The organism is Pontibacter chinhatensis (genome assembly GCF_900113285.1).
Classification (GTDB): Bacteria; Bacteroidota; Bacteroidia; order Cytophagales; family Hymenobacteraceae; genus Pontibacter; species Pontibacter chinhatensis.
In genome coordinates, this window is record NZ_FOOT01000003.1 from 403,572 (window position 1) to 634,257 (window position 230,686).

Here is a 230,686-nt window from a genome sequence, read left to right on the forward strand (position 1 = left end):
TGTATACATCAGCCCGCTGCTCGACCTCTCCTACTCTTACGACTTTACCACCTCCGACCTCAACAAGGTGAGCGCAGGCACCCACGAGGTGGTGCTTGGGTTCAAGCTGCTAAACGACAGGCGCATTATTTGCCCGCAGTGGGTATGGTAAGTATACTCTGAACTTACGAGTGTTTTTTTGAAGGCGCCCGGGCAGCTGCAGACACAGCTGCCCGGGCGTTTTGTTTTATTCTACCTGTTAGACAAGTCCTGCCGAAGAGCCCAGTATTTGGAATGTTATATAGCTGCTGTGCTGAGGCTCGTGCGATCAAAATTTAAAAAGTAATACTTCTACTATTATAAGATCCAAGGCTGAAAAGAGCGTGGAAAAGAGGTTAGTATATAATTATAGATATGTATTTATATTATTTGATAATGAAAATATTTAAACTTTTAAGCAAAACTTGTATTGTACAAAAAAATGTGAAATTTTAGTTGTACTATAATTGATTAGTGCAAAATGCTGATTTAATAATTTTTCAATGTAATTTTTAAAGTCTATTATTGCACCTGAAAAATTGACTCAAAGAGGAAAGCTGTTCAGAGGCAGTTGGTTTAGTACAATGTTGGATGTCGCAGCACAACTCAATGTTTCACCTTAAGCGAAGATAATATAAAGAAATTTTACGAATAACTGAATGGTAAGCTGGTTAGAAAAAGTCATACTCCTGGTAGTGTGCTTTTGCGTGTTTGCTGCCGGGGCCGCTGCCCAGACGGCACCCACGCTTGGTGCTATGTATGAGTTTGGCGCCTTGGCATCAAATAAGATAACTAACACGGATAATACTGTAGTAGAGGCCAAAGTTGGTTTAACTTCTGGTGCAGGTAACTTAAGTGGTTTCCCTCCAGGAACAGCTGAGCAAGGGGTGCACACCAATGACGCATTGGCACAACGAGCTGTGACTGACGCCCGAGCCGCCATGAACTTCTTAGCCTCTCAGACCGGGGCGAATCTTCCTGCCGGAGAACTCGGCGGACAAACCATTACACCTGGTGTGTACACCATCAATGGGAATGCTACGCTAAACAGCAAACTCACCTTCAACGGTCAGAACCTTACCAATCCTGTATTTATTATCAAGGTAACAGGTACGCTGGACGTAGTAAAAGCAGAGTATGAACTCTCCGGCGGCGCCACAGGCATCAATTTATTCTGGCTTGTAGAGGGTGATGTAACGGTGAGAAAGAGTGCTGCGGCCTTGGGTAATATCTTTTCCAGAAGCAATATTACCATGGAGGATGGCGCGTCGATACAGGGGCGCCTCGCCGCCATCGGCGCCGGTAGCAACGGGAGCATAACGCTTTCCAATAACGCCATTGCCCACCCTGCCGACCTTGAAGTAACGCTCACGAAAGAGCCCGGCTCCAGAGGTCGCGATACCTACGCCTTTGGCGAGGAGGTTACCTACTACATCCGGGTAAAAAACAACGGACCCACTAATGCAGAGAATGTGGTAGTGTCCGGGGAAAGCCTTGCCGGGGTAATAGTGCGCCAAGATCCTTCCAATCCTGCTTTTAGCGGCACAAGCTGGAGCATAGGAGACCTTAACTACAAAGAAGAAGTTGTTATAACCGTTGTTACCAGAACCGATAAGGCGGGCATCCGCTCCAGTATGGTGAGTGTGGAGGGCACAACCGTAGACGAGATTCCTTCTAACAACACAAGCAGCCTGAACTTCTGCGTGCTGGTATCTGAAACAGGTGTCATAGCAGGGCCTACCGAAGTATGTCTTGGCGATGAGTTTGTATACAGCATTACGCCCGTGGATGGCGCCACAAGCTATGCATGGAGCGTTCCTTCTGGTTGGAGCTTTACCCCTATCGGTACGCCGGGCACGGCAACATCCATCAGGGTAAAGGTGGGAACTGAGGCTATCAGGGATAATATGGGCTTTGTGAAGGTAACAGCCAGCAACACATGCGGCGAGGGCCCTGCCAGAACATTGGATATTGCCGTGCAGTCAGCTGTGCCGAACCAGCCAGGCCCTATCACCGGGCCAGACGCTGTCTGCAGTGGCCTGGAGGAGGCTACCTTCAGCATAGCCCCTGTGGCAAATGCCACCTCCTATAACTGGGTAATTCCTAATGGCTGGACGTTTATTTCCGGACAGGGTACTACCGAGATCGTGGTAAGACCGGGCAACAACAGCGGCAACGTGCAGGTGCATGCCGTAAATGCCTGCGGCACAAGCGAACCTCAGACGAAGTACGTGCAGGTGGATGACCAATCGCCGTTGGCACCATCAGAAATCATAGGTACCATCCAAGGTTGCGTAGATACCACCGTGCCGTATGAGGTGCCTGCAGTGCCTACCGCCACTGAATATACCTGGACGATTACCGCACCACAGGGCTCCGGCTGGGCGATAGTGTCCGGTCAAGGCACCAGACAGGTAATGGTAAAAGTGGGCAACTCTCCCGCTGACATAGCCGTGGTGGCCAAGAACGGCTGTGGTGTGAGCGAGCCAATTACAAAACACATAGAGCCGGTTTCTTCCCCTAGCCCGGCGCCGGGCGCTATAACCGGCGACGTGAATACCTGTATCAACCAAACAGGCTTGAAATATTCCGTAGAGCCGGTTCCGAATGCTACCCGATATGAGTGGACGGTGCCCGCCGGATGGGAAATCGTGTCTGGCCAGGGTACTACCAGCATTGTGGTAAACGCCAAAGCTAATGGCGGTGACATTACGGTAGTGGCCTGGAACGACTGCGGCCCAAGCGCCCCAAGCAGGCTGGCTGTGGTGCCTGCGGACGATGTGCCGCTGCAACCAGGGCCAATCTCCGGTTCGCAGTATGGCTGCGTGGGCGGAACCACTACTTATAGTATAGATCCGATAACAGGAGCAAATTCTTATACCTGGACGGTGCCGACAGGCTGGACCATTATCTCTGGCCAGGGTACCACCAGCATCGAGGTGCAGACAGGAGCAAACGGCGCTAAAGTAACAGTGTCGGCGGTGAATGGCTGCGGCACGGGTGCCTCCAGTGAGCTTAACGTGGTGCCTCAGACACAGCCTCCGCTTCCTCCGGCCCCAATTCATGGCCCGAGAGAAGTATGCGAAGGTCAGGCTGGCTATGAGTTCAGCGTAGATCTGATTGCCGGTGTGAACACCTATACCTGGACTGTGCCGGCGGGATGGACCATAACAGCTGGCCAGGGAACATCAAAAATCACCGTAACGGCTGGCAACACGGCTGGCGAGGTAACTGTGAAAGGCGAGAATGACTGCGGGCAGGGTACTGCAGCGGCCATTAACGTAACCGTGGTGCCATCTCCGCCAGACCAGCCAGGTGCCATCAGCGGACCTCCTTCGGTTTGTGTTGGCCAGAAACAAGTAACATACTCTATAGAGCCCGTAGCTTTTGCCTCTAACTATATCTGGTCGGTGGGCAATGGCGCAGGTTGGGAAATTGTATCCGGCCAGGGCACGACCAGCATTGTGGTAAACGCGGGCTCTGCTCCAACTATCATCTCAGTAAGAGCTCAGAATGCCTGCGGTGTAACCGGAGAGTCGCAGCTGACGGCTATTATGACTTCTGAGGTGCCGGCCATACCAGGGCCAATCACAGGTAACACCGTTACCTGTGCTGGCGGTACTTATACGTTCAGCATTGACCCGGTAGAGGGAGCCTACCAGTATAACTGGTCTTTCCCGGCTGGCTGGCAGGTGGTAGAGAACAAAGGCACCACTGTTAGCGTCATCACCAATGGTACAGGCGGCACCGTGAGCGTAACAGCGGAGAACGGCTGTGGACCGGGTGGCGCGCAGACCCTACAGGTAACACCTACCAACGCGGCTCCGGCAACACCTGTGGCCATACTTGGTAACCTGGATGTGTGTAAAGGCACTGAGGCCACCTTCTACGTGGAGGAAGTTGCCAACGCTTCAGGCTATTTCTGGCAGGTGCCAACAGGCTGGACGATCATCTCCGGACAGGGCACCGCAAGTATAAAGGTGCTGGTAGGCAATAATGCCGGAACCATCAGCGTAACCAGCAAGAACGACTGCGGCGACAGCGGCACCATTTCCAGAGACCTTATCCTGAACACGGCACCTCCTGCCACACCGGGAGTGATTACAGGCTCTGCGCAAGTATGCGTTAGCACCACCGCCACCTATACTATAGCCCCTGTCAACACCGCCTTTACTTATACTTGGACAGTTCCGACAGGATGGGAAATCATCTCCGGCCAGGGCACGCAGACCATAGAAGTAAAAGTAGGCACAAGCGGTGGCGAGGTAACGGTATTGGCCGGCAACAGCTGCGGCGAGAGCGGACTTGCCAAGCTGGCTGTAGGCGTGGCAGATAACACACCGATAGCCCCTGGCGAAATCACCGGTCCGGCTACAACCTTCTGCGAGGGAGCCACTGGGCTAACGTACAGCATTCAACCGGTTAGTGGTGCCATATCCTATGAGTGGGCTGTGCCTGCCGGATGGAACATTACTGCCGGACAGGGTACCACCAGCGTTACTGTAACAGCAGGCGCAGCGCCAGGCGAGGTATCCGTGACAGCTGTGAATGCCTGCGGCAATGGAGGTACGGCGCGTAAGAACGTCGTGTCTCAGACGGCGCCACTGACTCCGGAGATCACCGTTGGCCCAATTAACCCTTGCCAGGGCGTAACAACAACATACAGTGTGTCGGCCAGTGCCACAGGCAATGTGGATACTTACATTTGGGAGGTGCCGGCAGGCTGGCAGATCGTTTCCGGTCACAACACCAGCACCATCGAGGTAGTTGCCAACGGGACTGCAGGTAAAATAAAGGTAACGGCTAAGAACAGCTGCCAAGTTAGCGGAACAGCTGAGCTGGATGTAGTACCTTCCCCTGCCCTACCAGCTACGCCAAGCGGCATAGTCGGAACACCTGAAGTATGCGCGGGTACAACTGTAACTTTCAGCGTGGCAAACCCATCCGTGGGAGCAGCCTATGAGTGGACGGTACCAGAGGGCTGGCAAATCGTTTCCGGCCAGGGCAAGGCAGTGATTACCGTAATAACAGGCCCTGGAGCGGGAACTATCACCGTGAAAGGCACGAATGGCTGCGGCACCACAGAGCCAGCTTCCCTGAACGTGGCGGCTATGCCAGCTGAAGGCGTTACAAGTATAAGAGACCTTAGCACCCCATGCGTTGGCCTGAGCTATGAGGTAGATCCGGTACCGGGAGCCACTACCTATACCTGGACAGTGCCGGCAGGCTGGAGCATCGTGTCCGGGCAAGGCACCACGCGCATCACGGTAACGGCAGGCTTCGGCAACGGCAGCATCTCGGTAGTAGCCAGCAACGGAGGCTGTACCGACGAGCCGGTATACTATACGCCTGAACCTACCTTTGCGAACAGCGAACTGCACTTCCCGAACGTGTTCTCGCCAAACAACGACGGTACACACGATAAGTGGGAGATCCGCAACATTCTCAACTATCCTGACAACGAGGTGACGATCATAAACCGCTGGGGCAACCAGGTATACCACAGCAAGTCCTACAAAAACACCTGGGATGGCGATAACCTGAGCGAGGGCACCTACTTCTACGTGGTGCGCGTGAAGCTCTGCGACGGCCAGGATAAAATGTTTAAAGGTTACGTGATGATAGTAAGGTAAGGAGATGGTAACGAACGTGAAGGCAATACAGAAACTACTCGTGCTGCTAGGCATTGTGCTGGCCCCGGCAGCCTTTGCCCAGCAGGCTCCGCAGTATAGCCAGTATATATTTAACGAACTGGTGGTGAACCCTGCCTATGCAGGCAGCAAGGAGATCCTGAGCATCAACGGCACCTACCGCACCCAGTGGACAGGCCTGCCGGGAGCGCCTACCTCTCAAACCCTGAGCGTGGACGGGCCAACCGGGCACAAAAGCCTGGGCTGGGGCGTCCACTTGGTAAACGACGAAATAGGTGCCCAGAGCCAGACTTCAGCCTACGGAGCCCTGGCTACCCGTATCAGACTGGACCGTTACTCCGACCTCTCCTTAGGGGTTGCTGTAGGAGCCTCGCAGTATGTGCTGGATGGTACGCGCCTCGATCCGGGCAGTGAGATGCCTGACCAGGCAATTCCGCAGGGACGTGTGTCGCAGGTGCTGCCAGACGTGAAGATCGGCGCCTTTTATAACACCGAGCGCTTCTACGTGGGCCTCTCGGCTGCCAACCTTGTTCCGTTCAAGGACAGCAAAACCCAGATTGCCACACCACGCCGCCACTACTTCCTGTCCAGCGGCTATGTGTTCGACCTGAGCCAGGATGTGCGCCTGAAGCCAAGTATCCTTATCAAAGAGGATTTCCGGAGCCCGACTGCGCTGGATGTAAACGCTTTTGTGTTGCTCTACAACCGTTTATGGCTGGGGGCCTCTTACCGTACGGCGGTGCCGATGTTTGTGGACCAGCAAATGAAGCAGCTTGACAAGCGAAATGCCGTGGCCCTGATTGCACAAGTTTACGCCACCAAGAAGCTGCGTATCGGATATTCTTACGATATTAGCCTCAACGAACTGAAAGATTTCTCTACTCACGAAGTGTCGGTAGGGTACTACTTCCTCAAGAAGAAGTATGGCCGCATCCTGACGCCTCGAAACCTGTAGTTTACACCACCCTTATATGAAGCGCATTTTTACCCTAGCCCTGATGCTGATCTCGCTGGCATGCATCGGGGGCCTGCCTGTGCAAGCGCAGGACATGAAGCAAGCTGATAGACACTTTAACAACTTTGAGTTTAGCCTGGCGCTGGAGGCCTACAAAAAGGTGCTGGAGAAGGAAGAGCCAACCCTGAAGGTGGTGCAGCGCATCGCCGACAGCTACCGCATCCTGAACAACAGCAAGGAGGCCGAGTTCTGGTATGCGCAGGCAGTGGCCTTCCCTAACGCAGACCCTGCCAACATTTACCTTTATGCCGAGGCAGCGAAGCGAAACACCAACTACTCTAAAGCCAAGCAGCTCTTCCAGGAGTATGCTGAGAAAGTACCAGAGCAGCGCGAGACAGCTTTGCGCATGGTCGCCTCCTGCGACTCGGCCATCAAATGGATGCGCTACCCAAGGCCTTACGAAATAGCCCAGCTGGAGGCTATCAACTCCGAAAGCGCCGACTTTGGGCCGGTGCGCACCAAGGACGGGCTGTTTTTCTCCTCCGACAGACTGGGCGGGAGCAACAAAAAAAGCAACTGGACAGGCAATGGCTTTATCCAAATGTACTTTGCCCCGAAAGTGACTGACAGCACCTGGGCTAACCCGGAGCCGCTCCCGGCAGCTATCAACACCTCTTACCACAACGGCCCGGCCGATTACCTGGAGAAGGAGCAGACGCTATACTTTACCAGAACGCGCGTGGTGAAGAAAAGAGCCATACCCGGTAACAACTCCGACCCGACCAGCTGGTTTAAGGGCAGCGACAACGGCACCCACACCAACCGCCACGGCATCTACATGTCAAAGTATAACGGCAAGAAGTGGGGCAAGGCAGAGGCATTCAAGTATAACAATACGGATGAGTTCTCTATCGGGCACCCTGCCGTAACAAAAGATGGCCAGGTGTTATACTTTGTTTCGGATATGCCAGGCGGTCTTGGCGAGACGGATGTATACTATAGCGAGCGCCAGGCGGATGGCTCGTGGGGAACCCCGGTGAATGCAGGCCCGGTGATAAACACCAGCGGCCGCGAGAGCTTTGTGAGCCTGGGCGAAGACGGCCAGTTATACTTCTCCTCCGACGGACACTCCGGCATGGGCGGCCTGGATCTGTTCAAGGCCAATGGCGCGCACAAAGCCTGGACAAGCGTGGAAAACCTGAGATACCCGCTCAACACTTCCCAGGACGACTTCGGCATACGCGTAGACAGCACCGGCAAGAAGGGCATGCTATCCTCCAGCCGCCTCTCCGACAGCGGTTTCGATGACATCCTGACGTTTGAAGAGTACCAGGTACCCTGCGTGCTAGTCGGCATAACTTTTGAAAGGCTAGCGCAGGAAGGCACCGTTAAAACAGTAAAGGCGCCCGTGGCAGATGCAAACCTGAAACTCTATGTGGATGGCAGCGAGGAGTTCGTAGAAGCGAAATCGGATGAGAAAGGACGGTTCACCTTCCCGATTTTAGCGGGCGAAAAGTACATCATAAGGGGCAGCAAAGCCGGCTATTTGGACCAGGCCGTGACGTTTACGCCGGAGTGCTTGTATAAAACCGACTCGGTGCAGGTAGAGCTGGCTTTTGTACGCAATACGCCAAACATCCCTATCGTGCTCGAGAATATCTACTACGATCTGGATAAGTTCGACATTAGGCCGGAGGCGGCGCAGGAACTGGACAAACTGGCCCAGATGCTGCAGGTTAACCCGCTGATCCGTATTGAGCTCAGCTCCCACACCGACAGCCGCCAGACACACGAGTACAACCAGTTACTGTCGCAGTTGCGGGCACAAGCCGCCGTGGACTACCTGGTATCCAAGGGCATCAGCCGCGACAGGATGGTGGCCACAGGTTACGGCGAGACCAGGCTAATTAATAAGTGTAAAGATGGCGTGTCCTGCCCTGAGCAGATGCACCAGGAAAACCGCCGCACAGAGTTCAAGATCCTGAGATAGCGGAAGTATAAGGTATAGCAAGTATAAAAAGAGCTCCCCACAGCAAGCTGCTGTGGGGAGCTCTTTTGTTTTGTAGTAGCTGGTTTATAGAGGAGAGGGAGTTTGGGAGTACAGGGTCCAACCACCCCTTGCCCCTCCTTGTCTAAGGCGGGGAGCCTGTAACTGCTTTGGCTGAAGTATAAGCTTTGTAGCCGGTGTCCTCGCGCGGACAGGTCGCGACCTGTCCCTATAAAGTATAAATCCCTCTCTGCTGTCATCTCGAGCGATGCAAGAGATCTATTGAGAATTCTATAGAGATCTCTCCCAAAGGTCGAGATGACAGAAGGGGCAGCAGCTATCGACCTTATCCCAGCCTTTGGGTTGAGCGCCTTGTGGATGTTGCGGTGCCCGCCAGGGCAGCCCGCAGCGGAGCGAGGAGCAGCTTCAGGCACACCGCGCGATGCCCGAAGGCGAGGCCTCCCGGCCTGGGAGGGCAGAAGGTGTAGATGAAACGATAGGTATGTAAGCCTAGAGGATGAACAGGGGCTAGTAAAGATAGCCAAGCTCAAGGAAGCGGTGGCTATGAAAGTATAAAGTATAACAACAAGTATAAAAAGACACGAGCTACAAGCTCGCGCGAGCGAAAGGATAAAGTATAGCTCAAGTATAGCAGTACCGCCAAAGTATAAAGGTATGGCTCTGCGAGCCAGTTGGGTTACAAACCCAACATCATAGTAGGCACGTGTTACAAACCCGCGCCAGTGGAAGGGGAAGTAGGTGAAAGCAAGTATAAAGTATAACCAAAGTATAAAGTATAACCTGAAGCTTCCTATTCTAGGCCAATTAGCCAACCCAAAGTCACTAAATCCCCTGAATCGGCACACTTCTGTAATCATTTCTGTTGTAATGGCGTTATAAAGACCTGAGCCACCAGCTGGCAACTTAAAAATCTGTATTTTAGCTACATGAAGATATTCGGGGATAGCATCAAAACGAAAGTAGTGGTGGGCTTCACGCTGGCGCTGAGCATTGTGGCGGCCGCCATTTACCTGACGTATACCAGCTTTACCAAGCTTCTTGACTCTGTGGAAGTGCTCTCGCAGCCAAATAACAAACTGATGGAGCTGCAGAAAACCCTCTCCACTATTGCCACTGCCGAAAGCGCCATCCGTGCCTTTACCCTCACCGCCGAGGAGAAACATTTTCGAGCGTACTTGGGCCATCTTGATACCATTCAGAGCCAGATTGATACCCTGGAGATGCTCATGAAAGACAGCCCCAGGGAGCTTGCCCAGGTAGACTCCATCTCGGCGCTGTTGCAGCAAAAGCACAAGAGCCTGGACCAGTACGTGGCCCTGAAGAAGCAGCAGAAGGAGCACACGTACTCCAGCAAGGCGATGCGCCAGATTGCATCCACGGCCGAGCAGAAGCCCCTTTCCACCACCATCCGGAAGAACACCACTACCACCATCTCCGACCGCCTCAACCTTACCATCATAGAGCCGGAGGAGCCACAACAAGAGCCGCAGCAGCAGGAAGAGGAGAAAGAGGATAAGCGGGGATTTTTGGGTAAAATCTTTACTAAAAAGGAAAAGCCTGCCGCCGAGCCTGTACCGGTACCGAAAGTCATCATGCCGCAGTTGCAGGTAAAACAGGAGGTGGAGATCGACACGACCATTACGGATGTGTCGGTGGCGCCGCTTAATCAGGTGCGCCGCATCCTGTACAACGTGCAGCGCGAGGCCGATGAGCAGGCCAGGAAACTGCAGGACCGGGAACTGGCGTTGCTGCAGCAGGACAAGCAGGTGATGGACCAGATACGCCTGATGATGCATGAACTGGAGCGGCACGAGCACGAAAAGGCGCAGCTGAACTCGGCCACAGCCAGAGAGGTAGCCCAGCAGACATCCACTATTCTGCTGGCTATAGGCTTGCTGGGGCTGGGCAGCGGCATTGCCTTTATCCTGATCATCCTCCGCGACCTGACGCGCAGCAACAACTATAAATCAAGGCTGATACAGGCACAGAAGGAGGCCGTAAAACTTGCCCGTGCTAAAGAGGCATTCGTGGCCAACATGAGCCATGAGATGCGCACACCGCTAAACGTGGTGCTGGGCTTTACGCAACAGCTGCGCCATACGCCGCTGCGCCCCGACCAGGCAGACCACCTGGAGGCGATAGACGGTGCAGGACAGCACCTGCTCCACATCGTGAACGACGTGCTGGATCTGTCTAAAATGGAGGCGGGTAAGTTGCAGATAAACCGCACGCCCTTTGCCCTACGCCAGCTGCTGACGCAGGTAGAGCAGGCATTTGCCTTAAAAGCCTCCAGCAAAGATATTTCGCTTAGCTTCCGGGTAGAGGCTACCATACCGGACAACCTCAACGCAGATGCCCTGCGTCTGAAGCAGGTGCTGTTTAACCTGGTAGATAATGCCATTAAGTTTACGCACCAGGGGCAGGTTACCGTAGATGTGCGGCTTCGTAGCCAACGCCGCAGTCGCCTGGCGCTAAGTATAGCGGTGTCCGATACGGGCATAGGCATACCGCAGGAACGTTTGCAGCACGTGTTCGGCGAGTTCAATCAGGCTGATGATTCTATCCTGCGCAAGTATGGCGGTACTGGCCTGGGCCTGTCCATCAGCAAGAAGCTGGTGGATATACAAGGAGGTACCCTTACCGTGAGCAGTGTGCCTGATGAGGGGACAACATTTACTATTGTGCTGCCGATGCAGGTATCGCGGGAGGAAGCTACGGCTGTGCCAGCCGATGCCGTGCCGGTACCGTGTGGCTTTAAAGGGTACAAAGCGCTGGTGGTGGATGATGATGCCTACAGCCGCACGCTCTGTAACCTGATTCTAAGCCGTTGGGGCATGCAGGTGCACCTGGCCAACGACGGGCGCGAGGCCCTGGAATTGGTGCGCCAACACTCCTTTGACATTGTGCTTACCGATATTCAGCTGCCGGGCATGAGCGGTAAAACCGTAGCCCGCAACATCCGCAAACTCGACAAGCAGGTGCCTATTATCGCGCTGACAGCCAACATCCTGAGCAACGATGCCGGCTTCTTCGATAACACGGCAATTACAGGCCACGTGTTGAAACCATTCACCGAACAGGAACTCCACCAAAAGATTGTACAGGCCTTGCCGTCTGAGTCGCTGGCGGCTGAGCCTGAGCAAAGTATATCTACCGCGCTGCCGGAGCAGCCAGCCGCCGCAGCCAAGCCAGAAGAAGAGCTATATGACCTGAGCGAGATGCGCCTGTTTACGGGTGATGATCACCAGGCCTTGGCTGCCGTGCTGGAAGTGCTGGTGCAGGACCAGGAGCAGAACCTGGAGCAGTTAGTGGAAGCAGCCAGTGCCAAAGACTGGGAGGCTGCCGGTAACATGGCGCACAAAATGATTACCGCCTTCCGCCACCTGAAAGCCGACACCGTAACGCCGCACTTGGCTCAGCTGGAGCAAGTGCTGCATACCGGGCATCAGGAGGATTTGAAACTGCAGCAAGCGGTGGAGGAAGTGCAGCCACAGGTACGGCAGGTGCTAAGAGCTCTGCAGCAGGAGCTGCAAAGTATACATGCCATGGCGGAGGCCAGCTAAGCGCTTAGATTTCTATGTTATAAAGCTTTAGCTTGTTGTAGAGCGTCTTGCGGTCTATGTTGAGCAGGCGGGCCGCCTTAGACTTGTTATACTTCACGCGCTCCAGCATCGCCATGATCATCTCCCGCTCGTTGCGCTCGTTTATACTTTTCAGATCCGTTTCCATCGGGTCAGCTGGGGAAGTATAGCTGGCAGCCGGCTGTGGTGCCGGAGTATGGTTTACGATTTCGCCGGGCAGTTCCCGCAGCGTGACGAAGTCGGATTTGGCCAGCAGGACGGCGCGCTTTACCACGTTTTTCAGCTCGCGCAGGTTGCCCGGCCAGTTATACTTTAGCAGCGCCTCTTCAGCGGTCAGGTCAAAGCCCTGCACCTGCTTCTCCAGTTCATGGTTGGCCTGCTGCAGAAAATGGTTGGCAAACAGCACCACATCCCCGTCGCGCTCGCGCAGTGCCGGTATATTGATCTTAAACTCGTTCAGGCGGTGATAGAGGTCTTCGCGGAACTGCCCGTTAGCCACAGCCTGCACCAGGTCCTCGTTGGTAGCCGCCAACACGCGCACGTCCACATCCTGGTCGGTGGTGCTGCCGAGCTTGCGCACCTTGCGCTCCTGCAGGGCGCGCAGCAGCTTTACCTGCACTTCGTAGGGTAGGTTGCCTATCTCATCCAGAAACAGCGTACCGCCCTCAGCAGCCTCAAACTGGCCTTCTTTATCTTTCAGCGCACCAGTAAAGGCCCCTTTCACATAGCCAAACAACTCACTGCCTGCCAGTTCCTTTGATAAGGCCCCGCAGTCTATCGCGATAAAAGGTTTGTTGTGGCGCTTGCTCTGCTGGTGTATCATGCGGGCCACGTACTCTTTGCCCGTGCCACTCTCCCCTTCAATGATAACAGAAAGGTTGGTAGGGGCCACCAGCGTGATAAATTCCTCTATCTTCTCGGCCTGCTCGCTTTGCCCGCGCACAAACTTGAAGCTGCCGGCCGGCGCAGCAGCTACTTCCTCCTGCTTGGGCTCAGTTTTCTTGGTTAACGCGTTTTTTATAACCAGCAGTGTCTCGTCGGGGTTGATGGGCTTGGTGATATACTCGTAGGCACCCATTTTAATGGCCTTTACTGCGGTGCGGATGTCCGCATAAGTAGTCATCAGAATAACGGGTACCTCCTGTGTTAGCACACGGATCTGGGTCAGCAGTTCCAGGCCGTCTTTATCGGGAAGGCGGAAGTCAGTCAGGATCAGATCAAAGTTCTGGCCCTTTAGCTGTCGCAGTCCGTCGTTGGCGGTGAAAGCGGTGACTACCTCATACTGTTGGCGCTGTAAGAAGCCTCTCAGCATCAGGCAGAAAGCTGGATCGTCATCAATAAGAAGTATCTTAGGCATATCGGAATTTCGGTGTTACTACCTGCCGGGTGATTGCAGGAAGCTACTAAGTAACGATTTTACCCTGCTTTATGTTCTACCCGGCTGCTATTATGGCAATATAGCTCCTTTTTTGATGGACTTAAAACAGAAAAAGCCCCTGTCGCGAAACAGGGGCTTTCATTTATGAAGCTATCAGGCTCTTAGCTTTCTACCTTCTTGCCATTCTCATCGAAGCGAACCACTACTGGCTGCTCCTCTCCGTTAATGAACTGTACTTCAAAAGTAGCCGGAGCGCCACCCTCGGCAGCCTGTACTTTATGTACCTCGCCAAGTGTCCAGTTGGCATACTCCTCGTTCGTAACGATAGCCTGCTTTACAGCATCTGGCAGTTCATCAGGGGCAATTTTCTGCTTGCCCTTCTCCTGGCCCTGCTGTGTAGTGTGCTCAGTATTCTGAGTGGCTGTTTCCTGGGCCTGGGCGGTAAACCCGGCTAGTGCAAAGGCTAGTGCTAATACGCTTATCTTTTTCATAATATTGTTCTCTGTTCAGGATTATACTTATTTGTTAAAATATAATGGCTTACTGCTCAACTGTGCCTTCGGCGGCTGCAGCTTTGGCAACCGGCTTGCCTGTTTCATCGAAACGAGCGACAGCCTGCTTCTGCTCGGCATTAGTAAAGTATATTTCATAAGTAGCCTTGGCATCAGCACCGGCTGTAGCCTCTGGAGCCACTTTGTATACTTCGCTCACTTGCCAGTCTTTCAGGGCATCATGCTGAAGGGCCTGCTTTACGCCCTCAGGCAGCTCCTCTTGTGTAATTTGCTGCTTGTTAGCGTCTTGCTGTTGCTGTCCCTGCTGCTGCGCCTGCTCTGATTGAGGTGACTGCTGCGTAGAAGGTGTATTTTGAGATTGTGCTGTTGCTTCAGTTGATATGAGGCCGAATGCCGCAAAGGCAAAGGCTAGTAAGGTTACTTTCTTCATGGTTTAGTCAGTTTATTTTTCGTTCTGTTGTGCCATTCCCTTATGAGATAACTGTGCCAGAAATCGATAATGCTTGTAAATGGCTTGTTTTCAATGGTTTATTATGATTAAAAATTTATTAAGAATATTTGCTTTATTGTTGAATTTTTCTACAGTATGGGGAGGCGCGCCTGCAAGGTGCCCCAGAATGGGTACAGCCGTGGCTAGCTTAACCTATGCGCAGCCGTTGAAGTATAAATCGCAGGCAGCCCTCCTGAGCTTTAGCCCGAATTTGACTAACTTAGCCCCATGAGCGAACCACGAAAGAAACTATTCCTCTTAGATGCCCTGGCACTGATCTACCGCGCGCACTTTGCCTTCAGCAAGAACCCGCGCATCAATTCCAAAGGCATGAACACGGGCGCCGCCCTCGGCTTTACAAACACGTTGGTGGAGGTGCTGCAGAAGGAGAAGCCCACCCACATCGGCGTCGCCTTCGATACGGCGGCTAAAACATTCCGCCACGATAACTTCACAGATTATAAAGCCAACCGGCAGGCCCAGCCCGAGGATATTTCCATTGCCATACCCTACTGTAAGAAAATAGTGGAGGCCTTTAACATCCCGGTGCTGCTGATGGATGGCTATGAGGCTGACGACATTATCGGAACGCTGGCCTGCAAAGCTGAGAAAGCCGGTTTTGACGTGTACATGATGACGCCTGACAAGGACTACTGCCAGCTGGTAACAGACCATGTCTTCCTTTACAAGCCGGCCTTTATGGGCAACGCCATCGAAGTATGGGATGTGCAGAAGGTGCTGGAGAAGTGGGAAATAGAGCGTGTGGAGCAGGTTATCGACATCCTTGGCCTGCAGGGCGACGCCGTGGATAACATACCGGGCATCCCGGGCATCGGCGAGAAAACCGCCAAGTCGCTCATCCAGCGCTTCGGATCCGTAGAGAACCTGCTGGCCAACACCGACCAGCTGAAGGGCAAACAGAAAGAGAACATCGAGAAGTTCGCCGACCAAGGGCTGATGTCAAAAGAGCTGGCTACGATCCATTGCGATGTGCCGATAGATTTTAGTGAGGAAGGCCTGCACTATGACGGCCCCAACGAGGAGCGCGTGGCGGAGCTGTTCGCTGAGTTGGAGTTCCGCCAGCTGACGCAGCGGGTGCTGGGCAAGAGCCTGGGAGAGGCTGCCGTGGCCGCGCCTGCCACTGCCAAAGGCGCCAGAAGGGGAAAAGCATCCGCCGTCAACCAAACTTCCCTGTTTGATGCCCCTGCCGCCGCTGCGGTAGAAGTAGCCGAAGAGGCGCTTCCGGCCACCATGCAAAGTATAAAAACCACTTTGCACGACTACCACTTCATCAACACGCCTGAACTGCGCCAGAGCCTGGTGCAGTATCTCCTGAAGCAGGATGAGTTCTCCTGGGACACGGAGACCACAGGCATTGACCCGATTACGGCCAGGCTGGTGGGCATGTCGTTTTCCTACCGCCCCGGCGAGGCCTACTATGTGCCGGTGCCGCCTCATGATATTGAGGAAGCTCAGCGTATACTGGAGGAGTTTCGGCCGGTGCTGGAGAACCCGAGCATTGCCAAGGTGGGGCAGAACATCAAGTATGACATCCTGGTGCTGAAGAAGTATAAGGTAGAGGTGCAGGGGCCGCTGTTCGATACCATGCTGGCGCACTACCTGCTGGAGCCCGAGATGCGCCACAACATGGACGTGCTGGCCGAAACCTACCTTAACTATAGCCCGGTGCCCATCACCGACCTGATCGGTCCGAAAGGCAGGAACCAGAAAACCATGGCCGACCTGGAGCCGGAGGAGGTAGCAGACTACGCCTGCGAGGATGCAGACATCACCTTGCGCCTGAAGCTATACTTTGAGCCGCTGCTGCAGGAGCAGGGGCTGATGAAGCTGTTCCGGGAGATTGAGAACCCGCTGGTGCAGGTGCTGGCCGACGTGGAGAACGAGGGCGTGCGCATCGACTCCGAAGCGCTCGCAGACTTCTCTACCCAACTCGAGAGCGAGATCATCAACATCGAAAAACGCATTTTTGAAATTGCCGGGGAGCAGTTCAACATCGGCTCACCCAAGCAGCTGGGCGAGATCCTCTTCGACAAGCTGGAACTGCACGGCAAAAGCAAGATCAAGAAAACCAAAACCGGGCAGCACGCCACAGGCGAGGAAATCCTGTCGAAAATGGCCGGCGAGCACGAGATTGTGCGGCTTATACTGGACCACCGCCAGCTTACCAAGCTCAAATCCACGTACGTGGATGCCCTGCCGCAGCTGGTGTGCGAGTTGGATGGCCGCGTCCATACTTCGTTTAACCAGGCTGTAACGGCTACCGGACGCCTTAGCTCCACCAACCCAAACCTGCAGAACATTCCGATCCGTACCGAGCGAGGCCGGGAGATACGCAAAGCCTTCGTGGCCCGCGACAACAAGCACCAGCTCATCTCAGCTGACTACTCACAGATCGAGCTGCGCATCATGGCCGACTTCAGCGGGGACCCCACCATGAAAGAGGCCTTCCGGAACGGGCTCGACATCCATGCCTCCACGGCCAGCAAGGTGTTTCACGTGCCGCTGGAGCAGGTAGACAGTGAGATGCGCCGCAAGGCCAAGACGGTGAACTTCGGTATTATTTACGGTATTTCGGCTTTTGGCCTGGCCGAGCGCTTGGGTATCGCGCGCCGCGAGGCTGCCGATATTATCGAGGCGTACTTTCACGAGTTCCCGGCTGTGAAGGAGTACATGGACAGCACCATTGAGAAAGCCCGCGAGCTGGAGTACGCCGAAACGAAGCTGAACCGCCGCCGCTACCTCCGCGACATCAACTCGCGCAACCAGACCATACGTGCTTTTGCCGAGCGCAACGCCATCAACGCGCCTATCCAGGGCACGGCTGCCGACATTATCAAGATTGCCATGATCAACATCCACGAGTACCTGCGCCAGGAGAAGCTGCAAACCCGCATGATCCTGCAGGTGCACGACGAACTGCTGTTCGATGCCCCAAAGGAGGAAATCGAAGTCGTGACACCTAAGATTGTGGAGCTGATGACCAATGCCATGCCGCTGAGCGTTCCCATGGAAGTAGGCCTGGGCATAGGCGACAACTGGCTGGAAGCGCATTAAAGATCAGGATTTACAGGATTTGAGGATGGGTGGGATTTCAGAAGTATGGATATAAGCGAGTATGATATCTAATTACATCCATCCTGTTTATCCACAAGGCCTGCAAATACTGATTCAGATACCAACAAAAAAGCACCTCCCGAAAGAGGTGCTTTTTTGTTAGCTTATACTTTCAGGCGGCTTACTGGCGGCCCGGGAAAAGCACGGCATCATATTGTGTGATGTCTGCTTTTGGTATGTTAGCGTTGTACTTTGAATTGATAACGTCAATTACCTCGTTGGCTACAACGGCATAGCCTCTCGGAGTTGGGTGGATACCATCCAGCGAGAACAGGTTACCAGTGATGAAGGCAGGAGAATACCCTACGTTATTAGCGGCAAAGCCTCCTTGTATAGACTTAAAGTAAGCATTAGCGTCGAAAAAGGCCAGATCGCGGGCAGTAGCCTGTGCCTTAATAATCTGGTTATAACCTTCTGTGGCTGTTTTGATTTTCGCCTGCTCTACCGGATCCAGCACTAGCGCGCTTGGCAGCGGGTTGCCCGCAGAAAGGCCGAACATCGCGGTAGTATCTATACCATAGTTAGCCAGCACGCCTGCCAATGTAAGTCTCACTACGAGCGGGTCCTGGCTTGGGCTTAGCTGCTTGGCCAGTTCTCTCCAGTATTTGCCTGTTGGCTGACCAATCAATGGAGCGTACGAAGAAGCAGTAAGCGGGAAGTATATACCGTTTTCTGCAGCGCCAATCTGCGAGGCCGCGAATTGGGTACGGTCTCTGCCTGAGCCCGTAATCGCTACCATGCCCGGGATGTTATTCGTCGCCAGCACCTGCTTAATAGATGGGCCTAGGGTTGTGAAGAAAGGCACAGAAGTAACATCCGGCACGGTTATCAGCACGCCTTTCTGCTTATCTGCCGTCAGTACATCCAGCAACTCCTTAAAGTTAGCATCAAAGTCGGCAACTGGCGTGATTTTGTATCTCGGGTCGGTTTCGAAAGCACCACCGGAAGTAGCGTAACCCAGCACATCGTTCTCGGCTATCCACACACTAAAGAAAGTATGGTTGGCTGCCTCCGCCTGTGCCTGCACATACTGCAAATAAGTTTGCATTGGGTTATCCGTCAGGCGCTCAAAGTATGCATTGCCTTGCGTGCTGCCGTAACCCGGTGTTTTGATGTCAGCGGTTTTGATGCCCGGTATAGCCAGGTTGTTTACGTTCTCGGTATACTTGGTGTAAAGTGGTGCGCCTTTCTCATTCTGCCCGCGCACGGCCAGGTCGGTCGTAACGGGTTGTGTAATTGGCTGCCCCTGTGGGGTAAAACCAGTCAGCCTCAGGTAGCCAGAGCCGTTTGGCTTGTCCTCTGGAAAAAGCGGCTGCTCAAACGCACCGCCACCTGCTTTCTGGAACTGGCTGGCCAGAATAGCCGGAAGGGAAGCCTGCTGTCCCGGAAGTGTCAGGCCATTGTCAGCATAACCGGCGCTCAGTGAATTACCTACCGCAACGTAAGAAGTAAAATCAGCTGTGCCCGCACTGGATGAAGGCGTATCGATGTCTGGGTCGCAGCTGGTGAGGAGCACACCGGCAAAAAGAGCCAGCGTACCGGTTTTATAAAATAGGTTTTTCATATTCGTCAGGAATTAGAAATTATAAGTTAAAGCAAGACCAGGGATGTAGGCCACCGCCTTATAGGTACCACCAATACCTCCTGATTTATCAGAAGCATCGGTACGCTCTTTCTTGTTGATGTACAGGAAGGAAGCATCCAACTTGATGTTGTCGGAAACACTGTATCCCAGGCCTACAGACAAGCCGCGCGCGTCAGCGTCCGGAGTCTCTGGCGTCAGGTAGCCGTCCTGCACAGGAGAGCTGTCGTAGTAGGCACCGGCACGCAGGGCAAGAGCCTCTGTAGCTTTGTACTCAGCACCGATACGGTAGATGTAAGCATCCTCGTAGTTACGGGCGTTTTCTGTAAAGTTACTGCCGTTCACAGCATCCTTATAGTCGAAGCGCAGGCTCTCATAAGCGCTCCACTCCACACGGTTCACGTCCACGGCAATTGTCAGGGCCTCTGTTGGCATAAAGCCTATACCTACCGACAAGGTAGCAGGCAGTGGCAACGAAGCGCCAAATTTAGTATCCGGGAAGCGTGATTTAAGTGATGGGGCTACAGTAAAGGTAGCATCACCCTCTTCCACATCCACGTCTACTCTGGAGCGGTAGTTGATACCCAAGGACAGCTTCTCGGATGGCTTAAAATAGATACCCACGTTGTAGCCAAGGCTCGTTCCGTCGCCGTCAAGTTCTGCACGGCCATAGTTGCCGGCCTCGTCCTGCACCGGTATACCGCGCTGCAGGTTCACGCTGCCCTTTACATAAGTAAGACCAGCACCGATGCCAAGTTTATCGGTGATAGCATAGCTCAAGGTAGGCTGGAAGAAAATAGCGGAAAGCGACAGCTCCTCCAGTCCAAAACGGCCACTCCACTCCTGGCCCCACTTGGCTGTGCTACCAAAAGGCGTGTACACACCCAGTCCGGCTGCCAGCTTATCATTGATTTTATACACCGCGTACACCTGGAAAGGTGTACCCACAGGATTGTCGGTTCTGGCGGTAACCCCGTTGCTCTCCGGAGCTGAGTAAGCAATTTTAGAGAAAAGTGCACTTGCGCCAATTGTCACGCCATTTTCGCGCACATAGCTCATGGCACCCGGGTTAAAGAAGATACTGGATGTGCCGGTAACCAGGCCGGTACCGGTATGGCCCATACCAATTTGCCGCTGGCTGGCCAGGTTTACCTGGTAGCCCCCGGCCATGGCCGATGCCGAGAGAAGCGTGCCACCGAGTAAGGCTAGAATTCTGCTTTTCATAAAGTCTAATTAATTTGATGTAGGGTGATAATTGCTCTAAACAAATATATACTTATTACATCGGCTCACAATGCTTTTTCAAATAATTTTCGATATGGGTCGAAAATGAGATAACTCCCTGCCCGCTTTCCACTTTACTTGCCTGGATGAGTCGATTACGGGAGGCAAACGCAGCATTCTCAGCAGCCACCAGAAGCTAACTAAGGCTCCCGAAAAAGGTGAAGTATAAAGTATAGCTGACCGGGCAGCAGCAGTAAAGTATAAGATTATCCTGCCCAAGCCTCTATCTTATTTAACCGCCCTGCGTTATAAAGCTCCTGAACGAAGAGAAGCAACATGTACGATGTAATTATAATTGGAGGAGGGCCGGCAGGACTAAACGCAGCTATGCTGCTGGGCCGCTCGCGCCGCAAGGTTATTGTGTTTGATAGCGGAGAGCCGCGCAACCGCTGGTCGCAGAGTATGAATGGATTTCTGTCTAGTGATGGCATGAACCCGCGCGAGTTTATACAGAAGGGCCGTGCTGAGTTGGCAAAGTATCACGTTGAGCTGGCAGATATAAAAATAGAGAGCGCCACCTATACCAAAGGAGAGTTTGTGGTGAATGATGAGCACGGCAAAGTATACCGCTCGCGCAAGCTACTGCTGGCTACCGGCTTGAAAGACACGCTGCCCGAACTGGAGGGAGTGGAAGAGATGTATGGCAAAAGCGTGCACCACTGCCCTTACTGCGACGGCTGGGAAAGTCGGGATAAGGCCATTGCTGTGTATGGCCCAGAGCGCAAAGGCATTGGCCAGGCCCTGGCTATGAAAAACTGGAGCGACGATGTGACGCTCTACACCGACGGCACCGACAGCCTGCGCCAGATTGACCTGGAACTGCTGGAACGGAACGAAGTAAAGGTGGTGAAGGAGAAAATCACGCGTCTGGAGGGAGAGGATGGCATGCTGCAGCACATTGTACTGAGCAACGGCGAGAAACGCCCGCAACAGGCTCTGTTCTTCTCGTTGGGTACCAAGCAGCAGTCGCCGTTGGGCGAAGAGTTAGGCTGCGAGTTTACCAGCAAAGGCGTGATCAAGACCCGGCGGCAGCAGCACTCCAACATTCCTGGCCTGTTCGTCGCCGGCGACGCCGCCCGCGACATGCAGATGGTAGTGGTAGCTGCCGCCGAGGGAGCCAAGGCCGGTGTCGCCATCAACATGGAGCTGCAGGAGGAGGATAGGAAGTTAGAGAGTTGAGGAGTTTGAGAGTTGTGGAGTTAGAGATTTGTGGAGCCGCAATAGCTTGCGTTTTTGGGGTTAGAAAGTATGGGGACTGGGAATAGTAATGAGGTATCTTCTATCTGGGGGGCCTGCCCTACTCTGTTACGGAGTGTCCCTGCTAGGCTACTTTTGGGATATCTGTCCATTGCTGCTTCAAGTCTGCAACTTGGAGCAGCAATGGAACCAATTTTTAACTGGCGAGAGTGTAAAATGCCAGCTATACGTATGCTCGCGAGCTGAGAAAAGGGCTTATGGGTATCCTCCTTTCTTATGGCGCGAGCGTCCACGCTCGTAACCGGCTATCGTTGGGCCTCCGGCCCAGTCGGATTACGAATCCAACCACATAAATAAGGCACGGGTTGCCAACCCGCGCCCGCAAGTGGGAAATGAAACAGCCCTACCTCCTGGGAGGGGCTAGGTTAGTGGCAACTTAAGGTGAATAATTATGCTCCAGTCTTCTACGCTACTGCTGCCCCGCTTTGCTCCTGTGGTACTGCCTGGAAAAGGTGCTCGCGGAGGCAGTAGCGGTAACCATGCACCAGCAGGTGCATTTTCAGGTTTTCCACGGCAATCGGCTCGTTCTCCTCTACCTCCCGGGTATTGGAAAAACGGATCTCGCTGGCATCTATAATGGTTACCACTCCTGGCCCGAACACCTCTACCTGGTCTCCCTCCTTTATGATGATACCCGTTTCCTCGCTCAGCCCAATGCCTACATATTCCGGGTCGTGGGCTACGGCGTGGGCCAAGCGGCCAAAGCGGCCCCGTTCCACGAAGTGGGTATCGATATATACACTTCTGATAAAGGAGCAGCCAGTAGTGGTTTTCATCTCGCCCTTGATCAGGGAGTAGTGGCCATAACCGTCGTAAATCATTCTGTCGGACATGATGGCGGCGCCGGCGCTGGTACCGGAAATGATGATGTTGTCGGTGTGGTAGCGGTGGCGAAGTATGCGCAGAAGCTCTGTGCCGTTCAGGAAATTAGCCAGGCGCACCTGGTCCCCGCCGGTAAAAAAGACCACCTCAGCCTTCTTTATGCGCTCCAGGTTTGCGGGTGTATCAACGAGATTGTCCTCGTCTATGCACATAAAGTGGGCGTTTGCACAGCCAAGTTCCTCGAAAGCCTTCTTGTAGGCGTTGCCGGACCTGATCGCCTCCGAGGCCTCGGGAGTAGCGCTGGCAATTACCTCGATGCGCGCGCCTAAACTACAAATCTCAGCTTTTATCAGCTTAATCAGGCAATCGTCATCACCGCCCCCTAATGCTATCAATGTTCCTTTTACCATACTCATGAGCACGTTTACACTCAAATAAACTTCTTATACTATAAGAATTAAGATGAAGTTAATTTGTTTCGCTATTTCTTTTCCAGCTTCTTGATTATCAGGTGATAGCATTTGGTGTTCAAACAGTTGTTTTATACTTCTGTGTGCTGCTGTGCGGGGTGCGAGGCGGTTAAATTCTCCCTGTTTTTATACTTCCGGGATTTTATTTAAGGTGGGCAGAAAAAAACTGTCCGGTGGCGCACAGCAAAGTGTTCGGTGGCGGACAATATTTTTTCGCTATATAGAGGCTATTTTGTCGCAATCAGCTGAAAATCAGCATGTTGTTAATGTTGGCACACAAAGTGTAATAACCCAATCAGGAATAAAAAAAATTATAGCAGCCCAAGCAACCATACGACCAAAGGCGCTATCTATTAAGTCAGAAAGTTAACCGAAACAGATAACCAATTAATACCTACTACTATGAAAATCGTGATCGTAATCTTCGCAATGTTATCCGGCATGGGAGCTTCCATCAAGCAATCTGCCAAAGAAGTGGAGAAAGTTCAGAAACGCCTTGAGCTGAGCGAGTATCAGAAATACCCTAACCTACTGCCAGAAGTAGAAATCGTAGCCCCCGCTATTAAGTAAAGAGCTGCAAATCCTTAACACCTAACTAATTCGCCAAAACGCTAAAACAAAATAAAACCATGAAAATCGTAGTCCTAATCTTCGTAATCCTGCTGGCCATCGGCGCCACTATCAAACAGTCTGTAAGCGAAACAAAAGAAATCAGCGAGCGACTGGAGCTGAACAAGTATAAATCGCAGCCAAACCTGCTGCCTGTGGTAGAGGTAGTGGCCAACCGCGCCTAGTGTTTAACTCACCAGCTTAACATATAAAACTATGAAAATCCTGTTCCTGATTGTGGCCATACTTGTGAGCCTCTACCTAACCGGGAAAGACATACTGCGGGATGCCAGGCCCGCTACTGATTGCTCCGTGCAGGAGGTGGCTGCGCGCCAGCAGCTGCTCGCTTCTGCTAACACTGCACCAGCCTCAGCCTATACTTACACCATAGGCTGAGGTCTCTGGTTGCCCCTCCGCTGAAAGTATAAACAGGTATACTTTCAGCCGCCACCAACAGGGGCTTAATTATCCTTCTTCTTGAAGATGTCAAGTATGCGAGGCTGCTGTGGCTCCTCCTGCTTATTTTTCTTCCTCTTTCTGGTATCGTCTTCTTGCTGCTTGCCGAAAGGCCACAGCTTCTTTTTCTCTTTTTTCTCCTTCACGATAACATAGCGCACCGATACGCCGGTGGACAGATGCACCCAGTCGTCGTGGTTAAAGTGCAGGGCCGGCTTCACGTCGGTAGAGAGCAGAAAGGGCAGGCCGTTTATTTTATACTCCACACCAAGTATGGCATCCAGGCCGGCAAACGCCCCTTTGTCCTTCAGGTTACCCACGTGGCCGCCTCCGCCAATGTAATAGTTAAAGCGCTTGCCCAGGATGGGGCGGTGCCACTCATAGAGCACGGTGCCGCTGTATTCGCGGGCCGCAATCTGGAAAATGCCCTCCAGGGTAGCCTGGTCGTGCAGTTTCTGTTGCACGGTTACCCCGAAGTGGTCGCCGTCCAGGCGCACACCGGCTGCTGTTCTATACTTCTGGGCATGGGCCGCCACACTAACGCCGCAAACAAGGCAAATCAGAAACAGTACTCTCTTTATCATAAACAAGGGTGAAAAACGCTGATGCTGCAAATATCTTACCTAACGCATCAGGAGCAAGGGTAGTGCGTGAAAAATTGTACTAAAAGTCGCTTCTAAAATTTCGGTTGGCTTTTTTATCGGCCTGCTTTTTCTTGCCCTCCAGGCGTCGTCGCACGCTGGCGCGGGTAGGCTTGGTGGCTTTGCGCTTCTTTTGCCGGGTGAGGGCCTGCCGCAGCAGCTCATAAAAACGCTGCACGCACAGCTCCTTGTTCTGTAGCTGGCTGCGCTCGGTCTGGCACACCACCTGCAGGTAGCCCTCGCTGTTGATGCGGCTGCCTAGCTTCTCCTGCACCAGCGCCTTCTCCTCTTCGGTTAGCAGCTCGGAACTCTCCACCTGAAACCGCAGCTCCACCTTGGTGTTCACCTTGTTCACGTTCTGCCCACCGGCCCCGCCGCTCCGCGAGGCTTGGAACAGCAGTTCCCGCTCCAGTCCCCTGTCCTCTAAATTATTCATCCTCTGTTAGTAAAAAATATCCTTCTAAAAATGTAATTTTACATCCCTTGCCAGGCCATCAGTTTTGCCTGTCGGAGCGGCTTTATCACACTAAACTTATGAAAAAAATCTTGCTTGCACTGCTGTTTATACTTGGCAGTGTGCTGCCGCAGCTAGCCCTGGCGCAGCAGAAACAATTTTACTTTACCACTTCCGATGGTGTGCAGCTATACGTGCGCATCGCCGGCGAGGGCAAGCCCTGCCTTTTTATCCACGGTGGTCCCGGCTCCTGGCCCAAATACTTCTATGCCCTGGGCGGGGATGTGGTGGAGCAGGACCTGCAGATGATTTACGTGGACCAGCGCGGATGTGGCCGCTCGGGTGGCTCCGAAACTGACGACTACTCCCTGGCCCGCATGGTGCAGGACTTTGAGGAGCTGCGCCAGCACCTGGGCTACGACAAGTGGCTGCTGATGCCGCACTCCTTTGGCGGCACTATGGCCACGGAGTACGCTTACCAGCATCCGCAGCGGACACAGGGGCTGATTTACGTGAATAGCACGCTCAATATCAACAACTCCCTGGAGAGCTACGTGAACGAGGGCGCGCGTTTCCTGCAGGTGCCGGTGGCGGAGTTGCGGAAGCCCGGCGAGCCGGTGGGGCAGGCGCTGGGCGGCGTGGTACAGCGCCTGAACGAGCAAGGGCTGATGTATAAAATGATGTACCGCGACAAAGCCATGTTCGACGCCATGAATGCGGTGATGGACACCACCCTGAACTGGCAGTTCGGCTCCAAAGTATGGAACTACGAAGAGTATGGGCAGGACTTCACGGCCAAAACCGCGAGTATCAACGTGCCGGTGCTGGTTATCGCAGGCAAGTATGATTACTCCATCGGGCCGGAGCATTACAAGACGTTCAAATTCCCGAAGGCAACTTACCGGGTGATGGACACCGGCCATTGCCCCTACCAGGAGCAGCCGGAGCAGTTCCGCAAGTACGTGAGCAAGTTTGCCAGGAAGCTGGATTAGCACACCCACAGGCGGGGCCGGTTACACAGATGTAGCTGGCCCCGCTTGTTTTAGCTACCCGTAAACATTGCCTGTGCCCTATGCGTTAATTTACTGAACAACAACGGGTAAACGCATGAAGTGGTCGCTGAACTTAGGCAGGGTGGCAGGTATAAAAATACTGGTGCACTGGACGTTTGTGCTCTTGCTGGGATGGGTGGCCTTTACCGAGGCGCAACGCGGCAGCGACACACCGACCATACTGCTGGCCATAGGGTTTGTACTGGCGGTGTTCTTCTGCGTGGTGCTGCACGAGTTAGGGCATGCGCTCACGGCCAAACATTACGGCATCAATACCAAAATGATTACGCTACTGCCCATTGGCGGCGTGGCCAGCCTGGAGAAAATGCCCGAGAAGCCCAGGCAGGAGCTTCTGGTAGCCTTGGCCGGACCTGCCGTGAACGTGGTGATTGCGCTTATACTTTGGCTGGTGCTTCCCTCGCTGCAGGGCACGCCTACCGAGGAGTTCTTCCTGCGCATTACGCCTGCTAATTTCTTTTACCTGCTGTTCTTTGTGAATGTGGTGCTGGTGGTGTTTAACGCCATTCCGGCCTTCCCGATGGATGGCGGGCGCGTACTGCGGGCGCTGCTGGCTTTTAGGCTGGGCCGGGTACGGGCCACGCAGATTGCTGCGAACCTGGGACAGTTGCTGGCCATCTTCTTTATCTTCATCGGATTTTTCTACAACCCCTTCCTTATTCTAATCGGCGCTTTCGTGTTCTTTGGGGCCTATTCGGAGAACATGGTGGTGCAGCACCTGGACTTTCTGCGCGGCCACAGCGTGCGCGAGGGCATGATGACCAACTTTGTGACGCTGACTCCAACGAACACGGTGCGCGATGCACTGAATAAGCTGCTTGCCGGCTCCGAGCACGAGTTTATCGTGGAGCAGGATGGGGTGGTGGTGGGCACACTAACACGCTCGCAACTGATACAGGCCGTGAAAGAGGAACAGATGGAAACGCCAGTAGCCAAGGTGATGTCGGGGGACGTGAAGACGTTTAACGTGCAAGACAAACTCGCCGACGCTTATACCGAACTGCAGAAAACCCGCGTGCCGCTTTATCCCGTGCTCGAAAATGGCCGCCTGGCCGGCGTGATCAACAACGATAACATCAACGAGTTTATCATCATCAAATCCGCGCTGTCGCAGTAGTCGTTGTTCGTTATTGGTTAATCGTTATTCGTTGTTAGGGGAAGAAGTGAAGCAGCATTGCTCTTGGCCTAAAACTTCTCCTCCAGCCACAGAAACCCGCTGCTCAAAGCAAAAAGTATAAAAAACCAGATGAGCGGCAGCGGCTCTTCTTTGTATGTTACAGAAGCCTCGGCGGGCTTTATACTTTGCTGCGCGGCAAAGGCCTGGGTGGCTGCACTTCTGCTGGCTATACTTTCAAACTCCCAATCCGAGGTATCCTGCACAAAGAAAAAGTATGGTTCTGCACCGGCTACCTCTGCTTTATGCCAGCCGCTGCGGCGGGGCCAAAAGGTGGCGTTATACTTTTCGGGCTGATGCAGGTGCTGCGCCAGCGGCAGGTTTATATTTATAGAGTCGGTTATACTTGTAACAGAGGCGGTGGGCACGGTCACGCCATCCGAAGTATAATCGGTAAAGGAAAGTATAACCGGTTTATTGGGTTGCGGCACCTGCGGCTGCGCTACCTCCCAGAACTTCTCCTGTACCTGCTCTTTGGCCATGGCCGATAAAAGGGAAGTCCAGTAGCTGGCGTATACTTCGGGCTTGCCCTCTAGTTGCCACGGGAAGGTCTGTGGCACCAGGCTTAAGGCTACTTTCCCCCAGCCGGCGCGCTTGGCGCCTACCAATACCTGTTCTCCCTGCTCGGCTACCAAACTGGCTGTAGCCTCCGTGTTGTTCAAAGTATAAGGCGCGGCGGTAATGCTTGCGGTTGCTTCAGAGGCCCAACTGGCGCGGGTGCTGCGGCTGCTTTGCTGCGATACCCGCTTGCCGCTGAAGCTAGTGAAAAAGGATGTGCTACGGTCGGCGACAGGAGCAGCGGCAACCGTTAGCACGCCCAGCCCCTCTTCCGATACAGCTCGCTGCAGGGCATTTCTTTCGGCGGCACTCATACGTTGCAGCGCCTGCGGCTCGGTAATCACCACATCAAAGTCTTGCAGCAGTTTAGGGGTGATGCGGCTAAGGTCGGCGCGGGGCATGTTGAGCCACTCGCTCTGGCTCAGGTCTTTGCTAATCGTGGTACGCAGCGCCACCCGGTGCTGCAGCTCCGCCAGGTGGTTTTTCAGGAATTTAAATTCGAAGTTAGGGGAGGAGGCCAGTAGCAGCACGCCAAGTTCCTGTTGCGGCTCCACCTGCACCGGCACCTGTCCTAACGTATCGGTGTTAGCCAGCAACGTATACGTATAGCGGCCCTGTGTCTTGGGAGTATAACGGAGGCGGAACGTATGGACAGTGTCAGCAGAAAGCGTTATCGAGTTCTGTGCCTGGCCGGCCGCGTGCAGGTAGAGCTTTATACTTTCGGGTCCAGCTTTATACTTGCCCGCCACTTCTACGGCCTCGCCCAGTTTTATACTTGATGGCCACCTCACAGAATGTACCCCGGCTGGTGTTGGTGTAAGATGGGACTTTAATTGCAGGTCCTTTAGTTGTGCCACTTCTTCCTCCTCTAACCCATAGCCCAGCAAATGTACCGTCTGCAGACCCGGTTGCCGCTGGTGCAGTTCAGTTAACGAATTTATCGTCTCAGCCTTATCCGAAGCGGTTTTATAAGTATAGACTGTAGGTTTTGCTTCCAGCTTTTGCAACAGGACCGATAAGGTATCCGGCTCATACCCTTGTGTTAAAAGTATGGCCATGCCGGGGCTGATGGCTTGCTGCGTAGCAGGCGGAAACACGAGCAGCACCAGACTCAGGCCGGCCACAGCGCTGGCCTGCAGCCGCCACGCTAGCCGTTGCCGGTTAGGGCGGCGCCAGGCCAGCCACAGGAGCAACAGGACAACAGGTATCGCTATAAGCCAGGGTAGGTACATCATACTTGTTCTTTAGCGCGGGGGCAGGCCCAGCATAGCCCGGAAATTCTCCTTGCCCTCCGGCAGCTTTTTCAGGTTTTCGATTAAGGTAATGGCGCGGTCCACGCGCAACTGCGGGCTCTTCACCGCCGACACATGGTTGAGCATATAGCGCTGCATACCCGGCTTGAGCAGCAGGAAGCGCCTATTCCCCTCCTCGTCCTGCTGCAGCAGTTCCTCCATCTCGGCGGGCATGTCGGTACCGTACGTGCTATCGTCTTTCTCCAGCGTCACCGTTACTTCGTCGTGCAGCTTTATCCCTAGCTGTTGCATGCGCTTTTTGCTGATGCTGATGTAGGCTCTGCCTTCGCCCAACGCCATCAACCCGCACTGAAATTTCAGCTGGCCGTTAACGGTGCAGAACAGGCGGATGTTGAGCGTGCCCAAGGCCTGCACCACGTCCTGCGGCACTTCCAGGTAATGCATGCCGGGGAGATGCTGGAGTAAGCCGATGTGGGTTCGGAAGTTTATCATACTTTAACTATAGTTTCTTTGTCTTTCCTAGCTGTACTTTCCCTATTTTATAGCGCAAGTCTTCAGGCTTGTGTCCTCCATAAACCTTTTGCTGGCGCGGGTTTGCAACCCGTGCCTTGCTATCTTCTCGGATTTGCAATCCGAGTGGCTTGAAAAGCCATACTTTATACTTGAGCTATACTTTTCTACTTGCCGGCTTATACTTTCATAGCCACCGCTACCTTCCACTTGAACCAAGCTATCCTTACTAGCTTCCGTTCCTCCTCCAGGCTTACCTACCTACAGTTGCACCTCCTGCTTTCTGCCCTCAAGGCCGGGAGGCCTCGCCTTCGGGCATCGCGCTGTCTACATTTCCTTTGCTCCTGACGTCGCAATGCCGCTAAGGCGGCACCGAAAATCTAGAAGGCGCTCAACCCAAAGGCTGGTAACAAGTTCGATAGCCGCTGCTGACGGAGCCTCAGCCAAAGCCCCCTTTGAAGGGGGTAGGGGGATGTTCATCCAACCCCTTCAGCTATAGCACCTATGCTTCAGCAGCAGTAATTACAGGCTCCCCGCCTTAGACTACCGAGAACGGGAGTTCGAAGGTAGCGAGCGTAGCTCTGAGGGGGCAGGGGGTGGTTAGACCCGGCACTGTCAAGCTTTCTAACCTTCTAACTTCCCAACTTTCTAACTCCTAGACTCTCTACTCCACTCGCTTCCTATACTCCTCTGCCAGCCTGCTTCGTACGGCCTGCCCCGGCTGCGGCGATTGTTTTGCCGGAGGCAGCAGTTCCGCCCAAGCCTGTTCTGCCGCCATTAGGCACGAGGTACAAAGCTTTTTGCCAGCTCTTATCTCCGTTATCAGCTGCCGCACGTCCTGCAGGGCCTGTAGGTTCTTGCCAGAGTTGCTCAGGGCATGCTCCGCCAGCTCCTGACCGGCTTTTTCCAGCAGCTGTGCATCGGCGGGTTTATACTTGCCCGTCTGTTTATACTTTGCCAGCCAGTTTAGGGCGGCGCGTGTACTTGGCAGCTCCTGCTGCTGGTTTATACTTTTCTGCTCACTTGGCGGCGTGATTTTGTGTAGTTCGCCCGTCAGGCGCAGCTCCGGCTCTTTTAGCGGTGGCGCCTCGAAGCCGGTTTTAGCCACGTACGCTCGCTGCGACTGCTGCACATCCTTCAACATCCGCAGGGCCTTGTACTCGAAGGGCAGGGCTTCTTTGGGTTTGTGCGTGCGCAGCCGCAGCTCGGCTTCCCACATCTGCGCCAGCGCCCCTTTTAGCTTAGCTTTCACGGCAGGCTCAAACAGCGTGGCGGCCTCCTCCATGTCGTGCTTGTGCAGGTAAGGGTCCAGCAGGGCTTCGGGGCTGTTCTGGTTCTCAAATTCCGGGTGGTTGTGGCCATCTCCCTCAAAATGCGTTTCTTCCTCATGCTCCTCGGCTCCCTTGGGGATACCGCCTCCCGGACCAATGCCGCTCTCAAACTCCTCGCCCAGAAACTTGCCGTAGCGCAGGCGCAGCAGCTTTTGGTCTACCCCGATGTTGTTGGAGCGCTCCTCAAACTCGGCCCTGCTAATGCTTTTCTGCTCTTTTAGCAGCTTCTCGGTGTCGATAATGATTTGGCGCTGGCTGCGGAAGTACTCCGGCACCGGGTTCACGCCGGCCGTCATGTCGAAGTCGGCCTCTACGATGGTGGTGTCCTCAATCTGCACAAAGTAGGTTTCAGAGCGGGTGTAGCCGCGGTGGTTGTCCCAGGCCTGCAGGTAAAAGTATAGCTCATCGCCGAAACTCATGCCCAGCTGCTGCAAATCCAGCGTTTGGTGGATGTTGTAGCTACGGCTGTTGCCGCTTAGGTTGAGTTTGATTTTCTCCTCCCGGAACTTGACGGCCTCGCCGCTACCTTTAGCCACTGTGGCAATCATGTTGGCTTCGCGGATGCCGTAGTCGTCGGTTAGGCTGGCCTGCAGGGTGACGCGCTGCTGCTCTCCAAGCCGGATTTCGGTATACTCCTTTGGCTTGCTGATTTGAATGGCCGGGGGCTCGTCGGGGATAATCTCTAAAGTATAAAAAGCGGATTTCTGCCCGTTCAGGTTGAGGGTGTAGAGGCCAGGCTCCGTGAAGCTGCGTGAGAAAGTATAGGCCTCCTTTTCTTGCTTAAAGGCCTGTGGCGACTGCTCGTTCAGCTCCAGCTGCAGGTGTGCGGGTTTACTCGTACGGATGTGCCAGGTAACGGTGGCGCCTTCCTCCACGCGCAGGTTCAGGGTTTTGGCTTGGTAGGCCTGCTTGCCGGTGTAGCGGGGCGGTGTGATGGTGATATCTATACTTTGAATCTGCGCGGCAGTGTCGGCAGCGGCCACCGGAGCCTCCGGAAACTCAACCTGTATACTTTCAGGTTCAGGTGTGGTGAGCGCTGCCGCCGGCAAGTATAAAATCCCGACAGAAAGCAACAGCGCCAGGCCCAGGAAAGTATAGGTGGCGGAGCTGCGCAGGGTGAATGCTTGCTGCTGCTCGGGATGAAGCTCCTGTAGCGTTGCTGTGACGCGCTGCTGCTGAAGCTTTTGCAGTAGGTTTTGTGGCTCCTGCAAGAGCAGCTCGGTGCTGTCCTCGAGTTGCGGGTACTGCCGGTTCAGGTGGCGTGCCACGTGCTGCAGCGTAACCTCCGAAACCGCCCTCCAGCGAAGGATAAAGTATAAGACAGCGGTTGAAAGTATGGCAAAGGCCGTTACAGCCAGCAACGGTGCCCCAAACTGCCAGCGCCAAAGCATGGCCGCTGCCACCAAGATTGCCGCCAGCGCCTGCAAGGCATAGAGCCACAGTTTCGCCCGCACATACTGCCTGCGAATCCGCTGTAAGATATGAATGCTCTCTGGTAAGGCCATTTATAGGTTGCTGCGCCGTCTGGCGATAGTTCGCTCGATTAAAAATAAGGCAAAAGCCGCTAAAACAAACCACTTCAGCAGCGGGGTTTGCGCCGTTTTAGCTGCACTTGCGGGAGCTGCCTGTACTTGGGCTTCCGGTAACAACTGCTGCTCGTCCAAGGCGCGGTAGTCGTGGGTGGCCTGTGGCTGCGGCAGGAGGATGGGCAGCAGTAACTCCGGCAGCTGCGCGCTCTGACCCAACTCGCTCCAGGCGGGTGAAAAGCCGCTGCGGAAAATATAAACTTTGCCCAGGCCGATGGCTTCTGCATAAAGTATAGCTTCTCCGCTTGCAGCTGTCCATACCTGGTTTTGCTGCTGCGGCGGTTGCTGGCTAAGCTGATGAATTTTTATACTTGTGCCGCTTATTCCTGTGAAGCTGGTTTTTACAGCCTGCGGCACCTGCCCCGGCTGCACCCATACTTGTAACCCCTGCTTTATTTGATGATTTATACTTCCGGGCAGCGGCTCGTTGCGCAACCAGAAAACCCAATCAGCGCCAGTAGTGTCAGCCTTAATCTGGATAGGCAAACCAGTGTAGCTGCTGATGGTCTGGATGGCTGCCTGAAGGTAGCGTACCTCTGCCTGCTGTGCCTCCTCCGAAAGTATGGCTACCTGCAGCGAATTCGTCTGTATTCTTACTTTACTGCTATGGCCGGAGAAGGTGGCTTGTAGCGAGTCCTGCTGGCGTTGCAGGTGCAGTTGCTGGTTGCCCGGCAGGTTTATACTTTGCACAGAAGCGGCAGCTTTATACTTGCTATAGGTAGTCCCCTCCCGGGAGCTGTGGCCAAGTATCAGCAACAGGCTATCGGGCGAGGTTTGGATGGCAGCCTGCAGCCAGGTTATACTTTTATCGGTGGCCACCGGAATCCAGCGGATGTGCCGGGGCATTGCTTCGGGGCGCGTGCCGGCAAAATACTGCTGCTGGTCTGACGTGAAGAGCAGCACACTGTCCTGCGGGTTTTTATACTTAGCAGCCAGTGCCGGCAGCAAGCTCCAATAATTATACTTGCTGCTTACCAAGCTATCCTGCGCGAGACTGCTAATCTGCTGCCATGCTTCCTGTGGTACTTGCTCCAAATCAGGTGTATACTTGTGCAGCGTATAGCCGCGCTGTAGCAATGAATCGATGGTTGGCTTAATAGGCTCAAGGGCGGAGTTATAAAGCAGCTCTTCACCCACCACGATTGCTTTTACTCCTTGTTGCTTCGGTGCCTGATGCTCCCACACCGGCTGTGCCAGCGCTACGGCCAAAAGTATAAGTATGAGGCAGCGCAGCACCAGCAGCCAGAAATTGCTGAGCTTTATACTGCTCCAGCGGTTACTTGCCGATGCCTCCAGCCAACGCAGACTGCCCACCTTCACCGTCTTCCCCTGCCGTTTGTTCCACAGGTGAATGGCAATCGGGAGAAGTATAGCCGATGCTGCACAAAGCCAGAAAGGTGCTAAGAAGCTCAAGTATGAATTAGAAATTAAAAATTAGAAATTATGCTCAGGGCGGTTAACCCACCCTTAACCCCTCCCGAGAGGGGAATTTTACTCGTGCATGTTATTCCCCTCCTCGGAGGGGCTAGGGGTGGGTTCATTCACTCAATCACTCATTCGCTCATTCAAAATTACCCATAAAGCAGCCGCTTCTGTAAAAATGCCTTCAGGGCCTTATCCAGCGGCTCGTCAGTTACAAACCTGTCGTAGGCGATGTGACGGTTGCGCATGTCTTTTTCGATGTCCTGCAGCCACTCCTGCTGTTTGGCTAAGTATGACTCTCGCTGGGCGGCGCTGCTTACCTGTAGCGTCTGCCCCGTTTCCAGGTCCTCGAAGGTGAGGGTGCCGGTGTAGCTAAAGTCCAGCTCGTTGCGGCTCATCAGGTGGGCCAGCAGCAGCTCGTGCCCCTGTGCGCCCAGTTTGTACAGCAAATCCTTTATCTCGTGCTCGTGCTCATACAAATCCGACAAAAAAACGGTAAGCTCTTTCTGCCGCCTGTCGGCAAACAGATTGGCGGCTACTTCCATCCCCGGAAACTTGCCCTGCGGCTTCACCTCGGCCAGCTGGTGCCAGAAGCGCTGCAGGTGCATATTGTCGGAGCGGGGCGTCAGGTTGATGAGCTGGTTTTCGTGCAGCACGTACAGCCCCACCGCGTCGCCCTGCGTCGTGGCCAAGTAAGCGAGCGAGGCCACCAGAAATCGTGCATACTCCATCTTGCTGAGGCCGTTCACATCTTCATGCGCCATTGAGGCGCTGCCATCGAGTATAAACCGCACCGTGATGTTGGTGTCTACCTCGGCTTCGCGGATGTAATAGCGGTCGGAGCGGGCAAACATTTTCCAGTCGAGCTGGCGCAGGTCGTCGCCGGGCTGGTAGCTGCGGTACTGGCTAAACTCCAGCCCTGCCCCACGCCGCAAACTCTGGTTCTGCCCCGCCAAAAAGCCCTCCACCACAGTTTTAGCCAACAGCGGCAGGTCTTTGATGGTAGCCAGTACCTTCGGGTCGATGAATTTGTGGGTGGTCACGGACTAGGATTTTTAGGAGTTATGGGATGGTTAGGATTAACTATGAGAGTTGCTTTGCTCTCCACTCATAATTAAACTCTTTTGCCTGTGGGCCAATATTACCAAAGTCAATGGTTACTGTGTTACCATTGTCGTTACTGCTATTCTGGTTATCAAGCATAAGGCAGAAAGCTATAATCAACTCATAGTTACTATCATCATCAGCAACAATCTTATAGTTGTCGCCTTCAAACCACGACACCATTTCTTTATCCCACCAAGCAACCTGAACATCATTTTTATAAACAGAGTGTTTTCGGCCTTTATGTCCATAAATATCATAAAGGTCAGCCCCATCCTGACATTGGTAATGGGATTTCCAGAGTGAGACTGTTGTAAAGTCTATCTCGTCGCCGTCCCAAAGAGTAACTTTATACTTTGTATTGAACCATGACCACCTCCTTCTCATGATGAGCCTTGCGCGTGAACTCTGATTACTGAATAAGTACAGTTTAGGTAAAAAGCTAATCAATTCAGTCGAAGCAGAATGTGATAATTTGCCATTGACATAAATTCTGTACTTATCTCCAAAGGCAATTTTCTTCTGGTTTATGTCGATTACCATTTCTCTAAATTTAAAGGGACAAAACTCACCTACACCAAACTCTGCCGCAACTTCAAGTCCACCAACTCTGCCTCAATAGTCGCTTCATCCAGTATGATGTCCACACCCCCGATTAGCTCCTCGCGCACCTTTAGCATATACTTTCGGGCGTCGGTGTAAAACACGATGGCGGCGTCGTAGTGGATGGTTTCGTCGAACTCCTGGTTCCAGTCCTGGTATATCTCTATCATGAGAACCGGTGAGGACAGCACCTTTATCTCCGAGTGCTTTCCCGACTGCAATAGCTTTTCGCAGCGAAGCGGGGTCTTGCTTTCTTCCACCTCGAAAGTATAATAGGTGGTAGAGGACTTGTCGGATAGCCTGTAGTCGGCGCTGATGTTGATAAAGCTTTGGTCTTGCTTGTTCTTCGTCAGCCCTAGTGCAAATTCCGGCGCCCAGTACAGCACCTTGTTATCGGTGGCGTGTACTTTTATGCTTTCGGTGAAGAAGTAACAGATTCTTTCTCCCACCAATCGCTTCAGGAGCTGTGTGCCCACCTCCGTCAACTTTATATTATCCAGCTCTTCCATCTGTTGCTTTCTTTTAAATATTCACTCACAAGTATAAACCCACCCCTAACCCCTCCCAAGAGGGGAATATCATACTGCTGCTCATAGCTGTTCCTGATTTGCAATCCGGAGCTTATTTAGAAGCGGATTTGTAATCCGCCTGTTTGCTTATAGCTACGGCCTTTGCAAAGCGGATTACAAATCCGAAAGTGCATTCTTCTTTAATTCCCCGCCTTAGACAAGGAGGGGTTAGGGGTGGTTGGATATTTTACACCAACACCGCCTTGGGCAGCTTTATACTTTGCAGCAGCTCGTCTACTACCCTATCCGGCGTAATACGCTCTGCCTCGGCGGCGAAGTTTACCAGCACGCGGTGGCGCAGCACAGGATACGCCATCGTTGTAATATCGTCCGCAGTAACCGCAAAACGGCCGTGCAGCAAGGCTCGGGCTTTGGCGGTAAGTATAAGCGCCTGCCCGGCGCGCGGACCAGCTCCCCAGCGGCAGTACTGTTTTACAAACTCTATACTTGTGCTGTCGGGGCGGGTGGCGCGGACCAGTTGGTTTACAAAGCCCAGAAGCTCCTCGCTTATACTCACCTCGCGCACCAACTGGCGTAGCATGAGCACCTCTTCACCGCTAAGTATGGGCTGTACCTGCGCATGCCTTGTGCCGGTGGTGCTGGAAAGTATATTCAGCTCCTCCTGCTCGGTCGGGTATTTTATCTTGATGAAGAGCAGGAAGCGGTCGAGTTGCGCTTCGGGCAGCGGGTATGTTCCGGCCTGCTCTATCGGGTTTTGGGTAGCCAGCAAAAAGAAGGGCTTGGGCAAAGTATAAGTCTTGCCGGCATACGTTACTTCATGCTCCTGCATCGCCTCCAGCAGCGCGGCCTGTGTTTTGGGTGGCGTCCGGTTTATCTCATCGGCCAGCACGATGTTGGAGAAAATCGGCCCCTCGTTAAATTTGAAAAAGCGCTTCCCAGTGGCATGGTCTTCTTCCAGCACCTCCGTACCCAGAATATCTGTCGGCATCAGGTCCGGCGTGAACTGGATTCTGCGAAAGCCTAGGTCCATCGCATTGCTGAGCGTGCGCACGAGCAGTGTTTTGGCCAGGCCCGGCACCCCTTCCAGCAAGCCGTGTCCGCCCGCCATCATGGTAATCAGCACCTCGTCGAGCACCTCCTCCTGGCCCACAATTACTTTCTGTATCTCCTGCTTTAGCCGGGGCAGCTTCGCCAGCAGGTGTTTTATATCTTGCTCTGTCATTCCTTTATAATTAATAATGACGGATGATTAATGAGTAATTATTATAGGAATGTATCGGCTGCATTCTTATTCATTACTCATTAATAATCATTAACTAGTTAAAGCGTACATGATGATGTTGACGCCAAACTTGGTGTTGTCCTCGGCCAGCCAGCGCTTGTTGCGGAAGTCGTAATCCCATTCGCAGCCGTAGTCTTTGTTGCTGTAGAGCACGGCGATGCGTCCGTTTACCTCAATGGCCTTCAGGTAGTCGTGCACCAGGTCGTCGCCCCAGCCGTTTAGCTCGAAACTGGTCGTGGGCGGGCCTTCCTCAAAGGTGAAAAAGCTGCGGTAAAGCTTGTGGGTGTTCGGGATTTTTTTGAGCGTTCCTGCCCCAAAAATCTGCCGCATCTGCTCTTCAAACGACTTGGCAAAAAGTCCGTCGATGTCGTGGTTGCAGTCGTCTACAAACACAAAGCCGCCGTTCTTCACATAAGTCTCGAAGTTCTGCCGCTCCTTCTGGTTAAACTGCACCAGCTTGTGCCCGCTCAGGTAGCTGAAGGGGTAGTGAAACAGCTCCGCGCTCTCCAACGAAATCACCTTCTCCTGCTCGTTTACCGGCACCGTGGTGTACTGGATAAGCGAGTGCAGCAGGTTGCTCGGCATACGCGGGTCGGTATCCCAGTTGCCGGAGCGGTATTGCAGGCGCACGAAGGTGAAGGGTTGCACTTGGGAAGTTAAGAGTTAAGAGTGTAGAGTTATGAGTTAGAAAACAGATGCCGCATACAGCTGGCTGCATACGGCATCTGAAGTATAAATCAGCAGCAATTACACTGCATCCGAAAGGCTTGTGAACGTGAAGTCGCGCACTTTCATCGGCGGAATGAGGCTGCCGTTGATGCGTTGCGGCTTGCCCAGGGCTTCCAGGTTGTTGAGCATGATGACCGGGCTCTCGTTAAAGCGGAAGTTCTTTACCGGGTACATAATCTTGCCGTTCTCGATGTAGAAGGTACCATCGCGGGTTAGGCCGGTGTAGAGCAGCGTTTGCGGGTCTACGGAGCGGATGTACCACAGGCGCGTTACCAGTATGCCGCGCTTGGTGCTCTTGATCATGTCCTCCAGCGACTGGTTACCGCCTTCCATGATCACGTTGCCGGGAGAAGGCACCGAGGCAGCGCCTGTTTTAGCGGCCCAGAAACGGGTGTTGTACAAGTTCTTCACTACGCCTTTGTCTATCCAGGTGATCTTCTTCTGCGGACGGCCATCCCCTGCGAACGGAGAAGTGGGCACCTCCGGGTGCGTTGGGTCGGAGTATACAGTGATGCGCTCATCCAGCAGTTTCTCCCCTATCTTGGTTTTGCCACCGGCTTTGCTCAGGAAGCTGCGGCCCTCCTCGGCACTGCGCTGGTCCATGTTAAAGAACATATTCCGCAGCAGGTCTATGGAAGCGGCCGGCTCCAGGATAACGGTATACTTGCCTGGCTCCAGCGCCCGCGCGTTGCGCGATGTGGCAGCTTTCTGCGCGGCTATCTCGGAGGCCTTGCCAGTGTCCAGCTTGCTTACGTCCGAGAAGTCCTGGGTTACGTAGCCGGAGCCGGTGCCATCTTCTGTGCGCATGGTCACGGAGAAATCCACCACTGTGGAAGGGTGGTAGGCAAACAGGCCCTTGTTGTTCATCTTGGCCGTAAAGTTGGTATAGTGCTCCAGGAATCCGGCAGCCGTCAGGCCTTTGTCGGAGGCGGCTTTTATACTTTTGGCCGCGGCATCGGCCCGGTAAGTCGGGTCTATTTTAGCGGTAGCATCGAAATGGGCCTTGGTGGTGATGTACTGCTGGGGGCCGAGCAACTCCACATACTCCGGGCTTTCAGGTGCCAAACGCGCGATCTCCTCGGAGCGGCGGATCACTTTTTCCAGCGATGCATCGTCGAACTCGTTGATGGTAGCCACGCCGGAGCGCTTGCCAAACCGCGATTCAACGGCCAGCGAGGTGTTTTCTTCCGCGCCGCTGGTAGATACTTCGTTGCGGGCGTAGCGGATGTTGCCGCCTGTGTTGCCGCTAAGTGTCACCTCACACTCATCGGCCTTCGAAAAGCCCAGCGCCTTTTTCAGTATCGCCTGAGCTTCTTCTCTTGATAATATTGCCATATTCTTAGTTCAGAGTTAAGGAAGTTAGAAAGTTAAAAAGTTAGAGAGTTAGAAAGTTTGGCTCTATAAGCGTAACTGTTCTTCTGCGACCCACTTTTAACTATTAACTATTTTAGATTTTTCTGGCTGTGTTGATCACGTTCACGCCGTTGAAGCGGGTGTGGGCAGAGCCGTGTGATACCGCGCTTATCTGGCTTGGCTGGCCTTTGCCGTCGAAGAACGAGCCGAACAGACGGTAATCGCTCTCGTCGCACATATCGGCGCAGGAGTTCCAGAATTCCTGGGTGTTGCTCTGATACGCCACATCCTCCAGCGGACCTACAATTTTGCCTTTGTTGATCTCGTAGAACACCGTGCCGCCAAACTGGAAGTTATAGCGCTGCTGGTCGATGGAGTAGGATCCGCGACCGGCGATGTAGATACCTTTATCCACACCTCTTATCAACTGATCCACATTCTTCTTCTCCTTGCCCGGCGCCAGCGACACGTTTGGCATACGCTGAAACTGTACCGAGCTCCAGCTGTCGGCGTAGCAGCAGCCGTGCGATTCTTTCTCATCGATGATGTGCGCCTGGTCGCGAATGGCCTGGTAGTTTACCAGCACACCGTTTTTGATAAGGTCCCACTGCTTGGTCTTCACGCCTTCGTCATCCCAGCCCACAAAGCCCAGCGAGCCTTTCTGCGTCTTATCCGCAAAGATGTTCACCTTATCAGAGCCATACTTAAAGTTCTTGCCCTTCCACTTGTCCAGCGTGGCAAAGGAAGTACCGGCGTAGTTGGCCTCGTAGCCCAGCACGCGGTCCAGCTCCAGCGGGTGGCCCACCGACTCGTGGATCGTCAGGCCCAGGTGGTTCGGATCAAGCACCAGGTCATACTTGCCAGCCATCACCGATTTTGCCGTCAGTTTCTCTTTGGCCTGCTTGGCGGCCAGGGCGGCGTCTTCCAACATGTCGTAGGCATAGCGGTAGCCGGTTAAGCCTGTTCCCTCCGGTCCTTTTATTTTCTCAGAAGCCTTCGGAATCATATACTCCCAGCCCATGCCCATCGGGGCGCTCAGAGCCTCGCGGGTTTTGAACTTGCCAGAGGCTTTGTCCACAGCCGTTACCGTGAAGTTTGGCCAGATGCGGTGGATGTCCTGGTCGATGTAAGATCCGTCGGTGGAGGCGAAGTACTTCTGCTCGTTTACCTGGAACAGGGCGGAGTTGACGAAGTTGGCTCCGTTGTCCAGGGCCTTGGCGTTGGCTGCCAGCAGCAGGTCGGCCTTCTCGCCCACCGGCACCTCAAAGGCGTTTTTCTCGATAGGGGTTTTCCAGGTAACCTCGCCGAAGCCTTTCACCGGGGCCAGCCTTACCGGCTCTTTCTGCAGTTTGGCGTTGGCCTTGGCAATGGCAACCGCTTGCTCGGCGGCTTTGGCAATGCCTTTATCTGTTACATCGGAAGTGGCGGCAAAGCCCCAGGTGCCGTTTGCCAGCACGCGCACGCCCACGCCGTAAGACTCGGCGTTTACGATGTTCTGCACCTGCTTCTCGCGTGTAAACACGTATTGCTGCAGGTAGCGGCCAATGCGCACGTCGGCATAGGAGGCGCCCTTTGATTTAGCCGTGTTCAGGGCCACGTCGGCGAGGCGCTTCTTCAGGGCCGGGTCTACGGCTTCCAGCAAGCGCTCCGGCGACACAGCATCACCGAAAACCGGGATAGAAGGAAGCATCAAGCCCCCAAGTCCCAGCGCCGATAGTTCAAGGAAATTTCGTCTTTTCAAGGTATCGTAAGGTTAGATAAAGTATAAAGGGTTCTGTTTTGCTATCTAAGTATAGCGATTCGATTTTATTTCTCAAAGTATAAGTATGGCTTATCAGCTTAAAGAGAAGTTTTTATAGATGAAGCAAGTATACTTTTAGACAAAAAAAGGCACAAAAAAAGCGCAGCGCCCTTGCAGGCACCACGCTAAAAGCGGAATTCTAAAGTAAAAAGGCTGCCGAGCGCCTATCTTATACTTAGCCAGTTGCCGGAGTCTATGCCGGTGCCAAGCTGGTTTTTAGCATAAGACGGGGCCTCAAAAGAGAAGCCTATTGCTGCAGCAATATCAGCCTTGGATTCCAGCACCTCTACCTTCACGTTGCCAATACCCTGGCTGTGGAAGTCGAGTTTCTGGGCGGCTGCCTCCGATACATCAATGATGCGGTCGCCCACGAACGGGCCTCTGTCGTTGATGCGCACGATAACCCATTGGTTGTTGTCGAGGTTGGTTACCTTAACGACCGTGCCGAAAGGAAGGGTTTTGTGGGCAGCGGTCATCTTGTTCTTGTTGTAGATTTCGCCGCTGCTGGTTTTTCTGCCGTGGTAACGGCTGCCGTACCACGATGCCTCGCCTTGCTGTACTTTGGCTTGGCTGGAGTTGTTGTCTAGTGCAAAGGTTGGTTGGCTAAAGCCAATAAATAGAAAAATGACTACTAAAAAAATAAAGCACTTTCTATTATTATCCATAAACTTAATAGTTGGTGAAGCCGCAAAATTACGGAATTAGTTTTTAAACGAGGCCTTTTACGGCGTTATTGCCTGCTGGGTGTGGAGGGGTACAGGCTGACAGGGTAAATTTATCCCAGGTCAGATAATGCAGAAATCGCCTTTTAAAGCACGTATGGCTATATTTTCATACATCCGAGGTATAGAAAATAGACTATAAAAAATAATCAAATTTTTTTTCACGTCCAAGCCGATTTTAGCCTAATTGTGGAACTTTTCCCCAATTTTTAGCGCGTGTGTACCCGCAAATCATACTTAATTTGCCGTTGCCAAACAGGTGCACGTATAGGATAGCATATTTGTAGAAGTATGGACTTTGGAAAGCTTTCAGACATCAGCCGCGTAGACTTCACGCTGCCCCCCAACCATCCCGACACGCTGCCGCTGCTGCAGCGCTCGGGCTCTTACGTGAAGCCGCAAGTATACGTGGGGCTACCTGTATGGGTGAACAAGGCCTGGGTGGGCAAGTACTACCCGGCCGGCATGCCCGAAAAGGAGTCGCTGCTGTGGTACGCCAAACAGTTTAACACCATCGAACTTAACAGCACCCACTACCATATCCCCAGCCCCGACACCATCGACCGCTGGCGTAACATGGCGCCGCGCGGCTTTAAGTTCTGTCCTAAGTTTCCGCAGCTCATCAGCCACGAGGCGGCCCTGCGCAGCACCCAGGACGTAACCACCGCCTTCTGCACCGCCATCGCCGGATTGGAGGATAAGCTGGGCGATGCCTTTCTGCAACTGCCCCCATACTTTGCACCCAACCAACTGCCCGACCTGGAGGCTTTTCTGGCTTTCATTCCCGAAAGTATACCCATCACTGTAGAACTGCGCCATGAGGGATGGTTTGTGGATAATGTGGCCAGTCTGGAGCTTTTTGAGGTGCTGGAGAAGTATAAAGTGGGCACTGTAATAACTGATGTGGCCGGCCGCCGCGACGTGCTGCACATGCGCCTCACCACGCCCTCTGCCATGATCCGCTTTGTGGGCAACGGGCTGCACCCGACAGACTACACCCGCATCGATGCCTGGGTGGAGCGCCTGCAGGAGTGGTTTGATAAAGGCTTACGCCAGCTATACTTCTTCGTGCACGAACCCGACAACACGCTGGCGCCAGAGTTAGCAACCTATCTTATTGAGAAGCTGAACCAAGTATGCGGTTTTGACCTGAAGCCTCCCAAGAAGTACGTGCAGCCGGTGCAGGGGGAGTTGTTTTGATTTTCTCTGTGTTTATACTTTGCCGTGTCCAACCACCCCTAACCCCTCCTTGTTTAAGGCGGGGAATCTGAAATTGCTGATGCTAAAGTATAAGTGCTGGTAGTTGAGGCTATTGCGCGGACAGGTCACGACCTGTCCCTACAAAGTATAGACCCACCCCCGCCCCTCCGAGGAGGGGAATAGTCTTCAGGCGATTACACCCTTATTGGGCTTTGCTCGCAAGCTTCGAACTCTCATTCTTGTTTGTCCTCAAGGGGACAGTTGGTACCTGTTGCATAGCAAAGGCAGCGGCTATCGACTTTATCCCAGCCTTTGGGTTGAGCGCCTCGAGAGGTTCCGGTGCCTGAAAGGCATTGCGACGTAGGAGCAAAGGAAGCGAAAGCAGCGCGATGCCCGAAGGCGGGGCCTCCCGGCCTGGGAGGGCACCAAAGCAGGAAGTGCAACAATAGCTCATGCAAGGCTGGAGGATGAACGGCTGCTAGCAGGGATAGCTTGTGTCCAGTAGAAGGAAGCAGGGGCTATGGAAAGTATATTCTGTAGTATAAAGTATGACTTACGCGGATTAGGAAATCCGCAGCAGCTTTGGTTCCGGACAAGGATGTCCGGAACAGCGGTGTAGCAAAGTATAAAAGTTTAGCCGAAGTATAAAGTATGGCTTTTCAAGCCAGCTGAGTCAGAGACTCGACATCACTTATAGGACACAAGTCTGAAGACTTGTGTCCTATAAGTGAGTTAAGATGGCAACAAGTATAAAAGTATATCTCAAGTTTAAGTAAGGAAAACCAGCAACAAAAAAGCGGCTGCCTTAACAAGAGCAGCCGCTTTAACTTTATCAGCAAGTATAAACCTTACAGCTTAAACGTATCGTCGCTCAGGTTCTTGTTTACCTCGATAGTCTGTACCTCCGCTTTGATTGTCTGCGGGCCAACCACGGTTTCTACTACATATGGAAATTTGACGCCACTTACCTCTTTGTAGTTGCTGTAGGTCTTGGTTTGGGTGATAACTCCTTGTGGTGTCTCCAGGCTATTTACCTCTTTCAGGCGCAGGCCGCTGTCTTTTGCAAAGTAATGGGTGGCTATCTGGCCGTTTGGCTGCTTCACCTCCACAGCATAAGCCTGGGTGCCGTCCACGTCTTCCATGCCGGTTAGCTTCGTTTCGATGCCTAGTTTCTCGTACAGCAGCACCGGGAACAGGTTGGCCTCCAGCTTCTGCGTGGCCAGCTGCTCTTGCGGTATCTCCTGGTTAACGCCTTGCATCGGGGCTTCCATTTTACCTTTGTCACCGTTGATAATCACGCGCTGCATCGGGCTGTTGTTCATCAGCACCTGTACCGCAAATTTGTCGTTGCCCTTTTGCTGCTGCTTAAACACCAGCGTCATACCTTGTATGCTGGCGTTGCTCGTGATGCTGATATCCTTTAGCTTCTCGATGTTGGCTTTGCCGCCAACCGCTTTGATATAGTCGTTGATTACCTGCTCGGCGGTTAAGCCAGCCGGAACACCCATGGCCGCGCGGTCTACTTTCTCACCTACTGTATTGTAGTAAGTGATTTGGCTGTCGTCCTTGTCGAACTTCTTCAGCTTGTCGGCAATTTCCGAAGCGTTGCCCACCGCCAGCACGTACATTTTATCTGGCTGCACATACTTTTGCGCCACGCGCTGAATATCCGCTGCCGTTACAGCCTCCACTTTCTTCAGGTAGTTTGAGTAGTAATCGGCAGGCAAGCCGTAACGTGCCGTGTTGATGGCGTAAACAGCCACCGTAGCCGGGTTCTCCAGGCCGCGGCCGTAGCTACCCATTGTGTAGGCCTTGGCGTCGCGCAGTTCTTCGTCAGTTACACGCTCGTTACGGATTTTGTGCAGCTCGTTCATGAACTCCACCACGGCGCTGTCGGTAACGGCGTTGCGCACATTGGCGCTGGCGTTAAAGCGGCCCAGAATCTCATCAGAGTTGATAGAAGAATAGGCGCCATAAGTATAGCCGTGCGTTTCGCGCAGGTTCTGGAACAGGCGGGCATCCATGCCACCGCCCAGGATGTTGTTCATCAAAGAGGCAGCCACCGCATCCTCTGCGCCTGGCTTCATATCCACCGGGTTGGTAAGTATAAGCGAGCTCTGCACCGAGCTAGGGCGGTCTACAATTACCACCTGCGTCTGCTCGGGCTGCTGCGGCAGGTTATACTTCACCTCCTGCACATCAGCCTTCTTCCACTTGGCAAACGACTTCTTCAGGAGCTTCTTCATCTCTTTCTCCGTCACGTCGCCCACTACGGCCAGGTAGCCGATGTTCGGTTTGTAATAAGCGTTGTAGTACTGCTGGATGTCCTCCAGCGTGAAGTTATCCACTGTCTGCTCAGTCATCAGCTCCCCGTACGGGTGGTCTTTGCCATAAAGCACCAGGTTGCGGGTGCGGCTGGCGATGGCATCCGGGTTATCCTTGGCCTGCGCCAGGCTCGACTTCATCTGCTTTTTAATCTTGTCCAGCTCCTCCTGCGTGAACTTCGGGTTCAGCAGGGCGTCGGTGGTCAGGTCGAGCAGGGTGGGCAGGTGCTTCTTCATAGAGGAAGCCGTGAAGCCGGTAGAGGAGAAACTCAGGTCAGCTCCGATAAAGTCTACCTGCTCGTCGAACTGGTCTTTGGTGCGGTTGGAAGTACCCGTGCGCATCATCTGACCAGCTGCCTGCACGTAACCGGCTTTCTCACCCTCCAGAATCGGGTCGCGGTCTAGCACCAGCGACATGGATACTACGGGCAGTTTGTGGTTCTCCACCACGTATACTTTCAGGCCATTTTTCAGGGTGAAGTGCTTATACGCGCCCAGTTCGATTTTAGGGGCCGGGCCCGGAGCCGGAGGGGTTGTTTGCTGCGCCTGCGCCGGCATCACACACAGCAGTGCCAGCGACAGTAAGGCGGTACTATAAAATTTCTTTATCATGATTTCTCGTTGATTATACTTTGACAAAGGACTTTGTGACATAAGACAAAAGAGGAATTATGCTTTTAAAAAGTCCTTTGTCTGTGGTCAAACCGTCTTTTGTCTAAAACTTCTACTTTTTTGCTTCCGCTGACTTTGGTAGGTAGTGCAGCACCACGCGGTTGTTTTTGGTGAGGTACTCCCTGGCCACGCGCTGCACATCTTCCTTCGTCACGTTCAGGTAGCGCTGCAATTCTGTGTTGATAAGGTTGGCGTCGCCGAAGTATACATGGTAGTTGGCCAGGCTCTCGGCACGACCGGCCACGGTGCGGTTCTGCTGCACGAAGCTGCTCTCTACCTGGTTGCGCAGTTTCTGGAACTCGCGGTCTGTGAGCGGCTCTTTTTTCGCGCGCTCAATCTCAGCGTCCATGGCTTGCTCCAGGTCGGCCACCTCCACGCCCATGTTGGCAATGGCAAAGGCCATGAACAGGCCCGGGTCCTCGGTCGGGAAAGGAATAGAGGCGGCGGCCACGGCTTTCTGCTGCTTGTCTACCAGTGCCTTGGGCAGGCGGGCGCTCTCGCCACCCGAGAGCAGCGTGGTCAGCATCGACAGGGCGTAGTAATCATCGGTGCCCTGTGCCGGGATGTGGTAGGCCTGGATAACGGCCGGCAACTGGATGTTATCGTACACCGTTTTGCGGCGCTCCTCCGTTTGCTTAGGCTCTGTAATGTTAGGGCGAGGTATCTCCTTGGTTCCTTTCGGGATACCCGAGAAGTACTTCTCAATCATTTTCTTGGTGTCCTCTATGTTAATGTCGCCGGCCACCGACAGGGTAGCGTTGTTGGGTACATAGAAGGTCTTGTAGAAGTCGCGGAACTCTTCGATAGTGGCTGCGTTCAGGTCCTCGAAAGAGCCGATTGGCATGAAGCGGTACGGGTGCTTGGTATAGGCCAGCGAGAACACATTCTCGCCCATCGAGCCATAAGGCTGGTTGTCGATACGCTCGCGCTTCTCCTCCTGCACCACCTTGCGCTGGGTTTCCACGCCCACCTGGTCAATCTTGGCATGCTTCATACGCTCAGCCTCCAGCCACAGGCCCAGTTCTACCTGGTTAGACGGCAGCAACTCGTAATAATACGTGCGGTCGAAGGAGGTATTGGCGTTTAGGGCGCCGCCTGCTTTCTGCACCAATGAGCTATACTCGCCACGGCCGATGTTCTCGGTGCCCTCAAACATCAGGTGCTCGAAGAAATGTGCAAAGCCGGAGCGTCCCTCCACTTCGTTTTTGGAGCCTACGTGGTACAGCACCGACACTGCCACGTTAGGCGTGGAGTTGTCCTGGTGCAGGATAACGTGCAGGCCGTTCGGGAGGGTGTACTCGGTAAACTCAATCTTGTTGCCATTGCTCTGCGCCATCGCCGACAGGCTGGTAACGCACCACAACAGGCAGATGATTAACTTGCTCTTCATGTGTTTTTGTTTGTTTAAAAAAGGGTGTATTGGGCCAATAGCCCCTTGCTGCAGCTGTACTACAACGTCTAAAATTAATTCAAAAGCCGCTAAGAAACGAATGTGGCAGGGCAACAAAAGGCCGCTTTCTACAGATGAGAAGAGGAGAAAGATAAATCCGGTAATTTTATAGACGAAAAAGATGCAGGCAGAAGAGGGCCGGCAGTGAGGGCAAAAGCTACTTTAACTGCTTTTCCTGTAACAGCCAGTAAAGGCCTTTTACATTGTTTTGCCACCTCGGTAGCAGCAGTACCAGCACCAGTTCCTCCAACTCCCCAAGTATAGCCACCGCCATAGCGGCGTAAAATAGCCAATCGATGAACCCGAACAGGAAAAGGCTAAAGTAGAAGATGCCCAGAAGTATAAATGAGGTTTTATCGAGGTACGTATGGAAGCTGCTCGGTTTGCCGTAGCGAAGTATGGAAGAGGCGAGCTCCAGAAAGTATAGCCCCACCAGTAAGCTCAGCAGCACCGCCTGCTCCTCCAGAAACGCAGGCTTGAAGATGAAGAGGCTGGCTAGCATGAACGGCACCGTGAGCAGGTCGCCATAGGAGTCGAGCTGGCCACCGCGCTTATCCTGCTGCCGTAGCCAGCGCGCCAGCAAGCTATCTAGGGCATCGGTGGCCAAGCTTAGCGATAGCAGCACCAAGAACGGCACCTGCTGCCTGCTGAGCAGCGTGTACAGGAGCAAAGGCACTGCCAGCAGCCGGTAGGCCGATAGCCAGTCCTGCAGCCTATAGGTCTTGAAGTTGAACAGAGACTGTGACATGCGCTGAACCTTTAGACTTAGCTCATACGAATTATGATTAAATAAAGATACTTTAGTACATCCTAGGCAATTCAATACCCTTTATCTTGCGGTACAGGCCCAAAGCTGCCTGGTCGGTGAGGCTGGTCACGAAGTCGCAGATGTGGAGGATGCGCTCATAGTCTGTCGTCCCTTCCGGGAGCTGCAGGTAGTGCGGTGGGATAAGTGCAGCCAGCTTGCGGTGGTGCCTGGACTCGGGCTTGAACACGGCTTTTATACCCGCATCTAGCAAACCTCCCAGCACCTCAAAACCAGCAGCCTCAATCTCCAGCACCGGGCGGTTCTGGTAAATCAGCCGGATGGATAGGTCCTTGATTTCGTCCAGTACAGGCTTGCTGCTTACCTCATTTATGAGCGGCTTGTCGTACGTGCCGGCGAGCATCGCCTCCTCGTGCTGCAGGAAGATGGCGGTGGTCTCTTCAATCAGCTTGTTAATGATGCGCGCCCGCAGGTAGCCGATTTCCTCTTTCCAGTCGTAAAAAGTGAGGCTGGATTTGCGGTTGGGGTCGTCGTTGAGGATTTGGCGGAGCAGGTTCATGCCCTGTTCCTGCGGCACCAACCCCAGCTTCAGGCCGTCCTCAAAATCAATGATGCGGTAGCAGATGTCGTCGGCGGCCTCTACCAGGAAAGCCAGCGGGTGGCGGTGGTAAAACACCTCGCCGACCTGTCCCTTCTTCAGTAGCCCTAATTCCTGCGCAATGGTATTGAACCAGGCTTTCTCCGTCTGGAAGAAGCCATACTTCTTCTCGCTCGTATTTTTGGTGCCGGCCACCTTAGGCAGCGACTCCTTCGGATACTTCGTGAATGTGGCTAGCGTGGTGTAGGTCAGGCTGAGGCCGCTGTGCGTCACACCTTCAGGTAATTGGCAGTGCGCCGGGTACGTATAAGTAAGCACCCGGAAGCCGGCGGCATTGCCCTCGTAGCTGTATAGATCTGCTCTTTCAGCATCCGTCAGGTTTTGCAGGTATGGCTGTGCTTCATCACTCTGGAAGTAAGCAGAGATGGCATCCTCGCCGGAGTGCCCAAAAGGCGGGTTGCCAATGTCGTGGGCCAGGCAGGCGGCAGCCACCACATCCCCAAAATCAGCCTCCTGTATGTTTTTCTCCTCTGCCAGGATGGGGTTTCGCTCGAGTATACTTTTGCCTACGATGCGGCCCAGCGAGCGGCCCACCACCGAGGCTTCCAGGCTGTGGGTCAGGCGGGTGTGCACAAAGTCGCTCTCGGGCATGGGCATCACCTGTGTTTTGTTCTGTAACCTCCTAAAGGCCGAGGAAAACACAATGCGGTCGTAGTCGCGCTGAAATTCGCCCCGCACCGACTCATCGGAAGTATACTTTTTGTCAGTTGTCTCGAAGCGTTTTTTGGAGAGAAGCTTATCCCAGGAAAGTGTAGTTTCAGGCATGTCAGACAAGTATAAATTAAGTGAGCAGCACACTTACCGCCACGTTTCCGAGTAGGGCAATGAGCAGGCAGAACAAATAAACCAGCGTAAGGGGCAGGAACGTAAGCAGTGTTTTAAGATAACTCTGCTTATACACGCGCCGCATGGCAAGATACGCATAAACGGCGGTAATCAGTAGCACCACCGCAAAGAGGTCCACGTGCTCCGGCAGGATAAACTTGAGCGCCAGGTATACGGTGAACAGCATAAAGAAAAACGAGTGCATGTGGATGGAGAACATAAGGTGCTCCACGTAATTGCGCTGTAGCCTTCGGTAAAACAGGTAGAGCAGGTACCCGAACAGCGGCATAAGCAGAAACATCATAAAAGAAATGTTCTTGATTATCTTTTCGCGCAGCTGCTTGCTGTTCAGCTCCGGACTCTGTGCCCGCTCTAACAGCTCCGCCATACTTTCATTCGTCACAGCCCCGCCTATGCTGGTCCGCAGGGAATCCAGTTCGGCCATCGCTTCCCTTTCCTCCGGGCCCATTTGCTCCAGCCTGTCCGACGCGTTTAAATCCACCTGCATGGCACTAGGGCTGATGGCCAGCGTGAAGAAAAACACCAGGCTGATGAACACATACAGCCGGAAGGGTGGCACATAGGAGGCGCGCTGTCCAAGTATAAACTTCTCGGTCAGCAGGCCGGGCTTAAACAGCAGGTACTTCAAGGTTACCCAGAACTTGGCGTCGTAGTGCAGGGTGCCCTCCAGAAACTCCTCCACCAGGTGCTTTACCGGCACATTCAGGTCGTGGTTCTCCTGGCCGCAGTTGGGGCAGTAGTTGTTTACCTCCTCAAAGATATAGCCGCAGTTAGGGCACTGCGTAAGCTTACGTCGTCTCTTTTGCATGGCTTTCCTTGGGCGTGCTGGTTTATTTTAAAATTTATATTAAAAATATACGATTTCACCATCATATTCCTGTGGTATAGTCGGGCTATTCGAGATAAATTTTTTTGAAAAACGCCCTACCTTTGTTCAAGCTGATGTGACAAAACGCAAATTCTTTGGCTATCCTATTGTGCGTTTAAACTCTACAATCGCACTCTGCACCTTAGATGCGTGTTAAAACTGCCTGTTTTCTGATGTAACAAAGTGCACTCCGAATGCCTTGTGTTATAAGAATAGTGCGTGCACTTTTGTGCCATCGTTCATAGTCTTTTCCAAGCTTAGAAAACCCTTAATACTCCAACCAACAAAAGTGGCAGAAAGGCTTGGCAGTAATTTCTTCCATGTGCTACACAAAGCACCTGCCTGAGCCAACGCCACAGCCCCTGAAAAGGCAGGCAGCAGTAGTTTCCCCAGACTATAAGCTGCCTGCCTTTTTACTTTTCTAACGGCAGCTGCACCCCCTCTACCTCCCCTGCTTTGGCACAACGTATCCTATACGGGCCCGTAAATATTAATGGCAAAAGCCAAAGTTTTGTGGTATAAGTTTAGTTTTATAAACATAAGTAAAGGAGGCAAGAACTATGGCAAACTTAATGTCCAGGAGAAACAAGGGGAGCATGACGCCTACCCGCTCCGTTTTCTCAGATTTATTCAGCGATGTGGATCGCTTCTTCGACACTGACTTCTGGGGTATACCCTCGCGTGTGGGCCCGCAGATGATGGCGAATATGCCTGCTACCAATATCCGCGAAAACGAGAAAGACTTTAGCATTGAGTTGGCCGTGCCAGGCATGAAAAAGGATGACTTTAACATCGATGTGCACAACAACATGCTTACCATCAGCTGCGAGCGGGAGGAGGAGAACAAGGAAAATGAGGAGAACTTTATGCGCCGCGAGTATAACTACAGCTCCTTTAGCCGCTCTTTCCGGCTGCCAGAGACCGTGAAGGAGCAGGATATAAAGGCCAGCTATAAGGATGGCGTGCTACACGTGCTGGTGCCCAAGGGCGGAGCTGATGAAAAACCAGGCCGCAGAATAAAAATTGATTAAAAGAAACCGATAACAAAGTATAAAGGAAAGCAAACAGGGCGGCCGGGGAATACACCCCGGCCGCCCTGTTTTTGTATTTGCCAAAGCCAAACCTGCTACAGCACCATGATGCGCTCAGTGCCGTTTCTGCCCCCTTCTTTCCATTTCAGGAAGTATATACCAGCGGCCAGGCCTTGCAGGTCAATGTTGTAGGCGCTGGTGCCGGAGCTGAAGCTAAGTTGGTAGCTCCGCACCTCCTGCCCCCTGGAATCATAAATCTGCACCGTCATGTTGCCCGAGCGGCTTACCAAATAGCTTAGGGTGAGTTGCGTGTTGCCGCCGCCAATCGGGTTAGGGTAGTAGCGCAGCACCCGCAAATCGGCAGGGTTTACCACCACCACCCGGGGCGAGAAGGCAGGGTCTCCGCTGTTGTAGATGACCTCCAGGCGGTAATAAAATTGGTTCCGTAGCGGATCCGGATCAGTGAAAGTGTAATCCAGGTCGTTGTTACTCGGACCTCTGGCGGCTACAGTGCCTATACTTTCCCAGGTTACACCATCCTGACTGCGTTGCACGATGTATTCCCGCACCTGCTGTTCTCCCCGGCTCGTCCAGATGACCTGTACGGCGTTAGAAGAGTTAAACTGCGCCTCCAGTGTCAGGATTTCAGGGGCCAGGTTACATTCTCCGTTCGGGTTGGGTACCATGGGGGGCTCGTTACAGCTGTTCTCGCCGGCGCTTTTTTCCATGATCAGGTTAGCACCCCTGATGTCAAGCTGGCTCAGGTCGCGCTCAAGCCGGGAGCTTTCGATGGCATAGAACATCACAGCGCGCTCCAGGTTCACGTGGCCCAGCTGGTGGGCATGCCCCAGCTCGTGCAATATCACGGTTTCGAAGTCGAACTGCCGTGAGCCTGGCCCGCCGGGACCATACTGCCAGTCGATGTCGCTGTTTATCTCCATGTCAAACTCCGACACCCAGAACAGCGTGTCGTTGGTGACGCGGCTGGCGCAGCCTTCGTAGCGGCTGATGGTACGTGCCAGTACCTGCTCTCCCACCGTGGACTGCGAGGCGAACCGCACCACAGAAAAACCGTCGTCGGAGGCGGTATTGCGGCTGGTGAGTCCACCAATCGTCCAGTTTATCTGAGACACGCAAACCCACGTATTAACCGCCCTTCTGAACCCCTCCTTGGCGGCCAGGCGACTTTCCATACTTTCAGAGTAATAGATGGTATAGCCGCCGGCCCCGTTCTGGTTGGTAAGTATGGGGCGGAAAGACTTGTTGTCAAAATCGATGTTGGAATAGGCGAACTCTAAGATGATGGGATCCAACGTGGTAAAAGAACTGCCGTCGTTGGTGGTAACCCTGATGGTGCCGGAGCCAGCGGTGCCCTCGTCCTGCATCACCGAAGGAATGTACATGGTGATGCGGGTGTTGCTCCACGAGATATACTCTGATGGAAGCGGCTTCACGAAGGTCTGGCCACCGTCATCCGCGTTTCTGAACTCCACAAAGCCATTGCCGCGGCTGCTGCCAAAGCCTGTGCCGGTTATGGTAAGCACAGTGCCTGTGCCGGCGCTGGCCACCTTCGGCGAGAAGTTGGTAACCACCGGGGCCATCACGCTTTGCCCCTGCTGCTGCGCGTTTTGCGTGGAGGCGGCCTTCAGCCGCTGGTTTTCGGAAACAATACGGAACTGCTGCCCTGTTCTCTCGCTCACCGCCTTATAAAGCTCCTGCACGCTGTTATACCTGTCGAACACGCCGTTGGCGGTGCGGTCTGCAATGTTGTAACGCACAAGGCCCTGCTCGCTCGCGTAGGCGCGGGTACTCAGGAGCAGGTTGCCGGGGGTGCGCTGCAGCAACTGCTGGCGCTTGAGGAAAAACAGGCCCTGCTGGCCCTTCTTTAGCTTCAGGGCAGTGGAGAAAACGTGCTTTTTCAGGCCTACGGTGCCGCCCTCAGTAATTACCTCCAGCTCCTCGGCCCGCACTTCCCCTTTAAAGGACTTGTATACTTTAATGATGTTGGAAGTATAAATGTTTTCCTGGCGGGCGTCCCAGAAAGACTCCTGCCTGATAACCTCGCCCTCTACCACCATCTCAGCCTGCTGCACCCGCTCCTGCAGCGATACCGGGATCATGTGCTGGGTGTCGGAGGCAAAAGCCGGGACAGAAATGAGCAGAAGAAGCAGCAAAACACGCAAAATACGGTGCCATGCCTGGTGCAGCGGAAACATGTTAGCCATAAAGTTAGGTATGGGTGATGACAGTTTGTAAAACGGCATTTAGGCCAATACGCTACTTACGCAAAACTCCCTGTAAAGGGATATATATGCGAGCTGTAAGATATAACCCGCATCCTGTTTAAAAAAGCAAAGCCTGCCTTTTGTCTTCAAAGGCAGGCTTTGTTTGGTTGCTTATACTTCAGGCAGGGGGCTTACTCTTTGTCGGGGTGGAGCCACTTTTTATACTTGTCGTATACTTTCTGCGGCTGCTTTTTGCCGTTGATAAAGAACTCGCCGTTGTTTATCTGGATGTTGAGGTTGCTGCTGTCGTTCTCGATCAGCCCGTCCTTCACCAGCTCCTCCTTCATCTGGCGCATGTTCTCCATGTGCTTCTGGCGGCGTTCAGCCATCTCTTCCCTGCGCACTTCCAACTCAGCGCGGCGTTCCTCCAGCTCGTGTTGGCGCGCTTCCAGTCGGGCTCGCATTTCCTCGGTTCTGTGCTTGTCTCGGTTGACCATGATTCTCAGGCTGTCTTGCCCTATACGTCTCACCACCACTTCCCGTTCATACTTTTTCATGGCCTCTCCTACCTCTTTCTCATAGCGCTTCATCTCCTCCTGGTACTGCTTCATCTCGCGCTCGTAAGCCTTCTTCTCCTTCTCGCTTGCTCCGGCAGGCGGTGCTGGTGGGGCTGGAGGAGCCGGTGGAGCTGGCACTGGCGGTAAAGGAGCCTCAGGTGGAGGAGGTGGCAGCGGTGGCTCCCCGTCTCCGTCAAGCTTTCTTATAATCACCCGCTCTTCCCAGATGGCTGGCCGTGGCCTGTTCACGATGGCCTCGCGTTCCTCCTGCATGAGCACCTCTACCTCTTCGCGTGTGGCTTCGGGGGCATTGTTTGTGGCCTGCAGGCGCTGGTCTATCAGGTCCTTGTACTGGTTTATGTCTTTTTTAGGGATGCGCTTGCCATCCACATAGAGCTCTTTTACCTTGCCTTTTTTGTTGGTGATGATGACGATGTTGCGGTTGTTGCCCTGCCCATCCTGTGCGGTGTAGCTGATGGCTTCGCTAGGCTCGGCAGTGTCATCGGTAACTGCGGCTGTTTTATTTTCCGGTTGCTTGAGCTGTTCTGCTGCCAATGGCTTTTTCTCGGCCACCGCCCCCAAGGAGAGCGCCAGCATACCCACCACCAGCACCAGGCCAGCGGCGAAACCCTCGGTAAAGGTCGGCTTCAGTGGTTGCCCCACCAGGCGTTTAATGCGACTCATAAGCGAGCCTTGGCGGCCCGAAAAAGCCACCGCCATACTTGGGGCGGCCGGCATGCGCATGGCCTCCAACTCGGTTAGGGCGCGGGCATAGGTGAGGGAGTCGCCGCAAAGGGCCACGGCCATATCATCGCAGCAGTGCTCGCGCTCGGCACGCACCACCCCTGATACCCACCACATCGCCGGGTGGTAAAAGTATAGCATATCCACCACCGACTGCAGCAGGTTGAGCAGGTAATCCTTGCGGAGGATGTGGGCCAGCTCATGGGCAAGTATAGCCTCCACCTGTGCCTGTGTCAGGCCGGTTACAGCGCCAATGGGCAGCAGAATGACAGGCTTGGCTACGCCTATGGCCATCGGCACCTGCACCAGCGCCGACTCAGCCAGGCGCACCGCCTGCGACACGCCCAGGCGCCGGCGCAGGATGTCCAGCTGCTGCTGCCACTGCTGGCCCAGATCAGAAATTCTATGGTAGCGCAGGCGCCTGCAATAGGCCAGGCCACCCATAAAGCGCAACGCCATCAGCGTAAGGCCCAGCAACCACAGCGTCACCAGCAACGGCAGGTGCTGCTCAAAGTATACTTGCACTGCTCCGAGCGGGTTAGCCCAGAAAGAGGCTGCTTGTGTGGCAGCAGGTGTTTCTACCGCAAAATTCATACTCTGCGCTACCGCCACATTGGCCTTGCCAAAGTATAACGCAAATGTGCCCACCGACAGCAGCAGCTGCAGCAGCATAGCTCCGCAGGCAATCGCATAGCGGGTTTGGGCCGGGTGGCGCTGCAACAGCACCAAGAGCAGGCTCAGGAGCAGCGCCACAAAGGCGCCCTGCCACAGCGCGTGCAGCAGTGTCCAGCCGAGGGCGCTTACCAGCCCCTCCGGCAACAGGTTTTCGATCAGGTTCATTTGGCGCCTCCTTCCAGTTTATCTAACAGGTCCCGGATTTCATCAAGCTCTTCTTTAGACGTGCGGCTGTTGCCGAGGGCCTGCATCACCAGCTTGCTGGCTGAGCCCCGGAAAGCCGTATCAAGAAAGCGGTTGAGTAGTTGCTGCTGGGTGTCCTCCTCCTGCAGCAGTGGCTTAAAAATGTGCGAGCGGCTCGATTTATCGGCCTCCAGCATGCCCTTCTCCGTCATCAGCTGCATGATTTTGAGGGTGGTGGTGTAACCGGCGTCTTTGGTCTTGCTTAGCTCCTCGTGCACAAAGCGGACAGTGCTGGGGCCATACTGCCACAGCACCTGCAGTATCTCCAGCTCGGCTTCGGTGGGTTTAGGGGTTTGTGATAAGGTCATAAGATTGAAGGTGTTAGGTGGTTCTGAATTTGTTTACTACAAGTATATACGAATGGTTTCGTAATACAAAGTTTTATTTACGATTTTTTTCGTAGGTAAGGGAGGAGTTGGGGAAGAAGGGGCTTTAGGTGTGTGGGAGATGAGGGAAGTTTGAAGGGGTTTAAGGGATTAGTGACTTCTGCTCAGCTTGATACAGATCCTTCGCTGGCGCGAGTTTGCAACTCGTGCCTACTTATGATGTTGGGTTTGCAACCCAACTGGCTTGAAAAGTCAGACTTTAAAGCTGAGTTATACTTTTATACTTTGCTGGCTTATACTTCTATAGCCACTGCTTCCTGCAACTTGATGCAAGCTATCCTTGCTAGCCACCGTTCATCCTCCGGCCTTACATACCTATTGTTGCATCTATACTTTCTGCCCTCCCAGGCCGGGAGGCCTCGTTTTCCCGCTCAGCGCTGTGTTCCCTCCTGCCCTCGTGCCTCGGGCTGCCCTTGACGGGCACCGGATCTCACAAGGCGCCTCCCAGAAAAACTGGGAACAGAATCGATAGCCGCTGCCTTTGATGTCATCTCGACCATCGGGAGAGATCTGTTTAGGATTCCCGATTGATCTCTCGCGCAGCTCGAGATGACAGGGGAAGGAGTAAGTATAATTCCCCTCTTGTGGACTAGCCAAAACGAGAGTTTTGAGCTAGCGAGCGTAGCTCTCAGGGGTGGGTTTATACTTTGTAGGGACAGGTCGCGACCTGTCCGTGCGAGAACTGACGCTATGAAACTTATGCTTCAGCATCAGTAATAACAGGCTCCCCTCCTTGGCTAAGGAGGGGCAGGGGTGGTTGGACCCGGTGTTGCAAAACGCAATTTAGTATCCAAGAGAGGGGAAAACTCCCCACCTCTAGGTTAAGTAAAGTGTGAGTTTTGGGCTAGCCAGCACAGCTTTGAGGGGTAGATTTATACTTTGTAGAGACAGGATGAGTGACCGAACCAGTCGTGAAGCAGATGCCTGCACCAGCGCAGGCTGCTTATCCCAAAAGAAAAACCGGTCAGCGGCGGAGTATACTTTGCCACTGACCGGTTGCTTATACTTTATCTTATACTTTACCAGTTGCTGCTGGCGCCGCCGCCGCCGAAGGAGCCTCCTCCGAAGCCACCGAAGCCACCGCCTCCACCTCCGAAGCCTCCCCCGCCTCCGAAGATACCACCGCCGGAGCGGAAGGTGCCGAAGCCGCCTGGGATGATAACTGGTCCTCCGAAGGTGCGGGCATAACGCCTGCCTCCTCTGCCGCCGCCTCCGCCGCCCATCTTGGAAAGTATAATCACTACCACAATCACCAGAATGATAAAGAAAAGGATGCCCGGGCCACCACCGCCCTCACCCATCTGCGAAGGATCTGCCTGGTATGCGCCACTAGCCAGTTCTATAATTAGGGTTGTAGCCTGATCGAGGCCCTGGTAAAACTGCCCCTGCGAAAAAGCTGGCTTCAGGGTGCGCTCGGTAATGCGCTTGGCAATTGCGTCGGGGATATACTCCTCCAGTCCGTAGCCGGTTTGGATGGTAACGGTGCGCTCCTCTTTTGACACAAGTATAACAATGCCGTTGTCATACTTGCCGGCGCCTACGCCCCAAAGTTCACCCAGTTCTGCGGCATACTGATTGGGGTCGTAGCCTCCTGTGGAGGTAACGAGCACCACGGCTATCTGGGTAGAGGTGGTGTCGGCGTAGTTTACCAGTTTCTGCTCCAGGGCCTGCTCCTCCTGCGGGCTAAGCATGTCCGCGTAGTCGTTTACCAAGCGGTCAGACTTGGGCGGAAAATCACTGTTTTGCGCAAAGGCTGTAAGGCTCAGGAGGCAGAAGTATAGAAAAAGAGGAAAGTGCTTCATAAGTATACTTATTCTCCGAAGGAGACGTCGTCGCTCAGTTCATTGGTGTCGGTGTGGCGGTCGTAGGGGAAGTGCGCCTGCAGCTGCTGGCCGGCCATGCGGATGCCGCACGCCAGGCCCTCGGCATACTTTTGTTGCTTAAAGTGCTTTATCACCTCGGCCGTAATGTCCTCCCAGAAATGGTCGTGCACAGTGGCGTTGATGCCCGCATCGCCCAGCACCGCAAACTGATGGTCTTCCAGGGCAATGTAGAACAGCACACCGTTGCGTTGTTCGGTCTGGTGCATGTGCAGCTCGGCAAATATCTCGGTGGCGCGGTCCAGCACGTCCTTGTCGCAGTTGCTCTCCACGTGCACCCGTATTTCACCAGAGGTTTTCTGCTCAGCCTCCTGTATGGCAGCCGTTATGATTTTCTCGTCGGCGGGCGTTATGACGTCTCTAGGCATAGGTTTGATTGTTGATAGTTAATTGTTGTTAGTGCTCAGAAAACAATCAGCAACTAACAATCAGCAATTAAAACTCCACCGTTGGGGCTTGCTGGGCGCTGGCTTCTGCCTCAAAATAGCCTTTCTTCTCGAAGTCGAACATGCCGGCTATAAAGTTGCGCGGGAAGGAGCGGATATAGGAGTTGTAATCCTGCACCGACTCGTTAAACTTGCGCCGCTCTACGGAAATCCTATTTTCAGTGCCCTCCAGCTGCGCCTGCAGCTCCAGGAAGTTCTGGTTGGCCTTCAGCTCGGGGTATCTCTCCACGGATACAAGCAGGCGGCTCAGTGCGCTGCTCAGTTCGCCCTGCGCCTGCTGGAAACGCTCGATATTCTCAGGAGTAAGATTGTCGGGACTGATGTTGACGCTGGTAGCCTTGGCGCGGGCCTCTATCACCCGGGTCAGGGTCTCCTGCTCGAAGTTAGCAGCGCCCTTCACGGTGTTCACCAGGTTAGGAATCAGGTCAGCACGTCGCTGGTAGGCGTTCTGCACGTTGGCCCACTGTGCCTCCACGTTCTCATCTTTCTGCACCATAGTATTGTAGCCGCACGATGAGAGCGAGCTGATCATGATAAATCCGATAAAGTAAAGAAACAGTCTTTTCATGGTTTTGATGTGTTTTTCAACTATACGCTTTTTGTGCCCCCAGGGCGATATGAGTACGAATTTAGCAAATGCTTGTTAGATAGCCGGGATAATTATCGAATAATTAGAATACATAGATATGTGCAGGAGGTGAAAAAGCGTGTAAAAGTATGGCTGTTACTCCTTGACAGCCTTTACATTGAGGGCCGAATTCAATATATTGCAGGAAATGTATAGTGGATGAAAGCAATTATACCTGTAGCTGGCGTTGGTTCTAAGCTTCGTCCGCACACATACACCCAACCCAAATCGCTGGTACCTGTAGCCGACAATACCATCCTGGGCCATATCATAGATAAGCTGCTGGAGGCAGGCATCACGGACTTTGTCTTTATCATCGGTTACCTGGGCGAGAAGGTGGAGCGCTACGTGCGGCAGAAGTACCCGCAGGCCAGGGCAGAGTTTGTCGTGCAGGAGCCACGCGAGGGGCTGGGACATGCGCTCTGGATAGCCCGCCATACTTACGAGCAGGAAGAAAGTATCCTTATCATGCTTGGCGATGCGATTGTGGACGTGGACCTAACCCCCATTATAGAGGCTCCCTACTCTGTGCTGGGCGTGAAAAAGGTAGCCAAGCCTTCCTTGTTCGGGGTTACAGAGATGGGCCACGATGATTTTGTGGTGAAAGTGGTGGAGAAGCCCAAGATCCCGAAGTCGAACTTTGCGCTGGTAGGGCTCTACAAGATCATGCACCCGCAGAAACTGCTCGTTTCGCTACAGCACATCATCACAGAGGATCTGAGAACGCAGGGCGAGTACCACCTGACCGACGCGCTGATGCACATGATTAAGAACGGGGAGAAAATGGTGCCCTGGAGCGTGGATCACTGGTTTGACTGCGGCCGCAAGGAAACGCTGCTGGAGGCAAACGCCACCCTGCTCAGCCGCCCCAGGTTCCGCGACCGCGATTATAGCCAGCTTTGCCCGGGCAGCATCATCGTTCCGCCGGTAAGTATAGGCGAGGGCTGCGTCATCACCAACTCTATCATCGGGCCCAACGTGGCCATCGGCGACAATACCACCGTCACTAACTGCGTGCTCAGCAACTCCATCATCGGTTCCTACTCCGAGCTGCGCTTTGCCGTTATGCACGACTCCATCATCGGCAGCGATGCCTCCTTCAAAGGCTTCAGCCACAGCCTCAACATCGGCGACAGCACCGAGATTAATTTCGGGCAGTGATTTCTTGACAAAGGGCATTGTGACAAAGGACAAAAGACTGATTTTAGTAACTCTTTAGTCCTTAGTCATAAAGTCTATTGTCCTGGGTCGTGCTATTTGGTATGGCTTCTACAAAAACGTCAGCTCGTTCAACTGGTCCAGCATCCAGCCAGTGAGGCTGTAGCGGTGGCGGGTGGCGGCCAGTACCTCGTGCGGAATCAGGTCGGCGCGGAAGCAGGCCAGGCGGCCGGCGATGGGCAGGATATCCACTTCTTCTTCGGTGCCGTCCTCCTGGGGCAAGTATAAACGCAGGTTACCGCCGTGCTCGGGCAGCCAATCCTCGTTCAGGTAGCAGATAAAAGAGAGGCGGCGGTGGTCGCTTTCCTTAAACTGGTCGATGTGGCGCTGGTACACGGTGCCCGGCGGGTACACCGTAAAGTGGAACTCGTAGTCCCGCAAACCCAGGAAGCAGGTGCGGTTAATGTAGCGCAGCAGCTCGTTCATGCGCTCGAGAAACACCTGAGTGGGCGGCAGCGCCTCAGACGGCTCAATCCAGCGGATATAATCGCCGCGCACCTCCTTGTCCACTACCACGCGGTCGGCAGAGCCGATGCCGGCCTTTTTAAAAGCCCCCTGTTCCTTGTGGAGAAGGAGCACGCCCAGCAGGTCGTTTACCTCCTGCTCCGTCAGGAAATTGTCAATGATGGCGTAGCCTTTGTCCGACAGCCTGTCGGCAATTTGTTCAAATTTCTGCAGCATTTTTTCGTCTTCCCACACCATACGCATACTTCAAAATCAGGTCTATGATTGATGCTTTCAACCTGCATACTGTAATTGTTGGCTGCAGTTCAGGAAAAAAGCCGACAAAAGTATAAACCAGCGGTTTCCCTGTAAAGAAATGAAGAAATTATTTTTATAATCGGCCATTTCCGGCGCGTAAGCCGCTTTAAGAGCCGGAGGCGTACACGGTTGTTGGCGTATTTTTTGTAACTTGTGTGCCGACTGCTCTAAAAGCACCTTAAACAATTTCCTGTAAAAGCTTTTTATGAAAAAGACAACAGTATTGCTGCTGGCCGGTGGCCTCACGGCTGCATCGGCATGCACCACCACCCAGAAAGACACAACTGCCACTGGCATGACGACAGAAACGACAGCGGCCGCCGCAGAGGAGGTACAGCTAAATTACCCTGAGACGAAGAAAGTTGACCACGTGGATGACTACCACGGCACCAAAGTAGCCGACCCGTACCGCTGGCTCGAAACCCACACCGAGGAGGTAGACAGCTGGATACAGGCACAGAATGAGGTAACGCAAAGCTACCTGGGCGATATCAATTTCCGCGACAACATCAAAAGCCGCCTGACCGAAATCTGGAACTACCCAAAGTATGGCGCTCCATTTAAGAAAGCCGGCAAATACTACTTCTATAAAAACGATGGCCTACAGAACCAGAGCGTGCTGTACGTGCAGGAAACCCTGGAGTCGGAGCCAAAAGTGTTCTTCGACCCGAACAAGCTGAGCTCGGACGGCACTGTGGCCCTGACGGCTTTCGCCTTCTCTAAGGATGGCAAGTACGTGGCAGTGGGCACCTCCAGCGGCGGCTCCGACTGGAACACCTACCAGGTGATGGACGCGGCTACCGGCAAAATGCTGAACGATAAGCTGGAGTGGGTGAAATTCTCTGGCCCAAGCTGGTACAAGGATGGCTTCTTCTACAGCCGCTACGATGCCCCTACCGAGGGTAACAAGCTGGCCAACAAGAACGAGTACCACAAAGTATACTACCACAAGGTAGGCACGCCGCAGAGCCAGGACCAACTCATCTACGAGGACAAGGCACACGCGCTGCGCAACTTCTACGGCCAAACTACCAACGATGAGCGCTTCCTGATCCTGAACGCGTCGGAAGGCGCGAGCGGAGCCAACGCGCTGTTCTACAAAGACCTCGCTGACCCGAAATCCACAATCAAACCAATTGTGGACAACTTCGAAAATGAGTACAACGTGGTGGATAACTTCGGCGACAAGCTGCTGGTGATGACCAATAAGAACGCGCCACGCTACCGCCTGGTGCTCATCGACCCGAAAAAACCACAGGAAGCTAACTGGAAAACCGTAGTACCGGAGTCGCAGAACGTGATCCGGGGCATCTCCACAGTGGGCGGACGCATCATCGTAACCTACATGAAAGACGCGGCCAGCCAGGTAGTGGTGTACGACCAGAGCGGTAAGCAGCTGAACACGGTTGAGCTGCCTACACTGGGCACGGTGAGCGGCTTCAGCGGCGACCAGAAAGACAAGGAGACGTTCTTCACGTTTACTTCTTTCACTTATCCGCCAACCATTTACCGCTACGACGTTCCGAGTAACAAAGTAAGCCTGTTCCGCAAGACAGAAGTAAATGTGGACACGGAAGCCTATGAAACGAAGCAGGTGTTCTATACTTCGAAGGACGGAACCAAGGTGCCGATGTTCATTGTGCACAAGAAAGGCCTGAAACTGGATGGCACTAACCCAACATACCTGTACGCTTACGGCGGCTTCAACATCTCCATGACGCCAAGCTTTAGCATCGCCAACATGCTGTGGCTGGAGAATGGTGGCGTGTACGCGATGCCGAACCTGCGCGGTGGCGGCGAGTATGGCGAGGAGTGGCACAAAGCCGGCATGACGCCAAACAAACAGAACGTGTTCGACGACTTCATTGCCGCTGCCGAGTACCTGATCGACCAAAAGTATACTTCCTCCGAGAAACTGGCTGTGGCTGGTGGCTCTAACGGTGGTCTGCTGGTAGGTGCCTTCATGACGCAGCGCCCGGAGCTGGCCAAAGTAGCCCTGCCTGCGGTAGGTGTAATGGACATGCTGCGCTTCCACAAGTTCACTATCGGTTGGGCGTGGGTGCCGGAGTATGGCTCTGCCGATAACGCTGCCCAGTTCGAGAACCTGTACCAGTTCTCCCCGCTGCACAACATTAAAGAAGGCGCGAAGTACCCAGCCACGATGGTGAAGACTGCTGACCACGACGACCGCGTAGTACCAGCGCACTCGTTCAAGTATATTTCGGAGCTGCAGGCCAAAGGTGCTCCGGGCAACCCCTACCTGATCCGCGTGGATGTGCGCGCAGGACACGGTGCCGGTAAGCCAACTTCGCTCGTGATCCAGGAGTGGGCTGATACCTACGCCTTCATCTACCAGAACATGGGCGTAAACCCATACCTGAACCAATAAGCTCAAGTATAAATCTGCCTTTATACTTTAAGCCGTGCCGCCCGCCTTGGGTGGTGCGGCTTTTTGCTTTCGAGGCAAAAACGAAACATAAGCCATGCAAAAACGCTATAGAGTTTTTTGTATATTTATAAGTGACTATAAAGCTGCAAGTATAAATTAGCCAGATGAGACCAGAGCAAGACAACACCGCAGGCCAGGACGAGCTGTACCTGGACGTAAGGCTGCTGAACAACCTCCACGACACGGCCAAGTGGGCGAGGGTGCTGGCTATACTTGGGTTTATACTTTCGGGCTTTGTGCTGGTGTTCGGGCTGTTTATGCAGCAAATACTTAAGTCGCCGGGGATAGAGGGGCGCGCCACCGACGTGGGCTTTTCGGGCTTTGCCATTGTGGTGTATGCCTTTGTGGCGCTCGTATACTTTTTCCCGTCGCTGTACCTGTATACCTTCGCTGGCCGGATGCAGCAGGGCGTGGAGCAGCGAAACCGGCAACTGGTGCACAAGGCGGTAAACAAACTCAAGATCCTCTTCAAGTTCATGGCCATCATGCTGGTGCTCTTTCTCCTGTTCTTCGGGCTGTCGCTGGGCATGCTGGCAACGGGTGTGTCGGAGCTGAGCTTTTAGAGAAACTATACGAGCGGCTCTTGTGGTGCTGGTGTGGTATAGATGGGAAGGTGAGAGATACACTTTGTATGAAGTATAGAAATTTTTTCATACTTTAAATACATCGTTCACCTAACCACCACACATATGGATTCAGGACTTTACGCAAATGCAGGGGCGCCGCAGCCCTTCAGTATCACACCCTCCTCGGCGGGCTATCTCGGCGAGGTAGCCAAATGGGGAAAATTTCTGGCGATCATAGGCTTTGTGATGATCGGAATCATGGTGCTGGCCGGCTTGTTTGCCGGGGCCGCCATGAGCATGTTCCTGCCGCAGGAGGCTGTGGGCATTGCCGGAGGCGGTTTCCTCACCTTCTTTTACCTGATGGGCGCCTTGCTGTACTTCTTCCAGGTGCTGTACCTGTACCGCTTTTCAGGCAAGATGCAGGATGCCCTGCGCCTGCACGACGAGGAACTGCTGGCTTCCTCCTTCGCCAACCTCAAATCGCTGTTTAAGTTCATGGGGGTAATCACCATCGTCATGCTGGCATTCTACGGGTTGGGCATGCTGTTTATGTTCCTGGGTATGGGCATTGGCGCGATGATGTAACAGGCGCTTACTCTCAAAATTATCACACCGGAAGCACGCCTCAACAGGTGTGCTTTCGCGTTTTTCAGGTGGCATCGGCCGCGATTCTTGCGTACCTTGCAGCACAACAAGTATAACTAGGCAATGAAGTCAAAGGCAGGGGCAAGTGAATTTACCGTTCGCTCCGGCGAGGTAGACTACCGGGGGCACGCGACGCTGCCGGCCTTGGTGGGCTATATGCAGGAGGCGGCCTGGGAGAACACCCGCGACCTGGGCATCTCGATGTACGACTTGCTGGAGCGCGGCCTGACGTGGGTGCTGCAGCGCATGCGCGTGGAGATGTTCCGCTACCCCGGCCACAACGAGAAAATCACGGTGGAAACCTGGGCCTCCGGGCGGGAGCGCGTATTCCTGCACCGCGATTTCAGGATGTATACTTCGGAGCGGGAGCTGTTGGGCCAGGCAACAAGCGTGTGGCTGGTGATGGATGTGGTGAAGCGCCAACTCGTGTCGGTGCCCGATTTTATCATGGATGTAGAGATAGTGCCGGGCCAGGAGCCGCTGCCTTTTGCCAAAGGGAAGCTGCCGCAACTGCAAGAGGCGCAGCACGAGCAGCAAGTGCCCGTGCGCTGGCACGACATCGACCTGAACCGCCACGTGACCAACACCCGCTACTTGCAGTGGGCCCTGGACACGCTGCCGTTGGAAGTGCTGGAGCAACAGCAGCTGCGCGCGGTAGACATCATCTTTAAAGCCGAAAGTATATTGGGCGATACAGTGGTGTCGGCGGTGGCGCCTGCCGATGCGGAAGGCCGTAATTTCCTGCACAAACTCACCAGCCAGGAGAGCGGCAAGGAACTGGTGCAGGCCAGGACAGCGTGGGAGGAGTTTGGGAGTTAGAGGGTTTGGGAGTTTAGGAGTTGTAGAGGCGCAATACGTTGCGTCTCTAGAGTTAGAAGGTTAGAAAGTTTGGAAGTTAGAAAGTGTGTAGGAACTTATGCATCAGTAAGATCTCCTTCATCACTGGTTAAACAATCAACAAGAAGCAATCAACAAGTAACATGATAGAAATAAGAAGAGGAACGGTAGACGATTTGCCGCAGGTGTATGCACTGATACAGGAGCTGGCCGAGTATGAGCGGGCGCCGCAGGAGGTAACCAACACGCTGGAGGAAATGGAGCGCGATGGCTTCGGGGAAAACCCGATTTACAAATTTTTTGTGGCCGAGAACGAAGACGGCGTGGTAGGCATTGCGCTATACTACACAGCCTACTCTACCTGGAAAGGGCGCATGCTTTTCCTGGAAGACCTGGTGGTGACAGAAAGGTTGCGCCGCGCGGGTATCGGCAGGAAGCTGTTCGACGCGGTGGCGCAGGAGGCAAAAGACACCGGCGCCAAGCGCTTCAAATGGCAGGTGCTGGAGTGGAACGAGCCGGCCATTGCCTTCTACAAGAAAATAGGAGCCGATCTGGATGGCGAGTGGATCAACTGCAACATGACCGAGGAGCAGATCCAGCGGTATGTAGGTTAAACTTCCGGTAGAGGAACAAAAAACAAATAGACTATACTTAAATGATCGCCCAAACGCCGCAGCCGCCTTATTATGCCGTCATATTCACTTCCTCGCGCACCGACGGGGACAACGGCTATGCCGAGATGGCAGACAAAATGGTAGCACTGGCCCGGCAGCAGGAGGGTTTTTTGGGAGTAGAGTCTGCCCGCGAGGAGGTGGGCATCACCGTGTCCTATTGGCGGGATCTGGAGTCGATTAAAGCATGGCGCGAGAACGCGGAGCACACTGTAGCCCGCAACAAAGGCCGGGAGATGTGGTACCAAGTGTTCAAAACCCGGATTGCGAAGGTAGAGCGGGACTATGGCTTTGATAAAGGCTAAGCAACCGGAGCAAGTATAAGAAGAACCATACATCACGTATGGCCTATCGCTTAAGGCCATAAAACAAACAAGCCAGCAGCTATACATTAGCTGCTGGCTTGTTTGTTTTAGCTCCTGCAGAGCTTACTCGCTCTCCTGCTTGCGCTCCACATCGCGGGCCACTACTTCCAGCATCGAGCGGAAGATCACATACTTTCCCTCGTAGCGCTGGTGGTGGCGGGTTTCGATGGCAGCGGCATGGTCGCGCTGGTATTCTTCCAGGTCCTCCATGTTGCGGCAGGTATACTGCACCGCGTAGGTGGTGCCACCGTTGGCTATCTCGTGCAGCAGGCGGCTAACCTGGTTGCCCAGGAAAAAACCAGTGCCCATCACGGCCGGAATATGCTCTTCCTGTATCCACTGCAGCCACTCGTCGGCTACAGCGTTATCCACGCTAATCGTTTCGTTGTATAAAATCATACTACAAAATTACGAAATCCGAGCTAACATGGCCAAAGTATAAGTATGCGCTTCGAGTGCGGGCCTGCGAAAAGTATAAACAGCGGCGCATAAATGTGATTTTTGTAGTAGCTTAGGCGCAGCTATACTTTCAGAAACAGAGCAACGATGGCAGACCTTGGTAAGAAACTACAGCTCAAAAAAGAGCACGCTATACTTTTGCTGATGGCCCCGGAGGATGTGGCGCAGGCGCTGCAGCAGGAAGGCTATACGTTTACAAGAGCAGAGGAGGCGCCAAGTATGGGCAGCTACGAGGCGGTGCTCCTGTTTGTGCAGCAGGCCAGCGATCTGGAGCAACTGGCACCGCAGGCGGTGGCACTGCTGCAGCCGGAAGGCCTGCTTTGGGTGGCTTACCCCAAGAAGTCATCTGGCATAAAAACAGACCTTACCCGCGACAATGGCTGGCAGGTGATGGGCAGCATGCAGTATGAGCCGGTGCGGCAGGTGGCCGTGGACGAAGTATGGTCGGCGCTGCGGTTCAGGCCGCAGGCAGCGCGCAAACAGCCCTCCACGTTCGGGGTGGACATGCCCGGCATCGACAGAAAAGCTAAAACCGTAACGCTGCCCGACGACCTGAAGGAGGCGCTGCAGGAGGCAGGGCTGCTGGAGGCTTTTGAAAGTATGGCTTTTACGCACCGCAAGGAGTACGTGGTGGCGGTGCTGGAGGCCAAAAGGCCTGAGACCCGTACCCGCCGCATCGCCAAAACCGTGGAGGAGATGGCGAAAAGGAAAGTATAAAAGTATAAACCAAAGTATAAAAGAAGAGGCGCAGCTCGATAGAACTGCGCCTCTTTTGGCTTATGGTATAGCTTGTAAGGCTATTGAATGTTTACTGTAAAGGATGCCTCGATGTCCGTTTCGCCAACGGTCACGTCGCTGTCTGCATTCTTCAGGCCCGGCTGGTGCTTCAGCGTAACCTTCAGGGTGCCGGTCTGGCCAGCGTTGCCGGATAGCATTCTGGTTTTCAGACCTACCGGGCGGCCGTTGCTGTCGAAATCATCCGGAACGACTTTCTGCACGACCAGCACGTCCTCAGGAGCGTTAAAGAAAAACTCATGGTCTACGGCCTCTTCTCTGATTTCATCCTCAATCTTGTCGTTGAAGGTGATGGTGGCGGTGTATTGCGTGTTCGGCACCAGGCTGAGGGTTGGAGTGCTGCCGGCTGTAAAAGTAGCCGTAGCTGTCTGGATGCCCTTGTCGGTGGCAACTGGCTCCAATGTCAGCGTCATAGAGGTGATGTTTTCCTCTTCTTTGATTGGCTCCGGATCGTCATCGTCGCTGCAGGAGGTGGTAGATATGAATAGTGCGCCTAGTAAGAAAATCGTGAGGTAAGGTCTAAATAGTTTTTTCATGGTAAAGGTTTATTTGAGAATGTACAACAATACGGTATTCACTATATAAATGATACTTATTTCTTCATGTTGCTGAAATCGAACGGAATCCGCACGCGTAACAGCAGCATCCGGCCCAGTTCATCGGCGTAGTAACGCTGCTTGTTCAGGTAGTCGCGGTAGGCGGTGTTGAGCAGGTTATTGCCGGTGATGCCTACCTCAACCGGCTGCTTGCCAAGGTGGATGGTGGTGCCTGCCTCCGCCTGCAGCAGGAAGTACCCATCCGGGGCCGGAGCAAAGTCCTGCTCCGTTTTTTCGGGAGTGCGCCGCTGCTTCGCCACATACACCCCTCCCACCGACAGGTAAGCGTCCGTTAACTTGCCGCCGTTGCCTGAGGCAAACTCGTAGCGCAGGCTGTTGTCGAAACGGTTGGCTGGCATGTAGATCAGGTAGTCATCGGTATCGAGGTTACGTGCATACAGCAACGAGGTTTTCGACTCCAGCAACAGCCCCGTCGCCAGCCTGTAATCCCAGCTCAGGTCTATGCCCGAAAGCGTGGCGTTGGCCTGCGTGTACTCAAAAGCCGGGAAGGCTCCGCGAATAGTCAGCACCGGATCCGGCAGCGGCCTCAGGTAAATATAATCACGAATGTAGTTGTGATACAGGCTCAGCGTTCCGTTCAGGCGCGGGTTACTGAAGTAGTCCACCGAAAACTCCAGGTTATAGGCCTGCTCCGACTTCAGGTTCGGGTTGCCGCTCTCGTAGGCGGCCGCGCTGTGGTGCACCCCCTCGCTAAACAGCTCGTTGGCACCCGGCGCGCGCCAGGCCGAGGTAGCGATCAGGCCGAAGGTCAGGTGGTAGCCCACGTCATACATGGCAGCCAGCGTGCCGGAGAGGTTGCTGAACTCATACTCGGGTTTGATGAGCTCGCGGTTATTCTCCAGCTTTTTCACCAGCAGGTGCTTGTAGTCGTAGCGCAGACCCGCCTCCAGCTGCAGGCGGTTTTTCCGCCAGGTTTCGGTGGCGAAGATGCCCGCCGTGGTGCCGGTAAAGTATGGCAGGAAGTCGCTGTAGCGGTAGGTGTTCTTCTGATAGATCGTGCTGATGCCCACCAGGCCTGTCAGGTTGCCCAGCGGTTTATGCTCAAAGGTGGCCTCGGTGGTATGCGTGTTAAGCGTGAGCTCCAGGGTCGGGGCCTGGCTTACGCGCCGGCGCATGTCGTACTCCTGGCGCAAGTTGCGCTGCCAGCCGTACACAAATTCCAGCTTGCCCGCCTCGCCCAGCTGCCAAAACCCCTTGGCCTTGAACAGGTCGTGCTGCACGTCCTGGTACGGGCGGCCGATGTCGTAGGTGAACTCGGCGTTATCCGCGTTGCTCGGCCTGCCGCGCTCAATGGCATACATCAGGTCCTGCACACTACCAATGTGTGACTCAAGCAGCACCCCCAGCTCCGTGCTGAAGCGGCTGTAGAAGAGCTCCGCGCCATACTTCTCCTTGTTATAGCCCAGCGCCGCCGAGAAATTCTGCTCCCGCATGCCGGTGTTCTCCAGGTAATAGTCCGGCGTTTTGGCGTTGCCGGCCTTGCGCAGTGTGCCTTGCAGGCGCCAGCTCAGCGGCGGCAGCTTCTCAAAGTTGCCTTCCACGGTGGCAGAGGTAGCCATCTGGCGGTTGTTGGTGCTGCCCAGCAAGTATAAATCGCCGCGGATGCCGGGTGAGGTGGGCAAAGCCTTGGGCTCTACCAGCACCACCCCGCCAATCGCATCAGCCCCGTAGCGCACACCGGCTGCCCCTTTAATCACCTTCATCTCAGAGGCAATAAAGGGGTCTATCTCCGGCGCATGCTCAGCTCCCCACTGCTGTCCCTCCTGGCGCACGCCGTTGTTGAGCAGCAGCACGCGGTTGCTGTGCAGGCCATGGATAACTGGCTTGGAAATGGTAGGCCCGGTTTGCAGTGTGGTCACGCCGGCGATGCCTTTGAGCGTTTCGGCCAGTGCCAGACCGCGCGTCTGCTCCAGCTCGCGGCCGCTTATAGTTTGCTGCGTCTGGGCCTGCTCGCGCAGGTGCTCCCCGGTCACCTCTACGGTGCGCAGCTGGCGTGGGCTGGCGTGCAGCTGCAGATCGCGGGTAGCCGAAGCAGTAAGCCTGACGGCAAACTGCTCCTCCTCGTAGCCCAAATACTTTACCTGCAGCGTGTAGGCACCGCGGCATATCTGATGGAAATGGTAGTTGCCGTACGCATCAGACATGGTGGCGCGGTCCAGCTCCGGCAAGTAAATGGTAGCCCCGATGAGCGGCTCGCGCGTGTCATGGTCCAGCACCTTACCCGAAATGGTCAGGCCGCAGTCCTGCTCGGCGTCCTCAGCTACCGGTCCGGGCAGCGATTGGGCCCGTAATACCGGCGCCTGCAACGCCAACAAAGCCAGCGCAAAAAATATGGTTTTCGTCTTCAGCACGTCTTCTAATTTCAGCAATAAGTAATGAGCGGCTACACCAGGTATAGCCTATAGCGGATTGGCCCAGCTGCGGCAGCCGCTACGCCAATGGCAGAAGCGGGCCTGTGAGGGCTCGTAAAATATGTTTGGAAGGGTAAGCACGTGCCGCGGCCATACCTGGCAAAGTATAGACGGAGCTGTGCGGGTTGCTGAAATCAGGCTACGGGAGGTCCCCGGAGATAGTAGGGGATGGAGGTGCTGCCTAGCCAGGCACAGGTATAAGCGCCGGCATAAATAGCGGTATGGGTAAAGGTGGTAAAGCTGAGGGACAGCATTTCGCCCTGGTACGGTGAGTTGAACACATCCTCTACCGGGCAGTGCTTGTGTTTCATGCCTACCTGCGCCTCATGGGTGTCGCAGTGGTCGGCGTGCACCGTGTGCGTGTGCGGGTGCAGCTCCTGAATCAGCTCATCAGGCACCATGGCCCTGCTGAAGAGCAGGAGCAGCGCGAGGGCGATATGTTGGAGATAACGGTGCACGTCGGCGTTGAAACAAAAACAAAGATATACTATTTTCTACAATGTTGCATTTAGGCTGGTTCCCAATTTATACTATTCCTGTACGCACAAGTATAAATTGGGGTGCTGCTGCGGGTGGTTAGATAGGTTTCAGGTCAAAAGGTTTAGTCGGGCAAGTATAAATTAGCCCCGGAAGTATAAAAGTCTGCCGTAGCGTTAGTTTTTTTCATCGCATCCTGCCATCCTGTCACTCCCTTGCCCTCTGGAACAGGTTTTGAAAGCATGGCCTAAAGCATAGCATCCGCAAAAGATCAACCTTAACCATATAAAGTATAGACAATGGAAGAAAGAGGTAATATCTCCATCCACACCGAGAATATTTTCCCGATCATCAAGAAGTTCCTGTACTCCGACCACGAGATTTTCCTGCGCGAGCTGGTGAGCAACGCCGTGGATGCCACGCAGAAGATCAAGCGCCTGTCCTCCATTGGCGAGTATAAAGGCGAACTGGGCGAGCTGAAGGTGAAAGTGGCCGTGAACAAGGAGGCCAAAACCATCACCATCTCCGACAACGGCCTGGGCATGACAGCCGGGGAAATCAAGAAGTACATCAACCAGATCGCGTTTTCGGGCGCCACCGAGTTTGTGGAGCGCTACAAGGACGCCTCTGCCGACAAGGATCAGATCATCGGTCAGTTTGGCCTGGGCTTCTACTCGGCGTTTATGGTGGCCGAGCGCGTGGAGATCGTCACCAAATCTTACCAGGAGGGCGCAGAACCGGCCCGTTGGGAGTGCGACGGCAGCACCGAGTTTTCGATCACGACGGCTGAGCGTGCCGAGCGCGGCACGGATGTGATCCTGCATGTGGCCCAGGACTCGGAAGAGTTTTTGGAGACAGCCCGCCTCCGCACCATCCTGGACAAATACTGCAAGTTCCTGCCGGTGCCGGTGGAGTTTGAGGGCGAGACCATCAACAACCCGAGCCCTATCTGGACCAAGCAGCCATCGGAGCTGAAGGACGAGGACTACAAGGAGTTTTACAAGGAGCTGTACCCCTTCTCAGAGCCGCCGCTGTTCTGGATTCACCTCAACGTGGACTATCCGTTTAACCTGACCGGTATTTTATACTTCCCGAAGGTGAAGAACGAGTTCGAGATCCAGCGCAACAAAATCCAGCTTTACTCGCGCCAGGTGTTTATTACCGACGAGGTGAAGGACGTGGTGCCGGAGTTCCTGATGCTGCTGCACGGCGTGATCGACTCGCCGGACATTCCGCTTAACGTGAGCCGCTCTTTCCTGCAGGCCGACTCCAGCGTGAAGAAGATTAACACCTACATCACCAAGAAGGTGGCCGACAAGCTGGCAGAGATTTTCCGCAAGGACCGCGAGACGTTTGAGAAAAACTGGGACGACATCAGCGTGTTTGTGAAGTATGGCATGCTCTCTGACGACAAGTTCTATGAGAAGGCGAAGGATTTTGTGCTGCTGCAGAATACGGAAGGCAAATACCATACGTTAGAGGCGTATAAAAACCTGGTGCAGGCCAACCAGACAGACAAGAGCGAGCAGCTGGTGCTCCTGTATACCACCGACGCCGACAAGCAGCACGCCTTTGTGGAGGCGGCCCAAAACCGCGGCTACGACGTGCTTCAACTCGACTCCATCATCGACAGCCACTTTATAGGCATGCTGGAGCAGAAGCTGGAAAAAACCACCCTGAAGCGCGTAGACTCCGAGACAATCGACAAGCTCATCGAGAAGGACGAGACGAAGGAGAGCGTGCTGAGTGAGGGCGAGAAAGAGGATCTGAAGAAAGTATACGAGGAGGCCATCAACAATAAAAACATGACTGTGGAGGTGGCCCCGCTTGCCCCGGACGACGCGCCGGTGGTGATTACGCTGCCCGAGTTTATGCGCCGCATGAAGGACATGAACCGCGCCGGCGGTGGCGGTATGATGTTTATGGGCGAGATGCCGGACATGTATAACGTGACCATCAACGCCAACCACCCGCTGAACCAGCGCGTGCTGAAGGCCGAAGAGAAAAGCCAGCTGGCGCGCCAGGCGTTTGATTTGGCCCTGCTGTCGCAGAACATGCTGTCCGGAGCGGCCCTTACCACCTTCGTGAAGCGCAGCTTTGAGCTGATGACCAAAGAGTAATACCCTTATTTTAAATACCTAACAGCTAAGGCAGTGTCCGTTTGGGCGCTGCCTTTTTTGCTTTTTGCTCCTGCTAAAGTATAAATGAAACTTACCCGGCGCCGGCACAGTTATAGGGGCCTGAACGGTTGTGGGTGCGTATACTTATATAATATTTGCTAAATTGCTTTATTGTTAAATTGTTGGTTTTCCTGTAGCGGGATTAAAGTATACTAAGAACAACCGTTTAGCAGTTTAACAATTTATCCGGTAATAATAGAACGAGTCAAAATTTGAAAAGCGCGGTTTATACTTTGTGGATAGGGATTTTACTGCTAAGCCTGGGCAGCTGCGGCCAGCCCAAGTGGAACAGTGACTATAACCTGAACATGGCCCGCCTGAAGGACGGCGACAAGGCAAAAACCGACGCCCTGGCCGCCGCCGACACCACCAAGCCTATCATCGAGACTAAAAACCCGCTGGAGGAGGAGATAGAGGAGAAAAAGAAGAAGCGCAAGGCCAAGCACAGCAAGCGTGAGTTTCTGGGCTACAAGATAAAGCGCGGCTTCACGAAAAGCGGCGGCAGCTACCGCGAAACCATCGAAACCTTCGGTTACCTGCCGGTGTACGAGGCGCCGGACCGCTACGCCCCCTACAAGTACTACTACGATACTAAGAACCGCAAACTGGCCCGCTCTGCCGCTGTTCAGGAGGACACCGACCGCTACAAGGTGCTGCACGGTCCTTACAAGAAAACCCTGGACGGTGAGGTAGTGGAGGAAGGTTACTTTTACGTGGGCACCAAGCACCTGCGCTGGGAGAAGTACCGAAACAACGAAGACCACACCCTGGTGGGCAAGGAGCACTATGAAAAAGGCTTCCTGCGCGATGCAGTGGTAACCTACTACGGCGACACCAAGAAGATAAAAGAGGTAATTCCCTATGAGTACGGACAAGTGCAGGGGCCTTATTACCGGTTCTATGAGAACGGGCAGCTGGAGTGGAGCGGGCAGTATGAGAAAGGCCGCAAGGTAGGTGTATGGATTAACTACTACGACTTCCGCAACCGCCGCCGCTACGAGTACCAGTACCCCAAAACTGCCTACGACGCACCGCACGAGCCGTACCTGCTCCGCGCCTACGACCGCCACGCCACCCCTATCTACGAGCGCGGCAAATTCGACAAACGCTCGCAGGCGAGTAGTAAGTAGTTTATACCCCACCCCAGCCCTCCTCTAAGAACAGGAAAGGGAGTTTCTAGAATATTCTGCTGTTCCGGGCTTCTTTGTCCAAAACTTCTGCTGCTGCTGTGGACATGCTTGTCCGCTTTTCTGCTATACCGGGTCCAACCACCCCTGGCCCCTCAGAGCTACGCTCGCTACCTTCGAACTCTCGTTCTCGGTAGTCAAAGAAGGGGGTTCTGTAGTTGCTGTTTCTGAAGTATAAGTTTCATAGTCAAAGTATAAACACCCCTGTAGTCCCCTCAAGGGGACAGTCTGTACTTGCCACCCGCTCTGTCATCTCGAGCAGGGCGAGAGATCTATCTGGAATTCTCTTTAGATCTCTCCCGAAGGTCGAGATGACAGCAGGGGCAGGAGCTATTGAATTATTCCCAGCCTTTGGGTTGAGCGCCTCGAGAGGTTCCGGTGCCCGTGAGGGCATTGCGACCGCAGGGCAGCAAAGGAAGCGAAAGCAGCGCGATGCCCGAAGGCGAGGCCTCCCGGCCTGGGAGGGCAGAAAGCAGGAGATGCAACGATTGGTATGTGGGGCTGGAGGAGGAACGGTGGTTTGAAAGGTTAGCTTGGTTCCAGTTGCAGGAAGCGGTGGCTAGGAAAGTATAGACCAGCAAGTATAAATGTATAGCCAAAGTATAAGTATGGCTTTTCAAGCCAGTTGGGTTACAAACCCAACATCATAGGTAGGCACGAGTTGCAAACTCGCGCCAGCGGTAGGGATAGATAAACTATAGCAGCACAAGCGGACGCCTGCGCCAGAGAAAGTATAACTCGCCTTCGGCAGAAAAGCCATATCCCCTCAATGAAACGCATCCTCAATATGATGTATAACCGGCGGAGCCGACAAAGTAACCGAGATAATATCAAACCGCACCTCATGCCCCCACCCCTCCTGAAGTATAAACTCGTCCGCAGCGTTTAGCAGCATGGCCTCCTTCTTCGTGCCAACAGCCTCCTCCGGAAACCCGTACCTATCAGTAGACCTTGTTTTCACCTCCACGAACACCAGCAGGTCGCCTTGCTGCGCGATAATGTCCACCTCGGCGCGCCGGTGCCGGTAGTTCTGCCGCAGGATGGTGTAGCCCTTGCCTAGCAGGTAGGCAACAGCGTGGTCCTCGCCTAGGCGGCCGGTGTGGAGGTGCTTGGTTATTTGAGAAGCCATATAAAAATTGTACTTTGCGGGCAGCTAAGGCTGCTTCGCCAACTTTAGCATCGGATGAAAGAACTTATTGAAAACTTTGCCCAGCAGTTGCGCCAGGCGATGCAGGCCGGGGAAAGCGAAAACGTAAACCTTGCTGGCCCCAGGTATAGCAATGTAGTGATGGCGGGTATGGGCGGCTCAGGCATCTGCGGCAACCTGGCCAAAACCTATGTAGCTAACAAGTTAACGGTGCCCGTGTTGGTGCAGAAGTGCCATAGCCTGCCCGCCTTTGTTGGCTCCAAATCATTGGTAATCGCCACCTCCTTCTCAGGCAATACGGAAGAGACGCTGTCTATGGTGCGGCAGGCAATGGAGGCAGAAGCGACCGTTAGCTTTGTAAGCTCTGGCGGAGAGATGCTTCGCATAGCCCAAGCTAACAACGTGCCGCACCTCACGCTGCCAACAGATGCCGGTCCGCCCCGGGCTTGCCTGGGCTTTATGCTGGTGCAGCAGTTATACTTGCTGCACTATGCCGGTTTGCTGGACAATGCCTTTAAAACGGAGCTGCGGCAAAGTATAGACCTGCTGGAAGAGCAGGCCGGAAGTATAAAAGTACAGGCCAGCGCCCTGGCCAGCTCGTTGCACACAAGGCTGCCCATACTTTATGCCGATGAGACCTTTATGCCCGTGGCGATGCGCTTTCAGCAGCAACTGAACACCAACGCCAAGCAACTGGCCCACGTGAACGCACTGCCCGAGCTATGCCATAACGAGGTAGAGACCTGGCAAAACCCATCGGAACTAAACGAGCGGCTGGCTGTTTTGTACATTAAAACAGGCTACGACCACCTGCGCAGCAGGCTCCGCATGGGGCTGGTGCGGGAGGCTCTGGAGCAAAAGGGACAGCAGGTGCTGGAGGTAGAGGCCATTGGCGCCACCATGCTGGAGCAGATGTTCTACCTTATCCACCTCTTCGACTGGGTGTCGCTGTACCTGGCCGGGCTGAATAAGGTAAACCCTGGCGACACAGAAACTATAAATCACCTGAAAAGGGAATTATCTAAAGTATAACGTGCAAAAAAATACCGACATACAGTTCAGGCACCTGGGGCTGATAGACTACCAAGAGGCCTGGGATTACCAGGACAAGCTCTTTACCGCCACCCTGGACATTAAGGTGAAGAACCGCGCCGCCGGCCCGGACGAGCAGACGCCTACGCCAAACTACCTTCTCTTCTGCCAGCACCCGCATGTGTACACCCTGGGCAAGAGTGGCCACGAGGAGCACCTGCTGCTGAACCAGGAAGGGCTGCAGGCCAAAGGCGCCACCTACTACAAAATCAACCGCGGGGGCGACATCACCTACCATGGGCCGGGCCAAATCGTGGGCTACCCCATCTTGGACCTGGAGAACTACTTTACCGACATTCACAAGTACCTCCGCTTTCTGGAGGAGGCCATTATACTTACCCTGGCAGACTATGGCGTAGTGGCCGGGCGCATAGCGGGCCTAACCGGCGTGTGGCTCGACCACGAAGCGCAGCGCAACCCGCGCAAGATCTGCGCGATGGGGGTAAAATGCAGCCGTTGGGTAACCATGCATGGCTTTGCCTTCAACATCAACACTGACCTGGACTACTTTAATAACATTGTGCCGTGCGGTATTTCTGATAAAGCCGTAACTTCGCTGGCCAAAGAGCTGGGGCACGAGGTGCCGCTGGCCGAGGTAGAGGAAAAACTGTTGAAACACCTGGCCGCCCTTTTTGGCGCCAACATTACAACCGCTGCGCATGAAGAAAGACATTGATTTTGGGACGGTAGAGGGGATTGCGGTGGCTGTTGCCAAAGCCACAGAAGCAGTTGCCGACCAGCCAGCCTGGAATGTATACTTGCTCAACTACAACAACTTTCCGGTAGAGAACGTGCTGGTGGCCTCTAAGGGCTACGGCGTGATGGACGGGGAGGAAGTGAAGACCTCGGTGCTGCGCCACATGTTCGAGCGCGTGGAGGCAAAGAGCTTTGTGCAGGTAGAGCCCATCGACCCGGCTATCTTCCACATCAACAACGAGTACTGGGTGAGCTATTACATCGGCCGCCAGATTTACGACAAGCGCTTTGTGTTTGTGCCCGACTCTATTGTGGAGGAAAACCTGATCGAGATAGGCATGCTGCAAACGCAGGGCGTACTGCACTCCTGATCCGGCCCCACCCAAGTATAAAATAAAGTATAATCCGGCTGCCGCCGCTGCTCCCATTCACCTTTTATACTGTGCACAGCTTGCTTCCAAAGTATAGCCTTATTTTCCGGATGCTCTTAGTCGTGTTGTGGCTGGGCGTGTGGCAGGCGCCTGTGCAGGGGCAGGTGTTGCCGCTGGAGCAGAAAAACACTATCACGGGCAACTGGCTGGTGCAGCCCGAGGGGCAGGTGCAGCTGGTGCCCTATGTTTCCAGCCAGCACGCAAAGTATAAGGCCCTGCACCAGTGGCTGTCCATTACCCAGGCGCAGCCCTTTCAAATAGCCTTTACCGCCCCTAAGGATCTGTGCCTGTTTCTGAACAACCGGCTTGTCTTTAAGGCCGACTCCTCTGCCAACTATACTTTGGATTTGGCAGCGTTCAGCAGAGGAGCCGCGCCTGTGGAGGGCAAGTACCTGCTTACGGTATGGCATCCCAGCCAGCAGCCAAACGTGAGCACCTTCCGCAACGTGCCGCTCGTAGCCGATGAGCAGCAGGACGAGGGACAGCGACCTTTCTCGGTGCAGGTGCGCGAGTACGTGAACCAGAACACCTTCATTATATTCATGCTGCTGATCGGGCTGTTGTATGGCCTGCTGCGCGTCAACTTTCCCGCCGACTTCAAAAGCCGGTTCAGCCCCCACAACTTCCTGCGCCACGATACACAGGAGATGCTCTATTCGGGCAAGCCGTTGGGCACGGCCTCCAACCTGCTGTTTATACTTGCCTTCTCGCTTTCCATGGGGCTGCTTATTGCGGCCATACACACTAACGTGCAGCACGTGCGGCTGTTCAACCGCCTTTTCCCTGTGTCGGAGGCCGATATCACTACCAAAGTCCTTTTTTATACTTTGCTTATTTTTGGGGTAGTGCTGCTGAAGTATGTTTACCTGAAGGTGATGTCGTTTGTATTTGGCCTGGAGGAGTTGGTAAAGCTGCAGTACCGGGAGTTTCTGCGCTCGCTGCTGTTTATGGGACTTTTCCTACCCTTCATCATGCTGCTTTACCTTTCCCTGAACATGATAATGCCGGAAGCGATATTGCTTATTTCAAACCTATCGGTAGCTTTGTTGCTGGTTATCAGCATTTTGCGTGTGTTCTACGGCGTAAATAAGAAAGTCTCAGTGATTAATTTGCATTTATTTTCGTACCTTTGCGCCACGGAAGTGATTCCGCTGGCAATTATGCTGGAACTAATCGTTTTTAACTTTTAGACAGCAGCGGGCGGGCATTACAGCAGGCGAACTTAAAAGCATTATTTTAATATGGCTGAAAGCAAAGCAAAGGGCTCTGCGAACCCTGAAAGACACAAGATTCCTATCAAAAGTATCCTGGTTACCCAACCACAGCCTACTACCGACAACTCTCCGTACCTTTCTATTGCAGAGAAGTATGGCATTAAGGTAGACTTCAGGGCATTTATTGAGGTGGAGCCTGTTTCCTACAAGGAGTTCCGTAAGGATAAAGTGGATATCCTGTCGCACACGGCCGTTATCTTTACAAGCCGCAACGCCGTGGATCATTTCTTCCGCATTTGCCAGGAGAGTAAGATAGAGATGCCTGCCGACATGAAGTATTTCTGCATCTCTGACCAAACGGCTTACTACCTGCAGAAATACATCACCCTGCGCAAGCGCAAGCTGTTTGTGGGCGAGAAAACGGCCAAGGACCTGTTTGAGGTAATCAAGAAGCACAAGAACGAGAAGTACCTCTACCCTTGCTCCAACATCCGCAAAGACGATATCCCGGAGTTCCTGAAGCAAAACAAGATCAAGCACACCGAGGCTATTATCTACAAGACTGTGGCCGCCGATCTGTCGGATCTGGACGATGTGACTTACGACTGCCTGGCCTTCTTCAGCCCATCGGGTATCACGTCGCTGTTTGCTAACTTCCCGGACTTTAAGCAGAACAACACCCGCATTGCTGCCTTTGGCCCCACCACTGCCAAAGCGGTGCGCGACGCAGGCCTGGAGCTGGATATAGAGGCGCCGCACCCCAATGCGCCATCCATGACCGGAGCCATAGAGGTATACATACAGAACCAGATGCAGGAGGCAAAAAAATAAGCGATAACGCAACTTTTAAGCCTGGTTTGCATACGTACTAAAACGCAAAAGCCGTTCTCGATCCAAGGGGACGTGTGTTTGCGTTTTAGTGTTTAATAGCTATATTTGAATACGCTAGGTGCATTACTAGTTCCTAAACCTTGCCTTCTTGCCGCAGCCTATGAAAAAGCTTCTACCTGTCTTGTTGCTGGTGCTTCTGGCAGTGCCACTAGCGCAGGCGCAGCAACAGCCGCAGTTTACCCATTACGGGTTTAATGGCATGCAGATAAGCCCGGCTTACGCAGGTATAACCAAGCGGCCGGAGTTTATGTCCATTTACCGCTACCAATGGCTCGGCTACGATGCCACCTTTGATGACGGCGGCGCACCGCAGACGCTTTTTTTGTCGGCGCATGCGCCGGTGAGGCTGCTGCATGGCGGCGTGGGCCTGAACCTGATGCGCGATAAAGTAGCTAACACGACCGTTCTCACCGCAGCACTCTCCTACTCCTTCCATATTAATATAGGTGAGACCGGTAAACTGGGCCTGGGCATACAGGGAAATGTAAACAATTATAAAAAGGGCCGCTACCGCGCCATAGATGAGGGCGACCCCAACGTGCCCTTCAACAGCGAGGACACCAAGTATGACTTGGGTGCGGGCGTTTGGTATGAGTCGGAGACGTTCTATGCTGGCGGTGGCATCACCAACCTGCTCAAGTCAGAGTATGAGTTTGCCGACTCCACTAATACCGGCCGTGGCGTATTGCTCGGAGAGAACCACCTATACCTGACAGCGGGCTTCCATATGCCGCTAACCGCCGATCTGACCCTGACACCAACCGCCCTTTTGAAGCACGATACCGAAACCCTGTCGTTCGATGTGGGCGGCCGTTTAACTTATCAGGAAAAATATTGGGTCGGATTGAATTATCGGCATGAAGAAGCTGTTAGTGCCCTTGTGGGAGTTTCTTTGCTCCAGGATAACGCCCTGCGGGTTGGATATGCGCTTGATTTAACTACATTTAACAAGTCGGCCAAGGCTCCTACCTCGCACGAGGTAATGGTAAACTATCGCCTGCCAGAGCCTGTGGTACGGTTTAAGCCGCCTGTAAGAACGCCTCGCTACTTTTTTGAGAGATAACGTTTGGTAATTGTAATAGCATTGCTACTTTTATGGGCACTTCTTCAAAAAGTGCATAAAAAAATAATTGTACATTCCAATAATAATCAACCCTTTAAGCCGTTTAAAAAATTAAAAAAGGCGTTGGAGTGAATTGTTTTTTATTTATTCCCATTTCTCATATATTTGCTACACTCGTAGAAGTGTGCTAAAATTTATTACAGAAAATTTACTTTTAACAGTCATCATGAATAAACTACTAAAGCTGTCTTCCTTCGTATTGGCGGTGGTGCTGCTTGCAAGTTGTGGTATGAGACGCGGGCCGCAAGGAGACCTTGTAGGTGCTGAAGACAGACCAGCATACAACCCTCAGGAAGTGCCTTACGGTATGGTAGCATGCCCGGGCGGTACCTTCCACATGGGGCAGGCTGACCAGGATATAGCAGCATCTATGGCAAACTTAAACAAGCAGGTAACCATTGGTGGCTTCTATATGGACGAAACCGAGATTACCAACAACGAGTACCGTCAGTTCATCAACGTGATGATGGAGGATTCGCTCGATGTACTGGGTGAGGAATATGTGATGACGGCGCTTTACCCGGACACCACTGTATGGGTAAAAGACTACACGTACCACATGGGCGACCCGTTGATGGAGTACTACTTCTCTCACCCGGCGTTTGATGACTACCCGGTAGTGGGAGTGGATTGGTTTGCAGCCAAGTACTTCAGCGAGTGGCGCACCAAGCACAAGAACCAGGCAAACGCCGAAAGCGGCCGCGCACCAATGCCGCAGTTCCGCCTGCCTTCAGAGGCTGAGTGGGAGTATGCAGCCCGTGGTGGCCGTGACATGGCCGTTTACCCTTGGGGTGGACCATACCTGCGCAATGCCAAAGGCTGTTTGCTGGCTAACTTCAAGCCAGGCCGTGGCGACTACTACAGCGATGGCTTTACCTACACTGCCCCTGTTGCCCAGTTCTTCCCGAACGACTTTGGCCTCTATGACATGGCCGGCAACGTAGCCGAGTGGTGCGAGGATGCTTATTCTGATGCCACTGTTCCGGTTACCTGGGACTTGAACCCAGTGTATAATGATGACAATGAGCCGCGTAAAGTAGTAAGAGGTGGTTCATGGAAAGACATCGCTTACTTCCTGGAGACAGGCACACGCAACTTCGAGTTTCAGGATTCAGCCAGATCCTATATTGGCTTCCGTAACGCTATGATCTACCTGGGACGTTCTTCAGGCAGAGAGTTTTAAGAAGATTTTAATATCAATTAAATACCAATCCCCCATTTAATCCTTAATCAATCGTTCACTACTTTAATTAGAAAACAAAATGAGCAAAGCTAAAGGTCGCAGTTTCTTGTTCGACGTGTTGATGCCAAAAGTATACGGTATCGGTGCTGCTGTTGTGATTATTGGTGCGTTGTTCAAGATCCAGCACTGGCCAATGGCCGACTTAATGCTGATCCTTGGTCTGAGCACAGAGGCTATTATCTTCTTCCTAAGTGCGTTCCAGCCACAGCATGCGGAGCCGGATTGGGCTAGAGTATATCCACAACTTGCCGATGACTACAATGGCCAAGGTATAGTACCAGCTACTGCTGCTGTTGCCGGCCCGTCTGTAACAGGTAAATTAGACGAAATGATGCGTAATGCTGATATTACGCCAGAATCAATCCACCAGCTTGGCCTGGGCCTAAACCGCCTGAGCGAAACAGCTGCTACGATGGCTGACATGAGCAACGCCGCCGCCGCTACAGAGGAATATACTGTGCGCGTTAGAGCTGCTGCCGGTCAATTGGATAAGATCAACGACGCTTACGCTACGACAGCGGACGCTATCGCCCAGATGGCTGTTTCTGCTACGGATGCGAAAGAATACCATACTCAGATTCAGGGAATGACCCGCAACCTGGGAGCTCTTAACGCAGTGTACGAAATGGAGCTTCAGGATGCCAACAACCACCTGAAAGCCATGAACAAGTTCTATGGCAACCTGAGCATGGCCATGGAGAACCTCACTGACGCCAGCAAAGATACAGAACAGTTTAAGCAGGAAGTTTCACGCCTGACGCAGAACCTACACTCTCTGAACACAGTGTACGGCAACATGCTGTCTGCGATGAAAGGTTAATCTTGGTTAATAGTCCTATATCTTAAGAAAACAACAGTTAATATAGTATAAAATGGCTGGAGGAAAAGAGACACCAAGGCAGAAGATGATCGGTATGATGTACCTCGTACTGACTGCGATGCTTGCCTTGAACGTGAGCTCGGCTATCCTGTTAAAGTTCCAGTTCTTGGATGAGTCTTTACAGACGGTAAACAAGAAGACTAGAACGGATAACGCCGGGGTCGTATCGAATATAAAAGCTGCCATTGCGGAGAATAAGAATCCCTCTGCCAATGACCAGCGCGTGCTGAAAACAGCAGAAGAGGTACGTAACAGAACAACAGAAATGGTTACCTACATCCAGGGGCTGCGCGACATGTTGATTAAAGAGACAGGCGGGCAGAACGAGGAAGGTACCGGGTATGCCAACCCAAGTGGAAATGACATCGTGGCAATGACGATGATCGGAGCTGCAAGCAAGAACAATGGCAAGGCTTACGACTTGGAGCAGAAACTGAATGAGTATGCTAAGTTCCTGAGACAGTACCATGAGCAAGTGCCTGCTAAAATCGCATTAAGCGGTTCTGAAGACCCAGTAGCTGCAAAGGATCCTGCTCAGAAGCGTAAGGATTTTGCCCAGCTGAACTTCGAAGAAACACCAATGGTGGCTGCTCTGGCAGTGCTTTCTCAGAAAGAGGCTGAAGTACTAAAGTATGAAGCTGACGTGCTGCAGAAACTCGCCCAGCAGGTTGGTGCGGATATCATCAAGTTTGAGAAGATTTTTGCCATGGCGCGCGCCGAGTCTAAAACGGTTGCTGCTGGTACAAAGTATGCTGCTGATATGTTCATCGCGGCATCTTCTGACAATATCACGCCAAGAATGTCTTACGGTGGTAAGCCTGTTAAAGTAGAGAACGGAATGGGTAGAGTAGAGTTTGTGGCTTCTGCCTCTAACTACGATGCCGACGGTAACTCTAAACAGAAATGGACAGGTCAGGTGACTATCAACCAGAATGGCCGCGACACGACTTTCACTGTAACAGAGGAGTATATTGTTGCCAAGCCTGTAATTCAGGTGCAGTCTGCCTCTGTACAGGCCCTGTACTTCCAGTGTGCTAACGAGCTGAACATTCAGGTGCCTGCTCTGGGCGCTGTATATGACCCAAGCTTCAGCGCAAGCGGCGGTCAGGCCATCAAAGGTGCTAAGAAAGGCGAAGTAACCATCATCCCGAACGCTACGGAGGTAACAATCAACGTTAGCAGCGGTGGAAACTCTATCGGATCTGAGAAGTTTAAAGTTCGCCCAATACCGAAACCAGAGATAGTGGCTATCGTGAATGGTAAACCAATAGACGTAAAGCGTGGTGTTCCGGCACAGGCTTTCAGAGCGGTTGAAATTCAGGCCGTAGCTGACGAAGGTTTCAAACAATTATTACCTAACGAGGCACGTTATAGAGTAACGAAGTGGAGAGCGTACCTGGTACGTGGCAACCAGCCGATTGATCAGGGTGAGTTTAACGGACCTACAGCCAACCTAACAAGCTTCGCATCAAAAGCAACCAAAGGTGACCGTGTAGTAATCGAAGTTCTGGACGTAAAGCGTCTGAACTATAAAGGCACTGCTGTAGATGTGAATGTTGGTAGCCCGAACTTCAACGTTCCTTTAAATTAACAAATAGAAGCTTACGAGGAGTATGAAATTAGTTAAAGTAATAGGTGTAGCAGCCGGTTTGATGTTCTCTGCAGGAGCCATGGCCCAGCAGGTGTCAAACACTACTGAGAGCAATCCTTCAGCAAGGCCTATTCCTGAATCTGATATCCTGTTCAAGAAAACAGTGTGGCGTAAAATTGACCTTCGCGAGAAGCAAAACAAGCCACTCTTTTCGGAGAACAGAGAAATCACCAAGATCATTATAGAGGCTGTTAAGAGTGGTGAACTCACTGCCTACAGAAGCGATTCTGTAAGCACACCTATCACGCGTGAAGAGTTTATGACAAACCTGACGCCTAAAGAGGCTGAAGGTGGCCTGAGCGAAGAAGAAATCGCTGCTGGTTTTGGTCAGGTAGAGGAGGAAGACGATGCTTGGGGTGCTGCCCTTGGCTCTAGCGCCGGAACTACTGAAGCCGCTCCTGTAAGTAACGAGTACTTTCCAAAGCAGCTGTACCTGCTGGAGCTGAAAGAGAACGTAGTGTTCGATAAGAAGCGCTCACGCATGTACCACGATATCCAGACAATCAGTATTAAAGTGCCTGCCACGCTCAACCCACTGGGCTTTGAGCAAAACGTGGCTAGCTTTAAGATGAGCGATCTGGTACGCGTATTCCGTAACAACCCGGAAACGGCTATCTGGTACAACGCGCAGAACGATGCACAGCACAAGAACCTGGCAGATGCGTTCGACCTGTGGCTGTTCAGCTCTTACATCACTAAAATCTCTAACCCTGGAGACCAGAACCTTGCTTCCATCTACGGTGGCGGTAAGAACGGTCTGCTAGCTGCTCAGAATGCCTTGGAGGCGCTGATTGAGTATGAGTATAGCCTGTGGAGCTACTAATATCCGCAAGCAGCTTAAACATAAAAAGGAGACTCATTTGAGTCTCCTTTTCTTTTTGTATCTACTCCTGTAGCAGGGATTGGACTTTAGCTGTGAATTAGAAAGTACGAAGTTCATACTTTGAGGCGCAAGTATAATTAGCTGGCAAAGTATAAATCATGCACCTGCACCACTTTCAGTAGAACGAAGATGATCGAAAAGTATAGCGGCTTTTGCCTTGCCCACCTCAGCCGTTAGCTGATCCAGGGAAAGCTCGCGCAACTTCTTAACGGATCTATACTTCTGCAGGAGCGCGTCTGCAGTAGAGGAGCCAATACCCTTGATGTCGGTCAGCTCAGTTTTTAAGGTGCCTGCATCCCGCTTGCTGCGGTGAAAGGTAATAGCAAACCGGTGCGCCTCGTTTCGGAGCCGCTGTATTAGCTTCAACGACTCGGATTTCTTGTCAATATAGAGCGGCAGAGAATCGCCAGGGTAGAAGATTTCTTCCAGGCGCTTAGCAATGCCCACCACGGCTATCTTACCATACAAGTTCAAATCTCGAAGCGCTTTGACGGCCATACTCAATTGACCCTTGCCCCCATCGATGATAATGAGTTGCGGGAGAGGCTGGTTCTCGTCGAGCAGGCGGCGGTAGCGGCGGGTAACAATCTCATACATCGACTCGAAATCGTTGGGCCCTACAACCGTTTTGATGTTGAAGTGGCGGTAATCCTTTTTGCTCGGCTTGCCGTTCTTAAAGCACACCATCGAGGCCACCGGGTTGTCGCCCTGAAAGTTGGAGTTGTCAAAGCACTCGATCTGGCGAGGAAGTTCTGTCAGGCGAAGGTCCTTCTTCAGCGTTTCAAGTACACGCAGCTCGCGCTGCTCATTCTTCTCCTTATACTTCTCCTGCCGTCCCTCACGCTCTTTGCGTAAGTATAAAGCGTTTTTCAGGGACAGGTTAAGCAGCTTTCTTTTATCTCCAATCTGTGGGTAAGTTACCGTCACGTTATCGAGCGGTAGCTGCAGCTCGATGTTCGTGATTATCTCGCGGGAGGTGCTTTCAAACTCCTGTCGCAGCTGTACGATTACAGAGGCAAGTATCTCCGCATCCTCCTCGTCTAGTTTCTTCTCTAACTCCAGCGACTGGGTAAGTATAATGGAGCCGTTCATCACCTTCAGGTAGTTGATGAAAGCACATTCCTCGTTGCTGGTGATGGTAAAGACATCGATGTTGGTGAGCGTATTACTCACAACGGTAGACTTGGCCTGGAAATCCTCCAGCAACTCGAGCTTTTGTTTATACTTGTGCGCCACCTCAAACTGATAGTCAGCGGCGGCGGCGGCCATCTGTTCCTTAAAGTATATTTTGGCCACGGAGAGGTTGCCAGAAAGTATGTTCCGGATCTGGGAAATGTTGGCGTTATACTCCGTCTCGTCCATCAGCGCCTCGCAGGGGCCCTTGCAGTTGCCGATGTGGTACTCCAGGCATACCTTGAACTTACCGGCCGCAATATTTTCCGGGGAGAGGTTATAGGTACATGTGCGGATGGGGTACAGGGTACGGATAAGATCCAGCAGCACGTTCATGGTCGTCACGCTGGGGTAAGGGCCAAAGTAACGTGAACCGTCGTTCTTCTTGTTGCGTGTGCTGATAACGCGCGGGAACCGCTCGTTTACGATGCAGATGTAGGGGTATGTTTTGCCATCCTTCAGCAGGATGTTATACTTAGGCTGATACTGTTTGATGAGGTTGTTCTCGAGCAGGAAAGCATCGGCCTCCGTGTCTACAATCGTAAACTCGATGTCCTTAATCTGCGAGACGAGCTTCAGCGTTTTTTTATTATGCTGGGCAGAGCGATTGAAATAGGAACTAACGCGTTTCCTGATATCAATCGCTTTGCCAACATAGATGATGTCATGCTCGTCGAAGAACTTGTAGATGCCGGGTTTATGCGGCAGGTGCGGTATTTTCTCCTTCAGCTTCTCGTTTGCTGGCATAAAGTAAGGGAATTAGATTTCCAGGTTAAGCTCGGTGGGCAGGTTCAGAAACTCATCCTGCTGGGTTGAGTCAATCGGCACACCGCGGTTATACTTGTCACAATCTAATTCTACCGATAAAGGCATAGAAGGTTTAGGGAATGGCTCCTGTGTCAGGCCAATGGACTTATCGTTGTACACTTTCTGCATGAAAGCGCCGTAGATAGGCATGGCCAATCGACCACCCTGGCCAAGGGCAAGCGTACGGAAGTGGATAGAGCGGTCCTCGCCACCAACCCAAACGCCGGCAACCAAGTCAGGGGTAATGCCCATAAACCAGGCGTCAGAGTAGTTCTGGGAAGTACCGGTTTTAGCGCCCATCTCATTTTTAAGGCCATTGCGGAAGCGAAGGCCATAGTATGCGGTACCACCTGGCTCGGCAGCCGCCTTCAGCATGTGCACCATGGTATAAGCCGTTTCCTCGCTCAGGGCCTCTACCGTTTTAGGCATGAACTCTACCAGCACGTTGCCATGCTTGTCCTCGATGCGGGTAATAAAGTTTGGCTGCACCCAGGTGCCACCGTTCACGAAAGTACCGTAAGCGCCAACCATGTCGAACAGGGAAACATCACTTGTACCCAACACTAAGGCCGGCGTTTCATCCAAGTGTGTGGTAATGCCCATACGGCGGGCAGTTTGCGCGACAGCCGGTGCGCCCAGTTTGTTCACCAGGAAAGCAGAGATAGAGTTAACAGACTCTGCCAGGGCCTTGCGCAAGGTATAGCGCTCGCCGCTAAACTTGTTGTTGGCGTTTTTAGGGCACCACATCTTTCCGTCAGGCAGCGGGATACAGTTTTCCGTGTCCAGCACCTCGTAGCAGGGCGGGTAGCCATTCTCGATGGCGGTGGTATACAGGAATGGTTTAAAAGTGGAGCCAGGCTGGCGGGAGCTCTGTTTCACGTGGTCATACTTGAAGTGCTTGTAGTTGATACCGCCCACCCAGGCTTTGATATGGCCCGTCTGCGGCTCCATGGCCATAAAGCCCGTCTGCAGGAAGTGCTTGTAATGCTTGAGCGAGTCCATTGGGCTCATCACTACATCTTTCTCCCCCTCCCAGGTGAAAATCCGCATCGGGACTTTCTTGTTGAGGTAGTAGTTAATCGAGTCGTTGTCATCGCCGAAGCGCGCCTTCAGGCGGCGGTAGCGGTCGGTGCGCTTAATGGCCATTTCCGGGAAGCCCTTGAGCTCCTTCATGTTCTCATCCACCCATGGGTTACGGCCTTTCCAGTGCTCGAAGAAAACTTTCTGGCGGTCTTTCATGTGCTCTACCACAGCCTCCTCGGCATACTTCTGCATGCGCGCGTCGATGGTGGTGAAGATGCGCAGGCCGTCGGCATACAGGTCGTAGCCGTTTTCGCGGCACCACTGCAGCAGGAACTTGCTGGCCTCGGTGCGGAAGTAGGGCGCCAGGCCAATGTTGTGGCTTTCTACCCGGTAATCCAGGGAAATCTCCTCGTCTTTAAGCTTGTTGAACTCCGCATCGGTCATAAAGCCATACTTGACCATCTGAGCCAGCACCACGTTACGGCGGCGCTTGGAGTTCTCGGGGTTGAACTTGGGGCTAAAATTAGTCGGAGCTTTTAGTAGGCCAACCAGTACTGCCGATTCCTGCACATTCAGTTCCTCCGGCTTTTTGTTGAAGAAGGTCTTAGCAGCAACTTTGATACCGTAGGCGTTGGAACCAAAATCCACGGTGTTCAGGTACATTGTCATGATCTCCCGCTTGGTGTAAGAGCGCTCCAGTTTCACGGCCATGATCCACTCCTTGGTTTTCAGGATGAGCATCCCGAGGCCGGGCACATCATTCAGCACCCCGTTGTTGAGCTCCTCGCTACGCGTGTTAAAGAGGTTTTTGGCCACCTGCTGCGTCAGCGTACTGCCGCCGCCTTTCTGGTTACCGGTGATAATACCAGCCGCCACGCGTACCATGGCCTGCGGGTCAATGCCGGCGTGCTCCTCAAAACGGATGTCCTCAGTAGCCATCAGGGCGTTGATCAGGTTCTCCGGAAGCTCATCATACTCTACCGGGGAGCGGTTCTCTCGGAAGTATTTTCCCAGGAGTTCGTTGTCGGCAGAGTATAACTCGGAAGCCACCTCGCTTTTAGGGTTCTCCAGGGTGCGCAGATCCGGCATCTCCCCAAACAAATTCAGGAAGTTTATACTTACCGTGAAGATATAAAGTACAAAAGCCGCAAAGCCGCCGATAAACAGCAGCCACAGCACCGACACTACCTTTGGGTAAAAGGATTTTTTAGGAGTAATGGTCTTTTGACGCGTAGTCATGTAATTAATAATTGTCTTTGAAGAAGGTCAGGTATACTTCAGGATCTTTCTTCTGTATAAATTTCTCGAAGTTGGCAGAAGAGATAACAAAGGTAAGGAATTCTACGCCTCTTATTCTACCCACCGGGGCCTGTGGCGCCTTTTGTTTGATGTTGTAAGAGGAGGCAAGCTTCAGATCCTGGAAAGAACGGGCTACCAGCATGGTTTTACCGTCTCCAAAATCCAAGGTCTCCAGCGTAAGCTTTTCATTTCTATAGTACATGTTGTTATACTTCTCATACTTCTGCCCAATGTCAGCAAAGGCCTTTTCACCTGCAGGGAAGATCAGCACAAAATAATAAGCCGAGTCTGCCTCCGTGGTATAGGCCAGTGGGTCAGCTGCCGGGTCTGCCAGGAGGGTGTCTATGGCCGTGGCCTCCTGCGTAACAGTAGTGTCTGCCTCTGATGTTGCCGGCTGCTCCGGCAGTGCCGTGTCTACTGGCTGCGGTTTAGGAGCAGGAGGCAGTACCGGCGATGCCTTGCCCGCTGATGCGGTAGCCTGTGCAATTTCTGTGCTAACTTTCTGCTCCGGGCTTAGGACAGCGGCTTCTTGCTTCGGGGCCGGTGGCGCAGGCGCCTCTGTTCTGAGCTGGTTTTTCTGTTCCAGGTCCTGGTAAGTGGCCAGCAGTTTGTCTGCCTGCTTCACCAGGGGGCTGTTCTTGTGTTCTTTCTTGAACCAGTTTAGCTTTTCGCGCAATACCTCCGGCTTCTCGGTTCGGGCCGCAACCATGGCATCCAGAAACATAATTTTATCCTGAATGTCATTGAAAGGGTATTGTGCGGAGACCGTCTTCAGTAGCTCCACAGCTTGCTGATACTCCTGCGCCTCGTAGTGGGCATATGCTGAGTCGTACAGGGCATGTACCTTCAGGTTGTCGGCAGCGGTTTTGGCCAGGAAGCCCTCATCATCAAGCAAACGGGCATAGGTGGTGTTGGGGAACTGCTGCTTTATTTTCTGGTAGTATACCTGCTGCTGTTCCTGGTCTCCGGTGCGGCCATAGAGCAAGTATAAACTGTAGTAGGATGCGGCCGCGTGGGACGTATGCGGAAAGCGTTGCAGTAACTGCTCATAGGTGGTGATGGCCTCCTGCGGCTCCTGAAGGCTTTGGGCATAGATGCCGGCCAGGCGGAAGAGCGCTTCCTCCACCATTCGCTCCGATTGCTGCATGGCGGCGGTGCTGAGCGGCAGGTTCTGCAGGTAGGCATCCACCTGGGCTTTCATGCGTTCCTCCGGGCTAACTTCAGTTTCCGGCTCTGTTATACTTTCCGGAGTCTGTACAATCTGCACGGGCTGGGTACTGGTCTCGCCGCGGGTGCGGATGCGCCAGAAATCCTGGTTTGGGCGGTCGCCCCAGCGGCGGGTAAACTCGGCGCGTGCCGAGGCCATGGCCGAGGGGTTATCAAAGTACCATACGCCGTCGGTGTTGCTGGTGCCGAAGGTCGCGTTAGTATTGTTCGTGCGGGTCTGGTTGCGGCGGCTCTCCTGCTCCTGGCGCTGGGCCTGTTCCTGCTGCTTGGCTGCTAAGGCCAGGCGATCTTCCTCCTCGCGCTGCGCCAGGGTCTGCAAAAACTCCATGCGATCCGCCTCTGGCATGTTGGCGATGTGCTGCAGGCTGTCCTGCGTGTGGATGGTGGTATACTGCTGGGCAAAGTCAGCCAGGATATCGCGGCGCTCGGCCACAGCCTCGTATTGGGCTGCCTGCTGCGGGTATACCTGTACGGCGCTGTCGTAGTAGGCGGCGGCCAGCTCATACTTGTTCAGGTTCTCGAAATAGATTTCACCGGCCAGTACATAACTATAGGCCTTCTGGTTGGGCAGCGCGCCTGGCGTGCGCAGCGACTGTTGCAGGTGCTCCAGGGCCTTGTCGTAGTGCTGCTGGCGCAGCTCGAAGCGCGCCATCTCATAGTATATCTTGTCGCGGTACTCCTTGTTCTTCTCGTCGCGGAGCATGCGCTGGTAATACCCTTCAATACGCTCCACCTCGTTGTTATCGGCCAGCTCAGTTACCTGCCCCAGGTTCAGGCGGCTGAAGAAACCCAGGTCGTAAGGAGGGTTGCTGCGCAGCACCTTGCTGTACTGCCGGTCGGCCTCCTTGTTCTGCCCCGTCAGCTGGTAAAGCTGCCCCAACGTATAGCGTACACGCGAGGCGGCGTCTTTCTCGTCAAAATTAGGCAGGGAGAGGGCCAGGTTGTCAATCAATTGGGTGGTGTCGCCCTGCAGGCGGTAATAGTGGGCCCGGGTTAAGTATAGCTCGCGGGCATTAGCCTTGTTGAGGCGCTCCTTGCGCAGGTACTCCGATACTTGCTGGGCGTTTTCCATCTCGCCTAATACTATAAAGGAGCGCATGAGCCATACCAGCGCCTCATGCCGCTCGGCTTTGTCTTTGCCGTTGGCATTTACATACTTAAAGGTGCGTACCGCTTCCTCAAAGTTCAGCTCGTAAAAGTTTGCCTTGCCAATCAGCACATAGCTGTTGTCGACCCACTTGCTGTTGGGATGGTACTGTATTGGGAAAGAAGCTTTTTTCTTAATGTCCTCCAGGTCAGCGGCCATGGCAGTGGCTTTGGCGGTGTCGAGGGGCGGGAAGATGGGCAGCACCTGGCTATAGTCGTACACTGTTTGCTCCTGCAGCTGTTCTTCCAGCAGGCGCAGCTTCTCCTTAGCCAGAAAATAACCGTTGTAGCGGGCGGTGGTGTTGTGGTAGGCCTTGCTCATGAGGTTGTTGCGCTCGGCAGAGCAAGCCGACAACAGCAGTCCGGCAAGTATAAGAAGTATGTACAGCGGGTTCTTGTTCAAAGTAGCGGCGTGCAGCAGGTTTTCGGTGCTTCTAATATATAAAGTATAAACGCATTGGCCGAGGCTAAAAGTATAGCCTTCTGCGCCACAACAGCCCACACGGCAACGCCTGCCGGGCCGATTCGCATCTTATCTACAAAAATACAATAATCATCGGATAGTTAAGCATATAGCGCAATTGAGCCTGCTATTGAACTATACAATATTCCAAATGGTTTCAGGCCAGGTATACTTTGCCCTGGTTGCACTGTTTTGGCACGTTGGCACGTAAAAAGGAGTATCTTTGCAAACTTCTGAAGCCATGGAACATCATCCGGAAAAAGAACAGGAACCTGAGCAGCGCAGGCAGGATAGTATAAAACCCTATGTCAAATACTCAGGCATGGCGTTTCAGATGATCGGGGCGCTGGTGCTGGCTGCCTTTGGCGGCCGCTGGCTCGATGCCCAGGTGGGCAACGACAAGCCCTGGTTTACCATCGGCCTGCTGCTGGTGGCCGTGCTGGCCACCATGATCCTGACCATAGTCTCCATCAATAAAAAGTAACTTACGTGAAGTTTGTCAGAAACCTGCTTATCCTAACGGCCATTCTTTGTGCCATCATCGGCGTCCTGCTACAATTTACCGGTTATACCCTGCTGCACAGCTACATCTGGCACATGCTCGTTTTCTTCGTGTTCATCACCGGTTTTACTTATTACCTGACGCAGCTGGGCTACAAAAACGACCCTGACAACTTCCAGGTGTACTATTTTGCTTCGATGGGTTTCAGGATGGTGCTGAGTTTAGGGGTGGTAGGGTTGTATATCTGGTTCTACCAGGAGGGGCGTTTGCAGTTCGTCTTCAACTTCTTCGCGTTATATTTCCTCTTCACCGGGTTTGAAATTTACAGTTTGTTGGCTAACTTGCGCCCGCATTTGAAAAGCCAGAATTAACGGTAGGTTCTGTCTGTAAAATCTTGCTTCTAAATCATTCTTAATGAAGAGGTTATTCGTTCTATTGTTTTCCTTCCTGACGCTCACTGCTTTTGCTGAGGCGGCCTCGGAAGATGGGAAGTTTGAGCCGGGGGCTATGATCACGCATCACATTGCGGATGATTATACCTGGCATTTTGCTGATGGTGTGGTGGCGTACCTGCCTGTTATACTTGTGGATAACGGCGAGTTTCAGGTATTTTCCTCAAGCAATTTCTACAACGAAGCTCACGAGTTGGTGCCTTACAACGGTTATGCCCTGGATCACGGCCACATCGTGAAAGTGGACGCTTCCGGAGAGCCGTTGGCAGATCAGGCAGGGTTGTACGACTTCTCTATCACTAAGAACGTAGCATCCCTGTTTGTTAGTGTGGCTTTGATGCTGGTTATCTTCTTTGTGATAGCAGGCCGCTACAAAAACAACGCGAAAACTGCTCCCCGCGGGATTCAGTCTTTCTTTGAGCCCATCATCATCTTTATCCGCGACGAGATTGCCAAGGCGAACATCGGTCCGAAGTATGAGCGCTACATGCCTTACCTGCTCACCGTGTTCTTCTTTATCTGGTTTAACAACCTGCTGGGCCTGATGCCAGGCGGCGCGAACCTGACCGGTAACATCGCGGTGACCTTGGTGCTGGCTGGTATTACCCTGCTTATTACGCTGTTTAGCGGCAATAAAAACTACTGGAAGCACATTGTAGCTACCCCCGGCGTTCCTACCTGGCTGGCTCCAATCATGATTCCGGTGGAGCTTATCGGTATCCTGACAAAGCCATTCTCCCTGATGGTCCGACTTTTTGCCAACATCACGGCAGGTCACATCATCATCCTGTCGCTGTTTAGCTTGATCTTTATTTTCGAGAGCATATCAGTGGCGCCGCTGAGCGTGGCCTTCTCTATCTTCATGATGTTCCTGGAGTTGTTTGTGGCCCTGTTGCAGGCCTATATCTTCACCCTGCTGTCTGCCATGTACTTTGGTGGTGCGGTAGAGGAGCATGACCATGCGGATGAGCATCATTAATCAGAATTTTATTTTTTTAACTATATATAACTATAACTATGTTGTTAGCACTTCTGCTTCAAGCTGTTTCTGAAGGCGCTGGTCTTGGTATTCTGGGTGCCGGTATCGGTGCAGGTCTGGTTGCTCTTGGCGCCGGTCTTGGTATCGGTCGTATCGGTGGCTCAGCTATGGAATCTATTGCCCGTCAGCCAGAGGCTGGTGGCAAAATCCAAACTGCCATGATTATCTCTGCCGCTCTTATCGAGGGTGTAAGCCTTTTCGGTGTGGTAGTGTGTCTTCTGATCGCTATTGCTTAATTACTTTTCTAAAGTAACAAGCTAACATTACCTGATCTCACGTCTGGGCGCATGGCCCAGACGATGAGATCAAAAACATAGTTCAGGTATAGTTAAAAGGTTGCCACTGGTGCAGCCGCAAAAAAAGAATTTAATACTCAACCAACATAAACAATGGAATTAGTAACCCCTGGTATTGGTCTGATTTTCTGGCAGACGGTAGTATTCCTGCTTGTACTGTTCCTGCTTGGTAAGTTTGCGTGGAAGCCGATAATGAATGCGCTCCAGGAGCGTGAGTCTTCTATCGAGAACGCCCTGAGCGCGGCGGAGAAGGCGAAGCTGGAGATGCAGGCACTGAAGGCAGACAACGAGAAACTGCTGGCAGAAGCCCGTTTGGAGCGTGACAAAATCCTGAAAGAGGCTACTGATGCCGCCAACAGCATTGTAGAGACTGCCAAGCAGAAAGCGAATGAAGAGGGAGCCCGCATGATTGAGCAGGCCCGTGAGTCGATCGAGAATGAGAAGCGTGCTGCCATCACAGAGGTGAAAAACATGGCTGCTTCTCTGTCGCTGGAGATCGCAGAGCAAATCCTGCGTAAAGAGCTGAGCGACAAGAACGCGCAGCAGGCCCTGGCGCAGGAGTATATTCGCGAAGTAACGCTTAACTAACAAAGTATAGACGCGGACTGCCATGGTAGTTTCCGCCTCATTATAAAAAAGCACTATGTCAGATATTAGAGTTGCTTCCAGGTACGCGAAGTCGCTGATTGAGCTGGCTGAGGAGAAGAATGTGCTGGAGCAGGTGAATGCAGACATGCAGCTGTTCTCGCAGGTGGTTTCTCAGAACCGCGAATTTAAGCTACTGCTTCTTAACCCGATTGTAAAATCGGATAAAAAGCTGGCCATCATCAATAAGGTGTTCCAGGGAAAGGTTAGCGAACTGACGCTGGCTTTCTTCAACCTGATTGCCCGCAAGAACCGTGAAGCAGTGTTGGAAGGAGTGGCTACTTCTTTCCAGGAGCAGTACCGCGTGAAGCAAGGCATACAGAGCGCAGAGGTTATCTCTGCCACGCCGCTTTCACCTGCCCTGCGCGACGAGCTGGGTAAGAAGCTGGTGGCCCAAACAGGCAAGCGTATCGAGCTGGTGGAGCGCATCGACCCATCCCTGATTGGTGGATTCGTGCTGCGCGTAGGCGATAAACAAATCGACAGCTCCGTGAAGAACAGCCTTCGCAAGCTGAGAAATCAATTTAAAGACAACCCATACATTAATAAACTATAATCATGGCAGAAGTAAGACCTGACGAAGTATCAGCCATATTAAGAGAACAGCTGTCTAACTTCCGTACCGAGGCGGAACTGGAAGAAGTAGGCACTGTGCTGCAAGTGGGTGACGGTGTCGCTCGTATCTATGGCCTTTCCAAGGCTCAGTCTGGTGAGCTATTAGAGTTTGAGAACGGACTGCAAGCTCTGGTGCTGAACCTGGAAGAGGACAATGTAGGTGCCGTATTGCTCGGTGACTACAGCGAGATAAAAGAGGGTGCCACTGTAAGAAGAACTAACCGTATTGCCTCCATCAGAGTAGGTGACGGTATTGTTGGCCGTGTGGTGAACACACTGGGCCAGCCAATCGATGGCAAAGGCCCTATCGCTGGCGAGATGTATGAAATGCCACTGGAGCGTAAAGCCCCAGGTGTAATTTTCCGTCAGCCGGTAAACGAGCCAATGCAAACCGGTATCAAGGCGATCGACTCCATGATTCCGATCGGCCGTGGCCAGCGTGAGCTTATCATCGGTGACCGCCAGACAGGTAAAACAGCGGTTGCTATCGACACTATCCTGAACCAGCGCGAGTTCTACGACAGAGGAGAGCCAGTATTCTGTATCTACGTTGCTGTAGGCCAGAAAGCCTCTACTGTGGCGCAGGTGGTGAAAGCCCTTCAGGAGGGCGGTGCCATGGAGTATACCGTGGTGGTGGCAGCTTCTGCCGCTGACCCTGCTCCAATGCAGTTCTTTGCGCCGTTTACAGGTGCTGCCATCGGAGAATTCTTCCGTGACACAGGCCGCCCTGCACTGGTGGTATACGATGACCTTTCCAAGCAAGCTGTGGCTTACCGTGAGGTGTCTCTGCTGCTGCGTCGTCCGCCAGGGCGTGAGGCTTACCCAGGTGACGTATTCTACCTGCACTCCCGTCTGTTGGAGCGTGCTGCAAAAATCAACGCCTCTGACGAGATCGCTCAGAACATGAACGACCTGCCAGAGTCTATCAAGCACTTAGTGAAAGGTGGCGGCTCTCTGACAGCACTTCCAATCATCGAGACACAGGCTGGTGACGTTTCTGCCTATATCCCAACGAACGTAATTTCAATTACAGACGGTCAGATCTTCCTGGAGACCAACCTGTTCAACGCGGGTGTTCGTCCGGCCATTAACGTAGGTATCTCGGTATCTCGTGTGGGTGGTTCTGCGCAGATTAAGTCGATGAAGAAAGTAGCTGGTACCCTGAAGCTGGACCAGGCGCAGTTCCGCGAGCTGGAGGCGTTTGCCAAGTTCGGTTCTGACCTGGATGCTGCTACCAAGCTGACCATTGAGCGTGGCCGCCGTAACCTGGAGATCCTGAAGCAGGCGCAGTTCTCGCCAGTTCCGGTAGAGGAGCAGGTAGCTACTATCTATGCTGCTACGAACGGTCTGCTGGATACTGTTCCGGTGAACGAGGTGAGAAACTTCGAGAAGGACTTCCTGCGCAACATGCGTGCTCAGCATGCAAATGCCCTGAATGCACTGCGCGCTGGTAAGCTGGATGACGAAACCACGGCTGCTATCAAGCAGGTGGCGAAAGAGACAGCTGCAAAGTATAATAAATAGTCTTTAAGTAAAGAGGCTGGAGGTTGGGGCAAGCGCCTTTAACCTCCGGCTTTTGCTCATAGCGATAATATATGGCAAGTTTAAAAGAGGTTAGAGGCCGCATCACATCGGTATCGTCTACGCAGCAGATTACCAAGGCCATGAAAATGGTGGCGGCTGCCAAGCTGAGACGTGCACAGGATAGCATTATGCGTATGCGCCCTTACGCGCAGCGCCTGAGTGGCATCCTGACAAACCTTTCCTCTATGGCAGAGGGGGCAGTCACAAATCCTTACGCAGAGAAGCGCGAGGCGAATAAGGTGCTGATCATCGCAGTAACCTCTGATCGTGGCCTGGCTGGTGCCTTTAACTCCAACATCATTAAGGCGGTTAACACGCTGGTGAACGGGCAGTACAGAAGCCAGTTTGAAGCCGGCAACGTGACCATCCTGACGATCGGCCGCAAGGGCTTCGATGCTTTCCGCAAGAGAGGCTACAACGTGATCGGCGATTACAGCAACACGTTCACCAACCTGTCTTTTGACACAGTTCGCGTTGCTGCGGAGCGTGCCATGGCCGGTTTTGTGGCAGGTGAGTTCGATAAGGTTGATCTTATCTACAATGAGTTCAGGAACGTGGCGACGCAGATTGTGCGCCATGAGCAGTTCCTGCCGATAGAGGAGAAGGCGGCAGAGGAGGCGGATGCCGAGATGTCGCTGATCGACTATACATTTGAGCCTTCCAAGGAGCAGATCGTGGAGGAGCTGATCCCGAAATCGCTGAAGATACAAGTATACAAGGCGGTGCTGGAGTCAAATGCTTCTGAGCACGGTGCCCGTATGACGGCGATGGACAAAGCCACGGAAAACGCCGGCGAACTGCTGAAGGAGCTGAAACTCACCTACAACAGGACGCGCCAGGCGGCCATCACGAAGGAGATCCTTGAGATCGTTGGTGGTGCCGAGGCCTTAGCTTCCAAATAAGTGAAATAAAAGCAACCAGAAGCAGCGCCCACCGACAAAAGTGGGCGCTGCTCTTTTGTAGCGGTACCTGTGCCTTCGGTAGGATTAAAAAATAATTAAATATAATGTTGAAACGCGGAATAAGGCGCATTACTAACTTGTACTTCCTATATTTGTAAGGAGAGAACCTATAGATAAATGAGATACAAAGAGTTACTCAAGTCCTTGGGAATGGTTAAGGCCACGGCTGCCTTTGCACTTATGCTAAGCGCCTGTGCCGGCACAACCCCAAGCGCTCCGACAGCCCCCGCGAACAACACTAACACCCTTGCCGCCGCTGAGCATCCCATTCAGCAACGCCCGAAGCTGATAGTAGGCATTGTGGTAGACCAGATGCGTTACGATTACCTGTACCGCTACTGGGATAAGTATGGCAACGACGGCTTCAAGAAAATGCTGATCCAGGGGTATAACTTTAAAAATACCCAGTACAGCTACGTGCCGACCTATACTGGTCCCGGGCATGCCTCGGTTTATACCGGCAGTGTGCCTGCCCTAAACGGCATTGTAGGCAACAGCTGGTATGAGCGGGAGCAGAAAGCGACTGTTTACTGCGTGGAAGACAAAACCGTGCAGACTGTGGGCAGCAGCTCGAAAGCGGGACTTATGTCGCCTGCCAACCTGAAAACAACAACTATTACCGACGAGCTGCGCCTGGCCACTAACATGAAGGCAAAGGTAGTGGGCGTAGCCTTGAAAGACCGAGGTTCTATACTTCCGGCAGGCCACCTGGGCAATGGTGCCTATTGGTTCGACTCGGAGAGCGGTAACTGGATTACAAGCACCTACTACGCGCAGGATTTGCCGCAGTGGGTGAAGGAGTTTAACGCCAAGAAGCTGCCGGACCAATACCTGAGCAAGCCGTGGGAGACACTGCTTCCAATTGAGGAATATACTGAGAGTACGGCTGATGACATGCCGTGGGAAGGTACCCTTGCCGGAGAGCAGAAACCAGTGTTTCCGCACAATGTGCCTGCGTTGAAAGGCAATGGATATGAAATCATACGCTCAGTGCCGGCGGGCAACACCCTCACAAAAGACTTCGCGCTGGCGGCACTAAGAGGCGAGGGTCTGGGCAAGGACAACGTCACAGACTTCCTGGCCGTGAGCTTTTCTACGCCAGATTATGTGGGCCATACTTTTGGACCAAACTCGATAGAGGCCCAGGATATTTTCCTGCGCCTGGACCGTGAAATGGCCGAGCTGATCAGCGAGATTGAAAAAGAAGTAGGCCAGGGTGAGGTACTGTTTTTCCTGACAGCAGACCATGGGGCGGCGCACGTGCCAGGTTACATGCAGAGCCTGAAAGTACCTGCAGGTGTGGCTACCTCCGCCGTGATCCGTGACTCTGTGGATGCTTACCTGGATAAAATATACGGAAATGCAGATTGGGTAGAGCGTTATACTAACCAGCAGATTTACCTGAACCGTACAACAATAGACGGCAAGAAGCTAAATAAAGCAGATGTGGAGCAGCGCGTGGCTGCTTATGTGCTGCGTTTTAAAGGCGTGATGCGTGCGGTAACATCCACGGCCCTGCAAAACAGCAACTGGGGTACGGGTATGATGGCCCGCGTGGAGAGCGGTTATAACGCCAAGCGCTCCGGCGATGTTATCCTGCTGCTGGAGCCAAGTTGGTTCGAGGGTTACGGGAAAGACCCGAAGGGAACCACGCACGGCTCATACTCCAACTACGACACCCACGTGCCGCTTCTCTGGTACGGCTGGAAGGTGCAGCCAGGCGAGAGTGATGCCGAAGCGGCTGTAGCGGATATAGCACCAACAATAGCGGCCTGGCTATACATTCAGGAGCCGAACGGAAGTGTAGGCAGGCCTTTACAAGTATACATGAAATAAACCTTAGCGCCTGAAGAAGAACAGATTGACGGCGTCTTTAACATTAACGATGAATATGGAGAATACAGAGGACAAGAACAATCCATGGCATAGTGTGAGTTACGGCGAAATGTCGCCAGAAGTGGTAACGGCTATCATTGAGATTCCGAAAGGATCGAAGGCCAAGTATGAATTGGATAAGGATAGCGGTATGCTGAAGCTGGACCGTGTGCTTTTCTCATCGGTAAACTACCCGGCCAATTATGGCTTTATCCCACAAACCTACTGCGACGACAAAGACCCGCTGGATATACTAGTGATTTGCTCTATTGACGTGCAGCCGATGTGCCTGATCGACGCTAAAGTGATTGGCGTGATGCAGATGATAGACAACAACGAGGAGGACGATAAAATCATTGCCGTGGCTTACAACGACATGTCGGTGCGCCACATCAACGACATCTCTGAACTGCCGCCGCATACGCTGCTGGAGATGCGCCGCTTCTTCGAAGACTATAAGAAGCTGGAGAACAAGGAAGTGATCGTGGAGCAATTCCTGGGCCGTGAGCATGCCTACAGAATCATCCAGGAGAGCATCGACCTTTACAACACTACATTTGGCGAGCCTTCTAAGAAAGAGCAAACGCTATAAAATTATTACTTTTCCTGTTTTAAGCCTGGCCTGGGGTAACCCGAGCCGGGCTTTTATTTTTTGACAGTAGCAGCACCAAGTATGGCGCGCACCCAGAACCGCAGGTAGCCGCGTTTGATTGGCGGGTGATTTGTTGCGTACTTGCAGATTAAATGAGCCTGAACAGAGACATTGGCATAAGAGAAGCGGAGCGCCACCCGCGCAGGTTGTTGGAGGGACTGCTGTACAGCAGCGTCTTCATCTCTTGCTGCGGCCTTGCACTGACCGCAGAGACGTACCTGCTGGCCGGGCTGCCGGTGTCCTGGGCGATGGCGGTGTTTGTGTTTCTGGCCACGCTGTTTACCTACAACCTCAGCAGTGTGCAGAGTATCGTCCGAAGACCCCGCCAAAGTATAAACAGGCACGACCCGGTGTGGGGGCAACGCCACAAGCGGGAACTGGCGGTGCTGGGGCTGCTGAGTATAGCCATGGCGGTGGGGGTATACTTTTGGTTCGGTCTGCGGGTAGATTGGTGGTTCCTGCTGCACCTGGCCATAATCTCGGTAGGGTATACAGTGCCGGTGCTCTACAAGCAGAGGCGTGTAAGGCCGCTGCGCAGCGTGCCGCTGCTCAAAGTGTTCCTGATAGCCTATGTATGGGCGGTGGTGACGGCTATGCTCCCGCTGCTGGATGCCGGCATGGACGTATGGCAACCGGAAACGCTGTGGCTTTTCCTGCGCCGCTTCCTGTTTATACTTGCCTTAGCCCTTCTCTTCGATATCCGCGATTTCTCCTATGACCGCAACATGAACACGCTCACTTTTCCGGGCTGGATAGGCGTGCGCAAGACCAAGCTACTCTCGCTGGGGCTGCTGGGGCTGTACATGCTGGTGGTGCTGGCAAGCGGGGAGGCCGGTGTTATACTTTGGGCCCTGCTGGCAAGCGCCTTGGGAGCGGCCGTAATCGTATGGCGCTCTGCAGAGAATAGGCCGCGCGCCTACTTTGCCATCCTGGCTGACGGAGCCATGTTGCTGCATGCCGGGTTAGTGGTCTTGGCTACCGTTGTGGCTGGCTGAGGTGCAGAAACGCCTTGGGCAGGTGGTCTATCACGTCAGAGGCTGTCATGCCTATCTCGCCTACCGTTTGCAGCGCCAGGTCGGCGGCCAGACCATGTATAAATACCCCCAGCCGGCAGGCCTCCTCCAGCGTATAGTGCTGTCCCACCAAGGCCGTGATAATGCCGGTCAGCACATCGCCGGTGCCGCCAGTGGCCAGGCCCGGATTGCCCGTGGTGTTAAAGTATACTTTGCCTTCGGGCGTACCGATGGCCGTGTGGCCCCCTTTCAGCACCACATAGCAGCCATACTCCATACAGAACTCGCGCAGGTGCTGCAGGCGGTCGTAGTCGTTTTTGACCTTGCCTACCAAGCGCTCAAACTCCTTGGGGTGCGGCGTGAAAATGAGCTCTTTCTGGTATAGCTGGCCTTTCAATTTTTCGCTGGCCGCAATCAGGTTAATGGCATCCGCATCCAGCACCATCGGGCGGGAGGAGGTGGCCAGCAGCTGCCCGATAGCTGTCTTGGTAACGCGCTCGGTGCCGATGCCTGGCCCAATTCCAACGACGCTATACTTCTCCAGCTCCGGGGGCAATTCAGAAAGGTGTTTGCGGTTTTTGTCGGTGAGGGTCATAGCTTCGGGCACGGCCGTTTGCAGGATGGGGTAGCCCGCCTGTGGCACCTGCACCGTGAGCAGGCCGGTGCCGCTGCGGAGGCAGGCGCGGGAAGCCAGCACAGCCGCGCCCATTTTGCCGTAGCTACCGCAAAGCAGCAGTGCATGGCCATAGGTGCCCTTGTGCGAGAATTTCTTCCGGGGTTTTAGCAGCCGCTGTATAGCCTCCTGCCGGGTACAGTAAAAGTTTGATTTTACCTTAGCGATAAATTGCTGGCTCAACCCGATGGGAACCACCTGCCACGAGCCTACAAAGCGTTCGTGCTGGGGCAGCAGAAAGGCCAGTTTGGGGAGTTCAAAGCTAACGGTATACGTTGCCCGGATGATGGCCCCTTCCTCAGGTGTCTGGCTGTCGGAGAAGAGGCCGGAGGGGATATCGATGGCGGTGATGGTGGCGCCACTGCTGTTCAGTTTCTCAATCACCTGGCCATACAAGCCGGTAACGGGGCGGTTCAGGCCAGTGCCGAAAAGGGCATCCACCACCAGCACATCGCCTTTCAGCTCCGGAAGGGCATTTTCCTGTTCCACGTGGCTGGGTGGTAATTCCGGCGGCAGGCGCTTCAGGTTTACCTTAAAATCATCCGAGGCCCTGGAGGTATCCCCCACCACGTAGGGCTGTACTTTATACTTGCGCTCGTGCAGCAGGCGCGCCACGGCCAGTCCGTCGCCGCCGTTGTTGCCGGGGCCACAGAAAATGTGTACCTCCGCACCAGGCTGAAACTTATTTTCAAACCAGCCGGTAAAGGCTTTCGCTGCCCGTTCCATCAGGTCGGTGGAGGAGATGCCTTCTTCACGGATAGTATAAGCGTCGGCTTCGCGGGTTTGGGCGGCGTTGAGGATTTTCATGTGGAACAGCAGGGTTAGTACGCCTAAATATACTTTATTGCGATGGTTCGGTTGCGGGTGCAGCAGGTGAAGACGGGCAATGTATCCGCAGCAATAAGCACGATAAAAATGCAACCATCAGGGCACAAAAAAGAGTAAAAACCAGTTTACAAGCTACTGCTCAACCCTAAACCAAAGTATAAATTTGAAACTGAAGAACAAACTTATCGCTTCTCTGCTGAGCCTGCTGGTGCTGGCAAACCCTGTGCTGGCGCAGCAGCCAGGTATAAAACAAGATAGTGTTACCATACTTGCCGACACAGGTGTTTCTGTCAGGGCAGATACTACTCAAGGTCTTGACCTGCGCAACAAGGCCATCATCACGGCCGAGGGTGACACCATTTACCCGGGCCAGAAGCATCCCTTCACGGAGTCGCAGTTGCGGGAGGGGGAGAACAAACGCTACCTGAAGCGGGCTGTGATTCCGGCTGCCGCCCTTATCGGACTGGGTGTTTATACAATACAGGGCAACGGTTTCTTCAGCAGCTTTGATGCCCGCGATGCCCGCAACAGGCACACCCCGGATTTTGCCACCAAGGTAGACGACTATGTTTTCTTCGTGCCGCTGGCGTACCTGTACGGCTTCAACGCCTTCTCCTCGCAGAACCGGCATGAGGTGGGACGGCAGACCAAGCTGCTGATTGCCTCCGGCGCGTTAACCTCCGCCCTGGTGTGGCCCACGAAGAAACTTACGAACATCGACCGCCCCAACGAAGACAGCTACGCCTTCCCGTCGGGGCACACGGCCTACGCCTTTACCATTGCCACCGTGGTGGACAAGGAGTTCCGGCACAAGAGCCCGTGGGTGAGCGTGGGCAGCTATGCCATTGCTACCGGCACCGGCGTGCTGCGCGTCATGAACAACGAGCACTGGATGGCCGATGTGCTGGCCGGTGCCGGCGTGGGCATCCTGTCGGTGAACACGGTGTACTGGCTGCACGACAAGTTTGCCAAAGACAAAGGCCTAAACACGATGGTAGTGCCCACGGTGCTGCCCAACGGAAGCCCGGGTGTGGGACTAAGTGTAACCTTTTAACCTATACTTTACGAAGAGAGAAAGGCGCTGCAGCAGGAGCGCCTTTTCTTTTTAACTTTACCCGATGCCATACCTCCGCTACCTTATCCTATTATACTTCTGTCTGCTTTCCGGCGCTGCCCTGGCGCAGGTGCGGCAGGTGCAGGGCGTGGTGCGCGATGCAGCCACCGGCGAGCGACTGCCCTTTGTAAGCATTGTGGCCAACGGGGGCGAGACGGGTACCACGACCAACCTGGAGGGCGAGTATAGCCTGCGCCACCAGCAACCTATCCGCAGCCTGCGCTTCAGCTATGTGGGCTACCTGCCCAGCACTGTCTACCCGGACTCGGTGGAAAGTATAAACGTGCAGCTGCAGCCCACGGCGGTACGCCTGCAGGAAGTGGTGGTACTAGGCACCGGTGAGAACCCAGCGCACCGCATCATCCGGCTGGCTACGCAAAACCGCGTGCAGCACCGCCTGCAGAACCTGGAGAGCTATACGTACCGCACTTACAACAAATTTATACTTTCCGCCAGCGCTGTAGCGGAGCGGGAGCTGCGCGATACCCTGCAACTCTCCAAGCGCGACTCGGCTTACCTGAAGATGCGCAACCTACTGGCCAAGCAGCACCTCTTCCTACTGGAGAGCGTCACTGACTACGCCTTTCTGCAGCCTGACCTCACCAAGGAAACCGTGCTGGCCACGCGCGTGTCGGGGCTGCAGCAGCCGAACTTTGGCCTGGTGGCCGCCGAGGCCCGTGAGTTTTCCGTGTACGATGACCTGCCGGTGTTCTTTGGCAAGCGCTACCTGAGCCCTTTGAGCCCGGGCAGTACCCGCAAGTATAACTTTGTGCTGCAGGAGACGGTGGTGCAGGGCCAAGACAGCATCTTTATCATCTCCTTTGAGCCGCAGCAGGGCAAAAACTTCGAGGGTCTGAAAGGGCTGCTTTACATCAACAGCAACGGCTGGGCCGTGCAAAACGTGCTGGCCGGTTCAGCAGGGGATGACGAGAAACGCAATATCCAGCTGCAGCAGCGCTTCGAGCAGGTGGGGCCGCAACAACGATGGTTTCCGACAGAATTGGATGTGGAGCTGACCATCCCGCAACTCAACCTGAACGGGCATCAGCCTTACGCGCACATGCGCACCTACATCACAAACATCAACCTGAACCCTGCTTTGCGCCGCTCCGAGTTTGGCGTGGTAGCCCTGAAACAACAAGCGGATGCCCACCATCAACCCGACAGCTTTTTCCAGACCTACCGTCCCGACTCGCTCACCCAACTGGAGCAGCGCACTTACGAGCGCCTCGACAGCGTGGGCCGCGAGCGGAAGCTGGACCGCACCATCCGCACGATGGAGTACCTCATGGCCCGGCAGATTCCCATTGGTATCATTAGCCTGGACCTGCGGCGCCTGTTGCGGGTAAGTGCCTTTGAGGGCATGCGCCTGGGAATGGGAGCCTACACCAACGACCGGCTTTCCGAAAGGTTTAAGGTGGGTGGTTATTGGGGCTATGCTTTCAAAGACCGCAAGGCCAAGTATGGCGCTGATGCCTCGGTTATACTTTACCAGCCGCTGGAGCTGCAGCTAAGCGGCAGCTACTTTAAGGACGTGCTGGAAACCGGCGGGCGGCGATTGGCTTTTGAAGAAGGCTACGGGCTGCTGGGCAACCTGCGGCGCGCGCTCCTGACGGACATGGATTACACCACCCACCAAAGTATAGCCCTGCAGGGCCGCGTGCGGCGTTACCTGCAGGCCAGTGCGCAGCTTAGGCAGGAGGAGCGGCGTCCAACCTTGCTGCAGCCAGAGGGGCAGCCTGTGCCGGTGTTTAGCCTCACCGAGGCAGTGGTGGGCTTGCGCTTTGCTCCCGGTGAGAAGTATATGGAGCAATTCAACCGCCTGGTGCCCATGGCAGGGGAGGGCAAGCCGGTGCTGTGGCTGCAGTATACTCGTGGGTTGGATGGCTTCCTGGACGGAGACTATAGCTACAACAAGTATGACCTGCGGCTAAGGACCCTGCTGCGGCACCGCACCTTCGGCGAGAGCCGGATTATACTTTCCGGCGGCTGGGTGGAGGGCAATGCCCCGCTGGTAACGCGTTACAACGGCTACGGCAGCAACAACCGTGACTACAAACTCTACACCAGCGAGGGCTTTGAGACAATGTACCCTTACGAGTTCTTCACCGACCGTTACGCGGCCCTTTTCTTTTCCCAAAACTTTGGCAAGCGCCTGCTCAACACCCGCTTCTTTGCCCCCGACCTGGTGGCGGTCACTAACGTTGGCTTTGGAAGTATGGAGGAGCCGCTGCAGGAGCTGCCGGAGGTTACGTTCAGAAGCATGCGCAAAGGGTATTTTGAGTCGGGATTGATGCTGAACAATATCATCAGCTCGCCCATCAGCGGGGTGGGCGTGGGCGCTTTTTACCGCTATGGCCCGTATGCCCTGCCAAACTCGCGCGACAACCTCCGTATAAAGCTTACCGTGAGTCTGCTGTTTTAGGCGATGCTGACCTACGGAAGTATAAAGTATAAACCGGAGCAGTGATTGTCAATTATTTAATAACGTGCATGTAAAAGTATGATTGTGTTTGTAAAGTGCAGGTATAATAAACAAAATAATAAAGTATAACGCGCGCTAACCTATAAATCCATAACTTTGTTGCACCTATTTCCCACTCAGAATTCAACAACATGACAGTTTCTAAAATGGCGCAAAACCTAATCGGCTCCGAAATTATTCGGGTAGCCGGCGAGGTGAACGCGATGATAGCCAAAGGCGAGCCTATCTGTAACCTCACCATCGGCGACTTTAACCCCAGCATTTACCCGATTCCGGAGGAGCTGCGCAAGGGCATCACCAAAGCTTATGAGCAAGGCCACACCAACTACCCGCCTGCCAACGGCGTGGCAGTGCTGCGCAAAGCGGTGGTAAACTTCACGCAGGAGCGCCTGGGGCTTACGTACCCGGAAAACGACATCCTGGTAGCGGGTGGCTCACGTCCGCTCATTTACGCCACCTACCTGGCCTTGGTAGACCCGGGCGATAAGGTGGTATACCCTACTCCCTCCTGGAATAACAACCACTACTGCCACCTGTCTGGCGCAACGCCGGTAGAGGTGAAAACGCGCCCGGAGAACAACTTTATGCCGACTGCCGCCGACGTGAAGCCGCATCTGGAAGGCGCTACCATGCTGGCCTTATGCTCTCCGCTGAACCCAACCGGTACGATGTTCTCCCAAAAAGACCTGGAGGAGATTTGTGACCTGGTGCTGGAGGAGAACCGCAGCCGCAGGGAAGGCGAGAAACCGCTGTACCTGCTCTACGACCAGATTTACTGGATGCTGACTTTTGGCCAGGCCGAGCACTACAACCCGGTGAGCCTGCGCCCCGAGATGCGCGACTATACCATCTACATCGATGGTACCTCCAAGTGCTTTGCTGCCACTGGCGTACGCGTAGGCTATGCTTTTGGCCCGACTGTAGTGATGGACAAGATGAAATCCATCCTGGGTCACGTGGGTGCCTGGGCGCCTAAGGCCGAGCAGATGGCTACGGCCGAATTCCTGCAGAACCCAGAGGCGGTAGACAGCTTCATGAACGAGTTTAAGCCGAAAGTGCGGGAGAGCCTGAATACCTTGTATAACGGGTTCCAGGAGCTGAAGGCGGAAGGATTTGCTGTGGATGCCATCGAGCCGATGGGGGCCATTTACCTTTCTGCCAAGATAGACCTGGCAGGTAAAACCACGCCGGAGGGTAAGGTGCTGGAGACAAGCCAGGACATCACATTCTATGTGTTGCACGAGGCCAAGCTGGCAGTAGTGCCATTCTCGGCCTTCGGCTCTGGCAAAGACCTGAACTGGTTCAGGCTGTCGGTAGGAGGTGCCTCGCTGGAGGATATCAAAGCTTCCGTGGGCAGGCTGCGCAAGGCCCTGCAGCAGCTGAAGTAGACCAGAGATTTCCCAGGATTTAACAGATTATCCTGATTCTGAAAAAGTAGCCTATTTGCCCTCGCTCGTCTCCGACGGGTGTGAGCTATAAATTGCACCTCTGGGGCAAATAAAACCGAATTTATACTTGAAGAGACGCAGCAATCACTGCGTCTCTTTTTTATTTGTTACTCAATCTGTATCTGGCGGTTTATACTTTCCTCCAGTGATATCAGGGTCTCGGTGCGCTGTACGCCCTCGATGGGTTGCAGTTTCTCGTTGAGTACCTCGCGCAGGTGGTTGGTGTCGCGGCAGACGATTTTGGCAAACATGCTGTAAGCGCCCGTGGTGTAGTGCAGCTCCACTACTTCGGGTATCTCTTTCAACTTCTTCACCGTCTCTTTATACTCCGAGCCCTTCTCCAGGAAAACCCCGATAAAGGCGCAGATATCAAAGCCTACGGCCGCCGGGTTTATCAGCAACTGCGCCCCTTTCACCACGCCCATCTCCGTCAGTTTCTTCATGCGCACATGGATGGTCCCCCCCGAAACGTTCAGCTCCTTGGCAATATCGGTGTAGGGGCGGGTTACGTCCTGCATCAGCAGCCGCAAAATCTGTTTATCTAGTTTATCAATTTCGTAATGCATACGCTCTTTTACCTACCTCTTTTAACATATTTTCAAAGATAAAGGTTATTATTGAAAATTTGATAAATAAATAAAATTATATTTGTTAAATTTTTAATTAAGAACAACTGTTTTTACATTTGTGATGTATAAACGCTTAATTCATTATCAAATAAACAAAAAAATGTCAGAAACATTAACATTAACGGAATCTACAGTATTAGATGACACGGTGCGCCACCTCAGTCGCGTGCAACTTCCTAAAATCTTGAAGGTGCAGCAGGGCATCGTTCGGGCCACCCACGACTTCATGTACAAAAAGGGGCTGACGCAGCTCATGCCGCTCATGCTCTCCCCCATTACCGACCCGCTGAACCATGGCGTGGTAGATGCCACCATCGGCTATGCCGACCAACGCTGGAGCCTTACCAAGTCGATGATCTTCCACAAGCAGCTGGCCCTGATGAACCCGGAGTTGAGCAGCCTCTACATCGTGTCGCCAAACGTGCGCCTGGAGTTCTCTGATCGCGCCGCCACCGGCCGCCACCTGTTTGAGTTTACGCAGATTGACTTCGAGTTTAAGGGCAAGGACCGCTTTTTTGTGATGGAGTTTATGGAGGAGCTGGTAAACTTCGTGTTCCGCCGCCTGAACGAGGAGATACCAGAGACCATACTGGAGCTGCGTGGAGAGCTGCTGCCGCAGTACGAGAAGTGGCAAGTACACCGCACTGAAAAGCTGGAGGCGGAGCTCGGACCGGACTATGAGCGCATTAAATCGGAGGAGGCAACAGAGCCGTTCTGGCTGCTGAACCACAAGCGCGAGTTCTACGACAAAGAAGATCCGAAGAAGCCGGGCACTTACCTGAACTACGATGTGATTTGGCCGGAAGGCTTCGGTGAGGGACTCTCAGGGGCAGAGCGCGAGTACGAGTACCATCAAATCCGCAAGCGTATGGCCGAAGTAGGTACCGATGAGGAAGCCTTTGCGCACTACCTGGAGGTAGCCAAAGAGGGCGCTATCCCGAGAACGGCTGGTGGAGGTTTTGGCGTGGAGCGCATGACCCGTTTTATCTGCCGCCTGAAAGATGTGAACGAGGTAACTGTTTTCTCGCGCAAACCTTTTGCTAAAGCCATTTTCTAACGCGCCAACGTATGCTTAAATGAATAGGATATGGATGACAATAGCGACAATGCAGATAATCCTGCGAATTATAAGATAACAGAATGGTTTAAGCCAATGTGAAGGCCTGCTGCTGAAAAGCTGCAGGCCTTTTTGCTTAGGGGTGGTGAGTAACAGCGGCTAGAAAGGTATTACTGCAAAGCTTTTAGATGCTTTTGTAAATGCCTTTACCGGGTCCAACCACCCCTGCCCCTCCTTAGCCAAGGAGGGGAGTTTGTAATTACTTTGGCTGAAGTATAAGCTTTGTAGCTGCTATACTTTGCGCAGACAGGTCTCGACTTGTCCCTACAAAGTATAAACCCACCCCAACCCCTCCCAAGAGGGGAATTCTACTTGCTGCTTTCCCCGTCATCTCAGGCACCGCGAGAGAACTATCGGGAATTCTAACCAGATCTCTTCCAAAGGCGAGGCCTCCCGGCCTGGGAGGGCACCAAAGCAGGAGATGCAACAGTAGCTTATTTAAATCTGGAGGATGAACTGTAGTTTGGAAGTATAGCTTCTGTCAAGTTGCGGGAAACAGCGGCTGCTAAAGGTTTGGTTCAAGCGAGGTGTTGGCGTCGTGGAGCTTCTCATAGAGCAGCAGCGAGGCCATGGCACTGGCCAGTACCATGCGCGTATCGTCTGAGAGGTCAGGCTGCAGCCATACTTTGCCATTGTTTAGTACCTGCACCGCCCCCAGTACCTGGTCGCCGGCCTTGAACTCGTAACCCACCATATCGGGCAGCGGCATACTTTTACCCTCGAACTTATACACGGGCACTACCGCATAAACAGTGCTGCCGTTGGAAAGCTCCCCCTCAAAGCGCTGGCGGTCCTGGTAGTGGCCTGGGTCGGCGGTAAGCAGGTGCCATTGTCCGCTCTCCGGGGAGGTGAAGTAGCTGGCGTAGTACTCCAGGTTGGGCGAAAGCCGAATACTGATGCCATTGTTAGATTTCAAGTTCTTCTCGTGCAGGCGGCTGGCTCCAAATACATACCACTCCATGCCTTGGGCGCTCCTCAGGCTAAACTCGTGTTGCTGCCTTGATTTGACATTTTCGTAACCGAAGAGGTTGAAGCCGCCGCTGTTCCTCCAGCCGCGGTGCACATTGCCTACGGTATAATTGCCGATGGCGAAGCTACCGTTTGGCTTAAAGGTTTTGCGGCCTTCTACAGGCAGTTCCTGCGCCTGCTCTTTAAACGTGGGCTCCACAGCCATGTGCGGCATGGAGCAAGCCTGTAGTGCCAGCAAGCCGGCCAGTACAGCGGTTCGTAATCCTTTTTTCATAGTTTTATAGGTAAAGAAGTGGTAGAAATGGTAAGTATAGCCATAGCATATATAGTGCCAGCTGCTGCCAAAGAAGCTGGTGGTGAAGCTAAAAGTATGGCTACCGGAATTATGGGGCAGGCGAAAGTGTAAACCGGGCAAGTATAGGCTGACATGCCAAACTTACGACAACCCCAGGTGCTCGCAGGTGGACACTTATTTGTCCTGAAATGAAACAGTAACCAACAAAAAAGGCAGAAGCCGTAGCCCCTGCCTTTCCTGCTTTTCGCAGATGTATACGTTAGAAATTCAGGATAACGTCCTCGATGATGTCGCAGCACTCGTGCAGTTGCTCTTCCGTCATCACCAGCGGCGGCGCAAAACGGATGATGTCGCCGTGCGTCGGTTTTGCCAGCAGGCCTTTCTCCTTCAGCTCCACGCATACGTCCCAGGCGGTGCGGCCATCTGGTGTCGGGTTGATGATGATGGCATTGAGCAGGCCGCGGCCTCGTACCAGTGTCACCAGCTCAGGGCGCTTCTCTATCAGGCGTTGCATGCGCTCCCGAAACAGCTCGCCCAACTTATAGGCGTTCTCGGTCAGGTTTTCATCCTTAATTACCTCCAGGGCGGCAATGGCCACCATGGCGGCCAGCGGGTTTCCTCCGAATGTAGAGCCGTGCTCACCTGGTTGGATGCACAGCATGATATCGTCGTTGGCCAGTACGCAGGAAACCGGCAGTACGCCACCCGAAAGCGCCTTGCCAAGTATAAGCACATCGGCTTTCACATCGTCGTAGTAGCTGGCCAGCAGCTTGCCCGTGCGCCCGATGCCTGTCTGTATCTCATCAGTCATCAGCAGCACGTTGTACTCCTTGCACAGTGCATGGGCTTTGGACAGGTATCCCTCGTCCGGCACCACTACGCCAGCCTCACCCTGAATCGGCTCTACCAGGAAGGCGCACACATTCGGGTTCTCTTTCAGAGCCCGCTCCAGCGCCTCCAAATCGTTGTAAGGAATCACCTTGTAGCCTGGCATGTACGGCCCGAAGCCTTTCGTGGAGTCGGGGTCGGTGGAGAAGGAGATGATGCCGGTGGTGCGGCCATGGAAGTTACGCTCTACCACGATGATCTCAGCATTGTGCGGGGCAATGCCCTTTTTAAGGTAGCCCCACTTGCGGGCCAGTTTGATAGCGGTCTCCACGGCCTCTGCTCCCGAGTTCATGAACAGCGACTTATCGTAGCCAAACAACTCGCAGATATACTTTTCCGCCAGTCCGAGCTTATCGTTGTAAAAAGCGCGGGAGGTAAGCGTAAGCTGCTGTGCCTGCTCGGTAAGGGCCCCTACAATTTTGGGGTGGCAGTGCCCCTGGTTCACGGCGCTATAGGCCGACAGGAAATCGTAGTAGCGTTTTCCTTCCACATCCCACAGGTGCACCCCCTCGCCGCGGTTCAGGACTACGGGCAGCGGGTGGTAGTTATGGGCGCCATACTTTTCTTCGGTTTCGATGGCCTGCTGGCTGGAGGTAAAGGTTTGCGTGTTCATAGTTTTCAATTATCAGATCTCTTGGGTAAAGGCAGTGTAGCCGCTCCTCTATATTACAAAGAATTGGGTGTAGTTGTTGTCAAATTTACACAATTACGGACCACTTCAAAACGAATGCCCGGTGCTGCCCAGCCATAGGAAAGGAAACGGATAGGTTTTGGAGGCGAGTACTTTATTTCCGAGCTTTGCGGGAAAACAGGCAGGGCTTTGGCGCAGAAATTAACAGAAGGAGAGGACTTTTACTTTAACGAGCAGGGACTGATGGTGCTCACGGCCAAGTACCTGCAGAAGCGCGGCTACTGTTGCAGAAACGCCTGCAGGCATTGCCCCTACGGCTTCCGGAAAGAGGTGGCTGCCAAACAGAAGAAAGTATAAATCCTGTTACCGGAGCGGCGCCTGCGATGCAGATTTTATACAGCCAAAGTAAAATTTTAGCTACAGGTTTGATATTCTGTATCTTTTTATAGATATTTGCACCCCTATTGAATAAACCAGAAAAGAATACAAGATGGCACGAGTTTGCGACTTAACAGGTAAAAGACCACAGGTAGGTAATAAGGTTTCGCACGCTAACAACAAGACGAAGCGTAAGTTTTATCCAAACCTACAGAAGAAGCGTTTCTACATCCCGGAGGAGGATGCATGGGTAACGCTTAAAGTTTCTACTTCTGCACTGAGAACCATCAACAAGAACGGTATCTCTGCAGTGCTGAAAAAAGCTGCTGAGCAAGGTTACATCCTGTACTAGTAGTGGCATACTTCCGGCTGCAAGCCGCTGGCAGCTTAGCTGAAGCGCAGTAGCAGGCATCTCCGGAGAAAGCCATCTGGTACTTTACGATAAACATCGGCAACGGAGAGAAGCAGTGATGCATTCGCTCCGTTGCTGTTTTTTTAACCTTTGCCGTTTCCTGTAATAACAAGAGGCGCAGCGTGTGGCAAGTGTAAATAGTGTGAACCGCCCGGCGGTGTTTCACAAGAAAATTTATACATTGTTTGTAATTAGAGATTTAAGCTTTTATATTTGCAGTCCTAAATAAAAAATTACTGTCGAGATGGCTAAAAAAGCAAAAGGTAATAGAATCCAGGTGATTATGGAGTGTACAGAGCACAAAGCTACTGGCATGCCTGGAACTTCAAGGTACATCACTACCAAAAACAGAAAGAATACTCCTGAGCGTCTTGAGCTGAAGAAGTACAACCCTGTGTTGAAAAAAGTAACTGTACATAAAGAAATTAAATAACCATGGCTAAGAAGGTAGTTGCAACCCTAAAGACCGCTACAGGTAAAGACTGGGCAAAAGTGATCAAAGCTGTGAAGTCTCCAAAAACTGGTGCTTACGGCTTTAAAGAAGAGATGGTGCCTGTTGACAAAGTTCAGGAGTTCCTTTCTAAGAAATAATACAGCCTACTCTACATCGATAGATAGATTACATGAAGAAGTCCCACTGTTGGGACTTTTTTAGTATATTACCGTATCACTGAGATAGCATTCACCCTACACTATAAAAACCGGCATGGGAATTTTTGACTTTTTCAGCAAAGAGAAGAAAAAAGAATCGCTGGATAAAGGCCTTGAAAAAACCAAAAGCAGCTTTTTTGGGCAGCTGAGCAAAGCTGTCATGGGCAAGTCCACGGTAGACGTGGAAGTGCTCGACGAGCTGGAGGAAATCCTGGTGCATGCCGACGTAGGAGTGGACACGACAGTGAAGATAATCGACCGCATCGAGAAGCGCGTGGCCCGCGACAAGTACGTAAGTACCGACGAACTGGACACGATCCTGCGCGAGGAGATTGCCGCCCTGCTGGAGGAGAACCGCGCCGGCGACGGCGCCAACTTCGACCTGCCGAAAGACATCAAACCCTACGTAATTATGGTCGTGGGCGTGAACGGTGTGGGCAAAACCACTACTATCGGCAAACTAGCCTCTCAGTTCCATAAAGCCGGTAAAAAGGTAGTGCTGGGTGCCGCCGATACTTTCCGTGCCGCCGCCGTGGACCAACTCATTGTTTGGGGCGAGCGCGTGGGTGTACCGGTTATCTCGCACGGCATGAACACCGACCCTGCCTCTGTGGCCTACGACGCCGTGAAGAAAGGCGTGGAGTTGAACGCCGATGTGGTGATCATCGACACTGCCGGGCGACTGCACAACAAGGTAGGTTTGATGAACGAGCTCTCCAAGATCAAGCGCGTGATGCAGAAGATAACACCGGACACGCCGCATGAGGTGCTGCTGGTGCTGGACGGAAGCACAGGACAGAACGCCCTGCTGCAGGCCCGTGAGTTTACCAAGGCTACCGATGTAACGGCGCTAGCCATTACCAAACTCGATGGTACAGCCAAAGGCGGCGTAGTGATCGGCATCTCGGACGAGTTTAAGATCCCGGTGAAGTATATCGGCGTGGGCGAGAAGATTGAGGATCTGCAGCTGTTTGACAAGCACGAGTTTGTAGAGTCGTTCTTCTCCCGCAAATAAAGTATGGCCATGGCTAAGTTCCTGTTGCTGGCGCTGCTGCTCTCGCAGTGCAACGGCGCCAACCAACACCATCAAAACAAACAGGAGCCGATGGAAAACCAGGAACAGGCAAAAGACGCGCAGGGCCAGCAAGCTCCTATACAGCAGGGAATCAGCGGCCAGGTGCTGTGGGTATCGGGTAACCAGATGCCCTCCCCAGATGCGCCGCCCAGCAAAGGCCGCGGCGTAGAGCGAACCTTGTACATCTACGAGCTCACCAACGCCAGCCAGGCCAACACCACAGAAGGTGTTTTTCACACCAACATTCAAACTAATTTAGTGACTCAGGTTGTTACAGATGCTAACGGTAACTTTGCAGTTAGCCTGAAGCCCGGCAGGTACAGCCTTTTCTCGAAGGAGGAGAAGGGTTTGTTTGCCAGTATCTACGACGGGGAGATGAACATCAACCCGGTGGAGGTGCAGCAGGGGCAGGTAACACAAGTAGAGTTTCTAATCAATTATCAAGCAAGTTATTAATCCGTGAAAGTAAGATCGCTTAAGAAGGATAAGGTTAACGTAGTTACCTTGGGTTGCTCTAAAAACCTGGTGGACTCCGAAGTACTGATGGGGCAGCTGCGTGCCAACGAATTTGAGGTGGCACACGAGTCTGACAAGGATGATTCGAACATCATTATCGTGAACACCTGTGGCTTTATCGACAATGCCAAGCAGGAGTCTATCGATACGATTCTGCGCTACGCCGAAGCCAAAGAGGCCGGGCAGATTGATAAGCTATACGTGACAGGTTGCCTTTCGCAGCGCTACAAGGATTCGTTGGAGGAGGAGATCCCGCAAGTGGATGCCTATTTTGGTACACTGGAGCTGCCGCGCCTGCTTAAGACGCTGGAGGCCGACTACAAGCACGAGCTTATCGGGGAGCGCCTGCTGACCACACCTTCTCATTTTGCTTACTTCAAGATTGCCGAAGGCTGTAACCGCCCTTGCTCTTTCTGCGCCATACCACTGATGCGTGGCAAGCACGTAGACCGTCCGATAGAGGACTTGGTGCGTGAGGCGAAGCGCCTGGCAGGTATGGGAACGAAAGAACTTGTACTTATCGCCCAGGACCTGACTTACTATGGCCTGCAGCACTACGGCGAGCGCAAGCTGGCCGATTTGCTGCGGAACCTGTCGGATGTAGAGGGCATTGAATGGATCAGGATGCAGTATGCCTACCCGTCGCAGTTCCCGATGGAGGTGTTTGATGTGATGAACGAGCGTGAGAACGTCTGCAAGTACCTGGACATGCCGCTGCAGCATATCTCCGACAACATGCTCAAGACCATGCGCCGTGGTATCAGCAAGCGCCGTACCATCGAGCTGGTAGACCAAATCCGCCAGCGCGTACCGGACATTGCCTTGAGAACTACCTTAATTGCCGGTCACCCAGGCGAAACAGATCAGGATTTCCAGGAGCTGTATGACTGGGTGGAAGAAACTAGGTTCGACCGTCTGGGCATCTTCACCTACTCACATGAGGACAATACGCACTCCTATACTTTGGAAGACAACGTGCCGGACGAGGTGAAGCAGGAGCGCGCCGACGCCATCATGGAATTGCAGCAGGGCATTTCGGTGGAGCTGAACGAGGAGAAAATCGGTAATACCTACAAAGTACTCTTTGACCGCAAGGAAAGCGGCTATTTCGTGGGCCGTACCCAGTACGACTCCCCGGAGGTAGACAACGAGGTGCTCGTGCCAGCCGACAGCAACTACGTACGCCTGGGCGACTTTGCCAACGTGAAGATCAACGATGCCTCGGATTTTGATTTGTATGGAGAGGTGGTAGTGTAAGCGACACGCATAGCTCGCATCAAGTAGCACCATTTCCTAAGAATATAAACAGCCTTGTAAGTATACTTGCAAGGCTGTTTGTTTTTAGCAAGAGTGTCCAACCACCCCTGCCCCTCCTTGTCCAAGGAGGGGAGCTTTTACCTACTACCTCTCCTGTCTTATACCAAATGCATCCGCTTCTACCTTTGATCATGTTGGAGTTGGCCCATCTTGTACTTGCTGTGGGGCGTATGAAGATATAAGCCGATAATATGAAGTCATAAATCTGCCAAAGTAACTACAGGCTCCCCGCCTTAGACAAGGAGGGGTAGGGGTGGTTGGACTAGGTAAAGCAGCTCCTACTTCAGCACATACCGGCTCAGCACCCGGTACGCCTCGTTGATATTGTCCCCTTTCCGGAAGTCCTGCTTGATGGTGGGCTGTTCCTCGCCGGTGAGCCAGATCTTCAACTCAGCGTCCAGGTCGCCGATGCCGGCGCTCTCTTTGGAGAACATCTTAATGCTGCTGTAGGGGATGCTCTGGTAATCGGTTTTGGTGCCGGTGAGGCCTTGCTTGTTGACAAGTATAAGCCGCTTGTTGGTAAACACGAGCATGTCCCGGATCAGCTTATACGCCCGCTCAATACGCTCGTCGTCGATCAGGATAGGCTGAAATTCCTTGGCCAGTTTCTCGATGGACACCTCGGAGGCGTGTCCCATCATACCGCTTAATAGTCCCATAGGTATAAAAGTATAGATTTTCCATTCATTACGTAAAGCGGCCGTATCGGTAAGTATAAAGTATGGCTCCTGTTTGGCTATAAATCCAAAAATCCTGAAGGAGACAAAATAAAACCTTTACTTTGTGCTGGCGCGGCAAAGTATAAATTATCCGCAACACATTTCGCCCTAAACTGTTAAAAGGGCTAAACCCGGCCACAAAGCAGATGGAAGTACAGACCATGAAGATCACCAACGTAGACTATGCCGCCACCGGCGCTTTCTCCAAGACCATAACCGACTACCTTTGTTGTAGCCCGCAGTTACAGCCATTTTATAACCGATTCCCAACTCTGGAGGCCTTCGGGGAACAACTGAAGGAGAAAAACTTTAGCCAGGAGCAACGCCAGACGCTGTACCAGGCGCTGCAGGAGCAGTATACTTCCATCTCCGAGGTTCACCCCAACGTGCAGCAAAACATCGACCTGCTGCGCCAGCCCAACACCTACACCGTTACCACGGGCCACCAGCTCAACATCTTCACCGGGCCGCTATACTTTGTTTATAAGATCATCACGGCGATAAACACCTGTCGGCAGCTGCAGCAGCAGTACCCGGAGTATAGGTTTGTGCCGGTGTACTGGATGGCTACCGAGGACCACGACTTTGCCGAAATCAACTACTTTAACCTCTTCGGGAAGAAGTATACCTGGGAGAGCGACCAGACCGGCGCCGTGGGCAGGTTCTCCACCGAAAGTATGGCCCAGCTGCTGGAGGAGTTACCGGAGGCTTACCCGGTGTTTGAGGAGGCGTACCGCCACAGCAAAAACCTGGCAGATGCCACCCGTGCCATCACGCACGAGCTGTTCGGAGAGTATGGCCTGGTAAGTATAGATGGCGACCACAGCGAACTGAAGAAGGCGCTGACGCCAGTGGTAGAAAAAGAACTGACCGAGCAGCTGTCGCATCAGCTGGTGACCGAGACGAGCCAGCAACTGGAGGAGGCAGGCTATAAGCCGCAGGTATACTCCCGCGAAATCAACCTGTTTTACCTGACAGATAACTTGCGCGAGCGGATTGTGCAGGAAGGCGATAAGTATAAAGTGCTCAACACCGACCTGAGTTATACTTTAGAGGAACTATTGCAGGAGGCGCAGCAGCATCCGGAGCGCTTCAGCCCCAACGTCATACTTCGCCCGCTCTACGAGGAGCTTATACTTCCGAACCTGGCCTATATTGGCGGTGGTGCCGAGGTGGCCTACTGGTTCCAACTCAAAAAGCTGTTTGAAACCTATAACGTAGCTTTCCCACTGCTGATGCTGCGCAACTCAGCCCTGTACATCAGCCGCAGCAACGCCAGCCGCATGCACAAGCTGGGCCTGCAGCCACTGGATTTGTTTCAGGATTTCCAGGAACTGAAAAAGCAGCTATCCAGCCAGTTGCATGAGGAGGAAATAAGCCTGGAGGCGCAGCGCGAGGCGGTAGCTGCCGCCTTTGCCGAGGTGGAGAAGCTGGCCGAAAGTATAGACCCGACCCTGGTGAAAGCCGTGGGAGCCGAAGCGCAGAAAGCGGCTAACTCCCTGCACATGCTGGAGAAGAAGCTCTCCAAAGCCCGCGACAGCAAGCACGAACAAACCTTTAAGCAGCTGGAAAACCTGAAGGAAAAGCTCTTTCCGGGCGGCACGCTGCAGGAACGTAAGGATAACCTGCTCACCTACCAGACAAACAACCCTGACTTTATACCGGCCCTGGTAGAGGCGTTTGACCCACTGGAGTTTAAGTTTACTATCCTGGAGGAGGCCTGATGCTGAAAGCCGAACTTCGGAAGCAGATGCTGCGGCAGCGGCGCGCCTTGCCACGGGAGGAGGTGCAGCAGCGCAGCATGCGCATCGCCGAGATGTTCTTCCGGCATTTTCCGCTGCGGCCCGGGCAAACGGTGCATGTGTTTCTGCCTATTATCAAGAACAACGAGGTCAATACCTGGCTCATTATCGAACGGCTGCGGCAGGAGCACCCTGAGGTGCGCGTGGCGGTGCCGGTCACCGATGTGGAGCAGAACATCCTCACGCACCACCACCTCACCGACGAGGCCGTGCTGATAGAAAATAACTGGGGTATCCCCGAGCCGCAGGACGCCCACATCATTCATGCCGACGAGGTGGACGTGGTGCTGGTGCCGCTGCTGGCTTTCGATAAGGCTGGCCACCGCGTAGGTTACGGCAAAGGCTTTTACGACCGCTTCCTGGACGACTGCCGCCCCGACGTGCTCAAAGTAGGCCTTTCCCTGGAGCCACCCGTGGAACGCATCGCCGACCCCAATCCCTTTGATGTGCCGCTGGACGCGGTGGTGATGCCGCAGGGAGTATGGCGGCGGGAGGAGGCTTAGTTCTTCTGTCGCTTGGCCTCCTGGTGCTGCATGATTTTTTCCCAGGCCTTCCGGGTTAGCATCACCAGGTCCCGTTTCTCCACATCCCAGATGGAGATAAAGTTCTGCGACAAGGTATAATGCTGCTTCCACTGGCTCATTTGCCCGTACAGGAGCAGGGTGCAGATATCGGTTGGTGTCATGTAACCGCCGGTGGAGGGCAGGTGCGTGTGCATGGTGGAGGCTTCCTCCACGCTGTCTGCTTTAAAGTCGATGGGGATGATGTTCTGATGCAGCTTCTGTTTGCTCTTCACTTTGTTGTTACTATCAAAAGTAAGCAGGTAGTCGTTGCCCAGTATCACCACGCCCTGCAGTTGGGGGCCGGTTAGCACATACACCTTTTTCTCCTTGCCTTTGATAAGCGGTACCAGGTTCAGGTTGGTGTTGTTGTATTGCTGAAAGAGCGTGTCGGCATTAATCTCGGCTAGTGCGGCTTTGCGAACCTGATACAGGTCGCGCTCCAGCTTGGTGAAGGGCCGCTCCTGCTGCGCCACCTTTGCCCTGTCGGTGGTAAAGCTATTGTCGAAGGTGAAGGAGATGAGTGCCTGTGGCTGCTCACCCTTGCTAAAGAAAATGCACCGGGTGCTGTCGTTGTGCTCGTAGGAGAAGTAGCCGCCCGCTTTCTCCCGTAGCTCGGGGTAGTTTTCCAGGAACAGATCCGTGCCACGCCAGGAGGCCATCTCGGAGCGGTACAGCCGGTACCCCTCGTCCAGAATCTGTGCCCGTATCTTCTGGTTTACCTGCTTCTGGGCTGCGGCAATAGCCGGCGTGAGCAGAATGGCGAGCAGGAGGAGCAGGTGTCTCATAATAAGTTTGTTTCAGGGGCTGCGAATGTATGAATATAGCAGAAAACAGATAAACATACTCAGGGAACAGAGGTTAAAAGTATAAAGAAACGCTGTGCGGGCGCAAGTATAACAACAGGCAGATTTTTAACAGTATATTTGTATAGCCAAACCTATCGCGCTCAAAGGCTTAATTTTTAATTGCTATATTGTATTTTTGTAGTTAACCCCAGCAGGCCGCTTATGACGCCTGCCCACACGTTGCAGAATCTGCTATATTTACAGAGATGGCCAAGACCAAGAAAGAACTCATCTTAGACACCGCATTAACCCTTTTCGCAGAGAAGGGGTACGATGCCACTCCCACCAGCCAGATAGCGAAGGTAGCTGGCGTATCAGAGGGCCTTATTTTCAAGCATTACATCAGCAAGGAAAACCTGCTGGAAGCGGTAGTGAAGGCCGGCTACAGGCGCATTACCGAGAGAAGCAAGAAATCGGTGGAGGAGAATGACCCCGCCAAGCTGATCAGCAACGTACTGGATATGCCACAGAAACTGGTGGAGGATGAGCGTGATTTCTGGCGGATGCAGTTCCGGATGGTGGACGAGGAAGTGGCGCAGCGCCACCATCAGCGCTACCTGAACTCGGTGAAGAAAAAGCTGAACGAAGCTTTCCGCAAGCTCGGCCATAAGGAGCCGGAGCTCGAAACGGAAATCCTGATGCTGCTGGTGGAGGGCCTCTGGAGGGCGTACCTGACCAATGAAGACAAGAAGCACTTCACCAAGATGCTGGACCTGATTAAGGCCAAGTTTATTAACGAGTAAGCTTTAAGAATCTCATATCAATATAAACAAAAAGCCTCCCGGTGCACCGGGAGGCTTTTTGTTTCATGGCGATTGTGTAGTCTTGTTAGCCCTTGTAAACCACGTTAAACTTCTTCAGCTCGTCTACCGGGCCAAAGTGCTTCTTCTCGATGGTTTTGCCGCGGCGCTTCAGATGCACTTCTACCGGAGCCATGGTTCTGGTCATGTCAGAGTTTACCACCTTCACATAAAACTTTCTGGCTTCGTCAGAGGCACCCTTCTCAAAAGTATGGCGCTGCTGGTTGCCGTTTACCGGAAGCCCCGGAATTACCTGATACGTCGTGCAAACCACCTCATACTTAGGAAGAAACGGTTTGATGATGCTAAAAGAAACTTTTCTAAGTAAGCTTTTCATATGAGTGAACGATTAGGGGGATACGTTTCTATATCGCAATGTAGCGCTTTATTTGAAATTTCAAAGTATGGTGGCTGCAAAAAAGTGCAATTTAGCTCCTAACCATTTCGTTCTGGATTAGGTTCATCTTCGAAGCAGACAATCCTGATTAATTTTCGTGCCGCGGCAGAAAGGCACAAAAAGAGATGCTTTTCTCAGGCGGAGAATCAGAAGTATAAAGTATAACTATTTGAATATCAGCTACAGAGGGCGCTGCTGCTTAGCGAGGCAGCAGCGGTTTTACGCCCCGCGTCATCTCGCGTTTGCCGGGAGGGCCGGGTAGCGCCTCCACCACGTAGCCGGCCGCTTTCAGGCTGCGCTTAAACGAGCCCTTGGCACAGTAAGTAACCAGAATGCCACCCGGGCGGGTAGCCTTATACAGCTTTTCGAACATAGCGTCGGCCCACAGCTCCGGCTGCTTTTCGGGGGCAAAGGCATCAAAGTACACTACATCATAATAAGAGTTCGGCGCCACAAACTCCTCCAGCGACTCGTGCATCTTCTGCAGCGTGAAGTATGGGATTACCTCTGCCGGCTCGTTCCAGGGGGCCTGGTGCAGCTTCAGGAAATAGTCGTACAGCTCCGGGTTCAGGATGATGTTCTCGTAGTGCAGCTGCTGCACCACCTCCTCTGAGAGGGGATATTTCTCCAGCGTGTCGTACTGGATAAAGGCCTTCTTGGCCAGCGCGTACGGGAAGGTCAGGATGGCGTTCAGGCCGGTGCCGAAACCAACCTCAAGCACCTTGAGGTCTTTCTTCTGCTCCAGCGCGTGCTCCAGCCCATACTTTACAAACACATGCTGCGATTCCTGCAGAGCGCCGTGCACCGAGTGGTAATGCTCGTTCAGTTCGGGCACGTAAAGGGTGTTGGAGCCGTCTTTTGTCTGTCGGATTTCGAGGTGCATGGTTTTTGTGTTACTTTGCAAAGGTACGCATTACAGCAGAGAGCTCGCAATATATTATAATCAGAATTCACCAAATTTATATACGCGGGCGCATCATAACAAAGAATACCTTCTCCCCATGGCAAGAGTAAAAGTAAGCATCCCTCCGCACACCCACTTCACGGCGAGCATCCCCGTGCGCGTCACCGACCTCAACTACGGCAACCACCTGGGCAACGACGCGCTCCTTTCCATACTGCACGAGGCGCGCATGCAGCTGTTAAACCACTTCGGCTGGAGCGAGCTAAGTATAGGCGGTGCCAGCCTCATCATGGCCGACGTGGCGATAGAGTACAAGGGCGAGGGCTTCTACGGCGACGTGTTAAGTATAAGTATGGCTTTTGACGATATCAGCAAGTATGGCTTCGACATTACCTACCACGTGCGTAACCAGCACGGCAAGGAAGTGGCCCGCGCCAAAACCGGCATGCTCTGCTTTAATTACCAGGAGCGCAAGCTGATGGCCCTGCCCGACGAAGTAAAGGCAAAGATTGAAACTAAAGCCGGATGATTTTTGTAATTTTGTGGTATGAATTTGATTGCAGACATTCCGGTTTTAACCAAGAAAGATATTCGTAAGCTGTCGCTCGACGACCTGAAGGCATGGCTCGTGGAGAACGGCGAGAAGGCTTTCCGGGCCAAACAAGTATACGAGTGGCTCTGGAAGCATTCTGCCCAGTCGTTTGCGGAAATGAACAACGTGAGCCTGGCCCTGCGCGAGAAGCTGGACCAGCACTTTTCCATTAACGCCGTGCAGGTGGCCACCGAGCAGCTGAGCAACGACGGCACGATTAAATCTGCCTTCAAACTCTACGACAGCAACATTGTGGAGGGCGTGCTCATTCCGCACGAGGAGCGCAAGACGGCCTGTGTTAGCAGCCAGGTAGGTTGCTCGCTTACCTGTAAGTTCTGCGCCACCGGCTACATGGATCGCGTCCGCAACCTCGATGCCGCCGAGATCTACGATCAGGTGGTGCGCATCAACGAGCAAAGTATGCGGCAGTACGGCCAGCCGCTCACCAACATCGTGTACATGGGTATGGGCGAGCCGATGCTGAACTATGCCAACGTGATGAAGAGCATCGAGCGCATCACCGCCCACGATGGTTTGGGCATGGCAGCACGCCGCATCACGGTAAGCACGGCCGGCATCGCCAAGATGATAAAGAAGATGGCAGATGATGGCGTAAAGGCAAACCTGGCCTTGTCGTTGCACGCAGCCAACGACGAGAAGCGCAACCAGATTATGCCCATCAACGAGACCAACTCGCTGGAGGCCCTGAAGGACGCCCTGAAGCACTACCACCAGGTAACGGGCCGCAAGGTAACGTACGAGTACATCGTGTTTGATAACTTCAACGATACCCTGCAGGATGCCGAGGAGCTATTGCGTTTCTCCAAAATTATTCCATGCAAGATCAACCTGATAGAGTATAACCCGATCGAGAACGCCGATTTCGTGAACACCGACGACGACCGTCTGCAGGCGTTTATCTACTACCTGGCCGACCGTGGCCTGCAGGTAAACGTGCGCCGCAGCCGTGGCAAAGACATCGATGCGGCCTGCGGCCAGCTGGCCGTGAAGGAGAAGCAACCGGCGTAAAGTATAAAGCCAGTCAAGGTATAAACCCGGCTTCTGCTCATACTTGCAGAAGCCGGGTTTATACTTTAGAGCCCTGCTTAAATTGCTTTTTATGGCGCAAGTCTTCAGACTTGTGTCCTACAATGGTGTCAAGTTTGCAACTTGACTGGCTTGAAAAGCCATACTTTATACCTGCTGCTATACTTTTATACTTGCCAATTTATACTTTCATAGCCACGGCTTCCTTCCATTTGAACTAAGCTATTCTTGCTAGCTTCTGTTCATCCTCCAGATTTACATGAGCATCGTTGCATCTCTGGCTTTGGTGCTCTCAAGCCCGAGAGGGCTCGCCTTCGGGCATCGCGCGGTGTACATTTCCTTTGCTACCCTGCGGTCGCAATGCCCTCCGGGCACCGGAAAACTACAAGGCGCTCAACCCAAAGGCTGGGAACAGATTCGATAGCCATAGCTTCTGCTACTGGAAAGTAAAGTATAAAATAGTAATACAGAACTGTCCCCTTGAGGGGACCACAGGGGTGTAATCGCCTGAAGACAATTCCCCTCCTCGGAGGGGCAGGGTTGGTTGGGCCCGGCACTGCAGAAATCCTGCTTATCCCCAGATCCTGCAAATCCTGATTCAGACAAAGTATAAAGTATAGCCAACGCCAGACACTCGCGCGAACACCGCAACGCCTTCAGGTTAAAGCGAACACGCAAGTATAGCATTGACAACCAAAGTAATTGGATCTGACAAGGCAGCGCCTATTTACCGAATAAAGATCAGCGAATTCTACCCCTCAAACCTGCCCTCTGCCCGTGGCCGGCCGGTGCCTTCCCGGTCCTGTGGCCTGTCGGCTAGCTCACGCTCTTCCACAAACACGGCATGCGACTTAGGGGTGATGTGCTGTCCATACTTGTGCGCGTACTGCTGCGTGAACTCCGCCCCAAAAAACACGATCATAGAGGAGTAGTAGATCCAGACAAGGATAAGGATGATGGAGCCCGCCGCGCCATATGCCGAGCCGGGGTCGGAGGTGCCCAGGTACCAGCTGATGAGGAGTTTGCCGATCGTGAAGAGCAGCGCCGTTATCAGGGCGCCAATCAGCGTGTCCTTCCAGCGGATGTGGGCGTCAGGCAAATACTTCATGATCAGGGCGAAGAGCAAGGTGATTAGGCCAAGTGACAGGGCAAAGTCCAGCAGCTTGATGAGCCACACGCCAATGCCTGGCAATAATTGCCCGAGGTAATCGCTCAGCAGGGAGATAGCTGCGCTGATGACGAAGGAAATGAGCATCAGGAACGAGATACTCAGGATAAGCCCGAAGGAGAACATCCGCTCCTTGGCCATCCGCAGGATGCTGCTGGAAGGCTTTATCTTCAGGTTCCAGACACTGTTGAGCGACTGCTGCAAGGTAACAAAGAAGGTGGTGGCGGCAAAGATGAGCGTACCGATGCCCACCCACATGGCCCAACCTGACGACTCGGTCGTGCTAGCATTCTGCACCATGGTCTGGATAGAGGAGGCCGCCTCCGGACTGATAGCCGCAGACGCCTGCTTCTCCAACTCTCCCGACACGGCCTCCTCGCCAAAGAAAAAGCCAGCCGCCTTAATGATGATGAGCAGTAGCGGGGGAATGGAGAAAATGGCGTTAAACGCAAGTGCCGCCGCCAGCCGCAGCGCGTTCGCTTCCAGGAAGCCGTCCACAGAGGTTTTAAGCAGCTGGAAAATTCCTTTAAGTGTATATTTGGCCATAGGGCGTGTTTTGTCTTCTGGTGTGATTTTTAAACTACGCAGTGGCTTCTACTCAGGTTAAAACAGGGGCAGCTGTAGCAGCGATGCAGCATCCTGAGCAAGTATAAATCCGTACACGGGAGCGCTAACAAAGTATAAACCGATGGCCCTCCGATACCTGCTCAAGCCACTGCTTCTGTGCCTGCTGCTCCTGCCGCTGGCCTGTGCTCAATCCCCCGAAGAGAAAGCCCAACGCATTGCCCGCGAGGTCATCGACAACATGGGCGGAGAGAAGGGCTGGAACGACACCCGCTACCTAGCCTGGACTTTTAACGACCAGTACCAGGTGTGGGACAAGCAGCAGCACCGCTTCCGCTGGGAGATGGATAGCCTGGTAGCCGTTATCAGCACCGACACCAAGGACGGCAAAGTATACGTAGCCGGCCGGGAGCTGCAGGAGGGAGAGGAAAAGCAGAAGTTGCTGGAACGCGCCTATGCCCTCTGGATAAACAACTCGTACTGGCTCGTGATGCCCTTTAAACTGCTGGACCCCGGCGTAAACCTGACGTACCTGGGCGAAGGCAAAACCATGGACGGCGCCCCGGCCGATATACTGGAGATGACCTTTAACGAAGTGGGCCTGACGCCGCAGAACAAGTATCACGTTTGGGTAGACAAGGAGCAGGGGCTGGTGACGCAGTGGGCCTTTTACCGGAACTACAACGATGCTGAGCCCTCCTTTACCCGCCGCTGGAGCGACTACCGCGACTACGGAAGTATAAAGCTGGCCAGCGACCGCAGCAACCCCGAAAGCGACTTTAAGCTGCCGCACATAGCTGCCCCCGCCAAGGTACCGGATGAGGTGTTCAACAGCCCCACGCCGATTGAGAAATTTTGATGTTTGACAAAGGACTTCTCTCTACCTGAAAGAAGTCCTTTGTCCTTTGTCAAACACTCTTTTGTCCGGAGACTACAGCTTATCCACCGTAGCGGTCAGCGTGCCCTTGGCGTTCACCACGGCCTTTATGCCATCCTGGGTGAGGTAGATGTTGTCGGGGGTGATCTCTTTTATACTTCCGCGCAGCAGCACCGACTCATGAATACGCCCCTGGCTGTCGAGGGCGGATTGCAGCATTTTCCGGGCATTGTTCAGCTCGTGCTGCACCGGAATGCTCACCTGCTGCTGAATCATCGCCTCAAACTTGTTCTGCGCCAACCAGCTGGCCGCACTCAGTATTTTGTCTTTCGTGTCGAGGTCGTAGGCTACGTCGCGCACCCGGATAGAGGCAGTGGCTGCATCGTAGTAAGGTGTGCCGCGCAAGTATACTTTACCTTGTATCTTCTTAGTAAACAGCCCGGCCTTGGTCTTGCCGTTCACGTCCAGCATCAGCACCAGTTGCTCCCCTCCCGGACTGATGGCCGCCTCGTTCACCGTAATTTCGCTCTTGCCGCCGTCAAACGTATAGGTTTGTTTGGCCACCTGTTCCTGCAGCAGCTTGCTGGCATGGGCGTAAGGGACGCTGGCGGTAAGGCCGATCTGTATGTCATCGCTCATGCGGTTGTCTACAATCAGGCGCGGCAGGTTCTTGTTTACCTGCACCTGCGGCTTGCCATCGGTGGTAACGGAGATGTAGGAGGTAACCCCGAGGCGGGTGTTCAGGTTGCCGTTCTGTGCCAGCAGCGGCGCCATGCGTACCTCCTGGGGCACTACCGTCAGCCAGGCATTCAGGTTATCGTCGAGCTTTACGGGCTGCTGCAGCTGTTGCCAGGCTTCGGCTACATACTTTTTCACGTCCAGCCGGTTTTGGAGTTCCTTGTCAAGTTGCTGGGAGAGAGTAGCCATCTGCTGCCGCAGCGCCGGCTCTACAAAGCGGGCCAGGCCAATCCGGAGCGGGCCCAGCTCCAGCACGGGCTTGGTATTGCCCCACTCAAAGTCTCCGCTGGTAATGGTCTTGATATTGTAATCCTCCGTTAAGCCGATTTTACTTTCGGTCTTGATGATCATGTCGAAGGCAGTGTCCTCTGTTTTGTCGATGGCGGGGCAGAACTTGCACGGGTCCCACTTCCAGCGGCCTTTGGCGTAGATGCGCAGCGGCACCGAAAAGTATACTTTGTCCCGTTCGGCGCGCATGCTCAGGCTGCCGTTGCGTGTTACCGTCACAGCCAGGTTGTCGTCGTTCAGGTTGGTGTCCTTGTAGAGCGTGTTGGCGATCTCCTGGTTCAGCCTGCTCTCGATGGCAGACACCGGTATAGAAATCGGAATGCTGATAGAGGAGAGCTGCGGCTTGTAGGCAGGAGCTGCCGAGGCGATTGCCTCCGGCGCTGCGGTGTTTAGCTTATCGGTACTGGAGCAACCGGGCAGGGCAAGGCCCGAGGTTACCAGCAGGAGCAGCACGGGCAGTTTACGGAAAGTTTTTAGGGTCACGTTTTCAGCTGTTTAAAAAAGCGGCGCAAGGTAGCACAGGATTTTGATAACAGCTATAGGGCAAAGGTCGTTCCGAAAGAAAGGCGGGTTCAGGAAAGGTTCTGTAGCTTTTGCAGCATCTGGCGCACTTCCTCCTCAGTGGACAGTATGCCGCAATCGATAAGCATGCCCCTGTGGTAGATGGCAAAGAACGGGGTGCCCGTCAGTTTTACCTCCTGACTGGAAACAGGATTCTCGTGGGCGCTCATGCGCATGAAGTATATTTCCCTGAAAGCCGGCTCATCAGACATCATATTATACTTCGGCCGCATGACCTTACACACCGGGCAGTCTACATCTGTAAACTTCACGATTACCTTCTCCCGCTCAAATATTACCCTCCTGAGCTCTTCGTCGTTTGATTCTTTTACCATGACCTTTTCTATCAGTATAGCGCTGCTGCCGGTTATAGCAGTATAGACGTTTGGGTGAGAATATGGGTTAAGGTAGATGTTTATACTTTCAGCCGGGGCATGTTAGAGTTGCTTTAGAAGTGTGCAAGTAAGCTGCAGTTTAATTTTGAAGGAGGTACTGCGGCTAAAAAGAAAAAGGCGATGCAACCGCACCGCCTTTCTTATACTTTATACTTGTAAGAGCTGCAGCTATACGGCCTGCTCCTGTTTCATCTTCTTCAGGTTCACCAGCATGTCCTCGGTCATGGCGTCCAGGTCGAAGGCTGGCTTCCAGCCCCAGTCCTGCTGGGCGGCGCTGTCGTCTATACTTTGCGGCCACGAGTCGGCAATCTTCTGGCGAGAGTCCGGCTTGTAGGTTATCTCAAACTCCGGGATGTGCTTTTTAATAGAGGCGGCAATCTCCTTCGGCGAGAAGCTCATGGCGCTCAGGTTATAAGAGTCGCGCACTTTTATACTTTCTGCCGGGGCGTGCATCAGGTCCAGCGTGGCCTTCAGGGCATCAGGCATGTACATCATGGGCAGGTAGGTGTTCTCGCTCAGGAAGCACTCAAAGTTCTCGCCCTCAATGGCTTTGTGGTAGATGTCCACGGCGTAGTCGGTGGTGCCGCCGCCGGGCAGGGCCTTGTAGCCAATCAGGCCAGGGTAACGGAGGCTGCGCACGTCCAGGCCATACTTCTGGAAGTAGTACTCGCACCAGCGCTCACCAGCCTGCTTGCTGATGCCGTACACGGTGTTGGGGTCCATAACCGTTTGCTGCGGCGTGTTTTGGCGCGGTGTGCTCGGGCCGAATACGGCAATAGAGCTCGGCCAGTACACGCGCTCCACCTTCTGCTCCAGGGCCAGGTCCAGCACGTTAAACAGGCCGTCCATGTTCAGCTTCCAGGCAAATTTGGGGTTCTTCTCGCCGGTTGCCGACAACACAGCCGCCAGGTGGTAAATCTGCTTGAACTTATACTTGGAGGCCAGCTCAGCCAGCACGTTTGTGTCCAGCACATCCACCTTTTCGAAAGGGCCTGAGTCGCGCAGGTCGGCTTGCTTGGGGGTTGAGATGTCTGCCGCCACCACGTTTGCATCTCCGTACATCTTGCGCAGCTCCATTGTCAGTTCGGAGCCCAGCTGTCCGCAGGCGCCTATCACCAATACCGTGTCACTTGTGTTTGCCATAGCGAATTAAAAATCTTTGCACAAAGTAACCGAATTCGGTGCAATCCTGAAAGTATACTTACCAAGAAACCTGGGGCAGGAGGGGGTAAAATGGAGAAGCCGCACACTCAGGGTCTGCGGCCTCTCATCAACCTAATCAAAACTAACCTTTTATTTTCACCTTGGTAACAAAGGTAGGCCTGCCGGAGGGGCCAAAAAAGCGCCTTAGGCAGATTTAACGATAAGGTAACCGGCCGTAAAGTAGGGGTAACCTGCCCGGCATGGCATCCGGATTTTCTTATCTTTGTAGGGATGCGGCGGCAAAGTGGCGCACGAATAGCCAAATTGAGCCTGAAACCGTAACTTGCGCCACTAATGGCCTGTAGCCTATGACATTTGAGGAGTTTCTGGTAAAAAAGCGGATTAACAAGGCGGCTTTTGAAGCGGCTGACCCTGCGCGCTTTGCGGCGTGGCGGGAAATGTACGCCCAGATGCACCCCAACAGTTTTCTGGTGCAGGTGAAGATGGTGCTAAACGACGTGCGCCTGCGTTACCACCTGGCCGAGCAGGACGTGCCCAAGCCAGAGCCGGCCGCCGCACGCCCGGCTGCCGTGCGCAGGGCCGTGGCACCCAAACCAGCTGCTGAAGAAGCCGCGACTCCCGAAGAAAGTATAGCCAAACCACGGCCGGTGGTGCGCCGCCCTGCTGCCATGCAAAAGCCAGCCGCTGAGGAGGCTACAGAAAAACCAGAAGCAGCAGAGACAGAAGAGGCTAAACCTGCCGCGCGGCCAAGACCAGTGGTTAAGCGGCCGGTTATCCTTAAACCTGCGGATGCTGAAAGTATAGAAAAGCCGGAGACTACTGAGGAGGCGGCAAAACCAGCTGCCCGGCCGCGCCCGGTTATCAAGCGACCTGTGGCCTTGCAGCAACCCGAGGAGGGAACTACAGCTGCCGTGCCATCAAATGAAAGTATAAAACCGGCTGAAGGAGAAGCGCCGGCTGACGCACCAAAGCCGCCAAGGCCACGCCCGGTGATGAAAAGGCCGACTGCCTTGCAGCCGCCGCAGGAGGAGCAGCCAACACCGGACCAAGCACCGGCTGAAGAGACGCCCGCAAAACCACCTCGGCCACGGCCAGTTATAAAACGGCCGGTGGCGCTGCAAAAGCCGGAAGCCGAGCCGAAGGAGGAGCAAGGTATACCGGAGACATCCGCACCTGCGGCAGCGGAAAAGCCAACCCCTCCGCGCCCAAGGCCGGTCATCAAGCGGCCGGTAGCCTTGCAGAAACCGCCTGCCGAAGCATCGGAAGCGGAGAACGCAGGTATAAATCCTCCTGAAAAGGAGGTGGAGCAACCACCGCAGCAACCGAAGCCAAAGCCGCCAAGGCCCAGGCCCATCATGCGCCGCCCGCCGCCCACACCTGACGAGACGGGTGACGCCACCGGCCTGTAAGCACACTTGAAAAAGCAAGTAACTAGCAACGATATAACGATAAACGAAACTATGTACGAAACCTTAAAACCAGACTTAGAGAAGCAGCTTGCCGAGATAAAAGAGGCGGGCTTGTATAAGCAGGAGCGTATCATCACCACCCCGCAGGGCGCTGACATCGATACCACGCAGATGGCCCATGTGCTAAACTTCTGCGCCAACAACTACCTGGGCCTTTCTGCCCACCCCAAGGTGATTAACGCTGCCAAAGAGGCCATCGACACGCACGGCTACGGCATGAGCTCGGTGCGCTTTATCTGCGGCACGCAGGATATCCACAAGGAGCTGGAGCGTAAGATTTCTGAGTTCCTGGGCACAGAGGATACTATCCTGTACGCCGCCGCCTTTGACGCTAACGGGGGCGTGTTCGAGCCGCTGTTCGATGCCGAGTCGGCCATTATTTCTGATGCCCTGAACCATGCCTCTATTATTGACGGCGTGCGTCTGTGCAAGGCCCAGCGTTTCCGCTACGAGCACAACAACATGGAGGACCTGGAGGCAAAGCTGCAGGAGGCCGTAAATGCCAACACCAAGCACCGCATCATCGTAACCGACGGTTCTTTCTCGATGGATGGCACAGTGGCCCAGCTGGATAAAATCGTGGCACTAGCCGATAAGTATAAAGCCCTGATCATGGTGGACGACTCGCACTCGACTGGCTTTATGGGCAAAACAGGCCGTGGCGTGCACGAGTACCACAACGTGATGGGCAAGATCGATATCATCACAGGCACGCTGGGTAAAGCCCTGGGCGGCGCCATGGGCGGCTTCACGTCTGGCCACAAGGAGATCATCGACATGCTGCGTCAGCGCTCGCGCCCATACCTGTTCTCCAACTCTCTGGCTCCATCAATTGTGGGTGCTTCCATCGCCGTGCTGGACATGCTGAGCTCTACTACCGAGCTGCGCGACAAGCTGGAGTGGAACACCAAGTACTTCCGCGAGCAGATCACGCTGGCCGGTTTCGACATCAAGCCAGGCGACCACCCGATTGTACCGGTTATGCTTTACGATGCCCCACTGGCGCAGGAGTTTGCCGCCCGCATGCTCGACAGAGGCATTTACGTAATTGGTTTCTACTATCCGGTTGTTCCAAAAGGCCAGGCCCGTATTCGCGTGCAACTCTCCGCCGTGCACGACAAAGAGCACATCGACAAGTGTATCGACGCCTTCGTGACGGTTGGCAAAGAACTGGGTGTGATCAAGTAAGTATAACCCACACCAAAGTATAGAAAAGCCACTCCTGCTATGGGGGTGGCTTTATTTTTTGTACCTTGTATCAAACTCAAGGTAAATCAGAAGTATGAACAACATAAAGATAAAGCCGGGGCAGGTGTTGTTGGGTACCGTGATGTCGTGGATAGTGATCTCGTTTCTGGCTTATACTACCGCTGATATGCGCGGGGAGGCTAACATTGTATATACCCTGTTGCAGATAACGTTCTACTTCTCGCTGCTGCTGTCGGTGGAGGCCTACCTGAGTATGCTGCTGAACCCGCAGTGGACGCGCGTAAACCTGGGCACTATCCTGCTGCTTATCGCGCCGGCGCTGCTGTACCTGATGTGGTTCGTTAGCGAAAAACTGTTTTAGCCCATGGAGTTGTTCGAACGCAATCCGGCTATTTTTCTGCTGGTATCGCTCAACTACCTGCTGGTGGCTGCAGCCCTTTATCACCTTGTTTTCCGGTCAGATTATACTCTGACGCAGCGCCTGCTCTGGATGGCGGCACTGTGGCTGCTGCCCGGTCTGGGCATTCTTTCCTACTGGCTGGTATGGTACCGCCGGGCGGGAAGACTGTGAAGTATGAGTTAGGGAGTTAGAGAGTTAGAAAGTTAGAAGGTTAAAAAGTTAGAAAGTATAAATGCCTGGCGCCGGTATCCAACCGGTGACGCACAGTGGGTGGCGAGTCTCCAGACTCGCTTATGCTGCGTTAAGACAAGCTCCTTACCCCCTTTAAAGTATCTTCAGGATCTATAGAACCCGTTCTCGCGGGAGCTGATGAATCCTACAGAGTATAATCCCCTTAAGTATAAAGTTTACGCCGCGCTGACGGATTTCTCGGAGGCAGGGGCGGTGGCTGGTTTCTGATCGGTATCGAAGAGGAACTGGTTGAGCTTCAGGCGCAGGTCGGCGGAGGTGAGGTTGCGGTAGGCCTCCCCGTTGCGCACCAGGGCAATCTGTCCTGTCTCCTCCGACACCACCAGTACCACGCTGTCTGTGATCTCGGTCAGGCCGATAGCAGCGCGGTGGCGCAGGCCCATAGAGGCCGGAATCTCCTGGTTTTCTGATACTGGAAGTATACAGCGGGCCGCCTTGATGCGGTTGCCTGAGATGATCACGGCGCCGTCGTGCAGTGGGCTGTTCTTGTTGAAGATGGACATCAGCAAACGCTTCGAAATCACGGCATCAATCAGGTCGCCGGACTCGGCATAGTACTTCAGCTCCGAGCTTTTGGCAAACACAATCAGGGCACCCGTGTTTTTAGCCGCCAGCGATTTGGCCGCTTCAATAAAGGGCGTGAGGCTCAGTTTCTCGCTCTGCTCGCGGCGCCACGGGAAGCCACCCCAAAAGCGCTCGTGGTTCAGGGAGGTGGTTTTGCCGATAAGCAGCAGGAAGCGCCGGATCTCGGGTTGGAAGAGAATGATGGCCGCCAGTACACCCACACCCATGAATTGCCCTAGTATAATGCTGAGCAGCTCCATGCCGGCAGCCCGTACCACCAGGTAAAGCAGGTAAATGGAGAGCAGGCCCAGGAAGATCTTCAAGGCTACACTGCCCGTCAGCAGCTTGTATAGCTGGTAAAGCAGCGCTGTAACAAGCAGGATATCGATGATATCGAGCAGCTCAATCTCTAGGAACCCTATGGAAAATAAAAAAATCAAAGTTTTGTTTTCTCTAAAAGTACAATGGTTTGCTTAGCTTCTTTTACGTCGTGCACCCGCAAAATGTCGGCTCCCTTCATCAACGCCACACTGTTCACGGCTATTGTGCCCGTTAAGGCATCGGCCTGGTTTATACCCAGCGATTTATAGACCATGGACTTGCGCGACATACCCACCAGCACTGGCAGCCCAAAGATGCGGAACTCCTCCAGGTGGCGCAGCAGCTCGTAGTTCTGATCCACCGTCTTGGCAAACCCGAAGCCGGGATCCAGGATGATGTCCTTCACGCCGAGTTGCTGGAGCTTGGCCAGTTGCACACGCATCTCGTCCAGCACGTCTAGCACCAAATTGTTATACTCTGTCAGGCTGGCCATTGTCTGCGGCGTGCCGCGCATGTGCATGAGGATGTAAGGCACCTGCAGCCGGGCAACGGTCTCAAACATGGCCTCGTCCAGCAGCCCACCTCCCACGTCGTTGATGATGTGGGCGCCGGCGGCCATACTTGCCTCGGCCACATCGGCCCGGAAAGTATCGACGGAAATAATCGCTTCGGGAAAGTTCTGAAGGATGGCCTCGATGGCGGGTAGAATGCGGTCCTGCTCCTCCTGCGAGGTAACCTCTGCAGCACCTGGGCGGGTGCTGTAACCGCCAATGTCCAGTATGTCAGCGCCATCGGCCAGCATTTGTTCTGCCTTGCGCACGGCCTCCTCGGCGGAGTTCAGGCGGCTACCCGGGAAAAAGGAATCCGGGGTCAGGTTCAGGATGCCCATCACGAGTGGCACCTCCAGCGAGAGGAGCTTTCCGCGGGAGTTTAGTGTGGATTTTTTCTTAAAAAGCGTATCTTTCGCTTCCAATGTTGGCATCTGCGTCAATTATTTTTAAAATTAAAGCTAAAAAGTTGATTAGTCAAACACTGCAGGAATATAATCAGGTAGTACAGCGCTGCAAGGATACCTTTGTGAAGAAAACCAAGGACTATGGCACTGCCTGGCGCGTGCTGCGGCTTCCGTCTATCACAGATCAGATCTTCATCAAGGCCCAGCGCATCCGCTCTATCCAGGAAAAAGGCAAACAGCTGGTGGCCGACGACATCAACAGTGAGTTTGTGGGCATCATCAACTACTGCGTGATTGCGCTGATGCAGCTCAATCTGCCCGCCGACGCTCCGCTGAGCCTTTCGGCCGAGGAGGTGGAGCGGGAGTATACGCGCCACATCGAGGAAAACATCCAGCTGCTGAACGCTAAGAACCACGACTACGGCGAGGCCTGGCGCGACATGCGCGTGAGTTCCATCACCGACATCATCCTGATGAAGCTTTACCGCACCAAGCAGATAGAGGACAACGAAGGGCAAACGCTGATTTCGGAGGGCGTGGAGGCCAACTACCGCGACATGATAAACTACGCCGTGTTTGCGCTTATCAAGGCCGGGTATGCAGAGAAGGTCAGTTAAGGGCATGGGCTAAAAGTATAAATCACTAACTTTTTAACCTTCTAACTTTCTAACTGTTAAGACGCAGGTGTTGCGACTCTCTAACTCCCAAACTCTTTAACTCTCAAACTTAAAAGATGAAGTTTATCAGTAAATTCTTCTGGCTCTTTGTAGGGGTGCTGTTCATTTTTTCGGGGCTGATTAAGATAAACGACCCGGTGGGCACGGCTATTAAGTTGGAGGAGTATTTTGATGTCTTCTCGCAGGACATCGCGCCGTTTTTCAAGAGCTTTGAGCCTTACTCACTGTTTTTGTCCATCTTCCTGAGCGCGGCAGAGATTGTGCTGGGCGTGGCGCTGCTGGTGCGCTACCAGCTAAAGGCGGTGCTGTGGCTGCTGCTTATCATGATTGTGTTCTTCACGTTCCTTACCTTCTATTCGGCATACTTCGACAAGGTGACCGACTGTGGCTGCTTTGGCGATGCCATTAAGCTGACGCCGTGGGAGTCGTTCACGAAGGACGTGGTGCTGCTGGTGATGATTGTGGTGCTCCTGTTTACGCAGCAGTACCTGCAGCCCTTCATGCGCGCCTCCTCAGGGGCCATTATCACCATTATTGTCACAGCGCTGTCGGTGGCGGTGGGGTGGTATGCTTACGAGCACCTACCTTACATCGACTTCAGGGCTTATAAAGTGGGCAACAACATCCCGGAGCTCATGAAACCATCGGAGCCGCTGCGCTACAAGTATATCCTGACCAAAAACGGGCAGGACGAGGAGTTTGAAGAGTACCCGATGGATACCACCTATACTTTTAAGCAGATGGTGGCCATAAACCCGGAGGCAGGCCCCAAGATCACGGACTTTAACGTGTGGAACGATGAGGGCGACCACACGCAGGAGGTACTGACAGGCAAAAAGCTGCTGATAATTGTGCACAGCGTGGCCAAGGCAGAGACGGATAACATCAAAGACATAAACGCATTGGTGAAGGCCGCAGAGGCAGCCGGTATTACGCCCATGGTAGTAACCAGCAGCAGCTCCGCCGACTTCGAGAAGTTCCGCCACGAGGTAAACCTGGCTGTACCTTACTATTTCGGCGACGGCACTGTGCTGAAGACCATTATCCGCTCCAACCCTGGCCTCGTGCTGCTGCAGGACGGCATCGTAAAAGGCAAATGGCACCATAACGACACCCCCAGTATAGAGGAGGTAAAAGAGGCGCTGACGGAACATGAGGAATAAGCTACTTCTTGTACTGTTCTTCATACTTACTTTGGCTTCCTGTAAAGAGGAAAGTGCAACGTATGGAGTATGCAAGTACGAAACAAGCAATCCGCAGCTACAGGTGTACAATGATCTGCTCATTGAGCTGGTAGAAAACGAATTCTATTACCTGTACCTCGGAGAGAAAGCGGATGTGCTGAAAGATGAGTTAGATAAACTTAATGACCCGGATTCTGTAGCTGCTTTTAATGCGGGTAATGCGAAATTGCAGGAGCTGAAGCAAGAGGTGGCAAAAGATACGTCAGGGCTTAAGACAATCTATATTAGCCACAAGAATCATCATAAATATGTGTTCGATGAGTTTATTGCCGCGCTTTGGGGAAGGCAGGGGGCAGATAGCCCTATGAGGCAGATGCTGAGAAAGTACGATGCAGACAGTAGCACTACGTTTTTACGTCTGCATGACCCTCAACTAAAGTATAGCGCTTCCGATTTCCAGGCCTGTACTTTCAAAGTCGGTTCTTTAGAGGGCGCTGATTTGATTTATGAATTGGAACCTGAGCAGATACAAAACGCCATCGGCCAAGTAAGCCTTTCTGAAATCCAATGGAATAAGCAGCGGAACAAAGGAGTTTTGTACTACGAGTTCTTCTGTAGCACAAAGTGCGGAAAGGGGGAGCTGATAGAGTTTGAGAACGTGAATGGGCGCTGGAGGATATCTGAGCGTACGATGCTATGGATCTCTTAATGACAGCTGCGCTTACTGTTAGCATCACAATCTATACTTGAAACCAATGCGAATCTTCCTGATAGGCATGATGGGCAGCGGCAAAACCACGCTGGGGCGGCAACTGGCCGGGCGGCTTGGCTATACGTTCGTGGACCTGGACGAGTACCTGGTGCAGCGTGAGGGGCAAAGTATAGCGCAGATTTTTGAGCGGCAGGGCCAGGAGCACTTCCGGAGGCTGGAGCGGCAGGCGCTGGAGGAGGTGGTGCAAGCCCATGAACAGGCCGTGATCTCTACCGGGGGCGGGGCTCCCTGCTTTTTTGATAACATAAATTACATCAACCAGCATGGCACCAGCATCTACCTGAATGTGCCGGTAGAGCAGCTGGTAGAGAGACTTTTAGCACAGGGCCTGGAAGAGCGGCCGCTCCTGGCTGGCAAAAGCCCTGCAGAATTAAATTCCTTCCTGGCCGAAACATTAACCCACCGAAAGCAGTTCTACGAACGCGCAACCATTGCGCTCTCAGACGCCCAAGCCTCTGCGGATAACCTGTTAACCCTGCTTAACCTATAGCACCGACACCACGTTAATAAACTTTATACCGGAGGTAATTGGTGGCTAAACTTTAAAAAATAAGTAGTTTTGCAGCACTAACTGATACAGCAACCCAACTATGAAACCTAATCACAAAGGAAGCGCACAGCTTTTCAAGAATCCGGTTCTGGAGAAGATGACCAGGACGCACATCGCCGTGCCTATCTCCATCTTCCTAATCATTGCAACCGGGCTAATCTACTACGGCATTACCCACGGATTTATCAGTATTTTAGAGGCCATCGGCTTCTTTTTCCTGGGGTGGTTTATTTTTACGCTGATTGAGTACCTGGCGCACCGCTACGTTTTCCACATGGACACGGATACGCCCTTTAAGGCGCGCCTGCAGTACCTGTTCCATGGTAACCACCACGAGTTCCCGAAAGACAAGGAGCGACTGGCCATGCCTCCGATTGTAAGTATACTTTACGCTTCGGCCTTCTTCTTTATCTTCAAGATAGTCTTCGGCACTTTTGTGTTCGGGGTAGTGGCCGGCCTGCTGTTTGGCTACGCCATGTACCTGCTGGTGCACTATGTGGTGCATGCCTATCCGCCGCCCAAAAACTTCCTGAAAGAACTCTGGATTAACCATAGCATTCACCATTACAAGGATCCGGAGGCTGCCTTTGGGGTGTCCTCACCGCTGTGGGACTATATTCTGGGCACCATGCCGAAACGAACCAAGAAGTAACTCCAACAAAGCATAAAACAGAAAAAGGGACCTGGTTAAGGTCCCTTTTTCTGTTTTATGCTTGTCTCGTTTATCTCCTGAACTTGCGGAATAGCCAGGTAATCAGCAGCACGATCAGCACGATAATAACGAGGGCTGTCCACATGCCTGCCTTAAAGATGTCTCCTATCACTTCGCAACTGCTCATCGTGAAGGCAAGCAGCACGAGCAGCATCATCAGGAATGGTTTTATAGTTTTCATGGTTTTATACTTTAGATGGTGCCCCGGCCTGTAGTAAACACGGCAACTCGCCGGCCAGCGCAAGTATGACAATATTGCCATGTATATTTACTGCTAAGCCCTTTAAAAGGTTGGCAGGCGAGGTATTACGGCACAAAAGTATAAAGCTTGCGGTGGGCTGCGCTTATCAAATGTGTGATTAAAATAATCTGGAGGTGGGGTTATGTGGTTACTGTATAACCTTGTAGATTTGTAACGTGCGCCACTTTGTAAAGTACATACTGCTCTTTGCCTTTGCCGTGCTGGGCTTCTCCGGCTCGGAGCAGGGACGCTATGCCGAGGCAGTGCATACGTTGCCCCAGGCGCCTGCAGCCAATAAAGAGCCGGACAAGCTGTCGGCAAACGAGCTGTACAAGCTGTCGGGCCTGCAGCGGGCAGAGGAGCGGGTAAATACTGCACAAAGCCAACCAGCGCCACCATCCAAAGGCAACGCGGGCGGTTTATTGGCGCGGGGTTATGCGCTTGAGCTACAGGTGCAAAGCCTTGTTTCGCAACAGGTGCTGCGTTCCAGGTTAATCTGCCTGAGCCTGACCGTTCGGGAAATCATCTTCCCCTTCCACTACTTCTGGTAATTCAGCTATACTTCCGGTAACGGCTGGGTGCGGCTCAGCCTCTTTAAAGCCCTGCTGGCATGTTGGTGCATGCTTTGCCGTGGCGTGTAGTTTATTATATAAAAAGAAGTATAGCAAGATGGATTTATCAACCATAATTATAGGAATAGTTGCGCTGGCGCTGTTTGTGGTGCCAATTATGTACATCCAAAGGGTACAGAAAAGGAAAGCTGAGAAGCAGTTGCATGAGTTTATTACACAGGGCGAGGCGCAGCAGCTAAAGTTAACAAAGCATGAGTTCTGGGATGATTGCTACGGCATCGGCCTTGATGAGAGGCAGCACAAGCTGTTTTATGTGAGAAAGTTCAAGGACCGGGAGCAGCAGAAGGTAGTGAGCCTTGCCGATATGAAGAAGTGCAGCGTATCGAACCTGAGCCGCGAATCGAACGGAACCAAAGTAATTGATCAGATAGAGCTGCGTTTCACTCCCCGTGACGCTAAGGCGCAGGATGTATGCCTGGAGTTTTACAGCCGCGAGGTTAACCTGATGCTGGCTGAGGAGCTGCAAACGGCTAACAAATGGAGTGCCATTGCCAATGAGGGCATTGTGGCCGCTTCGGCCTCTGTCTCATCTCATACTTCTGTGCCTACAGCATAGTCAATCACATAAGCAAAGTATAAGCCCATATTTGAAGCGGGCCGGGTGATGCACCCGGCCCGCTTGTTTTTTACATCGCCACCCCAAACACATAAAAGGAGGCTCACCTAGTATAGCTATCAACTGATATATTCTGAAATTTTTTTGAATTTTATCAAGGTGTTCTGCTTACTTGATTCTGGTTTGCATCGTATTACTTGTGATTAGAATAATCATACTTTGGGCTGCCTGGACCATGGTTGTCGGAGTCATAAACAAGTAACATATAATATATGCAATTAAACCAGCCAAGTAAACCGATCCTGACTGAGGAGAGGGTGGTAAAGATCGAGGTTATAACAGGGGAGAGCGTTTTACAACTGCTTTCAGACAACAGCTTTTTGCTTAGCTGGTCCAGCCTTTACCAATCGTGCCCCTGGGCCACTGTTTTCCAGAGCCATGAATATGTAAGCGTGTGGTATCAGATATACCATCAGCAACATCTGCCTATCGTGATAAAAGAAGAAACAGGAGGCAGGCTAACAGGCCTTCTGACGCTGGCTAAGGATGTAAAAGAACTTGGAATTACGGCTGCCGGAGGCTGGAGCGCCTACTACCATACCTGGCTTGTGGCGGATTATGACGACAATGGATTTATAAAGAAGGCGCTAACACTGGTCAGACAGAAATTTCCCGGGCAAAAAATCACGTTTAAGTATATCCCTCCGCAAACCCCACTCGGCTGGTTAGATGGGGGCTACTGGAGCAGACGACACGTTATCCGCCCGTTCCTGCGGCCGGTGATGGACTTTACTGCCCCCAATGTGGGGAAACTCTTCAGCAAAAAACAGTTCAGGGAGGGCCGCAACCGCTTGAGCAGGGTTGGCAATCTTACCTATGAGCAGATTACGGACTATGACGCCTTTGTTTCTGTACTGGATGAACTTGCCGACCAGTATGACTTCCGGAAAGCGGTGACACTGAATAAAACACCGTTCAGAAAGAACCTGCAGAAAAAGGAGTTCCTTTTGGCCCTCTACAGGCAAAACATACTTCATGTAGCGGTGCTGAGGGTGAACGGGCATATCGCTGCCTCTCTTGTGGCTACCGAGGGCAAAAACAGGTGGGTTCACGGTGCCGGTATAAACACGCACTCACCTCTTTACGGCAAGTACTCCCCAGGCTATTTAATCATGGTAATGCTTGGGCAGCATTTGTACGGAAAAGGGTACCAGGCCTTTGACCTAACCCCAGGAGGGCACGAGTACAAAGAGAGGCTAGCCAATACACACGATCAGCTCTACGAACTCTGTATCACAAGCCAGTGGGATGCTTTATCTACCAAGTTATACTATGACTACCTGAAGGAGGGGAGTAAGGCATTGTTCTCTGGTGCAGGTATCAACCTAAAGTACGTGAAGCGCTCTATTGATAAGAAGGTAAAACTTGGGAAAGAAAAGCTGAAATTAGCCAGGCATGGAAGTATAGGTGCCCTGGCCGAGCGGGGCAGTGTGGAGGAAGGCAGCGGAGGTAAAAGCATTGTCTTTAAAATCGATCCGGTTAAAAGCGATGCAACTGATGGTGCTCCTGTAAAAGTCAACAGCCTGTGTGATCTCCTCGATTTTGACGCGGACGGAGGGAGCATCACACGTTGGGAGTTTATGAAAGAGAGTGTGCAACGATTCGAGAACGGCGAGCAGGCCTATACTTTGGTAAAAGACGGACGCCTGGCAGCTTGTGTATGGAGGCACCCGGAGATGAAACATGCTGAAAAGGATAGTGCCTGCTTGCACCATGGGGCGGTGATGCTTGATGGGATTTACTGCCACGCGGACGCACACAAAGCCTTACCTACGTTTTTAGCTGCCGTTGCCACACAATTACCTGGCGATGGCTCGCATCTTTACCTAAGAGTCAGTGATACCGACAAAACTATATGCACAGCATTGGACAAAGCAGGCTTTGCTACAGAAAGCGTGCTGCATAATAACTAGCCAGTTGCGTCAGGTGCAGGAGGGGTTGAGTAACTGCCTTTAACGCTGAGCTATAGTATACAAAACAAAAAAGCCACTCATTTCTGAGTGGCTTCTGCTCCCCCTCCTGGGCTTGAACCAGGGACCCCCTGATTAACAGTCAGGTGCTCTAACCAACTGAGCTAAGGAGGAATGTTATGTTATCGCCGGCAACTGTCTCGCCGTTTGATGATGCAATATTACGGCAGTTAAGCTTAATACGCAAGTATGGTCTCAAAAAAATCTTTCCAGTAAGATTAATTTGCTGGAAATCAATCTAAAAAATTTAATTGCTAATGTAGAGCGTGGAGGCTACCAAAGAAGTTCTGTACTGCCTTAGAGCTGAAATGGCCGGACCGCCAATGACCTGGCCCTGCAGGTTGAACTGAGAACCGCAGCAAGGGTCGGTAATGTATAGCCGTGATTGGTCTACCTCCAGCAGGCAGTCGTTGCCGGGGTCGTAGGTGCAGGTGCGCTCAAAGGCCAGGTAGCTGCTGGCGTTCTGCCGCACCACGATAATGCCCTTGTAGCCCTCCAGCAGGTAAGCGTAGCCACCATCCTGGCGAAGTTCGGGGTACAGCTGACTGTTTATGTTGAGCTGGGTGTTTACGGGCACGTTGGGTATAATGGGGCTGTTGCTGCTGTTCTTGCTGCAGGCACCGGCAAGTATGGCCAGCAGGGGCAGTAGCAGTAGTTTATTTCTCATACGTATAAAATCCTTTACCCGACTTGCGGCCATGGTGCCCCGCATCTACTTTCTGTTGCTGAATGCGGCTTGGCCTGAACTTAGCGTCGTAGTGGAATGCCTCGAACATGGAGGAGGTGACCGAGAAATTGGTGTCCACACCAATCAAATCCATTAGTTCAAAAGGCCCCATCTTAAAGCCGCTGGCCTGCATTAACTTGTCTATCGTTTCTACGTCAGCTACGCCCTCTTCCAGCAACTTCAGGCTCTCCACGTAATAATGGCGCGCCACGCGGTTCACGATAAAGCCAGGGGAGTCTTTGGCCATTACAGCCGTTTTATCCAGCTTTTCTGCCAGCTGTTTGATGGTTTGGGCTACCTCCGGGGAGGTGGCCGCGCCGGAGATCACCTCCACCAGCTTCATGATGTGGGCCGGGTTAAAGAAGTGCATGCCCACTACGCGCTCCGGGTTGGGTACGGCAGCAGCAATCTGCGTTATCGGAATAGAGGACGTGTTGGAGGCAAGTATGGTGTCGGGGGAGTTGATGCCAGCCAGGTCTCTGAAGATGCTTTGCTTTACCTCCAGCCGTTCCACCACTGCCTCAATGGCTACATCGCAATGTAGTTGCAGCGTGTCGCTAGTATAGGTGATGTTCAAAAGGGCAGCCGCTTTCTGGGCCTCGGTCAGCTTGCCCCGCTCAATACCCTTGTCGAGGTTTTGAATGGTGGTCTGCTGCGCCTTCTCCAGTACCTGTGCGTTGATGTCGAACAGGATGGTTTTATACCCTGCCTGCGCGCAAATCTGCGCAATGCCCTGGCCCATGGTTCCGGCACCGACTACGCCTATGGTTTTGATATCCTCTAGCTTCATGGCTTTAGCTTATACTTATAAGAGAGAAGAGTGAATGCTCTGCTATACTTGTACGGCAAAACATTCACTCTTCTACGTGGTCATCCATCAAAACTATATTACCCCTTCAAACTGACGCAGGAAGCGCACGTCGTTTTCGGTGAAGAGGCGCAGGTCCTTTATCTGGTACTTTAGCATCGTGATACGTTCGATGCCCATGCCAAAAGCAAAGCCCGAGTATACTTCCGGGTCGATGCCGGAGCTCTGGAGAACGGCAGGGTCTACCATGCCCGAGCCGCCAATCTCTACCCAGCCGCTGCTTTTGCAGATGTTGCAGCCTTCGCCTTTGCAGATGAAGCAGGTAATGTCAATCTCGGCGCTAGGCTCAGTGAATGGGAAGAACGACGGACGGAAGCGGATCTGCGTGTCCTGACCGAACATCTCCTTGGCGAAGTAGTATAGCGTCTCTTTCAGGTCTTTAAAGCTCACGCCTTTGTTTACGTACAGGCCCTCTACCTGGTGGAACACCATGTGCGCACGCGCTGAGATGGCCTCGTTGCGGTATACACGGCCCGGCATGATGCTGCGTAGCGGCGGCTGGTTGTTTTCCATCAGGCGCACCTGCACGGTAGAAGTATGGGTGCGGAGCAGTTTCTCTTTGTTTTCGCTCAGGAAGAAGGTGTCCTGCATTTCGCGGGCCGGGTGATTTTCGGGGAAATTCAGGGCAGAGAAGTTGTGCCAGTCGTCCTCCATCTCCGGGCCCTCTGCCACGTTAAAGCCGATGCGCTCAAAAATGCGCACGATCTCCTGGCGCACCAGCGAGAGCGGGTGGCGCGTGCCCAGTGTATTAGGTATGGTTGGTAGGGTAAAATCGAAGCCTGTGTCGCTGGCATTGTCGGCGGCGCTGGCCAGTTGCTCCTGCGCCTGGTCGAAGCGCTCCTGGGCGCGGTTTTTCAGGGCATTCAGTTGCTGGCCCACCTCACGGCGCTGCTCCGGCGCTACCGTCTTCAGCCCGTCAAAAAGGTCCGCGATGCGGCCCTTGCGCCCCATGTAGGCAATGCGGAATTGCTCCAACTCGGCAGCGTTGGTAAGCGACGCGGCCTCTATCTCTTGTGCTACTTGTTGTATGTTCTCAACCATAATGCAAAGATAATAAATTGACGCGTTCCGCCTCTATTTAGGTCATGCTGAGTTCTGTAATGCCGGGTCCAACCACCCCTGCCCCCTCCTTGTCTAAGGAGGGGAGTCTGTGATTACTACTTCCAAAATAAAAGTTTTATAGTCTCTGTTTTATCTGCAAAAATACAAACCCACCCCAACTCCTCCGAGGAGGGGGAATTGTCAGCAAGAGTATAAACACCCCTTGCCCCTCCCGAGAGGGGAATTATGCCCTTTCACTGTCATCTCGAGCGCAGTGAGAAATAAATCTGGCTGGAATTCTAAACAGATCTCTCCCGAAGGTCGAGATGACAGCAAGGGCAGCGGCTATTGATTCTGTTCCCAGCCTTTGGGTTGAGCGCCTCGAGAGGTTCCGGTGACGAGCTGGAGGCGAGGCAGCCCGAGGTACGAGGGCAGGAAGCGAAAGCAGCGCGATGCCCGAAGGCGAGGCCTCCCGGCCTGGGAGGGCAAAAAGCAGGAGATGAAACGAGCCGCTGGTGGGAACTAGAGGATGAACGGAGGCTAGTAAGGATAGCTCGGTTCCAGTTGCAGGAAGCAGTGGCTAGTGAAGTATGACTTGACAAGTATAAAAGCTTAGCAGAAGTATAACTTTTTAAGCTAGTCGGGTTACAAACCCAACGCCATAGTAGGCACGAGTTGCAAACTCGCGCCAACGACGGGGATGGAAGTATAGCCCAAGTATAAAACCCTCTCAATCCTTTCATCCTGAAAATCCTGATTCAGAAGAGTATAAAGTATGGCTCACCTCTAGCTATAGAAAGAACAGCCATACAAGTATAACCCACAACAACCCAATCCCTTCACTTCATCGGTAAATTGCAGAAACACCCCAGCTTTCGTAGCTTACCGACGCGAACCTACCGCTTACCGACTTCTCTCCCGGGTCTGCCTATTAGCCATAGACGTGCGGGCACAATTGCAGTACCTTTACAATAGAAATTAAAACGAAAGGAACTATGGAAAACAGAAATCAATCTTCGAACCAAAACTATGGCGACCACTGGCCCGAGCCCCGTGGAGGCACCAGCGGCAAAGTGATAGCAGGCATGCTCCTGATTGTGGTGGGCCTGGCCATACTTGCCTCGAAGCTGCACATCTTCTTCCTGCCTGGCTGGGTATTCTCGTGGCAGATGTTTTTAATCGTTCTGGGCCTTTTCATTGGCTTCAGGCATAACTTCCGCAAGCCGGGGTGGCTGATTCTGGTGCTCCTCGGCACGATTTTCCTGATAAACGACCTGGTGACGGGCTTTAACCTGCGCATTTACTTCTGGCCGATCCTGCTCATTGGCATTGGCCTGTGGGTGATGCTGAAACCACGCGGCCGGCGGGACCACTTCCATACTTTCCCGCCTGCTCCGGGCAGCCACACCACGCAAAACCGGCAGCCGGAGTATACTTACGAAAGTATGGGCGGAGCCCCTGAGCCGGAGAGCAGCACATACACTACTGCAGAAAACAGTACATACGGCACAGAAGATATCGTAGACGCCGTGGCCATACTTGGGGGCATCAAGAAAAACATCATCTCGAAGAACTTCCTGGGCGGAGAGGTGGTGAGTGTGTTTGGGGGCACAGAGCTGAACCTGAGCCAGGCCGACATTCAGCACCCGGTTGTGCTGGAGGCGACGCAGATTTTTGGCGGCACCACGCTTATTATACCACCGCACTGGGAGGTAAAATCAGAAATGGTGGCCATCCTGGGCGGCATCGACGACAAGCGCCCGGTCATGCCCGGCGGCTACGACCCCAGCAAGGTGCTGATCCTGAAAGGAACCTCGCTCTTCGGCGGCCTCCAGCTCAAAAGCTACTAAAGTATAGAGTAGTTGTTAGTTAATGGTTGCTAGTTATTGGTGATAGGAATCAATTGAAATGAATGGAAAATTTTAGAGTTGGCATTTACCTCATAGTTGTAGCAGTTCTACAGTTCCTTACTGTCCTGCTCTTCGGCTACATAAAAGAAGGTGGAGATATAAATGCTGCATCTATGTATCCAGTAGTTTACCTGTTACCTGCTGTAGTTTATAGCTTCTTCAGCGGCTTGCTTTTCAATATCAGTGAGCAAAGAAAGTTGAGTGGACGACTCCTTTTATTACTTGTACCAGCTCTGCTTGCAGTTGTTCTAAATGAAGTGACGAACACCTTAGATAAAGGGCTGTACTATATGATTATAGCAGCTGCTTTGCTAATCAATGCAGGCTACTACTATATTGTTAAGAAGAACAGAAGAACCACCTCCACCAACGAAACCTAAACCACACCAAGGCGTGCTTTAGCCGTCACCTTATTGGTTGTTAGTTGATGATTACCAGATTCACTACGCCTAAACTTTCTAACTCCCAAACTCTCTAACTCCCCAATTCCTAAACTCCCCAATTCACATGTCTCCAAGCCGGATTATACTTGCTTACCTGGGATGGGCGCTGCTGTGGGCAGTGGTGCAGACCGTGCTGCTCCGGACGGCGGGTTTTAGCCTGGCAGTCGCAGTGTCGGATGCTTTGCTGACCAACCTGCTGCTCACCATCGGGGGTTATGCCATGGGGGCGGGGCTGCGCTACTACCAGCCAAGTATAAAAGAGGCTGCTTACCTGCTGGCCTGGAGCATGGGCCTGGCCGTGCTCAGCACCATGGTCTTTTACTGGCTCACTACCAGAATCCACAAAGGGGATGTGGTGTACCTGGATTTTGTGGACGCCACCCTGCCGGTGCGCTTTGTGTTTACCTGGCTCTTGGTGCTGCTGCTTTTGCTGCTGAGCTGGTTCTGGTTTTATACTTTGGAGCGGCAGCAGGACGAGCAGCGCCGTTCCACTGCCGAGAAACTGGCCCGGGAGGCGGAGCTCCATACCCTGCGCCAGCAACTGCAGCCGCACTTCCTGTTCAACAGCCTCAACTCCATCAGCGCGCTGGTGGTGGCCCGGCCGGAGCAGGCACGCCGGATGATACAACAGCTTTCTGATTTTCTGCGCGGCACTTTGCGCAAGGACGATCAGCAGCAGGTGCCCCTCTCTGATGAGCTCAAGCAGCTGGAGTTATACTTAGAAATAGAGAAAGTGCGCTTTGGGCACCGCCTGCAAACTGCCATTGAAGTACAAAATGAAACGATGAACATGCGCCTGCCAGTCCTGTTGCTGCAGCCCGTGGTGGAGAACGCCATCAAGTTTGGCCTTTACGACACCGTTGGTGACACGGTGATAAGTATAAAAGCCACCGCCCAGGACCACCACCTGCTGCTGCAGGTGCAGAACCCCTACGACCCCGCCACCACGCGTCCGCAGCGCGGCACCGGCTTCGGCCTAAGCTCCGTGCAGCGCCGCCTCTACCTGCTCTACGCCCGGCAGGACCTGTTGCAGACGCAGCAGCAGGACGATCAGTTTATTACCAGCATTAAAATCCCGCAGAAAAATGATTAAGTGTTTAGTTATAGACGACGAGCCGCTGGCCCGCAGCATTGTGGTAGAGTACCTGCAAAAGCACCCGGAGATGGAGGTGGTGCAGGAGTGTGGCGATGGCTTTGAGGGGATAAAGGCTATCCAGCAGCACCGCCCCGACCTGGTTTTCCTCGACATCCAGATGCCCAAGATAAACGGCTTTGAAATGCTGGAGCTGGTGGAGCAGGCGCCCGGAGTGATTTTTACCACTGCCTTTGACGAGTACGCCCTGAAGGCTTTCGAGGCCAACGCCGTGGATTACCTGCTCAAGCCCTTCAGCCAGGAACGTTTTGATGCGGCCGTAAAAAAGTGGCAGGAGAAGCAGCGTGTAAAGGCAACGGAAAATAAGGTAGAGGAGCTAGCCGAAGTACCCGCCAAGCAACCCGAGGAGCACCTGCGCATTGTGGTCAAAGCCGCCAACGACATCCGCATCATTCCGGTAAAGGACGTGCTATACTTGGAAGCCTATGACGACTACGTGAAAGTATATACTGCCGAAGGCCTCTTCCTGAAGAAGAAAACCATGGGCTACTACGAGCGTGTGCTGGACCCCAAGCAGTTTGTGCGCGTCCACCGCTCCTACATTATCCCCCTTTCCCAACTCACCCGCATCGAAACGCTGGAGAAAGACAGCCATGTGGCCCTGCTCAAGAGCGGGGTACGCGTGCCCCTGAGCCGGACGGGTTACTCCAAGCTGCGCTCGGTGCTGGGCATTTAAGCAAGAAATTTTTTATAGGATACTGCCGTGTCACCTGCCGGGGGAAGGGTAGACGCATGCTCGCCGGTTCGTCTGCAGAAAGTATAACTTGGTGTACAGAACCCTGCGATTCGTCCCGGAACCTGGCATTTGACAGCGGCAATGCGCGAGCCATTGGCTTTGTAAAAAAGCTATAAATGAGGCTTATAGACTTTGTGAACGCCTTGAAATTTAGAGCAGGAAACTTTTGAAACAAAAAATGTTTCCATAGTTTTGCCGCACAAACTACCACTATGGAGATAGCAGAGAAGTCAGAAATAGAGTTAAGAATCCTGAAGGCCGCTTTTGAAATGTTCCGCCAGCGGGGCTTCAAGAGTGTGTCGATGGACGATATCGCCCAGCACCTGGGCATGTCGAAAAAGACGCTTTACAAGTGGTTCCGCAACAAAGACCAGGTGGTATACGACGCTACGGCCTGTTATCTGCGCAGCATTCAGGAGTCGTGCGAGGGGTACATCTGTGAGGCTCCCAACGCCCTGGAGGAGCTCTTCCGCATTATGACACTGACCAAGCAGGTGTTTTCCGACATGCACCCCTCTATTTTTCACGATTTGCAGAGGCATCACCCTGACAGTTGGGAACTGTGGGTGAAACACAAAAGCGGCTTCATGCTGGAGAAGGTGAAGGGCAACATCCGTCGGGGCATAAAGGAAGGGCTCTACCGCAAAGACATGGATGTGGAGGTGCTGGCCCGCATGCGTCTGGCCCTGATCGAGTTGCCGTTTAACCGGGAAGTTTTCCCGTCGCACGAGTTCAATATCAGCCAAGTGCAGCTGGCGGTGCTGGAGCATTACATGCTGGGAATGGCCACTCTGAAGGGGCACAAGCTCATCAATGAATACAAGCAGATAACCGAAGAAGAATAACGACTACCGATCACTACCAAGCTACTAAAATTATGAAAAAACAGATCAGCCTGCTGCTTGCCATACTTTCTCTGTGCAGTGGCAGCTTTGCGCAAGGGCAGCAGCAGGAGGCAATGCGCCTGAGCCTGCAGGAAAGCATAACCTATGCCCTGAAGAACAGAGCCAGCCTGCAGGCCACCCGCAATGAGGAGAAAAGCGCCAAAGGCAGAGTCGGAGAGATACGCGCCATGGGCCTGCCGCAGATAGATGCGATGCTGGAGGTGGGCGATAACTTTGTGCAGCAGCAAACCTTCCTGCCGGCCGAGTTCTTCAACGACCCGAATGACCCTAACTCGCCGCCGCCCGGCACGTTTGTACCCATCACCTTCACCCCAACCTACACCAGCAATGCGGTGGTTTCTGCCAGCCAGTTGGTTTTTGATGGCTCTTACCTGATTGGCCTGAAGGCGGCCAAAACCTACACCGAACTCTCGCGCAGAACCACCACCCAAAGCGAGATAGAAGTAGCCGAGCAGGTGAGCAAAGCCTACTACAGCGTGCTGGTTAGCGGCGAGCGCATGCAGCTGCTTAACCAGAACATCACCCGCCTCGACACGCTGCTTTTTCAGACCAACGTGATGTTTGAGAACGGCGTGGCCGAGAAACTGGACGTGGACCGCCTGCGCGTGCAGCTCAACAACCTGAAGGTAGAGCAGCAGAAAACACAGCGCCTGCTGCAGCTGAGCGAGAACCTGCTCAAGTACCAGATGGGCCTGCCGCAGCACCAGCCCGTGCTGCTCACCGACAGGCTCGAAGAGGTGGACATAGACATGAGCCAGGTATACCCACAGAATTTCGACTACGGCAACCGCATCGAGTACTCGCTGCTGGAGACCCAGCAAAGCCTGGCCGAACTGGACGTGCGCAACATCCGCTCCGGGTATCTGCCCAAACTATACTTAAATGCCCGCTACGGTTACAATGCCGCCAGCAACGACTTCAAAGCCATCACGACAACGAGCAATTACCTGGAGTACGGCTACGTGGGCGCGCAACTACAGGTACCTATCTTCGATGGCCTGCGCAGGCATTACCAGATACAGCAGAGCCGCGTGACCTTGGAGAACACCAAGCTGGGCTTTGAGACGCTGCGCCAAAGCATAGACCTGGAGCTAAAGCAGGCCTCCACCGAGCTTACCAACGCCCTCGATGTGCTGAAGGCGCAGGAGGAGAACCTGGCCCTGGCCGAAGACATTGCCCGCGTGTCTAAAATTAAGTTTCAGGAGGGCGTGGGCACCAACCTGGAGGTAGTAACCGCCGAAACCGACCTGCGCGAGGCCCAAACCAACTATTACGCCGCCATCTACGATGCCCTTATCGCCAAGGTGAACCTGGAGAAGGCCACCGGCACATTACTCACAAAATAAACTATCGAAAAACACCTACTACTATCACCATGAACCGAATCTTAGCAACAGCATTTTTTGCAGGTATACTTAGCCTTGCCTCCTGTGGCGGTGGCGACGACAAACAGGCCCAACTGGATGCCTTGAAAGAGCAGCAGGCCAGCATTCAGAAGCAGATAGAGGAGTTGGAGGCGGAACTGAAGGCCGAGGGCAAAACCGTGGCCGTGCAGCAGAAGACCGTGCCCGTATCGGTAACCACGCTGGCGCAGGACACCTTCCGCCACTACCTGGAGGTGCAGGGCCGGGTGGACTTTACGCAGAACGTGCTGGTAAGCGCCAAAGTACCGGGCGTGCTGACAAGCGTGCGCGTGGAGCGCGGCGACCGCGTGACGAAGGGGCAAACCATGGCCACTATTGATGCGCAGGTACTGGAGCAGAATCTGGCCGAGGTAAAAACCCGCCTCGACCTGGCTAACGTGGCCTTTGAGAAGCAGAAAAACCTCTGGGACCAGAAAATAGGCACCGAGATGCAGTACCTCACGGCTAAAAACAACAAGGAGGCGCTGGAGCGTAACCTGGCAGCCCTGCAGCAGCAGCGCGACCAGTTTAACATCAAGGCCCCTATCAGCGGGGTGGTGGATGAGGTGATCCCGAATACGGGCGAGGCCGTGGCGCCGGGCGTGGGCATTATCCGGGTGGTGAACCTGGAGGGAGGCAAAATCATGGCCGAGATCTCCGAGGCGTACCAGGACAGGATTTCGAAAGGAGACCAGGCGGTGGTATACTTCCCCGACCTGAAAAAAGAAGTGGCCATGACCGTGGACGTGGTGAGCAGCTTCATCAACCCCACCAGCCGCACCTTCACCACAGAGCTTCGCTTCCGGAACGGGGCCGACGTAACCCTGCGCCCTAACATGGTGGCCGTGGTGCGCATCGAAGATTACAAGAACGAGGATGTGGTGACGCTGCCGGTAAACCTGGTGCAGAAAGACGAGAAGACGAGCTATGTGTACGTGGCCCAGAAAAAGGACAATGGTTACATCGCCACGCGAAAAGAAGTGAAGACCGGCCTGAGCTATGGCGGTAACGTGGAGGTGCTCAACGGCCTGGCCGCCGGCGATATGGTGATTACAGCAGGCTACAAAAGCGTGAACGAGGGGCAGCCCGTGGTGTTTGCGCAGAACAGCCTCACCCAGAAGTAATGCCTAAAAGTATAAAACTATGAAAGAGTTTAAGCCAACCAGCTGGTCTATTGACAACAAGACCAGTATCTATATCATGACCCTCATCGTCACGCTGGCGGGTATCTTCTCCTATGTAAACCTGCAGAAGGAGAACTTCCCGGACATCGTGATACCAACTGTGATGGTGGCCACCATACACCCGGGCACCTCGCCCTCGGATATGGAGAACCTCATTACCAGGCCCATCGAAAAGCAACTGAAGGCCATTAACGGGGTGAAGAAAATTACCTCCAACTCCATGCAGGACTTCTCCATGATAGCTGTGGAGTTTAACACCGATGTGGAGGTGCCGGAGGCCAAGCAACAGGTACGGGATGCTGTGGACAAGGCCCGCACTGACCTGCCCACCGACCTGGATCAGGAGCCCAACATCCAGGAGATCAACTTCTCCGAGTTCCCGATTATGTATGTCAACGTGTCGGGCAACTATAGCCTGGACCAGCTGAAGGACTACGCCGAAGACCTGCAGGACCGCTTTGAGGCCTATCCCGAGATTACGCGCGTGGACATGGTAGGCGCCCTGGACAAGGAGGTGCAGGTAAATGTGGACCTGTACAAGATGCAGGCTGCCCAGGTTACTTTTATGGACATCTCCAACGCCATTGCCCGCGAGAACGTTACCATCTCTGGTGGCAACATTACGGTAGGAGAGGCAAGGCGATCGGTGCGTGTGACGGGCCAGTACGTAGACCCCGAGAAGATTGGCGACATTGTGCTGCAGTCGGTGGCGGGGGCCAATATCAAGCTCCGCGACATTGCCGAGGTGAAGCAGGGTTTTAAAGAGCAGGAAAGCTTTGCGCGCCTGGGCAACGAGCCCGTTATCACGCTTAACATCATCAAGCGCAGCGGCGAGAACCTGATTGAGGCCTCGGACAAGATACACGCCACCATTGAGGAGATGCAGCGCACCTCGCTGCCCCAAGACCTGCACATCACCGTCACCGGCGACCAGTCTACCCAGACCCGCCATACATTGAACGACCTGATCAACACCATCATCATCGGCTTTGTGCTGGTAACCCTGATCCTGATGTTCTTCATGGGTACCACCAACGCCATTTTCGTGGGCCTGTCAGTGCCGATTTCCATGTTCCTGGCCTTTATCCTGATGCCGACCTTCGGTTTCACGCTGAACATGATCGTGCTCTTCTCGTTCCTGCTGGCACTGGGCATTGTGGTGGACGACGCCATTGTGGTGATTGAAAACACCCACCGCATCTACCATACCACTAACCTGAACATCGTGAAGTCGGCGAAGGTGGCCGCCGGGGAGGTATTCTTGCCGGTGCTGGCCGGTACGCTTACCACCGTGGCACCGTTCCTGCCGCTGGCCTTCTGGCCAGGTATCGTGGGAGAGTTCATGTTCTTCCTGCCTATCACGCTCATCGTTACGCTGTTGTCGTCGCTGCTGGTGGCCTTTATCATCAACCCGGTGTTCGCGGTGTCCTTTATGAAGCGGCACGGCGAGGAGCAGTCTACCCCAAGGTCGCGCAGGATATTCTGGGTCCTGATAAGTATAGCCGTGGTGGTGGCAGCCGTTGGCTACATAGCCGGCTGGTACGGCACGGCCAACCTGATCATGCTTTTTGTGGTGCTGATACTGCTGAACAAGTATGTGCTCACCGGGCTGATCAATAAATTCCAGGGCCGTGTGCTGCCGCGCTTTATGAGCGGCTACGAGCGGCTGCTGCGCTGGATGCTGGTGGGCAAGCGCCCGATCGGCGTTTTTGCCGGCATCTTTGTCCTGCTGATTTTTTCAGGCGCCCTGACGGCGTTGCGCCCGCCCAAGGTGGAGTTCTTCCCGAGCAGCGACCCGAACTTTGTCTATGCTTACATCAACATGCCTATCGGTACTGATCAGGCTGTAACCGACTCTGTTACCAAGCTAGTGGAGCGCCGCGTGTACAACGTAATTGGCCAAAACAATCCGGATGTGGAATCGGTTATTTCGAACGTTGCCATCGGGGCAGGTGATGAAAACGACCGCACCACCACGGCACAATCTCATAAAGGAAAGGTTACCGTTGCCTTTGTGGAGTATAAAGACCGTCAGACGGACAAAACATCGGCCGAGTATCTGACCGGTATCCGGGAGGCAGTGCAGGGGATACCCGGTGCGGAGGTTACCGTGAGCCAGGAGCAAAACGGTCCGCCTGTGGGTAAGCCCATCTCGATAGAGGTGGCCGGAGAGGACTTTGAGGAGTTGATAGCTTTGTCGAAGCAAATCAAGCAGTACATCGATCAGCAGCAGATTGGCGGGATTGAGGAACTGCGCTCCGACCTGGAAGACAGCAAGCCGGAGATTGTGGTGAACATAGACCGGGAGCGCGCCAACCGCGAGGGCATCAGTACGGGCCAGATAGGGCAGGAGGTGCGTACGGCCATCTTTGGCATGGAGGCCTCCAAGTTTAAGCTCGATGAGGAAGAGTACCCGATTCAGGTGCGCTACGCCGAGCCATACCGCGATAACATTGACGCGCTGCTGGACATGCGCATTACCTACCGCGATATGAATACGGGTATTGTTCGCCAGATTCCGCTCTCGTCGGTGGCCACAGTGGACTACACCAACTCCTACGGAGGCATCAAGCGCAAGAACCTGAAGCGTGTGGTAACGCTGGAGTCTAACGTGCTGGATGGCTACAATGCCAACGAGGTGGTGCAGCAGATACAGGGGGCACTGCAGAACTTCCAGACGCCGGAGGGCTACGAGATAAGTATGGGTGGTGAGCAGCAGGAGCAGCAGGAGTCGGCAAACTTCCTGATGATTGCCCTGGTGGCAGCTTTCTGCATCATCTTCCTGATTTTGGTGACGCAGTTTAACTCGGTTTCCAAGCCGTTCATCATCCTGTCGGAGGTGCTGTTCTCCATTATCGGGGTGCTGCTGGGCTTCTCCATCTTTGGCATGGAAGTCTCAGTCGTAATGACAGGCGTGGGAATTGTGGCACTTGCGGGCATTGTGGTGAAAAACGGTATACTTATTGTGGAATTTACGGACATCCTGCTGAGCGAAGGCAAGGAGCTAAGGGAGGCAATTGTGGAGGCCGGAAAAACACGTTTGAACCCGGTGTTGCTTACGGCCACCGCCACCATACTTGGCCTGATTCCGCTGGCATTGGGCCTGAACCTGAACTTCTATACGTTGTTCACGGAGTTTGAGGCAGGCCTGTTTATGGGGGGCGACAGTGCCGCTTTCTGGGGGCCGCTCGCCTGGACAATTATTTTTGGCCTGGGTTTTGCCACGGCAGTAACTTTGCTGATAGTGCCGGTGATGTACCTGCTCAACGAGAAGCTAAAGGACAGACTGATTGGCAAGGAGAAGCGAGGCACCCTGAAACTGCAGCAGCAGGAGGCGCATGTAAACGGAAAAGTTAGAGAATACACATTATAGATTTATGCTTATAACAGATACCGCTATTGAGAAGGAGGTTATCCGTATCATTAGCAAAACCAAAGAGATAAAAGCTGACCGCCTTTGGGCAGACAGAATGCTGAAGGACTTCGGTTTTGACATCGTGGACGTGGTGGATATTATCCTGGAGTTGGAGAAAAACTTCAAGATCACGATTCCGGATGAGGTGAAGATTGACAAGGTAGGAGACTTTGTGAAGTACGTAGCCTCTCATACGGTAAAGGAAGTCAGTTGATGTAAAGGATATAGAGTGGAACATAAAGCGGAAGCCCCGGGACCTAAGTCCCGGGGCTTCCGCTTTATAATTTGGTTATAAGCCCTCAGCAGCTTTGTAGCTTATACTTTGGCTATACTTCTATACTTTGCTAGTTTATACTTTCCTAGCCGCTGCTTTCTTCTATCTGAAACAAGCTATCCTCTTTAGCCACCGTTCATCCTCCAGCCTTACAAACCTATTGTTTCATCTCTAGCTTTGGTGCCCTCAAGGCCGGGAGGCCTCGCCTTCGGGCATCGCGCGGTGTTCCCTCCTTGCCTCGCTCGCGCTCAGCATGCCCTTGACGGGCACCGGATCTCACAAGGCGCTCAACCCTAAGGCTGGGAAAGGATTCGATACCCGCTGCCCCTGCTGTCATCTCGACCATCGGGAGAGATCTGAAGAGAATTTCAGATAGACCTCTCGCGCTGCTCGAGATGACAGAGAGAGTAGTAAGTATAATTCCCCTCCTTAGACAAGGAGGGGCAGGGGTGGTTGGACCCGGCTCTACAAACCAATTACAACAAACCATACTTTAAAAATAAAGAAGCGCTGCAGGTTAACCTGCAGCGCTTCTTTTACGCCTCTTCAAAAATATAAATGGCGCAAGGATACCGGGTAGCAGCAGCTTCTTGGGCCGTTGCCAGTTTGTTTTCTAACAATAAGTATAAATCAGGTAGTAAAGTATAGCAATAGGCAAATTAGAAAATAGAGATTCTATAAGCTTTCAGTTTCTTGTCGAGCTCCCTTGCGTTGCCGCATACACTGTCGAGCAGTGCCCAGAAGCGGGGACCGTGGTTCTTCTCCACCGTGTGCGCCAGTTCATGCAGAATGACGTAGTCGCAGAGGGCGTCGGGCAGGCGCATCAGGTGCAGGTTCAGGTTAATGTTGTTGGTGTGCGAGCAGCTGCCCCAACGGCTCTTGGCGTTCTTGATGAACACGTTCTGGTACTCAAACCCAAACTTCTCGGCAAAGTAGGCCACCCGCTGCGGCAGGTGCTGCTTGGCTTCCTTGCGGTAAGCCTCTTCTATAGAGCTGCGGATAAACTTCTGCACATCCGTGTCCTGCACCTCCTTAAAAGCGGGGTAGAACACGTTGATGTAGCCATCCTGGATAACGCAGCGCATGTCGTAGCGGGCGTGGGTAAGCAGGCGCAGCTTGTGGAACTTGGTTTTGAACTCGGAGTTATGGTCGTAAACCGTTACCCGTTCCTCCTGTTGCTGCATGCGCGCCTGGTGTTCCTTAATCCAGTCGGTTTTGGTGTAGATGAGCTGTTCGGCTTTTTCGAAGCTGATGTGCGGTGGCACGGCTACGCGCACCCCCTTTAACGGACGAACGCTGATGCTCAGGCGCTTGGCTTTATCGCTCCGCTCAAACAGCACCTTTCCAATCCCGTCGATATGCAGGTTGACGGATGTAAGACGTAAGAATGATGAAGACACTGGCTAAAAGTTAAAGTACAAATTCTTTCGGCCAAAGATAGTTATTAATTTAATTTAAAAAAGCCTAGGCTGCGAGCTTTTATGGCTTTTATTTTAAATTAGTGTATTGATATTGTGCTATATTAAACAAAATAAAGTCAGAAGTCATCCTGAGAAAGAGAGCTTTTAAACACCTCTATTAGCTATATAAAGTACAAGAAAACAGCAGCGGCAGGCTATACTATAACCTGCCGCTGCAAAGAATAGGGTAAAGCAATCTGTTTTAACGCACGTTTCCGCCGGAGGGCATGTCGTCGTGCGGGTTTTTGGGCGCACGGCTGCTGTCGGTGGTGGAGGAACGCTCCGACGACTCGTGCGTGCCCTTGGCTCCGCCGTGGTGGCCTTCGGAAGCATGGTGGGCATCAGGTGTGGTGTGCTCCTGCTGCTTTTTATTTTTCTTTTCCTCGTCTTTTTTATTCGTTTTCATAGTATGGAGCTTTAGTTAGATTAAGTATAGGAACAGTATTAGGTTGAAGTATAGAAGAGAACTGTCAATCTATAAGAAACTTGGTAGAAGGTAGGTTAATGCCCACAATATCCTTTCAGGATGACAAAATAGTAGAAGCTAATGCTGTCCACATACTTACTTTATACTTTAAACGTCTTTTGTCCTTTGTCCAAGATTCCTTTGTCCTGTTACTTTAGTAATTAGGCCTTGTTTCGGTCTGGATGTCGCCGGCAGAACGGTCGCTGTACTTAGGGGTGCCGAAGGAGATGTCAGCGTCGTGCTTTTCAGGCGCATGAGGCTCCTGCTCTCTTGGCGTTACCCTGATAGGGCGGCTGGCCTCCCACTCCCTGAATTTATCCAGCTCGGTTTTTATACCCGCCATAAACCAAGCCAGCAGGCTGGCGTCGTCCAGCAAGCCAATCACCGGAATCACGTCCGGGATTATGTCTATCGGCATCAGGAAATAAATCAGCACGGCTACACCACCTACCAGCGTGGCGGTAGGAATGCCTTTGTACTCACCGGAACTGGCCGCTTTTATCATGCGCGTCAGCAGCTGCAGGTTTTCCCATACTTCGCCGGCGATGGCGCCTACGCCTTTTTTGGCAGTGGCCTTTTTTAGTGTGTCGCTGATTAGCTTTGCTACCTGGGTCGGGTGTTTCAGGTAGGATTCAGCTTTCTCCAGTAACCTCTTAAAAAGGGGGGTGTCGGCTATCTTTTTTCCTTCAGGGCCTGTGTTGTTCTCTGTCATGCTTGTCGTGTGCTTATACTTTAAAAGTGGTGTGGTTGGGCTGTATCCGCCAACGGGGGCGCAAGTTGCGTAAACAAACGGTAACCTTCCTATACTTTCTCCCTATAAAATTGTTTTGCCAGGAGTGATGTTTTTAGCGCAGCCCTGCCAGGGCAGAAACCAGCCAAGCGATTAACAGGCAGCCGCTTCCCAATGTTTATAACGGATGCCGCCCCGGACGCACTGGTAAAGTATAAACTGGCTAGTTTACACGGCCGGCAGCGTAGAAATAGTTACGGTAGTAGGGCTCCGACAGCGAGCTGACCATGACGCCGCCATTGGTGGCCGAGTGTATAAACTTGTTGTTCTTGAGGTAAACGCCTACATGGAAGATGGGCTCTTTGGAACTGCGGCGGAAGAAAACGAGGTCGCCGGTGCGGAGGCTGTCTTTCTGTATGTGGGCCACATCCTCAAACATTGTATGGGAACTGCGGCTGAGGGTGATGCCGTACACTTCCTTATAGAGGCTGGTAACAAAGCCTGAGCAGTCGGTGCCGCGCTTGCTGCTGCTGCCGAAACGGTAGGGGGTGCCAATCCATTTGGAGGCTTCCTCCACGAGCGTGCGGTAATCCGGGTTGCGGAACCTGAGGCCAAGTTTCTTGACGTAATACTCCTCGTATTCCGGCTGGGCTTCCTCGCTTGTCGTCAGGGCGTCGGACCACATGTGCGGCACGTAGGCGGGTGCGGCAAAAGGCGCCACAATAGCATGTGTCTCATTCGCTGGTTCAGCGGCGGGTGCGTTTACAGGAGCCACCTCGTACAGGTAAGACAGCGCCAGCGACAGCATCGCTAAAACACTAAGTATAACTGCCTTTTTCATAGAATTAACCATATGCCAAGCTTCCTGGAGGCGCCTGTAAATGTAACTTTCAGAACTATCGGCAGGCGTTATGCAGGGTGCCAGATAAGCCAATATCAGACAAAAGTAAACCGTAGCAGCTTAAGTGCCAAACCATACCGTGCTGACCTGGTAAAGCATCGGCTGTGGTTTTGGTTGGAAGCAGGCAACCTCCGGGGGCTGCAAGCCAGTATATCTGTCTATATTCCCCCTGAAATAAAGTGCTATTTTTAAGCCTATGGATTTTAAAGTTGTAGAACGCTCGCCTTTTGCCCGTATTGCGCGCATGGTGCTAAAAAGCAGCAATGTGGCCATGGTGCTGGGCAAAACCATACACCTGAGCGGCGTGAGCCGGGACACTTTCCTGAAGGATGAGGGGTGGCTGGCGCACGAGCTGTGCCATATCCGGCAGTTCCGGGAGCACGGGTTTTTCCGGTTTCTGTGGCTCTACCTGAAAGAGTCGTGGCGGGTGGGCTACTACAACAACAGGTTTGAGGTGGAGGCCAGGCTGGAGGGCATGAAGCACCGCCGCCACCTGAACCCCTCACAAAAAGCAGCCAGCGCCATTACGCCCACAGAAGCCCCGCTGCCTATCGATACCAAAAAAACAGAATAGGGCAAGCTAGCAGCAGGCTGGAGAGTCTGGACAAATGAATTTTTGACAAAGGCTTATAAACTCAGATTGCGCTTAACCCACCCCTAACCCCTCCAAGGAGGGGAATCAAATTATATATACAGGAATTCCCCTCCGAGGAGGGGCGGGGGTGGGTATACACGAGCAAGAAATTTGTTTATCGCGATTGGGCTTATAAAGTATAAAGGCCGGGAACAGGTAAAACCCTAGTTCCCGGCCTTTATGTTTCTGCTTCTATTCTTAGTTTATACTTTATTTCTCGCCGGTAGCAACCTCGCGCCCGCTTCTGGACCACTCGCTCCAGGAGCCCACGTACAGCTTTGGCATCTCCAGTCCGGCGTAATCCATAGCCAGCAGCGTATGGCAGGCCGTAACGCCGGAGCCGCAGTGCACCATCACCTCTTCCGGCTTTCGGCTGCCCAGCGCCTCTTTATACTTTGCCCGGAGCTCTTCTTGCGGCAGGTAAAAGCCGTTGCTGTCGAGGTTGGAAGTATAGGGGATGTTCGTGGCGCCCGGAATGTGGCCGGCCACCAGATCGATGGGCTCTACCTCGCCACGGAAGCGGGCTGCGGCCCGCACATCTATCACCAGGTTCTCGGGGTGCTGCACGGCCTGCTCTACCTCCTCCACGGTAGCCATAGGTAACTGCCAGCCCTGCTGCGGGTAAGGAGGCTGCAGCGTAGGCTGCTCCGCCTTGCCACTTACCGGAATACCGGCTGCCACAGCGGCACTGTATCCTCCGTCCAGCACCTGCACCTTCTCATGGCCTAAGGCGCGGAGCATCCACCAAAAACGTGCAGCGGCATTAGCTCCGCTTGCATCATCGTATACCACCACGTGGCTGTCGGACTGTATCCCGAGCTGCCCTACAAACTCCGCAAACTCGGCAGCGCTCGGCAGCGGGTGCCTGCCGCCTACGGCCGGGTTATCAGTCGGACGGGCCAGGTCGGTTTCCAGGTCAGCAAACAGGGCGCCCTGCAGGTGTTCTGCCTTATACTTGTCGCGGGCATCCGGGCCGGAGCGGGCGTCTATGAGAATGGGCGCCTCCTGCTGTAGCAGTGTGAGCAATTCCTGTGGCTTGATAATGGGTTTCATAGTTTTTGTAGTTGTAGGGTTGAAAGGCTGAGTTAAAGTATAAAATGTTTGTCGCTGCGGTTTTACTCGCCGCCGGCCACCACGTTCCAAGGGCGCACCTTCCACTCCACAATCAGCCCGTTCTTTACGTAAGGGTCGTTGTTGGCGAAAGCCTCGGCAGCCTGCGTGTTATCGCCCTTAAAGATAAATACGGCACTGTCGGCAGGCTCGGCCAGGGCGCCGGCCATAACAAGGTCTCCTTTGGCATGGTAGGAGTTAATCAGCTCCAGGTGCTCCGGGCGGTAAGCGCCGCGCTTTTCAAGGTAATCTTCAGTGGTTTTGTAGAAAAGGATGTAGTACATGTTTTATGTATGGGTTAGTGAATTTTGGTTGGGTGTAACGGTCTCGTACAGGCAACGGGTGAGGCATTAGCCGAATATGATGCCTGTACTGTGTTGGCATAAATAGTTTTTTAAAGACTACTGTCAATAATGTTCCAGCTCAACTATCTCTGAGTTGTCTGGGTTCTTCGTCGAATAGCGTATCTGCAATGTATCCCCAAGCCTGAATCTATTTTCTTTGTCTGGAATAGAAAAAGTGGTGTAAGGCTTTCCATCAACCGTATACTTGCTAACAAACAGCCATTCTTTTTTGCCTTTACCTGTTTTCCACTTTTCGATGACTATACCTTGGGTAGTAGCACCATGCAGACTTAAATCTTCAAGCTTTTGCCATTCGCTCACTATTCCAAAAGTAGGTCCCACTACCAGTGCAGTTGCAGATGCTATACCTAGCGGCCATACCGAACTGTTTAACCAAACACTTCTGATAAATTTTACTACACAGTAGGGTAGCACTAAGAAGATAATCACGAATGGCAACCATCTTAATACACCAGTCTTGGCATAAAGTACTGAATCAGGAGTGTCAATATAGAGAAACCAGAGAATACTAAGAATGCACAATAGCCACAGGTATTTAAGTAGTTTCTTCTTGCCTTCTCCCGATTCTCTTTTCGCTTTATTTTTAAGTCTTCTAGACACTTAATTAATTTCTATTAATGCCAACTAGCTGCTAAACGGAAGTCTATTCAGCATATCTGTACTATGTTCGGAGTTTATACTTCCGTGCCCGGACCTTCCATTCGGAACATAGGAAACTCAATATACTACAAACCAGAAAGTGCTACAACAAAAACAAAGTATATGCTTGAAGCAGTTGCCAATCAGCAGGTAAAGGTGCTTCGCTTTATATCGTCCTAAGTCGCCTAGCACTTCCGGAAGAGGATAGAATAGATTAGACCTTTTTTTTACGATTACTAATAAGGCATACCCATATAAGCTGCCAATAATAAAAATGCCCCAGCCATGAGATATGGCAGGGGCTGTAAATGCAAAACGCAAGTATAAATTATGCCTCTTTCCACTTGATAGTGCAGCCGATGGCCTTGGTGTTGGGCTGGCTAATCGGTTTGCCGGCTACCAGTTCGTTGAGGGCGGCTTCGGCATACTTCTTCTCCACCTTGGAGGCGTCGCGGGAGTTATCGTCTATTGTGCCGATGTAGGCTACTTTATACTTCCCGTCCGGCTGCTTCTGCACAATGTACAGGTGCGGTGTGCGGGTGGCGCCGTAGGTTCGGGTTATCTCTTGGGTTTCGTCGTGCAGGTAGGGAAAGGGAAAGTTTTTCTCCCTGGCGCGCTGCTGCATGTCGGCGTAAGAATCCTTCGGCGAGGCAGTTGCATCGTTGGGGTTAATGGCGATGACCGGATAACCTTTGGGCGCATACTTGTTGTGCAGGGCAATGATGCGGTCTTCATAGGCTACGGAGTAGGGGCAGGTGTTGCAGGTGAAGGTTACGATGAAGCCCTTGGCATCCTTATGGTCGGCCATGGATACCATTTTGCCGTCCACGTTCTTCAGTTTAAAGTCGCGGGCAGTGTCGCCTACCTGGTAGCCGGTGTTGGCAGGACTTGCCGCCAGCAGGGCGCCCACAAAGAGCAGGCACATAAGGTACACGAAATAGAGGTTTGCTTTTTTCATAGTGCGGATAGGTTATGGTTTATACTTTGAAATGATTCGTTGCAACGCCTCCTGTGACAGTTCCCCCTCCACAAACTCGTACTGTTTCTTCTTGTTGTTGAACACCATGGTGGCCGGGATAGCCCCGCTCCATTTCGGCTCCAGCTTATCTATCCAGGAATTGGCGTCCACCTCGTCGAGCAACAGCACGTCAGACTTTAGATTGCGCTTTTGCACGAAAGGTTTAACGCGACTTTCCAGGTCTTCGGCGGCATCCATACTTACCAGCATCACGCGCACCGGCTGGTCTTTATACTGCTCGGTCAGCGCCTCGAAGTAGGGCATCTCCTTGATGCAGGGCCTGCACCAGGTGGCCCAGAAGTTCACCACATACAGCGTGTCGTGCGGGGCGTTGCGGATCTGCTCCAGCTCCTTATACTTTATCACCTTCACCTCTTGGGCAAAGGCGGGGGAGGCGGCAAGTATAAAGGCTAATGTGGCAAGCAGAAAGTTCAGTTTTATTTTCATCATACCTGGATAACGTTTCAGAGGAAAGTATACGTGTGATACCGTCTAAAATTAGCATTTAGGGCTGATTTCAGGAAGTATGGTTTTTGGGGAAGGTGCTTGGGTCGGATGAGACCAATAATAAGGGGTGATGCTTCAACAGGACCGGGTCCAACCACCCCTGGCCCCTCCTTGTCTAAGGCGGGGAGCCTGTGATTACTGGTGCTGTAGTATAAGTTTCATAGCTGCTGTTCTCGCGCGGACAGGTCGCGACCTGTCCCTACAAAGTATAAACTCTGCAGGCGATTACACCCTTATTGAGCTTTGCTCGCAAGTTTCGAACTCTCATTCTCACTTGTCCTCCAGGGGACAGACTATACTTGTTACATAGTAAAGGCCGGAGCTATCGATTCTGTTCCCAGTTTTTCTGTGAGGCGCCTATGCGAGTTTTTCCGGTGACGAGCGTGAGCGAGGCAGCCCGAGGCACGAGGGAAGGAAAAGCTCCCAGCGCCGAGTAGGAAAACGAGGCCTCCCGGCCTGGGAGGGCAGAAAGTCAGAAGTGAAACGAGACGCTTGTGGGAACAAGAGGATGAACGGTGGCTTGAAAAGTATAGCTTGTTTCAAGTGGAAGGAAGCAATGGCTATGGAAGTATAGCCAACATATTTAAGAAGTATAGCCAAAGCATAAATATGGCTTTTCAAGCCAGTTGGGTTGCAAACCCAACATCATAGTAGGCACGAGTTGCAAACTCGCGCCAGCGGGGAAGGCTAATGTGACACAAGCGGACGCTTGCGCCATAATTGGGACACCAATCATACTTCCAGAAATCGTTTCACTTCCTCCACTACCTGCTCTTCCGTTACTACTTTAAACACCACATGCGGCCGGGCGGCGAAGATGCGCTGGAGGCGTGGGTGTTGCCCCTGCAGCAGTACCAGACGCTGCTTTCCTTCCTCAAGTAGCTCCTCCAGCAGCGGCATCAGACTACCCAGCTCTGCGGCGTTTTCATCAGCCTTAATACATACCACGGCCTTCTCAGATTCCCGAAGCAGGCGCAGGGCGTAGTGCTGCAGTAACTCGTCGGAGCGTGCATCCAGGTCAAGTACAGAAACAATGGGTATACGTTGGCGCACCTGCTCCACGACTGGTTTGTGGAAAGCGGTGTCTGAACTCAAATCGAAGTATAAAAAGGCCTGCATCAGCGCACCATCAATTTTACGCTGGCCTGTTTACCGTTTTCGGCTGTAGCCCGAACTATGTAAATGCCCGCCTGCCACTTCTGTGCCGGCAAAGTATGGGAACGACCAATTGCATTATCCTTACGGTACACGCGCTTGCCCACCACGTCAAACACTTCCAGTTGCACCGGCTCGGAGGCATGCACCTTTACCGGTTCCGCCACAGCCTTGTCGTGCGGGTTGGGGTATACTTGCAGCGTGAGTTTTTCGCCCGCATTTGGAGCACCCTTGAAGCCGGAAACCTGCTCCAGCAAGTATAAACCGCCGCCTTTGGAACCCAGAACCAGGTACATTTTTTCATCGCCGCCTAAAGGCGCTGCCGCTATACTTAGTCCGCGACCCAGGCGGGTGGCCTGCACCTGTTGCGTCAGCTTGTTTTCCAGCAGTTCAGTTTCTGGGGTAAAGGTAGCGTTCAGGTCTTGGGTAATGTGGCGGTAGATGCGCAGTTCGCCACTATCGTCTGCCGTGAGCAGGTCCAGCTTTCCATCACCATCTATATCGAAAATCAGGGGGTGCAGGTGGCGCCGGTCAAAATCGAAGCTGATGCCGCCAAAGCTGCTGTTCTCCAAAGTATAAACCGGGGCAGTAACGGTGCCGGTGTTGCGGTAGAACTCCAGGTTGCTGGCCGACTTGCCCAGCAGGAGGTCCAGGTCACCGTCACCATCCAGGTCGGCAAAGGCCGGGGAGTCGCCATCTGCCACCTTCAGGAGTTCCTGCTGCTGGGCAAAGTCATAGGCGGGCGGCTGGCCGGTAGCTGCCAGGTTGCGGAGCCAGATAATGCGGCTACTGCCGATGCCAGCGCCTTTCAGAGCAAGTATGAGGTCCGTTTTTCCGTCGCCATTCATGTCAGCAAAGGTTGGTTTTATACTATACAGTTGCTTGCTGTGCAGGCTCAGGAAATCGTGGGTTACCAGCTCGAAAGCGGGCTCGGAGGAGGTCCCGGTATTGCGGTAAAAGCTAAGGGAGCCGCTGTAGGTGCCGCTTCGATAGCTGGCATCGTTGCCCACCAACATGTCCAGGTCGCCGTCGCCGTCCAGGTCGGCAAAGGCCGGGTAGGCCCCTTCGCTCAGGTCAATCATCTGGCCCTGCAGAAAATTATCCTGCACAAACGTAAACCCGGGCTTATCGGCAGCGCCGGTATTCCGGTAAAGCCAGGAAGAGCGCTGAAAGTCCATGTCATGGATTTCCTCAAAGGCCTGGGTGCTAACGAGCAAATCGGGGATGCCATCAAAGGTAACATCCTCGTAAAAAGCGGCCGGGAAGAGGTTAAAGCTGGCTGGGTTTGCAGCAGGAAAGTTTGGCAGGAAGCTATCCATCAAGGCATTCTGGCGGTCGCCTTTGTTCTCCATTAGCACCAGGTTTTCGCAGGCCACGCCTCCCATCACCAGCTCCATATCGCCATCGCCGTCCATATCGAGCAGCAGGTGGGTGGAGCCTTCGTGGCCTGAGTGCAGGGGGGCCGCTATACTTTGCCCGTGCGTGTTTCCGCACTTCTCCCCGAACTTAAAATCATTGCAGTGTTCGCACTCGGTAATGCCGCCCCACCAGTTGCTCTGCTGCTCATACACCAGCGACTCGCAGGGCAAGCCTTGCTCAGTTTGCATGTTCAGATAAAGCTCCAGATGATAACCTTGGGAAAAGTTGGTGAGGAGGATGTCCAGGTCTCCGTCGCCGTCGATGTCGGTAATGGCGGGGATGTCGGTGGCGTTCATCTGCATGTTCACGCGGCCGCTTCTGTAGCGCAGCCCGTCCGTTACCTGCGTGAAGCGCAGCGGCTCGCCGGGCTCCTGCCGGAACACGCGGATGCCCAGCGGTGAGTTCGTGAAGATATCCTTCAGCCCGTCGCAGTTGTAATCGCGCAGCAGCACCCAGTAGGCCAGGTCACCTGGAAAGGCGCTCTCATACTCCGGCGCGTACCTATACTTCCATTGCCCCGCCTCCTGCACCGCTAGCCAGGTGTATACTTTGGCCGTCTGCCTGTCGTAGGCAAACAGGTCGTCCTGCCCGTCGCGGTTAAGGTCGATGGTAGAAAATTGGGGCGCGTTGAGACCGCCGCTCCAGGGCTCCAAGAGCGCACCGGCAGGGGCCGTGACAGGTATGTTTTGGCTCATCCGGAAACGGAGCGGCTCCTGCTGCGCCACGGCTCCGGATAGGGATAAAAGTATAAGCAGAAGCGGTAGGTATACTTTCATAGTTTTGGGTTGGCCGCCGGAGAGGTGGCGGGTTATGTAGGTGAACGTAAGCCGGCCTGCTGTCGTTTCTGGCTAATTGGGTGTATATTGTGCCGCTATACTTACCGTGTAAAAGCACGTAACCAGAAGCATCAGACGCAAGCTAAAATTAAGCATTTCATGCAGAACAACATCGAGTTTCTATATCAAAAATACCTCGAGTGCCGCCACGTCAGCACCGATTCCCGCGCCGAGCAAAACCAAAGTATGTTCTTCGCCCTGAACGGACCCAACTTTAAAGGCGCCCGATTTGCGCAGATGGCCCTGGAAAAGGGGGCCACGTATGCTGTGGTGGATGACCCGAGTATGGCCTCGGAAAATGTGTTTGTGGTGGAGGATACCCTGCAGGCGCTGCAGGACCTGGCCCACCATCACCGCCGCCAGCTGAGCATACCCGTTATTGGCATCACGGGCTCCAACGGCAAGACTACGACCAAGGAGCTGATTTATGCGGTGCTGAGCCAGAAGTTCAACACACTTTTCACGCAGGGAAACCTCAACAACCACATCGGCGTGCCGCTGACGCTGCTGCGCATCACCCCAGAGCACGAGATGGCCATTATCGAGATGGGGGCCAACCACATCGGTGAGATCGCCCTGCTCTCCAGCATCGCTCTGCCCACGCACGGCATGATAACCAACATCGGTAAGGCGCACCTGGAAGGATTTGGCAGCCTGGAAGGTGTGGCGCGTGGCAAAAGTGAGCTGTACGTGCACCTGCTAGAGCACGGCGGCACCGTGTTCATCAACACTGGCAACGAGCACCTGCTGCGCATGAGCCGCCGCATCGAAAGCAAAGTAACCTACCCTGCTCCCGGCGACTTTTACCACAGCGAGCTGTTGGAAGCCTCGCCTTACGTGGTGTATAAGGATGAAGAAGGCAACGTGGTGTACACGCAACTGGTGGGCAGCTACAACTACGAGAACATGGCCGCGGCCGCCTGCATCGGCAAGTACTTTGGGGTGCCGCTGCCACAAGCTAACCAGGCTATTGCCGCCTACAGCCCGGTAAACAACCGCTCGCAGGTACTGCAGCAGGGCAGCAACACCATCATTCTGGACGCCTATAACGCCAACCCCACCTCCATGGCCGCTGCCGTGCGCAACTTCGGAAGTATGAATGCGCCCCAGAAGGTAGTTATATTGGGGGATATGTTTGAGATGGGCCCCGAGAGCGAGGCCGAGCATAGGGCTTTAGGGGAAGTGGTAGCCCAGCAACCTTTCGACACGGTTATACTTTGCGGCAAAGACATGCAGTATGCTGCCGAGGTAAAGGACAGCTTTTTATACTTTGAAACGAAGCCGGAGCTGCAAACCTGGCTGCGCAAGAACCCGGTGTCCGAGAGCTATGTGCTCATTAAAGGCTCGCGCGGTATGGGGCTGGAAACGCTGGTGGAGGAGCTATAATTAACTAGGCAGTATACTCTTAGAAGTTTAAGAGTATACTGCCTGACTTCTGATATGATAAATCCAATTAATTTATAATTCAGCCTTTAGCCTTATAGAAATTATCTATGTTGCCACGCTTAAGGTACAGCATGTCACATGAGTAATTATTATATTTGAATATATTTATACAAATATAAACCATTGCTATGAAGACAAAGATACTATTACTTGCCCTCCTGTTGTGCTTAGCCCAATTTGTTAACGGCCAAACAACAGATACTCCTTTTTATAAGCATCACTTCGGCATAGTTGCCAGTCCAACTCTCCAGAAAGTTTTTATCAACAACAGCAGCTTACCTGTGGGCTTAATTTACAAACGGCAAGGCAACGGCAACGGCATGTTTAGGAGCACCCTCATTGGTTCACAAAACAGCTATGACCATATTGCTAATCAAAGTACAGAACACGATTATGAAACTACGTTAAAAGGCTTTTCAGTTCAGCTGACGGGAGGTTACGAATGGCACATGCCGCTAAACGGCAAATGGGTAATATATTATGGCGCTGAAGCAGGTCCTAACTACGGGTGGAATATCTCTGAATACCAAAACTCATTCTTAAACTCTAGCGGCCAAGGTAGCATCAGCCATTCTCAACAATATAGAACATTTGGTGCTATCATACGTCCGTTCTCAGGTATAGCATATCAAGTTACAGACAGGCTATATATAGCCACTGAAACAGCAGTTGTAGCAAGTCTATCACGAACCAAAAATAAAATGACTGATGAACAAATCTCATCCGTAAATCAATCTTCTACAGAAACAGAAAGAACATACACTACGGATCGGAGTAACATAAATTACAAGCCTATTTCCAACATCTCGCTCCTAATGCGGTTCTAATCAGGACAAAGAATCCTAAAGTATAAAGCCAGAGACAAGTTCTCTGGCTTTATACTTTAGGATTCCTAAGGAAACGCTACTTTAAAACGGCGAACTAAATCCCTCCAACAGCGGCAGCACCTCATCTTTCGGAGATACCAGCGGCTCGGCTATGCCCCAGTCAATGCCCAAGGCGGGGTCGTTCCAAAGTATACCGCCCTCTGACAGGGGGGCATAAAAGTCGGTGCACTTGTAGAGGAAGGTGGTATTATCCTCCAGCGCCACAAAGCCGTGCGCAAAGCCTTCCGGGATGTAGAGGACGTTGTGCTTCTCTGCATCCAGTACCGTAGCCACATGTTGCCCGTAAGTGGGAGATACTTTACGCAGGTCCACAACCACATCCAGTGCCTTGCCTGTGGTTACGCGCACGAGTTTGGCCTGTGCGTGCGGCGGTTTCTGAAAATGCAGTCCGCGCAGCACCCCCTTCCTCGAAACAGACTGGTTATCCTGTACAAAGTTAGGTTTCAACCCGAGCGGCTCAAACCATTTCATGCTGAAGGTCTCCATGAAGTAACCGCGGTCGTCGCGGAAGATGCGTGGCTGGAACTCGATCAGTCCCTCAATGTGGAAAAGTTTGTGAACCATTGATTAGTTAAGTGTTATGCCTATGCACCATACTTGGCATGCGACGCCATCTGTTGAGGCCGCAAGTTAGCTATTTTGCCCGCAGCATCGGAAATTTTAACGTAATTTGCACGCTCTTTTCAACCTGAGCCAGCGCAATCCTGTAAACGTAACCAAGAATGCCCGGTGCCGGCTTTCGGCAGTCAGCCAGGCGTGAGCAATATAGCCGCTGGCCGCCTATCCCATGAAGCTTAAGAATTAATGAATGGCTAAAAAGAAATACTACGAAACCTCTAAACCGCAGGAGACCGCCGTGCTGGTAGCTGTGCCAGGCTACCGTCAAAGCGACGAGCAGACGGAGGAGTACCTGGACGAGCTGGCCTTCCTGGCCGAAACGGCGGGAGCTAACACCCTGAAACGCTTCGTGCAGAAGCTCGACAAGCCCGACATACGCACCTTTGTGGGCAGTGGCAAACTTGAGGAAATACAGGCTTATGTAAAGGAGCACGGGGTGGATATGGTGATCTTCGACGATGACCTGAGCCCCTCGCAGGTGCGCAACATTGAGCGCGAGCTGCAGGTGAAGATAGTGGACCGAAGCCTGCTTATACTTGATATCTTCGCGCTGCGTGCTAAAACTGCCCAAGCCCACGCCCAGGTGGAGATGGCCCAGTACCAGTATTTGCTGCCGCGCCTCACCAACCTCTGGACGCACCTTTCCAAGCAAAAGGGTGGTATCGGTATGAAGGGTCCGGGTGAGACCGAGATTGAGACTGACCGCCGTATTGTGCGCGACAAAATATCGCTCCTGCGCGAGCGCCTGAAGAAGTTTGAGAAGCAGAACTATGAGCAGCGTAAGGCCCGTGCCGGCATTGTGCGCGTGGCGCTGGTAGGGTATACGAACGTGGGCAAGTCCACGCTCATGAACCTGCTCTCCAAATCGGATGTGTTTGCCGAGAACAAGCTGTTTGCCACCGTGGATGCCACTGTGCGCAAGGTAGTGCTCGACAATGTACCATTCCTGCTCTCGGACACGGTAGGGTTTATCCGCAAGCTGCCTACCAAGCTCATCGAGTCGTTTAAATCCACCCTAGATGAGATCCGGGAGGCTGACCTGCTGGTGCACGTGGTGGATGTGTCGCACCCATCGTTTGAGGACCATATCGCCGTGGTGAACGAGACGCTGAAGGACATCAACTCCGCTGAAAAGCCTGTATTGCTGGTGTTCAACAAGATTGACACCTACCTGAGCAGGCGGGAGCAGGAGCTGCAGGAGGAGAACCAGGAGATGCTGGAGGAAGGCCATCAGGTGCGCCCATCCATCGAAGACTTGAAGGCCACGTATATGGCCAAGGAGCATGCGCCGGCCATGTTTATCTCCGCCACCGACAAGCTTAACATCGATGCGCTCCGGGAGGAGTTGCAGCGAAGGGTCGCCGAAATCCACTTCCAGCGTTACCCCAACAACGTATAGGCGGCAACCTGCCGCAGAAATAGCAAAAGCCCACCCGCTGCTTAAAGCAAGGGGTGGGCTTTGTGTTTTGCCGCTGCCCCCTAAGGCACTGCGCCCGGCCCCTACCACACAACCATTTACCCATACTTTCAGTAAGTAGCAAAGCCACCTTTACGTGCACTTGGCTGCATCGCAAAGGCCTGGAAAATGGAAACTATATGAAGACGCTATACATTCTCAGGCACGCCAAATCCAGCTGGGAGTTTGATGACCTAAGCGACCACGACCGCCCCCTGAACAAACGCGGCCGCCACGACGCCCCCCTGATGGGGCAGGAGCTGGCTGCCCGCGGCGTGGCACCCCAACTCATCATCTCAAGCCCTTCCGTGCGTGCCCTTAGCACAGCCACCCTCGTAAGCAAAGAACTCGACTACGACCCCGACGACATCGTGGTGGATACCCGCGTGTATGGGGCAGGCAGGGAGGACCTGCTGGAGGTAGTACAGCAAACCCCGGCTGAGGTAGACACCCTGCTGCTGGTAGGCCATAACGAGGCGCTCTCAGAGTTTGCCGGCATGCTGTCGCCGGAGCCCGTAGCAAGTCTGCCTACCGCAGGTGTGGTGGCGCTGCAGTTTAACTGCGAGAGCTGGTTCGAGATTTCGAGGGAGAACGCAACCCAGCTGTTCTACGACTTCCCGAAGAACCACAAGTAACATCACCCTTTTAGGGCCCGCATCAGGGCCAAAGTATAATTGCATAAGATGAAAGATCAGAAAGAACAGAAGCCAAAGACTGGCGCAGACCTTCCGTACATTAACCGTGAGCTGAGCTGGCTGGCCTTTAACTATAGAGTACTGCAGGAGGCGATGGATAAAAACGTCCCCCTGCTGGAGCGCATCAAGTTCATGGCCATTTTCTCGTCTAACCTGGATGAGTACTTTAAGGTGCGCGTAGCCACCCTCAAGCGCCTGATAAAGCTGAAGCCCAAGACACGCAGCAAGCTGGAGGAGGAGCCGCAGGAAACCCTGGACCAGGTACTGCAGGAAGTGCACCGGCAGCAGGAGGAGTTTGGGCGGGTGTTCCGCGAGGAGATTTTGCCCGACCTGCGCCGCCACCACATCCACCTGCTGACAGAGCATGACCTGAACAAGGAGCAGGAGGCCTGGGTGCAGGATTACTTTGAGGAGACGCTGGAGCCACTGCTGCTGCCCATCATACTGGATGAAACGGAGACGCACCTTTTCCTGCGCGACCAGACCGTATACCTGGGTGTGAAGATGTGGGACCCGGCCGAAGCCGACTGCAAGCCGGAGCGTTACGCCATGCTGGAGATCCCTACTAAAAAACACGGTAGCCGCTTTGTGAAGTTACCTACCGTAGACGAACAGCGGTACGTGATGTTCATAGACGACGTGATTCGCTTCTGCCTGCCCAGGCTGTTCCCAAAGTATAAATCCTTTGCCGCCCACGCCGTGAAGGTATCCCGCGATGCGGAGCTGGACATTGAGGAGGAGGTATCGGGTAGCCTGATGGCCAAGATACAGAAGAGCCTGAAGAAGCGCGAAACCGGTTACCCGGCCCGCCTGCTCTACGACCCTCAAACCCCGCAGGACCTGCTCGACAGGATGATGGCGCACACCGGCATTACCGCCGAGGAACTGGTGGAGGGCAGCAAGTACCACAACTTCCGCGACTTCTTCGGCTTCCCGGACATTAACCTGCCCGACCTGAAGTATAAACCGCAGCCCACGCTCATCCATCCGCAGCTGGAGCAGGAGCCAAGTATACTTGCCGCCATGAAAGAGCGCGATTACCTGGTGCACTACCCTTACCAGTCGTTTGATTACGTGCTGCGCCTTTTTGAGGAAGCTGCCCAGGACCCCAAGGTAACGGCCGTAAGCGCCACCCTCTACCGGGTGGCCGACAAATCGAAGGTGGCCAAGGCGCTGGTGAAGGCGGCCAACAACGGCAAGCTGGTAACGGTGGTGGTGGAGCTGAAAGCCCGCTTCGACGAGGAGTCGAACATCTACTGGGCTGGCAAGCTGCAGAAGGCGGGCGCCAACGTTATCTTCGGCGTTTCTGATTTGAAAGTGCACTCCAAACTGGGCCTCATCACCCGGAACGAGGGCGGCAAGTTGATGAACTACGCCTACCTGAGCACCGGCAACTATAACGAAACCACCTCTAAAATCTACGCCGACCATGCCCTCTTTACCGCTGACAAGCGCCTGACGAAGGAAGTGGAGCAGGTGTTCAATTTCTTTATCGACCGGCAGACGGACAAGAAGTTCGAGCACTTATTGGTAGCACCCATTAACATGCGGCAGGGCTTTGTAAAGCTGGTGGACCGCGAGATCAAGAACGCCAAGAAAGGGCTACCGGCAAGTATGATTCTGAAGATGAACGCGCTGCAGGATGCCCGTATGATCAGGAAGCTGTACGAGGCCAGCCAGGCCGGTGTGAAGATACAGTTGCTGGTGCGGGGCATCTGCTGCCTGATGCCAGGTGTGGAGGGCGTGAGCGAAAATATTGAAGTGCGGGGGATCGTGGACCGTTACCTGGAGCATGCCCGGGTGTACATCTTCCATAACAACGGGGAGGAGAAAATGTACATTGCCTCCGCCGATTGGATGACCCGCAACCTGAACCGCCGCGTGGAGGTAGCCTTCCCGCTCTACCAGCCAGATTTGGTGGAGCAGGTGCGCCATATCATTGATCTGCAGCTGCAGGACGACACCAAGACCCGCACCGTGGGCAACAGCTACGTAAAACCCGACGAGCCCACCAACATCCGGGCCCAGTACGCCACCTACGATTACCTGCATGGCTTGGTGCCCTCCGGTGCCACCGCAGCCTGTCAACCACAGGAGGAGTAGAAAGTATAAATTAAAGTATACTTATACTTTACACAGGCAGAAACCACAAGGCCCCGGCTATGCTTTATAGCCGGGGCCTTGCTTTGTAATTACCTGTTTTTCTCAGTGAATTTCCGGGGTGGCACCAGGTATAGCTCTACGCCCACATAGGCTGAGCCAGCCAGGTCGTTGTTGATGAGTTCGTTTCTGGAGCCAATTTCATCGTACAGGCGGTGGCGGTAATACTGCCGGAAGCCACCCTCCACGGCAAACCATATAAAGTCGTAGATCTCGCGCTCCATGCGCAGCAGGCCCTTTATATCGGTGCGGCGCAGCTCCAGCTCCTTAAACTCCGATAGCGGCGGCTCGTTCACGTACATGTTATAGCTCGCGCCCTCTATGCGGTAACCAGTGTAGAACAGTGTTTTCTCATTCAGGTTATACCTGAGCCTGGCATTGGCCGGGAAGATGGACTCCACCCCCCATTTAGGATTGAAGGTGCGGTTGTAGAGGATGCCCGGGTACACCCTTTGCCGCCCGAAAGTATAGCCCCACTGCAAGCCAACCCCAATCACGAAGTCCGGCGACTTTTTCCAGCCGTAGGCCAGATCAACAGTCCCCTTGAGGTAGTCCGATACTTTGATGTCATCGCGGGAGTAGTCGCCGTTAAGCTCGCCCTTTACCCGGACGAAGTAGAAGTTGCGCTGGTTGATGGAGTGCAGGTACAGTAGCTGTGCGCCTATACTTTTCAGGTTCTTGTCTTCCAGGTAGCGGTACAGGTCGTAAGAGGCCGGCGTGAGGTTCTCGAAGTTGAACTCCTCCAGCTCGTAATTAAACCCAAGGACAACCTTGTTCTGCGGCTTGTTCAGGAGGGGGGCGTAGGCCTTTACGGAGAACTTGTTGTGCCTGTCCACGCGCCCGGAGCCGTTCCCCAGCCTGGGGTCATCCGAGTCAGAATCAATTTTAAAGTTGGGAAGGCGCTCGTAGCGGATCTCCACGCCCTGAGACCTGCCCATGCCGCGCACGCCCGGCGAGGCGAACTCCTCCAGGGCCTCTGTCTCCGGCGTTTGCGCCTGGGCCACATAAATCGGTATCGTTAAAAGTATAGTTAGTATTTTTCTCAATTCCATAGTTTTATTTGCTTAGTCAGTTGTAGGGGCTGCTGAGCCCGTTCCCCCGTTTATACTTTCAATTCGGTTTTGTGTTAGAAAAAGAAGCCGAACTTTAGCATCCACAGGTCATCGTCGTCATCGTCCCCGACGGAGTAGGTGAGCGATAGCACGGTGCGGTTTAGCAGGTCCATCCACACGCCGCCGCCGTAGCCCATGTGCAGCTCCCGCAGGAAGCCACTTTCCTGGTCGCCATCGTAGTATACCCTGCCGGCATCTATGTGTGCCAGCAGGCCCAGTTTGGCCGGGGTTAAGTATAAGTTATAGTCGAGCAGGTGCAGGCGCCCCTCGCCGTTCATAAACAGGCTGCTGCGTCCGGCGTAGCGCGTGCGGCGGTAGCCGCGTAAGTTCTCGGTGCCGCCAAGGGTGTTGGCCTGGTAAAAGCGGAAGTCGCCGATGTTATGCGCTGCCCCAATCCGCCCCGACCACGTGAGCTTGAAGGGGAAGTTAGGGGTGAGGTAGAAGCGGAACTCGGTGCTCAGGTTGGTAAAATCGAGCTTTTCGGCACCCAGCTGCTTGTTGTAGTGGATGGAGTTGTACCAGCGCATGCCGATGCGGGGGTTAGCCGCAGTGCTGCCGCTGCCGAGCACCTCCAGGTTAAAGAAAGCTTTGGCGCCCAGGTAGTGTTGCACCTCAAACCTGCCCTTCTCTATGTTGTAAGTACCCTCTTCCAGTTGCCCGGAGAATGCCTGGTCTATCAGAAAGCTCTCGCCATCGGGGTCGTCAATCCTGAATCTGTCGTAGGTCGGGCCGATACCCACTTTTATAAAAGCAAACGGCTCCCGGTAAAACAGCGCGCTCAGCGATTGGCGCTCGTAGCGGACACGGTAGTAGCTGTTGTCCACATCAGGGGCCTTGCGGGTGTCGTTGCCCAGGCCGTAGAAATTGCGCTGGAACTGCGGGCCCTGCATATGCGCGTCCAGGCCCAGGTGCCAGTGGCCCACCACCTGCCGCACATCGCCCGTGTACCGTAGGTTGTAAGAGCTGGTGCGGAAAGCATAGTTGGCCTCCAGCAGGTGCTCCGCGGCATAGGGGCTTTTGCGGAACCGCTGCGTGCGCCAAAGCATACCGGCACCCAGGAACACGCCATCCTCAATGTTATACTCTGCCGAGAGGCGCGGCCCCAGGTAAGGCAGCTTGTAGTTGTCGCGGTCGTAGAGGTTTATCTCTGAGTCAGGGCTGGTTTTGTCTCTGGTTTCGCTGCCGAAGGAAAACTGATTGCCCTCTTCGGTATCGTATACCACCGTATGCTTTCTCAGGCCGCTCACGCGGGAGCTGTCTGTGATGATGTCCTCATCATTGCCCCCGATGATGCGCACAAGTATACTTTTGTTCACGTCCCCGGAAAGTATAAACTCGTCCCTGCCGCCCAAGCCGTAGATGCGTACTTCTTTGGTTTCGCTGGTCAGGAAGGTGCGGTTAAAAATCTCGGTGCGCAGTTCCCCTTCTTTGGAGGTCTTGTAGCCTATCACCTGTAGCTCCTCATCGTTGAGGCGGTTGATGAGGAAGCGCTCGTGCTTGTTGCTGCCCATGATGTCCACGTATTGCGCCAGGAAGTCGTAGTACTCGGCGGCGACCTCCGGCAGCTTCTCGCGCCTTGCCTTCAGCTTGGCCGTTATCTCGGCGGCGGATAACTCACGGATGGGCTCGGGCCACTCCTGCACCGCCCGCTCTATAACCTCGTCGGTCATGCGCTGGCGGATGTCCTCGGCTATCTGCAGCCACTCCTGGCGGGTAACTTTAGAAGTGAGCGTACGGTCCAGGGTAATGCCGCTCAGGTTCAGGCCCACCACATCCTCAAAGTCGTAGCCGAAGTTCTGGATGTTGCGGATGCCCCACTTGCGCGTCACCAGCCACGGCAGCACGCCATCGGCCTTGAAAAAGGCCTGGTCGCGGTCCTCGGGCACGGGGGTATACAGGTTGCCCTTATCCGGTTTGTCCTCCTCCACCCAGCGCCACTGCCCCTCGTGCCGGTCCCAGTCACCGATGAGCATGTCGAAGAGGCGTGCCCGCACGTAGGCGCGCTGGTCTACCTCGTGGTCGTTATCCTCCATCAGCTCGTCCAGCACCTTGTCGGTGCCCACCAGGTTTTTGGCGTAACCCAGGCTGGCTGTGTTCTCGTGGTTCTCGTCGGCGTCTTCCTCCAGGAAGGCCAGGGTGTTGCTAAACTCGTCGCGGTACTGCCGCAGCAGCGGTGTGTCGGGGATATAGATTAGCTCAGGGTTGGTGTGGTATATACCGGCGGCATCGGCCAGGGGCGGAATGATGAGGGCACCGTAGGGGTGCTGCGCCGATATCTGGTCCTGCAGCAGGGTGCGGGCGGCGGTCTCGCGCAAGTATGGCGGCAGCGACATGGTCGGGTCTTTGTCCACGGTACGCAGGCTATACTCGGTGGCCTCCGGGGTGCGTACTTTCAGAACAGCGGTTTGCTTGCCACCACCCTTCTGATACGGTGTCAGGCCTCCCCGTGCGGTGTTCATATCCAGGAGCGGCACCTCAACGGGGGTTGCCCACTCGCGGCGGTAGTGCTCTCCCAGGAGCTTTGTGTGCAAGCCATTGGCCTGATAACCTGAGTTAGCGGCTACCACAATGGTGCTGTCGGTGTAGTTGGTGTTATCCTGCGGGCGCGGGCGCTGCTGGCGTGGCTTTTTAGAGTAGAGCAGGGTGCGGAAAGTCACCTTTCCTGTTTCTCCTTTTCCTTCGGGCGCCCAGAATTCGGCCCATACTTCGCCGTTTTGGTGGTAGGTTGTCTTTACAAAGCCTTTTATCTTATGGGCGTACTCTGCTACTCCGGGCTTCACATAGTCGGTTTTACAGCCTGAGCCGCTGACGATGTGCGCCAGGTTGTTATACTTAAAATACTGCAGGGAGTGCTCGTGCCCGGCCGCATAAATGATGTTGTCATACTTGTTAAAGATATCGAGCAGGCCCTGGATATAAGCCTGGTAGCGCGGGTGCGGAATATCCTGCAGAATGCCGCCATACTTACGGGCAAAGGGGTAAATGGAGCCTATGATTGGCAGCGGCAGGTATACCCAGTCGCGGAGCATGCTGATGGGGAAAATGTGATCGCGCAGAGTGAAAAAGCCGCCGTGCTCGCCGCGCGTCATCAGGGGGTGGTGGGCCACGATCAGGATGTCGCTGCCGCTGTTCTTTTCGATGATGTCCTCCAGCTTTACCAGCATCTCGCCCTCGGTGGCGCTGCTGCAGTTGCTGTTATCACCGTAGGGCCGGTCGAAGGGGTGCAGCCACCACTCCGAGTCCAGCGCGATCATCACCAGGTCGTCGCTCAGCTTCACCTCGTAAGGACCAGGGCAGCCGTTGCCGGGCACATAGAAGTCGCCGCCCACCACAATGTTCTCCTCTGTCAGGTACTCGTTTACGAAGCGCTGCTCCCGCATCACGTACTCCAATCCGCCCCGGCCGCTGTGGTTCCAGTCGTGGTTGCCGGGTATCATGTACTTCTCGCCGGGGTAGCCTTTGAGGATGTCGAGCTGATCTTTCAGGCGCCTTTCGGATACTTCCCTATCGAACCTTCCCTCTGGCGGCAGGCCGTTTGTGTACACGTTATCCCCCAGGAAAATGGTGGCGCTGTTCTCCCCGGTCTCCATCATCATCTTGCGCATCAGCAGCAGCGAGGGCTCCCCGTTAGGGTCTGGGGCCCCTACATCACCAATCAGGAAAACGGTGTAGAGAACGTCGTTGTCAGGCGCCGGAGCCTCCTGCTCCCAGGTAAGGGCGGTACTGTTGTAAAAGGGTTCGGATGAGACACAGGCTGATAACAGCAGGCTCAGCAGCACACACCACCCGTGGCGCACCAGCAGCCGATGTGTTTGCTGTAATGGTTTGATCATAGTTTCGTTCTGGCTTTCTATACCTGCCGGTGAGGCACATACTTCAGGTTACCGGCTACTACCTCTAAAGTAGAAGTATACGCAGGTTGGGCTAAGGCATGCGCAGGAGACGCAATATGCCTGCAGCCTCTCCTGCGCCAAGCTTTTACCACAGGGGCGGCATAGCTGAGATTGATAAACGAGACGACTTTGCTTTTAGTTGTTGCCTTACCGTATGCCGCCAAACAGCCCGCCTATGTGTGGCCTTTACTAACAAAAAGCAGATTTTACCGTAACCGCAAATTACGTAGTGCCACACACAAAGCACCCTACGCCGGGATACCCTACACTGCCAGCAGCGCACCCGGCGTCGCTACAAAACCGATTATGGAAGACCAAACGATAGTAAAGCAAGCCGGCGAATATGTGTTCAGGCTTTTCAAGGACAGGCTCTCTAAAAAGCTTGTTTACCATAACTACAAACATACCTTCGAGACAGTGGCCGAGGCGCAGGAGCTTGGCCAGCGCAGCAAGCTTACCGAGGACCAGCTGCAGGACCTGGCGCTGGCGGCCTGGTTCCACGACACAGGCTATGTGAACACCTACGACGGGCACGAGGAGGAAAGTATACGTATCGCCACGGAGTGGCTGCAGGAGAAGGGCTATCCTCAGGAGCGCATCGACCTGATTGCGGGCATCATCATGGCGACCAGGCACGACCTGGAGCCTGAGACGCTGCTGCAGGAGCTGCTGGTAGATGCAGACATGTCGAACATCGGGAAAGAAACCTTTTTTGCCACTGCCGAGCTTCTGCGCGTGGAGTGGGAGATCTTCCGCGATAAGTTCTTTTCCGATAGCGAGTGGGAGCAGTTTCAGATGGATTTCCTGCTGTCCACCACCTTCCATACCAACCAGGCGCAGCGGAAATTTGCCTCGCAGCTGGGGCTAAACATACAGGAGCAGCGCAGCCGCCTGAGCCAGCAACTCGAAAAGAAGAAGGAGGCCGAGAAGAAAAGCCGTAAAACGCTGGCCCAGCCCAAGCGGGGCATCGAAACGATGTTCCGGAATACTTACCGCACCCACCTTAACCTGAGCGCCATTGCGGATAACAAGGCCAACATGATGATCAGCCTCAATGCCATCATCATCTCGGTGATCATCACCTACCTCAGTGCCAAAACCTCTACCGTTGGCACCGACTATGCCACGCATCGCACCTTCATCATCCCGATAAGCATCCTGCTGCTCACCACACTGGGCTCAGTGGTGTTTGCCATTATATCGGCGCAGCCAGAGGTCACCAGCTTCAGGATGAAGAAAAAGAAGGACCAGCGCCAGGATACCCGCAAGGTGAGCCTGCTGTTTTTCGGTAACTTCACCAAGCTGCCCCTCGAGGATTTTCAGGCGGGCATGAACGATATCATGCGCGACAAGAAATCGCTTTACAACAACATGATAACCGATATCTATTACCTGGGCGAGGTGCTGAACCGAAAGTATAAGATCCTGCGCATCTCCTATACCATCTTTATGATAGGGCTGGTGCTTACAGTGGCAGGCTTTGTTTACGCTGTGGTTTCCTCAGCTTCTTGATGAGGCAGGCTTGTTTTGTGGAAGAGAATCCTGTAAATTTGCATGCCAAAGTATAAATAAACGGCCACGTAGTTCAATGGATAGAATAGGAGTTTCCTAAACTCTAGATCCAGGTTCGATTCCTGGCGCGGCCACAAAAGTCAGTTTAATGCTTCCGGCACAGATTTTCGAGATGGGCTCATTTCCCCAGGAAGGTTGAAGAGCTGCCAAAGTATAAACAGCAAGCGCCTGCATACATGAAGTATGCAGGCGCTTGCTGTTTATACGTTATACTTGGGTAGCCCTGTTCATTGAAGGCTCAACTCGCTAAGGTTGCTGGTAACCTTAAAAACCTGCCCGAACCTGTCGGTAGCCTGCACGCTAATGGCCTTGGCCGTGGCAGAAGGCTGCGCCAGAAAGAGGTGGTCCGTCAGGTGTGGCTCTACCCACTTGTGTTTGGATGGTTTGGAGGCTCCCAGGTGCAGCTCGACTGAAAGCGGGTCCAGCGCCGTGATGCGCTCCATCTCACCCATCGGCTTGCCGTCCTCCAGCCACTCTACCTTCCAGGAGGGGTCCCAGTTCCAGATGTTGGCGGCGAGGTGCTGCGGCCTCTCTTCCAAAGCGCCGACAGGATATACGCGCAGCTGATGCTCTTTCGGCAGCCCTGTGGGTTTGTAGTACCACTTCAGTTCCGAGCCTTCTACCTCATACACGCCGTAGCCGCTTGGCGTGCCATCGTAGCAAATGGGTCCCGTCCACCAGGCGCCGCACACCGTGCCGTGCACGTGCTCGATGATGTTATCGCCCTCAAATACCTTCTCGTTAAAGTGCGTGTGCCCCGACATGATGTGCGCTTTGAAGGGGGCCAGCAGGCGGTACAATTCCTTCCGGTTCGACACCACGCCTCCCAGCGAAGGTTCTTTTTCCTTGTTACGGGCATGCTGGTTGGTATAAGCCGGGATGTGCAGGCTTACCACCACCGTGGAGCCGGGCTTCACCGTAGCCAAATCCTGCTCCAGCCATGCCAGTTGGCGCTCCGTCAGGTAACCGATATACTTTTTGGCCGTGCCGATAAAGAACACATCGTCCAGCACCACATAGTGTACCTCGCCGCGGTTAAAAGAGTAATAGGTAGGCCCAAAAAGTTCCTTAAACTTTTCCGTGGAGCCTTCGTCGGTACGGGCCTCCAGGTTCATGTCGTGGTTGCCGATTACCTGGAAAAACGGAATACCGGAAATGCCAATGGCCTGCTGGTAGTCCTCGAAGAGCTCAAACTTATCCCACACCAGGTCGCCGCAGCCAATGCCATGGAACAGGGTGCCACTCGGGTAGCTGGCCACCAGTTGCTTCAGGTCCGGGGCAGACTTGGTCTTTAGCTCCTCCGCGTCCTCCTTGGAGATGATCTGCGGGTCGGCCCATACAACGAAGTTATGCTTGGTATCGTCCTGCGTAAGCTTTTGCAGCTCAAAATCAGCCTTGAAGCGGCCGCGGCTGGCCGCGATGCGCTTGTAGAAACGGGTAATGCCGTTTTGGTTCGAGAACTCGTAACCGCGCGGGGTAGAAAGGTACACAAAATCAGCGGTGGCGTTGCTTTGCAGTTCATACTTGCCACTGGCATCGGTCAGCACCACGTTATACCCATCGGTTACAGCCACGCCTGCTACGCCCTTGCCACCGCTTTGCACTCTGCCAGATAGGGTTATAGGAGAAAAGTCCTGGCCATGGGCAGGCTGCTTTGGAGCGGCCTGCAGCGCGCTCGGAGTTAAGGTAAGGCCAAGACCGGCCAGGCCCAGCGACTTCAGAAAGGATCTTCTTTTTTGGAACATGTGCTATATGTATTAACAGTTTGGAAAAGAGACGGGTACCTGTGGCGCCCGCCTCAATAATATGAAAAGTGTGATATATTTAGCAATGGCTTATTGCTGCCACCATACTTTGGTGTTGATGTCATCGCCGCCCATGCGCTCTACGGCCAGCCTGTAGTTGTCCTTGTTCATCTGCTGCACATTAGACGGGTAACGGAAGCGGGCAGGCATTTCCTGGTTGTTCATCATACTGGCTGTTTTAGGCAGCACGGGCAGGCCTGTGCGGCGGTGCTCAAACCACTGCTGGTAATCCGTAAAGTATAGGGCCAGGTATTTCTGCAGCATGATGCGCTCCAGGGTGCCGTCGTAGGCCGCGGCAGGGTTCTCAAAATAATCGGCAGGCACCTCGGCGCCCCATTGCTCGATGGCAGCCTGCACGCCTTTTTCGTAGTGTGCCTGCGCATCAGCGCTGACAATGCCTTTCTGTGCCAGTTCCGCCTTGATGAACTCCACCTCGGCATAGCTCATCAGCACGGCAATCATCGGGGAGGTTACCAGTTCGATGTTAGGGCTGGATGGGGAGAAACCAAATTGCGCGTCGTTGCTGTCGTAGCCACTCGGGATGCCCTTGTAGCCCAGTTTGGTTTTGCCGTCGGTAGAGGTGGCCTCCCCAAAGAACTTAGGTCGGCGCGGGTCGTTCAGCGCGTTCAGGTTATCGATAAAGAAGGCCGAAGCGGCGCGCCCCGTTCTGAAGTCCACGGCGCGGCCCCACGGCGAAATCAGTGGTGGAATGCCGGTAATCTCAAGTATAGCCGCTTCGTCGTTTTTCGTAAACACCGGGTTTGCCTCCGGGTTGTTGATGATCTCGGCCATGCGGGCCTCCGCGTTCATCTCCGACTTATTGGAAACCCGGAGCAGCAGGCGCAGGCGCAGCGAGTTAGTAAAGCGTCTCCAGTTGGCCACATTGCTGCCATAGAGGATGTCTTTGCCGTACACCATGCCCCTGGAAGGATCATAGAGGGTGTTGGCCCGATCCAGGTCAGCCAGTATCTTCGTGTATACTTCCTGCTGGGTGTTGAAGGCAGGGTAGAAGATACCCTCCTCTCCACGAGCCGCCTCTTCCATCGGTACATCCCCGAAAGAGTCAGTCAGGAGCGAGTAAACCCAAGCATTCAGCGTTAGGGCAATCGCCTCATAGTTTGGGTCCTCTGCCGTTACGGCCGCCGCCTGCATTTCCTTGATGTTGGCGAGCCAGCGGTAATAGGTGTTCCAGGTAGAGTTGCCGGTATTTTCTCCAATGTCGTAGCGGTGCACGCCGCCAGACGGGCTTGGGAATGGCAGGGCCACCTGCATGATATCAAACGTGAAGGCATTGCTTCGGGAGGCGTTAAAGCTGGTCACCTCGTAGATGATCGGGTTGAGCAGCGTGCCCGGGCTGATTTTCTCGATAAGGTTTGGGTTGATGTTGATCTCCTCGAAGTCGTCGGTACAGGAGAAGCTAACGCAGCTCAGGGCCACCAGAACTGCCAGAAACTTATTTATACTTCTTGTCATTGCGTTTATACTTTGGGAAGCCGGCCCGAGCTGCCCCAGGCCGGTCCTGGCTATCGTTTAGTAGATTGAGTTAAAGCTGGAGGGTAACGTTCATGCCGAAAGTTCTTGTAGAAGGCATCTGGCCCATTTCCACGCCCGGCATAATGGTGCCACCGTTCAGTGCGGCAGTCTCTGGGTCAAAGATTGGGAACTTGGTCAGCATGGCCAGGTCGCGGCCGTAAAGGGCAACGCTTGCCCCCTGCAGGAATCTTGTCTTAGACAGGAGCGCCTTTGGCAGGTTATACTCCAGGCGCACCTCACGCAGCTTCAGGTAAGAGGCATCAAAGGAGTTGGACTCTACGTTGGCGCGGCGGTAGTAACGCGTGTAGTAGGCCTGAGGAGTTACCTTGGTGGTGTTTGGTGAGTAGGTTCCGTCGCCGTTGTCCACCACACCGTCCCCGATGATGAAGCCTTCTTCACGGCCCATCAGCGTGCTTTTCAGCTTGCCCTGCTCGGCCATCTTGTGGTGCGTCTGGGAGTAGATGATGCCCCCGTACTGTCCATCGAGCAACACGTTCAGGCGGAAGTTCTTGAAAGAGAACTCGTTGTTGAAGCCAGCCTTCCAGTCGGCATACGCGTTGCCGATGTACTGTGTCTCCTGGGGGTAAGCCGGCAGACCAGCGTTGTCATATACTATCTGCCCGTCGGGGCTTCTCACAAAGCCGAAGCCGTAAATGTCACCCGTAGATCCGCCCACTTTGGCAATGATGCTGGCCTGGCCGCCCATGTGTATTACCTGCTGGTCTGCTCCAAGGTCTTCAGCCAGTTCCATCACCTGGTTGTCGTTTTTGGACCATACCACGGAGGTGTTCCAGCGGAAGTCCCTTGTCTCTACCGGGGTGGCGTTCACCATCAGTTCTACACCCTGGTTTCTTACTTTTCCAGCGTTCATCACCGCCCTGCTGTAACCGGTGGTCGGGTCAAGCGGGATTTCGAGGATTTGGTTCTCAGTGAAGCTACGGTATAGTGTAATGTCCATACCCAGGCGCCCCTGGAACAGCCTGTACTCCAGACCGGCCTCGTAGCTGGTGGTCAGTTCTGGCTTGAAATCCGCGTTGTGCAGGATAGTAGGCATGGAACCGGAGCCGGCAAAGTCACTCTGCCCATAATACTTTCTGGTTCGGTAAGGGCGTGTATCGTTGCCTACTTTTGCGGCCGAAAGTCTCAGCTTGGCATAAGACACCTGGCGCGGCAAGGTAAAGATATCGCTCAGGATAAAGCTGGAGCTGATGGAAGGGTAGAAGAAGGAGTTGTTCTGCACCGGGAGTGTGGAGGACCAGTCGTTACGGCCCGTCACGTCCACAAACACCTTGTCCTGGTAAGAGAAAGTGGCCAAACCGTAAAGGCTGTTTACATGCTTGTTTGCGTGGCTGGTGGTCATCATCGGGTTGCTGATGCCGTTGGAGAGCTTGTATACTCCTGGAATCACCAGGCCGTCCAGCACCCCGGCCGTATGCCTATACTTTTCGCGTCTGGTATTGCCACCAAACGAAGTTCTGATGTCGATGTCGCTGCCGATTTGCTCCTTGTAGGTCACCAGGAAGTCGGTGTTGATTTCATAGTCGAAAATGCTCTGCTCTTTGTAGTAGCCCAGCGGGAAGTTGGCCGTGTTGAACGGGCGTCGCTGCTCGCGGTCTTCCTGGCTTGTGGTAATGCCGGAGCGCACCAGCAGGTCCAGTTTTGGGGAGAACTCGTACGTGGCCGACAAGTTACCCACAGTGGAGTAGTTGTTCAGCGCGTTGGTCATCTCGTAGGCAATCACATAAGGGTTATCGATGTAAGAGCTGAAAGGGTGTATCTGCTCAATCTGCTCCTTGCCCTTTTTCCATCTCGGCTCGTACCAGGCCAAATCCACGTTCGGGTTCTGGAAAATCATGAAGTAGGCGATGGACTGGTTGCTGTAGCCGGTGCCCGGCAGGTTATCGCTTTTCTTGTGCGTGAAGTTAACCTTGGAGTTCAGCTTTAGCTTGTCAGACACCTTATAGTTCAGGCTCAGGGCGGCCGTCATGCGCTCAAAGCCGGTGTTGGGCATAATCCACTCGTTCTTGGAGTGCGTCAGGGAAGCGCGGGCCGAACCACGCTCATTGCCTCCATCCACGGCTACGCTGTTGGTGATGGTGGAGCCTGTTCTAAAAAAGCCCTTGATGTTATCCTTGTAGGGCCTCCACAGCTGGCGCTCGGCCGACTGTCCCTCCAGCGTAGGGTCATACTGATAAAAGTATTGTCCGTCGAACTTAGGGCCGTAGGCGCTGCTGGTGCTGCCTGTGTTGGCTCCATCCTCAGAGGCATGATAAGAGTAATAAGGTATTCCGTCCTTGTTCAGGTTATGCGTTCCCTGGCCATACTCATACTGGTAATCCGGCCACTGAAGCACATCGTTAATGCTATAGTTGGAGCTCACTGTCACGCCCAGGCCTTTTTTCCTGCTGCTGCCAGACTTGGTGGTAATGATCAGTACGCCGTTAGCTGCACGGCTACCGTAAAGTGCCGCCGCGCTTGGACCTTTCAGTACGGTTATACTTTCAATGTCGTCAGGGTTGATGTCGGCGATGCCGTTGCCGAAGTCCACCGGGATGTCATTTCCCGAGCCCGCCCCGTAGGCGTTGTCCACGCCGGAGCTGGTCATGTCGCTGTTCATCGGCACCCCGTCCAGCACGATCAGCGCGTTGTTGCCGTTAGGGTCCAGCGAGTTATCCCCACGCAGCGATATACGGGTGGAGTTCACGGGGCCAGAACCGGGGGACACCAGGCTCAGACCGGCCACCTTGCCGGAAAGGGCGCTCGCAAAGTTATTGGAGCGGGCATTGGTCAGGCTTTCGCCGGTAACGGTTTGGGTGGCGTAGCCCAGGGCCTTCTCCTCCCGCTCGATACCCAGGGCCGTCACCACTACCTCGTTCAGGCTGTTGTCGTCCTCGCTCAGGGTGATGTTGATGGTGGATTGGTTTCCTACCGGAATTACTTTTGTCTGGAAACCGATGTAGCTTACTACCAGCACATCCTCTGCGCCGCCCACCCGAAGGGCATAGCTGCCGTCCATGTTGGTAACGGTGCCCGTAGCGGTTCCTTTAACAGCGACACTTGCGCCCGGGAGCGCCATGCCCTTGGTGTCGGAAACCTTGCCCTGAACGGAGAGCGACTGCGCTACAGCCAACTGGCAACACAGCAACAGCAGAAATACTGCCGCCATGTGCCTCTTCGTAATGAGAGTAGAAATTTTTAATAGCATTTTGGTCGGTTGGTTATTTGACCGCAAAGCTATCCCGCCGAGGTTATCAGAATGTTACTGGCGTTATACCTAAAGGTTAAAGATTAGCCTACCTTCCCAGAGAAGAAGTAATAATTGCTTAACAAAGGCATCTTTTAGAACTGTGTTGTGGAGAGGCACGGAGCCTTAGTGCTGAATGGTTGTAAGTAATGTATTTGAGGCACCCTGGCCTACCCCGCTAACTGGCTTTAATGATGCGTTGTGGGAGGGCGTTCTGGGAGAGTATAAACCAGGGCCTCTAACTACATCGTTGACCAAGTTCTTTTCCTGCGCTAATACCTGATGCGGAAACGAACAGGCGTAGGCAAAGTATAATATATACTTTGCCTACGCCTGTTCCGGAGTTTTGCCCTCTATTGCTCCGCACCCATAAGCTGGTCCAGAATGTGCTCGCCAAGCACAATGTCGGCCACTTTTATACTTCCCTTCCCAATCTGCTTCCACACGCCGCTTACCTGCAGCACGGCTATCCGGTCTGTGAGCGATACTTCGGCTACGTAGGAGATGTTTGATTCGGCCAGCCGGTTGGCGATGGCCTCATGCATTTCTTTCACAGAAGTCGGGTGCGTGAGCATGTTACGGAAGTCTGCCAGCAGGGTAAAACCGGGCTTAGCCAGTTCTATTACCTGATCCCAATCGCTCATATAAGTTGGCACCACGTCAGGTGATTTCCAATAGTTGTTAATTCTAAGGTAGATACGATTCTTGGTGCGGTCGTAATTCAGTCCGTAGTATTGGTTGTTTGATACAGCAATCATTCCGCTAAGTAGAAATATGCTTGATGCAAAGGTGTGAGTAACAAAAAATCTCGCGGCACGCGGTGGCCTGTCGGGTTAAAGCAACTCCGGCAGAAAAGGCCTGCAGCGCCACGGTTGCTGTATACGTAATCACTGCTTATTCGCTATTGTTCAAGCAGAAAGCAATAAAAGCAAGTTTCTGCCTGCACCTGTCAGCTGCGGTTATACTTATACTTGCCGCTGTCTTGCCCTTTTGGGTGGAGCATCTGTTCTAAACGCAAACACTGCCTCTGCTACAAGTAAGGTAACTTGTCCGGGGTTGGGCCGCTTTGGTCGAAGCGGCAGGCAGGTAGGTGTATTTTTCCGTGCATTTGTAACATTATACGTCCCAGCTACATATACAGCATACTATACTACTCACTCCCTTTCATGAAGAGACCCCTGTCCATCGCCCTGGTTTTGCTTTGCTTTTGCGCGTGCTCTGGCAAGAAAGACCATGCAACGGAAGAGGAGCAGGCCGTCATTGCCAGCGAAACAGGAATCCCGCTGCCGCTGCCGCCGGACATTATTTATACCGTCAGGCCGCTTATCCACGGCAAGCTCTACAGCGAGCCTGACTTTGAGGCGGTGCCTGTAGCATACTTCGACACCACGCAGCAGATTTATGTGCTGGACACCTCCAATACCATGTTTGCGAAAGCCCGTATCCGGCAGGATACGGTGCAGTACACCGGTTACGTGCCTAAAACCATACTTCCGGCGCATGCGCAGGAGTAAGGACTGGAGGCCTGCAAAACAAAAGCGGCTATCCTTTAGGTGGGATAGCCGCTTTTGTTGACTCGTAATCGAATTGCTATTTAATCACCACGCGCCGGACAGCGCTGTAGTTATCGGCCTCCAGCTTCACATAGTACAAGCCTTTGGCGTGGCGGTCCAGGTTGATGGTTTTGCTCAGTTTTGGCTCATGGTTGCTCAACGTTTCACGGTATATCTCGTTACCGATCACGTTCAGGATGGTAAGCTCTACCTGCGTTGCGTGCAGGTTGGAGACAGAGATGGTGAACACCCCGTTACTCGGGTTTGGGTAGATGGCCACATCCTCCTCCTGTACTAACCCAAGCGGGTTTTTGTCTGTTTGCTGCGCGGGTGTCCCCTGCGCCTGCACCAACAGTACAGTAAAACATGTGATAACAGTAAGTATAAATTGTTTCATATAATTCTGATGTAGAATGCCTTTACGTAAAATAAAGGACAAAAGTCGTTCCATTATTAAAAACGAGGGCAATATTTTTTTGTTCATACGTTACACCCCCTAAAATGGGGGTGTTCACTAAGTTTAGCAAAGTAAATTTGTATAAATTTAATATCCAACAGAATTCTCCTTTTGATGGTAAAAGATGTGGCGGTGATAGGGGGCGGCTTAGCCGGCTTGGTCTGTGCGCTGGGGCTGGCAAGGGCCGGGCTGCAGGTGGTGCTCGTCGAGAAAAAGGCATATCCGTTCCACAGGGTGTGTGGGGAGTATATTTCCAATGAGGCGCTGCCCTACCTGCGCCAGCTTGGCGTGCAGATTAGCGCTTTGCAGCCCGCCCGTATCAGCCGCTTCATGCTCACTTCTCCCGGCGGGAATACACTGTATGCAAAATTGGATTTAGGCGGCTTCGGGGTGAGCCGTTATACGCTGGATTCTTACATTTACGGGCTGGCGCAGCAGCAGGGGGTGCAGTTTATACTACAGCAAACAGTACAAGAGGTAAATTTTGAAAACGACGCTTTTTCGCTCCTCCTGTCAAATGGGAAAAGTATAAAAGCGCGTGTGGCCATTGGTGCCTTCGGCAAGCGTTCCAACCTCGACCGGCAGCTGCAGCGAAGCTTCTTCCGGGCACGCTCGCCTTACATCGGCGTCAAGTACCACATCACCCACGATTTCCCCCGCGACCTGATTGCCCTGCACAACTTTAAAAATGGCTACGCCGGTACCTCGGCCATCGAGGACGGCAAGTACTGCTTCTGCTACCTCACCACCCGCGACAACCTGAAAGCGCATGGAACCATACCGGCCATGGAGCGGGCTATACTTTGCCGCAACCCCCACCTGCGGCGCCTTTTCGCGGAGGCCGAGTTTCTGTACCCGCAGCCCGAGGTTATCAATGAGATCTCCTTTGCCGACAAAACCTGCGTGGAGAACCACATGCTCCTGTGCGGCGATGCGGCCGGCATGATTACGCCCCTTTGCGGCAACGGCATGGCCATGGCGATACATGCAGCTAAAATCGCTACGGGAAAGGTGCTTTTATACTTCGGGGGCAGCCTGACGCGGCTGGAGTTGGAGCAGCAGTATACTTTGGCCTGGGAGCAGCAGTTCGCCGGCCGGCTGCGGCTGGGCCGGGCGGTGCAGGGGCTGTTTGGCGGGCCGCTGCTGTCGGAGGTGGCGGTAGGGCTGCTGAGGGTGGTGCCGCCGGCCGTGCAGCTGGTGATGCGCCAAACCCACGGAAAGCCTTTCTAAATCAGCTCCCCTATATCTAACTGTCAGCTGCTTCCGTACTTATTCCATACTTAGGCGGCACGGCTTACTTTCTGCATCCCATACTTTCTACGGGCACACAGGATGCAGGGCCGCAAGCCTTATACCCGTAACCCCAACCCCATGAAAAGCTACATTTGCGCCATTGGCACGGCTACCCCACCGCACAAGATACCGCAGATGCAGGTAGCGGACTTTATGGCCGCCGCCCTGCAGTTCGGGGAGCAGGACACCCGCAAGCTGCGGGCGCTGTACCGCGTGTCAGGCATTGGGCAGCGCTACAGTGTGCTGGAGGACTACACCCGCCAGAATGGCAGCTTCTCCTTCTACCCCAACACGCCTACGCTGGAGCCTTTCCCGACGGTGCAGCAGCGCATGGATGTATACCGCCGCCACGCGGTGGATTTATCAGAGAAGGCGATACGCAGCTGCCTGGAGCAGGCGGGGCCGGTGCAGCTGAGCGAGCTGACGCACCTGATAACGGTGAGCTGCACGGGCATGTATGCGCCGGGGCTGGACATTGAGCTGGTGGAGCGGCTGAATCTCTCGCCTTGCGTGCAGCGCACATCGGTGAACTTTATGGGGTGCTACGCCGCCTTTAACGCCATCAAACTGGCCGATTCTATCTGCCGGGCCAACCCCGAGGCAAAAGTTATACTTGTCTGTACCGAAATCTGTACCATTCATTTCCAGAAAAACCCCGAGCAGGACCACCTCGTGTCGAACGCTTTGTTTGGCGACGGCGCGGCCGCCGTGCTGATGCAGGGGCAGCCCTGCCGGCAGGTGAGCCTGGAGCTGCAGTCCTTCCACTGCGACCTGGCCCCGGCGGGCAAACGCGACATGGCCTGGCATATCGGTGACACCGGCTTTGAGATGACGCTCTCCTCCTATGTGCCCGACCTCATCAAAAACGGTATCCGGCAACTGACCGAGCGGCTGTTGCAAGGGCTCAAAACTACCCTCTCCGAGATAAAGCTTTTTGCCATACACCCCGGCGGGCGCCGCATCCTGGAGGTGATTGAGCAGGAGCTGGGCATGACGGCGCACGACAACCGCTTTGCCTACCGGGTGCTGCGCGATTTCGGCAACATGTCGTCGGCCACGGTGCTGTTTGTGCTCAAGGAGCTGATGCAAACCCTGACACCGCAAGAAAAGGACGAGCCGGTACTGAGCTTCGCCTTCGGCCCCGGCCTCACCCTCGAATCCATGTTACTCAAAGTCCACTATGCACATGCTGAGGCAGCGGTCTAGCGAGCCGGAGCTGATGGACGACCTGACGCTGTCGGGCGAGGAGCTGCGGCAGAACCTGGCCGAGCTGGAGGTGATAAACAACTGGCTGGGCGGGCACAAAGTGGTGCTGGATGCGCTGGACAGGCTGGTGGCCAAGTACAAACCCCGGCACCTGCGCATCGCCGACATCGGTTGCGGCGGCGGCGACACACTGAAAAGTATAGCCCGCTGGGCCCGGCGCAAAAGTATAAAAGTAGAGCTGGTAGGCATAGATGCGAACGATTTTATGGTGCAGTACGCCCGCCGGCATTGCCACCATTACCCCGAGGTGCAGGTGCAGCAGCACGATGTTTTTTCAGAGGAGTTCGCCCTGCAAAAGTATGATGTGGTCGTCTGCAGCCTGTTTTGCCATCACTTCACCGATGCGCAGCTGGTGCACATGTTCCGGCAACTGCACCGGCAGGCAAGTATAGCCGTTATCATCAACGACCTGCACCGCCACTGGCTGGCTTATTATTCCATCAAGTATATCACGGCGGCTTTTTCCAGGTCGCCTCTCGTAAAAAATGATGCGCCGCTCTCAGTTTGGCGGGCTTTCCGGAGGCAGGAGCTGGAAGAGCTGGTACGGCAGGCGGGCATCACCAAGTATAACTTGCGTTGGATGTGGGCCTTCAGGTGGCAACTGGCGCTGTATAAAGTATAAATCCTCCCGATTTATACTTTGCTTATAGATTAAAAGTAAAAGCCGATGAACAGGTTTCTCCCGCTACGACTGCACCTCTGGCTGGCACTCGCCTATACGGTGCTCGCGCTTCTGCTGATCGCTAAAAAAGGCACGGTACCTACGCTGCCGGAGCTGCTGATCTACCTGTTCCCGCTCTTGATGTATGCCGTCCGGGTTGCCACTGGCGAGCGCCCGTCCTCGTAGTACCCTTTAAAGTTTACCCATGAGCAGACAAACCATTAACTTCTGGATTCTTTTCTCAGTCTCCGTTATTCTTTCGGCACTAGCCATCACCCTCTTCTTCAAGGCGCTGAAAGTCATCCTGATCGTCATCCTAACGCTGGCGCTGGCCCCCATCATCTACCTTATCCTCCGCGTGTTCTTCCCCATTAAGAAGCGCGATGAAGACAAGCTGCGGGAGCGGGATTAGGCCCAGTGGTTGTCTGAATCAGGATTTACAGGATGTAAGGATGCGCAGGATGAAAAGCAGGAATATGTTCAAAATGCTACCTCTATACTTAGTGGCATACTTAACGCTGACCTCAACCATTGCTTCGGCTCAGGTATATCAGAGTGGGCTTATTCTGCCTGACTTTTCCCAGGTCGAAGAATCAGATGTTTGCTGTGTCTATGCCCCTCCGGATGGCTTTACAGTTTTTGATGCACCTAGTGGCTCAGCGATAGGGAAACTGACACGTGTTGGCGATAGCAGCCATGACGACCAAGCTCCTTATAAGCTGTTTTTTCAACAAACGAGCACCAGAACGCAACAACAAATAAGCTATACAAACCTAGAGCAGATTGGCTATGAAGTATGGGCTATTCCATACGTTGAGAGGAAAAAAGGCTTTGTAAGAATATTGGGCAAAAGCTCGGACATTTGGATCAGCGAAGCGGAAATAAAGCGTAAGAGTTTCCGGCTTTCAGATTGGCAAAGCTTTCTTCTATCGGGTGCTGGCGATGTGTTGGGCTATTATGCCAATGCACCAGGGCTGAACCTCAGAAAAACTCCTTCCTCTAATGCAGTGTTACTTAAGACTTTAAAAGGAGATTTATTTGAAATATCGCCAACTGGCCAAATGCAAGGTGCATGGGCAAAAGTGAAGGTTAAGAAGTATAAGGAGCACCCATGTGTAAGTGACTTAGAGCAGGATGAGCTAACTGAATATGAATTAGAAGGCTGGATAAAAATCGTTACTGACGAAGGTTTGCCCAATGTATGGTTTTACGCTCGGAGATGTTGACTTTCTAACTTTTTAACCTTCTAACTTTCTACCTAAAACCACAGCTGCTGCGCCAGCCGGAAGGTATTGGCGTGCGCCTCCACGATGTGTGCCAACTGCCTGGAGTAGCCGCCGCCCATACTTACCGTTACCGGCAGCTTGTTCTTCCGGCACAGCTCCAGCACCGTGCGGTCGCGTTCTTTGCAGCCCTCGATGCTCATGCCCAGCTTGCCCAGCTTATCCGTGGCCAGCACATCCACCCCCGACTGGAAAAACACGAACTCCGGCTCCACCTCGTCCACTAGGCGCGGCAGCGTCTCCCGAAGTATAGCCAGGTAGGTTTTGTCGTCGGTGCCCTCGGCCAGCGGCACGTCCAAGTCCGATTTCTCCTTGTGGAACGGGTAATTGTGGCCGCAGTGCATGCTGAAGGTAAACACGCGCGGCTCGTGCTCGAAAATCTGCGCCGTGCCGTTGCCTTGATGCACGTCCAAATCCACCACCAGCACCTTGTTTATACTTTTATACTTGAGCAGGTGGTTGGCCGCGATGGCGATGTCGTTGAGCAGGCAGAAGCCCTCGCCACGGTCGGTAAAGGCGTGGTGGGTGCCGCCGGCAATGTTCATCCCGATGCCATACTCCAGCGCAAACAAGCTCGCCTGCACCGTGCCGTTCATAATCACTACTTCGCGCTGCACCAGCTGCTCCGAGAGCGGGAAGCCCGTTTTGCGCACCTCCGAGGGCGTGAGTTGCAGGCTGCTCAGCCGCTGCCAGTAATCCGGGGCGTGGGTGTCGAGTATAAACTGCTCCTGCAGGGGCTCCGGGGCAAATAAATTGTCCTGGGTGATGGTGCCTTCGTAGAGCAGCTGTTCGGGCAGCAAATCATACTTGGCCATCGGAAAGCGGTGGCCTTCGGGCAGGCTGTGGGCAAAAATCTCAGACCAGGCAATCTTCAGCATAGCACAAAACTAATAATTACCCCGCCTCTAAAGCAAGCCCGGGGAAGTATAAACAAGGCAAACAGGCTTACGGTTCTGAAACAGAAATTAATCCAATTCATAGCATACTTGGTATTACTGGTGGATAACTTTTGTAACCATTTTAAATTGTGCCTTGATATATAGATTTGGGCTGATTTTTGGTGGATAACTGTGGATAACTATGTTGATTACCCGACTTTATCCACTAAAAGCTGTGAACTTCCGGTGGAAACCGACCCTTCTTTCGCTATACTTCAGTGAAAATCAGCAAAGGTGTGGAAATTATCCACACACGCAGCAGATGTTGCAACACATGCCTTTTCGCAGATTGTACTTTTTGTGCCATGAGAAAAGCACAATTATGCTGAGGCACCAGATGGTGATTTAACCCTTCTTTTTAAGTTGTATAATTTACGGCAGAAGTATAACTTATGCATCCGTATAAAGTATAAGTACTATATATATGCTATACTTTATTTGCCAATCATTCACCCAGTCACCCGAACCATGAAAAAGCTTCTTCTTGCGGCGTTGCTCTTATGGGCCACTACCGGTTTTGCCCAGGACACCGAGATACCCGGAAGGTTTATGCAGAACCACAACCTGCTCAGCCGCTCCCCCAACTCAGGCATCGGCATTAAGGGCGGCGTTAGCTTCGCCAACCTGCACGGCAGCGACAAAGACCGCCTCGGCTCCACCAGCAGCCTTACCTCTTATCATGCCGGGGTGTTTGCCCAACTCGGCATCAGCAACTTCTTCTCGCTGCAGCCCGAGCTGCTGTATTCGCGCAAGGGCTTTGAGCGGGAGGGTACCGCCCACCGGCTGGATTACCTGGAGGCGCCTGTGCTGGCCGTGTTCAACATCTCCGACAACCTGAGCGTGCACCTGGGGCCGCAGGTGGGAGTGATGATGACGGCGCAGGAGGAGGAGAAGGAAGTGGACCTGGAACGCTACCATACCTTTGACTATGGCTTTGCCGCCGGCCTGGAGGGGAAAATGGGAAGGTTCAGGCTGGGGGCTCGCTACGGCCACGGCCTCGGCGACCTGCTGAAGCGGGACTCAGGCGGCAAGAGCCTTGACGCTGACGCCAAGAACGGGGTGATACAGGTATACCTGGGGGTTGGCCTTTAGGCAAACACGAGTATAAACTCAGGTGTCCGGGGCCGGCTGATGGCGGCTCCCGAAGTATAGACAATATCGTTTTAGCGGATGCAAGCGTACCAGATAAGGAAAAACTGTCATCATCAATTGTAACTCTATATGGGCAAGCCTCTTCAGCACCGGCTGCTATGCGTATTCCTGCTTTTCTGCGCCTGCGACACCACCATTAAAACAGACGAGGCGCTGATTGGGGATGCCATCGTACAGAAAAACCGCACCCTGCCCACCGATACCTTTGTGATAGACACCAGCCGCAGCGAACTGACCTGGATAGGCGCCAAGATGACGGGCCGGCACAATGGCCTCATCGACATACAGCACGGTGAGCTGTACATGAAAGACGGGCTTCTGACCGGTGGCCTTATCGAGTTGGACATGACCACCGCGCGCGCCACCGACAAGACCATCGACTCCAAAAGCAACCAAAAACTGACAGACCACCTGCGATCTGAAGATTTCTTCGACTCGGAGCGGTACCCCACCGCCACCTTCGAGCTTACCGGCATCGCCCCCTACGACAGCACCGCCGAGCAAAACAGCGGGGTGAGCCCCCAGTACAGCGAGTATAAAGTAAAGCATCCCTCGCACCGCGTTACCGGTAACCTCACCATCCGCAACCATACCAGGAGCGTGTCGTTTCCGGCGCGGGTAACGCTGGAGGATAGCCTGCTGCACGCCAAAGCCAATTTCAACATAGACCGCACCAAGTGGGGCCTGGTGTACCGCTCCGACAACTCGCTGGGCGACAAAACCATCCGGCCGGAGGTGAACCTGGGCCTGGACATCGTGGCTGTGCACCGAAAGCCCTGACAGGTAGCGGCTTATACTGCTGCAACAAAGTATGCCCGGCGGCGTTGCAGGCATAAACAGCGGTGGCGGTATGCTAAAGCCGCTCTTGGTGCGTTCCTACTCATGAAACCAAGCCTTGCTTATGAGAAAATACCTTTACCTGCTTTCCCTGCTTCTGCTTAGCCTGACAGCCAGTGCCCAAAGCCTGAGCCAACTGAACCGGGGGCAGGCAAATGTGCTGGAAACAGGCATGTTTATACTTGGTGGGTGGGCCATCGCGAACATCCTTTACAGCAGTTTCAAGCTCACCAAAGCTACCCGTAGCCGGAAGTACCTCCATCAGATGAACGTGTACTGGAACATCATGAACCTGCTGGTGGCCAGCTACGCCCTCTACGTTATCCTTTCCAAAGACAGCACCTCTTTTGCCCTGAGCGAGAGCCTGCAGCTGCACGACTCGTTCAAGAAAGTGCTTTACCTGGGCCTTGGCCTGAGTTCTGGGTTTATACTTCTGGGCGCCTTCCTGAAAGAGCGGGCGCGCATATCGTTTAAAACGGAGCAGATGCAGGGCTGGGGGCAGTCGATTATGCTTCAGGGGATGTTCCTGCTGCTGCTGAACCTGGTGCTGGTTGTACTTCTGGAAAATTACGCCGAACCTTTGTTCCGGATGGTGCAGTAAGTTTACAAAGTATAAATCCGACATGTTGCCTTTGCCGAAGTATAAATCTACTAGCAATTAACCCACTCCAACCCCTCCGAGGAGGGGAGTCACTCTACAATTACAGAAATTCCCCTCCTCTGGACTACCGAGAACGGGAGTTCGAAGGTAGCGAGCGCAGCTAAGGGGGGGGGGTTACATCTCCACCAAAGCATAGGCCTCCTCTCCCAGAAAGTATAAACTGCAGAAGTATAGAAACAGAGGATGGTTTATACTTGCGGATAAAAGCAAAGCCGCACCTTAACGTGTAAAGTGCGGCTTGCAAAGTATAAATCATAGATCGCTTAGCGGTCGTGCTTCCCTTCGGCAAACTCCTCAACCATCTTTCTGTTGAATGCCGGAATGTCGTCGGGGTTGCGGCTGGTCACCAGGCCCTGGTCTACCACCACTTCCTGGTCCACCCACTCGGCGCCGGCGTTCTTTAAGTCGGTTTGCAGCGTTGGGTAGCTGGTCATTTTCCGGCCCCTTACTTTTCCGGTTTCAATCAGCGTCCAAGGGCCGTGGCAGATGGCGGCTACGGGCTTGCGGCTCTCCATAAATTTGTTCACGAAGCTCACAGCCTCCTTGTTGCCGCGCAGGTGGTCGGGGTTCATCACACCGCCAGGCAGCAGCAGCCCATCGTAGCTGTCCGCCTGCACCTCGTTCAGTTTTTTGTCTACCTTAAAAGTATCGCCCCAGTCGGTGTGGTTCCAGGCCTTTATCTCATTGTTCTTGTTCGGGGAGATGATGTGCGCCTCGGCACCTTCCTCTTTCAGCGCCTTCAGCGGCTCTGTCAGCTCCACCTGCTCAAATCCTTCCTCTACCAAAATAGCTATCTTCTTCCCTTCTAGTTTATTAGCCATGTGTAAGTTTGTTTTTTGTGGTTAAACATGTGACTAGGTAAGTAACGGGTTCAGACGTCTTTTGTTAACCCGCCGTGGCAGCACTTCTGCTTAATAAGTATTCATCCCGCCAAATATTTTTCCGGATTTGCTTGCGGCTAAAGACCTGAGAGTATAAGTTTGCATCACTATTTGTAATTAGTCTAAATAAATAAAACATCCGCAGCGCTGGCTGTGAGTAAACCATACCCTCAGATATGTTAAAAAAATATACCCTACTTCTCTTTCTGCTAACGCTGTGCCAGCTGGCCTGGGCGCAAAGCACTTCCTCCATCAGAGGCAAAGTAATCGGTGAAGACGGCAAGCCGGTATCTTCTGCCAGCGTGGTGATAGAAAACACCCGCTACGGTGCCATGACCGACGATCAGGGCAACTTCGAGATCAACCGCATCCAAAACGGTACTTATAAAGTGCGCGCCATACTTCTGGGCTTCGACTGCAAGCCGCAGCAGGTAACACTGGTGCAGGGCGAGACGGAGGAAATTACACTTTCGCTGAAGCAGAAAGCCAGCCAAATATCAGAAGTAGAAGTGTTTGGCGTGCGGGACAAGCAGCCTGAGAAGCTGGACGCCATCACCCGCCTGCCCCTGAAGCCCAGCGAGCAGATCCAGAGCATCTCCGTGATTTCTGAGAAGCTGATAGAGCAGCAGGGCGCGCTGACCGTAATTGAAGGCGTGCGCAATGTGCCCGGCGTTTATACTTACGCCACCTACGGCGGGGTACGGGAGAGTATCTCCTCGCGCGGTTTCCGCGGCATCCCGACGCTGAAGAACGGCGTGCGCGTAATGACGGACTTCCGCGGCCAGGGCTTCTCTACCGATATGCAGGGTGTGGAGAGCGTCCAGGTGCTGAAAGGGGCCAGCTCTATTACCATGGGTGCCTCTACCGATTTGGGTGGCCCGGGCGGTATTGTGAACATCGTCACCAAGACACCTAAGTTTGAAAACACCGGAGCCGTGTCGATGCGCGTGGGCAGCTGGGGACTCATCAGGCCAACCTTCGACGTGCAGCGCGTGCTGGACAAGAACAACAAAGTGGCCATCCGTTTGAACGGTGCTTACGAGAACGGCGGCAAGTTCCGCGACCACATGGACAACGAGTCGTTCTACATCAACCCATCCCTGGAGTGGAGACCAAACAACCGCAGTACCTTAACGCTGGAGATGGACTATTTCAGAGAGGAGCAGGGCATTGACGCGGGTACCGTAAACCTGTCGGTGGGCAACAAGGAGAACAAGATCTACGACCTGCCATCAGAGCGCTTCCTGGGTTTTGAGTCTGATAAAACCGACCTGAAGCACACGACTTACACGGCCCGCTACAACTACAACTTCACCAACAATTTATACTTGCGCGCCGCTGTTTTCAACTCCAACTATAACTATGACGCCATTAAAACGAACCTGGCGGCCCTGAAAGCCAACAAGGAAACAGGCGTGAACGTGGACCAGGTGAACTGGTGGCGCCGCTCGATTGCCCACAACTCTACCCGTGAGGATAACAGCACCGTGCTGCAGCTGGACCTGGTAGGCCGTAAAATAGAGACTGGCAAGATCAACCATACATTCCAGGTGGGCGTGGATTACCGCTACATCGACCTGTTCCAGCCTACTTATAACTCTATCGCCATCGACGAAATTGACGTTTTCGACCCGGCCACAGTGAGCAATACACTGCCCGAGAACCTGCCAGGCTTTGAGCGCACCGGCGGCACCCGCGCCTACGATTACCGCTTCGGCGCCACGTTCCAGGATGTGATTCAGCTTACCAAATGGGCCAGAGTATACGGCGGCGTGCGTTACAGCACAAACAAAACCCGTGATAACGGCGAGAACAGTGCCACTACTGAGTTCTGGAACCCACTGGCCGGGGTGATGTTTACCATCAAAGACGGCTTGAACGTCTTCGGCTCTTACACCAACAGCACCAACCCGCGCTCTGCCTCTGTGGTAGACGTGAACGGAGAAGCGCTGGGTGCCGAGCGTATCGACCAACTGGAGGCGGGTATTAAATCAGAGTGGCTCAACGACCGCCTGCGCTTTAACCTGACCTTCTTCAAAATCAACAACAAGGACATGAACCTGCAGGCCTTTACCGTGGACGAGAATGGCGTGGTGCTGCCAACCGGCTACTACATCAAGGGCGGTAATGATGAGCGTAAGGGGATAGAGGTAGAGCTGACAGGCCGTGTGCTAGAGAACCTGGAGCTGGTAACCGGCTACTCGTACATCGACGCGCAGTACAAAAACCACACGACTTTTGTGCCAGGCTCTGCTCCGAACAACACGCCAAAGCATACCTTTAACGCCTACGCCAACTATACTTTGAGAAGCGGCTTGCTGCAGGGCCTTAACATTGGAGCCGGCGCCTACTACCTGGGCGAGCGCCCTTACAACGACTGGACCGTAGAGGGTGTGCAGTATCACAACATCGAGCCGAACACCGCGCCCTGGTATAATAAAGCCTATACCATCGTAAATGCCCAGCTAGGCTACGAGTTTAAGAAGCACTGGGGCGTAAGAGCGCTGTTCAACAACATCTTCGACACCGTGGGGTACGATGCCTACCGCACCAGCTTCATCGACCGCATTCAGCCCAGAAACTTTTCCGGGGTAGTTACTTATAAGTTTTAATTAGATTGATTCCAAATAACAAAAAAGCTACCGATATTTACCGGTAGCTTTTTTTGACCTAACCCCTACACCTCACAACACCATGAAAAAGTATACTTGGCGCAAGCTTTTCAATGATGTACACCTGTGGCTGGGTATTGCCAGCGGCCTGGTGCTGTTTGTAGTATGCCTTACGGGCACTATCTATACTTTTAAGGACGAGGTAGAGAAGTTGATGGACCCCGGCAAGTATAGCGTGGAGGTGCCAGCCAACGCACAGCCTCTGGCCCCCAACGTGTTAATTGCCCAACTGGAGCAGGAACTGAAAGGAAGCGTAGTAAGCCTGAATATACCGGAGGACAAAGCCAGCACCTACAGCGTAGGGATTGCTCCTGCCAAGGGTCCGGAAGGCGGTAAAGGCGAGGGCTCCTCTAAGGGGAAAGGCGGAGAGCAAGGCAAAGGCGGCGGGGGCGGAAGGCCGGCCACCTACTATGTAAACCCTTACACCGGCCAGGTGGTAGGTACTCCGGAGAGCGCTACGGCAGAGTTTTTCACCACCGTAATGAAAATGCACCGCTGGTTGTTGATAGAGGGGGATGTGGGCAAGATTATCGTGGGGGCTTCCACCATCATTTTCACGTTCCTGGTACTGACGGGCCTGGTGCTGTGGTTTCCCGTGAAGCGCAAGAACTGGAAGCAGGGGCTCAAGATTAAAACCAACGCCAAGTGGAAGCGCGTCAACCACGACCTGCACAACACGCTGGGTTTTTACTCTTCTATCCTGCTGCTGATTATGGCGCTTACCGGCCTTTGCTGGTCGTTTGAGTGGTACCGCGATGGCCTGAGCAGCGTGATGGGCGCCGAGGTATTCAAGGGTCGTAAGGAAAAGCCCATGACCATTGCAGCCGCTGCATCCACCGCCACCCCGGAAGACTACATCCAGCAAGCCAACCTGCTGCTGCCTTACAATGGCGACCTGCGCCTTTCGCTGCCAGCCGACGATACCACAGCCGTAGTTATCCAGAAAAGCAAAACAGGTTTCTTTGCCCTGGCTGCCTCTGATAAAGTACAGCTGAACAAGCACAGCGCCGAGCCGCTGAAGGTGGAGAAATTCTCGGACAAGCCGCTGAACGAGCAGATTGTGGGGCTGATAAAGCCGCTGCACCTGGGCAATGTGTACGGCACTTTCTCTAAGATTTTATACTTTATCGCCTGCCTTGTCGCCACTAGTCTGCCCATCACCGGCACGCTAATCTGGATTAACAAGCTGCGCAAAAAGAAGAAGCCGGGCAAGGTTGTCCATACTGCGGCGCATGCGACATTAGTCAATTAACAACTTCTCTTCTCGAGAGTCAGGAAAAGAGGAATCATACTATACTTACCAGCCACCGCCACGGTTTATACTTTAAGCCGTGGCGGTTTTGTTTTGCTTTTCTTTCTTGTGCAGGCCTCTCCGTTTCGAAGGCCATACTTTATACTTTTAGTATACTTCATGCTTCTCTGGCGCAAGTATACGCTAGTGCTCCGCTGGCGCGAGCTTGTAGCTCGTGCCTAACTATGATGTTGGGTTTGCAACCCAACTGGCTTGAAAAGCCATACTTATACTTCAGCTTATACTTTTATACTTTGGCTATACTTGCCGGTTTATCCTTTCCTAGCCACAGCTTACTGCAACTTGAACCGAGCTATCCTTTCTAGCTATCGTTCATCCTCCAGTTCCCACAAACCCACCTTTCCATAGCCAGCTTGGCTCCCTCCTAGGCCGGGAGGCCTCGCCTTCGGGCATCGCGCGGTGTGCCTGAAGCTGCCTTCGCTCTGCTCCGGCTGCCGCATCCGCGGCACCGCAACATGCACAAGGCGCTCAACCCAAAGGCTGGGAATCTTTCGATAGCTGTAGCTACTCTGTCATCTCGACCTATGGGAGAGATCTATTTAGGATTCCCTATAGATCTCTCGCCCTGCTCGAGATGACAAGGAAAAGTAGTAAGTATGAGCTGTCCCCTCCTCGGAGGGGCTAGGGGTGGGTTTATACTTTTGCTGATAAAACAGAAGCTACAAAACTTATATTTTAACACCAGTAATCACAGACTCCCCTCCTTGGCTAAGGAGGGGTAGGGGTGGTTGGGCCCGGTACTGCAAAACTTCCGCTCTTAGAAAAGGAGGGGATGAGCCTATACTTCGTAATGCTACTCGGAGCCTGTACAAATGGCTCCTACGTTACACGGATACAGGCATGCCTCAAAAGCAGCTTACCCCTCCAAGCTAAACCTGTCCGCATCCAGGTGCGCAGGGAAAGCCTCCCGGAAATCTTCCAGCTGTTTTTTACTCAGGGTTACCGTATGGATGCCTTCCACCTCAGCTGTTTCCAGTAAGTGGTAGCCTTTGGGGTGGATGATGGCGGAGTCGCCGGAGTAGGCGTGGTCGTTGCTGTCGGTGCCGATGCGGTTGACGCCCACCACATAGGCAAGGTTTTCGATGGCACGGGCCTGCAGCAGCGTGCTCCAGGGCTGGCGGCGTACTTTGGGCCAGTTGGCCACGTACAGCAGCAGGTCGTAGGCGTTGTTAGTGTTGCGGCTCCACACCGGGAAGCGCAGGTCGTAGCACACTAGCGGGCACACGTTCCAGCCTTTCAGCTCCACAATCAGGCGCTCACTGCCAGGGGTATAGGTATCGTGCTCCTTGGCCATCCGGAACAGGTGCTTCTTGTCATACTTGGTGTAGGTGCCGTCGGGGCGTACCCAGTAGAGGCGGTTCAGAAACCGCTCGCCTTCCTGCACCATCACGCTGCCCGTCAGCACAGCCTGATGCCGCTTCGCCTCTTCCTGCATCCAGCCCAGGGTAGTGGTATCGGCCTGCTCGGCTATGCCTTGCGGGGTCATGCTGAAGCCGGTGGTAAACATCTCGGGCAATACAATCAGGTCGGTTTTTGGGGCCGCTGCGGCCAGCTTCTCGCTGAGCATGCGGCGGTTCGCTTCAGCATCCTGCCAGTGCAGGTCGGTCTGTACGATGGTTACGCGTAAATCCATTATCGTTATTCGTTACTCGTATTTCGTTAATCGGTAAAAGTATAAGTACACTTGTGTTGGCAAAGTATAAAAAAGTCTTTTGTCTTTTGTCAAACCATCCTTTCTCAAAGTTTATACTTTAGCCAGCTTCTCGGCGGCGGCTTTTAGCGTCTCTTCGCTCTTGGCAAAGCAGAAGCGCAGGTACTTGTTATCGGTTTTGTTGTGATAGAAAGCCGACACAGGAATGGCCGCCACACCGGTTTCGATGGTCAGTTGTTTGGCAAAGTCCAAATCATAGGCAACGGTGATGTCGCTATACTTTGCCAGCTGAAAGTAGGTGCCCGCCGAAGGAACAACCTCGAAACGCGTCTGCTTCAGTTGCTCCACAAAAAAGTCGCGCTTGGCCTGGTAGAAACTTGGGAGCTCGAGGTAGTGCGCCGCCTCATCCATAAAGTCAGCGATGGCCAGCTGAAAAGGCGTGGGAGTGCAGAACGTGATGAACTGGTGCACCCGGCGCAGTTCTTTGGTAAGTGCCGGTGGGGCAATGGTATAGCCCACCTTCCAGCCGGTGGTATGGTAGGTTTTTCCAAACGAGGAAACTACAAAGCTTCGCTCGCGCAGCTGCGGGTGCTGCAGCACGCTGTAGTGCTGCTTCCCATCGAAGACCATGTGCTCGTATACTTCGTCGCTGAGCACCAGGATATCGCTTCCGCTGAGCAGGTTGGCCAGCCGGTCCATGTCTTGCTTGCCCATAACGGCCCCGGTAGGGTTATGCGGCGTGTTGATGATAATCATGCGGGTGCGGGAGGAGATGCGCTTCTTCACCTGGTCCCAATCCACAGAAAAATCAGGCAGCACCAGCGGCACGTAAATGGGGGAGCCTCCGCATAGGCGGATTACCGGCGCGTAGCTGTCGTAGCAGGGCTCGAGCAGCACCACCTCGTCTCCGGGTTTCACCACGGCGGTGATGGCCGCGTTCAGTGCCTCCGTAGCGCCGGAGGTCACGGTGATTTCTGTTTCCTCATCCGGGCGGTACCCATACAATTTCTCCGTTTTAAGGCTGATTTTGTGGCGCAGCTGTGGCATGCCGGCCATGGGCGCATACTGGTTAAACCCTTCCTGCATATACCTGGTCACCAGGTTTACCAGGGGCTCCGGGCAGTTAAAATCCGGGAAGCCCTGTGACAGGTTAATAGCCCGGTGCTCGTTGGCCAGCGCCGACATCACGGTAAAAATGCTGGTACCTACGTCGGGGAGTTTGCTTATGGGGTAGGATATCATAGAGCTTACAGGGCAAAGGGTTTGTGACACGTGCTACAGGAACTCAATATACAAATAATCTCTACAGAAGTTGCTGCACCATTTGCTGCACATACGGAATGGCATCGGCCTCGAACCACGGGTTGCGCCGTAGCCAGAACTGGTTGCGCGGCGAGGGGTGCGGCATGGGCATGTAGGCCGGCAGGTACTCGTGCCAGGCGGACACGGTATCGGTCAGGGTGGCTTTGGCGCGGTTGCCTAGGAAATAGTCCTGCGCATACTTGCCAACCAGCAGCGTGAGTTGGATGTTGGGGAGCTGGGCCAGCAGGCGCTGGTGCCAGTGCCGGGCGCATTCGGGGCGGGGCGGCAAGTCGCCGGACTTGCCTTTGCCCGGGTAACAGAAGCCCATTGGGATGATGGCTACCTGGCTGGCGTCGTAAAACACCTCCGGCGTCAGCCCCAGCCACTGCCGCAGGCGCTTGCCGCTTTGGTCATCCCAAGGGATGCCGCTGGCGTGTACCTTGGTGCCCGGCGCCTGCCCCACGATCAGCAGCTTGGCCGTGCTGCTGGCGGCCAATACCGGGCGCGGCCCCAGGGCCAGGTGCTCCTCACAGATGCGGCAGGCCCGTACCTGCTGCAGTAAACTCTCCAAATCCTCCATCCGGGCAAAATTACAAAGTATAAACGAAGTATGAGGCAGGCAGTGCGTTGACTAGTAGGGGATGTGCCCGGGCAAAATATAAAAACAAGAAAAGCCGGTAGTCCGGCCTTCTTCTTTGTACTTTAGCAATGCTGATCTTAATCCTCGTAATCCTGCCAGAAGCCATCGTAATGGCGGGGCGGGCGGCGGCGCGGGTGGGGCATCAGCGGGTCTTCGAACCAACGGTCCTCCACGCGCTGGTTGCTGGGGTCGAAATGCACGTCGCGCTGGAATGGCATGGGGTGCTCGCTGCGCGGAGGCTGTTGCTCCCAGGAAGGGGGCCGGCGCTCGTAGCGCTGTTCCGGCAGCCATTCCTCCTGCATATACCGTTGCCTGCGGGCATGTTGCTCTGTCTCGTCGGGATACGATTCCTGGTAAGGGGGCAGCGGCGGCATAGGCTCGCCCCAGCGGCTCCTGAAGTCCTGAAAGTGGCTCGGATGCTCCGGATGGCGGCGGTGCTGCTGATGCTCCCAGTGGTGCGGGTGGTGTCTCGGGTCTTGCTCTTCGTGCTGCATGCTGTGTGTCTTAAGGTGGTTAAATCTATACTTGCTAAGTGCGGCCCCTAAGTGTACGATGTGATAATCAGGAGGTTCCTTTTTAAGGTAGGCAAACAAGCCGAAAAAAGCAAAGCCAGCTGCGTGGGCTGGCTTTGCTTTTTCACTAACTAAAACTAATCTACTACCAAATCTACCTAATCTATTGCCTATACGGTTTAGCGGCGATAGCGTTGGCCTCTGTCCGTGTCGTCGTAATAATTGTCCCTGCCGGAGTCTGTCTCGTCGGCCCAGCGCGGACCACCCTCATAGCCCCTGTCAAAGTTGCGGTCGCGGTAAGGCTCCGAGCCGTATCGCTTGTGCGAGTCGAGGCGATCGACAGGGCTGGTGTAGTGGTGGCGTGGCCGGTAATCCGGGTCGTCGGAGTGCCAAATATCGTTCCAGGTATCCTTTACACGCTCCATAAAGCCGCGGCTGTCAGTTGGGTACGGCGCTGTCGCGTCGCTGTCCGGGGTGTAGCGGCCCTCGCGGTACCAGTTGTGCGAGCCGCTGCCGTAGCGGAAGTCGTCCTCCTTGTAGCGGGTACGGTCATCAATCCTGCCGCGTCGCTCGTTCATGTCGCTGTAGTTGCCCTGCAGCGATCCTCCCGGCGTCTGCGGACGGCGCATCTCATGGTACTGGTCGCGCTGGCCGTGGTTCAGGTGGCTGTCCTCGTTGCGGTATGCGCTGCTGGAGCGGCTGCCGTAGTGGTCGCTCAGGTGTGCGTTGCGGTCCTGGGCGTAGGTGGAGTTGCGGTTGTGGCGGTAGTTCTCGCCATACTTGCGCTCGTTAGAGTCCTGGGCGCCGCGCGGGTTTGGCCCAGTGTGGAAGAAGTTGCCTTCGCCCCACTGGCTGCTGTCCTGGTTGCCACGGTAGCCGTAGCGCTGCGGGTTTTGCCCCTGCTGTTGCTGCTGGTCTCTCTTGTAAAGGTCCTTGCCTATCTGCTGGTTATTTCGGGCGCTGTCGTTGCTGTTCATTGGTTCGTTTGCCATAGTATTCCATGCTAATGATTTATAAAGCGTTGGCCACATAGCTGTGGGCATATTATGTACGGCTTTGCAGGAACTATAGTTAAACAGCGGCAGGGATTATAAAAAAGCAGCGGCCCCCTTTTAACAAGGAGGCCGCTGCCACAACAAGTATGGGTATGGTTAAAAATACTCCTGCAGGATCTCGCGCACGTCGCCCTCGGCCAAGGGCTTGGAGTAGTGCTTGCGCACATCCGGGAACTGCTTTAGTTTTTCCAGGTCGTAGAAGCTGGCCGACGAGGTGAGCATCAGCATCACCGTATCGCCTTTCTGCTCCGGTGTGAACTTCTGATACTCCTCCAGAAACTCAAAGCCATCCATCACCGACATCTTTATATCCACGAAGATGAGATCCGGGCGCGGGTAGCCCTCCACGTTGGCGAAGGCGTGCTCCAGGTACTCCAGCGCTTCTTCGCCGTTCATCACCACCCTAATGTCGGGAGCAACGCCCATGCGGGCCAGCAGGCGGTGGTTCAGGTAATTGGTAGTCTCGTCGTCGTCAATCAAAAGTATGGTGTTCAGCTCTTTCATTACGCCTTTTATTAATTATCTCTTTTGAAGTATCGGGAAGTAGCCTGGGCTGTTTTATACTTTGTTGTCAGCGGCAACAGACCGCGTAAAGTTGGTTACGCTATGCCGGCTCAGGCTGTTTTATACTTTTGGTTTGCCTGTGGTTCTCTACCTGTAAAGGTAGTACAAAAGTTAACGCGATTTGTTTAAAAGTAGTGTTTTGATGGCTCCCGATTAATCAGGAATGCTGCTTTTCTGAGCTTTTTGCTTACACAACACCAGCTCCGTTACCTCTACTGCCGACATAACGATGCCCTCTATGCGCAGGTTGGCATCTAAAAGGGGCTGAAACTGAAGGTTGAAATATGCGTCTTCGCAGTCTGAGCCGAAATTCCGGGCTATGGTCAGTTTAATTTCCTGATAGCTTGTTGACTCCTGTTGCTGGTATACTTTGTCCAGCACCTCCAGGTAGTTCACCGGCTCTGTCTCGGTCCATATCTCCCGCGCGGGCTTGCTCAGGTAATGCCGGTTGCCGAACATCTGGTAAATGCCGTGGGTGGCGTAGCGGCAGGTATGCTCCGGCCCCATCAGCAGGCAAAGGTGCGCCGGCAGCAGGTTCAGGATGTTGGTAATCTGCTGCTCTTTCAGCTGAATCTGGGTGATGGCTTGACGTAACTCGTCTACATCCGTCACAGTGCCGATCCAGAATTTCACCTTGCCCTGCTCGTCGTACATCGGCACACACCGGTCCAGGAACCAACGGTATTGTCCGTCTGTGTGGTTACGGATGCGGTATTCCTGCTCAAACAAATGCCCAAAACTGGCAGCCTCGTTCCAGGCAGTAAGCACCTGCGCCGAGTCTTCGGGGTGGATGGCGGTGCTCCAGCCGTCTACCTGCCCTTTAGGCAGGCCGGTATATTCGTACCAGTTGTCGTTAAAGTAGATGAGCCGTCCCTTGGCATCGGCCATATAAGACATATAGGGTTGCTGCTCGAGCAGGTGCCAGAAGCGCTCGTTGGTTTCCTTCAGGGTCTCCTCAGACTGTTTGCTCTCTGTCAGGTCGATCATGGCTCCGACGTGCCTGACAGGTTGCTTGTTGTCGTTATAGATGAAGTACCCCTGGTCTAGCACATGGGCGTAGGTGCCGTCTGCTTTCCGGAAACGGTACTCGCAGGACCAGTACTTATGCCCGGCCTCGGCGGCCTGGCGCAGGCTCTCGAGCGCGGCGGCGGCATCGTCCGGGTGCACCCTGCTCAGCCAACCTGTGTTTCCGGTGTTTGGCTGCCCCATCTCCTCAGGCGAGTAGCCAAAGGCCTCCTTCAAATTGACGCCCCAGCTCATCCTGTTATTCTCTATGTCATAGTCCCAGGTAACGGCATGCAGGGTGTTGGTCAGCAGCGACAGGCGCTCTCTGTTTTGCTCGTTTAGCTGCTCCTGCAGTACCAGTGCCGTCACGTCGCGAGGCTCCTGCAGGATGTACACCAGCGTGCCGGCCTTGTCAAGGATAGGGGTGTGGGCCGTGCGCCAATACCTGCGCTCAAATCCGCCCTCCTCAAGCGGAACGTCATAACGCACAACAGGCATCACATGCGGCTTTTTGTTGGCCAAAACAAAGTTCAAAGACGCCATCACATTCTGTTTGCTGTCCTCGTCTGTTTTTTCAGGATTTTCAGGGAAAGTATCCAGGATGTGTTTTCCGACAATTTCCTCAATCTTAAAGTGGGATGTATCGGCATACAGTCTGGTGGCATCCAGCACCTTTAGCTCAGGGGACATGAGCAAGTATAAGCCAGGCAATGCTCTAAATACAAGCGCAAAGTCCGGGGAGAGTTGGTTATCGGTTGATGGCATGGAGCAGCTGGCTTTAAAATCAGGGTCTAATCATCAGATCAGAGTAATATACGATCCGGTGAAATAAAAAACTGCCTGCGGCCCCACCTCTTTTTTGTGGTGGGGCCGCAGGCAGTCCTGGCGGTGTAGCAGCGGGGTTATACTTTCGCCGCTGCCATGTTCTTTACGCCAAATCCCTCAAACACTTCCTTGGCATCTTTTATACTTTGGATGTCCTCCACAATGACGATCAGCTTGTCTTTGGCCTCCTTCAGGCGCGAACGGCGCGGGTGCTGCTGCACATACTTGAGGATGTTGCCAAACGTATCGGACTGGAAGTACTTGTCGTTGTTCTCGCTGGGCAGGTAGCCTTTCATGGTTTCCTTTTTGATGGTGAGCTTCTCGAAGCCCAGCTGCTGTGCCTGCCAGCGCAGCTTCACGATCTCCACCAGCTGCTGCACCTGCTCCGGCATCGGCCCGAAACGGTCCACGATGCTGGCGCAGAGCTTCTCCAGCTCGTCCATACTTTTCACGCTGTCGAGCTTGCTGTAAAGGTTCAGGCGCTCGGAGATATTGCCCACATACGTTTCCGGAATGAGCACCTCCATGTCTGTCTCGATGTTACACTCGCGCACCGGCTCGATAAACTCCTCCAGGTTGTTGCCCAGGAACAGCTCCCGGAACTCCGTTTCCTTCAGCTCCTTGATGGCGTCGTCGAGTACCTGGTGGTACATCTCGAAGCCCAGGTCGGTGATAAAGCCGCTCTGCTCGCCGCCCAACAGGTTACCGGCCCCACGGATGTCGAGGTCGCGCATGGCGATTTTAAAGCCCTCGCCCAGGTCGGAGAATTCTTCCAAGGTGCTCAGGCGCTTGCGGGCATCGGTTGGCAGGCCGGCCACCGGCGGGGTAAGCAGGTAGCAGTAGGCTTTTTTATTTGAGCGGCCCACGCGGCCCCGCATCTGGTGCAGGTCCGACAAGCCGAACATGTGCGCGCGGTTGATGATGATGGTGTTGGCGTTCTCAATGTCCAGGCCAGACTCGATGATGTTGGTGGAGACCAACACGTCGTACTCGCCGTTCACGAACTTCATCATGCGCTTTTCCAATGTTTCGGGGTCCATCTGGCCGTGGGCATAGGTTACCTTGGCATCCGGCACCTGGCGCAGGATCATGTCGGCCATTTCTTCGATGTCCTTGATGCGGTTGTGCACAAAGAAAACCTGCCCGCCGCGCTTCATCTCGTTCACCACAGCGTCGCGAATCAGCACCTCGTCGAACACGTGCAGCTCTGTTTTTACCGGCTGGCGGTTTGGCGGCGGCGTGGCAATCACGCTCAGGTCGCGGGCGCCCATCAGCGAGAAGTGCAGCGTGCGCGGAATCGGGGTGGCGGTCAGCGTCAGGGTATCTACGTTCACGCGCATCTCCTTCAGCTTATCCTTTGTCTTCACGCCAAACTTCTGCTCCTCGTCAATCACCAGCAGGCCCAGGTCCTTAAATTTCACGTCCTTGCTCACGATGCGGTGCGTGCCGATAAGAATATCCACTTTGCCTTCGGCCACGCGCTTGAGTGTTTCCTTCGTATCCTTAGCCGTTTTAAAGCGGTTGATGTAGTCCACCGTAATCGGGAACTGCTCTAGCCTGTCGCGGAAGGTGCGGAAGTGCTGCATGGCCAGGATAGTGGTTGGCACCAGGATGGCTACCTGCTTGCCGTCGCAGGCTGCTTTAAAGGCAGCGCGAATGGCCACCTCGGTTTTGCCGAAGCCCACGTCGCCGCACACCAGGCGGTCCATTGGGTGGGGCTGCTCCATGTCGGCTTTCACGTCCTCGGTTGCCTTGCCCTGGTCGGGGGTATCTTCGTAGATGAAGGAGGATTCCAGCTCGGCCTGCAGAAAGCCGTCTTTGGAATAGGCATAGCCCGGCGCGGCCTTGCGCTTGGCGTATAGGCTGATGAGTTCGTGGGCAATGTCCTTTACCTTGCTCTTTACCTTCTTCTTCTTGTTCTCCCACTCCGGCGAGCCCAGCTTGCTCATACTTGGCGGACCGCCTTCCTTGCCGCTATACTTGGAGATCTTGTGCAGCGAGTGGATGCTGACATAGAGCAAATCGTCGTCGCGGTATACCAGGCGAATCGCTTCTTGTAAACGCCCGCCCACTTCTACTTTCTCCAGACCGGCAAAGCGGCCGATGCCGTAGTCTACGTGCGTGATGTAGTCCCCGGGCTGCAGCGAGCGCAGCTCTTTCAGCGTCATGGCCTTTTGCTTGGAGTGCCCGGTTTTGGCCTTGTGCTGGTAAAAACGGTCGAACAGCTGGTGGTCGGTGTAGCAGGTGAGCTTTAGCGTCTGGTCGATGAAGCCCTCGCGCAGCGAAATGCCCAGGTGCTGGAACCGCACGTCGTGGTCCAGCTCATCGAAGATCATGGTCAGGCGGTTTACCTGACGCGGCGAGTCGGTGGCGATGATGTTCACGAATCCGTCGCCCTGGTGCTCGTGCAGGTCCTTTACCAGCCGCTTGAAATCCTTGTTAAACGAGGGCTGCGGCTTGGCCTGCAGTTGTATTACCTCAGCAGATTTGAAGTGAAAGCGCTTGCCGATCTCCACCACGTTAAAGCTGTCGAGCAGCTTTTTGAACTGCTTTGGCGTCTGGAACAGCTGCTCCGGGTCCGATACGATCTGGGTGCCGCCGCTGCCGGCCATCATCTTCTCGAAATTGTGTGAGGCCTTGTCGAAGTATTCCTCAATCACGTCCAGCGTCAGGCGCACATCCTTAAACCAGAGGTTGGTGTTTTTCGGCAGGAAGTCCAGAAACGCTTCGCGGGTTTCCTGCAGCAGCTTCGTCTGCACGTTCGGAATGATGGAAATGGATTTCTTTGTCTCCACCGACAGCTGCGTGTCCGGATCGAAGGTTCTTATACTTTCAATCTCGTCACCGAAAAGCTCGATGCGGTAAGGCAGGTCGTTGGCGTACGAGAATACGTCCACGATGCCACCGCGCACAGCGTACTGGCCCGCCTCGTACACAAACTCGGTGCGCTCAAAGCCATACTCGGCCAGCATCTCGCTCAGGAAGTTCACGTCCAGCTTGGCACCTACTTTCGCGCCCAGCGTGTTCTCCACCAGCGATTTTTTATTGATCACCTTCTCAGTCAGCGCCTCAGGATAGGTCACGATCAGCTCGCCCTTCTCCGTTTTGCTATTAAGGCGGTTGAGCACCTCAGCGCGCATGAGGATGTTGGCGTTCTCGGTGTCGTCGAAGCTGTAAGGGCGCTTGTAGGATGTCGGGAAAAGCAGGATTTCCTTCTCTTCGCCAAGCAGGTTTTTAAGGTCGGTATAAAAATAAGCAGCCTCCTCCTTGTCGTGCATCACGAAGAGTTGGTGCTGCGGATTTAGGGTATAAACTGCCGAAGCCATGACGGCGTCCAGGCTGCCTGCCATGCCCTTGAGCTGCAGGCGGTAAGGCGCCTTGGCCTTGAGGCGTTCGGCAATGGTCTGCACCACGCTGTCTAGGCGGTACAGTTCTAAAAAATCAGTTACTTTCATTCAGGTCTATCACGAAACAACAAAGGCAGAACACAGGACTTTTGCCAAGTCGCGTTCTGCTACTTCTTCATCACAAAGATACTACATGTTAATGGTTTATTAGAACACTGTGCAGGAGGAGAAGGTTGCGGGGGAAGAGGGAATTTATGTAGCAGGAAGTATGAGCTTATAACAGGTTTTTCTGATGTGGTAATTTCAGAAAAGCGCTAACGCTCAAACTCCCTTTTACAGGAGAATTTTTGTAAAAACGGTATATTGGGGCGCTATGGAAACACCTTTACTCCGTTATAGATTGTCAGAGCCTTTAGGGGGCGGCACAAGGGTTTGCGCTGTTATTATGGCTGCTGGGGGCATTCTGATTTTCTGGTTCCAGCCTCTTTTGGGCCTGCTGCTGATAATAGCCGGGGTTTTTCCGTTTGTTTCCTTCAAGTGCCTTGAAATCGATCAGTACAGTGGTACTTATACTGTAGGAATAAATATTTTAGGCTACACCATCGGAAGAAAAGAGCCTTACCCAGGGATCAGGAATATTTTCCTTAAGAAGAACAGAACCATTCACCGTTCTTCAAGAACATGGTCGGCCACGGTATCTACTTCCTTTAATGGGTACCTATGGCTGGAGGACGACACAAAGATATTACTATCCCAGGACAGCAATAAAGAATTGGCTTTACTCAAGTTACAGCCCTTTGCCGATGAACTTCAAATAGAGGTACAAGATCTGACAGCTCCACTATCACAGGCGTAGTGCCGCGCCATGAGGCCAGTTACAAACTGGCTGCCATATTTAACCACCTTTACCGCTGCGCTCAAACTAGCGGTATGAAGTATTTTTCCAGTAAGCGTGTATAGCACCTACTTCCCAGGCTTGTCGTTGTTCACTTCTATCCAGTGCCCGTCCGGATCCTGGAAGTAGATTTGCTTCACCCCGTCCACGCGAACAGTGGGGGCCTTGGCGGTGCCGGGCCAGTTGGTGTAGGCTACCTGGTGCTTGTCGAGGTTAGCGATAAAATCCTCAATGGAATCCACACTGAAGCAGAGGTGATCGTTCTTGTCGCGCGCAATGTTCTGGGCCGCTCCCTGTATGAGGTGCAGCTGACCGGCATCTCCTAAAGAGAACCAGGTGTGCAGGCCGTCGTGAAAAGGCTCCGGGATCTGCTTTAGCTGTAGCACATCCTCATAAAAGGTTGTGCTCTGCCCCAGGTCGTGCACATACACGGCAATGTGGTTGAGCCTAAGCGTGATGGGATTTGTCTGCGCACCCACAGAAAAGGTGGCAAGGCTTAGCAGGCAACAGATACAGGCCGTAACAAACTGTTTCATATAAATAGGAATAAGTTTATAAACTCGTTATGAGGAGCAAGTATACTCATAGGTGGAGTAAGTCTTTCCGTAAGGCATACTTTCCGGGTTTTCTAATTTAAGGAAAAGATGGCAGCGCCAGTAGAGATTAGATAAATTCCTTGTAAAGTAAATCTGGAATTTTGCCTATTTATTGCTCGAAACCTATACTTCTTAATCCTCCCGCTCTTTCGGATTTGCAATCCGAAAGCACTTACTGAAAGGATTTGTAATCCGACTTTTACAGCGGCATTACAGGTATACTTTACTTCCAGATACTCTGCGTACAACTTGATAGTCCTTGTAGGGACAGGTCGCGACCTGTCCGAATCGTGCACAGGCATTTATTCCTGATAATTTTATCTGAACCAGGCTTTTCAGCATCTGGCATTGCTACATCACCTGTCCCTTTTTCATCGTTCGGCCTATCGCGCGGACAGGTCGCGACCTGTCCCTACAGGAGGATTTCTAATTCAATCAGATGGAGGTTGCTGCCGTATATTCACTTCATGAAATGGCCAGAGCGGAAACAGAACAGGTTAAATGGCTTTGACTACAGCAGGGATGCGCTATACTTTGTAACCTCCTGCGTGCAGGATAAAGTTTGTGTATTTGGCGAAGTAGTGAATGAGAACATGCAGCTAAATAAGTTTGGATGTATTGCAGAACAGCAATGGAACTGGCTTAAAGAGCAGTATCCGTATGTGGTGCTTCATGCTTATGTGGTGATGCCAAACCATGTGCATGGTATCCTGGAAATTGACCGTGATGCTGTAGGGATAGGTCGCAACCTATCCGCGCTAGGACCTTCAGGAGAAACAGGAATGTTTCCTTCCTCGTCTCCCCAAATTAAAACCCTGTCGCAACTCATTGGGGCTTACAAAACCACCACTACCAAACTAATAAAGGCAGCAGGATTGACCGGCTTTTCCTGGCAGCGCTCTTTTCACGACCACATCATTCGAAATGAGATGGCTTATTACAAGATCAGGGACTATATTCTGAGTAACCCGGAGAAATGGCCTGATGATGTGTTTTATCAGCAAGTATAAATCCCCTTTACTTCAAAAGCACCCGAATCATCTGCGGGTCGCTTTGCAGGGTGCGGATGTTTTGCTTTAGCTGCTCCAGCTCCCGGTTCAGGTCTTCTCTGGCGGATTTGAACTTCTGGTCCATCTGCTTGGGGGTGCCGCAAAAGCGGGTGTAAAAGCCGGCGTTCGGGCCAGTTAGGAAATCATGCAGCTCTGCTTTCAACTCCTCTACCTGGTCGGTCAGAATCTTTACATAATACTGCAGTTGCTCGTCTGGCAGGGTGTCCAGTGCCTGGCCTTGTTCCTGCATAAACTCCACTTGCAGGCGCAGCAGCTCGAAGAAGTCGTCGTGGTGGTAGGCCTGGGTGACGCGTTTCATGGCTTCTTCCTTCCAGGCGCGTTTGGCTTCGTCCCGTTCTTTGTCGGGGTGCAGTTGTTTGGCCAGTTCGGTGTACACGCGGCGGCTGGCTTTGCTGATGTTGCTGAGCTCGGCTTTTGCCTGGGCTTCTTTGGCTAGCTGCGCTTTGGTTTTGCGGCTTTTCTGACGGTGCAGCCTCTCCCGCTCCCTCTGCTCCATTTCCCGGTCCAGTTGGGCCTGTATGCGCTCAAAATCATCCAGGTCTTCAAACGCATCCTCTATTTCCGGTTCCTCAAGTATAACCTCATCCAAGTCTTCTGCCGGAAAGGCGGTGCGTTCGGCATAGGTAAACTCGGCATACTTGTCGTGTAGCTCTACCATGTCCTGGCGCTCGTAGCTGGAAATCAGGTCAAAGGTGATATTCTCAATCAGCGCTGCCAGTTTCTCTTTTTCGCGGAAGCTGAAGAGTGCAAGGGCATAGGCCTCATCCAGCAAGTAGGCCAACTCCACGCGTTTTTCCAGCTGCTGCTCAATAATGGGCCGCAGTTCCTTTTCGATGCGCTTCTGGGCCAGGTTTATACTTTCACGCCGGGTAGTTAACTCCTGCTTCAGTTGCTCAATCTGCTCCGTTTTCTGGTTAAACTCCTGCTGCAGCTTACTCAATTTCCGGTTGCTCGGGGAGGCGATTTGTGGGGTGAGCGAGGGGACAGGTTTGTTGGAGCTTGGCATGCAAAAGTATAAGAAGTATAAACTGAGTACGAAAGTATGGCTTTTTTGTCGGGTAGGGCGCGTGGGCATAGTAAAAGTGGTTATAGCAAAAATATTTATCAGAAAAGAAATATTGTAATAGCCAGGCAACCTATCTTTGATATATAGCATCTGCAAGATGTTAACCTGTTGTAAGAGCCTTATTCCAGCCCGTTAACATTCCATCTTACTAACAAACTAAAACGATGATGATTAAAAGAGCCTTACTGCTGCTGTTTTTCCTTGGAAACATGGCCCTTGCAACAGCCCAGCAAACACAAATGGTAAACGTCGGAGATCACTCGCTCGAGATGATACAGGCGGGAACGGGGGAGTATACCGTTATTTTTGAATCGGGCTTCGGCACAGACTATAAAGTATGGGGCAACGTGGCTTCTGAAGTGATGAATACCAACCAAGTACTGCTGTACTCGAGGGCCGGCACCGGGAAATCTGAGCCAAACCCGAAGCCCCAAACGCTGGAGCAGGCGGTGCAGGACCTGAGCACGCTCATCGAGAAAGCCAACCTGAAAGCGCCTTTCATTCTAGTAGGCCATTCTTACGGGGCTTTTATCATCCGAGGGTATGCGGCTTTAAATCCGGAGAAGGTAAAAGGGTTGGTTTTTGTTGATCCGGCGCATGAAAAACTGATGCAGGAGCTAAAAAAGATTGACCACGCCAAGGCCGTAAAAGATGTGGAGCTGCAGAACAGCTTTATGCCCGACAGGTTCAAGCAGGAAAACGAGCTGATTAACCAAATTTTTGAGAAAGCGGCCTTGCCTGATTTTGGGAAACTGCCGCAGGTGCCGGCTGTGGTACTTACCTCGGTTCAGAAAAGGGCTAACCCGGAAATGTTTCTGCACGAGCCAAAGGGCGTGGAAGTATGGCGGAGGCTGCACAACGAGTTCTTCAGCCAGTTTACCAGCGGCGCCCATGTGGTAACAGCCAACAGCGGGCATAACATCCACCGGGAAGAGCCGGAGCTGGTTATAAACGCTATCAACCAGGTGGTGCAGGCAGCGGCAAAGGAAAAAGCGCGCCAGGAGTATGAGGCAAAAATGACCGCGCTGGAAGATAAGCTGCACCGAGCGTCGGCTTTGCTGAGCAAGCGAAAAGAGCAGCACGCCGAGGCGCTTGTGTTTGACGCCCTGAAAAGCTCAGGTTTTGGCGAGCGAGCTATAAACTCCCTTGCCTATCAGCAACTCGGCAATCCACAACGTACGGCTGTGGCGACGCTCATTTTCAAGTATAACACCATCCACTATGCCGGGTCTGCCAACGCTTTTGATAGTTACGGGGAGGCGCTGCTACAGCAGGGAAAACTAAAGCAGGCAGAACAGCAATTTAACAAAGCCATTGAGCTTGCCACTGCCGCTAACGATGCCTCTACGCTCAAAAACAGCCAAAAGAACCTGGAAAAGATTAGCCAGCTGAAGAAATCCAGGTAGCCACGCGGGACTGCCGGTAAGTTGGGAGCAACTACAAAGTATAAGTTGTCCGTTCCAAGAGTTAGAAGTATAAAAAAGCGCCTGAAACCGTAGTTCCAGGCGCTTTTTTATACTTTCATACTTTCTACTTAATCCCAGTAAGCAGGCTCGGTCACTTCCTTGCCATCCGCCGAGAAGACTACCTTTTTGTCCTGGCCTTTCTGGTCGAGCTCCACCTGGTAATAGGTTTTGCCGTCTTTTTCTACCTGCTCCATGTCATCCAGGCGCATATCTTTGTATTGCTGGGCAATGGCTGTGGTAATGGCCTCAGGCAGGTCTTTTTTCATGATGTCGCGTCTGGTCATGAGTATCTTGCCGGACGGGTCAATCATGGCGGCATGGTCGATGCGGTCTACATCAAAATCAGCCTCGTAGTTTTCGCCGTGCTTTTCCCATTCCAGGTCGGTGGCGTTGGCATATTTCTGCGTTAAGGCAGCCGATACTGCCTGTGGTACATCCTTGGCGGCAACGTCCTGTGCCTGCGCGGCTATAACCGAAGCTCCAACAAAGGCAAATCCAACTAATATCTTCTTCATGGTTCTTAGCTTTAAGTTTAAAATGGTTGAGGTACAAACGTACGCTTCGAATCTGAAGAAAATCTGAACTATGTAGTTGGCCGGCAAATAGATGTGGAAATTTATACTTTGTCGTTGCCCTGAAAGCCGCTTTGCGCCGGCATACCGTCTGGGTTGAAAAACTGCAATTGCTGCCGTGGGTATACGGGTATGATTCTGCCGCGGTATTCGGGTTTGGCTGTTTCCATGGTAAGGCGCAGCGACAATTCGCTCTTCCATTTACGGCGCTCCCGGGCACCCACCAGGTAGCGGATGATGATGTTGGTCCAGGACTCCTCCAGCGAAATAAAAACCTGCGGCTTTTCTGCGATGTTGAAATCGAGGCCAGCGCGTTCGAGCAGTGCCGTATACTCCTTGGCAGGCTCTACCATATAATCGCCCAGCAGTTCCTCGGCCACCCCTCCGATTACCTCCAGCGAGAGCGGAATATCCGACTCGTTCGCCACGCCAAAAGCCAGCTCATCCCATACATAAGGAAAGTCGCGGGTGAGGTTGATGACTGTGCCGGTCAGAATCTCGTTGTTGGGGAAAGTAACCAGGCGGCCGGTAGGCTGCTCTGCCATCACAAAGCCCGGCTGGTAAGGTGCTCCAATCTCCCACACGGTGGTGGTCAGGAAATCGATGCGGTACACATCGCCAAAAACATCACCTACACGCACCCGGTCGCCCACGCGGTAATAGCCCTGGAAGGAGTTGAGCAGCCAGCCCGTAAAGCTTTCAATCGGCGTCTGCAATGCCCACGACAGTGCCAGGCCAATTAAACCTAGTGAGCCCAGCATGGCCCGGATATCGCCGGCCACTACACTAATGGCAATGCCTATCGCCAGCAGCCATATGGCAATGGAGAAGAGGGAAATGATGGCGTTGGAGCGTTCCCAGCGGCCTAAAATCTTTTGAAGCAGCAGCCGGAGCAGGCGCACCGCTCCCCAGGCCAGCACCAAGGTGCCGAGGGCAATCAGCATCTTGGGTAGGTTGTAGAAAAAGCTGTCCCACATACTTTGCAGGGCACTGATGGCCTCGTCGGCGGCCTCTTTTGAAGACAGTACCTGCGTGGTGTCCTTCGCAGCAACGGAATCCGCGGAAAGCAAATCGGCCACGGCCACTTCCTCTATCACCGCTACCGTGTCAATGGTGTCCTGCTCCCCGCCCTGGGCCAGCCCTGCCTCGCTGGGGGCGAAGAGCAGCATCATGAAGCCTGTAACAGCCACGGCCAGAATGGTAGCTTGCCGGAAGCTCTTCAGCCTGTTTCTGGCGCCTTGTACCGCAGAGCCGCTTCTTACCCGTTGGCGGCGGCGGGTTTTGCGTACATACTTTCCGGCGGACTGGGGACTTCGTTTTGTGCTGTAAGCTTGGTCAGGTGCTGCGGAGTAACGGGCTCTGCCGTAGGTGGGCTTGCGTGGCGTTGAGCGGCCGGTTCTTCTGGAATTCCTGTTATCGTAGCTAGATGATGGCATGGGCAAGGACTGCTTTCAAGTATACTTCTTCCCCTATACGCAGGATGCTGCAGGTGTTGTAGTGTCGACTCCGTTACGTGCGCTTATACTTTAGAGGGTTTGTCCAATCTATACTTATACCTGCAGCGGCTTTTTACGTATTCATGCCTTGAACTAAAACTATACTATTATGAACAAATCAAACCTAACGACACTGTGCATGCTGTTCGTGTGCATGTTAATGTCCTTTAGCGCAATGGCGCAGGACACAAAGCCGAAAGCCAGCCCGGCGGCTAAAGCCGAGGGCAAAATAGGCGATGTAAACGTAACCGTTAACTACAGCAGCCCGTCGGTAAAAGACCGCAACATCTGGGGCGGCCTGGTGCCTTACGGACAAGTATGGCGCTCGGGTGCCAACGAGGCGACCACCGTTACTTTTGATAAAGACGTGATGGTGGAAGGCCAGAAACTGGCGGCCGGCACCTACAGCTTCTATACTTTACCCAGCGAGGAGGAGTGGACTGTAATCTTCAACAAAAAGGCGAAGCAATGGGGCACGCAGTATGACGAGAAAGAAGATGCGCTGCGTGTAAAGGTTACGCCACGCAAATCCGGCCAGATGAACGAGCGCCTGAAGTATGATGTGACGAAAGAGGGTTTGCTGCTGAGTTGGGAGAACCTGGAAGTACCGGTGAAGATTACGGCTAGTAAGTAAGGTTAATTATAAGCCATGAGCACAGGGGCAGTTGCATTGTAGCAGCTGCCCCTGTTTTTTATACTTTATACTTTGGCCATACAGTATACTTAGTTATACTTCTATTCACTCGCTGGCGCGAGTTTGCAACTCGTGCCTAACTATAGTGTTGGGTTTGCAACCCAATTGGCTTGAAAAGCCATACTTTATACTTTGGCTATACTTCGTATACTTGCCAGCTTATACTTCCATAGCCCCTGCTTCCCGCGACTGGAAACAAGCTATACTTGATAGCAACCTTTCATCCTCCAGTCTTACCTACCTATTGTTTCATTTCTAGCTTTGGCTCCCTCAAGGCCGGGAGGCCTCGCCTTCGGGCACCGCGCTGCTTTCGCTTCCTGCCCTCGTGCCTCGGGCTGCCTCACTTCGTTCGTCACCGGAACCTCTCGAGGCGCTCAACCCAAAGGCTGGGAAGAGTTCGATAGCTACGGCTTTTGCAACTTCAGCCAGGTCCCCCTTTGAAGGGGGCAGGGGGATGATAATCGCCTGCCTAGTTTATACTTTGTAGGGACAGGTCGCGACCTGTCCGCGCAAGAACACTGGCTACGAAGCTTATACTTTAGCAGAAGTAATCACTGATTCCCCGCCTTAGGCAAGGAGGGGCTAGGGGTGGTTGGACCCGGCACTGCAAAACCACCTGCCCTGCTCTTAGAGGAGGAGTAATCCATCCCTCAAATCCTGACTCAGACAAACTACGCACCCGAAATCTCCCAAAATCAAAGTATAAACCCGTATTGTTTCCGAGCTGCCGTTTCTGTACTTTTCTTTTTGCTAAGCGCAAGGCCTATGAAACAGAACATCACCCGCGAGTTGATTTACAGCATCGCCCGGCACAGCAACTGGCAGGCAGCCGGTATTGAGGACAAACTGCGGAACGAGGAGCTTTACGCCACACCCCGCGATTGGGCCACCTTTGCCCGGCTGTTCTTGCTGGGCACGGGTGCGAGTTTTACGCTGGCGGGCATCGTCTTCTTTTTCGCCTACAACTGGGCCGATATGCACAAGTTCGTGAAGCTGGGCATGCTGCAGTTCCTGCTGCTGGCTACCACTTTTGCGGCGCTGGTGCCCAGGTTCAGCAAAACCATCCGCAATGTGCTACTCACGGCCAGCGCCGTGCTGGTGGGTGTGCTATTTTCCGTGTATGGGCAGATTTACCAGACCGGAGCCAACGCCTTCGATTTTTTCTGGGGCTGGACCTATTGCGTGGTGCTGTGGGTGCTGGTGGCAAATTTTCAGCCATTGTGGTTTATCTTTCTGGTGCTGCTCAACACCACATTTATACTTTACACGCAGCAGATGGCCACACACTGGGGCTTTGCGCTGGTGATGGATGCGCTGTTTATACTTAACGCTGCGGCGGTGGTAGTATGGGAGGTGCTGGCAGCAAAAGGGCGGGTGCGGGTGCAGCACAGGTGGTTTCCCAGAATCATTGGGTTGGCAGCGGTTACGGCTATTACTATCAGCATGATCTCGCTCCTGTTCAGCAGTCTCAGGGAGGATTACGGACTGGCGCTCTTCCTGGGCTTGGGCATGTGTGGTGGGGCCATTTGGTATGGTTTGCGGGTGCGGGAGCTGTTTTACCTCACAGCCGTCCCCTTTAGTGCTATCGCCTTTCTGACAGCGGTTTTCGTGAAAATTGGAGAGAACTTGCCGGAACTGACGTTGCTATTCGTAACGCTGTTTGTTATTGGCAGCGTTAACTTGGTGGTGCAACATCTTGGGAGCCTTTACAGACAGTGGTATGGATAATAACTCTAACACACAGCCCGACCTGCTGCTGCAGGAGATAGCGCAGGAGCAGCCCGGCTTCACCTACGACCGGGACAGCATAGCGGTGGAGGTCACCGCCACCGCTATGCTGCTGAAGCGCGTGCCTATAAAGGTGTTTACGATTCTTGGTGGATTGTTGGGCATGGGTACTTTCATGGGCTTTATGGTGTTGGTAGGCATGAATACCCCTGGTGCAGGCATCCTCTTCCTCATATTCGGCCTTTGCTTGTTAGGCACAGCGGAGTTGCTGATCAGGAGCAATAGAGAGGCCCTTGCAGCTTCCTTTGGCATCTCGCTCTACATTACAGGCTATGTGTTGCTGGCATTCGGTGTCGGGCAGCTTACGGACAGTAGTACGGGGGCGGCGCTGGCGCTGGCTTGTGCGGCGGCTGTAGCCATCGCTGTTTCGGTGAGCGCTATCGGAGTGTTTATTGCGGTGCTGGTACTGAACGGAAGCCTGCTGAGCCTGATCTTTAGCCACGAAGTATACCCGCTCACGCATGGTTTGATAGCCCTGCTCGCCCTTGTACTTGCTTTCCTGAGTCTGAACGAGGCCCGGCTGATTGCAGCCTCCCGCCGCTTTGCACTGGTGCTGGGGCCGGTGAGAATGGGCGTGATCTTCTCGCTGGTGATGACGCTGGCGCTGTTTGTACATCAGAAGTTTTTCTCCACCACCATCACCTACTTCTGGGTGTCCAGCCTGATACTGATTGCTTGCCTGCTGCTGCTCGTGTACCGTGTGCTGCGCGATGTGGCTATACTCAGTCCGAAAGCAAAGCTGCTGATTTATACTTGCGCGGTGCTCTTGCTGGCGCCATTTATACTGACGCCGTCGGTGCCGGGGGCGCTGCTTATACTTTTGGCCAGCTTCTACATCGGCCACAAACCTGGTTTCTGGGTGGGGCTGCTGGCGCTCGCTTACTTCATCATCCTCTACTACTACGACCTCAACATGACGCTGCTCGCTAAATCCGGGGTACTGGTGGCGAGTGGGCTGCTGTTTCTGGGTGGGTTTATACTTCTCAATAATTACCTCAAACGCCATGTGGACTAAACGGACAATCATCATACTTCTAAACCTGGTGCTGCTGCTGGTGATGTTTAACTTCTCGGTAGCAGAGAAGGAAGAGGTGCTGGAAAACGGCGAACTGGTGCTGCTGAAACTGGCCCCTGTAGATCCGCGTTCGCTCATGCAGGGCGACTACATGCGCCTGAGCTACGCTATCAGCCAAACAGAGGAGCTGGACAAGCTTCCTGCCAGAGGCTACGCGGTCGTAAAGCTCGATGAGCAGCAGGTGGCGCACCTGGTCCGTTATCAGGAGGATAAGGCCCCACTGCATCCGCAGGAGCACCTGCTAAAGTATACCAAAGGCGAGTGGAGCATCAACCTGGGTGCCGAATCATACTTTTTTGAGGAAGGCCAGGCCAAGACATTTGAAGCAGCCGAGTATGGCGGGTTGAAGGTGGATGAGAAAGGCAACAGCATCCTTATCGGGTTGTATGATGCGCAGCGGCAGTTGATACTGCCGGAGCGGAAGTGATAGTTTGCTACTTCTGTTCTGGGTATATCAGCTTCGTGTAAGTCATGCTTTATACTTTGGCTATACTTTATACTTTTCTGGCGCAAGCGTCCGCTTGTGCCTTTTTGTACTTTAGCTATACCTTCCAAGCCTCCGTTTACTATAGTTGGAGCTAAGCTATCCTTGCTAGCTCCCGTTCATCCTCTAGTTCCCATAAGCCTACAGTTGCATCTCCTACTTTCTGCCCTCCTAGGCCGGGAGGCCTCGTTTTCCCGCTCGGCGCTGGGAGCTTTTCATGCCCTCGTGCCTCGGGCTGCCTCACTGTCGTTCGTCACCAGAAAAACTCGCATAGGCGCCTCCCAGAAAAACTGGGAACCATTCGATAGCTGCTGCCTTTACTGTCATCTCGAACGTTGTGAGAGAACTGTTTAGAATTCCGGATAGATCTCTCGCGCTGCTCGAGATGACAAGAATGTAGTAAGTATAAATTCCCCTCTCGGGAGGGGCAGGTTTACATGTGTAGGGACAGGTCGCGACTTATCCACGCAAGAACATCAGCTATGAAGCTTATAATTCAGCAGTGGCAATTACAGAGCTCCCCGCCTTAGCTAAGGAGGGGCAAGGGGTGATTGGACACGGCACTGCAACCCCCGCTACTCCGCCTGCAGATCCTTCCTGCTCATCTTCCGGAGCTCTTCCAGGCTGAACCGCTCTAAAAAGCTCCGCGCATCTACGACACTTACCTCCTGCCAGCCCAGCATGCGGGCGATGGTTTGCCAGAAAGCTTTACTGCTGAGGCCGCTTTTGCGCATCTCTGTTAGCGAGAGCGAGTCGTGGGACTTGGAAAGTTTGCCGCCTGCAGGGTCTGAAACCAGCGGGTGATGCACGAAATTTATAATTGTGAAATCCTCTGCTCCAAGAAGCTGCGCCAGGTACAGCTGCGCTGCGGTGGACGTCAGCAAGTCCTCGCCCCGCACGATGGTGTTGATGCCCATGTCCAGGTCGTCGGCCAGCGAGGCGATTTGGTAGGCCGGGATGCCTTCCTTGCGCTGCACCACAAAATCGGGCATCTCCTCGGCTAGTTTTATGGTGCATGTTTTAAGGAGCTGGTCCTGAAACGTAACCTCTGTGCCTTCGGGAATGCGGAGGCGCCAGGCAATGCCGGCCTCATGCAAGGGCAGCAGTTGGTGGCGGCAGGTATGCAGGTGGCAGGCGCTGCTGGGTATACTTGAGAACTGCTTGCGCGAGCAGGGGCAGGCATACACGTGGCCCTGTTCCACCAGTTGCTGTAACAAAGTATGGTAACGCGGCAGGCGCAGGAGTTGGGAATAATTTTCTACAAAGTCTTTGGCATCGGTAGGGCCCTCGTCGTAATCCAGGCCCATAAAGTGCAGCGTGTTGAAAATGTCCTGCAGGTACTCTGGCCGGAAGCGGGCATTGTCCAGGTCGTCGATGCGAAGTATAACCGTGCCGTTTTGCTTCCTTGCCAGCGCCCACGTAATGGCAAAGGAGAGCGCATTGCCCAAGTGCAGGTAGCCGCTGGGAGTAGGGGCGATGCGTGTTTTCAGCGGTTGGGGCATGGGTTATACTTTAAATTTGCTGCCGGAGGGCTATACTTTCTACAGGCCCTACGTACAAGCATTTACGGTGTTTCTGTCTCTCGCTCCCGGGTCATCTTTCCTTGATACCGGTCGGCCAAAATAGGACTTCGTCTCAAAATTACGTAATTTAAAAAATTCTGCAGTGCCCGATTCTGTGGCGCTCCTTTGTTTTACCACTTACCCTGCCTTCTGCTTATGGAGATCCTGTTCAGCGAAATGCCCAATCCCTTTACCTACTTTGTGCCCCTGTTTTTTCTGCTGATCGCAGGCGAGGCTTATATCAGTTACCGCGAGGACAAAGAGCTTTACAGCCTGAAGGACTCCCTGGCCAGCACCTGGGTGGGCATCGGGGCCGCCGTGTTCAACACCCTGACCAAGGCCTACCAGATTGGCCTTTTCTTCGTGTTCTACCAACTCTTTGAGCCGCTGCGCATCGAGTTCCTGGGCTACGATAACCTGGGTTGGGCCTGGTGGGTGTGGGTGCTCTGCCTCATCGGCGACGACTTTAACTTCTACTGGCACCACCGCTTCTGCCATACTATCCGGCTGTTCTGGGCGGCGCACCTGGTGCACCACTCTTCCGATAAGTTTAACCTCGGCACGGCCTTCCGCAACGGCTGGACCATCTTCCTCTACAAACCCATTTACTGGATCTGGCTGCCTATACTTGGTTTCAACCCCGTGATGATTGCGCTGTGCATGTCGTTTAACTCTATTTACCAGTTCTTCCTGCACTCCACGCTGGTGCCTAAGATTCCGGTGTTCGGACAGGTGTTTAACACGCCCTGGGTACACCAGGTACACCACGCCCGTAACATAGAATACCTCGACCGCAACCACGGCGGCATCCTCATTATATGGGACAAGCTGTTCGGCACCTACATGGATAAGGATAAGCACATGAAGACGGAGTTCGGGGTGCTGCACCCACCCACCAAGCACGACCCCATCACGCTTAATTTTCATGAGTTTAACGATATCTGGAAGGATGTGCGCAGCGTGAAGTCGTGGAAGGCGAAGTTTATGTACGTGTTCGGCCCTCCGGGCTGGAGCCACGACGGCAGCCGCAAAACCTCTAAAATGCTGCAGCAGGAGTGGGAGCAGCAGCGGAAAGCCATGGCCGCCCAGAAAGAAGCGCAGGCAGAGTTGGTAGCTTAGCCTTAAAGTATAAATCGGAAAGTATAAAGCCTCTGGCAAAGTATAACATCATACTTTGCCAGAGGCTTTATACTTTGGTGGGTATGCTTAATAACCCGCCAGTATATACTTGTCCTTGCGCAGCTTCCGGAAAATAGAGCGGGCCAGGTGGTTGTTCAGCGTATCAAATCCGGCCGAGATTCCCTCCACTAAGGAGTTGGCATACCACACGGGCTGCAACGTGTCTATATCAATCAGGTAGGTGTGGTATGA

206 protein-coding genes and 2 tRNA genes (2 of these 208 only partly in view) are annotated in these 230,686 nt (G+C 53.5%); 113 read left to right on the top strand and 95 right to left on the bottom strand.

What is annotated here, in order from left to right; all coding sequences use genetic code 11:
• The 5 genes from BM040_RS10950 to BM040_RS10970 form a co-directional block, all read left to right on the top strand.
• Positions 1 to 151: the 3' portion of a PorP/SprF family type IX secretion system membrane protein gene (locus BM040_RS10950; RefSeq protein WP_092101051.1), read on the top strand. 809 nt of this gene lie to the left of the window's left edge; 151 of the gene's 960 nt are visible here — the last part of the coding sequence; its start codon lies off the left edge, out of view; its stop codon occupies positions 149 to 151.
• A 526-nt stretch (positions 152 to 677) separates the two neighbouring features.
• Positions 678 to 5,651 carry an ice-binding family protein gene (locus BM040_RS10955; protein ID WP_092101053.1) on the top strand — a complete coding sequence of 1,658 codons (4,974 nt, stop codon included), beginning with the start codon at positions 678 to 680 and terminating at the stop codon, positions 5,649 to 5,651.
• 4 nt (positions 5,652 to 5,655) lie between these two features.
• A complete protein-coding gene (locus BM040_RS10960; RefSeq protein ID WP_245756189.1) occupies positions 5,656 to 6,624 on the top strand; it encodes a PorP/SprF family type IX secretion system membrane protein in 969 nt (322 codons plus the stop codon).
• Between the two features lie 16 nt (positions 6,625 to 6,640).
• Complete coding sequence (locus BM040_RS10965) at positions 6,641 to 8,614, top strand: OmpA family protein (RefSeq protein WP_245756190.1); 1,974 nt, start codon at positions 6,641 to 6,643, stop codon at positions 8,612 to 8,614.
• Positions 8,615 to 9,558: 944 nt separating this feature from the next.
• Positions 9,559 to 12,195: an ATP-binding protein gene (locus BM040_RS10970; RefSeq protein ID WP_092101054.1), complete on the top strand. Its 2,637-nt coding sequence runs from the start codon at positions 9,559 to 9,561 to the stop codon at positions 12,193 to 12,195.
• A 4-nt stretch (positions 12,196 to 12,199) separates the two neighbouring features.
• Here BM040_RS10970 and BM040_RS10975 read toward each other — a convergent pair whose 3' ends face one another.
• The 3 genes from BM040_RS10975 to BM040_RS10985 all read right to left on the bottom strand — a co-directional run bounded on the left by BM040_RS10975 (position 12,200) and on the right by BM040_RS10985 (position 14,533).
• Positions 12,200 to 13,570 carry a sigma-54-dependent transcriptional regulator gene (locus BM040_RS10975; RefSeq protein WP_092101056.1) on the bottom strand — a complete coding sequence of 457 codons (1,371 nt, stop codon included), beginning with the start codon at positions 13,568 to 13,570 and terminating at the stop codon, positions 12,200 to 12,202.
• 182 nt (positions 13,571 to 13,752) lie between these two features.
• Positions 13,753 to 14,082 (bottom strand): hypothetical protein, encoded by a 330-nt coding sequence (locus tag BM040_RS10980; RefSeq protein WP_092101058.1) that lies wholly within the window; start codon positions 14,080 to 14,082, stop codon positions 13,753 to 13,755.
• Between the two features lie 49 nt (positions 14,083 to 14,131).
• A complete protein-coding gene (locus tag BM040_RS10985) occupies positions 14,132 to 14,533 on the bottom strand; it encodes a hypothetical protein (protein ID WP_175491040.1) in 402 nt (133 codons plus the stop codon).
• Between the two features lie 288 nt (positions 14,534 to 14,821).
• Between BM040_RS10985 and polA the strand changes: the two genes are divergently transcribed.
• Complete coding sequence (gene polA / locus BM040_RS10990; protein WP_092101060.1) at positions 14,822 to 17,668, top strand: DNA polymerase I; 2,847 nt, start codon at positions 14,822 to 14,824, stop codon at positions 17,666 to 17,668.
• A 181-nt stretch (positions 17,669 to 17,849) separates the two neighbouring features.
• On the opposite strand, the gene BM040_RS10995 is transcribed toward polA, so the two are convergent.
• Positions 17,850 to 19,292 (bottom strand): SGNH/GDSL hydrolase family protein, encoded by a 1,443-nt coding sequence (locus BM040_RS10995; RefSeq protein ID WP_092101062.1) that lies wholly within the window; start codon positions 19,290 to 19,292, stop codon positions 17,850 to 17,852.
• A gap of 12 nt (positions 19,293 to 19,304) precedes the next feature.
• On the bottom strand, positions 19,305 to 20,534 hold the full coding sequence (locus BM040_RS11000; protein ID WP_092101064.1) for an OmpP1/FadL family transporter: 1,230 nt from the start codon (positions 20,532 to 20,534) through the stop codon (positions 19,305 to 19,307).
• A 336-nt stretch (positions 20,535 to 20,870) separates the two neighbouring features.
• Here BM040_RS11000 and BM040_RS11005 point away from each other — a divergent pair, with 336 nt between their 5' ends.
• The gene (locus tag BM040_RS11005) at positions 20,871 to 21,773 is read left to right on the top strand and encodes an NAD(P)/FAD-dependent oxidoreductase (RefSeq protein ID WP_092101066.1); all 903 of its coding nucleotides are present in this window, start codon (positions 20,871 to 20,873) and stop codon (positions 21,771 to 21,773) included.
• Positions 21,774 to 22,255: 482 nt separating this feature from the next.
• Here the strand turns inward: BM040_RS11005 and BM040_RS11010 are convergent, their stop codons facing one another.
• Positions 22,256 to 23,083 (bottom strand): cyanophycinase, encoded by an 828-nt coding sequence (locus tag BM040_RS11010; protein ID WP_175491041.1) that lies wholly within the window; start codon positions 23,081 to 23,083, stop codon positions 22,256 to 22,258.
• A gap of 462 nt (positions 23,084 to 23,545) precedes the next feature.
• On the opposite strand from BM040_RS11010, the gene BM040_RS21735 reads away from it, so the two are divergent.
• Genes BM040_RS21735 through BM040_RS11015 form a run of 3 tightly spaced genes read left to right on the top strand, consistent with a single transcriptional unit; the run spans position 23,546 to position 24,148 of the window.
• Entirely contained in the window at positions 23,546 to 23,713 is a 168-nt protein-coding gene (locus tag BM040_RS21735) for a hypothetical protein (RefSeq protein WP_170113996.1), read from the top strand.
• A 59-nt stretch (positions 23,714 to 23,772) separates the two neighbouring features.
• On the top strand, positions 23,773 to 23,937 hold the full coding sequence (locus BM040_RS21740; RefSeq protein WP_175491042.1) for a hypothetical protein: 165 nt from the start codon (positions 23,773 to 23,775) through the stop codon (positions 23,935 to 23,937).
• 31 nt (positions 23,938 to 23,968) lie between these two features.
• Positions 23,969 to 24,148: a hypothetical protein gene (locus BM040_RS11015; RefSeq protein ID WP_092101070.1), complete on the top strand. Its 180-nt coding sequence runs from the start codon at positions 23,969 to 23,971 to the stop codon at positions 24,146 to 24,148.
• A 65-nt stretch (positions 24,149 to 24,213) separates the two neighbouring features.
• Here BM040_RS11015 and BM040_RS11020 read toward each other — a convergent pair whose 3' ends face one another.
• Together BM040_RS11020 and arfB are read right to left on the bottom strand one after the other, a co-directional pair.
• Positions 24,214 to 24,792 (bottom strand): hypothetical protein, encoded by a 579-nt coding sequence (locus BM040_RS11020; RefSeq protein WP_092101072.1) that lies wholly within the window; start codon positions 24,790 to 24,792, stop codon positions 24,214 to 24,216.
• A 79-nt stretch (positions 24,793 to 24,871) separates the two neighbouring features.
• Positions 24,872 to 25,285: an alternative ribosome rescue aminoacyl-tRNA hydrolase ArfB gene (gene arfB / locus BM040_RS11025; RefSeq protein ID WP_092101074.1), complete on the bottom strand. Its 414-nt coding sequence runs from the start codon at positions 25,283 to 25,285 to the stop codon at positions 24,872 to 24,874.
• A gap of 98 nt (positions 25,286 to 25,383) precedes the next feature.
• On the opposite strand from arfB, the gene BM040_RS11030 reads away from it, so the two are divergent.
• Positions 25,384 to 26,295 carry an alpha/beta fold hydrolase gene (locus BM040_RS11030; RefSeq protein ID WP_092101076.1) on the top strand — a complete coding sequence of 304 codons (912 nt, stop codon included), beginning with the start codon at positions 25,384 to 25,386 and terminating at the stop codon, positions 26,293 to 26,295.
• A 115-nt stretch (positions 26,296 to 26,410) separates the two neighbouring features.
• Positions 26,411 to 27,490 (top strand): site-2 protease family protein, encoded by a 1,080-nt coding sequence (locus tag BM040_RS11035; protein WP_092101078.1) that lies wholly within the window; start codon positions 26,411 to 26,413, stop codon positions 27,488 to 27,490.
• Between the two features lie 68 nt (positions 27,491 to 27,558).
• Here the strand turns inward: BM040_RS11035 and BM040_RS11040 are convergent, their stop codons facing one another.
• The 12 genes from BM040_RS11040 to BM040_RS11095 all read right to left on the bottom strand — a co-directional run bounded on the left by BM040_RS11040 (position 27,559) and on the right by BM040_RS11095 (position 42,274).
• The gene (locus BM040_RS11040; protein WP_092101079.1) at positions 27,559 to 29,340 is read right to left on the bottom strand and encodes a hypothetical protein; all 1,782 of its coding nucleotides are present in this window, start codon (positions 29,338 to 29,340) and stop codon (positions 27,559 to 27,561) included.
• 9 nt (positions 29,341 to 29,349) lie between these two features.
• The gene (locus tag BM040_RS11045) at positions 29,350 to 29,850 is read right to left on the bottom strand and encodes a DUF1905 domain-containing protein (RefSeq protein WP_092101081.1); all 501 of its coding nucleotides are present in this window, start codon (positions 29,848 to 29,850) and stop codon (positions 29,350 to 29,352) included.
• 682 nt (positions 29,851 to 30,532) lie between these two features.
• On the bottom strand, positions 30,533 to 32,704 hold the full coding sequence (locus BM040_RS11050; RefSeq protein ID WP_092101083.1) for a DUF4175 family protein: 2,172 nt from the start codon (positions 32,702 to 32,704) through the stop codon (positions 30,533 to 30,535).
• Positions 32,705 to 34,198, bottom strand: coding sequence for a BatA domain-containing protein (locus tag BM040_RS11055; RefSeq protein WP_175491043.1), 1,494 nt, complete (start codon positions 34,196 to 34,198; stop codon positions 32,705 to 32,707).
• 158 nt (positions 34,199 to 34,356) lie between these two features.
• Positions 34,357 to 35,250, bottom strand: coding sequence for a DUF58 domain-containing protein (locus BM040_RS11060; RefSeq protein ID WP_092101087.1), 894 nt, complete (start codon positions 35,248 to 35,250; stop codon positions 34,357 to 34,359).
• 40 nt (positions 35,251 to 35,290) lie between these two features.
• Positions 35,291 to 35,854 carry an LURP-one-related family protein gene (locus BM040_RS11065; RefSeq protein ID WP_092101089.1) on the bottom strand — a complete coding sequence of 188 codons (564 nt, stop codon included), beginning with the start codon at positions 35,852 to 35,854 and terminating at the stop codon, positions 35,291 to 35,293.
• 29 nt (positions 35,855 to 35,883) lie between these two features.
• Positions 35,884 to 36,423, bottom strand: coding sequence for a hypothetical protein (locus BM040_RS11070; protein ID WP_092101091.1), 540 nt, complete (start codon positions 36,421 to 36,423; stop codon positions 35,884 to 35,886).
• Positions 36,424 to 36,670: 247 nt separating this feature from the next.
• Positions 36,671 to 37,666: an AAA family ATPase gene (locus BM040_RS11075; protein WP_092101093.1), complete on the bottom strand. Its 996-nt coding sequence runs from the start codon at positions 37,664 to 37,666 to the stop codon at positions 36,671 to 36,673.
• Positions 37,667 to 37,756: 90 nt separating this feature from the next.
• The gene (locus BM040_RS11080) at positions 37,757 to 38,374 is read right to left on the bottom strand and encodes a DUF4159 domain-containing protein (RefSeq protein WP_092101095.1); all 618 of its coding nucleotides are present in this window, start codon (positions 38,372 to 38,374) and stop codon (positions 37,757 to 37,759) included.
• A gap of 99 nt (positions 38,375 to 38,473) precedes the next feature.
• Positions 38,474 to 39,790, bottom strand: a complete 1,317-nt coding sequence (locus BM040_RS11085; RefSeq protein ID WP_092101097.1) for a TldD/PmbA family protein — start codon at positions 39,788 to 39,790, stop codon at positions 38,474 to 38,476.
• Positions 39,791 to 39,902: 112 nt separating this feature from the next.
• Positions 39,903 to 41,549, bottom strand: coding sequence for a TldD/PmbA family protein (locus tag BM040_RS11090; RefSeq protein WP_092101099.1), 1,647 nt, complete (start codon positions 41,547 to 41,549; stop codon positions 39,903 to 39,905).
• Between the two features lie 224 nt (positions 41,550 to 41,773).
• On the bottom strand, positions 41,774 to 42,274 hold the full coding sequence (locus tag BM040_RS11095) for a septal ring lytic transglycosylase RlpA family protein (RefSeq protein ID WP_092101101.1): 501 nt from the start codon (positions 42,272 to 42,274) through the stop codon (positions 41,774 to 41,776).
• Positions 42,275 to 42,622: 348 nt separating this feature from the next.
• Between BM040_RS11095 and BM040_RS11100 the strand changes: the two genes are divergently transcribed.
• Positions 42,623 to 43,531, top strand: a complete 909-nt coding sequence (locus BM040_RS11100; RefSeq protein ID WP_092101103.1) for a DUF72 domain-containing protein — start codon at positions 42,623 to 42,625, stop codon at positions 43,529 to 43,531.
• Positions 43,532 to 44,379: 848 nt separating this feature from the next.
• Here the strand turns inward: BM040_RS11100 and BM040_RS11105 are convergent.
• The 5 genes from BM040_RS11105 to BM040_RS11125 form a co-directional block, all read right to left on the bottom strand.
• Positions 44,380 to 46,467: a M16 family metallopeptidase gene (locus tag BM040_RS11105; protein ID WP_092101105.1), complete on the bottom strand. Its 2,088-nt coding sequence runs from the start codon at positions 46,465 to 46,467 to the stop codon at positions 44,380 to 44,382.
• Between the two features lie 112 nt (positions 46,468 to 46,579).
• Positions 46,580 to 47,917, bottom strand: coding sequence for a M16 family metallopeptidase (locus BM040_RS11110; RefSeq protein ID WP_092101107.1), 1,338 nt, complete (start codon positions 47,915 to 47,917; stop codon positions 46,580 to 46,582).
• Positions 47,918 to 48,134: 217 nt separating this feature from the next.
• Entirely contained in the window at positions 48,135 to 48,725 is a 591-nt protein-coding gene (locus tag BM040_RS11115; RefSeq protein ID WP_092101109.1) for a CDP-alcohol phosphatidyltransferase family protein, read from the bottom strand.
• Between the two features lie 52 nt (positions 48,726 to 48,777).
• Positions 48,778 to 50,166: a dGTP triphosphohydrolase gene (gene dgt / locus BM040_RS11120; protein ID WP_092101111.1), complete on the bottom strand. Its 1,389-nt coding sequence runs from the start codon at positions 50,164 to 50,166 to the stop codon at positions 48,778 to 48,780.
• Between the two features lie 16 nt (positions 50,167 to 50,182).
• Positions 50,183 to 51,055: a DUF3667 domain-containing protein gene (locus BM040_RS11125; protein ID WP_092101113.1), complete on the bottom strand. Its 873-nt coding sequence runs from the start codon at positions 51,053 to 51,055 to the stop codon at positions 50,183 to 50,185.
• A 620-nt stretch (positions 51,056 to 51,675) separates the two neighbouring features.
• Here BM040_RS11125 and BM040_RS11130 point away from each other — a divergent pair.
• Complete coding sequence (locus BM040_RS11130; RefSeq protein ID WP_092101115.1) at positions 51,676 to 52,146, top strand: Hsp20/alpha crystallin family protein; 471 nt, start codon at positions 51,676 to 51,678, stop codon at positions 52,144 to 52,146.
• Positions 52,147 to 52,241: 95 nt separating this feature from the next.
• Here BM040_RS11130 and BM040_RS11135 read toward each other — a convergent pair whose 3' ends face one another.
• From BM040_RS11135 to BM040_RS11160, 6 genes are all read right to left on the bottom strand, one after another.
• Positions 52,242 to 54,371 carry a T9SS type A sorting domain-containing protein gene (locus BM040_RS11135; protein WP_092101117.1) on the bottom strand — a complete coding sequence of 710 codons (2,130 nt, stop codon included), beginning with the start codon at positions 54,369 to 54,371 and terminating at the stop codon, positions 52,242 to 52,244.
• Positions 54,372 to 54,562: 191 nt separating this feature from the next.
• Positions 54,563 to 56,512 (bottom strand): M56 family metallopeptidase, encoded by a 1,950-nt coding sequence (locus BM040_RS11140; RefSeq protein WP_092101119.1) that lies wholly within the window; start codon positions 56,510 to 56,512, stop codon positions 54,563 to 54,565.
• Entirely contained in the window at positions 56,509 to 56,898 is a 390-nt protein-coding gene (locus BM040_RS11145) for a BlaI/MecI/CopY family transcriptional regulator (RefSeq protein WP_092101121.1), read from the bottom strand. The genes BM040_RS11140 and BM040_RS11145 overlap by 4 nt, the downstream gene beginning before the upstream one ends.
• Before the next feature lie 1,097 nt (positions 56,899 to 57,995).
• Entirely contained in the window at positions 57,996 to 58,778 is a 783-nt protein-coding gene (locus BM040_RS11150; protein ID WP_092101123.1) for a TPM domain-containing protein, read from the bottom strand.
• Positions 58,779 to 58,786: 8 nt separating this feature from the next.
• Positions 58,787 to 59,224: a TPM domain-containing protein gene (locus BM040_RS11155; protein WP_092101125.1), complete on the bottom strand. Its 438-nt coding sequence runs from the start codon at positions 59,222 to 59,224 to the stop codon at positions 58,787 to 58,789.
• 67 nt (positions 59,225 to 59,291) lie between these two features.
• Complete coding sequence (locus BM040_RS11160; RefSeq protein WP_092101127.1) at positions 59,292 to 59,870, bottom strand: LemA family protein; 579 nt, start codon at positions 59,868 to 59,870, stop codon at positions 59,292 to 59,294.
• A gap of 219 nt (positions 59,871 to 60,089) precedes the next feature.
• On the opposite strand from BM040_RS11160, the gene BM040_RS11165 reads away from it, so the two are divergent.
• On the top strand, positions 60,090 to 61,091 hold the full coding sequence (locus BM040_RS11165; RefSeq protein WP_092101129.1) for a sugar phosphate nucleotidyltransferase: 1,002 nt from the start codon (positions 60,090 to 60,092) through the stop codon (positions 61,089 to 61,091).
• Between the two features lie 108 nt (positions 61,092 to 61,199).
• On the opposite strand, the gene BM040_RS11170 is transcribed toward BM040_RS11165, so the two are convergent.
• Positions 61,200 to 61,829, bottom strand: a complete 630-nt coding sequence (locus BM040_RS11170) for a 2OG-Fe(II) oxygenase (RefSeq protein ID WP_175491044.1) — start codon at positions 61,827 to 61,829, stop codon at positions 61,200 to 61,202.
• A gap of 286 nt (positions 61,830 to 62,115) precedes the next feature.
• On the opposite strand from BM040_RS11170, the gene BM040_RS11180 reads away from it, so the two are divergent.
• The 6 genes from BM040_RS11180 to BM040_RS11205 all read left to right on the top strand — a co-directional run bounded on the left by BM040_RS11180 (position 62,116) and on the right by BM040_RS11205 (position 67,383).
• On the top strand, positions 62,116 to 64,299 hold the full coding sequence (locus tag BM040_RS11180) for a prolyl oligopeptidase family serine peptidase (RefSeq protein ID WP_092101135.1): 2,184 nt from the start codon (positions 62,116 to 62,118) through the stop codon (positions 64,297 to 64,299).
• A gap of 164 nt (positions 64,300 to 64,463) precedes the next feature.
• A complete protein-coding gene (locus BM040_RS11185) occupies positions 64,464 to 64,922 on the top strand; it encodes a hypothetical protein (RefSeq protein WP_092101137.1) in 459 nt (152 codons plus the stop codon).
• 126 nt (positions 64,923 to 65,048) lie between these two features.
• The gene (locus BM040_RS11190) at positions 65,049 to 65,510 is read left to right on the top strand and encodes a DUF5362 family protein (RefSeq protein ID WP_092101139.1); all 462 of its coding nucleotides are present in this window, start codon (positions 65,049 to 65,051) and stop codon (positions 65,508 to 65,510) included.
• A gap of 123 nt (positions 65,511 to 65,633) precedes the next feature.
• Complete coding sequence (locus BM040_RS11195; protein WP_092101141.1) at positions 65,634 to 66,389, top strand: acyl-[acyl-carrier-protein] thioesterase; 756 nt, start codon at positions 65,634 to 65,636, stop codon at positions 66,387 to 66,389.
• A 161-nt stretch (positions 66,390 to 66,550) separates the two neighbouring features.
• Positions 66,551 to 67,021 (top strand): GNAT family N-acetyltransferase, encoded by a 471-nt coding sequence (locus BM040_RS11200; RefSeq protein WP_092101143.1) that lies wholly within the window; start codon positions 66,551 to 66,553, stop codon positions 67,019 to 67,021.
• 41 nt (positions 67,022 to 67,062) lie between these two features.
• Positions 67,063 to 67,383, top strand: coding sequence for an antibiotic biosynthesis monooxygenase family protein (locus tag BM040_RS11205; protein ID WP_092101145.1), 321 nt, complete (start codon positions 67,063 to 67,065; stop codon positions 67,381 to 67,383).
• Positions 67,384 to 67,506: 123 nt separating this feature from the next.
• On the opposite strand, the gene BM040_RS11210 is transcribed toward BM040_RS11205, so the two are convergent.
• Complete coding sequence (locus BM040_RS11210; RefSeq protein ID WP_092101148.1) at positions 67,507 to 67,842, bottom strand: DUF4286 family protein; 336 nt, start codon at positions 67,840 to 67,842, stop codon at positions 67,507 to 67,509.
• A gap of 147 nt (positions 67,843 to 67,989) precedes the next feature.
• Between BM040_RS11210 and BM040_RS11215 the strand changes: the two genes are divergently transcribed.
• Entirely contained in the window at positions 67,990 to 68,619 is a 630-nt protein-coding gene (locus BM040_RS11215; protein ID WP_092101150.1) for a YdeI/OmpD-associated family protein, read from the top strand.
• An 80-nt stretch (positions 68,620 to 68,699) separates the two neighbouring features.
• Here BM040_RS11215 and BM040_RS11220 read toward each other — a convergent pair whose 3' ends face one another.
• The 3 genes from BM040_RS11220 to BM040_RS11230 all read right to left on the bottom strand — a co-directional run bounded on the left by BM040_RS11220 (position 68,700) and on the right by BM040_RS11230 (position 72,183).
• Positions 68,700 to 69,233, bottom strand: coding sequence for a hypothetical protein (locus BM040_RS11220; RefSeq protein WP_092101152.1), 534 nt, complete (start codon positions 69,231 to 69,233; stop codon positions 68,700 to 68,702).
• A gap of 56 nt (positions 69,234 to 69,289) precedes the next feature.
• Positions 69,290 to 71,683, bottom strand: coding sequence for a TonB-dependent receptor (locus BM040_RS11225; protein WP_092101154.1), 2,394 nt, complete (start codon positions 71,681 to 71,683; stop codon positions 69,290 to 69,292).
• A 176-nt stretch (positions 71,684 to 71,859) separates the two neighbouring features.
• Positions 71,860 to 72,183, bottom strand: a complete 324-nt coding sequence (locus tag BM040_RS11230) for a hypothetical protein (RefSeq protein ID WP_092101156.1) — start codon at positions 72,181 to 72,183, stop codon at positions 71,860 to 71,862.
• Between the two features lie 318 nt (positions 72,184 to 72,501).
• Between BM040_RS11230 and htpG the strand changes: the two genes are divergently transcribed.
• Both htpG and BM040_RS11240 read left to right on the top strand, forming a co-directional pair.
• Entirely contained in the window at positions 72,502 to 74,322 is a 1,821-nt protein-coding gene (gene htpG / locus BM040_RS11235) for a molecular chaperone HtpG (protein ID WP_092101158.1), read from the top strand.
• A 272-nt stretch (positions 74,323 to 74,594) separates the two neighbouring features.
• A complete protein-coding gene (locus BM040_RS11240) occupies positions 74,595 to 75,512 on the top strand; it encodes a toxin-antitoxin system YwqK family antitoxin (RefSeq protein WP_092101160.1) in 918 nt (305 codons plus the stop codon).
• 395 nt (positions 75,513 to 75,907) lie between these two features.
• Here the strand turns inward: BM040_RS11240 and BM040_RS21580 are convergent, their stop codons facing one another.
• Positions 75,908 to 76,189, bottom strand: coding sequence for a hypothetical protein (locus BM040_RS21580; RefSeq protein WP_175491045.1), 282 nt, complete (start codon positions 76,187 to 76,189; stop codon positions 75,908 to 75,910).
• Between the two features lie 146 nt (positions 76,190 to 76,335).
• Positions 76,336 to 76,698 (bottom strand): YraN family protein, encoded by a 363-nt coding sequence (locus tag BM040_RS11250; RefSeq protein WP_092101164.1) that lies wholly within the window; start codon positions 76,696 to 76,698, stop codon positions 76,336 to 76,338.
• Positions 76,699 to 76,752: 54 nt separating this feature from the next.
• Here BM040_RS11250 and BM040_RS11255 point away from each other — a divergent pair, with 54 nt between their 5' ends.
• The 10 genes from BM040_RS11255 to porN all read left to right on the top strand — a co-directional run bounded on the left by BM040_RS11255 (position 76,753) and on the right by porN (position 86,760).
• Positions 76,753 to 77,748 carry a bifunctional phosphoglucose/phosphomannose isomerase gene (locus BM040_RS11255; RefSeq protein ID WP_092101166.1) on the top strand — a complete coding sequence of 332 codons (996 nt, stop codon included), beginning with the start codon at positions 76,753 to 76,755 and terminating at the stop codon, positions 77,746 to 77,748.
• Between the two features lies 1 nt (position 77,749).
• Positions 77,750 to 78,484, top strand: coding sequence for a lipoyl(octanoyl) transferase LipB (gene lipB, locus BM040_RS11260; protein WP_092101168.1), 735 nt, complete (start codon positions 77,750 to 77,752; stop codon positions 78,482 to 78,484).
• Positions 78,468 to 78,875 carry a hypothetical protein gene (locus tag BM040_RS21745; RefSeq protein WP_092101171.1) on the top strand — a complete coding sequence of 136 codons (408 nt, stop codon included), beginning with the start codon at positions 78,468 to 78,470 and terminating at the stop codon, positions 78,873 to 78,875. The genes lipB and BM040_RS21745 overlap by 17 nt, the downstream gene beginning before the upstream one ends.
• 71 nt (positions 78,876 to 78,946) lie before the next feature.
• Positions 78,947 to 80,125: a DUF4271 domain-containing protein gene (locus BM040_RS11270; RefSeq protein WP_245756191.1), complete on the top strand. Its 1,179-nt coding sequence runs from the start codon at positions 78,947 to 78,949 to the stop codon at positions 80,123 to 80,125.
• Between the two features lie 51 nt (positions 80,126 to 80,176).
• Positions 80,177 to 80,980 carry a uroporphyrinogen-III synthase gene (locus tag BM040_RS11275; RefSeq protein WP_092101175.1) on the top strand — a complete coding sequence of 268 codons (804 nt, stop codon included), beginning with the start codon at positions 80,177 to 80,179 and terminating at the stop codon, positions 80,978 to 80,980.
• A 160-nt stretch (positions 80,981 to 81,140) separates the two neighbouring features.
• Positions 81,141 to 82,103 (top strand): PorP/SprF family type IX secretion system membrane protein, encoded by a 963-nt coding sequence (locus tag BM040_RS11280; protein ID WP_092101177.1) that lies wholly within the window; start codon positions 81,141 to 81,143, stop codon positions 82,101 to 82,103.
• Positions 82,104 to 82,329: 226 nt separating this feature from the next.
• Positions 82,330 to 83,346 carry a T9SS ring complex lipoprotein PorK/GldK gene (gene porK, locus BM040_RS11285; RefSeq protein ID WP_092101179.1) on the top strand — a complete coding sequence of 339 codons (1,017 nt, stop codon included), beginning with the start codon at positions 82,330 to 82,332 and terminating at the stop codon, positions 83,344 to 83,346.
• 79 nt (positions 83,347 to 83,425) lie between these two features.
• A complete protein-coding gene (porL, locus tag BM040_RS11290; RefSeq protein WP_092101181.1) occupies positions 83,426 to 84,226 on the top strand; it encodes a type IX secretion system motor protein PorL/GldL in 801 nt (266 codons plus the stop codon).
• A 52-nt stretch (positions 84,227 to 84,278) separates the two neighbouring features.
• Complete coding sequence (gene porM / locus BM040_RS11295; protein ID WP_092101183.1) at positions 84,279 to 85,877, top strand: type IX secretion system motor protein PorM/GldM; 1,599 nt, start codon at positions 84,279 to 84,281, stop codon at positions 85,875 to 85,877.
• Between the two features lie 22 nt (positions 85,878 to 85,899).
• Positions 85,900 to 86,760, top strand: a complete 861-nt coding sequence (porN, locus tag BM040_RS11300; RefSeq protein WP_092101184.1) for a type IX secretion system ring subunit PorN/GldN — start codon at positions 85,900 to 85,902, stop codon at positions 86,758 to 86,760.
• A 156-nt stretch (positions 86,761 to 86,916) separates the two neighbouring features.
• Here porN and uvrC read toward each other — a convergent pair whose 3' ends face one another.
• Genes uvrC through porW form a run of 3 tightly spaced genes read right to left on the bottom strand, consistent with a single transcriptional unit; the run spans position 86,917 to position 93,898 of the window.
• Positions 86,917 to 88,740 (bottom strand): excinuclease ABC subunit UvrC, encoded by a 1,824-nt coding sequence (gene uvrC / locus BM040_RS11305; RefSeq protein ID WP_092101186.1) that lies wholly within the window; start codon positions 88,738 to 88,740, stop codon positions 86,917 to 86,919.
• 12 nt (positions 88,741 to 88,752) lie between these two features.
• On the bottom strand, positions 88,753 to 91,062 hold the full coding sequence (locus tag BM040_RS11310; protein ID WP_092101188.1) for a penicillin-binding protein 1A: 2,310 nt from the start codon (positions 91,060 to 91,062) through the stop codon (positions 88,753 to 88,755).
• Positions 91,063 to 91,066: 4 nt separating this feature from the next.
• On the bottom strand, positions 91,067 to 93,898 hold the full coding sequence (porW, locus tag BM040_RS11315) for a type IX secretion system periplasmic lipoprotein PorW/SprE (RefSeq protein ID WP_092101190.1): 2,832 nt from the start codon (positions 93,896 to 93,898) through the stop codon (positions 91,067 to 91,069).
• A gap of 301 nt (positions 93,899 to 94,199) precedes the next feature.
• Between porW and BM040_RS11320 the strand changes: the two genes are divergently transcribed.
• From BM040_RS11320 to BM040_RS11370, 11 genes are all read left to right on the top strand, one after another.
• Positions 94,200 to 94,442 carry an AtpZ/AtpI family protein gene (locus BM040_RS11320; RefSeq protein ID WP_092101192.1) on the top strand — a complete coding sequence of 81 codons (243 nt, stop codon included), beginning with the start codon at positions 94,200 to 94,202 and terminating at the stop codon, positions 94,440 to 94,442.
• 5 nt (positions 94,443 to 94,447) lie between these two features.
• Positions 94,448 to 94,831, top strand: coding sequence for a hypothetical protein (locus tag BM040_RS11325; protein WP_092101194.1), 384 nt, complete (start codon positions 94,448 to 94,450; stop codon positions 94,829 to 94,831).
• Between the two features lie 43 nt (positions 94,832 to 94,874).
• Positions 94,875 to 95,891, top strand: a complete 1,017-nt coding sequence (atpB, locus tag BM040_RS11330) for a F0F1 ATP synthase subunit A (protein WP_092101196.1) — start codon at positions 94,875 to 94,877, stop codon at positions 95,889 to 95,891.
• 38 nt (positions 95,892 to 95,929) lie between these two features.
• Positions 95,930 to 96,187 carry an ATP synthase F0 subunit C gene (gene atpE / locus BM040_RS11335; RefSeq protein WP_092101198.1) on the top strand — a complete coding sequence of 86 codons (258 nt, stop codon included), beginning with the start codon at positions 95,930 to 95,932 and terminating at the stop codon, positions 96,185 to 96,187.
• Between the two features lie 153 nt (positions 96,188 to 96,340).
• Positions 96,341 to 96,835: a F0F1 ATP synthase subunit B gene (locus BM040_RS11340; RefSeq protein WP_092101200.1), complete on the top strand. Its 495-nt coding sequence runs from the start codon at positions 96,341 to 96,343 to the stop codon at positions 96,833 to 96,835.
• Positions 96,836 to 96,890: 55 nt separating this feature from the next.
• Positions 96,891 to 97,448, top strand: a complete 558-nt coding sequence (gene atpH, locus BM040_RS11345; RefSeq protein ID WP_092101202.1) for an ATP synthase F1 subunit delta — start codon at positions 96,891 to 96,893, stop codon at positions 97,446 to 97,448.
• Between the two features lie 2 nt (positions 97,449 to 97,450).
• On the top strand, positions 97,451 to 99,031 hold the full coding sequence (atpA, locus tag BM040_RS11350; RefSeq protein WP_092101204.1) for a F0F1 ATP synthase subunit alpha: 1,581 nt from the start codon (positions 97,451 to 97,453) through the stop codon (positions 99,029 to 99,031).
• A 71-nt stretch (positions 99,032 to 99,102) separates the two neighbouring features.
• Positions 99,103 to 99,993, top strand: coding sequence for an ATP synthase F1 subunit gamma (gene atpG / locus BM040_RS11355; RefSeq protein WP_092101206.1), 891 nt, complete (start codon positions 99,103 to 99,105; stop codon positions 99,991 to 99,993).
• Positions 99,994 to 100,170: 177 nt separating this feature from the next.
• Positions 100,171 to 101,889, top strand: coding sequence for an alkaline phosphatase PafA (gene pafA / locus BM040_RS11360; RefSeq protein ID WP_245756192.1), 1,719 nt, complete (start codon positions 100,171 to 100,173; stop codon positions 101,887 to 101,889).
• 49 nt (positions 101,890 to 101,938) lie between these two features.
• Positions 101,939 to 102,520, top strand: coding sequence for an inorganic diphosphatase (locus BM040_RS11365; RefSeq protein WP_092101208.1), 582 nt, complete (start codon positions 101,939 to 101,941; stop codon positions 102,518 to 102,520).
• A 152-nt stretch (positions 102,521 to 102,672) separates the two neighbouring features.
• Positions 102,673 to 103,575, top strand: a complete 903-nt coding sequence (locus tag BM040_RS11370; protein WP_092101211.1) for a UbiA family prenyltransferase — start codon at positions 102,673 to 102,675, stop codon at positions 103,573 to 103,575.
• On the opposite strand, the gene BM040_RS11375 is transcribed toward BM040_RS11370, so the two are convergent.
• Positions 103,556 to 105,073: an NAD(P)H-hydrate dehydratase gene (locus BM040_RS11375; RefSeq protein WP_092101213.1), complete on the bottom strand. Its 1,518-nt coding sequence runs from the start codon at positions 105,071 to 105,073 to the stop codon at positions 103,556 to 103,558. The genes BM040_RS11370 and BM040_RS11375 overlap by 20 nt on opposite strands.
• 184 nt (positions 105,074 to 105,257) lie before the next feature.
• Between BM040_RS11375 and BM040_RS11380 the strand changes: the two genes are divergently transcribed.
• The 3 genes from BM040_RS11380 to BM040_RS11390 all read left to right on the top strand — a co-directional run bounded on the left by BM040_RS11380 (position 105,258) and on the right by BM040_RS11390 (position 110,081).
• Positions 105,258 to 106,148 carry a phosphatase PAP2 family protein gene (locus BM040_RS11380; RefSeq protein WP_245756193.1) on the top strand — a complete coding sequence of 297 codons (891 nt, stop codon included), beginning with the start codon at positions 105,258 to 105,260 and terminating at the stop codon, positions 106,146 to 106,148.
• A gap of 64 nt (positions 106,149 to 106,212) precedes the next feature.
• On the top strand, positions 106,213 to 108,633 hold the full coding sequence (locus BM040_RS11385; protein WP_092101215.1) for a DUF5686 and carboxypeptidase-like regulatory domain-containing protein: 2,421 nt from the start codon (positions 106,213 to 106,215) through the stop codon (positions 108,631 to 108,633).
• A gap of 191 nt (positions 108,634 to 108,824) precedes the next feature.
• Entirely contained in the window at positions 108,825 to 110,081 is a 1,257-nt protein-coding gene (locus BM040_RS11390; RefSeq protein WP_175491046.1) for a pyridoxal phosphate-dependent aminotransferase, read from the top strand.
• 167 nt (positions 110,082 to 110,248) lie between these two features.
• Here BM040_RS11390 and BM040_RS11395 read toward each other — a convergent pair whose 3' ends face one another.
• Positions 110,249 to 110,707, bottom strand: coding sequence for an Lrp/AsnC ligand binding domain-containing protein (locus tag BM040_RS11395; protein WP_092101217.1), 459 nt, complete (start codon positions 110,705 to 110,707; stop codon positions 110,249 to 110,251).
• Between the two features lie 163 nt (positions 110,708 to 110,870).
• Between BM040_RS11395 and BM040_RS11400 the strand changes: the two genes are divergently transcribed.
• Complete coding sequence (locus BM040_RS11400) at positions 110,871 to 111,827, top strand: asparagine synthetase A (protein ID WP_092101219.1); 957 nt, start codon at positions 110,871 to 110,873, stop codon at positions 111,825 to 111,827.
• Positions 111,828 to 112,392: 565 nt separating this feature from the next.
• Here the strand turns inward: BM040_RS11400 and BM040_RS11405 are convergent.
• On the bottom strand, positions 112,393 to 113,130 hold the full coding sequence (locus BM040_RS11405) for a hypothetical protein (RefSeq protein ID WP_139217795.1): 738 nt from the start codon (positions 113,128 to 113,130) through the stop codon (positions 112,393 to 112,395).
• A gap of 280 nt (positions 113,131 to 113,410) precedes the next feature.
• On the bottom strand, positions 113,411 to 114,652 hold the full coding sequence (gene rocD, locus BM040_RS11410) for an ornithine--oxo-acid transaminase (RefSeq protein ID WP_092101223.1): 1,242 nt from the start codon (positions 114,650 to 114,652) through the stop codon (positions 113,411 to 113,413).
• 207 nt (positions 114,653 to 114,859) lie between these two features.
• Here rocD and BM040_RS21750 point away from each other — a divergent pair, with 207 nt between their 5' ends.
• The 7 genes from BM040_RS21750 to rimO all read left to right on the top strand — a co-directional run bounded on the left by BM040_RS21750 (position 114,860) and on the right by rimO (position 118,959).
• Positions 114,860 to 115,027: a C1orf53 family protein gene (locus BM040_RS21750; protein ID WP_175491047.1), complete on the top strand. Its 168-nt coding sequence runs from the start codon at positions 114,860 to 114,862 to the stop codon at positions 115,025 to 115,027.
• Positions 115,028 to 115,160: 133 nt separating this feature from the next.
• On the top strand, positions 115,161 to 115,400 hold the full coding sequence (rpmB, locus tag BM040_RS11415; RefSeq protein WP_092101225.1) for a 50S ribosomal protein L28: 240 nt from the start codon (positions 115,161 to 115,163) through the stop codon (positions 115,398 to 115,400).
• A 304-nt stretch (positions 115,401 to 115,704) separates the two neighbouring features.
• Positions 115,705 to 115,893 (top strand): 50S ribosomal protein L33, encoded by a 189-nt coding sequence (gene rpmG, locus BM040_RS11420; RefSeq protein ID WP_073851609.1) that lies wholly within the window; start codon positions 115,705 to 115,707, stop codon positions 115,891 to 115,893.
• A gap of 2 nt (positions 115,894 to 115,895) precedes the next feature.
• Positions 115,896 to 116,051, top strand: a complete 156-nt coding sequence (locus BM040_RS11425) for a DUF4295 domain-containing protein (RefSeq protein ID WP_073851610.1) — start codon at positions 115,896 to 115,898, stop codon at positions 116,049 to 116,051.
• A gap of 115 nt (positions 116,052 to 116,166) precedes the next feature.
• Positions 116,167 to 117,126, top strand: a complete 960-nt coding sequence (ftsY, locus tag BM040_RS11430; RefSeq protein ID WP_092101228.1) for a signal recognition particle-docking protein FtsY — start codon at positions 116,167 to 116,169, stop codon at positions 117,124 to 117,126.
• A gap of 9 nt (positions 117,127 to 117,135) precedes the next feature.
• The gene (locus BM040_RS11435; RefSeq protein WP_092101491.1) at positions 117,136 to 117,642 is read left to right on the top strand and encodes a carboxypeptidase-like regulatory domain-containing protein; all 507 of its coding nucleotides are present in this window, start codon (positions 117,136 to 117,138) and stop codon (positions 117,640 to 117,642) included.
• 3 nt (positions 117,643 to 117,645) lie between these two features.
• Positions 117,646 to 118,959, top strand: coding sequence for a 30S ribosomal protein S12 methylthiotransferase RimO (gene rimO, locus BM040_RS11440; RefSeq protein ID WP_092101231.1), 1,314 nt, complete (start codon positions 117,646 to 117,648; stop codon positions 118,957 to 118,959).
• A gap of 338 nt (positions 118,960 to 119,297) precedes the next feature.
• Here the strand turns inward: rimO and BM040_RS11445 are convergent, their stop codons facing one another.
• A complete protein-coding gene (locus BM040_RS11445) occupies positions 119,298 to 119,678 on the bottom strand; it encodes a PH domain-containing protein (RefSeq protein WP_175491048.1) in 381 nt (126 codons plus the stop codon).
• 206 nt (positions 119,679 to 119,884) lie between these two features.
• Between BM040_RS11445 and bshC the strand changes: the two genes are divergently transcribed.
• Together bshC and BM040_RS11455 are read left to right on the top strand one after the other, a co-directional pair.
• Positions 119,885 to 121,462, top strand: a complete 1,578-nt coding sequence (gene bshC / locus BM040_RS11450) for a bacillithiol biosynthesis cysteine-adding enzyme BshC (RefSeq protein WP_092101233.1) — start codon at positions 119,885 to 119,887, stop codon at positions 121,460 to 121,462.
• Positions 121,462 to 122,043 (top strand): 5-formyltetrahydrofolate cyclo-ligase, encoded by a 582-nt coding sequence (locus BM040_RS11455; protein ID WP_092101235.1) that lies wholly within the window; start codon positions 121,462 to 121,464, stop codon positions 122,041 to 122,043. Before bshC ends, BM040_RS11455 begins: the two co-directional genes overlap by 1 nt.
• Here the strand turns inward: BM040_RS11455 and BM040_RS11460 are convergent.
• A complete protein-coding gene (locus tag BM040_RS11460; RefSeq protein ID WP_092101237.1) occupies positions 122,040 to 122,888 on the bottom strand; it encodes a hypothetical protein in 849 nt (282 codons plus the stop codon). The two genes, BM040_RS11455 and BM040_RS11460, sit on opposite strands and share 4 nt — an antisense overlap.
• Positions 122,889 to 123,154: 266 nt before the next feature.
• Between BM040_RS11460 and BM040_RS11465 the strand changes: the two genes are divergently transcribed.
• The gene (locus BM040_RS11465; protein ID WP_092101239.1) at positions 123,155 to 123,691 is read left to right on the top strand and encodes a TetR/AcrR family transcriptional regulator; all 537 of its coding nucleotides are present in this window, start codon (positions 123,155 to 123,157) and stop codon (positions 123,689 to 123,691) included.
• Between the two features lie 85 nt (positions 123,692 to 123,776).
• Here BM040_RS11465 and BM040_RS11470 read toward each other — a convergent pair whose 3' ends face one another.
• Both BM040_RS11470 and mnmD read right to left on the bottom strand, forming a co-directional pair.
• Positions 123,777 to 124,085 carry a hypothetical protein gene (locus BM040_RS11470; protein ID WP_092101241.1) on the bottom strand — a complete coding sequence of 103 codons (309 nt, stop codon included), beginning with the start codon at positions 124,083 to 124,085 and terminating at the stop codon, positions 123,777 to 123,779.
• Between the two features lie 259 nt (positions 124,086 to 124,344).
• Entirely contained in the window at positions 124,345 to 125,028 is a 684-nt protein-coding gene (gene mnmD / locus BM040_RS11475; RefSeq protein WP_092101495.1) for a tRNA (5-methylaminomethyl-2-thiouridine)(34)-methyltransferase MnmC2, read from the bottom strand.
• A gap of 118 nt (positions 125,029 to 125,146) precedes the next feature.
• On the opposite strand from mnmD, the gene BM040_RS11480 reads away from it, so the two are divergent.
• Both BM040_RS11480 and rlmN read left to right on the top strand, forming a co-directional pair.
• A complete protein-coding gene (locus BM040_RS11480) occupies positions 125,147 to 125,578 on the top strand; it encodes an acyl-CoA thioesterase (RefSeq protein ID WP_092101243.1) in 432 nt (143 codons plus the stop codon).
• An 18-nt stretch (positions 125,579 to 125,596) separates the two neighbouring features.
• Positions 125,597 to 126,670: a dual-specificity RNA methyltransferase RlmN gene (rlmN, locus tag BM040_RS11485; RefSeq protein WP_092101245.1), complete on the top strand. Its 1,074-nt coding sequence runs from the start codon at positions 125,597 to 125,599 to the stop codon at positions 126,668 to 126,670.
• A gap of 769 nt (positions 126,671 to 127,439) precedes the next feature.
• Here rlmN and BM040_RS11490 read toward each other — a convergent pair.
• On the bottom strand, positions 127,440 to 128,402 hold the full coding sequence (locus BM040_RS11490; protein WP_092101247.1) for a YihY/virulence factor BrkB family protein: 963 nt from the start codon (positions 128,400 to 128,402) through the stop codon (positions 127,440 to 127,442).
• A 142-nt stretch (positions 128,403 to 128,544) separates the two neighbouring features.
• Between BM040_RS11490 and BM040_RS11495 the strand changes: the two genes are divergently transcribed.
• The gene (locus BM040_RS11495) at positions 128,545 to 129,279 is read left to right on the top strand and encodes a hypothetical protein (RefSeq protein ID WP_092101249.1); all 735 of its coding nucleotides are present in this window, start codon (positions 128,545 to 128,547) and stop codon (positions 129,277 to 129,279) included.
• Positions 129,280 to 129,351: 72 nt separating this feature from the next.
• On the opposite strand, the gene BM040_RS11500 is transcribed toward BM040_RS11495, so the two are convergent.
• The 3 genes from BM040_RS11500 to BM040_RS11510 form a co-directional block, all read right to left on the bottom strand.
• Positions 129,352 to 130,806, bottom strand: a complete 1,455-nt coding sequence (locus BM040_RS11500; protein ID WP_092101251.1) for a DUF4403 family protein — start codon at positions 130,804 to 130,806, stop codon at positions 129,352 to 129,354.
• Between the two features lie 89 nt (positions 130,807 to 130,895).
• A complete protein-coding gene (locus BM040_RS11505; protein WP_092101253.1) occupies positions 130,896 to 131,219 on the bottom strand; it encodes a thioredoxin domain-containing protein in 324 nt (107 codons plus the stop codon).
• Between the two features lie 228 nt (positions 131,220 to 131,447).
• Complete coding sequence (locus BM040_RS11510) at positions 131,448 to 132,422, bottom strand: NAD-dependent epimerase/dehydratase family protein (protein WP_092101255.1); 975 nt, start codon at positions 132,420 to 132,422, stop codon at positions 131,448 to 131,450.
• 368 nt (positions 132,423 to 132,790) lie between these two features.
• On the opposite strand from BM040_RS11510, the gene BM040_RS11515 reads away from it, so the two are divergent.
• The 4 genes from BM040_RS11515 (at position 132,791) to BM040_RS11530 (ending at position 135,692) form a co-directional block, all read left to right on the top strand.
• A complete protein-coding gene (locus tag BM040_RS11515; protein ID WP_092101257.1) occupies positions 132,791 to 133,852 on the top strand; it encodes a hypothetical protein in 1,062 nt (353 codons plus the stop codon).
• Positions 133,853 to 133,903: 51 nt separating this feature from the next.
• Positions 133,904 to 135,100, top strand: a complete 1,197-nt coding sequence (gene kbl, locus BM040_RS11520; RefSeq protein WP_092101259.1) for a glycine C-acetyltransferase — start codon at positions 133,904 to 133,906, stop codon at positions 135,098 to 135,100.
• A gap of 94 nt (positions 135,101 to 135,194) precedes the next feature.
• Complete coding sequence (locus BM040_RS11525) at positions 135,195 to 135,482, top strand: hypothetical protein (protein ID WP_092101261.1); 288 nt, start codon at positions 135,195 to 135,197, stop codon at positions 135,480 to 135,482.
• Positions 135,483 to 135,485: 3 nt separating this feature from the next.
• Positions 135,486 to 135,692, top strand: coding sequence for a PLDc N-terminal domain-containing protein (locus BM040_RS11530; protein WP_092101263.1), 207 nt, complete (start codon positions 135,486 to 135,488; stop codon positions 135,690 to 135,692).
• Positions 135,693 to 135,928: 236 nt separating this feature from the next.
• Here BM040_RS11530 and cdaA read toward each other — a convergent pair whose 3' ends face one another.
• Positions 135,929 to 136,774 carry a diadenylate cyclase CdaA gene (gene cdaA / locus BM040_RS11535; protein ID WP_092101265.1) on the bottom strand — a complete coding sequence of 282 codons (846 nt, stop codon included), beginning with the start codon at positions 136,772 to 136,774 and terminating at the stop codon, positions 135,929 to 135,931.
• Positions 136,771 to 137,637: a dihydropteroate synthase gene (gene folP / locus BM040_RS11540; protein ID WP_175491049.1), complete on the bottom strand. Its 867-nt coding sequence runs from the start codon at positions 137,635 to 137,637 to the stop codon at positions 136,771 to 136,773. Before folP ends, cdaA begins: the two co-directional genes overlap by 4 nt.
• Before the next feature lie 35 nt (positions 137,638 to 137,672).
• Here folP and BM040_RS11545 point away from each other — a divergent pair, with 35 nt between their 5' ends.
• The 5 genes from BM040_RS11545 (at position 137,673) to BM040_RS11565 (ending at position 141,445) form a co-directional block, all read left to right on the top strand.
• Positions 137,673 to 138,227: a DUF1599 domain-containing protein gene (locus BM040_RS11545; RefSeq protein ID WP_092101497.1), complete on the top strand. Its 555-nt coding sequence runs from the start codon at positions 137,673 to 137,675 to the stop codon at positions 138,225 to 138,227.
• A gap of 116 nt (positions 138,228 to 138,343) precedes the next feature.
• A complete protein-coding gene (locus BM040_RS11550; protein WP_092101269.1) occupies positions 138,344 to 139,450 on the top strand; it encodes a BT_3928 family protein in 1,107 nt (368 codons plus the stop codon).
• Positions 139,440 to 140,180, top strand: coding sequence for a hypothetical protein (locus BM040_RS11555; protein WP_092101271.1), 741 nt, complete (start codon positions 139,440 to 139,442; stop codon positions 140,178 to 140,180). Before BM040_RS11550 ends, BM040_RS11555 begins: the two co-directional genes overlap by 11 nt.
• Before the next feature lie 46 nt (positions 140,181 to 140,226).
• Entirely contained in the window at positions 140,227 to 140,733 is a 507-nt protein-coding gene (locus BM040_RS11560) for a shikimate kinase (protein WP_245756194.1), read from the top strand.
• 100 nt (positions 140,734 to 140,833) lie between these two features.
• Positions 140,834 to 141,445 (top strand): sterol desaturase family protein, encoded by a 612-nt coding sequence (locus BM040_RS11565; protein WP_092101273.1) that lies wholly within the window; start codon positions 140,834 to 140,836, stop codon positions 141,443 to 141,445.
• A gap of 70 nt (positions 141,446 to 141,515) precedes the next feature.
• Here BM040_RS11565 and BM040_RS21755 read toward each other — a convergent pair whose 3' ends face one another.
• Entirely contained in the window at positions 141,516 to 141,686 is a 171-nt protein-coding gene (locus BM040_RS21755) for a hypothetical protein (RefSeq protein ID WP_170114003.1), read from the bottom strand.
• A gap of 236 nt (positions 141,687 to 141,922) precedes the next feature.
• Here BM040_RS21755 and BM040_RS11570 point away from each other — a divergent pair, with 236 nt between their 5' ends.
• The 3 genes from BM040_RS11570 (at position 141,923) to BM040_RS11580 (ending at position 144,907) form a co-directional block, all read left to right on the top strand.
• Positions 141,923 to 142,297 (top strand): hypothetical protein, encoded by a 375-nt coding sequence (locus BM040_RS11570; protein ID WP_092101275.1) that lies wholly within the window; start codon positions 141,923 to 141,925, stop codon positions 142,295 to 142,297.
• A 118-nt stretch (positions 142,298 to 142,415) separates the two neighbouring features.
• Positions 142,416 to 142,934, top strand: a complete 519-nt coding sequence (locus tag BM040_RS11575; RefSeq protein WP_092101277.1) for a hypothetical protein — start codon at positions 142,416 to 142,418, stop codon at positions 142,932 to 142,934.
• A 272-nt stretch (positions 142,935 to 143,206) separates the two neighbouring features.
• Complete coding sequence (locus BM040_RS11580; protein ID WP_092101279.1) at positions 143,207 to 144,907, top strand: GNAT family N-acetyltransferase; 1,701 nt, start codon at positions 143,207 to 143,209, stop codon at positions 144,905 to 144,907.
• A gap of 97 nt (positions 144,908 to 145,004) precedes the next feature.
• On the opposite strand, the gene BM040_RS11585 is transcribed toward BM040_RS11580, so the two are convergent.
• From BM040_RS11585 to pheS, 4 genes are all read right to left on the bottom strand, one after another.
• A tRNA-Asn gene (locus BM040_RS11585) sits at positions 145,005 to 145,078 on the bottom strand.
• Between the two features lie 133 nt (positions 145,079 to 145,211).
• Positions 145,212 to 145,631, bottom strand: coding sequence for a Rieske (2Fe-2S) protein (locus BM040_RS11590; RefSeq protein ID WP_139217796.1), 420 nt, complete (start codon positions 145,629 to 145,631; stop codon positions 145,212 to 145,214).
• Positions 145,621 to 146,481 (bottom strand): 3-hydroxyacyl-CoA dehydrogenase family protein, encoded by an 861-nt coding sequence (locus tag BM040_RS11595; protein ID WP_092101281.1) that lies wholly within the window; start codon positions 146,479 to 146,481, stop codon positions 145,621 to 145,623. Before BM040_RS11595 ends, BM040_RS11590 begins: the two co-directional genes overlap by 11 nt.
• 93 nt (positions 146,482 to 146,574) lie before the next feature.
• Positions 146,575 to 147,600 (bottom strand): phenylalanine--tRNA ligase subunit alpha, encoded by a 1,026-nt coding sequence (gene pheS, locus BM040_RS11600; protein WP_092101283.1) that lies wholly within the window; start codon positions 147,598 to 147,600, stop codon positions 146,575 to 146,577.
• Between the two features lie 995 nt (positions 147,601 to 148,595).
• Between pheS and BM040_RS11605 the strand changes: the two genes are divergently transcribed.
• The 9 genes from BM040_RS11605 to BM040_RS11645 all read left to right on the top strand — a co-directional run bounded on the left by BM040_RS11605 (position 148,596) and on the right by BM040_RS11645 (position 158,963).
• Positions 148,596 to 149,450 carry a LiaF transmembrane domain-containing protein gene (locus BM040_RS11605; RefSeq protein ID WP_092101285.1) on the top strand — a complete coding sequence of 285 codons (855 nt, stop codon included), beginning with the start codon at positions 148,596 to 148,598 and terminating at the stop codon, positions 149,448 to 149,450.
• A 62-nt stretch (positions 149,451 to 149,512) separates the two neighbouring features.
• Positions 149,513 to 149,890: a hypothetical protein gene (locus tag BM040_RS11610; RefSeq protein ID WP_092101287.1), complete on the top strand. Its 378-nt coding sequence runs from the start codon at positions 149,513 to 149,515 to the stop codon at positions 149,888 to 149,890.
• Between the two features lie 127 nt (positions 149,891 to 150,017).
• The gene (locus tag BM040_RS11615) at positions 150,018 to 151,046 is read left to right on the top strand and encodes a sensor histidine kinase (protein WP_092101289.1); all 1,029 of its coding nucleotides are present in this window, start codon (positions 150,018 to 150,020) and stop codon (positions 151,044 to 151,046) included.
• Positions 151,039 to 151,782 carry a LytR/AlgR family response regulator transcription factor gene (locus BM040_RS11620; protein ID WP_092101291.1) on the top strand — a complete coding sequence of 248 codons (744 nt, stop codon included), beginning with the start codon at positions 151,039 to 151,041 and terminating at the stop codon, positions 151,780 to 151,782. Before BM040_RS11615 ends, BM040_RS11620 begins: the two co-directional genes overlap by 8 nt.
• Positions 151,783 to 152,054: 272 nt before the next feature.
• Positions 152,055 to 152,687 carry a TetR/AcrR family transcriptional regulator gene (locus BM040_RS11625; RefSeq protein ID WP_092101293.1) on the top strand — a complete coding sequence of 211 codons (633 nt, stop codon included), beginning with the start codon at positions 152,055 to 152,057 and terminating at the stop codon, positions 152,685 to 152,687.
• A 32-nt stretch (positions 152,688 to 152,719) separates the two neighbouring features.
• Positions 152,720 to 154,093, top strand: coding sequence for a TolC family protein (locus tag BM040_RS11630; protein WP_092101295.1), 1,374 nt, complete (start codon positions 152,720 to 152,722; stop codon positions 154,091 to 154,093).
• Between the two features lie 29 nt (positions 154,094 to 154,122).
• Positions 154,123 to 155,274 carry an efflux RND transporter periplasmic adaptor subunit gene (locus BM040_RS11635; RefSeq protein ID WP_092101297.1) on the top strand — a complete coding sequence of 384 codons (1,152 nt, stop codon included), beginning with the start codon at positions 154,123 to 154,125 and terminating at the stop codon, positions 155,272 to 155,274.
• A 19-nt stretch (positions 155,275 to 155,293) separates the two neighbouring features.
• Positions 155,294 to 158,707 carry an efflux RND transporter permease subunit gene (locus BM040_RS11640; RefSeq protein ID WP_092101299.1) on the top strand — a complete coding sequence of 1,138 codons (3,414 nt, stop codon included), beginning with the start codon at positions 155,294 to 155,296 and terminating at the stop codon, positions 158,705 to 158,707.
• 4 nt (positions 158,708 to 158,711) lie between these two features.
• Positions 158,712 to 158,963 carry an acyl carrier protein gene (locus tag BM040_RS11645; protein ID WP_092101301.1) on the top strand — a complete coding sequence of 84 codons (252 nt, stop codon included), beginning with the start codon at positions 158,712 to 158,714 and terminating at the stop codon, positions 158,961 to 158,963.
• Positions 158,964 to 159,682: 719 nt separating this feature from the next.
• Here BM040_RS11645 and BM040_RS11650 read toward each other — a convergent pair.
• From BM040_RS11650 to BM040_RS11665, 4 genes are all read right to left on the bottom strand, one after another.
• Positions 159,683 to 160,423, bottom strand: coding sequence for a M48 family metallopeptidase (locus BM040_RS11650; protein WP_092101303.1), 741 nt, complete (start codon positions 160,421 to 160,423; stop codon positions 159,683 to 159,685).
• Between the two features lie 262 nt (positions 160,424 to 160,685).
• Positions 160,686 to 160,889, bottom strand: coding sequence for a hypothetical protein (locus tag BM040_RS11655; RefSeq protein ID WP_092101305.1), 204 nt, complete (start codon positions 160,887 to 160,889; stop codon positions 160,686 to 160,688).
• A 214-nt stretch (positions 160,890 to 161,103) separates the two neighbouring features.
• Positions 161,104 to 161,661 (bottom strand): YkvA family protein, encoded by a 558-nt coding sequence (locus BM040_RS11660; protein ID WP_092101307.1) that lies wholly within the window; start codon positions 161,659 to 161,661, stop codon positions 161,104 to 161,106.
• Between the two features lie 241 nt (positions 161,662 to 161,902).
• Positions 161,903 to 162,520, bottom strand: a complete 618-nt coding sequence (locus BM040_RS11665) for a C40 family peptidase (RefSeq protein WP_092101503.1) — start codon at positions 162,518 to 162,520, stop codon at positions 161,903 to 161,905.
• A gap of 256 nt (positions 162,521 to 162,776) precedes the next feature.
• On the opposite strand from BM040_RS11665, the gene BM040_RS11675 reads away from it, so the two are divergent.
• Positions 162,777 to 163,154, top strand: coding sequence for a hypothetical protein (locus BM040_RS11675; RefSeq protein WP_092101311.1), 378 nt, complete (start codon positions 162,777 to 162,779; stop codon positions 163,152 to 163,154).
• A 270-nt stretch (positions 163,155 to 163,424) separates the two neighbouring features.
• Here the strand turns inward: BM040_RS11675 and BM040_RS11680 are convergent, their stop codons facing one another.
• The 7 genes from BM040_RS11680 to BM040_RS11710 form a co-directional block, all read right to left on the bottom strand.
• On the bottom strand, positions 163,425 to 164,267 hold the full coding sequence (locus tag BM040_RS11680; protein WP_092101313.1) for a sulfurtransferase: 843 nt from the start codon (positions 164,265 to 164,267) through the stop codon (positions 163,425 to 163,427).
• Between the two features lie 62 nt (positions 164,268 to 164,329).
• The gene (locus tag BM040_RS11685; RefSeq protein ID WP_092101315.1) at positions 164,330 to 164,608 is read right to left on the bottom strand and encodes a YciI-like protein; all 279 of its coding nucleotides are present in this window, start codon (positions 164,606 to 164,608) and stop codon (positions 164,330 to 164,332) included.
• A gap of 123 nt (positions 164,609 to 164,731) precedes the next feature.
• Entirely contained in the window at positions 164,732 to 165,289 is a 558-nt protein-coding gene (locus tag BM040_RS11690; protein WP_092101317.1) for a DUF3592 domain-containing protein, read from the bottom strand.
• A 367-nt stretch (positions 165,290 to 165,656) separates the two neighbouring features.
• The gene (locus BM040_RS11695) at positions 165,657 to 166,286 is read right to left on the bottom strand and encodes a thioredoxin family protein (protein ID WP_092101319.1); all 630 of its coding nucleotides are present in this window, start codon (positions 166,284 to 166,286) and stop codon (positions 165,657 to 165,659) included.
• 12 nt (positions 166,287 to 166,298) lie between these two features.
• Positions 166,299 to 166,796, bottom strand: coding sequence for a TlpA family protein disulfide reductase (locus tag BM040_RS11700; RefSeq protein ID WP_245756195.1), 498 nt, complete (start codon positions 166,794 to 166,796; stop codon positions 166,299 to 166,301).
• A gap of 789 nt (positions 166,797 to 167,585) precedes the next feature.
• Positions 167,586 to 167,972, bottom strand: coding sequence for a hypothetical protein (locus BM040_RS11705; RefSeq protein WP_245756196.1), 387 nt, complete (start codon positions 167,970 to 167,972; stop codon positions 167,586 to 167,588).
• Complete coding sequence (locus BM040_RS11710) at positions 167,972 to 170,203, bottom strand: T9SS type A sorting domain-containing protein (protein WP_092101323.1); 2,232 nt, start codon at positions 170,201 to 170,203, stop codon at positions 167,972 to 167,974. The genes BM040_RS11705 and BM040_RS11710 overlap by 1 nt, the downstream gene beginning before the upstream one ends.
• Positions 170,204 to 170,362: 159 nt before the next feature.
• Between BM040_RS11710 and BM040_RS11715 the strand changes: the two genes are divergently transcribed.
• Positions 170,363 to 171,649, top strand: a complete 1,287-nt coding sequence (locus tag BM040_RS11715; RefSeq protein WP_092101325.1) for a UDP-N-acetylmuramoyl-tripeptide--D-alanyl-D-alanine ligase — start codon at positions 170,363 to 170,365, stop codon at positions 171,647 to 171,649.
• Between the two features lie 188 nt (positions 171,650 to 171,837).
• A complete protein-coding gene (locus BM040_RS11720) occupies positions 171,838 to 172,536 on the top strand; it encodes a hypothetical protein (protein WP_092101327.1) in 699 nt (232 codons plus the stop codon).
• Positions 172,537 to 172,617: 81 nt separating this feature from the next.
• On the opposite strand, the gene rfbC is transcribed toward BM040_RS11720, so the two are convergent.
• A complete protein-coding gene (rfbC, locus tag BM040_RS11725; protein WP_092101329.1) occupies positions 172,618 to 173,160 on the bottom strand; it encodes a dTDP-4-dehydrorhamnose 3,5-epimerase in 543 nt (180 codons plus the stop codon).
• 244 nt (positions 173,161 to 173,404) lie between these two features.
• Here rfbC and hflX point away from each other — a divergent pair, with 244 nt between their 5' ends.
• From hflX to ppk1, 3 genes are all read left to right on the top strand, one after another.
• The gene (gene hflX, locus BM040_RS11730; RefSeq protein ID WP_092101331.1) at positions 173,405 to 174,613 is read left to right on the top strand and encodes a GTPase HflX; all 1,209 of its coding nucleotides are present in this window, start codon (positions 173,405 to 173,407) and stop codon (positions 174,611 to 174,613) included.
• A gap of 197 nt (positions 174,614 to 174,810) precedes the next feature.
• A complete protein-coding gene (locus tag BM040_RS11735; RefSeq protein ID WP_092101333.1) occupies positions 174,811 to 175,305 on the top strand; it encodes a SixA phosphatase family protein in 495 nt (164 codons plus the stop codon).
• A 48-nt stretch (positions 175,306 to 175,353) separates the two neighbouring features.
• Entirely contained in the window at positions 175,354 to 177,468 is a 2,115-nt protein-coding gene (gene ppk1 / locus BM040_RS11740; protein ID WP_092101335.1) for a polyphosphate kinase 1, read from the top strand.
• 89 nt (positions 177,469 to 177,557) lie between these two features.
• Here ppk1 and BM040_RS11745 read toward each other — a convergent pair whose 3' ends face one another.
• Positions 177,558 to 178,577 (bottom strand): DUF6268 family outer membrane beta-barrel protein, encoded by a 1,020-nt coding sequence (locus BM040_RS11745; RefSeq protein WP_139217797.1) that lies wholly within the window; start codon positions 178,575 to 178,577, stop codon positions 177,558 to 177,560.
• Between the two features lie 74 nt (positions 178,578 to 178,651).
• Entirely contained in the window at positions 178,652 to 182,470 is a 3,819-nt protein-coding gene (locus BM040_RS11750; protein ID WP_139217798.1) for a BamA/TamA family outer membrane protein, read from the bottom strand.
• A 366-nt stretch (positions 182,471 to 182,836) separates the two neighbouring features.
• On the opposite strand from BM040_RS11750, the gene BM040_RS11755 reads away from it, so the two are divergent.
• Positions 182,837 to 184,042, top strand: a complete 1,206-nt coding sequence (locus tag BM040_RS11755; RefSeq protein ID WP_092101509.1) for a Pycsar system effector family protein — start codon at positions 182,837 to 182,839, stop codon at positions 184,040 to 184,042.
• A 62-nt stretch (positions 184,043 to 184,104) separates the two neighbouring features.
• Positions 184,105 to 184,176 (top strand) — tRNA-Arg (locus BM040_RS11760).
• 153 nt (positions 184,177 to 184,329) lie between these two features.
• On the opposite strand, the gene BM040_RS11765 is transcribed toward BM040_RS11760, so the two are convergent.
• The 4 genes from BM040_RS11765 to BM040_RS11780 all read right to left on the bottom strand — a co-directional run bounded on the left by BM040_RS11765 (position 184,330) and on the right by BM040_RS11780 (position 191,442).
• Positions 184,330 to 185,847, bottom strand: a complete 1,518-nt coding sequence (locus BM040_RS11765; RefSeq protein WP_092101339.1) for a calcineurin-like phosphoesterase C-terminal domain-containing protein — start codon at positions 185,845 to 185,847, stop codon at positions 184,330 to 184,332.
• A 90-nt stretch (positions 185,848 to 185,937) separates the two neighbouring features.
• On the bottom strand, positions 185,938 to 187,380 hold the full coding sequence (locus tag BM040_RS11770; protein ID WP_092101341.1) for a SusD/RagB family nutrient-binding outer membrane lipoprotein: 1,443 nt from the start codon (positions 187,378 to 187,380) through the stop codon (positions 185,938 to 185,940).
• Positions 187,381 to 187,450: 70 nt separating this feature from the next.
• A complete protein-coding gene (locus tag BM040_RS11775) occupies positions 187,451 to 190,606 on the bottom strand; it encodes a SusC/RagA family TonB-linked outer membrane protein (RefSeq protein ID WP_092101343.1) in 3,156 nt (1,051 codons plus the stop codon).
• 431 nt (positions 190,607 to 191,037) lie between these two features.
• Positions 191,038 to 191,442 (bottom strand): hypothetical protein, encoded by a 405-nt coding sequence (locus tag BM040_RS11780; protein WP_092101345.1) that lies wholly within the window; start codon positions 191,440 to 191,442, stop codon positions 191,038 to 191,040.
• A gap of 408 nt (positions 191,443 to 191,850) precedes the next feature.
• Between BM040_RS11780 and BM040_RS11785 the strand changes: the two genes are divergently transcribed.
• Complete coding sequence (locus BM040_RS11785) at positions 191,851 to 192,198, top strand: hypothetical protein (protein WP_092101347.1); 348 nt, start codon at positions 191,851 to 191,853, stop codon at positions 192,196 to 192,198.
• Positions 192,199 to 192,274: 76 nt separating this feature from the next.
• Here BM040_RS11785 and BM040_RS11790 read toward each other — a convergent pair whose 3' ends face one another.
• Positions 192,275 to 192,634 (bottom strand): T9SS type A sorting domain-containing protein, encoded by a 360-nt coding sequence (locus BM040_RS11790; RefSeq protein ID WP_092101349.1) that lies wholly within the window; start codon positions 192,632 to 192,634, stop codon positions 192,275 to 192,277.
• A gap of 174 nt (positions 192,635 to 192,808) precedes the next feature.
• On the opposite strand from BM040_RS11790, the gene BM040_RS11795 reads away from it, so the two are divergent.
• The 6 genes from BM040_RS11795 to BM040_RS11820 all read left to right on the top strand — a co-directional run bounded on the left by BM040_RS11795 (position 192,809) and on the right by BM040_RS11820 (position 197,140).
• Positions 192,809 to 193,924, top strand: coding sequence for an NAD(P)/FAD-dependent oxidoreductase (locus tag BM040_RS11795; protein WP_092101351.1), 1,116 nt, complete (start codon positions 192,809 to 192,811; stop codon positions 193,922 to 193,924).
• A gap of 141 nt (positions 193,925 to 194,065) precedes the next feature.
• Positions 194,066 to 195,193, top strand: a complete 1,128-nt coding sequence (locus BM040_RS11800) for a type III polyketide synthase (RefSeq protein WP_092101511.1) — start codon at positions 194,066 to 194,068, stop codon at positions 195,191 to 195,193.
• The gene (locus BM040_RS11805) at positions 195,174 to 195,875 is read left to right on the top strand and encodes a methyltransferase domain-containing protein (RefSeq protein WP_092101353.1); all 702 of its coding nucleotides are present in this window, start codon (positions 195,174 to 195,176) and stop codon (positions 195,873 to 195,875) included. The genes BM040_RS11800 and BM040_RS11805 overlap by 20 nt, the downstream gene beginning before the upstream one ends.
• Positions 195,876 to 195,920: 45 nt before the next feature.
• On the top strand, positions 195,921 to 196,100 hold the full coding sequence (locus tag BM040_RS11810) for a hypothetical protein (protein WP_092101355.1): 180 nt from the start codon (positions 195,921 to 195,923) through the stop codon (positions 196,098 to 196,100).
• Between the two features lie 19 nt (positions 196,101 to 196,119).
• A complete protein-coding gene (locus tag BM040_RS11815) occupies positions 196,120 to 196,326 on the top strand; it encodes a hypothetical protein (RefSeq protein WP_092101357.1) in 207 nt (68 codons plus the stop codon).
• A 91-nt stretch (positions 196,327 to 196,417) separates the two neighbouring features.
• Complete coding sequence (locus BM040_RS11820; RefSeq protein WP_139217799.1) at positions 196,418 to 197,140, top strand: hypothetical protein; 723 nt, start codon at positions 196,418 to 196,420, stop codon at positions 197,138 to 197,140.
• Between the two features lie 32 nt (positions 197,141 to 197,172).
• Here BM040_RS11820 and BM040_RS11825 read toward each other — a convergent pair whose 3' ends face one another.
• Positions 197,173 to 198,075, bottom strand: a complete 903-nt coding sequence (locus BM040_RS11825) for a histone deacetylase family protein (protein ID WP_092101361.1) — start codon at positions 198,073 to 198,075, stop codon at positions 197,173 to 197,175.
• Positions 198,076 to 198,603: 528 nt separating this feature from the next.
• On the opposite strand from BM040_RS11825, the gene BM040_RS11830 reads away from it, so the two are divergent.
• The 3 genes from BM040_RS11830 (at position 198,604) to BM040_RS11840 (ending at position 200,725) form a co-directional block, all read left to right on the top strand.
• Positions 198,604 to 199,227 (top strand): porin family protein, encoded by a 624-nt coding sequence (locus BM040_RS11830; RefSeq protein ID WP_092101363.1) that lies wholly within the window; start codon positions 198,604 to 198,606, stop codon positions 199,225 to 199,227.
• Positions 199,228 to 199,356: 129 nt separating this feature from the next.
• A complete protein-coding gene (locus tag BM040_RS11835; protein ID WP_092101365.1) occupies positions 199,357 to 200,067 on the top strand; it encodes a YceI family protein in 711 nt (236 codons plus the stop codon).
• A 121-nt stretch (positions 200,068 to 200,188) separates the two neighbouring features.
• Positions 200,189 to 200,725: a DUF6992 family protein gene (locus tag BM040_RS11840; protein WP_092101367.1), complete on the top strand. Its 537-nt coding sequence runs from the start codon at positions 200,189 to 200,191 to the stop codon at positions 200,723 to 200,725.
• Between the two features lie 323 nt (positions 200,726 to 201,048).
• Here the strand turns inward: BM040_RS11840 and BM040_RS11845 are convergent, their stop codons facing one another.
• Entirely contained in the window at positions 201,049 to 201,606 is a 558-nt protein-coding gene (locus BM040_RS11845) for a type 1 glutamine amidotransferase domain-containing protein (RefSeq protein WP_092101369.1), read from the bottom strand.
• A 236-nt stretch (positions 201,607 to 201,842) separates the two neighbouring features.
• On the opposite strand from BM040_RS11845, the gene BM040_RS11850 reads away from it, so the two are divergent.
• The 3 genes from BM040_RS11850 (at position 201,843) to BM040_RS22080 (ending at position 205,812) form a co-directional block, all read left to right on the top strand.
• Positions 201,843 to 204,278 carry a TonB-dependent receptor gene (locus BM040_RS11850; protein ID WP_092101371.1) on the top strand — a complete coding sequence of 812 codons (2,436 nt, stop codon included), beginning with the start codon at positions 201,843 to 201,845 and terminating at the stop codon, positions 204,276 to 204,278.
• An 82-nt stretch (positions 204,279 to 204,360) separates the two neighbouring features.
• Positions 204,361 to 205,590 carry a PepSY-associated TM helix domain-containing protein gene (locus BM040_RS11855; protein WP_092101373.1) on the top strand — a complete coding sequence of 410 codons (1,230 nt, stop codon included), beginning with the start codon at positions 204,361 to 204,363 and terminating at the stop codon, positions 205,588 to 205,590.
• 93 nt (positions 205,591 to 205,683) lie between these two features.
• A complete protein-coding gene (locus BM040_RS22080) occupies positions 205,684 to 205,812 on the top strand; it encodes a hypothetical protein (protein ID WP_262502454.1) in 129 nt (42 codons plus the stop codon).
• 694 nt (positions 205,813 to 206,506) lie between these two features.
• Here BM040_RS22080 and BM040_RS11860 read toward each other — a convergent pair.
• From BM040_RS11860 to mfd, 8 genes are all read right to left on the bottom strand, one after another.
• A complete protein-coding gene (locus tag BM040_RS11860) occupies positions 206,507 to 207,283 on the bottom strand; it encodes an amidohydrolase (RefSeq protein WP_092101375.1) in 777 nt (258 codons plus the stop codon).
• A gap of 111 nt (positions 207,284 to 207,394) precedes the next feature.
• Positions 207,395 to 208,543: a methionine aminotransferase gene (locus tag BM040_RS11865; RefSeq protein WP_092101377.1), complete on the bottom strand. Its 1,149-nt coding sequence runs from the start codon at positions 208,541 to 208,543 to the stop codon at positions 207,395 to 207,397.
• 61 nt (positions 208,544 to 208,604) lie between these two features.
• Positions 208,605 to 209,183 carry a uracil-DNA glycosylase family protein gene (locus BM040_RS11870; RefSeq protein ID WP_092101379.1) on the bottom strand — a complete coding sequence of 193 codons (579 nt, stop codon included), beginning with the start codon at positions 209,181 to 209,183 and terminating at the stop codon, positions 208,605 to 208,607.
• A 137-nt stretch (positions 209,184 to 209,320) separates the two neighbouring features.
• A complete protein-coding gene (locus BM040_RS11875) occupies positions 209,321 to 209,737 on the bottom strand; it encodes a hypothetical protein (RefSeq protein WP_092101381.1) in 417 nt (138 codons plus the stop codon).
• A gap of 197 nt (positions 209,738 to 209,934) precedes the next feature.
• On the bottom strand, positions 209,935 to 210,747 hold the full coding sequence (locus BM040_RS11880) for a hypothetical protein (RefSeq protein ID WP_092101383.1): 813 nt from the start codon (positions 210,745 to 210,747) through the stop codon (positions 209,935 to 209,937).
• A 159-nt stretch (positions 210,748 to 210,906) separates the two neighbouring features.
• Positions 210,907 to 211,314 (bottom strand): response regulator, encoded by a 408-nt coding sequence (locus BM040_RS11885; protein WP_092101385.1) that lies wholly within the window; start codon positions 211,312 to 211,314, stop codon positions 210,907 to 210,909.
• Between the two features lie 213 nt (positions 211,315 to 211,527).
• Positions 211,528 to 213,144, bottom strand: a complete 1,617-nt coding sequence (locus BM040_RS11890) for a PAS domain-containing protein (RefSeq protein ID WP_092101387.1) — start codon at positions 213,142 to 213,144, stop codon at positions 211,528 to 211,530.
• Positions 213,145 to 213,281: 137 nt separating this feature from the next.
• Positions 213,282 to 216,659: a transcription-repair coupling factor gene (gene mfd / locus BM040_RS11895; RefSeq protein ID WP_092101389.1), complete on the bottom strand. Its 3,378-nt coding sequence runs from the start codon at positions 216,657 to 216,659 to the stop codon at positions 213,282 to 213,284.
• A gap of 265 nt (positions 216,660 to 216,924) precedes the next feature.
• On the opposite strand from mfd, the gene BM040_RS11900 reads away from it, so the two are divergent.
• The gene (locus BM040_RS11900; protein WP_139217800.1) at positions 216,925 to 217,407 is read left to right on the top strand and encodes a hypothetical protein; all 483 of its coding nucleotides are present in this window, start codon (positions 216,925 to 216,927) and stop codon (positions 217,405 to 217,407) included.
• A gap of 107 nt (positions 217,408 to 217,514) precedes the next feature.
• Here BM040_RS11900 and BM040_RS11905 read toward each other — a convergent pair whose 3' ends face one another.
• Positions 217,515 to 217,982 carry a VOC family protein gene (locus BM040_RS11905; protein ID WP_092101393.1) on the bottom strand — a complete coding sequence of 156 codons (468 nt, stop codon included), beginning with the start codon at positions 217,980 to 217,982 and terminating at the stop codon, positions 217,515 to 217,517.
• 527 nt (positions 217,983 to 218,509) lie between these two features.
• On the opposite strand from BM040_RS11905, the gene BM040_RS11910 reads away from it, so the two are divergent.
• Complete coding sequence (locus BM040_RS11910; protein WP_092101395.1) at positions 218,510 to 219,052, top strand: transposase; 543 nt, start codon at positions 218,510 to 218,512, stop codon at positions 219,050 to 219,052.
• Between the two features lie 7 nt (positions 219,053 to 219,059).
• Here the strand turns inward: BM040_RS11910 and BM040_RS11915 are convergent, their stop codons facing one another.
• Positions 219,060 to 220,118: a J domain-containing protein gene (locus BM040_RS11915; RefSeq protein WP_092101397.1), complete on the bottom strand. Its 1,059-nt coding sequence runs from the start codon at positions 220,116 to 220,118 to the stop codon at positions 219,060 to 219,062.
• Positions 220,119 to 220,342: 224 nt separating this feature from the next.
• Here BM040_RS11915 and BM040_RS11920 point away from each other — a divergent pair, with 224 nt between their 5' ends.
• Positions 220,343 to 221,584: an alpha/beta fold hydrolase gene (locus BM040_RS11920; protein ID WP_092101399.1), complete on the top strand. Its 1,242-nt coding sequence runs from the start codon at positions 220,343 to 220,345 to the stop codon at positions 221,582 to 221,584.
• Between the two features lie 128 nt (positions 221,585 to 221,712).
• Here the strand turns inward: BM040_RS11920 and BM040_RS11925 are convergent, their stop codons facing one another.
• Together BM040_RS11925 and BM040_RS11930 are read right to left on the bottom strand one after the other, a co-directional pair.
• Complete coding sequence (locus tag BM040_RS11925; RefSeq protein WP_092101401.1) at positions 221,713 to 222,159, bottom strand: PepSY-like domain-containing protein; 447 nt, start codon at positions 222,157 to 222,159, stop codon at positions 221,713 to 221,715.
• 101 nt (positions 222,160 to 222,260) lie between these two features.
• A complete protein-coding gene (locus tag BM040_RS11930; protein ID WP_092101403.1) occupies positions 222,261 to 223,652 on the bottom strand; it encodes a mechanosensitive ion channel family protein in 1,392 nt (463 codons plus the stop codon).
• A gap of 169 nt (positions 223,653 to 223,821) precedes the next feature.
• On the opposite strand from BM040_RS11930, the gene BM040_RS11935 reads away from it, so the two are divergent.
• The 5 genes from BM040_RS11935 to BM040_RS11950 all read left to right on the top strand — a co-directional run bounded on the left by BM040_RS11935 (position 223,822) and on the right by BM040_RS11950 (position 227,696).
• The gene (locus BM040_RS11935) at positions 223,822 to 224,346 is read left to right on the top strand and encodes a DUF2911 domain-containing protein (RefSeq protein ID WP_092101405.1); all 525 of its coding nucleotides are present in this window, start codon (positions 223,822 to 223,824) and stop codon (positions 224,344 to 224,346) included.
• 154 nt (positions 224,347 to 224,500) lie between these two features.
• On the top strand, positions 224,501 to 224,665 hold the full coding sequence (locus tag BM040_RS21760; RefSeq protein ID WP_175491050.1) for a hypothetical protein: 165 nt from the start codon (positions 224,501 to 224,503) through the stop codon (positions 224,663 to 224,665).
• Positions 224,666 to 225,171: 506 nt separating this feature from the next.
• Positions 225,172 to 226,134: a DUF2157 domain-containing protein gene (locus BM040_RS11940; protein WP_092101407.1), complete on the top strand. Its 963-nt coding sequence runs from the start codon at positions 225,172 to 225,174 to the stop codon at positions 226,132 to 226,134.
• Positions 226,127 to 227,209 (top strand): DUF4401 domain-containing protein, encoded by a 1,083-nt coding sequence (locus BM040_RS11945; protein ID WP_092101409.1) that lies wholly within the window; start codon positions 226,127 to 226,129, stop codon positions 227,207 to 227,209. Before BM040_RS11940 ends, BM040_RS11945 begins: the two co-directional genes overlap by 8 nt.
• Positions 227,199 to 227,696 (top strand): GDYXXLXY domain-containing protein, encoded by a 498-nt coding sequence (locus tag BM040_RS11950; protein WP_092101411.1) that lies wholly within the window; start codon positions 227,199 to 227,201, stop codon positions 227,694 to 227,696. Before BM040_RS11945 ends, BM040_RS11950 begins: the two co-directional genes overlap by 11 nt.
• A 632-nt stretch (positions 227,697 to 228,328) precedes the next feature.
• On the opposite strand, the gene BM040_RS11955 is transcribed toward BM040_RS11950, so the two are convergent.
• Positions 228,329 to 229,255: a glutamate--tRNA ligase family protein gene (locus tag BM040_RS11955; protein ID WP_092101413.1), complete on the bottom strand. Its 927-nt coding sequence runs from the start codon at positions 229,253 to 229,255 to the stop codon at positions 228,329 to 228,331.
• Between the two features lie 216 nt (positions 229,256 to 229,471).
• Here BM040_RS11955 and BM040_RS11960 point away from each other — a divergent pair, with 216 nt between their 5' ends.
• Positions 229,472 to 230,434, top strand: a complete 963-nt coding sequence (locus tag BM040_RS11960; protein ID WP_217646774.1) for a sterol desaturase family protein — start codon at positions 229,472 to 229,474, stop codon at positions 230,432 to 230,434.
• A gap of 87 nt (positions 230,435 to 230,521) precedes the next feature.
• Here the strand turns inward: BM040_RS11960 and BM040_RS11965 are convergent, their stop codons facing one another.
• Positions 230,522 to 230,686: the final stretch of a hypothetical protein gene (locus tag BM040_RS11965; protein ID WP_092101415.1), read on the bottom strand. The gene runs 474 nt beyond the window's last position; only the last 165 of its 639 coding nucleotides appear in the window; its start codon lies off the right edge, out of view; its stop codon occupies positions 230,522 to 230,524.

Coding starts and splice junctions, on each gene's coding strand:
- BM040_RS11835 (WP_092101365.1), top strand. CDS start 199,357: ATGGGCAAGCCTCTTCAGCACCGGCTGCTATGCGTATTCCTGCTTTTC.
- BM040_RS11745 (WP_139217797.1), bottom strand. CDS start 178,577: ATGGAATTGAGAAAAATACTAACTATACTTTTAACGATACCGATTTAT.
- BM040_RS11815 (WP_092101357.1), top strand. CDS start 196,120: ATGAGCAGACAAACCATTAACTTCTGGATTCTTTTCTCAGTCTCCGTT.
- mfd (WP_092101389.1), bottom strand. CDS start 216,659: ATGAAAGTAACTGATTTTTTAGAACTGTACCGCCTAGACAGCGTGGTG.
- BM040_RS11645 (WP_092101301.1), top strand. CDS start 158,712: ATGCTTATAACAGATACCGCTATTGAGAAGGAGGTTATCCGTATCATT.
- BM040_RS11180 (WP_092101135.1), top strand. CDS start 62,116: ATGAAAAAGACAACAGTATTGCTGCTGGCCGGTGGCCTCACGGCTGCA.
- atpE (WP_092101198.1), top strand. CDS start 95,930: ATGTTGTTAGCACTTCTGCTTCAAGCTGTTTCTGAAGGCGCTGGTCTT.
- BM040_RS11780 (WP_092101345.1), bottom strand. CDS start 191,442: ATGATTGCTGTATCAAACAACCAATACTACGGACTGAATTACGACCGC.
- BM040_RS11065 (WP_092101089.1), bottom strand. CDS start 35,854: ATGGTAATCGACATAAACCAGAAGAAAATTGCCTTTGGAGATAAGTAC.
- BM040_RS11190 (WP_092101139.1), top strand. CDS start 65,049: ATGGATTCAGGACTTTACGCAAATGCAGGGGCGCCGCAGCCCTTCAGT.
- BM040_RS11210 (WP_092101148.1), bottom strand. CDS start 67,842: ATGATTTTATACAACGAAACGATTAGCGTGGATAACGCTGTAGCCGAC.
- BM040_RS11455 (WP_092101235.1), top strand. CDS start 121,462: ATGCTGAAAGCCGAACTTCGGAAGCAGATGCTGCGGCAGCGGCGCGCC.
- BM040_RS11720 (WP_092101327.1), top strand. CDS start 171,838: ATGAAGACAAAGATACTATTACTTGCCCTCCTGTTGTGCTTAGCCCAA.
- porM (WP_092101183.1), top strand. CDS start 84,279: ATGGCTGGAGGAAAAGAGACACCAAGGCAGAAGATGATCGGTATGATG.
- BM040_RS11575 (WP_092101277.1), top strand. CDS start 142,416: ATGGATTTATCAACCATAATTATAGGAATAGTTGCGCTGGCGCTGTTT.
- BM040_RS11130 (WP_092101115.1), top strand. CDS start 51,676: ATGGCAAACTTAATGTCCAGGAGAAACAAGGGGAGCATGACGCCTACC.
- BM040_RS11710 (WP_092101323.1), bottom strand. CDS start 170,203: ATGAAAGTATACCTACCGCTTCTGCTTATACTTTTATCCCTATCCGGA.
- BM040_RS11490 (WP_092101247.1), bottom strand. CDS start 128,402: ATGGCCAAATATACACTTAAAGGAATTTTCCAGCTGCTTAAAACCTCT.
- BM040_RS11040 (WP_092101079.1), bottom strand. CDS start 29,340: ATGATGTACCTACCCTGGCTTATAGCGATACCTGTTGTCCTGTTGCTC.
- BM040_RS11840 (WP_092101367.1), top strand. CDS start 200,189: ATGAGAAAATACCTTTACCTGCTTTCCCTGCTTCTGCTTAGCCTGACA.
- hflX (WP_092101331.1), top strand. CDS start 173,405: ATGGCTAAAAAGAAATACTACGAAACCTCTAAACCGCAGGAGACCGCC.
- BM040_RS11960 (WP_217646774.1), top strand. CDS start 229,472: ATGGAGATCCTGTTCAGCGAAATGCCCAATCCCTTTACCTACTTTGTG.
- dgt (WP_092101111.1), bottom strand. CDS start 50,166: ATGCCTGAAACTACACTTTCCTGGGATAAGCTTCTCTCCAAAAAACGC.
- BM040_RS11495 (WP_092101249.1), top strand. CDS start 128,545: ATGGCCCTCCGATACCTGCTCAAGCCACTGCTTCTGTGCCTGCTGCTC.
- BM040_RS11340 (WP_092101200.1), top strand. CDS start 96,341: ATGGAATTAGTAACCCCTGGTATTGGTCTGATTTTCTGGCAGACGGTA.
- BM040_RS11920 (WP_092101399.1), top strand. CDS start 220,343: ATGATGATTAAAAGAGCCTTACTGCTGCTGTTTTTCCTTGGAAACATG.
- BM040_RS11755 (WP_092101509.1), top strand. CDS start 182,837: ATGGAAGACCAAACGATAGTAAAGCAAGCCGGCGAATATGTGTTCAGG.
- atpH (WP_092101202.1), top strand. CDS start 96,891: ATGTCAGATATTAGAGTTGCTTCCAGGTACGCGAAGTCGCTGATTGAG.
- BM040_RS11915 (WP_092101397.1), bottom strand. CDS start 220,118: ATGCCAAGCTCCAACAAACCTGTCCCCTCGCTCACCCCACAAATCGCC.
- BM040_RS11200 (WP_092101143.1), top strand. CDS start 66,551: ATGATAGAAATAAGAAGAGGAACGGTAGACGATTTGCCGCAGGTGTAT.
- uvrC (WP_092101186.1), bottom strand. CDS start 88,740: ATGCCAGCAAACGAGAAGCTGAAGGAGAAAATACCGCACCTGCCGCAT.
- pafA (WP_245756192.1), top strand. CDS start 100,171: ATGAGATACAAAGAGTTACTCAAGTCCTTGGGAATGGTTAAGGCCACG.
- BM040_RS11850 (WP_092101371.1), top strand. CDS start 201,843: ATGTTAAAAAAATATACCCTACTTCTCTTTCTGCTAACGCTGTGCCAG.
- rocD (WP_092101223.1), bottom strand. CDS start 114,652: ATGAACACGCAAACCTTTACCTCCAGCCAGCAGGCCATCGAAACCGAA.
- BM040_RS11125 (WP_092101113.1), bottom strand. CDS start 51,055: ATGCAAAAGAGACGACGTAAGCTTACGCAGTGCCCTAACTGCGGCTAT.
- BM040_RS11215 (WP_092101150.1), top strand. CDS start 67,990: ATGGCAGACCTTGGTAAGAAACTACAGCTCAAAAAAGAGCACGCTATA.
- BM040_RS11610 (WP_092101287.1), top strand. CDS start 149,513: ATGGAAAATTTTAGAGTTGGCATTTACCTCATAGTTGTAGCAGTTCTA.
- BM040_RS11735 (WP_092101333.1), top strand. CDS start 174,811: ATGAAGACGCTATACATTCTCAGGCACGCCAAATCCAGCTGGGAGTTT.
- BM040_RS11145 (WP_092101121.1), bottom strand. CDS start 56,898: ATGACCTTATCACAAACCCCTAAACCCACCGAAGCCGAGCTGGAGATA.
- BM040_RS11630 (WP_092101295.1), top strand. CDS start 152,720: ATGAAAAAACAGATCAGCCTGCTGCTTGCCATACTTTCTCTGTGCAGT.
- BM040_RS10980 (WP_092101058.1), bottom strand. CDS start 14,082: ATGAAAAAGATAAGCGTATTAGCACTAGCCTTTGCACTAGCCGGGTTT.
- BM040_RS21745 (WP_092101171.1), top strand. CDS start 78,468: ATGAAGAAAGACATTGATTTTGGGACGGTAGAGGGGATTGCGGTGGCT.
- atpG (WP_092101206.1), top strand. CDS start 99,103: ATGGCAAGTTTAAAAGAGGTTAGAGGCCGCATCACATCGGTATCGTCT.
- BM040_RS11775 (WP_092101343.1), bottom strand. CDS start 190,606: ATGGCGGCAGTATTTCTGCTGTTGCTGTGTTGCCAGTTGGCTGTAGCG.
- BM040_RS11445 (WP_175491048.1), bottom strand. CDS start 119,678: ATGGGACTATTAAGCGGTATGATGGGACACGCCTCCGAGGTGTCCATC.
- BM040_RS10995 (WP_092101062.1), bottom strand. CDS start 19,292: ATGAAAAACCTATTTTATAAAACCGGTACGCTGGCTCTTTTTGCCGGT.
- BM040_RS11655 (WP_092101305.1), bottom strand. CDS start 160,889: ATGAAAACGAATAAAAAAGACGAGGAAAAGAAAAATAAAAAGCAGCAG.
- BM040_RS11685 (WP_092101315.1), bottom strand. CDS start 164,608: ATGTACTACATCCTTTTCTACAAAACCACTGAAGATTACCTTGAAAAG.
- BM040_RS11020 (WP_092101072.1), bottom strand. CDS start 24,792: ATGATAAAGAGAGTACTGTTTCTGATTTGCCTTGTTTGCGGCGTTAGT.
- BM040_RS11885 (WP_092101385.1), bottom strand. CDS start 211,314: ATGAAAGAGCTGAACACCATACTTTTGATTGACGACGACGAGACTACC.
- BM040_RS11165 (WP_092101129.1), top strand. CDS start 60,090: ATGAAAGCAATTATACCTGTAGCTGGCGTTGGTTCTAAGCTTCGTCCG.
- porN (WP_092101184.1), top strand. CDS start 85,900: ATGAAATTAGTTAAAGTAATAGGTGTAGCAGCCGGTTTGATGTTCTCT.
- BM040_RS11460 (WP_092101237.1), bottom strand. CDS start 122,888: ATGAGACACCTGCTCCTCCTGCTCGCCATTCTGCTCACGCCGGCTATT.
- BM040_RS11395 (WP_092101217.1), bottom strand. CDS start 110,707: ATGCATTACGAAATTGATAAACTAGATAAACAGATTTTGCGGCTGCTG.
- BM040_RS11390 (WP_175491046.1), top strand. CDS start 108,825: ATGACAGTTTCTAAAATGGCGCAAAACCTAATCGGCTCCGAAATTATT.
- BM040_RS11750 (WP_139217798.1), bottom strand. CDS start 182,470: ATGATCAAACCATTACAGCAAACACATCGGCTGCTGGTGCGCCACGGG.
- BM040_RS11470 (WP_092101241.1), bottom strand. CDS start 124,085: ATGAAAAGCTTACTTAGAAAAGTTTCTTTTAGCATCATCAAACCGTTT.
- BM040_RS11185 (WP_092101137.1), top strand. CDS start 64,464: ATGAGACCAGAGCAAGACAACACCGCAGGCCAGGACGAGCTGTACCTG.
- BM040_RS10970 (WP_092101054.1), top strand. CDS start 9,559: ATGAAGATATTCGGGGATAGCATCAAAACGAAAGTAGTGGTGGGCTTC.
- BM040_RS11595 (WP_092101281.1), bottom strand. CDS start 146,481: ATGAAGCTAGAGGATATCAAAACCATAGGCGTAGTCGGTGCCGGAACC.
- porK (WP_092101179.1), top strand. CDS start 82,330: ATGAATAAACTACTAAAGCTGTCTTCCTTCGTATTGGCGGTGGTGCTG.
- rpmB (WP_092101225.1), top strand. CDS start 115,161: ATGGCACGAGTTTGCGACTTAACAGGTAAAAGACCACAGGTAGGTAAT.
- arfB (WP_092101074.1), bottom strand. CDS start 25,285: ATGAATAATTTAGAGGACAGGGGACTGGAGCGGGAACTGCTGTTCCAA.
- BM040_RS11510 (WP_092101255.1), bottom strand. CDS start 132,422: ATGGCAAACACAAGTGACACGGTATTGGTGATAGGCGCCTGCGGACAG.
- BM040_RS11280 (WP_092101177.1), top strand. CDS start 81,141: ATGAAAAAGCTTCTACCTGTCTTGTTGCTGGTGCTTCTGGCAGTGCCA.
- BM040_RS11830 (WP_092101363.1), top strand. CDS start 198,604: ATGAAAAAGCTTCTTCTTGCGGCGTTGCTCTTATGGGCCACTACCGGT.
- BM040_RS11150 (WP_092101123.1), bottom strand. CDS start 58,778: ATGAAGCACTTTCCTCTTTTTCTATACTTCTGCCTCCTGAGCCTTACA.
- rlmN (WP_092101245.1), top strand. CDS start 125,597: ATGAATTTGATTGCAGACATTCCGGTTTTAACCAAGAAAGATATTCGT.
- BM040_RS11480 (WP_092101243.1), top strand. CDS start 125,147: ATGGCAAGAGTAAAAGTAAGCATCCCTCCGCACACCCACTTCACGGCG.
- BM040_RS11205 (WP_092101145.1), top strand. CDS start 67,063: ATGATCGCCCAAACGCCGCAGCCGCCTTATTATGCCGTCATATTCACT.
- BM040_RS11870 (WP_092101379.1), bottom strand. CDS start 209,183: ATGGAGGATTTGGAGAGTTTACTGCAGCAGGTACGGGCCTGCCGCATC.
- BM040_RS11790 (WP_092101349.1), bottom strand. CDS start 192,634: ATGAAACAATTTATACTTACTGTTATCACATGTTTTACTGTACTGTTG.
- BM040_RS11565 (WP_092101273.1), top strand. CDS start 140,834: ATGAAACCTAATCACAAAGGAAGCGCACAGCTTTTCAAGAATCCGGTT.
- BM040_RS11945 (WP_092101409.1), top strand. CDS start 226,127: ATGGATAATAACTCTAACACACAGCCCGACCTGCTGCTGCAGGAGATA.
- BM040_RS11845 (WP_092101369.1), bottom strand. CDS start 201,606: ATGGCTAATAAACTAGAAGGGAAGAAGATAGCTATTTTGGTAGAGGAA.
- BM040_RS21735 (WP_170113996.1), top strand. CDS start 23,546: ATGAAAATCGTGATCGTAATCTTCGCAATGTTATCCGGCATGGGAGCT.
- BM040_RS11785 (WP_092101347.1), top strand. CDS start 191,851: ATGAAGAGACCCCTGTCCATCGCCCTGGTTTTGCTTTGCTTTTGCGCG.
- BM040_RS11580 (WP_092101279.1), top strand. CDS start 143,207: ATGCAATTAAACCAGCCAAGTAAACCGATCCTGACTGAGGAGAGGGTG.
- bshC (WP_092101233.1), top strand. CDS start 119,885: ATGGAAGTACAGACCATGAAGATCACCAACGTAGACTATGCCGCCACC.
- BM040_RS11940 (WP_092101407.1), top strand. CDS start 225,172: ATGAAACAGAACATCACCCGCGAGTTGATTTACAGCATCGCCCGGCAC.
- BM040_RS11590 (WP_139217796.1), bottom strand. CDS start 145,631: ATGAGAAATAAACTACTGCTACTGCCCCTGCTGGCCATACTTGCCGGT.
- BM040_RS11105 (WP_092101105.1), bottom strand. CDS start 46,467: ATGATAAAGAAATTTTATAGTACCGCCTTACTGTCGCTGGCACTGCTG.
- BM040_RS11865 (WP_092101377.1), bottom strand. CDS start 208,543: ATGATATCCTACCCCATAAGCAAACTCCCCGACGTAGGTACCAGCATT.
- BM040_RS11860 (WP_092101375.1), bottom strand. CDS start 207,283: ATGGATTTACGCGTAACCATCGTACAGACCGACCTGCACTGGCAGGAT.
- BM040_RS11015 (WP_092101070.1), top strand. CDS start 23,969: ATGAAAATCCTGTTCCTGATTGTGGCCATACTTGTGAGCCTCTACCTA.
- BM040_RS11045 (WP_092101081.1), bottom strand. CDS start 29,850: ATGATAAACTTCCGAACCCACATCGGCTTACTCCAGCATCTCCCCGGC.
- BM040_RS10975 (WP_092101056.1), bottom strand. CDS start 13,570: ATGCCTAAGATACTTCTTATTGATGACGATCCAGCTTTCTGCCTGATG.
- BM040_RS11385 (WP_092101215.1), top strand. CDS start 106,213: ATGCCATACCTCCGCTACCTTATCCTATTATACTTCTGTCTGCTTTCC.
- BM040_RS11005 (WP_092101066.1), top strand. CDS start 20,871: ATGTACGATGTAATTATAATTGGAGGAGGGCCGGCAGGACTAAACGCA.
- BM040_RS11660 (WP_092101307.1), bottom strand. CDS start 161,661: ATGACAGAGAACAACACAGGCCCTGAAGGAAAAAAGATAGCCGACACC.
- BM040_RS11135 (WP_092101117.1), bottom strand. CDS start 54,371: ATGGCTAACATGTTTCCGCTGCACCAGGCATGGCACCGTATTTTGCGT.
- BM040_RS11050 (WP_092101083.1), bottom strand. CDS start 32,704: ATGGCCTTACCAGAGAGCATTCATATCTTACAGCGGATTCGCAGGCAG.
- BM040_RS11035 (WP_092101078.1), top strand. CDS start 26,411: ATGAAGTGGTCGCTGAACTTAGGCAGGGTGGCAGGTATAAAAATACTG.
- BM040_RS21740 (WP_175491042.1), top strand. CDS start 23,773: ATGAAAATCGTAGTCCTAATCTTCGTAATCCTGCTGGCCATCGGCGCC.
- BM040_RS11435 (WP_092101491.1), top strand. CDS start 117,136: ATGGCTAAGTTCCTGTTGCTGGCGCTGCTGCTCTCGCAGTGCAACGGC.
- BM040_RS11715 (WP_092101325.1), top strand. CDS start 170,363: ATGCAGAACAACATCGAGTTTCTATATCAAAAATACCTCGAGTGCCGC.
- BM040_RS11375 (WP_092101213.1), bottom strand. CDS start 105,073: ATGAAAATCCTCAACGCCGCCCAAACCCGCGAAGCCGACGCTTATACT.
- BM040_RS11675 (WP_092101311.1), top strand. CDS start 162,777: ATGGATTTTAAAGTTGTAGAACGCTCGCCTTTTGCCCGTATTGCGCGC.
- BM040_RS11950 (WP_092101411.1), top strand. CDS start 227,199: ATGTGGACTAAACGGACAATCATCATACTTCTAAACCTGGTGCTGCTG.
- BM040_RS11810 (WP_092101355.1), top strand. CDS start 195,921: ATGAACAGGTTTCTCCCGCTACGACTGCACCTCTGGCTGGCACTCGCC.
- BM040_RS11680 (WP_092101313.1), bottom strand. CDS start 164,267: ATGAAACCCATTATCAAGCCACAGGAATTGCTCACACTGCTACAGCAG.
- BM040_RS11525 (WP_092101261.1), top strand. CDS start 135,195: ATGAACAACATAAAGATAAAGCCGGGGCAGGTGTTGTTGGGTACCGTG.
- BM040_RS11195 (WP_092101141.1), top strand. CDS start 65,634: ATGAAGTCAAAGGCAGGGGCAAGTGAATTTACCGTTCGCTCCGGCGAG.
- BM040_RS11935 (WP_092101405.1), top strand. CDS start 223,822: ATGAACAAATCAAACCTAACGACACTGTGCATGCTGTTCGTGTGCATG.
- BM040_RS11900 (WP_139217800.1), top strand. CDS start 216,925: ATGGAAACACCTTTACTCCGTTATAGATTGTCAGAGCCTTTAGGGGGC.
- ftsY (WP_092101228.1), top strand. CDS start 116,167: ATGGGAATTTTTGACTTTTTCAGCAAAGAGAAGAAAAAAGAATCGCTG.
- BM040_RS11560 (WP_245756194.1), top strand. CDS start 140,227: ATGCGAATCTTCCTGATAGGCATGATGGGCAGCGGCAAAACCACGCTG.
- BM040_RS11550 (WP_092101269.1), top strand. CDS start 138,344: ATGAAGTTTATCAGTAAATTCTTCTGGCTCTTTGTAGGGGTGCTGTTC.
- BM040_RS11640 (WP_092101299.1), top strand. CDS start 155,294: ATGAAAGAGTTTAAGCCAACCAGCTGGTCTATTGACAACAAGACCAGT.
- BM040_RS11075 (WP_092101093.1), bottom strand. CDS start 37,666: ATGACAGAGCAAGATATAAAACACCTGCTGGCGAAGCTGCCCCGGCTA.
- BM040_RS11320 (WP_092101192.1), top strand. CDS start 94,200: ATGGAACATCATCCGGAAAAAGAACAGGAACCTGAGCAGCGCAGGCAG.
- BM040_RS11905 (WP_092101393.1), bottom strand. CDS start 217,982: ATGAAACAGTTTGTTACGGCCTGTATCTGTTGCCTGCTAAGCCTTGCC.
- BM040_RS11110 (WP_092101107.1), bottom strand. CDS start 47,917: ATGAAGAGCAAGTTAATCATCTGCCTGTTGTGGTGCGTTACCAGCCTG.
- mnmD (WP_092101495.1), bottom strand. CDS start 125,028: ATGCACCTCGAAATCCGACAGACAAAAGACGGCTCCAACACCCTTTAC.
- BM040_RS10955 (WP_092101053.1), top strand. CDS start 678: ATGGTAAGCTGGTTAGAAAAAGTCATACTCCTGGTAGTGTGCTTTTGC.
- BM040_RS11370 (WP_092101211.1), top strand. CDS start 102,673: ATGAGCCTGAACAGAGACATTGGCATAAGAGAAGCGGAGCGCCACCCG.
- polA (WP_092101060.1), top strand. CDS start 14,822: ATGAGCGAACCACGAAAGAAACTATTCCTCTTAGATGCCCTGGCACTG.
- BM040_RS11465 (WP_092101239.1), top strand. CDS start 123,155: ATGGCCAAGACCAAGAAAGAACTCATCTTAGACACCGCATTAACCCTT.
- atpA (WP_092101204.1), top strand. CDS start 97,451: ATGGCAGAAGTAAGACCTGACGAAGTATCAGCCATATTAAGAGAACAG.
- BM040_RS11275 (WP_092101175.1), top strand. CDS start 80,177: ATGGCTGAAAGCAAAGCAAAGGGCTCTGCGAACCCTGAAAGACACAAG.
- BM040_RS11695 (WP_092101319.1), bottom strand. CDS start 166,286: ATGAAAAAAGCAAACCTCTATTTCGTGTACCTTATGTGCCTGCTCTTT.
- BM040_RS11170 (WP_175491044.1), bottom strand. CDS start 61,829: ATGCTGCAGAAATTTGAACAAATTGCCGACAGGCTGTCGGACAAAGGC.
- BM040_RS11155 (WP_092101125.1), bottom strand. CDS start 59,224: ATGCCTAGAGACGTCATAACGCCCGCCGACGAGAAAATCATAACGGCT.
- BM040_RS11855 (WP_092101373.1), top strand. CDS start 204,361: ATGAAAAAGTATACTTGGCGCAAGCTTTTCAATGATGTACACCTGTGG.
- BM040_RS11635 (WP_092101297.1), top strand. CDS start 154,123: ATGAACCGAATCTTAGCAACAGCATTTTTTGCAGGTATACTTAGCCTT.
- ppk1 (WP_092101335.1), top strand. CDS start 175,354: ATGAAAGATCAGAAAGAACAGAAGCCAAAGACTGGCGCAGACCTTCCG.
- BM040_RS10985 (WP_175491040.1), bottom strand. CDS start 14,533: ATGAAGAAAGTAACCTTACTAGCCTTTGCCTTTGCGGCATTCGGCCTC.
- BM040_RS11890 (WP_092101387.1), bottom strand. CDS start 213,144: ATGCCATCAACCGATAACCAACTCTCCCCGGACTTTGCGCTTGTATTT.
- BM040_RS21755 (WP_170114003.1), bottom strand. CDS start 141,686: ATGAAAACTATAAAACCATTCCTGATGATGCTGCTCGTGCTGCTTGCC.
- BM040_RS11770 (WP_092101341.1), bottom strand. CDS start 187,380: ATGACAAGAAGTATAAATAAGTTTCTGGCAGTTCTGGTGGCCCTGAGC.
- BM040_RS11070 (WP_092101091.1), bottom strand. CDS start 36,423: ATGGAAGAGCTGGATAATATAAAGTTGACGGAGGTGGGCACACAGCTC.
- BM040_RS11095 (WP_092101101.1), bottom strand. CDS start 42,274: ATGGATAATAATAGAAAGTGCTTTATTTTTTTAGTAGTCATTTTTCTA.
- BM040_RS11700 (WP_245756195.1), bottom strand. CDS start 166,796: ATGATGAAAATAAAACTGAACTTTCTGCTTGCCACATTAGCCTTTATA.
- BM040_RS11930 (WP_092101403.1), bottom strand. CDS start 223,652: ATGCCATCATCTAGCTACGATAACAGGAATTCCAGAAGAACCGGCCGC.
- BM040_RS11955 (WP_092101413.1), bottom strand. CDS start 229,255: ATGCCCCAACCGCTGAAAACACGCATCGCCCCTACTCCCAGCGGCTAC.
- folP (WP_175491049.1), bottom strand. CDS start 137,637: ATGCCAACATTGGAAGCGAAAGATACGCTTTTTAAGAAAAAATCCACA.
- rfbC (WP_092101329.1), bottom strand. CDS start 173,160: ATGGTTCACAAACTTTTCCACATTGAGGGACTGATCGAGTTCCAGCCA.
- BM040_RS11795 (WP_092101351.1), top strand. CDS start 192,809: ATGGTAAAAGATGTGGCGGTGATAGGGGGCGGCTTAGCCGGCTTGGTC.
- BM040_RS11910 (WP_092101395.1), top strand. CDS start 218,510: ATGAAATGGCCAGAGCGGAAACAGAACAGGTTAAATGGCTTTGACTAC.
- atpB (WP_092101196.1), top strand. CDS start 94,875: ATGAAGAGGTTATTCGTTCTATTGTTTTCCTTCCTGACGCTCACTGCT.
- BM040_RS11515 (WP_092101257.1), top strand. CDS start 132,791: ATGACATTTGAGGAGTTTCTGGTAAAAAAGCGGATTAACAAGGCGGCT.
- BM040_RS10965 (WP_245756190.1), top strand. CDS start 6,641: ATGAAGCGCATTTTTACCCTAGCCCTGATGCTGATCTCGCTGGCATGC.
- BM040_RS11010 (WP_175491041.1), bottom strand. CDS start 23,083: ATGGTAAAAGGAACATTGATAGCATTAGGGGGCGGTGATGACGATTGC.
- BM040_RS10960 (WP_245756189.1), top strand. CDS start 5,656: ATGGTAACGAACGTGAAGGCAATACAGAAACTACTCGTGCTGCTAGGC.
- BM040_RS11925 (WP_092101401.1), bottom strand. CDS start 222,159: ATGAAGAAGATATTAGTTGGATTTGCCTTTGTTGGAGCTTCGGTTATA.
- kbl (WP_092101259.1), top strand. CDS start 133,904: ATGTACGAAACCTTAAAACCAGACTTAGAGAAGCAGCTTGCCGAGATA.
- BM040_RS11425 (WP_073851610.1), top strand. CDS start 115,896: ATGGCTAAGAAGGTAGTTGCAACCCTAAAGACCGCTACAGGTAAAGAC.
- htpG (WP_092101158.1), top strand. CDS start 72,502: ATGGAAGAAAGAGGTAATATCTCCATCCACACCGAGAATATTTTCCCG.
- BM040_RS11705 (WP_245756196.1), bottom strand. CDS start 167,972: ATGCAGGCCTTTTTATACTTCGATTTGAGTTCAGACACCGCTTTCCAC.
- BM040_RS11220 (WP_092101152.1), bottom strand. CDS start 69,233: ATGAAAAAACTATTTAGACCTTACCTCACGATTTTCTTACTAGGCGCA.
- BM040_RS11115 (WP_092101109.1), bottom strand. CDS start 48,725: ATGTCACAGTCTCTGTTCAACTTCAAGACCTATAGGCTGCAGGACTGG.
- BM040_RS11160 (WP_092101127.1), bottom strand. CDS start 59,870: ATGAAAAGACTGTTTCTTTACTTTATCGGATTTATCATGATCAGCTCG.
- BM040_RS11555 (WP_092101271.1), top strand. CDS start 139,440: ATGAGGAATAAGCTACTTCTTGTACTGTTCTTCATACTTACTTTGGCT.
- BM040_RS11880 (WP_092101383.1), bottom strand. CDS start 210,747: ATGGCAAACGAACCAATGAACAGCAACGACAGCGCCCGAAATAACCAG.
- BM040_RS11255 (WP_092101166.1), top strand. CDS start 76,753: ATGAAAGAACTTATTGAAAACTTTGCCCAGCAGTTGCGCCAGGCGATG.
- BM040_RS11085 (WP_092101097.1), bottom strand. CDS start 39,790: ATGGCAATATTATCAAGAGAAGAAGCTCAGGCGATACTGAAAAAGGCG.
- BM040_RS11805 (WP_092101353.1), top strand. CDS start 195,174: ATGCTGAGGCAGCGGTCTAGCGAGCCGGAGCTGATGGACGACCTGACG.
- BM040_RS11605 (WP_092101285.1), top strand. CDS start 148,596: ATGGAAAACAGAAATCAATCTTCGAACCAAAACTATGGCGACCACTGG.
- BM040_RS11030 (WP_092101076.1), top strand. CDS start 25,384: ATGAAAAAAATCTTGCTTGCACTGCTGTTTATACTTGGCAGTGTGCTG.
- rpmG (WP_073851609.1), top strand. CDS start 115,705: ATGGCTAAAAAAGCAAAAGGTAATAGAATCCAGGTGATTATGGAGTGT.
- BM040_RS11505 (WP_092101253.1), bottom strand. CDS start 131,219: ATGGTAAAAGAATCAAACGACGAAGAGCTCAGGAGGGTAATATTTGAG.
- BM040_RS11365 (WP_092101208.1), top strand. CDS start 101,939: ATGAATATGGAGAATACAGAGGACAAGAACAATCCATGGCATAGTGTG.
- BM040_RS11405 (WP_139217795.1), bottom strand. CDS start 113,130: ATGAAAAAAGGATTACGAACCGCTGTACTGGCCGGCTTGCTGGCACTA.
- BM040_RS11875 (WP_092101381.1), bottom strand. CDS start 209,737: ATGCAGCACGAAGAGCAAGACCCGAGACACCACCCGCACCACTGGGAG.
- BM040_RS11825 (WP_092101361.1), bottom strand. CDS start 198,075: ATGCTGAAGATTGCCTGGTCTGAGATTTTTGCCCACAGCCTGCCCGAA.
- BM040_RS11250 (WP_092101164.1), bottom strand. CDS start 76,698: ATGGCTTCTCAAATAACCAAGCACCTCCACACCGGCCGCCTAGGCGAG.
- BM040_RS11765 (WP_092101339.1), bottom strand. CDS start 185,847: ATGTTCCAAAAAAGAAGATCCTTTCTGAAGTCGCTGGGCCTGGCCGGT.
- BM040_RS11615 (WP_092101289.1), top strand. CDS start 150,018: ATGTCTCCAAGCCGGATTATACTTGCTTACCTGGGATGGGCGCTGCTG.
- BM040_RS11310 (WP_092101188.1), bottom strand. CDS start 91,062: ATGACTACGCGTCAAAAGACCATTACTCCTAAAAAATCCTTTTACCCA.
- BM040_RS11620 (WP_092101291.1), top strand. CDS start 151,039: ATGATTAAGTGTTTAGTTATAGACGACGAGCCGCTGGCCCGCAGCATT.
- BM040_RS11140 (WP_092101119.1), bottom strand. CDS start 56,512: ATGAACCTGATCGAAAACCTGTTGCCGGAGGGGCTGGTAAGCGCCCTC.
- BM040_RS11100 (WP_092101103.1), top strand. CDS start 42,623: ATGGACTTTGGAAAGCTTTCAGACATCAGCCGCGTAGACTTCACGCTG.
- porL (WP_092101181.1), top strand. CDS start 83,426: ATGAGCAAAGCTAAAGGTCGCAGTTTCTTGTTCGACGTGTTGATGCCA.
- BM040_RS11400 (WP_092101219.1), top strand. CDS start 110,871: ATGTCAGAAACATTAACATTAACGGAATCTACAGTATTAGATGACACG.
- BM040_RS11800 (WP_092101511.1), top strand. CDS start 194,066: ATGAAAAGCTACATTTGCGCCATTGGCACGGCTACCCCACCGCACAAG.
- pheS (WP_092101283.1), bottom strand. CDS start 147,600: ATGGTTGAGAACATACAACAAGTAGCACAAGAGATAGAGGCCGCGTCG.
- BM040_RS11665 (WP_092101503.1), bottom strand. CDS start 162,520: ATGAAAAAGGCAGTTATACTTAGTGTTTTAGCGATGCTGTCGCTGGCG.
- BM040_RS11000 (WP_092101064.1), bottom strand. CDS start 20,534: ATGAAAAGCAGAATTCTAGCCTTACTCGGTGGCACGCTTCTCTCGGCA.
- BM040_RS11625 (WP_092101293.1), top strand. CDS start 152,055: ATGGAGATAGCAGAGAAGTCAGAAATAGAGTTAAGAATCCTGAAGGCC.
- BM040_RS11530 (WP_092101263.1), top strand. CDS start 135,486: ATGGAGTTGTTCGAACGCAATCCGGCTATTTTTCTGCTGGTATCGCTC.